At 69.9% G+C, this 225,596-nt stretch carries 221 protein-coding genes and 3 pseudogenes (2 of these 224 only partly in view); 134 read left to right on the top strand and 90 right to left on the bottom strand.

Annotated elements, in window-relative coordinates; all coding sequences use genetic code 11:
* The 4 genes from NLX83_RS03410 to NLX83_RS03395 form a co-directional block, all read left to right on the top strand.
* Positions 1 to 243, top strand: partial view of a DUF2017 family protein gene (locus NLX83_RS03410; RefSeq protein ID WP_254233396.1) — the end only. Its footprint begins 408 nt before the window's first position; the window shows 243 of its 651 coding nt (coding positions 409–651); the start codon falls outside the window, past its left edge; its stop codon occupies positions 241 to 243.
* 263 nt (positions 244 to 506) lie between these two features.
* A complete protein-coding gene (locus NLX83_RS03405) occupies positions 507 to 983 on the top strand; it encodes a M67 family metallopeptidase (RefSeq protein WP_308209266.1) in 477 nt (158 codons plus the stop codon).
* 83 nt (positions 984 to 1,066) lie between these two features.
* Positions 1,067 to 1,345: a MoaD/ThiS family protein gene (locus NLX83_RS03400; protein WP_254233395.1), complete on the top strand. Its 279-nt coding sequence runs from the start codon at positions 1,067 to 1,069 to the stop codon at positions 1,343 to 1,345.
* A 4-nt stretch (positions 1,346 to 1,349) separates the two neighbouring features.
* Positions 1,350 to 2,300, top strand: coding sequence for a PLP-dependent cysteine synthase family protein (locus tag NLX83_RS03395; RefSeq protein ID WP_254233394.1), 951 nt, complete (start codon positions 1,350 to 1,352; stop codon positions 2,298 to 2,300).
* On the opposite strand, the gene NLX83_RS03390 is transcribed toward NLX83_RS03395, so the two are convergent.
* Positions 2,297 to 3,139, bottom strand: a complete 843-nt coding sequence (locus NLX83_RS03390) for an SMP-30/gluconolactonase/LRE family protein (RefSeq protein ID WP_254233393.1) — start codon at positions 3,137 to 3,139, stop codon at positions 2,297 to 2,299. The two genes, NLX83_RS03395 and NLX83_RS03390, sit on opposite strands and share 4 nt — an antisense overlap.
* A 79-nt stretch (positions 3,140 to 3,218) precedes the next feature.
* On the opposite strand from NLX83_RS03390, the gene NLX83_RS03385 reads away from it, so the two are divergent.
* The 4 genes from NLX83_RS03385 to NLX83_RS03370 all read left to right on the top strand — a co-directional run bounded on the left by NLX83_RS03385 (position 3,219) and on the right by NLX83_RS03370 (position 6,204).
* Positions 3,219 to 3,824: a hypothetical protein gene (locus NLX83_RS03385; RefSeq protein ID WP_254233392.1), complete on the top strand. Its 606-nt coding sequence runs from the start codon at positions 3,219 to 3,221 to the stop codon at positions 3,822 to 3,824.
* An 83-nt stretch (positions 3,825 to 3,907) separates the two neighbouring features.
* A complete protein-coding gene (locus NLX83_RS03380; protein WP_254236063.1) occupies positions 3,908 to 4,507 on the top strand; it encodes a rhomboid family intramembrane serine protease in 600 nt (199 codons plus the stop codon).
* Complete coding sequence (gene murI, locus NLX83_RS03375) at positions 4,504 to 5,328, top strand: glutamate racemase (protein ID WP_254233391.1); 825 nt, start codon at positions 4,504 to 4,506, stop codon at positions 5,326 to 5,328. The genes NLX83_RS03380 and murI overlap by 4 nt, the downstream gene beginning before the upstream one ends.
* 48 nt (positions 5,329 to 5,376) lie before the next feature.
* Positions 5,377 to 6,204: an MBL fold metallo-hydrolase gene (locus NLX83_RS03370; protein WP_254233390.1), complete on the top strand. Its 828-nt coding sequence runs from the start codon at positions 5,377 to 5,379 to the stop codon at positions 6,202 to 6,204.
* On the opposite strand, the gene NLX83_RS03365 is transcribed toward NLX83_RS03370, so the two are convergent.
* The gene (locus NLX83_RS03365; protein WP_254233389.1) at positions 6,160 to 6,675 is read right to left on the bottom strand and encodes a DUF2231 domain-containing protein; all 516 of its coding nucleotides are present in this window, start codon (positions 6,673 to 6,675) and stop codon (positions 6,160 to 6,162) included. The genes NLX83_RS03370 and NLX83_RS03365 overlap by 45 nt on opposite strands.
* Positions 6,676 to 6,748: 73 nt before the next feature.
* On the opposite strand from NLX83_RS03365, the gene rph reads away from it, so the two are divergent.
* Positions 6,749 to 7,507, top strand: a complete 759-nt coding sequence (gene rph / locus NLX83_RS03360) for a ribonuclease PH (RefSeq protein ID WP_254233388.1) — start codon at positions 6,749 to 6,751, stop codon at positions 7,505 to 7,507.
* Positions 7,504 to 8,112, top strand: a complete 609-nt coding sequence (rdgB, locus tag NLX83_RS03355) for an RdgB/HAM1 family non-canonical purine NTP pyrophosphatase (RefSeq protein ID WP_254233387.1) — start codon at positions 7,504 to 7,506, stop codon at positions 8,110 to 8,112. The genes rph and rdgB overlap by 4 nt, the downstream gene beginning before the upstream one ends.
* Here the strand turns inward: rdgB and NLX83_RS03350 are convergent.
* Together NLX83_RS03350 and bcp are read right to left on the bottom strand one after the other, a co-directional pair.
* On the bottom strand, positions 8,098 to 9,006 hold the full coding sequence (locus NLX83_RS03350) for a class A beta-lactamase-related serine hydrolase (protein WP_254233386.1): 909 nt from the start codon (positions 9,004 to 9,006) through the stop codon (positions 8,098 to 8,100). The two genes, rdgB and NLX83_RS03350, sit on opposite strands and share 15 nt — an antisense overlap.
* A gap of 111 nt (positions 9,007 to 9,117) precedes the next feature.
* Positions 9,118 to 9,591, bottom strand: coding sequence for a thioredoxin-dependent thiol peroxidase (gene bcp / locus NLX83_RS03345; protein WP_254233385.1), 474 nt, complete (start codon positions 9,589 to 9,591; stop codon positions 9,118 to 9,120).
* A gap of 118 nt (positions 9,592 to 9,709) precedes the next feature.
* Between bcp and NLX83_RS03340 the strand changes: the two genes are divergently transcribed.
* A complete protein-coding gene (locus tag NLX83_RS03340; protein ID WP_254233384.1) occupies positions 9,710 to 9,937 on the top strand; it encodes a hypothetical protein in 228 nt (75 codons plus the stop codon).
* A 42-nt stretch (positions 9,938 to 9,979) separates the two neighbouring features.
* Here the strand turns inward: NLX83_RS03340 and NLX83_RS03335 are convergent, their stop codons facing one another.
* From NLX83_RS03335 to NLX83_RS03320, 4 genes are all read right to left on the bottom strand, one after another.
* Entirely contained in the window at positions 9,980 to 10,396 is a 417-nt protein-coding gene (locus NLX83_RS03335) for a hypothetical protein (protein ID WP_254233383.1), read from the bottom strand.
* A 473-nt stretch (positions 10,397 to 10,869) separates the two neighbouring features.
* Positions 10,870 to 11,946 carry a transcription termination factor Rho gene (rho, locus tag NLX83_RS03330; protein ID WP_374118642.1) on the bottom strand — a complete coding sequence of 359 codons (1,077 nt, stop codon included), beginning with the start codon at positions 11,944 to 11,946 and terminating at the stop codon, positions 10,870 to 10,872.
* A 279-nt stretch (positions 11,947 to 12,225) separates the two neighbouring features.
* Positions 12,226 to 12,951 carry a DUF305 domain-containing protein gene (locus tag NLX83_RS03325; RefSeq protein WP_254233382.1) on the bottom strand — a complete coding sequence of 242 codons (726 nt, stop codon included), beginning with the start codon at positions 12,949 to 12,951 and terminating at the stop codon, positions 12,226 to 12,228.
* Positions 12,944 to 13,756, bottom strand: a complete 813-nt coding sequence (locus NLX83_RS03320) for a DUF3105 domain-containing protein (RefSeq protein ID WP_254233381.1) — start codon at positions 13,754 to 13,756, stop codon at positions 12,944 to 12,946. Before NLX83_RS03320 ends, NLX83_RS03325 begins: the two co-directional genes overlap by 8 nt.
* 155 nt (positions 13,757 to 13,911) lie before the next feature.
* Between NLX83_RS03320 and argS the strand changes: the two genes are divergently transcribed.
* The 8 genes from argS (at position 13,912) to NLX83_RS03280 (ending at position 24,552) form a co-directional block, all read left to right on the top strand.
* Entirely contained in the window at positions 13,912 to 15,573 is a 1,662-nt protein-coding gene (gene argS / locus NLX83_RS03315) for an arginine--tRNA ligase (protein ID WP_254233380.1), read from the top strand.
* On the top strand, positions 15,570 to 16,988 hold the full coding sequence (gene lysA, locus NLX83_RS03310) for a diaminopimelate decarboxylase (RefSeq protein WP_254233379.1): 1,419 nt from the start codon (positions 15,570 to 15,572) through the stop codon (positions 16,986 to 16,988). The genes argS and lysA overlap by 4 nt, the downstream gene beginning before the upstream one ends.
* 1 nt (position 16,989) lies before the next feature.
* Positions 16,990 to 18,306 carry a homoserine dehydrogenase gene (locus tag NLX83_RS03305; protein WP_254233378.1) on the top strand — a complete coding sequence of 439 codons (1,317 nt, stop codon included), beginning with the start codon at positions 16,990 to 16,992 and terminating at the stop codon, positions 18,304 to 18,306.
* Complete coding sequence (thrC, locus tag NLX83_RS03300; RefSeq protein ID WP_254233377.1) at positions 18,303 to 19,391, top strand: threonine synthase; 1,089 nt, start codon at positions 18,303 to 18,305, stop codon at positions 19,389 to 19,391. Before NLX83_RS03305 ends, thrC begins: the two co-directional genes overlap by 4 nt.
* 8 nt (positions 19,392 to 19,399) lie before the next feature.
* A complete protein-coding gene (gene thrB / locus NLX83_RS03295; protein ID WP_308209265.1) occupies positions 19,400 to 20,278 on the top strand; it encodes a homoserine kinase in 879 nt (292 codons plus the stop codon).
* Between the two features lie 426 nt (positions 20,279 to 20,704).
* Positions 20,705 to 22,705 carry a transcription termination factor Rho gene (gene rho, locus NLX83_RS03290; RefSeq protein ID WP_254233376.1) on the top strand — a complete coding sequence of 667 codons (2,001 nt, stop codon included), beginning with the start codon at positions 20,705 to 20,707 and terminating at the stop codon, positions 22,703 to 22,705.
* 297 nt (positions 22,706 to 23,002) lie between these two features.
* Positions 23,003 to 23,824 carry a sensor histidine kinase gene (locus NLX83_RS03285; protein WP_254233375.1) on the top strand — a complete coding sequence of 274 codons (822 nt, stop codon included), beginning with the start codon at positions 23,003 to 23,005 and terminating at the stop codon, positions 23,822 to 23,824.
* A 32-nt stretch (positions 23,825 to 23,856) separates the two neighbouring features.
* Entirely contained in the window at positions 23,857 to 24,552 is a 696-nt protein-coding gene (locus NLX83_RS03280) for a response regulator transcription factor (protein ID WP_254233374.1), read from the top strand.
* Between the two features lie 148 nt (positions 24,553 to 24,700).
* On the opposite strand, the gene NLX83_RS03275 is transcribed toward NLX83_RS03280, so the two are convergent.
* Entirely contained in the window at positions 24,701 to 25,102 is a 402-nt protein-coding gene (locus NLX83_RS03275) for a hypothetical protein (RefSeq protein WP_254233373.1), read from the bottom strand.
* Positions 25,103 to 25,309: 207 nt separating this feature from the next.
* Between NLX83_RS03275 and rpmE the strand changes: the two genes are divergently transcribed.
* From rpmE to atpD, 15 genes are all read left to right on the top strand, one after another.
* Positions 25,310 to 25,525, top strand: coding sequence for a 50S ribosomal protein L31 (gene rpmE, locus NLX83_RS03270; protein WP_254233372.1), 216 nt, complete (start codon positions 25,310 to 25,312; stop codon positions 25,523 to 25,525).
* A 105-nt stretch (positions 25,526 to 25,630) separates the two neighbouring features.
* The gene (prfA, locus tag NLX83_RS03265; protein WP_254233371.1) at positions 25,631 to 26,707 is read left to right on the top strand and encodes a peptide chain release factor 1; all 1,077 of its coding nucleotides are present in this window, start codon (positions 25,631 to 25,633) and stop codon (positions 26,705 to 26,707) included.
* Between the two features lie 52 nt (positions 26,708 to 26,759).
* The gene (gene prmC, locus NLX83_RS03260; protein ID WP_254236061.1) at positions 26,760 to 27,596 is read left to right on the top strand and encodes a peptide chain release factor N(5)-glutamine methyltransferase; all 837 of its coding nucleotides are present in this window, start codon (positions 26,760 to 26,762) and stop codon (positions 27,594 to 27,596) included.
* A gap of 74 nt (positions 27,597 to 27,670) precedes the next feature.
* The gene (locus tag NLX83_RS03255) at positions 27,671 to 28,351 is read left to right on the top strand and encodes an L-threonylcarbamoyladenylate synthase (protein WP_374118641.1); all 681 of its coding nucleotides are present in this window, start codon (positions 27,671 to 27,673) and stop codon (positions 28,349 to 28,351) included.
* Between the two features lie 45 nt (positions 28,352 to 28,396).
* Positions 28,397 to 29,677, top strand: a complete 1,281-nt coding sequence (glyA, locus tag NLX83_RS03250; protein WP_254233370.1) for a serine hydroxymethyltransferase — start codon at positions 28,397 to 28,399, stop codon at positions 29,675 to 29,677.
* Between the two features lie 9 nt (positions 29,678 to 29,686).
* On the top strand, positions 29,687 to 30,850 hold the full coding sequence (locus tag NLX83_RS03245) for a glycosyltransferase family 4 protein (RefSeq protein WP_254233369.1): 1,164 nt from the start codon (positions 29,687 to 29,689) through the stop codon (positions 30,848 to 30,850).
* Between the two features lie 43 nt (positions 30,851 to 30,893).
* Positions 30,894 to 31,355, top strand: a complete 462-nt coding sequence (locus NLX83_RS03240) for a hypothetical protein (protein ID WP_254233368.1) — start codon at positions 30,894 to 30,896, stop codon at positions 31,353 to 31,355.
* A 48-nt stretch (positions 31,356 to 31,403) separates the two neighbouring features.
* Positions 31,404 to 31,613: a hypothetical protein gene (locus NLX83_RS03235; RefSeq protein ID WP_254233367.1), complete on the top strand. Its 210-nt coding sequence runs from the start codon at positions 31,404 to 31,406 to the stop codon at positions 31,611 to 31,613.
* A gap of 36 nt (positions 31,614 to 31,649) precedes the next feature.
* Positions 31,650 to 32,444, top strand: coding sequence for a F0F1 ATP synthase subunit A (gene atpB, locus NLX83_RS03230; RefSeq protein WP_254233366.1), 795 nt, complete (start codon positions 31,650 to 31,652; stop codon positions 32,442 to 32,444).
* Between the two features lie 68 nt (positions 32,445 to 32,512).
* Positions 32,513 to 32,740 carry an ATP synthase F0 subunit C gene (gene atpE / locus NLX83_RS03225; protein ID WP_030428925.1) on the top strand — a complete coding sequence of 76 codons (228 nt, stop codon included), beginning with the start codon at positions 32,513 to 32,515 and terminating at the stop codon, positions 32,738 to 32,740.
* A gap of 37 nt (positions 32,741 to 32,777) precedes the next feature.
* Positions 32,778 to 33,320, top strand: a complete 543-nt coding sequence (locus NLX83_RS03220) for a F0F1 ATP synthase subunit B (protein ID WP_254233365.1) — start codon at positions 32,778 to 32,780, stop codon at positions 33,318 to 33,320.
* 8 nt (positions 33,321 to 33,328) lie between these two features.
* Positions 33,329 to 34,156, top strand: a complete 828-nt coding sequence (locus tag NLX83_RS03215) for a F0F1 ATP synthase subunit delta (RefSeq protein ID WP_254233364.1) — start codon at positions 33,329 to 33,331, stop codon at positions 34,154 to 34,156.
* A gap of 97 nt (positions 34,157 to 34,253) precedes the next feature.
* Complete coding sequence (gene atpA / locus NLX83_RS03210) at positions 34,254 to 35,900, top strand: F0F1 ATP synthase subunit alpha (RefSeq protein WP_254233363.1); 1,647 nt, start codon at positions 34,254 to 34,256, stop codon at positions 35,898 to 35,900.
* Between the two features lie 11 nt (positions 35,901 to 35,911).
* Positions 35,912 to 36,832 (top strand): F0F1 ATP synthase subunit gamma, encoded by a 921-nt coding sequence (locus NLX83_RS03205; protein WP_254233362.1) that lies wholly within the window; start codon positions 35,912 to 35,914, stop codon positions 36,830 to 36,832.
* A complete protein-coding gene (gene atpD, locus NLX83_RS03200; protein WP_374118637.1) occupies positions 36,825 to 38,255 on the top strand; it encodes a F0F1 ATP synthase subunit beta in 1,431 nt (476 codons plus the stop codon). Before NLX83_RS03205 ends, atpD begins: the two co-directional genes overlap by 8 nt.
* A gap of 63 nt (positions 38,256 to 38,318) precedes the next feature.
* Here the strand turns inward: atpD and NLX83_RS03195 are convergent, their stop codons facing one another.
* Entirely contained in the window at positions 38,319 to 39,692 is a 1,374-nt protein-coding gene (locus NLX83_RS03195) for a hypothetical protein (RefSeq protein ID WP_254233360.1), read from the bottom strand.
* Complete coding sequence (locus NLX83_RS03190) at positions 39,689 to 40,204, bottom strand: SigE family RNA polymerase sigma factor (protein ID WP_254233359.1); 516 nt, start codon at positions 40,202 to 40,204, stop codon at positions 39,689 to 39,691. The genes NLX83_RS03195 and NLX83_RS03190 overlap by 4 nt, the downstream gene beginning before the upstream one ends.
* 113 nt (positions 40,205 to 40,317) lie before the next feature.
* Between NLX83_RS03190 and NLX83_RS03185 the strand changes: the two genes are divergently transcribed.
* Together NLX83_RS03185 and NLX83_RS03180 are read left to right on the top strand one after the other, a co-directional pair.
* Positions 40,318 to 40,683 carry a F0F1 ATP synthase subunit epsilon gene (locus NLX83_RS03185; RefSeq protein ID WP_254233358.1) on the top strand — a complete coding sequence of 122 codons (366 nt, stop codon included), beginning with the start codon at positions 40,318 to 40,320 and terminating at the stop codon, positions 40,681 to 40,683.
* Positions 40,684 to 40,711: 28 nt separating this feature from the next.
* A complete protein-coding gene (locus NLX83_RS03180; protein WP_254233357.1) occupies positions 40,712 to 41,140 on the top strand; it encodes a DUF2550 domain-containing protein in 429 nt (142 codons plus the stop codon).
* Between the two features lie 204 nt (positions 41,141 to 41,344).
* Here NLX83_RS03180 and NLX83_RS03175 read toward each other — a convergent pair whose 3' ends face one another.
* The 3 genes from NLX83_RS03175 to NLX83_RS03165 all read right to left on the bottom strand — a co-directional run bounded on the left by NLX83_RS03175 (position 41,345) and on the right by NLX83_RS03165 (position 43,247).
* Positions 41,345 to 42,199 carry a helix-turn-helix domain-containing protein gene (locus NLX83_RS03175; RefSeq protein ID WP_308209320.1) on the bottom strand — a complete coding sequence of 285 codons (855 nt, stop codon included), beginning with the start codon at positions 42,197 to 42,199 and terminating at the stop codon, positions 41,345 to 41,347.
* An 80-nt stretch (positions 42,200 to 42,279) separates the two neighbouring features.
* Positions 42,280 to 42,558: a hypothetical protein gene (locus NLX83_RS03170; protein WP_254233355.1), complete on the bottom strand. Its 279-nt coding sequence runs from the start codon at positions 42,556 to 42,558 to the stop codon at positions 42,280 to 42,282.
* Between the two features lie 110 nt (positions 42,559 to 42,668).
* Complete coding sequence (locus tag NLX83_RS03165; RefSeq protein ID WP_254233354.1) at positions 42,669 to 43,247, bottom strand: cob(I)yrinic acid a,c-diamide adenosyltransferase; 579 nt, start codon at positions 43,245 to 43,247, stop codon at positions 42,669 to 42,671.
* A gap of 56 nt (positions 43,248 to 43,303) precedes the next feature.
* Between NLX83_RS03165 and murA the strand changes: the two genes are divergently transcribed.
* The 8 genes from murA to ehuA all read left to right on the top strand — a co-directional run bounded on the left by murA (position 43,304) and on the right by ehuA (position 51,124).
* Positions 43,304 to 44,581: a UDP-N-acetylglucosamine 1-carboxyvinyltransferase gene (gene murA, locus NLX83_RS03160; protein WP_254233353.1), complete on the top strand. Its 1,278-nt coding sequence runs from the start codon at positions 43,304 to 43,306 to the stop codon at positions 44,579 to 44,581.
* Between the two features lie 6 nt (positions 44,582 to 44,587).
* Positions 44,588 to 45,331, top strand: a complete 744-nt coding sequence (locus tag NLX83_RS03155) for a type 1 glutamine amidotransferase domain-containing protein (protein WP_254233352.1) — start codon at positions 44,588 to 44,590, stop codon at positions 45,329 to 45,331.
* Positions 45,332 to 45,464: 133 nt separating this feature from the next.
* Entirely contained in the window at positions 45,465 to 45,704 is a 240-nt protein-coding gene (locus NLX83_RS03150; protein WP_254233351.1) for a DUF4352 domain-containing protein, read from the top strand.
* 178 nt (positions 45,705 to 45,882) lie between these two features.
* Positions 45,883 to 47,865 (top strand): protein meaA, encoded by a 1,983-nt coding sequence (locus tag NLX83_RS03145; RefSeq protein WP_254236059.1) that lies wholly within the window; start codon positions 45,883 to 45,885, stop codon positions 47,863 to 47,865.
* Positions 47,866 to 47,957: 92 nt separating this feature from the next.
* Complete coding sequence (gene ehuB, locus NLX83_RS03140) at positions 47,958 to 48,914, top strand: ectoine/hydroxyectoine ABC transporter substrate-binding protein EhuB (protein ID WP_374118636.1); 957 nt, start codon at positions 47,958 to 47,960, stop codon at positions 48,912 to 48,914.
* Between the two features lie 12 nt (positions 48,915 to 48,926).
* Positions 48,927 to 49,619, top strand: coding sequence for an ectoine/hydroxyectoine ABC transporter permease subunit EhuC (gene ehuC, locus NLX83_RS03135; protein ID WP_254233349.1), 693 nt, complete (start codon positions 48,927 to 48,929; stop codon positions 49,617 to 49,619).
* A complete protein-coding gene (ehuD, locus tag NLX83_RS03130; protein ID WP_254233348.1) occupies positions 49,616 to 50,281 on the top strand; it encodes an ectoine/hydroxyectoine ABC transporter permease subunit EhuD in 666 nt (221 codons plus the stop codon). The genes ehuC and ehuD overlap by 4 nt, the downstream gene beginning before the upstream one ends.
* Before the next feature lie 27 nt (positions 50,282 to 50,308).
* Positions 50,309 to 51,124 carry an ectoine/hydroxyectoine ABC transporter ATP-binding protein EhuA gene (gene ehuA, locus NLX83_RS03125; protein WP_254233347.1) on the top strand — a complete coding sequence of 272 codons (816 nt, stop codon included), beginning with the start codon at positions 50,309 to 50,311 and terminating at the stop codon, positions 51,122 to 51,124.
* 6 nt (positions 51,125 to 51,130) lie between these two features.
* On the opposite strand, the gene NLX83_RS03120 is transcribed toward ehuA, so the two are convergent.
* Together NLX83_RS03120 and NLX83_RS03115 are read right to left on the bottom strand one after the other, a co-directional pair.
* A complete protein-coding gene (locus NLX83_RS03120) occupies positions 51,131 to 51,547 on the bottom strand; it encodes a nuclear transport factor 2 family protein (protein WP_254233346.1) in 417 nt (138 codons plus the stop codon).
* A gap of 42 nt (positions 51,548 to 51,589) precedes the next feature.
* Complete coding sequence (locus NLX83_RS03115; RefSeq protein WP_254233345.1) at positions 51,590 to 52,135, bottom strand: cysteine hydrolase family protein; 546 nt, start codon at positions 52,133 to 52,135, stop codon at positions 51,590 to 51,592.
* A gap of 72 nt (positions 52,136 to 52,207) precedes the next feature.
* On the opposite strand from NLX83_RS03115, the gene NLX83_RS03110 reads away from it, so the two are divergent.
* Complete coding sequence (locus tag NLX83_RS03110; protein WP_254233344.1) at positions 52,208 to 53,161, top strand: GlxA family transcriptional regulator; 954 nt, start codon at positions 52,208 to 52,210, stop codon at positions 53,159 to 53,161.
* 155 nt (positions 53,162 to 53,316) lie between these two features.
* On the opposite strand, the gene NLX83_RS03105 is transcribed toward NLX83_RS03110, so the two are convergent.
* Entirely contained in the window at positions 53,317 to 53,946 is a 630-nt protein-coding gene (locus NLX83_RS03105; protein WP_254233343.1) for a LysE family translocator, read from the bottom strand.
* A 36-nt stretch (positions 53,947 to 53,982) separates the two neighbouring features.
* Here NLX83_RS03105 and NLX83_RS03100 point away from each other — a divergent pair, with 36 nt between their 5' ends.
* Both NLX83_RS03100 and NLX83_RS03095 read left to right on the top strand, forming a co-directional pair.
* A complete protein-coding gene (locus NLX83_RS03100; protein ID WP_254233342.1) occupies positions 53,983 to 54,756 on the top strand; it encodes an enoyl-CoA hydratase-related protein in 774 nt (257 codons plus the stop codon).
* A gap of 9 nt (positions 54,757 to 54,765) precedes the next feature.
* The gene (locus NLX83_RS03095; protein ID WP_254233341.1) at positions 54,766 to 56,289 is read left to right on the top strand and encodes a succinic semialdehyde dehydrogenase; all 1,524 of its coding nucleotides are present in this window, start codon (positions 54,766 to 54,768) and stop codon (positions 56,287 to 56,289) included.
* Here NLX83_RS03095 and NLX83_RS03090 read toward each other — a convergent pair.
* Together NLX83_RS03090 and NLX83_RS03085 are read right to left on the bottom strand one after the other, a co-directional pair.
* The gene (locus NLX83_RS03090) at positions 56,286 to 57,671 is read right to left on the bottom strand and encodes an amidase (RefSeq protein ID WP_254233340.1); all 1,386 of its coding nucleotides are present in this window, start codon (positions 57,669 to 57,671) and stop codon (positions 56,286 to 56,288) included. The two genes, NLX83_RS03095 and NLX83_RS03090, sit on opposite strands and share 4 nt — an antisense overlap.
* 8 nt (positions 57,672 to 57,679) lie before the next feature.
* Complete coding sequence (locus NLX83_RS03085) at positions 57,680 to 58,597, bottom strand: D-2-hydroxyacid dehydrogenase (RefSeq protein WP_254236058.1); 918 nt, start codon at positions 58,595 to 58,597, stop codon at positions 57,680 to 57,682.
* 139 nt (positions 58,598 to 58,736) lie between these two features.
* Here NLX83_RS03085 and NLX83_RS03080 point away from each other — a divergent pair, with 139 nt between their 5' ends.
* Genes NLX83_RS03080 through NLX83_RS03070 form a run of 3 tightly spaced genes read left to right on the top strand, consistent with a single transcriptional unit; the run spans position 58,737 to position 60,913 of the window.
* Positions 58,737 to 59,477, top strand: a complete 741-nt coding sequence (locus tag NLX83_RS03080) for a maleate cis-trans isomerase family protein (RefSeq protein ID WP_254233339.1) — start codon at positions 58,737 to 58,739, stop codon at positions 59,475 to 59,477.
* Between the two features lie 30 nt (positions 59,478 to 59,507).
* Positions 59,508 to 60,227 carry a maleate cis-trans isomerase family protein gene (locus NLX83_RS03075; RefSeq protein ID WP_254233338.1) on the top strand — a complete coding sequence of 240 codons (720 nt, stop codon included), beginning with the start codon at positions 59,508 to 59,510 and terminating at the stop codon, positions 60,225 to 60,227.
* Positions 60,227 to 60,913 carry a GntR family transcriptional regulator gene (locus tag NLX83_RS03070; RefSeq protein ID WP_254233337.1) on the top strand — a complete coding sequence of 229 codons (687 nt, stop codon included), beginning with the start codon at positions 60,227 to 60,229 and terminating at the stop codon, positions 60,911 to 60,913. Before NLX83_RS03075 ends, NLX83_RS03070 begins: the two co-directional genes overlap by 1 nt.
* A 129-nt stretch (positions 60,914 to 61,042) precedes the next feature.
* Here the strand turns inward: NLX83_RS03070 and NLX83_RS03065 are convergent, their stop codons facing one another.
* Together NLX83_RS03065 and NLX83_RS03060 are read right to left on the bottom strand one after the other, a co-directional pair.
* Complete coding sequence (locus tag NLX83_RS03065; RefSeq protein WP_254233336.1) at positions 61,043 to 61,543, bottom strand: DUF3830 family protein; 501 nt, start codon at positions 61,541 to 61,543, stop codon at positions 61,043 to 61,045.
* A gap of 11 nt (positions 61,544 to 61,554) precedes the next feature.
* Positions 61,555 to 62,823, bottom strand: coding sequence for an aspartate aminotransferase family protein (locus NLX83_RS03060; protein ID WP_254233335.1), 1,269 nt, complete (start codon positions 62,821 to 62,823; stop codon positions 61,555 to 61,557).
* A gap of 97 nt (positions 62,824 to 62,920) precedes the next feature.
* Here NLX83_RS03060 and NLX83_RS03055 point away from each other — a divergent pair, with 97 nt between their 5' ends.
* Positions 62,921 to 64,384, top strand: a complete 1,464-nt coding sequence (locus tag NLX83_RS03055; protein WP_254233334.1) for an NAD-dependent succinate-semialdehyde dehydrogenase — start codon at positions 62,921 to 62,923, stop codon at positions 64,382 to 64,384.
* Positions 64,381 to 65,445, top strand: coding sequence for a tartrate dehydrogenase (locus NLX83_RS03050; RefSeq protein WP_254233333.1), 1,065 nt, complete (start codon positions 64,381 to 64,383; stop codon positions 65,443 to 65,445). The genes NLX83_RS03055 and NLX83_RS03050 overlap by 4 nt, the downstream gene beginning before the upstream one ends.
* Positions 65,446 to 65,658: 213 nt before the next feature.
* On the opposite strand, the gene NLX83_RS03045 is transcribed toward NLX83_RS03050, so the two are convergent.
* On the bottom strand, positions 65,659 to 66,201 hold the full coding sequence (locus NLX83_RS03045) for an NUDIX domain-containing protein (protein ID WP_441296807.1): 543 nt from the start codon (positions 66,199 to 66,201) through the stop codon (positions 65,659 to 65,661).
* Complete coding sequence (locus NLX83_RS03040; protein ID WP_254236057.1) at positions 66,179 to 67,603, bottom strand: amino acid permease; 1,425 nt, start codon at positions 67,601 to 67,603, stop codon at positions 66,179 to 66,181. The genes NLX83_RS03045 and NLX83_RS03040 overlap by 23 nt, the downstream gene beginning before the upstream one ends.
* A 115-nt stretch (positions 67,604 to 67,718) precedes the next feature.
* Between NLX83_RS03040 and nucS the strand changes: the two genes are divergently transcribed.
* From nucS to NLX83_RS03015, 5 genes are all read left to right on the top strand, one after another.
* The gene (gene nucS, locus NLX83_RS03035) at positions 67,719 to 68,378 is read left to right on the top strand and encodes an endonuclease NucS (RefSeq protein ID WP_254233331.1); all 660 of its coding nucleotides are present in this window, start codon (positions 67,719 to 67,721) and stop codon (positions 68,376 to 68,378) included.
* A gap of 87 nt (positions 68,379 to 68,465) precedes the next feature.
* Positions 68,466 to 69,143 carry a hypothetical protein gene (locus NLX83_RS03030; protein ID WP_254233330.1) on the top strand — a complete coding sequence of 226 codons (678 nt, stop codon included), beginning with the start codon at positions 68,466 to 68,468 and terminating at the stop codon, positions 69,141 to 69,143.
* Positions 69,140 to 70,729: a hypothetical protein gene (locus NLX83_RS03025; protein ID WP_254233329.1), complete on the top strand. Its 1,590-nt coding sequence runs from the start codon at positions 69,140 to 69,142 to the stop codon at positions 70,727 to 70,729. Before NLX83_RS03030 ends, NLX83_RS03025 begins: the two co-directional genes overlap by 4 nt.
* A gap of 198 nt (positions 70,730 to 70,927) precedes the next feature.
* A complete protein-coding gene (locus tag NLX83_RS03020) occupies positions 70,928 to 72,613 on the top strand; it encodes a sodium:solute symporter family protein (protein WP_254236056.1) in 1,686 nt (561 codons plus the stop codon).
* Between the two features lie 18 nt (positions 72,614 to 72,631).
* Complete coding sequence (locus NLX83_RS03015; protein WP_254233328.1) at positions 72,632 to 72,907, top strand: hypothetical protein; 276 nt, start codon at positions 72,632 to 72,634, stop codon at positions 72,905 to 72,907.
* On the opposite strand, the gene NLX83_RS03010 is transcribed toward NLX83_RS03015, so the two are convergent.
* Complete coding sequence (locus NLX83_RS03010; RefSeq protein ID WP_254233327.1) at positions 72,904 to 73,047, bottom strand: hypothetical protein; 144 nt, start codon at positions 73,045 to 73,047, stop codon at positions 72,904 to 72,906. The genes NLX83_RS03015 and NLX83_RS03010 overlap by 4 nt on opposite strands.
* A 169-nt stretch (positions 73,048 to 73,216) precedes the next feature.
* Here NLX83_RS03010 and NLX83_RS03005 point away from each other — a divergent pair, with 169 nt between their 5' ends.
* Entirely contained in the window at positions 73,217 to 74,209 is a 993-nt protein-coding gene (locus NLX83_RS03005; protein WP_254233326.1) for a DUF3558 domain-containing protein, read from the top strand.
* Between the two features lie 101 nt (positions 74,210 to 74,310).
* On the top strand, positions 74,311 to 75,801 hold the full coding sequence (locus tag NLX83_RS03000; RefSeq protein ID WP_254233325.1) for an aldehyde dehydrogenase family protein: 1,491 nt from the start codon (positions 74,311 to 74,313) through the stop codon (positions 75,799 to 75,801).
* Between the two features lie 96 nt (positions 75,802 to 75,897).
* Here the strand turns inward: NLX83_RS03000 and NLX83_RS02995 are convergent, their stop codons facing one another.
* Complete coding sequence (locus tag NLX83_RS02995) at positions 75,898 to 76,839, bottom strand: hypothetical protein (RefSeq protein ID WP_254233324.1); 942 nt, start codon at positions 76,837 to 76,839, stop codon at positions 75,898 to 75,900.
* A gap of 162 nt (positions 76,840 to 77,001) precedes the next feature.
* A complete protein-coding gene (locus NLX83_RS02990; RefSeq protein ID WP_254233323.1) occupies positions 77,002 to 78,012 on the bottom strand; it encodes an ABC transporter substrate-binding protein in 1,011 nt (336 codons plus the stop codon).
* Between the two features lie 146 nt (positions 78,013 to 78,158).
* On the opposite strand from NLX83_RS02990, the gene dhaK reads away from it, so the two are divergent.
* From dhaK to NLX83_RS02955, 7 genes are all read left to right on the top strand, one after another.
* Positions 78,159 to 79,160 carry a dihydroxyacetone kinase subunit DhaK gene (gene dhaK / locus NLX83_RS02985; RefSeq protein ID WP_254233322.1) on the top strand — a complete coding sequence of 334 codons (1,002 nt, stop codon included), beginning with the start codon at positions 78,159 to 78,161 and terminating at the stop codon, positions 79,158 to 79,160.
* Entirely contained in the window at positions 79,161 to 79,787 is a 627-nt protein-coding gene (gene dhaL, locus NLX83_RS02980; protein WP_254233321.1) for a dihydroxyacetone kinase subunit DhaL, read from the top strand. It begins immediately after the preceding gene.
* Positions 79,788 to 79,800: 13 nt separating this feature from the next.
* Complete coding sequence (dhaM, locus tag NLX83_RS02975; protein ID WP_254233320.1) at positions 79,801 to 80,502, top strand: dihydroxyacetone kinase phosphoryl donor subunit DhaM; 702 nt, start codon at positions 79,801 to 79,803, stop codon at positions 80,500 to 80,502.
* Between the two features lie 46 nt (positions 80,503 to 80,548).
* The gene (locus tag NLX83_RS02970; protein WP_254233319.1) at positions 80,549 to 81,460 is read left to right on the top strand and encodes a DUF3558 domain-containing protein; all 912 of its coding nucleotides are present in this window, start codon (positions 80,549 to 80,551) and stop codon (positions 81,458 to 81,460) included.
* Positions 81,461 to 81,477: 17 nt separating this feature from the next.
* Entirely contained in the window at positions 81,478 to 82,581 is a 1,104-nt protein-coding gene (locus NLX83_RS02965; RefSeq protein WP_254233318.1) for a DUF3558 domain-containing protein, read from the top strand.
* Between the two features lie 174 nt (positions 82,582 to 82,755).
* Positions 82,756 to 84,522 carry a 3-hydroxybutyryl-CoA dehydrogenase gene (locus NLX83_RS02960; RefSeq protein WP_308209319.1) on the top strand — a complete coding sequence of 589 codons (1,767 nt, stop codon included), beginning with the start codon at positions 82,756 to 82,758 and terminating at the stop codon, positions 84,520 to 84,522.
* 250 nt (positions 84,523 to 84,772) lie between these two features.
* On the top strand, positions 84,773 to 85,249 hold the full coding sequence (locus tag NLX83_RS02955; protein ID WP_254233317.1) for a pyridoxamine 5'-phosphate oxidase family protein: 477 nt from the start codon (positions 84,773 to 84,775) through the stop codon (positions 85,247 to 85,249).
* 10 nt (positions 85,250 to 85,259) lie between these two features.
* On the opposite strand, the gene NLX83_RS02950 is transcribed toward NLX83_RS02955, so the two are convergent.
* The 5 genes and pseudogenes from NLX83_RS02950 to NLX83_RS02935 all read right to left on the bottom strand — a co-directional run bounded on the left by NLX83_RS02950 (position 85,260) and on the right by NLX83_RS02935 (position 87,563).
* Complete coding sequence (locus NLX83_RS02950; RefSeq protein ID WP_254233316.1) at positions 85,260 to 85,469, bottom strand: FmdB family zinc ribbon protein; 210 nt, start codon at positions 85,467 to 85,469, stop codon at positions 85,260 to 85,262.
* 4 nt (positions 85,470 to 85,473) lie between these two features.
* Positions 85,474 to 85,707: pseudogene (locus tag NLX83_RS41730) on the bottom strand (AAC(3) family N-acetyltransferase); the annotation flags it as partial.
* 24 nt (positions 85,708 to 85,731) lie between these two features.
* A pseudogene (locus NLX83_RS42210) lies at positions 85,732 to 85,805 on the bottom strand (hypothetical protein); the annotation flags it as partial.
* A 9-nt stretch (positions 85,806 to 85,814) separates the two neighbouring features.
* The gene (locus tag NLX83_RS02940; protein WP_254233314.1) at positions 85,815 to 86,720 is read right to left on the bottom strand and encodes a phosphotransferase; all 906 of its coding nucleotides are present in this window, start codon (positions 86,718 to 86,720) and stop codon (positions 85,815 to 85,817) included.
* Positions 86,721 to 86,750: 30 nt separating this feature from the next.
* Entirely contained in the window at positions 86,751 to 87,563 is an 813-nt protein-coding gene (locus tag NLX83_RS02935) for an SDR family oxidoreductase (RefSeq protein ID WP_254233313.1), read from the bottom strand.
* A 98-nt stretch (positions 87,564 to 87,661) separates the two neighbouring features.
* Between NLX83_RS02935 and NLX83_RS02930 the strand changes: the two genes are divergently transcribed.
* Together NLX83_RS02930 and NLX83_RS02925 are read left to right on the top strand one after the other, a co-directional pair.
* Positions 87,662 to 88,051 carry a winged helix-turn-helix transcriptional regulator gene (locus tag NLX83_RS02930; protein ID WP_254233312.1) on the top strand — a complete coding sequence of 130 codons (390 nt, stop codon included), beginning with the start codon at positions 87,662 to 87,664 and terminating at the stop codon, positions 88,049 to 88,051.
* An 89-nt stretch (positions 88,052 to 88,140) separates the two neighbouring features.
* Positions 88,141 to 88,428, top strand: a complete 288-nt coding sequence (locus NLX83_RS02925) for a hypothetical protein (protein ID WP_254233311.1) — start codon at positions 88,141 to 88,143, stop codon at positions 88,426 to 88,428.
* Between the two features lie 61 nt (positions 88,429 to 88,489).
* Here the strand turns inward: NLX83_RS02925 and NLX83_RS02920 are convergent, their stop codons facing one another.
* The 7 genes from NLX83_RS02920 to NLX83_RS02890 all read right to left on the bottom strand — a co-directional run bounded on the left by NLX83_RS02920 (position 88,490) and on the right by NLX83_RS02890 (position 95,705).
* Entirely contained in the window at positions 88,490 to 89,920 is a 1,431-nt protein-coding gene (locus tag NLX83_RS02920) for an aminopeptidase P family protein (protein WP_254233310.1), read from the bottom strand.
* 58 nt (positions 89,921 to 89,978) lie between these two features.
* Complete coding sequence (locus NLX83_RS02915; RefSeq protein ID WP_254233309.1) at positions 89,979 to 90,971, bottom strand: proline racemase family protein; 993 nt, start codon at positions 90,969 to 90,971, stop codon at positions 89,979 to 89,981.
* Positions 90,968 to 91,864 (bottom strand): dihydrodipicolinate synthase family protein, encoded by an 897-nt coding sequence (locus NLX83_RS02910; protein ID WP_254233308.1) that lies wholly within the window; start codon positions 91,862 to 91,864, stop codon positions 90,968 to 90,970. The genes NLX83_RS02915 and NLX83_RS02910 overlap by 4 nt, the downstream gene beginning before the upstream one ends.
* Positions 91,861 to 93,132, bottom strand: coding sequence for an NAD(P)/FAD-dependent oxidoreductase (locus NLX83_RS02905; RefSeq protein ID WP_254236054.1), 1,272 nt, complete (start codon positions 93,130 to 93,132; stop codon positions 91,861 to 91,863). Before NLX83_RS02905 ends, NLX83_RS02910 begins: the two co-directional genes overlap by 4 nt.
* 110 nt (positions 93,133 to 93,242) lie before the next feature.
* Positions 93,243 to 94,406 carry an NAD(P)/FAD-dependent oxidoreductase gene (locus NLX83_RS02900; RefSeq protein WP_254233307.1) on the bottom strand — a complete coding sequence of 388 codons (1,164 nt, stop codon included), beginning with the start codon at positions 94,404 to 94,406 and terminating at the stop codon, positions 93,243 to 93,245.
* Positions 94,407 to 94,470: 64 nt separating this feature from the next.
* Positions 94,471 to 95,055 carry a helix-turn-helix domain-containing protein gene (locus tag NLX83_RS02895; protein ID WP_254233306.1) on the bottom strand — a complete coding sequence of 195 codons (585 nt, stop codon included), beginning with the start codon at positions 95,053 to 95,055 and terminating at the stop codon, positions 94,471 to 94,473.
* A 119-nt stretch (positions 95,056 to 95,174) separates the two neighbouring features.
* Entirely contained in the window at positions 95,175 to 95,705 is a 531-nt protein-coding gene (locus NLX83_RS02890; protein ID WP_254233305.1) for a hypothetical protein, read from the bottom strand.
* A gap of 109 nt (positions 95,706 to 95,814) precedes the next feature.
* Here NLX83_RS02890 and NLX83_RS02885 point away from each other — a divergent pair, with 109 nt between their 5' ends.
* Together NLX83_RS02885 and NLX83_RS02880 are read left to right on the top strand one after the other, a co-directional pair.
* Entirely contained in the window at positions 95,815 to 96,108 is a 294-nt protein-coding gene (locus NLX83_RS02885) for a hypothetical protein (RefSeq protein ID WP_254233304.1), read from the top strand.
* Complete coding sequence (locus tag NLX83_RS02880) at positions 96,105 to 96,902, top strand: alpha/beta hydrolase (RefSeq protein ID WP_254233303.1); 798 nt, start codon at positions 96,105 to 96,107, stop codon at positions 96,900 to 96,902. Before NLX83_RS02885 ends, NLX83_RS02880 begins: the two co-directional genes overlap by 4 nt.
* Here NLX83_RS02880 and NLX83_RS02875 read toward each other — a convergent pair.
* Together NLX83_RS02875 and NLX83_RS02870 are read right to left on the bottom strand one after the other, a co-directional pair.
* Positions 96,881 to 97,384, bottom strand: a complete 504-nt coding sequence (locus NLX83_RS02875; protein WP_254233302.1) for a GNAT family N-acetyltransferase — start codon at positions 97,382 to 97,384, stop codon at positions 96,881 to 96,883. The two genes, NLX83_RS02880 and NLX83_RS02875, sit on opposite strands and share 22 nt — an antisense overlap.
* Complete coding sequence (locus tag NLX83_RS02870; RefSeq protein WP_254233301.1) at positions 97,381 to 97,914, bottom strand: AAA family ATPase; 534 nt, start codon at positions 97,912 to 97,914, stop codon at positions 97,381 to 97,383. Before NLX83_RS02870 ends, NLX83_RS02875 begins: the two co-directional genes overlap by 4 nt.
* 19 nt (positions 97,915 to 97,933) lie before the next feature.
* On the opposite strand from NLX83_RS02870, the gene NLX83_RS02865 reads away from it, so the two are divergent.
* Complete coding sequence (locus NLX83_RS02865) at positions 97,934 to 98,692, top strand: alpha/beta fold hydrolase (RefSeq protein WP_254233300.1); 759 nt, start codon at positions 97,934 to 97,936, stop codon at positions 98,690 to 98,692.
* 71 nt (positions 98,693 to 98,763) lie between these two features.
* On the opposite strand, the gene NLX83_RS41725 is transcribed toward NLX83_RS02865, so the two are convergent.
* Together NLX83_RS41725 and ccrA are read right to left on the bottom strand one after the other, a co-directional pair.
* A complete protein-coding gene (locus NLX83_RS41725) occupies positions 98,764 to 100,443 on the bottom strand; it encodes a hypothetical protein (RefSeq protein ID WP_308209263.1) in 1,680 nt (559 codons plus the stop codon).
* Between the two features lie 100 nt (positions 100,444 to 100,543).
* Positions 100,544 to 101,917 (bottom strand): crotonyl-CoA carboxylase/reductase, encoded by a 1,374-nt coding sequence (gene ccrA, locus NLX83_RS02855; protein ID WP_254233299.1) that lies wholly within the window; start codon positions 101,915 to 101,917, stop codon positions 100,544 to 100,546.
* Positions 101,918 to 102,127: 210 nt separating this feature from the next.
* Here ccrA and NLX83_RS02850 point away from each other — a divergent pair, with 210 nt between their 5' ends.
* The 3 genes from NLX83_RS02850 to NLX83_RS02840 all read left to right on the top strand — a co-directional run bounded on the left by NLX83_RS02850 (position 102,128) and on the right by NLX83_RS02840 (position 105,691).
* Positions 102,128 to 102,487: an SPW repeat domain-containing protein gene (locus NLX83_RS02850; RefSeq protein WP_254233298.1), complete on the top strand. Its 360-nt coding sequence runs from the start codon at positions 102,128 to 102,130 to the stop codon at positions 102,485 to 102,487.
* 237 nt (positions 102,488 to 102,724) lie between these two features.
* Positions 102,725 to 103,276: a TetR/AcrR family transcriptional regulator gene (locus tag NLX83_RS02845; protein ID WP_254233297.1), complete on the top strand. Its 552-nt coding sequence runs from the start codon at positions 102,725 to 102,727 to the stop codon at positions 103,274 to 103,276.
* A 72-nt stretch (positions 103,277 to 103,348) separates the two neighbouring features.
* Positions 103,349 to 105,691, top strand: a complete 2,343-nt coding sequence (locus tag NLX83_RS02840) for a penicillin acylase family protein (RefSeq protein WP_254233296.1) — start codon at positions 103,349 to 103,351, stop codon at positions 105,689 to 105,691.
* A gap of 221 nt (positions 105,692 to 105,912) precedes the next feature.
* On the opposite strand, the gene mce is transcribed toward NLX83_RS02840, so the two are convergent.
* Entirely contained in the window at positions 105,913 to 106,359 is a 447-nt protein-coding gene (mce, locus tag NLX83_RS02835) for a methylmalonyl-CoA epimerase (RefSeq protein ID WP_254233295.1), read from the bottom strand.
* Positions 106,360 to 106,494: 135 nt separating this feature from the next.
* Between mce and NLX83_RS02830 the strand changes: the two genes are divergently transcribed.
* The 3 genes from NLX83_RS02830 to NLX83_RS02820 all read left to right on the top strand — a co-directional run bounded on the left by NLX83_RS02830 (position 106,495) and on the right by NLX83_RS02820 (position 110,223).
* The gene (locus NLX83_RS02830; RefSeq protein ID WP_254233294.1) at positions 106,495 to 107,685 is read left to right on the top strand and encodes an acetyl-CoA C-acetyltransferase; all 1,191 of its coding nucleotides are present in this window, start codon (positions 106,495 to 106,497) and stop codon (positions 107,683 to 107,685) included.
* Positions 107,686 to 107,694: 9 nt separating this feature from the next.
* Positions 107,695 to 108,663 (top strand): methylmalonyl Co-A mutase-associated GTPase MeaB, encoded by a 969-nt coding sequence (meaB, locus tag NLX83_RS02825; RefSeq protein ID WP_254233293.1) that lies wholly within the window; start codon positions 107,695 to 107,697, stop codon positions 108,661 to 108,663.
* 312 nt (positions 108,664 to 108,975) lie between these two features.
* Positions 108,976 to 110,223 (top strand): DNRLRE domain-containing protein, encoded by a 1,248-nt coding sequence (locus NLX83_RS02820; protein WP_254233292.1) that lies wholly within the window; start codon positions 108,976 to 108,978, stop codon positions 110,221 to 110,223.
* Positions 110,224 to 110,283: 60 nt separating this feature from the next.
* Here the strand turns inward: NLX83_RS02820 and NLX83_RS02815 are convergent, their stop codons facing one another.
* Both NLX83_RS02815 and NLX83_RS02810 read right to left on the bottom strand, forming a co-directional pair.
* A complete protein-coding gene (locus tag NLX83_RS02815) occupies positions 110,284 to 113,490 on the bottom strand; it encodes a hypothetical protein (protein ID WP_254233291.1) in 3,207 nt (1,068 codons plus the stop codon).
* Positions 113,491 to 113,604: 114 nt separating this feature from the next.
* On the bottom strand, positions 113,605 to 114,390 hold the full coding sequence (locus NLX83_RS02810; protein WP_254233290.1) for a TRADD-N-associated membrane domain-containing protein: 786 nt from the start codon (positions 114,388 to 114,390) through the stop codon (positions 113,605 to 113,607).
* A 245-nt stretch (positions 114,391 to 114,635) separates the two neighbouring features.
* On the opposite strand from NLX83_RS02810, the gene NLX83_RS02805 reads away from it, so the two are divergent.
* Positions 114,636 to 114,923: a PIN domain-containing protein gene (locus NLX83_RS02805; protein ID WP_254233289.1), complete on the top strand. Its 288-nt coding sequence runs from the start codon at positions 114,636 to 114,638 to the stop codon at positions 114,921 to 114,923.
* A gap of 103 nt (positions 114,924 to 115,026) precedes the next feature.
* Here the strand turns inward: NLX83_RS02805 and NLX83_RS02800 are convergent, their stop codons facing one another.
* Genes NLX83_RS02800 through NLX83_RS02780 form a run of 5 tightly spaced genes read right to left on the bottom strand, consistent with a single transcriptional unit; the run spans position 115,027 to position 119,887 of the window.
* Positions 115,027 to 116,016, bottom strand: a complete 990-nt coding sequence (locus tag NLX83_RS02800; protein WP_254233288.1) for an ABC transporter substrate-binding protein — start codon at positions 116,014 to 116,016, stop codon at positions 115,027 to 115,029.
* A gap of 34 nt (positions 116,017 to 116,050) precedes the next feature.
* Positions 116,051 to 117,088, bottom strand: a complete 1,038-nt coding sequence (locus NLX83_RS02795; RefSeq protein ID WP_254233287.1) for an ABC transporter permease — start codon at positions 117,086 to 117,088, stop codon at positions 116,051 to 116,053.
* Positions 117,085 to 117,843: an ATP-binding cassette domain-containing protein gene (locus NLX83_RS02790; RefSeq protein ID WP_254233286.1), complete on the bottom strand. Its 759-nt coding sequence runs from the start codon at positions 117,841 to 117,843 to the stop codon at positions 117,085 to 117,087. The genes NLX83_RS02795 and NLX83_RS02790 overlap by 4 nt, the downstream gene beginning before the upstream one ends.
* Positions 117,844 to 117,845: 2 nt before the next feature.
* Positions 117,846 to 118,907, bottom strand: a complete 1,062-nt coding sequence (locus NLX83_RS02785; RefSeq protein ID WP_254233285.1) for a class I mannose-6-phosphate isomerase — start codon at positions 118,905 to 118,907, stop codon at positions 117,846 to 117,848.
* Positions 118,904 to 119,887, bottom strand: coding sequence for a LacI family DNA-binding transcriptional regulator (locus NLX83_RS02780; protein ID WP_254233284.1), 984 nt, complete (start codon positions 119,885 to 119,887; stop codon positions 118,904 to 118,906). The genes NLX83_RS02785 and NLX83_RS02780 overlap by 4 nt, the downstream gene beginning before the upstream one ends.
* A gap of 352 nt (positions 119,888 to 120,239) precedes the next feature.
* Between NLX83_RS02780 and NLX83_RS02775 the strand changes: the two genes are divergently transcribed.
* The 4 genes from NLX83_RS02775 (at position 120,240) to NLX83_RS02760 (ending at position 127,830) form a co-directional block, all read left to right on the top strand.
* Entirely contained in the window at positions 120,240 to 123,539 is a 3,300-nt protein-coding gene (locus NLX83_RS02775) for a GH92 family glycosyl hydrolase (RefSeq protein ID WP_254233283.1), read from the top strand.
* A gap of 484 nt (positions 123,540 to 124,023) precedes the next feature.
* Positions 124,024 to 124,752, top strand: a complete 729-nt coding sequence (locus NLX83_RS02770) for an AraC family transcriptional regulator (RefSeq protein ID WP_254233282.1) — start codon at positions 124,024 to 124,026, stop codon at positions 124,750 to 124,752.
* 230 nt (positions 124,753 to 124,982) lie between these two features.
* Positions 124,983 to 127,424, top strand: a complete 2,442-nt coding sequence (locus tag NLX83_RS02765) for a GH92 family glycosyl hydrolase (RefSeq protein ID WP_254233281.1) — start codon at positions 124,983 to 124,985, stop codon at positions 127,422 to 127,424.
* A gap of 94 nt (positions 127,425 to 127,518) precedes the next feature.
* On the top strand, positions 127,519 to 127,830 hold the full coding sequence (locus NLX83_RS02760) for a DUF3817 domain-containing protein (RefSeq protein WP_254233280.1): 312 nt from the start codon (positions 127,519 to 127,521) through the stop codon (positions 127,828 to 127,830).
* 248 nt (positions 127,831 to 128,078) lie between these two features.
* On the opposite strand, the gene NLX83_RS02755 is transcribed toward NLX83_RS02760, so the two are convergent.
* Positions 128,079 to 128,582 carry a MarR family winged helix-turn-helix transcriptional regulator gene (locus NLX83_RS02755; protein WP_254233279.1) on the bottom strand — a complete coding sequence of 168 codons (504 nt, stop codon included), beginning with the start codon at positions 128,580 to 128,582 and terminating at the stop codon, positions 128,079 to 128,081.
* 68 nt (positions 128,583 to 128,650) lie between these two features.
* Here NLX83_RS02755 and NLX83_RS02750 point away from each other — a divergent pair, with 68 nt between their 5' ends.
* The 5 genes from NLX83_RS02750 to NLX83_RS02730 all read left to right on the top strand — a co-directional run bounded on the left by NLX83_RS02750 (position 128,651) and on the right by NLX83_RS02730 (position 132,059).
* A complete protein-coding gene (locus NLX83_RS02750) occupies positions 128,651 to 128,953 on the top strand; it encodes an MTH1187 family thiamine-binding protein (RefSeq protein ID WP_254233278.1) in 303 nt (100 codons plus the stop codon).
* Positions 128,954 to 128,999: 46 nt separating this feature from the next.
* Positions 129,000 to 129,884: an SCO6745 family protein gene (locus NLX83_RS02745; RefSeq protein WP_254233277.1), complete on the top strand. Its 885-nt coding sequence runs from the start codon at positions 129,000 to 129,002 to the stop codon at positions 129,882 to 129,884.
* A gap of 66 nt (positions 129,885 to 129,950) precedes the next feature.
* Complete coding sequence (locus tag NLX83_RS02740) at positions 129,951 to 130,103, top strand: hypothetical protein (RefSeq protein WP_254233276.1); 153 nt, start codon at positions 129,951 to 129,953, stop codon at positions 130,101 to 130,103.
* Positions 130,104 to 130,428: 325 nt separating this feature from the next.
* Positions 130,429 to 131,076 (top strand): hypothetical protein, encoded by a 648-nt coding sequence (locus NLX83_RS02735; protein WP_254233275.1) that lies wholly within the window; start codon positions 130,429 to 130,431, stop codon positions 131,074 to 131,076.
* Positions 131,073 to 132,059, top strand: coding sequence for a tetratricopeptide repeat protein (locus NLX83_RS02730; RefSeq protein ID WP_374118634.1), 987 nt, complete (start codon positions 131,073 to 131,075; stop codon positions 132,057 to 132,059). The genes NLX83_RS02735 and NLX83_RS02730 overlap by 4 nt, the downstream gene beginning before the upstream one ends.
* A 150-nt stretch (positions 132,060 to 132,209) precedes the next feature.
* Here the strand turns inward: NLX83_RS02730 and NLX83_RS02725 are convergent, their stop codons facing one another.
* The 4 genes from NLX83_RS02725 to glgB all read right to left on the bottom strand — a co-directional run bounded on the left by NLX83_RS02725 (position 132,210) and on the right by glgB (position 138,012).
* Positions 132,210 to 133,649, bottom strand: a complete 1,440-nt coding sequence (locus NLX83_RS02725) for a neutral zinc metallopeptidase (RefSeq protein WP_254236053.1) — start codon at positions 133,647 to 133,649, stop codon at positions 132,210 to 132,212.
* Between the two features lie 208 nt (positions 133,650 to 133,857).
* Entirely contained in the window at positions 133,858 to 134,190 is a 333-nt protein-coding gene (locus NLX83_RS02720; RefSeq protein WP_254233273.1) for a hypothetical protein, read from the bottom strand.
* Positions 134,191 to 134,364: 174 nt separating this feature from the next.
* A complete protein-coding gene (locus NLX83_RS02715) occupies positions 134,365 to 135,723 on the bottom strand; it encodes a neutral zinc metallopeptidase (RefSeq protein WP_254233272.1) in 1,359 nt (452 codons plus the stop codon).
* A 57-nt stretch (positions 135,724 to 135,780) separates the two neighbouring features.
* Entirely contained in the window at positions 135,781 to 138,012 is a 2,232-nt protein-coding gene (glgB, locus tag NLX83_RS02710) for a 1,4-alpha-glucan branching protein GlgB (RefSeq protein ID WP_254233271.1), read from the bottom strand.
* Positions 138,013 to 138,187: 175 nt separating this feature from the next.
* Between glgB and NLX83_RS02705 the strand changes: the two genes are divergently transcribed.
* A complete protein-coding gene (locus NLX83_RS02705; RefSeq protein ID WP_254233270.1) occupies positions 138,188 to 138,496 on the top strand; it encodes a hypothetical protein in 309 nt (102 codons plus the stop codon).
* A gap of 442 nt (positions 138,497 to 138,938) precedes the next feature.
* Here the strand turns inward: NLX83_RS02705 and NLX83_RS02700 are convergent, their stop codons facing one another.
* The 4 genes from NLX83_RS02700 to NLX83_RS02685 form a co-directional block, all read right to left on the bottom strand.
* Positions 138,939 to 139,403, bottom strand: a complete 465-nt coding sequence (locus tag NLX83_RS02700; protein WP_254233269.1) for a hypothetical protein — start codon at positions 139,401 to 139,403, stop codon at positions 138,939 to 138,941.
* Between the two features lie 160 nt (positions 139,404 to 139,563).
* Positions 139,564 to 140,943 (bottom strand): maltokinase N-terminal cap-like domain-containing protein, encoded by a 1,380-nt coding sequence (locus NLX83_RS02695; RefSeq protein WP_254233268.1) that lies wholly within the window; start codon positions 140,941 to 140,943, stop codon positions 139,564 to 139,566.
* Positions 140,940 to 142,754, bottom strand: a complete 1,815-nt coding sequence (gene treS, locus NLX83_RS02690) for a maltose alpha-D-glucosyltransferase (RefSeq protein WP_254233267.1) — start codon at positions 142,752 to 142,754, stop codon at positions 140,940 to 140,942. Before treS ends, NLX83_RS02695 begins: the two co-directional genes overlap by 4 nt.
* Before the next feature lie 8 nt (positions 142,755 to 142,762).
* Positions 142,763 to 144,733: an alpha-1,4-glucan--maltose-1-phosphate maltosyltransferase gene (locus NLX83_RS02685; protein WP_254233266.1), complete on the bottom strand. Its 1,971-nt coding sequence runs from the start codon at positions 144,731 to 144,733 to the stop codon at positions 142,763 to 142,765.
* A gap of 507 nt (positions 144,734 to 145,240) precedes the next feature.
* Here NLX83_RS02685 and glgP point away from each other — a divergent pair.
* Entirely contained in the window at positions 145,241 to 147,802 is a 2,562-nt protein-coding gene (gene glgP / locus NLX83_RS02680) for an alpha-glucan family phosphorylase (protein ID WP_254233265.1), read from the top strand.
* 61 nt (positions 147,803 to 147,863) lie between these two features.
* Here the strand turns inward: glgP and NLX83_RS02675 are convergent, their stop codons facing one another.
* The 4 genes from NLX83_RS02675 to NLX83_RS02660 are packed head-to-tail and all read right to left on the bottom strand — an operon-like array spanning position 147,864 to position 149,529.
* Positions 147,864 to 148,265 carry a type II toxin-antitoxin system VapC family toxin gene (locus NLX83_RS02675; protein ID WP_254233264.1) on the bottom strand — a complete coding sequence of 134 codons (402 nt, stop codon included), beginning with the start codon at positions 148,263 to 148,265 and terminating at the stop codon, positions 147,864 to 147,866.
* Complete coding sequence (locus tag NLX83_RS02670) at positions 148,262 to 148,570, bottom strand: type II toxin-antitoxin system Phd/YefM family antitoxin (protein ID WP_254233263.1); 309 nt, start codon at positions 148,568 to 148,570, stop codon at positions 148,262 to 148,264. Before NLX83_RS02670 ends, NLX83_RS02675 begins: the two co-directional genes overlap by 4 nt.
* 54 nt (positions 148,571 to 148,624) lie before the next feature.
* Positions 148,625 to 149,017 (bottom strand): rhodanese-like domain-containing protein, encoded by a 393-nt coding sequence (locus NLX83_RS02665; RefSeq protein WP_254233262.1) that lies wholly within the window; start codon positions 149,015 to 149,017, stop codon positions 148,625 to 148,627.
* Entirely contained in the window at positions 149,014 to 149,529 is a 516-nt protein-coding gene (locus tag NLX83_RS02660; RefSeq protein WP_254233261.1) for a cysteine dioxygenase, read from the bottom strand. The genes NLX83_RS02665 and NLX83_RS02660 overlap by 4 nt, the downstream gene beginning before the upstream one ends.
* 446 nt (positions 149,530 to 149,975) lie before the next feature.
* Here NLX83_RS02660 and NLX83_RS02655 point away from each other — a divergent pair, with 446 nt between their 5' ends.
* Entirely contained in the window at positions 149,976 to 150,230 is a 255-nt protein-coding gene (locus tag NLX83_RS02655; protein ID WP_254233260.1) for a helix-turn-helix domain-containing protein, read from the top strand.
* A gap of 57 nt (positions 150,231 to 150,287) precedes the next feature.
* Here the strand turns inward: NLX83_RS02655 and NLX83_RS02650 are convergent, their stop codons facing one another.
* Both NLX83_RS02650 and glgX read right to left on the bottom strand, forming a co-directional pair.
* Positions 150,288 to 150,515 (bottom strand): hypothetical protein, encoded by a 228-nt coding sequence (locus tag NLX83_RS02650; protein WP_254233259.1) that lies wholly within the window; start codon positions 150,513 to 150,515, stop codon positions 150,288 to 150,290.
* Between the two features lie 61 nt (positions 150,516 to 150,576).
* Positions 150,577 to 152,730, bottom strand: a complete 2,154-nt coding sequence (glgX, locus tag NLX83_RS02645; protein WP_254233258.1) for a glycogen debranching protein GlgX — start codon at positions 152,728 to 152,730, stop codon at positions 150,577 to 150,579.
* 96 nt (positions 152,731 to 152,826) lie between these two features.
* Between glgX and NLX83_RS02640 the strand changes: the two genes are divergently transcribed.
* The 6 genes from NLX83_RS02640 (at position 152,827) to NLX83_RS02615 (ending at position 159,375) form a co-directional block, all read left to right on the top strand.
* Positions 152,827 to 153,645, top strand: a complete 819-nt coding sequence (locus NLX83_RS02640) for an ABC transporter ATP-binding protein (protein ID WP_374118757.1) — start codon at positions 152,827 to 152,829, stop codon at positions 153,643 to 153,645.
* A gap of 246 nt (positions 153,646 to 153,891) precedes the next feature.
* On the top strand, positions 153,892 to 154,671 hold the full coding sequence (locus NLX83_RS02635) for an enoyl-CoA hydratase/isomerase family protein (RefSeq protein WP_254233256.1): 780 nt from the start codon (positions 153,892 to 153,894) through the stop codon (positions 154,669 to 154,671).
* Positions 154,661 to 155,617 carry a class I SAM-dependent methyltransferase gene (locus NLX83_RS02630; RefSeq protein WP_254233255.1) on the top strand — a complete coding sequence of 319 codons (957 nt, stop codon included), beginning with the start codon at positions 154,661 to 154,663 and terminating at the stop codon, positions 155,615 to 155,617. Before NLX83_RS02635 ends, NLX83_RS02630 begins: the two co-directional genes overlap by 11 nt.
* Entirely contained in the window at positions 155,617 to 156,795 is a 1,179-nt protein-coding gene (locus tag NLX83_RS02625) for a class I SAM-dependent methyltransferase (protein ID WP_254233254.1), read from the top strand. Before NLX83_RS02630 ends, NLX83_RS02625 begins: the two co-directional genes overlap by 1 nt.
* Positions 156,796 to 156,845: 50 nt before the next feature.
* The gene (locus NLX83_RS02620) at positions 156,846 to 158,270 is read left to right on the top strand and encodes a helix-turn-helix domain-containing protein (RefSeq protein ID WP_254233253.1); all 1,425 of its coding nucleotides are present in this window, start codon (positions 156,846 to 156,848) and stop codon (positions 158,268 to 158,270) included.
* A gap of 106 nt (positions 158,271 to 158,376) precedes the next feature.
* Positions 158,377 to 159,375, top strand: a complete 999-nt coding sequence (locus NLX83_RS02615; RefSeq protein ID WP_254233252.1) for a DUF4331 family protein — start codon at positions 158,377 to 158,379, stop codon at positions 159,373 to 159,375.
* A gap of 197 nt (positions 159,376 to 159,572) precedes the next feature.
* Here the strand turns inward: NLX83_RS02615 and NLX83_RS02610 are convergent, their stop codons facing one another.
* Entirely contained in the window at positions 159,573 to 160,529 is a 957-nt protein-coding gene (locus NLX83_RS02610; protein WP_254233251.1) for a nucleoside hydrolase, read from the bottom strand.
* A 58-nt stretch (positions 160,530 to 160,587) separates the two neighbouring features.
* On the opposite strand from NLX83_RS02610, the gene NLX83_RS02605 reads away from it, so the two are divergent.
* Together NLX83_RS02605 and NLX83_RS02600 are read left to right on the top strand one after the other, a co-directional pair.
* A complete protein-coding gene (locus tag NLX83_RS02605) occupies positions 160,588 to 161,337 on the top strand; it encodes an acyltransferase (RefSeq protein ID WP_254233250.1) in 750 nt (249 codons plus the stop codon).
* Positions 161,338 to 161,478: 141 nt separating this feature from the next.
* Positions 161,479 to 161,913 (top strand): excalibur calcium-binding domain-containing protein, encoded by a 435-nt coding sequence (locus NLX83_RS02600; RefSeq protein WP_254233249.1) that lies wholly within the window; start codon positions 161,479 to 161,481, stop codon positions 161,911 to 161,913.
* Between the two features lie 17 nt (positions 161,914 to 161,930).
* On the opposite strand, the gene NLX83_RS02595 is transcribed toward NLX83_RS02600, so the two are convergent.
* Positions 161,931 to 162,416: a hypothetical protein gene (locus NLX83_RS02595; RefSeq protein ID WP_254233248.1), complete on the bottom strand. Its 486-nt coding sequence runs from the start codon at positions 162,414 to 162,416 to the stop codon at positions 161,931 to 161,933.
* A 60-nt stretch (positions 162,417 to 162,476) separates the two neighbouring features.
* On the bottom strand, positions 162,477 to 163,733 hold the full coding sequence (locus NLX83_RS02590; RefSeq protein ID WP_254233247.1) for a glycosyltransferase family 4 protein: 1,257 nt from the start codon (positions 163,731 to 163,733) through the stop codon (positions 162,477 to 162,479).
* Between the two features lie 125 nt (positions 163,734 to 163,858).
* Between NLX83_RS02590 and NLX83_RS02585 the strand changes: the two genes are divergently transcribed.
* Positions 163,859 to 164,050 carry a hypothetical protein gene (locus tag NLX83_RS02585; protein WP_254233246.1) on the top strand — a complete coding sequence of 64 codons (192 nt, stop codon included), beginning with the start codon at positions 163,859 to 163,861 and terminating at the stop codon, positions 164,048 to 164,050.
* On the opposite strand, the gene NLX83_RS02580 is transcribed toward NLX83_RS02585, so the two are convergent.
* From NLX83_RS02580 to NLX83_RS02570, 3 genes are read right to left on the bottom strand one after another with little or no spacing between them, the layout of a single operon-like run.
* Positions 164,047 to 165,540, bottom strand: coding sequence for a 1,4-alpha-glucan branching protein domain-containing protein (locus tag NLX83_RS02580; RefSeq protein ID WP_254233245.1), 1,494 nt, complete (start codon positions 165,538 to 165,540; stop codon positions 164,047 to 164,049). The two genes, NLX83_RS02585 and NLX83_RS02580, sit on opposite strands and share 4 nt — an antisense overlap.
* A complete protein-coding gene (locus NLX83_RS02575; RefSeq protein ID WP_254233244.1) occupies positions 165,537 to 166,289 on the bottom strand; it encodes a class I SAM-dependent methyltransferase in 753 nt (250 codons plus the stop codon). Before NLX83_RS02575 ends, NLX83_RS02580 begins: the two co-directional genes overlap by 4 nt.
* A gap of 45 nt (positions 166,290 to 166,334) precedes the next feature.
* On the bottom strand, positions 166,335 to 167,177 hold the full coding sequence (locus NLX83_RS02570; RefSeq protein WP_254233243.1) for a DegV family protein: 843 nt from the start codon (positions 167,175 to 167,177) through the stop codon (positions 166,335 to 166,337).
* A 71-nt stretch (positions 167,178 to 167,248) separates the two neighbouring features.
* On the opposite strand from NLX83_RS02570, the gene NLX83_RS02565 reads away from it, so the two are divergent.
* From NLX83_RS02565 to mnmA, 7 genes are all read left to right on the top strand, one after another.
* Positions 167,249 to 167,638 carry a VOC family protein gene (locus NLX83_RS02565; RefSeq protein WP_254233242.1) on the top strand — a complete coding sequence of 130 codons (390 nt, stop codon included), beginning with the start codon at positions 167,249 to 167,251 and terminating at the stop codon, positions 167,636 to 167,638.
* A 159-nt stretch (positions 167,639 to 167,797) separates the two neighbouring features.
* Positions 167,798 to 168,580: an electron transfer flavoprotein subunit beta/FixA family protein gene (locus tag NLX83_RS02560; RefSeq protein WP_254233241.1), complete on the top strand. Its 783-nt coding sequence runs from the start codon at positions 167,798 to 167,800 to the stop codon at positions 168,578 to 168,580.
* A gap of 17 nt (positions 168,581 to 168,597) precedes the next feature.
* Complete coding sequence (locus NLX83_RS02555; RefSeq protein WP_254233240.1) at positions 168,598 to 169,551, top strand: electron transfer flavoprotein subunit alpha/FixB family protein; 954 nt, start codon at positions 168,598 to 168,600, stop codon at positions 169,549 to 169,551.
* A gap of 123 nt (positions 169,552 to 169,674) precedes the next feature.
* Entirely contained in the window at positions 169,675 to 170,412 is a 738-nt protein-coding gene (locus NLX83_RS02550; protein ID WP_254233239.1) for a GNAT family N-acetyltransferase, read from the top strand.
* A gap of 136 nt (positions 170,413 to 170,548) precedes the next feature.
* Positions 170,549 to 171,931: an MFS transporter gene (locus NLX83_RS02545; protein ID WP_254233238.1), complete on the top strand. Its 1,383-nt coding sequence runs from the start codon at positions 170,549 to 170,551 to the stop codon at positions 171,929 to 171,931.
* Between the two features lie 24 nt (positions 171,932 to 171,955).
* Positions 171,956 to 173,152 (top strand): cysteine desulfurase family protein, encoded by a 1,197-nt coding sequence (locus NLX83_RS02540; protein ID WP_254233237.1) that lies wholly within the window; start codon positions 171,956 to 171,958, stop codon positions 173,150 to 173,152.
* 4 nt (positions 173,153 to 173,156) lie between these two features.
* Complete coding sequence (gene mnmA / locus NLX83_RS02535) at positions 173,157 to 174,257, top strand: tRNA 2-thiouridine(34) synthase MnmA (RefSeq protein WP_254233236.1); 1,101 nt, start codon at positions 173,157 to 173,159, stop codon at positions 174,255 to 174,257.
* Between the two features lie 76 nt (positions 174,258 to 174,333).
* Here mnmA and NLX83_RS02530 read toward each other — a convergent pair whose 3' ends face one another.
* Complete coding sequence (locus tag NLX83_RS02530) at positions 174,334 to 175,212, bottom strand: threonine/serine dehydratase (protein ID WP_254233235.1); 879 nt, start codon at positions 175,210 to 175,212, stop codon at positions 174,334 to 174,336.
* A 69-nt stretch (positions 175,213 to 175,281) separates the two neighbouring features.
* Between NLX83_RS02530 and NLX83_RS02525 the strand changes: the two genes are divergently transcribed.
* Complete coding sequence (locus NLX83_RS02525) at positions 175,282 to 176,202, top strand: LysR substrate-binding domain-containing protein (protein WP_254233234.1); 921 nt, start codon at positions 175,282 to 175,284, stop codon at positions 176,200 to 176,202.
* Here NLX83_RS02525 and NLX83_RS02520 read toward each other — a convergent pair.
* Together NLX83_RS02520 and NLX83_RS02515 are read right to left on the bottom strand one after the other, a co-directional pair.
* Complete coding sequence (locus tag NLX83_RS02520; RefSeq protein ID WP_254233233.1) at positions 176,186 to 176,503, bottom strand: ArsR/SmtB family transcription factor; 318 nt, start codon at positions 176,501 to 176,503, stop codon at positions 176,186 to 176,188. The two genes, NLX83_RS02525 and NLX83_RS02520, sit on opposite strands and share 17 nt — an antisense overlap.
* A 110-nt stretch (positions 176,504 to 176,613) precedes the next feature.
* Positions 176,614 to 177,546, bottom strand: coding sequence for a chitinase (locus NLX83_RS02515; RefSeq protein WP_254233232.1), 933 nt, complete (start codon positions 177,544 to 177,546; stop codon positions 176,614 to 176,616).
* Positions 177,547 to 177,677: 131 nt separating this feature from the next.
* Here NLX83_RS02515 and NLX83_RS02510 point away from each other — a divergent pair, with 131 nt between their 5' ends.
* Positions 177,678 to 178,691 carry a methionine synthase gene (locus NLX83_RS02510; protein ID WP_254233231.1) on the top strand — a complete coding sequence of 338 codons (1,014 nt, stop codon included), beginning with the start codon at positions 177,678 to 177,680 and terminating at the stop codon, positions 178,689 to 178,691.
* Here the strand turns inward: NLX83_RS02510 and NLX83_RS02505 are convergent.
* On the bottom strand, positions 178,657 to 179,145 hold the full coding sequence (locus tag NLX83_RS02505) for an SRPBCC family protein (RefSeq protein WP_254233230.1): 489 nt from the start codon (positions 179,143 to 179,145) through the stop codon (positions 178,657 to 178,659). The two genes, NLX83_RS02510 and NLX83_RS02505, sit on opposite strands and share 35 nt — an antisense overlap.
* A 484-nt stretch (positions 179,146 to 179,629) precedes the next feature.
* Positions 179,630 to 180,145, bottom strand: a complete 516-nt coding sequence (locus NLX83_RS02500; protein ID WP_254233229.1) for a dihydrofolate reductase family protein — start codon at positions 180,143 to 180,145, stop codon at positions 179,630 to 179,632.
* Positions 180,146 to 180,279: 134 nt separating this feature from the next.
* On the opposite strand from NLX83_RS02500, the gene NLX83_RS02495 reads away from it, so the two are divergent.
* The gene (locus NLX83_RS02495) at positions 180,280 to 181,536 is read left to right on the top strand and encodes an MFS transporter (RefSeq protein WP_254233228.1); all 1,257 of its coding nucleotides are present in this window, start codon (positions 180,280 to 180,282) and stop codon (positions 181,534 to 181,536) included.
* A 39-nt stretch (positions 181,537 to 181,575) separates the two neighbouring features.
* Complete coding sequence (locus NLX83_RS02490) at positions 181,576 to 183,429, top strand: glycoside hydrolase family 9 protein (protein ID WP_254233227.1); 1,854 nt, start codon at positions 181,576 to 181,578, stop codon at positions 183,427 to 183,429.
* An 18-nt stretch (positions 183,430 to 183,447) separates the two neighbouring features.
* Here the strand turns inward: NLX83_RS02490 and NLX83_RS02485 are convergent, their stop codons facing one another.
* On the bottom strand, positions 183,448 to 184,416 hold the full coding sequence (locus NLX83_RS02485) for a YeiH family protein (RefSeq protein ID WP_254233226.1): 969 nt from the start codon (positions 184,414 to 184,416) through the stop codon (positions 183,448 to 183,450).
* Positions 184,417 to 184,486: 70 nt separating this feature from the next.
* On the opposite strand from NLX83_RS02485, the gene NLX83_RS02480 reads away from it, so the two are divergent.
* From NLX83_RS02480 to ligA, 3 genes are read left to right on the top strand one after another with little or no spacing between them, the layout of a single operon-like run.
* The gene (locus NLX83_RS02480; RefSeq protein WP_254233225.1) at positions 184,487 to 185,374 is read left to right on the top strand and encodes a LysR family transcriptional regulator; all 888 of its coding nucleotides are present in this window, start codon (positions 184,487 to 184,489) and stop codon (positions 185,372 to 185,374) included.
* A 29-nt stretch (positions 185,375 to 185,403) separates the two neighbouring features.
* Complete coding sequence (locus tag NLX83_RS02475; RefSeq protein WP_254233224.1) at positions 185,404 to 186,069, top strand: hypothetical protein; 666 nt, start codon at positions 185,404 to 185,406, stop codon at positions 186,067 to 186,069.
* A 35-nt stretch (positions 186,070 to 186,104) separates the two neighbouring features.
* On the top strand, positions 186,105 to 188,225 hold the full coding sequence (ligA, locus tag NLX83_RS02470) for an NAD-dependent DNA ligase LigA (protein ID WP_254233223.1): 2,121 nt from the start codon (positions 186,105 to 186,107) through the stop codon (positions 188,223 to 188,225).
* Between the two features lie 210 nt (positions 188,226 to 188,435).
* On the opposite strand, the gene NLX83_RS02465 is transcribed toward ligA, so the two are convergent.
* Positions 188,436 to 189,089 (bottom strand): amino acid-binding protein, encoded by a 654-nt coding sequence (locus NLX83_RS02465; RefSeq protein ID WP_254233222.1) that lies wholly within the window; start codon positions 189,087 to 189,089, stop codon positions 188,436 to 188,438.
* A gap of 244 nt (positions 189,090 to 189,333) precedes the next feature.
* On the opposite strand from NLX83_RS02465, the gene gatC reads away from it, so the two are divergent.
* The 6 genes from gatC (at position 189,334) to NLX83_RS02435 (ending at position 194,946) form a co-directional block, all read left to right on the top strand.
* A complete protein-coding gene (gatC, locus tag NLX83_RS02460; protein ID WP_254233221.1) occupies positions 189,334 to 189,633 on the top strand; it encodes an Asp-tRNA(Asn)/Glu-tRNA(Gln) amidotransferase subunit GatC in 300 nt (99 codons plus the stop codon).
* Between the two features lie 2 nt (positions 189,634 to 189,635).
* Positions 189,636 to 191,141, top strand: coding sequence for an Asp-tRNA(Asn)/Glu-tRNA(Gln) amidotransferase subunit GatA (gene gatA, locus NLX83_RS02455; protein WP_254233220.1), 1,506 nt, complete (start codon positions 189,636 to 189,638; stop codon positions 191,139 to 191,141).
* A complete protein-coding gene (locus NLX83_RS02450) occupies positions 191,138 to 191,407 on the top strand; it encodes a hypothetical protein (RefSeq protein WP_254233219.1) in 270 nt (89 codons plus the stop codon). The genes gatA and NLX83_RS02450 overlap by 4 nt, the downstream gene beginning before the upstream one ends.
* Positions 191,394 to 192,902: an Asp-tRNA(Asn)/Glu-tRNA(Gln) amidotransferase subunit GatB gene (gene gatB, locus NLX83_RS02445; RefSeq protein WP_254233218.1), complete on the top strand. Its 1,509-nt coding sequence runs from the start codon at positions 191,394 to 191,396 to the stop codon at positions 192,900 to 192,902. The genes NLX83_RS02450 and gatB overlap by 14 nt, the downstream gene beginning before the upstream one ends.
* A gap of 166 nt (positions 192,903 to 193,068) precedes the next feature.
* Positions 193,069 to 193,887 (top strand): hypothetical protein, encoded by an 819-nt coding sequence (locus NLX83_RS02440; RefSeq protein WP_254233217.1) that lies wholly within the window; start codon positions 193,069 to 193,071, stop codon positions 193,885 to 193,887.
* A 36-nt stretch (positions 193,888 to 193,923) separates the two neighbouring features.
* Positions 193,924 to 194,946 (top strand): YdcF family protein, encoded by a 1,023-nt coding sequence (locus NLX83_RS02435; protein ID WP_254233216.1) that lies wholly within the window; start codon positions 193,924 to 193,926, stop codon positions 194,944 to 194,946.
* Positions 194,947 to 195,138: 192 nt separating this feature from the next.
* Here NLX83_RS02435 and NLX83_RS02430 read toward each other — a convergent pair whose 3' ends face one another.
* Positions 195,139 to 196,317 (bottom strand): PQQ-dependent sugar dehydrogenase, encoded by a 1,179-nt coding sequence (locus tag NLX83_RS02430; RefSeq protein WP_254233215.1) that lies wholly within the window; start codon positions 196,315 to 196,317, stop codon positions 195,139 to 195,141.
* Positions 196,314 to 197,216, bottom strand: coding sequence for an alpha/beta fold hydrolase (locus NLX83_RS02425; RefSeq protein WP_254233214.1), 903 nt, complete (start codon positions 197,214 to 197,216; stop codon positions 196,314 to 196,316). The genes NLX83_RS02430 and NLX83_RS02425 overlap by 4 nt, the downstream gene beginning before the upstream one ends.
* A 63-nt stretch (positions 197,217 to 197,279) precedes the next feature.
* Between NLX83_RS02425 and NLX83_RS02420 the strand changes: the two genes are divergently transcribed.
* The 3 genes from NLX83_RS02420 (at position 197,280) to NLX83_RS02410 (ending at position 201,696) form a co-directional block, all read left to right on the top strand.
* A complete protein-coding gene (locus NLX83_RS02420; protein ID WP_374118632.1) occupies positions 197,280 to 198,188 on the top strand; it encodes a 2-hydroxyacid dehydrogenase in 909 nt (302 codons plus the stop codon).
* A 244-nt stretch (positions 198,189 to 198,432) separates the two neighbouring features.
* Positions 198,433 to 201,078, top strand: coding sequence for a GH92 family glycosyl hydrolase (locus NLX83_RS02415; RefSeq protein WP_254233212.1), 2,646 nt, complete (start codon positions 198,433 to 198,435; stop codon positions 201,076 to 201,078).
* A 69-nt stretch (positions 201,079 to 201,147) separates the two neighbouring features.
* On the top strand, positions 201,148 to 201,696 hold the full coding sequence (locus tag NLX83_RS02410) for a DoxX family protein (protein ID WP_254233211.1): 549 nt from the start codon (positions 201,148 to 201,150) through the stop codon (positions 201,694 to 201,696).
* A gap of 42 nt (positions 201,697 to 201,738) precedes the next feature.
* Here the strand turns inward: NLX83_RS02410 and NLX83_RS02405 are convergent, their stop codons facing one another.
* The 3 genes from NLX83_RS02405 to NLX83_RS02395 all read right to left on the bottom strand — a co-directional run bounded on the left by NLX83_RS02405 (position 201,739) and on the right by NLX83_RS02395 (position 204,590).
* Positions 201,739 to 202,164, bottom strand: a complete 426-nt coding sequence (locus tag NLX83_RS02405; RefSeq protein WP_254233210.1) for a type II toxin-antitoxin system PemK/MazF family toxin — start codon at positions 202,162 to 202,164, stop codon at positions 201,739 to 201,741.
* Positions 202,165 to 202,310: 146 nt separating this feature from the next.
* On the bottom strand, positions 202,311 to 204,158 hold the full coding sequence (gene ilvD / locus NLX83_RS02400) for a dihydroxy-acid dehydratase (RefSeq protein ID WP_254233209.1): 1,848 nt from the start codon (positions 204,156 to 204,158) through the stop codon (positions 202,311 to 202,313).
* A 21-nt stretch (positions 204,159 to 204,179) separates the two neighbouring features.
* Complete coding sequence (locus NLX83_RS02395) at positions 204,180 to 204,590, bottom strand: PH domain-containing protein (protein WP_254233208.1); 411 nt, start codon at positions 204,588 to 204,590, stop codon at positions 204,180 to 204,182.
* Positions 204,591 to 204,879: 289 nt separating this feature from the next.
* Between NLX83_RS02395 and NLX83_RS02390 the strand changes: the two genes are divergently transcribed.
* The 3 genes from NLX83_RS02390 to ilvC are packed head-to-tail and all read left to right on the top strand — an operon-like array spanning position 204,880 to position 208,279.
* A complete protein-coding gene (locus NLX83_RS02390) occupies positions 204,880 to 206,715 on the top strand; it encodes an acetolactate synthase large subunit (protein WP_254233207.1) in 1,836 nt (611 codons plus the stop codon).
* Positions 206,715 to 207,221 (top strand): acetolactate synthase small subunit, encoded by a 507-nt coding sequence (gene ilvN, locus NLX83_RS02385; RefSeq protein WP_254233206.1) that lies wholly within the window; start codon positions 206,715 to 206,717, stop codon positions 207,219 to 207,221. Before NLX83_RS02390 ends, ilvN begins: the two co-directional genes overlap by 1 nt.
* A 44-nt stretch (positions 207,222 to 207,265) precedes the next feature.
* Positions 207,266 to 208,279, top strand: coding sequence for a ketol-acid reductoisomerase (gene ilvC / locus NLX83_RS02380; RefSeq protein WP_254233205.1), 1,014 nt, complete (start codon positions 207,266 to 207,268; stop codon positions 208,277 to 208,279).
* A gap of 255 nt (positions 208,280 to 208,534) precedes the next feature.
* Here ilvC and NLX83_RS02375 read toward each other — a convergent pair whose 3' ends face one another.
* A complete protein-coding gene (locus tag NLX83_RS02375) occupies positions 208,535 to 208,987 on the bottom strand; it encodes a hypothetical protein (RefSeq protein ID WP_254233204.1) in 453 nt (150 codons plus the stop codon).
* Between the two features lie 260 nt (positions 208,988 to 209,247).
* On the opposite strand from NLX83_RS02375, the gene NLX83_RS02370 reads away from it, so the two are divergent.
* The 6 genes from NLX83_RS02370 (at position 209,248) to NLX83_RS02345 (ending at position 217,819) form a co-directional block, all read left to right on the top strand.
* A complete protein-coding gene (locus NLX83_RS02370) occupies positions 209,248 to 210,096 on the top strand; it encodes a helix-turn-helix domain-containing protein (RefSeq protein ID WP_254233203.1) in 849 nt (282 codons plus the stop codon).
* Between the two features lie 20 nt (positions 210,097 to 210,116).
* Positions 210,117 to 210,305 carry a DUF397 domain-containing protein gene (locus NLX83_RS02365; RefSeq protein ID WP_254236052.1) on the top strand — a complete coding sequence of 63 codons (189 nt, stop codon included), beginning with the start codon at positions 210,117 to 210,119 and terminating at the stop codon, positions 210,303 to 210,305.
* Between the two features lie 25 nt (positions 210,306 to 210,330).
* Positions 210,331 to 210,627, top strand: a complete 297-nt coding sequence (locus tag NLX83_RS02360; RefSeq protein WP_254233202.1) for a DUF397 domain-containing protein — start codon at positions 210,331 to 210,333, stop codon at positions 210,625 to 210,627.
* 458 nt (positions 210,628 to 211,085) lie between these two features.
* Positions 211,086 to 212,684, top strand: a complete 1,599-nt coding sequence (gene serA / locus NLX83_RS02355) for a phosphoglycerate dehydrogenase (RefSeq protein WP_254233201.1) — start codon at positions 211,086 to 211,088, stop codon at positions 212,682 to 212,684.
* Between the two features lie 365 nt (positions 212,685 to 213,049).
* Complete coding sequence (locus NLX83_RS02350; protein WP_254233200.1) at positions 213,050 to 216,463, top strand: S8 family peptidase; 3,414 nt, start codon at positions 213,050 to 213,052, stop codon at positions 216,461 to 216,463.
* 297 nt (positions 216,464 to 216,760) lie between these two features.
* Entirely contained in the window at positions 216,761 to 217,819 is a 1,059-nt protein-coding gene (locus NLX83_RS02345; protein ID WP_254233199.1) for a 3-isopropylmalate dehydrogenase, read from the top strand.
* 126 nt (positions 217,820 to 217,945) lie between these two features.
* Here NLX83_RS02345 and NLX83_RS02340 read toward each other — a convergent pair whose 3' ends face one another.
* From NLX83_RS02340 to NLX83_RS02325, 4 genes are all read right to left on the bottom strand, one after another.
* Entirely contained in the window at positions 217,946 to 218,599 is a 654-nt protein-coding gene (locus NLX83_RS02340; protein ID WP_254233198.1) for a DUF4241 domain-containing protein, read from the bottom strand.
* A gap of 200 nt (positions 218,600 to 218,799) precedes the next feature.
* A complete protein-coding gene (locus NLX83_RS02335) occupies positions 218,800 to 219,126 on the bottom strand; it encodes an EthD family reductase (RefSeq protein WP_254233197.1) in 327 nt (108 codons plus the stop codon).
* A gap of 2 nt (positions 219,127 to 219,128) precedes the next feature.
* Positions 219,129 to 219,956: a phosphoenolpyruvate hydrolase family protein gene (locus tag NLX83_RS02330; protein WP_254233196.1), complete on the bottom strand. Its 828-nt coding sequence runs from the start codon at positions 219,954 to 219,956 to the stop codon at positions 219,129 to 219,131.
* A complete protein-coding gene (locus NLX83_RS02325; RefSeq protein ID WP_254233195.1) occupies positions 219,953 to 221,191 on the bottom strand; it encodes a Tm-1-like ATP-binding domain-containing protein in 1,239 nt (412 codons plus the stop codon). Before NLX83_RS02325 ends, NLX83_RS02330 begins: the two co-directional genes overlap by 4 nt.
* Before the next feature lie 173 nt (positions 221,192 to 221,364).
* Between NLX83_RS02325 and yczR the strand changes: the two genes are divergently transcribed.
* The gene (yczR, locus tag NLX83_RS02320; RefSeq protein ID WP_254233194.1) at positions 221,365 to 222,858 is read left to right on the top strand and encodes a MocR-like transcription factor YczR; all 1,494 of its coding nucleotides are present in this window, start codon (positions 221,365 to 221,367) and stop codon (positions 222,856 to 222,858) included.
* 292 nt (positions 222,859 to 223,150) lie between these two features.
* A complete protein-coding gene (cimA, locus tag NLX83_RS02315; RefSeq protein ID WP_254233193.1) occupies positions 223,151 to 224,785 on the top strand; it encodes a citramalate synthase in 1,635 nt (544 codons plus the stop codon).
* On the opposite strand, the gene NLX83_RS02310 is transcribed toward cimA, so the two are convergent.
* Together NLX83_RS02310 and NLX83_RS02305 are read right to left on the bottom strand one after the other, a co-directional pair.
* A complete protein-coding gene (locus NLX83_RS02310) occupies positions 224,764 to 224,913 on the bottom strand; it encodes a hypothetical protein (protein WP_374118768.1) in 150 nt (49 codons plus the stop codon). The genes cimA and NLX83_RS02310 overlap by 22 nt on opposite strands.
* Before the next feature lie 18 nt (positions 224,914 to 224,931).
* A pseudogene (locus tag NLX83_RS02305) lies at positions 224,932 to 225,413 on the bottom strand (HAD family hydrolase); the annotation flags it as partial.
* A 56-nt stretch (positions 225,414 to 225,469) separates the two neighbouring features.
* Between NLX83_RS02305 and NLX83_RS02300 the strand changes: the two are divergent.
* On the top strand, positions 225,470 to 225,596 hold the beginning of the coding sequence (locus NLX83_RS02300) for a fumarylacetoacetate hydrolase family protein (RefSeq protein WP_254233190.1). It continues 653 nt past the right edge of the window; the window shows 127 of its 780 coding nt (coding positions 1–127); its start codon is at positions 225,470 to 225,472; the stop codon falls past the right edge of the window.

Raw genomic sequence — 225,596 nt, 5'->3', positions numbered from 1 at the left:
CTGGACGCCGACGAGTTCGACGACTGGATGACGGCGCTCGGTGCGGCCCGCTTCCTGTTCTCCCCGCGCAAGGGGACCCGTCTCATGCACGGCACCGTCGGCGGCCACGACGCCGCGGCCACGCTGACGATGATCCAGGACCTGATGGAGGTCCTGGTGCACGCGGCCTGTCCGGACCTCGCGCGACAGCTGGAGGCCGCGGTGGCGTGGGGCCACAGCGAACCCACAACCCCTAGCGACTAGGCCACGTCCATGAACGTGGGCCTGGTTCGGGGGTCTTCAAGTACACCGAACCCCCGTCCCAGCTGTCACTAACCACCCCAAACCCCGGCGAAGTCCCGCGAGGGTTGGGTGCGGTTAACGATGATCGTCGGCGGGGTTCGCGGGACTTGAAGACACCCCGACTCGGCACGGCGCAGGTTGGCGGACACCGCGCCACGCGCTGAACTGCGCGTCTCGGGTTCACATTCTGGGACGGCCCTTCCAGGTCCCCGTAGGATGGCGCCGTGCTGGTGATCCGACGTGACCTCGTGGACGCGATGGTCGCGCACGCCCGCGAGGACCACCCTGACGAGGCGTGCGGTGTCCTCGCCGGTCCCGAGGGCTCCGACCGGCCCGAGCGGTTCATCCCGATGACCAACGCGGCGCGTTCGCCGACCTTCTACCAGTTCGACTCGATGGAGCAGCTGCGCCTGCACCGCGAACTGGAGGCCAACGGCGAGGCCCCGGTGGTCATCTACCACTCGCACACCGCGACCGAGGCCTACCCGTCGCGCACCGACGTGAACATCGCCGCCGAGCCCGACGCGCACTACGTGCTCGTCTCCACCCGTGACCCGCAGGAGCACGAGTTCCGCTCCTACCGCATCGTCGACGGCGTGGTGACCGAGGAGCCGGTGGAGATCGTCGACACCTACGACGCGTCCATCGAGCGCTTCATGCTCTCCAACACCGGTCCGGACGACGTTCCCGACTGTCGCTGAGGCTCCCGCGCCCGCCGGGGAACATCCCGGCCCGCGCGCGGGTTCAGGTGTTGAAGTCCGTTCGCTGACTGGAGGAATCCACCATGGCCGTCACCGTTTCCGTCCCCACCATCCTGCGCACGCACACCGGTGGCGAGAAGACGGTCGAGGCGTCCGGCGCCACCCTCGCCGAGATCATCGACGACCTGGAGAGCCGCCACGGTGGCCTGAAAACCCGCCTGGTGAAGGAGGGGTCGCTGCACCGCTTCATCAACGTCTACGTCAACGACGAGGACGTGCGCTTCGCCGGTGGCCTTGAGGCGTCGGTCAAGGACGGCGACAACGTCACCATCCTGCCCGCCGTTGCCGGCGGCGCGCGCTAAGCGGATGGCCAGGTACGACTCGCTGCTCGACGCGCTCGGCGACACCCCGCTGATCGGGCTGCCGAGGCTGTCGCCGAGCGCTGACGTGCGCCTGTGGGCGAAGCTGGAGGACCGCAACCCGACCGGCTCGATCAAGGACCGCCCCGCGCTGGCCATGATCGAGGCGGCCGAGCGGGACGGTCGGTTGAGCCCCGGCTGCACGATCCTGGAGCCGACGTCCGGCAACACCGGCATCGCGCTGGCCATGGCCGCCAAGCTCAAGGGCTACGCGCTGGTCTGCGTGATGCCGGAGAACACCTCGGTGGAGCGGCGGCAGCTGCTGCTTGCCTATGGGGCCCGGATCATCACCTCGCCCGCGGCGGGTGGGTCGAACCAGGCGGTGGCCACGGCGAAGAAGATCTCCGCCGAGAACCCGGACTGGGTGATGCTCTACCAGTACGGCAACCCGGCCAACGCGGAGGCGCACTACCGCGGCACCGGACCGGAGCTGCTGCGCGACTTGCCGACGCTGACCCACTTCGTCGGCGGGCTCGGCACCACGGGCACCCTGGTCGGCGTCGGTCGTTATCTGCGGCAGCACAAGAAGGACGTGCAGATCGTCGCGGCCGAGCCCCGTTACGGGGAGCTGGTCTACGGCCTGCGCAACCTCGACGAGGGCTTCGTTCCCGAGCTGTACGACCCCGAGGTGCTGACCGGCCGCTATTCGGTCGGCTCACTCGACGCGCTTCGCCGCACCCGTCAGCTGCTGGAGCGAGAGGGCATCTTCGCGGGAATCTCCACCGGGGCGGTCCTGCACGCGGCCCTCGCGGTCGCGGAGAAGGCGGTCGGAGCCGGGGAGACAGCGGACGTCGCGTTCGTCGTGGCGGACGCGGGGTGGAAGTACCTCTCCACCGGTGCTTACTCGGGGACCCTTGAAGAAGCCGCCGCGCGCATCGACGGCCACCTCTGGGCCTAACCCGTGAAGAGCGGCGTGGGCACGCCCTGGCCGATGTCGGGGAAGACGAACACGGAGCCGCCCGACGTCTCTTCAGGGATGTCTGAGCGAGCGGACGTGACGTAGAGGTCCGTGAAGCCGTCACCGCCGAAGCAGCACGCGGTGGGGCGTGACACCGGCAGCGCCAGTTCTCGGTCCAAGCGGCCGTCCGGGGTGTAGCGGCGCACGGCGGCTCCGTCCCACAGGGCCACCCAGATGCAGCCGTCCGCGTCCACGCACAATCCGTCCGGATAGCCGTCACCGTCCACTGTGCAGACTTCGCGGCGGTTGACGGCTTCGCCCGATCCGAGGTCGTAGTCGAAGACGTCGATGCGACGGGTCGGTGTGTCCACGTAGTACATCAGCGAGCTGTCAGGGCTCCAACCGATGCCGTTGCTGACCGTCACGTCGTCGAGCACGACCTTCGCGGCACCGTCGGCCTCCACGCGCGCGAGCCATCCTCCGCCGCGTGCTTCGTCATAACGCATCGTCCCGGCCCATAACCGCCCTGCCGGGTCCACGGCCGCATCGTTGCCGCGAACGCCGTCACGCGCCCAGTAGACGAGCCACCGCTTGCTGTCGTCCCTGTCCCACAAGGCGATCCCGTCGCGGAGGTTCAGCACCAAGCCGCCGCGCGTGCGTGGTTTGGCGGCGCCGACGTGCTGCGGCACCACCGTCGAGTCGTTCGTGCCGCGGCCGGGATGGAAGCGGTGGACCTCGCTGCGGAGCACGTCCACCCACAGCAGCGTGCCCGTGGTGATGTCCCAGGTCGGCCCCTCGCCCAACTCGGCTTCGGCCTTCAGCGCCACCTCAGCGATCACGACCTGACCCTAATCCCTGAGACGTGAATCCGGGTCACCCCTGATGTGGCGGACTGTTCACAGACCTAGCGTTCTCGCCATGTTCGCCTCCACTCCGCTCCACCACGCCAGCCAGCGCGGCAACGCCGTTTCCGAGCAGTCCGCGGGCCGGATCATGCTCGGAGTGGCGGCGGTGCTCTTCGGCGTCTCGGTGCTCCAGTCGATGCTGTCCCCGGTGCTGTGGCTGCCGGGCATCTCGCACCACAGCGCCTTCGGCTTCCTCGCGGTGCTGTGGGCGCCGTTGGTGACCAGCGGGCTGGGCTCGCTCGTCGTCGCGCTCGCGTGGACGGTGCCGATCGGCTTCCTGGCGCTGCGGCACCTCGGCGTGCGCCACGTCGCCGTGATCACCGCAGTGAGCTGGGTGGTCGGTGGCCTCGCGCTGTGGATGAACGCCTCGCACCTGGTCTACTCCGGCCCGTACGTCGTGGTCGCGGGGTGGCTCGGGGTGCTGATCGCGCGGCGCTGCTTCGGGACCGACAAGGACGGCGGGACCACGGCCACGTGGCTGTTCCTGCTCTTCGCGCTGACGTTGTTCTTCCAGACCCACGCGTCGGTGTCGGGCGTCGCCGCCCACGCGATCGCCGCCGCCGCTGCGTGCGGGGCGTCGTGGCTGGTCACGACCGGAGGAATCAGGGTTCGTCCCTGAGGACCGGTTCAGCCCGCTGACGTAGCCTCGACCAGGTGCAGCCAGTTCCCGGAACGACCCCGACGCCCCGTGCCGACGCGCGCGTGCTGCCGGCGAAGCCGAAGCAGGCGGCCCTCGCGATCGTCGGCTTCGTGGCCGCCCTGTACCTGATCGAGCTGATCGACGTGATCACCAACGGCGCGCTCGACGCCGGTGGGATCACCCCGCGCGAGCTGTCCGGCCTGACCGGCGTCATCTGGGCACCCGCGCTGCACTTCGGCTGGGACCACCTCGCGGCCAACACGCTCCCCGTGCTGGTGCTCGGGTTCCTGACGATGGCCGGAGGCATCGGCCAGTTCGTCGCGGTGACCGCGACCATCTGGCTGGTCGGCGGGGTCGGCGTCTGGCTCACCGCTCCCGACGGCACGATCCACGCCGGGGCCTCGATCCTGATCTTCGGCTGGCTGACCTTCCTGCTGCTGCGGGGTTTCCTCACCCGGCGCTTCCTGCAGATCGCCGTCGCGGTGGCGCTGTTCTTCCTCTACGGCAGCGCGCTGTGGGGCATCCTGCCGGGCCAGCCGGGGATCTCCTGGCAGGGCCACCTCTTCGGCGCGGTCGGCGGCGTGCTGGCCGCGTGGCTGGTGGCGCGGGCCGCCAGACAGCCTTCGAGCAGGCCCGAACTCCCCGGTAACCTCGGGCTGTGACCAGCGCGCCGATCGGGATTCTCGACTCCGGGGTCGGCGGGCTGACCGTCGCCCGCGCCATCCTCGACCAGCTGCCCGCCGAGCGGCTGCGCTACGTCGGCGACACGGCGCACTCCCCGTACGGCCCGCTGCCCATCGCGAAGGTCAGGGAGCACGCGCTCGACGTCGCCGACCGCCTGGTCGCCAGCGGGGTCAAAGCCCTCGTCATCGCCTGCAACTCGGCGTCCGCGGCGTGCCTGCGGGACGCCCGCGAGCGCTACGACGTCCCGGTGGTCGAGGTCGTGCTGCCCGCGGCCCGGCGCGCGGTGGCGACCAGCCGCAGCGGCCGGATCGGGGTGATCGGCACACGCGCCACGGTGACCTCCCGCGCCTACGAGGACGCCTTCGCCGTCTCTCCCGGCACGCGCGTCACCAGCGTCGCCTGCCCGCGTTTCGCGGACTTCGTCGAGCGCGGGGTGACCTCCGGCAGGCAGATCCTCGGGCTCGCCCAGAGTTACCTGGAGCCGTTGCAGCGCGCGGAGGTCGACACCGTCGTGCTCGGCTGCACGCACTACCCGATGCTGACCGGGGTGATCCAGCTCGTCATGGGCGACGCGGTCACGCTGGTCTCCAGCGCGGAGGAGACCGCGAAGGACGTCCTGCGCGTGCTCACCACCGAGGACCTGCTCGCCGAGCCGGGTGACGAGCCACCGCACCACGAGTTCGTCGCCACCGGGCCGCCGCAGCCGTTCACCAAGCTGGCGCACCGGTTCCTCGGGCCCGTGCTGGGCACGGTGACAGGCTCGGGTGACGGATTGCTACCGGTGCCGGGGACCGGTTGACCGGAACGACCCCTGGGCGAGCGCGCCGGGGCGTGCCACTCTCGACTGGTGCTGCTGACCATCCTCGGCTGCTCGGGCAGCCTTCCGGGTCCGAACGCCCCCGCCTCCGGCTATCTCGTTGAGGCGGAAGGGTTTCGGCTGCTCATCGATCTGGGCAACGGGGCTCTCGGCGCGCTCCAGTCGCGGTGCGACCCGTTCTCCGTGAATGCCGTAGTGCTTTCACATCTGCATCCTGACCACTGCGCGGACTTCTCGGCGCTGACGGTGCTCCGCCGCTACCACCCGGCGCCGCCCTACGACCCGAAGGAGCAACGGCTGCCGGTCTTCGCGCCGGAGGAGGCACCGGTCCGCCTCGCGGCCGCGTACGCGCCGAGCGAGGAAGAGCGCACTGCGACAGATCTTTCGGACGTGTACGAATTTCACGCACTCGCCGAAGGAACTGTCCATATAGGACCGTTCGAGGTGACCGCGGCGCGCGTGGCGCATCCGTGTACCGCGTTCGGGTTTCGCGTTTCGCACGCCGGACAGCACCTCGTCTACACCGGTGACAGCGGGCCGTGCGAGGCACTGAGGCGACTGGCGGACGGCGCGAGCCTGTTGCTGTCCGAGGCTTCGTGGCCGCACGGTCCCGCCAACCCGGTGGACGTGCACATGTCCGGCAGGGAGGCCGGAGAGCTGGCCAGGGCCGCGGGAGTTCGTCAGCTCCTGCTCACCCACGTGCCGCCGTGGACGGACCGCAGGGCGATGCTCACCGAGGCCCGCGCGGTGTTCACCGGACCGATCCAGCTCGCCGAGCAGGGCGTCACCTATCCCATCGGCCCGCAGAACGGCTCAACCACCATTCGTAGGCACACGGCCCTCCCAAACCGCCGTTGAGCCCGTGTGGCCCGTGCGCACCACCTGCACCGTGGTGCCCACCGCGAGCGCCACGGTGAGCACGGCGGCGGCGACGCTTACAAGGCGCCACACACGGGCTCGCGAGTCGGTGGGGTCTGGTTCGCGGTCGGAGACCCGTCCGGCGAACACGAGCACCAGCACGGCCACGCCGAAGCCGATCGCGAGCGGCAGCAGCACGGAGGCCAGTGCGGAGTGCTCGGCGATGAGCGGATTCGCACCACCCATCGCCGCGTTGAGCTGGTTGCCGCTGAAGGCGGCCATGGGGACGGAAGCGACACCGAGCACGGTCACCGCGAGCACCGGCCAGCCGAAGCGGCGGCGCCAGGCCGGGCGCAGCGCGATGAGGGTCGCCCCCACCGCGGCGAGGGGCAGCAGCACCACGACGGCGTGCACGACGAGCGGGTGCAACGGCAGTCCGTCAACGGTGGTCAAGTCCTGTGCGAGCACCATGTAGCTATTCAACGTGCCGCGGCTCGGGGTGGTTCAACGACAAGCCGATGTGGTGAACGCCTAATCTGTGCGGGTGGCGCGTACTGATGGCAGGAACGACGATGCCCTCCGCGAGATCCGGATCACCCGTGGCTTCCAGGAGTGGCCAGCGGGTTCGGTCCTGGTGGAGTTCGGCAAGACCAAGGTGTTGTGCGCGGCGAGCGTGCAGGACGGCGTGCCGCGGTGGCGCACCGGCTCCGGAAAGGGCTGGGTCACCGCCGAGTACGCGATGCTGCCCTCCGCGACGCACACCCGCAGCGACCGCGAGTCCGTCAAGGGCCGCGTCGGCGGGCGCACGCACGAGATCAGCAGGCTGATCGGCCGCTCGCTGCGCGCGTGCATCGACCTGTCCGCGCTCGGCGAGAACACCATCGCGATCGACTGCGACGTGATCCAGGCCGACGGCGGCACCCGGACCGCGGCGATCACCGGCGCCTACGTGGCGCTCGCCGACGCGGTCACCTGGCTGGGCGCCGCGGGCAAGCTCGCCGACCCGAAGCCGCTGTCCTGCTCGATCGCCGCGGTCAGCGTCGGCGTGGTGGACGGCCGGGTGCGGCTGGACCTGCCCTACGAGGAGGACTCGCGCGCCGAGGTCGACATGAACGTGGTCGCCACCGACGCGGGCACCCTGGTCGAGGTGCAGGGCACCGGTGAGGGCGCGACCTTCGCCAGGTCCACTTTGGACCGCATGATCGACGTGGCGCTGGCGGGCTGCGCGCAGCTGGCCAAGCTCCAGGCGGAGGCGCTCGCGGCGCCGTACCCCGGCGAGCTGCCGACGGGGCCCAAGGCGTGACCCGGGTCCTGCTCGCGTCGCGCAACGCGAAGAAGCTCGGCGAACTGCGCCGCATCCTGGAGGCGGAGGGCGTGCGCGGGGTGGAGATCGTCGGCCTCGACGACGTGCCGGAGTTCCCCGAGGCCCCGGAGACCGGCGCGACCTTCGAGGAGAACGCGCTGGCCAAGGCGCGGGACGCGGTCGCGGCGACCGGTCTGCCCGCCATCGCTGACGACTCCGGCATCGCGATCGACGCCCTCAACGGCATGCCCGGTGTGCTCTCCGCGCGCTGGGCGGGCGGGCACGGCGACGACGCCGCGAACACGGCGCTGGTGCTCGCCCAGCTCTCCGACACCCCGGACGAGCGGCGCGGCGGCGGCTTCGTGTGCGCCGCCGCCCTGGCGCTGCCCGGTGGCGAGGAGCTGGTCGTGCGGGGCGAGTGGCGCGGCACGATCGCCAGGGAACCCAGTGGTACCAACGGTTTCGGCTACGACCCGGTCTTCCTTCCGGAGGGCTCGAACCGCACGTCGGCCGAGCTGGACCCGGCGGAGAAGGACGCCATGTCGCACCGGGGCCTGGCGCTGCGGGCACTGCTGCCGCACCTGCGCTCGCTAGCGGACCAGTAGCGGGCGCAGGGCCAGCGTGGCCTCGGTGGTCATCCTCGACCCCCAGCCCCAGTTGGCCCCGCCCGCGGACTTGGTCAGCACCACGACGATGAAGCGGTCGTCGTCGCCGATCACGCCGGTGGTGTGCAGGTCCATGCTGCCGCCACCCGCCGCCCAGCCCTGCTTGATCGCCCATGGCAGGCCGTTGAGCGCGCGCGGGATGCCGAAGTGCTGGTCGAACCCGTCCGCGGCGATCGCGGGGGCGGACCGCAGCGCGGGCATGAGCTCGGGGGCCGCGTCGAGGATGTGGTCGTAGATCTTCACCACGTCCCGCGCGGTGATCATCGTGTTGCCCCAGCGCCCCTCGGGCTGCGGCGGCTCCGCGTTCAGGCCCAGCTTGGCCGCGACCCTGCGGACGATCTTGCTGCCGCCGCCCGCCACCCACATCTCGCTGGCCGCCGCGTCGTGGCTGAGCGAGAGCATCTGGGTCATCTTGGTGCTGGTGGGGCCGTGCGTGCCCCGGTCGAGGGCGTCGATCGCGATCATGAGCTTGACCAGCGACGCGGACCGGAACCGCCGGTCCGCCACCTCCTCGAACAGCGAGGTGCCGTTCCGGCGGTCGAACACCTGCGCGGAGACCGTCGCCCCGCCCGCCGCCTTGCGCAGCGCGTTCCGCACGACCTGCTCGCTCGACGGCTTGAAGGGGTCGCGCGGCGACGGGTTCGGCTTCGGCTCCGGTTTTGGCTCCGGGACCACCGGCCGGTACTCGGGCACGGGCGACTCGGAGGTCGCGGGCACGACCTCCGGGAAGGCCACGTCGGGCGCGGAGTTCCCGCCCGCGGAGGCGAACAGGGCGGCGCACGTCAGCAGCACGGCGGCGACGGCCGCGCTGACCAGGACAACAGTGGGTCTCACGACCGGTGGTACGCGGGTCGCTCACCCGAAAGTTGTGGGCGGGCGACGGCAACTTCCCGCCCGGTCGCTCCGTACGGAAGCCCTGGTCAGCCAGGTTGCCTCACAACCGGATCAGATGCCGATCTCGCGGCGCAGCTTCGCGACGTGGCCGGTGGCGCGCACGTTGTACATCGCCTTGGTGATCACACCGTCCGGGTCGACGACGAAGGTCGAGCGGATCACCCCGGTGACCGTCTTGCCGTACATCTGCTTCTCGCCGAAAGCTCCCCACTCGGCGAGCACCGCTTTGTCCACATCGGACAGCAGTGGGAAGGTCAGGCCCTCGGCGTCGCGGAACTTCGCCAGCTTCGCGGGCTTGTCCGGGGAGATGCCGAGCACCGTGAAGTCCGAATCGTTGAGCTCGGCGAGGCTGTCCCGGAAGTCGCACGCCTGCTTGGTGCAGCCCGGCGTGCTCGCGGCGGGGTAGAAGTAGACGACCACGTGCCTGCCCTTGAAGTCGGCAAGCGACACCGGCTTCTCGTCGGCGTCGGGGAGGGTGAACCCCGGCGCGGTGTCACCGGGGGCCAGGCGCTTCTGCTCGCTCATGGTCCAGACGCTAGCCCGTGCCCCCGGAAGTGGTGACAGAGGACGGGATGACGCAACCGAACGCGGTGGCGAACAGTCCAACCCCTGTTCGTCACTTCACACTTGGGGAGCGATATTCGTGGTGCGAGCTGGAAAGGCCCTTCTCATCGGTGCCGCCGTCACCGGGTTGCTCGCGGTCACGCCGCTGAGCGCGTCGGCTTACCCGACCTACAGGTACTTCGGTTCCTTCGACGCGTGCGAGGTGGAGGCCAGGAAGATCCGCGACGGCATCGCCGGTGCCGAGTGCAAGCTTGAGGTGCACGGCTGGCCGCCGAAGTTCCGGTGGCACCTGCACGCGTACAACTGAGCGAGTCTCGGGGCGGCGGCCGGAAAACCGGCCGCCGCCTTGTCATGCGGTCAGCAGGCCGATCCCGAGCGTGACCACACCCGCGGCCAGCGACAGCGCCCCGATCCACACCAGGACGAAGAGCTTGTTCGGCCGCGTCACCTCGCCGCGCCCGGCCGAGGAGGCGAAGAACCCGGCGGACATCAGGATCGCCGCGAACGGCACACCCGCCCTCGCGACGTAGCCCGCGAACCCGTCCAGCGCCGTCGCGTCGGCCAGCACCAGGCAGATCAGCCCGAGCGTGACGAGCACTCCGGCGTGGGCGTGCCCGGCCCGCGCGAAGTCCTTCTGGAACCTGGTCATCGGCACGGCGCCGCGCGCGATCTTGGTGAGGAACCAGCCGCCGACCTCGATGGTCACGATCGACAGCAGGACGACCCCGGCGATCGACTGCGACGCCGGGCTGAGCTGAAGGGTCATGGTGGTCTCCGCGATCGTTTGGGAACGCTGTTATAAAACACCGTTACGGAGACCCGTGTCAAGCTCGCGGCAAAGGCCGCTACCGCGTGCGCCCCGGTGAGCGCGGAGTGCCGCTGGAGATCACTCATCCCGCGGGCGTGAAACGAATTCCACCCACCCCACACCCGTCGCTCGCCATCCCCGCCATCTCCTGGCACCGTTGAAGGTGGGGGGTTCCCCGGGGCGTGCGAAAGCCACCCTCGCCCACAAAATCCCTTGCGTACCAACCAAAGCACGTCGGTCAGATATGCTCCGGAGAACTACTGGAGGAAGGAGGCACACACGATGCCTTGGCACGCAAGAACTGTCGAGGGTGCACACCTCCTCCGCCGAGGCAACCTGGAGAACCCCGTTTCGTACTCATAACGGGATTTGGGAGCGCTCTTTTTCCCGATAGGAGTACGAAACGGGCTAGAGGTGTGCGCGGGTGGGGGTCAGCGGGGTTGGTGCGTGGCGAGGCGCATGAGGAACTCGGCGTTGGTGGGGGTCTTGCGGAGGCCGTCGAGTAGCTGGTCGATCCCGTTGTGCTCGCGGGTGTTCAGCGCCCGGCGGAGGGTGCGCGTGATCGCCTGCTCCTCCGGGGTGAGCAGCAGGTCCTCGCGGCGGGTGCCGGACTGCTCGACGTCCACGGCGGGGAAGACGCGGCGCGCGGCCGTCCTGCGGTCGAGCTTCAGCTCGGCGTTGCCCGCGCCCTTGAGCTCCTCGTAGGTCACGCCGTCGCCGACCGAACCCGTCTCGACGAGCGCGGTCGCGAAGATCGTCAGGGAGCCGCCGCCCTCGATGTTCCTGGCGGCGCCGAGGAATCGCTTGGGCGGGTGCAGCGCGCTGACGTCGACGCCGCCGCTGAGGATGCGGCCGGAGCCGGGGGCGGCGAGGTTGTACGCGCGGCCGAGCCGGGTCAGCGAGTCGAGCAGCACCACGACGTCGCGGCCGGTCTCGACGAGGCGCTTGGCCCGCTCGATCGCCAGTTCCGCCACGGTGATGTGCTCGGCGGGCGGGCGGTCGAAGGTGGACGCGATGACCTCGCCGGGCATCGAGCGCTGGATGTCGGTGACCTCCTCGGGGCGCTCGCCGACGAGCACGGCCATCAGGTGGCACTCCGGGTGGTTCTTGCTGATGCCGTGCGCGATGTCTTGCAGCACAAGGGTTTTCCCCGCCTTCGGCGGTGCGGCGATCAGGGCGCGCTGGCCCTTGCCGACCGGCATGACGAGGTCGAGCACGCGCGCGGTGAGCCGGTGCGGCTCGGTCTCCAGGCGCAGTCGTTCGTTCGGGTGGATCGGGGTCAGGTCGGTGAACGCGGCCCTGTCGCGGGAGCTCTCCGGCGAGCCGCCGTTGACAGTGTCCACTTCGGACAGTGCGTCGCGGTCGCCGAGGGAACCGCTGACGGTGTCGCCGCGGCGGAGGCCGTACTTGCGGACGAGGCTCAAGGGGACGGTGATGCGGTCCCCGTCCTCGATGTGCAGCGAGGCCGATTTTCCTTGTACGTCAAGGATTCCGGTGATGGCATTCATGGTTTTGGTCCTTCCGGACAGCGTTGATCGCGGCCGGAGGTGGTAGGTCCACAGAGGACGGACGCCACGGGCTTCGGCCTGTGAGAGTTACGGCTCCGGGTCGACACGCGGTCACCGCGTGGAGGAGGAGCGATCAGATCTCTTGTGGGAACCGCGGTTTCGAGAACCGGGGCGTCATCCAGCAAGAGCAGATGAGCCGAAGGTACCTCGCCGTCGCGGTCCTGGCAAGCGAAACGCCCCGCACCGGCTTCGGCGAGGGGCGTTCTCCGCGCTGGGGCGCTAGTTCATCGGGAGCGGCTGGCCGCCGCGCGCGGTGAGCAGGTTGCGCAGGGTCTCGGTCTCCTTTCCCTGCGACAGCAACATGCTCCGCGCCAGGTTCTTCACCTGGGGGTTGGTCCCGTACTTCGCGGCGTACTCCATCATCTGCGTGCCGCCCTGGTGGTGCCGCAACATCAGCTGGAGGAACATCACATCCAGCTCGCGGCCGGACAGCGAGCGCAGGCGCTGCCACTCCTGCTGGGTGTACATGCCGGGCATGGTGTCCACGCCCGGGTCGTTCGGGTTGGTCGCGCCGTGCCCGTGCGCCACCGCCTCCTGCCCGGTCATCCACTTCATGTACTTGCCGGAGGCGGGCAGCTCCGGCTTGTCCCACAGCCCGAGCCAGCCCTCCATCCGGCCGACCTGGCCGAGCTGGCTGGTCTCGATGTCGAAGGCGATCTGCCGGATGGCCTGGTCCGTGCTGTGGTCGCGCGCCCAGCCCGCCATCTGCACGGCCTGCCGGTGGTGCACGCTCATGTCCTGGGCGAAGCCGACGTCGACGGAGTTGCTCGCGGGCGCACCGCCCCCGCCCGGCAGGCCGATCAGCAACCCGCCCGCAGCACCGAGCAGCAGGATCGCCAGCACCGCGACGGACGCGACGAGCACCCGCATGCCGGTGGAGCTCTCCGAGGGAGCCCGGTCCACACCGATCTCGTCGGCGGGATCGGGCACGGCACCGTCAGCCACCGGGCTGCGGCTGCGGTTGGGGCTGGGGCTGGCCGCTCGGCGGCGGGGCGGGCGGCTCGTAGTTCATCGGCTTGGCGTCGGGGCCCGGCGGGGTCGCGTCGAACGGCGGCGGGTTGTCCGGGTCGAACGCGCCCGGCCCGAGCGCGTCGCAGGAGGCGTTGAGCTCGGGGTAGGTGTACTGGTTGCGGCGCAGCGCGTGGATGAACTGGTCGATGCGCTCGTCGTTCACGCTGTCCAGCTTCAGCTGCCGCCCCCAGGACTGCAACGACACCGGGCTGTCCAGCGTGGGGTAGGGCGAGATCATGATGAACTGCTGGTTGACCACCCGCTTCTTCAGCGCTTCCAGGTCCGCGCCCTTGACCTTGTCCGGGTGGTAGGCGATCCACACCGCGCCGTGCTCCAGCGAGTGGACCATGTTCTCGGTGCGCACCGGCCGCTCGTAGACGTTGCCCATGCAGGCCGCCCAGTAGCCGTCGTGCGGGCCGCCGAAGGCCGGGGACTGGTCGTAGGCGACGCGGTCGGCGGGGGAGACGTGGCTCTGCGGTTTGTAGTCCTTGGAGACGACGCCCTTGATCTGCTTCGAGGGGTCCTGATTGGACTGCGACGGCGTGAACGGCGCGAGCGCGTCGAGCTTGGACTGGTTCTCCGCGTGCTGGGAGTAGACGAAGCCGAAGACACCGCCCGCGAACACCACGACCACGACGATCGCGGCGATCAGCCCCCACGGCGTCGGCTTCTTGATCGCGGCCGCCGCCCGCGCGGCGCTGTCCCGCCGCGCCTGTTTGCTGTTCTTGCCGCTGGCCATCGGTCCTCGTCTCCTCGCCGCCCACCCTCAACCGCGCGCCAGTCTAAGGACGCCAGGTCAAGCCGGGGTCAGCTCAACGGACTATTCCGCTCCCACCAGACGGGAGCGGGGGAAGCGCGTTCGCTGCTCCGTTCGGGTATCCCTAGACTTGCCGGGTGACCCCCGCTGCCCTCGCCGAACTGGTCCGTTCCGTTGCCGTCGACGTCCTGACCGCCCGCGGTCTGGACCCCGCGGCCCTGCCGGCCCAGGTGACGGTGGAGCGACCGCGCAACCCCGAGCACGGCGACTACGCCACGAACCTGGTGATGCAGATCGCCAAGAAGCTCGGGGTCAATCCGCGCGAGCTGGCCACGGCGCTGAGCACCGCGCTGGAGGCGAGTGACGCGATCGACTCGGCCGAGGTCGCCGGGCCGGGCTTCGTCAACCTCCGGCTGGCCGCCGACGCCACCGCCGGGCTGGTGCGCGCCGTGCTGAGCGCGGCCGACGACTACGGCAAGGGCGCGTCGCTGGCCGGGCGCCGGATCAACCTGGAGTTCGTCTCGGCGAACCCGACCGGCCCGATCCACCTCGGCGGGACCCGCTGGGCCGCGGTGGGCGACGCGCTCGGCCGGGTGCTCGGTGCCCAGGGTGCCGAGGTCACGCGCGAGTACTACTTCAACGACGCGGGCGCGCAGATCGACCGCTTCGTGAAGTCGCTGGTCGCCGCCGCCAAGGGCGAGCCCGCCCCGGAGGACGGCTACGGCGGCGAGTACATCGGCGAGATCGCCACCCAGGTCGTCACGGCCGCCCCGGGTGCGCTGGAGCAGCCGGACGCCGAGCGGGACGAGACCTTCCGCAAGGTCGGCGTGAACCTGATGTTCGAGCAGATCAAGAAGAGCCTGCACGAGTTCGGCACCGACTTCGACGTCTACTTCCACGAGAACTCGCTGCACCGGTCCGGTGCGGTGGAGCAGGCCGTCGAGAAGCTCAAGGCGCAGGGCAGCCTGTACGAGAAGGACGGCGCCTGGTGGCTGCGGTCCTCCGACTACGGCGACGACAAGGACCGCGTCGTCATCAAGAGCGACGGTGCCCCCGCCTACATCGCCGGTGACATCGCCTACTTCCAGGACAAGCGCGCCCGCGGCTTCGACCTGTGCATCTACATGCTCGGCGCGGACCACCACGGCTACATCGCCCGGCTCAAGGCCGCCGCTGCCGCCGCCGGTGACGACCCCGCGGTGGTCGAGGTGCTGATCGGCCAGCTGGTCAGCCTGGTCCGCGAGGGCAAGCCGGTGCGGATGAGCAAGCGCGCGGGCAACGTCGTGACCATGGACGACGTGGTCGACGCGATCGGCGTGGACGCCACCCGCTACGCCATGATCCGCGCGTCGGCGGACTCCACCTTGGACATCGACCTGGACACGTGGAGCAAGCGCACCAGCGACAACCCGGTCTTCTACGTCCAGTACGCGCACGCCCGGCTGGCCTCGCTCGGCCGCTCCGCCGCCGAGCTGGGCATCAAGCTGGGCGATGTCGCCGACGCGGACCTCTCGCTGCTCACCCACGAGCGCGAGGGCGACCTGATCCGCACGCTCGGCGAGTTCCCCCGGGTGCTGGCCTCGGCCGCGGAGCTGCGCGAGCCGCACCGCGTCGCCCGCTACCTGGAGGGGCTGGCCGCGGCCTACCACAAGTTCTACGACTCCTGCCGCATCCTGCCGCGCGGTGACGAGGAGGTCAGCGCGGTGGCCGTGCCGCGGCTGCACCTGTGCGCCGCCGCCCGCCAGGTGCTGGCCAACGGACTTGCCCTGCTGGGCGTGAGCGCACCGGAGCGAATGTGAGAGCGCACCCCGCCGGTCCCCGGCACGCCGATGTCATCGTCCCCGCGAACACCGCGGGCCCCCGCCCGGTCTCCTTCCCGGAGCAGGACGAGCTGCACGCCAACGTCTGGCCGCGCAACGCCCGCCGCACCGACCAGGGCGCGGTGGAGCTCGCCGGGGTGGACGCCCGCGACCTCGCCGAGCAGTACGGCACGCCGCTGTTCGTGATGGACGAGGCCGACTTCCGCGCCCGCTGCCGCGAGCACGCGGAGGCGTTCGGCGATCCCGCGCTGGTGCACTACGCCTCCAAGGCGTTCCTGTCCGTGGAGATCGCCCGCTGGGTCGCCGAGGAGGGCCTCGGCATCGACGTGTGCAGCGGCGGCGAACTGGCCATCGCGCTGCGCGCCGACTTCCCGCCCGAGCGCATCGCCTTGCACGGCAACAACAAGTCCGTTCCCGAGCTGACCGCGGCGGTGGACGCGCGGATCGGTGTCGTCGTTGTCGACTCGTTCCTGGAGATCGCCAGGCTGGACCAGATCGCCCGCGAGCGCGGCGTCGTCCAGCCGGTGATGATCCGCGTCACGGTGGGTGTCGAAGCGCACACCCACGAGTTCATCGCCACCGCGCACGAGGACCAGAAGTTCGGCTTCTCGCTCGCCGCGGGCGACGCGGCCGACGCGGCGGCCAGGGTGCTCAAGGCGGAGGGCCTGTCGCTGGTCGGCCTGCACAGCCACATCGGCTCGCAGATCTACGACGCGGACGGCTTCGAGATCGCCGCGCACCGGGTGATCGGCCTGCTGGCGCAGCTGCGCGCGAAGCACGGCGCCGACGCGCTGGCCGATCTGTCCACTGTGGACCTCGGTGGCGGGCTCGGGATCGCTTACCTGCCAACGGACAACTCGCCCCCGCCCGCCAAGCTCGCCGAGCAGCTCCTGTCCATTGTGGAGCGTGAGTGCGGTCAGGCGGGCATCCCGGTTCCGAAGGTGGCCGTCGAGCCCGGCCGGGCGATCGTCGGCCCCGGCACCGTCACCCTCTACGAGGTCGGGACGATCAAGGACCTGGAGCTGGGCGGCGGCACGCGGCGGCGCTACGTCAGCGTCGACGGCGGGATGAGCGACAACATCCGCACCGCCCTCTACGACGCCGAGTACGACTGCCGCCTGGTGTCCCGATCCGCCGAGGCCGAGCCGGTGCTGTCCCGAGTAGTGGGCAAGCATTGTGAGTCCGGGGACGTTCTGGTGCGAGACTGCTGGCTGCCGGGTGACATCGCGCCCGGCGACCTGCTCGCGGTGGCCGCGACCGGCGCCTACTGCTACGCCATGGCCAACGGGTACAACCGGCTGGTCAGGCCCGCTGTCGTGGCCGTGCGCAACGGCCAGGCCCGGGTGCTGCTGCGGCGGGAGACCGAGGAAGACCTCTTCCGCCTGGAGGCGTGAGTTGACGAGCACACCGGCAGAGCCGATCAAGGTCGCGCTGCTCGGCTGCGGCACGGTCGGCACCGAAGTGGTGCGGCTGCTGCACGAGCAGGCGGGCGACCTCGCCGCCCGCATCGGAGCCCCGGTCGAGCTGGCTGGTATCGCGGTCCGCAGGCCGAACAAGCACCGCGACGTCCCGGCCGAGCTGCTGACCACCGACGCCACCGCGCTCGTCTCGCGCGCGGACGTGGACGTGGTGGTCGAGGTCATCGGCGGTATCGAGCCGGTGCGCACGCTGCTGGTCGACGCGCTCTCGGCGGGCAAGTCGGTGGTGACCGCGAACAAGGCGCTGCTGGCGGAGAACGGCGGCGAGCTGTTCACCGCCGCCGACGAATCCGGCGCCGACCTCTACTTCGAGGCCGCCGTCGCCGGTGCCATCCCGCTGCTGCGCCCGCTGCGCGAGTCCCTCGCCGGTGACCGGATCACCCGGGTGATGGGCATCGTCAACGGCACCACGAACTACATCCTCTCCGCGATGGACGCGACCGGCTCCGGTTACGCGGAAGCGCTGGAGGAGGCGAGCAGGCTCGGGTACGCCGAGGCCGATCCGACCGCCGACGTCGACGGCTTCGACGCCGCGGCCAAGGCGGCGATCCTGGCCTCGATCGCCTTCCACACCAGGGTCACCGCCGCGGACGTGCACCGCGAGGGCATCTCCTCGGTGACCGCGGCCGACATCGCCGCGGCCCGCTCGCTCGGCCGCACGGTCAAGCTGCTGGCGATCTGCGAGCGCGTGATCGACGCAGGAGGCGACGAGGCCGTCTCGGTCCGCGTGCACCCGGCGATGATCCCCAAGTCGCACCCGCTGGCCGGGGTCGGCGGCGCGTTCAACGCCGTCTTCGTCGAGGCCGACGCGGCCGGTCAGCTCATGTTCTACGGCCAGGGAGCGGGGGGCGCGCCGACCGCGAGCGCGGTGCTCGGCGACCTGGTCGCGGTGGCCCGCAACCGGGTGGCCAGCGGCCGTGGGCCCCGCGAGTCGGCCTACGCCGAGCTGCCGGTCCGGCCGATGGGCCAGACGGGGACGGCCTACCACATCAGCCTGGACGTCGCCGACCAACCGGGCGTGCTGACCCAGGTGGCAGCGGTCTTCGCCGAGCACGGCGTGAGCATCGCGGCGGTGCGGCAGGAGGGCCGCGACCACGAGCCCTCCGCGAGCCTGGTGGTGGTCACCCACGCCGCCCCCGATGCCGCCCTTCGGTCCACAGTGGACAAAGTCGCGGGACTGCCCGTCGTGCGCGAGGTGGTCAGCGTGATGCGTGTCGAGGGCGAGGAACAGTGACCGCGACGCACAACCCGATCAGTCCGGTCAGCGCGGGCTGGCCGGGGGTCATCAACGCCTACCGGGACCGGGTCGCCGTCCCGGACGGCGCGCGGGTGGTGACGCTGCACGAGGGCGGGACCCCGCTGCTGGAGGCCCCGCACCTGTCCGAGCTGACCGGCTGCCGGGTGCTGCTGAAGGTGGAGGGGCACAACCCCACCGGCTCGTTCAAGGACCGCGGGATGACGGTCGCGATGACGCACGCCCTCGCCGAGGGCAGCAAGGCGGTCATCTGCGCGTCCACCGGCAACACCTCCGCCTCCGCCGCCGCGTACGCCACCAGGGCCGGGCTGACCAGCGCGGTGCTGGTGCCGCGCGGCAAGATCGCGCTCGGCAAGCTGGCCCAGGCGGTGGCGCACGGCGCGCGCATCCTCCAGGTGGACGGCAACTTCGACGACTGCCTGGAGCTGGCCCGCAAGACCGCGGCGGAGTACCCGATCTCGCTGGTCAACTCGCTCAACCCGGTGCGCATCGAGGGCCAGAAGACCGCAGCGTTCGAGATCTGCGACGTCCTCGGCCGGGCGCCGGACGTGCACTGCCTCCCGGTCGGCAACGCGGGCAACATCACCGCGTACTGGAAGGGCTATTCGGAGTACGCGGCCGACGGGGTCGTGGAGTCCGCGCCGAGGATGTTCGGTTTCCAGGCCGCGGGCGCGGCGCCGCTGGTGCACGGCGCGCCGATCCCGAACCCGGAAACCATCGCCACGGCCATCCGGATCGGCAGCCCCGCCTCGTGGAACGGCGCCATGACGGCGAAAACCGACTCCAACGGTTTGATCGACGCGGTCACCGACGAGCAGATCCTGGACGCCTACCGGCTGCTCTCGGCGCGCGAGGGCGTGTTCGTCGAGCCGGCGTCCGCCGCGAGCGTCGCCGGGCTGTTGCTCACATCGGGCGACGGGCGAATGCCCAAGGGAGCCCTTGTGGTCTGCACGGTGACCGGACACGGCCTCAAGGACCCGGACACGGCACTGCGCGATATGCCCGAAGTGGAGGCGCTCCCGGTGGAACCGGGCGTCATCGCCGCCGCGCTCAACCTGAGGTGAGGACTGTCGTGAACTCTGCCGTTCGAGTGACAGTCCCGGCTTCGACGGCCAACATGGGCTCCGGTTTCGACGCGCTGGGCATGGCGCTGGCCATGCACGACGTGCTGGAGGTCGAGCTCGCCGACGACGGCCTGCTGATCGAGGTCTTCGGCGAGGGTGCGGGCCAGGTCCCGGCCGACGAGTCGCACCTCGTCGTGCGCGCCATCCGCGCCGCTTTCGACGCCTGCGGGTTCGCCACGCCCGGCCTGCGGCTTCGATGTCATAACAACATTCCGCACGCGCGGGGGCTCGGATCGTCCGCCGCCGCCGTCGTCGCGGGCATCGCGGCGGGCTACGCGCTCGCCGGGCACAAACTTGACGACAACGCATTGCACCTCGCCGCGGAGTTCGAGGGACACGCCGACAACGCCGCCGCGAGCTTCTACGGCGGCGCGGTGATCGCCTGGCACGACGGCGCCAGGCACCGGGCTGTGCGGGTCGAACCGCACCCGGAACTGGCCCCGATCGCGTTCGTGCCGGAGGTCACATCGTCGACCGCGACGACCCGTGGACTCCTGCCGGAGCGGGTGCCGCACCGCGACGCGGCCTTCGCCGCCGGGCGCGCCGCACTGGCCGCGCACGCCGTCGGAAACCGCCCTGACCTGCTGTTGGACGCGATGGCCGACCGGCTGCACCAGGAGTACCGCAGGCCCGCGTGGCCGGAGTCCATGCGCCTGGTGGATGCCTTGCGGGAAGCGGGAATCGCGGCCGCGATCTCCGGCGCGGGTCCCACCGTGCTCGCGTTGCCCGCAGGGGCCCGTGCGCTGCCGGAAGGGCTGCCGCTGACCGGTTTCACCGCGCACCGGCTGCCGGTGGACCTCGATGGCGTGCGCGCCGAACCGGTGTGAAGGACGCGCCCGGGTGCGGATGAGTCGATCTTCCTCACCCGGATGCGCTAAAGCACAGGTAGACAAGGCCCTTCGCGGCGCGTCGGAGGTGCCCGGTTGTTGCACCGGTTTGCGGCGGGGTCTACGCTTTGCAGCATCAGTCACCGCGCGCACGGTCGCCGGTGCAGTTCCCGGACACATGTCTCCGGGTCGCATCTCCCGTTGAGAGTTGACCTTGTGGCCCAACCACGACAAGGTCGGCGCCCTCGGGTACCCGACCGCCGCAGTGACTGACGAGTTCCGTATCGGTGGCCATGATCGCCTGCGATACCCCGAGGTTCCGCGAGGCCCCACCGAGACTGGACTTGAAGCGCTGTTCCCGCGTCCCGCGGTGGCGGCGCTCCGCTGGTTCGCGTAGGAGGCGCGTTCCGGTCAGGAAGGACATGTGTGAGCGACACAGAACTGTTGAGCAGCGACGCCCCCGCTACGAACGGGACCGCACCCAAGAGGCGCGGTGGCCTCTCCGGGATGGTGCTCGCCGAACTTCGCCAACTCGCGGGAGAGTTGGGCATCGGCAACACCAGCGGGATGCGCAAGGGTGACCTGATCGCTGCCATCAAGGAGCGCCAGGGCGGGGGATCCGGCTCGCGCAAGCAGGCCGCGCAGCTCCCGCTGCCCGAGGCCGAGAGCGCTCCTGCCCCGGCCAAGTCCGCCCCAGCCGAGGCCAAGGCCCCGGCCGCCGACGCGGAGGCCGCGGGCGGCGACGCCCGCCGCAGCCGCAGCAGGCGGCGTGCCGTGTCCCGGCCCGCGGGCAGCCCGGAGGCCGAACGCGGCGACGCCGAGGTCCAGGCACCCGCCGCCGAGGAGAAGGCGGAGGCGCCGCAGCAGGACAAGGGCCAGCGCTCCGAGCGCGGCGACCGGTCCGAGCGGCGCAACCAGCGCGGGGGTGACCGCGAGGAGCAGAGCGAGCGCTCCGAGCGCGGTGACCGGTCCGACCGGGGCGATCGTGGTGACCGGGGTGACCGTCCCGAGCGGGGCGAGCGCGGCGGCCGTGGCCGCAACCGGGACCGCGACGACCGTGGCGACCGGGGTGACCGTGGCGACCGGGGTGACCGTGGCGACCGGGGCGAGCGCGGCCAGCAGCGCGAGCGCGAGCAGGTCCGCGACGACGAGGACGACGAGGACGGCGGCCGCAGGCGCGGCAGGCGCTTCCGCGACCGTCGCCGCAACCGCGGTGGACGTGGCGAGGAAGGCGGCGGCCGCGGCACTGGCGGCGGCGACCGCGAGACCGAGGTCCGCGACGACGACGTGCTGCTCCCGGTGGCGGGCATCCTCGACGTGCTCGACAACTACGCGTTCGTGCGCACCTCGGGCTACCTGTCCGGGCCGAACGACGTCTACGTCTCGCTGTCCCTGGTGCGCAGGCACGGCCTGCGCCGCGGTGACGCGATCACCGGCGCGGTGCGCCAGCCGCGCGACGGCGAGCAGCAGCGGCAGAAGTTCAACCCGCTGGTGCGGGTGGACACCATCAACGGCCTGGAGCCGGAGGCCTCGCGCAACCGCCCCGAGTTCACCAAGCTGACGCCGCTGTACCCGAACGAGCGGCTCCGCCTGGAGACCGAGCCGCACATCCTCACCACCCGCGTCCTCGACCTGGTGATCCCGATCGGCAAGGGGCAGCGCGCGCTGATCGTGTCCCCGCCGAAGGCCGGTAAGACCTCGGTGCTCCAGGCGATCGCCAACGCGATCACCAAGAACAACCCCGAGTGCTACCTGATGGTCGTGCTGGTGGACGAGCGGCCAGAAGAGGTCACGGACATGCAGCGCTCGGTCAAGGGTGAGGTCATCGCCTCCACCTTCGACCGGCCGCCCGCCGACCACACCACGGTCGCCGAGCTGTCCATCGAGCGGGCCAAGCGCCTGGTCGAGGCCGGTCACGACGTGGTCGTGCTGCTGGACTCCATCACCCGCCTCGGCCGCGCCTACAACCTGGCGGCCCCGGCGTCCGGCCGGATCCTCTCCGGTGGTGTGGACTCCACGGCGCTCTACCCGCCCAAGCGCTTCCTCGGCGCGGCGCGCAACATCGAGGGTGGCGGTTCGCTGACCATCTTCGCCACCGCGCTGGTGGAGACCGGTTCCACGATGGACACGGTCATCTTCGAGGAGTTCAAGGGCGCCAGTAACTCCGAGCTCAAGCTGGACCGCAAGATCGCCGACAAGCGGACCTTCCCCGCGGTCGACGTGGACGCCTCCAGCACCCGCAAGGAGGAGCTGCTGCTCTCGCCGGACGAGCTCGCGGTCACCATCAAGCTCCGCCGCGTGCTGGCGGCGCTGGACAACCAGCAGGCGATCGACCTGCTGATCACCCAGCTGCGCAAGACGCGGACGAACATCGAGTTCCTGATGCAGGTCGCGAAGAACAGCCCCGGCGGCAACAGCGACGACTGATGATCGTCGTAGCCCCGTTTCGACGCCCCCGCTCTTCGGAGCGGGGGCGTCGTGCATTTCCGGGCGGCAATCCCCAGCCAATTCCGTGAATGCCTGACGCCTCCGCGTCCGGAGCCATCTGTTCGATGTACTCCGTTACCTCGGACAGCGGTCGATCTCGACAAATAAATGAGATCTGTGACTCTCCGCGATTGCGCCATTGCGGTGGAAGGATCGTTCGGGCCTGGTCGTCATGTGAATCGCCGGGTATGCAACTACGTGGGGATCACGGGGCTCTCGATGGGGAGGCGACGGCGCGTGCGAGCGCGATTGCACGGGGATCGGCGCCGACTCGTTTTCGGTGCTGCCACGGCGTTTCCGGCCGCGGGGGTTGCCGCGGGAGTGCTGGCGGGCTCCGCGCCGATCGCCTGGCTGTCGTTGACCGTCACCGCGTTCCTACTGGGAATTGTTGCGCGGCAACGACTTTTCCGGTCTATTGAGCGGCGTCACGCTGAGGAGCTGCGCGAACAACGGCTCCAGATCGCGGCCGACCTGCACGACGTGATGGGTCATCACCTGGGCGCGATCAGCGTGCGGACCTCTCTGCTCGATGATCTCGCGGCGGGGCGGGAGCCGGAGATTTCCCTTGCCGCCAACGGGATTCGGGACAGCAGCCGGGCGGCGGTGACCGACCTGGGCGCGCTCGTGGCGAGGTTGCGCGGAGAACCCGGTGCGCCCGAGCCCGGCATCGACGGCGTTCCCGAACTGGTCCGCTTCGCCGAGGCCGCGGGCAACGAGGTCGAGCTGCGGTTGGGCGACCTGCCGGAGGACGTGCCGCCGGAGATCTACTGGGTGCTGCGCGAGGCGCTGACCAACGTGGTCAAGCACTCCTCGCCCACCAGGGTGCGGGTGCGGCTGGAGGTCGTCGGCGGGGAGTTGGTGGCGGGCGTCGGCAACGAGCGGTGCCGCGTCGACCGGCCGCGCCCGTTCCCGGGTTCCGGGTTCGGCGTGCGGGGTATGCGGGAACGCGTGCGCAGGCTCGGCGGCAGGCTGGCGGCCGGGCGGGTGACCGGTGGCGGTTACCAGGTGCTGGCCGCTGTGCCGGTGGACAGACCTGGGGTGTTGGACCGGACCGCGTAGTTCGACCGCGGATCGTCGATGGGTGGATTCAGGTGACTGGGGTGTTCGGATCGTCCGATCCGATTCGGGTGCTGCTCGCCGACGACGACGTCGTCGTGCGCACCGGGCTGGCCGCGTTACTCGCGCGGCGCCCGCCGATCGAGGTCGTCGGCGAGGCCGCCGACGGGCTCTCCGCGTTGGGCGCCGCGCTCAGCCTGCGACCGCACGTGCTGGTGATGGACGTGCGGATGCCCGTGATGGACGGGATCACCGCGACGCGGCGGCTGCTCTCCGACTGGACCACACCGGAGCCGCGGCCGCGGGTGCTGATGCTGAGCACCTTCGACTCCGACGAGTACGTGCACTCCGCGCTGCGGGCGGGGGCGAGCGGCTTCCTGCGCAAGGACGCCTCGCCCGACGAGATCGCGCAGGCGGTCCGGGTGGTCGCGGCGGGCGACGGCATGCTCAGCCCGAGCGTGACCGGCAGGCTCATCCAGCAGACGGTGCGGCGGCTGGTCGAGCCGGAGGAGTCGGACCTGGCCGGGACGGAGCTGCTGACCAGGCGGGACGTGGAGGTGGTCCGGCTGGTCGCCTCCGGGCTGTCCAACGCGGGCATCGCCGCCGAGCTGGGCCTGAGCGAGCCCTCGGTGAAGAACCGGGTCACCAAGGTGCTGGCCAAGCTCGGCCTGGACAACCGGGTCCAGCTGGCGATCTTCGCCATCAAGGTCGGCCTGGCCAAGCTCTCCTGAGGTGTCTTCAAGTACCCCCGACCCCCGTCCCAGCGATCGCAAACCGCCCCCAACCCGACCGGGGCGCCGGGGTTGGGGGCGGTTTGCGATGGTTCCGGATGGGGTTGGGGGGTCTTGAAGACGGGGGAACCTCGGTGCGGTGCTCAGCTCACGTGCCGACGGCGAGCTGGTCGTCCTCCTCCTGGCACTGCCGCTCGCGGCGCTGGACGCGGTGCAGGCCCACCGCGAGCACCGCGGTCGCCAGCACGCCCGTGGCGGTGGCGGGCACGGCCGGGATGAGCGTCCCGTGCAGGAATACCCCGCCGACGAGCAGCGTTGCCGCCCATGGCCAGCGCACCCAGTGCCGCTGCCAGGGCGCGCGCCAGCGGACCTCGCCGCTGGTGGCGACCGCGAGCGCGGCGGCCGCGCCGAAGTGCGCGCTGGTCAGCTCCACCGGGGCGCCGCTGACCAGGAACAACGCCCCGTTCAGGCCCGCGACCATGCCGACGAACAGCAGCGGCAACCCCAGCCACCCGGCCAGGGAAAGACGACGTCCCGCTGTGCACACCACGTGTCCAGTCTGCTGCCGAACGTGAGGAAGGGAAGACGTTCGCGTTCGAGGCTCGGCGGGTGGTCGGCGGGGGCCGCCGAACGGTTGAATCTTGGGCAATTGCCGACGTCCGGGGAGCGTCTGGCACACTGGTAGGTCGAAGTCTGGCTCCGGTTCACCCCGCGCGCTGCGGGGACCCGGCGGCCGTCGAGAGAAGAGGACACACAGGTGAAGAGCAACATCCACCCGGACTACGTGGTCACCAACGTGACCTGCGGCTGCGGCAACAGCTTCACGACGCACAGCACCAAGCAGTCCGGTGCGATCCACGTCGAGGTCTGCTCCAACTGCCACCCGTTCTACACGGGCAAGCAGAAGATCCTGGACACCGGCGGCCGCGTGGCCCGCTTCGAGGCGCGGTACGGCAAGCGCGCCGGGAAGTAGCCCCACACGCTCAAGCGCCCGCCCGGAGCTGATCCGGGCGGGCGCTTCGCGTGTCTGCCAGGGCACTTGTCACACTTGGCACCACCCCCGACCTCCGGAGCACCCGTGACTCGATCAGTTGCCGAATCCGTCGACGCGTTGCTCGCCGAGCACGCCGAGCTGGAGGGCCAGCTGGCCGACCCCGACGTGCACGCCGACCCGGTCGCCGCGCGCAGGCTGGGCCGCCGCTACGCCGAGCTGGCCCCGATCGCCCAGACCGTCAAGGAGCTGGACGGCCTGCGCTCCGACCTGACCGCGGCCACGGAGCTGGCCAAGGAGGACTCCTCCTTCGCCGAGGAGGCCGAGGAGCTGGCCAGGCGCATCCCGGTGCTGGAGGCCAAGCTCACCGAGCTGCTGCTGCCCCGGGACCCGCACGACTCGGCCGACGTGGTCATGGAGATCAAGTCCGGGGAGGGCGGCGAGGAGTCGGCGCTGTTCGCGGGCGACCTGCTGCGGATGTACCTGCGCTACGCCGAGCGCCAGGGCTGGCGCACCGAGCTGCTCGACGAGGTCCGGTCCGACCTCAACGGCCACAAGGACGCCACGGTGGCGATCAAGGGCCGCGGCGAGGGGCCGGACGGCGTGTGGGCGAGGCTGAAGTTCGAGGGCGGCGTGCACCGCGTGCAGCGGGTCCCGGTGACCGAGTCGCAGGGCCGCATCCACACCTCGGCCGCGGGCGTGCTGATCTACCCGGAGGCCGAGGACGTCGAGGTCGAGATCGACGAGAAGGACCTGCGCGTGGACGTGTTCCGGTCCTCGGGCAAGGGCGGCCAGAGCGTCAACACCACCGACTCCGCCGTCCGGATCACCCACCTGCCGACCGGCGTGGTGGTCTCCTGCCAGAACGAGCGCTCGCAGCTGCAGAACAAGGCGCGCGCCATGCAGGTGCTGCGCTCCCGGTTGCAGGCGATCGCCGAGGAGGAGGCCGCGCGCACCGCCTCGGACGCCCGGCGCAGCCAGATCCGCACGGTGGACCGCTCCGAGCGGATCCGCACCTACAACTTCCCGGAGAACCGGATTTCCGACCACCGGGTGAACTACAAGTCCTACAACCTCGACCAGGTGCTCGACGGCGAGCTGGACGGCGTGCTCAACGCGCTGGCCGAGGCGGACCGGGCGGAGCGGCTCGGCCAGCAGGGGTGATCATGAAGCGGTGCCCAGCGTGAACAACCGACAGCCCCTGCGCCTCGCCGTCATGGACGCCGAGCGCATCCTGGCCACCGCCGGTGTGGCCAGCCCCCGGGTGGACGCCGAACTGCTCGCGGCCCACGTGCTCGGCGTGGAGCGCGGGCGGCTCCCGCTGATCCCGCTGGTCGACCCGGCCGCGATCGAACAGCTGCACCAGCTCGTCCGCCGCCGCGCCACCCGCGAACCCCTCCAGCACATCCTCGGCTCGGCGGTGATGGGCCGCGTTCCCCTCGACGTGGGGCCCGGCGTGTTCGTGCCCCGTCCGGAGACCGAACTCCTGCTGGAGTGGGGCCTTCGCCTGCTGGCCGATGTCCGCGAGCCGGTCGTGGTGGACCTCTGCACCGGTTCGGGCGCCCTCGCCCTCGGCTTCGCCCACGAGCGCCCCGACGCGGTCGTGCACGCGGTCGAACTGGACCAGCGGGCGCTGGCCTGGGCGCGGCACAACGCCGACGCCCGCGCGCACAACGGTGACACCCCGATCCGCCTGCACTCCGGCGATGTCACCGCCCCGAGCCTGTTGTCGCAGCTCGACGGCACTGTTCACCTGGTGCTGTGCAACCCGCCCTACGTCCCCGAGGGCACCCGCGTCCCGCCCGAGGTCGCCGACTACGACCCGCCCCACGCGGTCTTCGCCGCGGACCAGGGCCTCGCGGTCATCCGGCACGTGGTGCGCGCCGCCGCCCGTCTCCTCCGTCCCGGCGGCGGCGTCGCGATCGAGCACGACGACACCCACGGCATGGCCGTCCCCAATCTGCTCAGCACCCGCACGGTCCTCACCGCGGTGACCCCGCACGCCGACCTCGCCGGCCGCCCCCGCTTCACCACCGCACTCCGCACCTCGTGACCTGAACGGGTCATTGGGGGTGTGGGGTGGGCACGCCCGATCGTGCGGTGTGGGCGCGGGGCTATGGTGCTGGGGTGAGCATGGTGTACGCGTGTAGCGCAGCGGGTGGGACGGCTGCGAGCGAGGATGACGCGGCGCAGCGCGAGGCCGGTCTGGCCGCTGCCGCCGGGGCCGTTCGGAGCGGGCAGCTGGTGGTGCTGCCGACCGACACCGTCTACGGCCTGGGGTGCGACGCCTTCGACTCCGCGGCGGTGCAGAGCCTGTTGGACGCCAAGGGGCGCGGGCGGGACATGCCGCTGCCGGTCCTGGTCGGCTCGTGGTCCACTGTGGACGGACTGGTGCTTTCCGTTCCGCACCAGGCGCGCCTGCTGATCGAGGCGTTCTGGCCGGGCGGGCTGTCCATCGTGCTGCCGCACGCCCCCTCGTTGAACTGGGACCTGGGCGACACCAGGGGAACCGTGATGGTCCGGATGCCGTTGCACCCGGTCGCGATCGACCTGCTGCGCGAGGTCGGCCCGATGGCCGTCTCCAGCGCCAACCGCTCAGGTCACCCGCCCGCGACTACCGCGATCGGGGCACAGGAGCAACTCGGCGACTCCGTGACCGTCTATCTGGATGGAGGGCCGTCCGGAGACCCCGTCGCCTCCACCATCGTGGACCTCACCGGTCCACACCCGTTGGTGCTGCGTGAAGGTGCCATCAGCCTCGCCGATGTGGCCGAGGTCGTGGGCACCGAGGTCGAATTGGCGCGGTAGCGTACGAAACGCGATTCGCGCCGCCCTACGACAGGAGCAACCGCAGTGACAACGCCGTTCTGGGGCCCCGACTTCTCCGCCCTGCAGTCCACCGACCCGGAGATCGCCGACGTCGTTCTCGGTGAGCTGGACCGGCTGCGCGGCGGGCTCCAACTCATCGCGAGCGAGAACCTCACCAGTCCCGCCGTGCTCGCCGCGATCGGTTCGACGCTGTCCAACAAGTACGCCGAGGGCTACCCCGGCCGCCGCTACTACGGCGGTTGCGAGGAGGTCGACAAGGCCGAGGAGATCGGCATCGCCCGCGCCAAGGAGCTCTTCGGCGCCGAGCACGCCAACCTCCAGCCGCACTCCGGCGCCAGCGCCAACCTCGCCGTGTACGCGGCGTTCTGCAAGCCGGGCGACACCGTGCTCGCCATGGACCTCAAGCAGGGCGGCCACCTCACCCACGGCTCCAAGGTCAGCTTCTCCGGCAAGTGGTTCAACCCGGTGCCCTACGGGGTCGACAAGGACACCGAGCTGATCGACTACGACCAGGTGCGCGAGCTCGCGCTGGAGCACCGGCCGAAGATGATCGTCGCGGGTGCCACCGCGTACCCGAGGCTGTTCGACTTCGCCGCGTTCCGCGAGATCGCCGACGAGGTGGGCGCGATCCTGTGGGTCGACGCCGCGCACTTCATCGGCCTGGTGGCGGGCAAGGCGATCCCGTCGCCGGTGCCCTACGCCGACGTCGTCTCGTTCACCACCCACAAGGTGCTGCGCGGCCCGCGCGGCGGAATGATCGTCTCCCGCGCCGAGCACGCCAAGGCGCTGGACAAGGCGGTCTTCCCGTTCAGCCAGGGCGGCCCGCTGATGCACAACGTGGCCGCGAAGGCGGTCGCGCTGAAGGAAGCCTCCTCCCCGGAGTACCAGTCCTACGCCGCGCGGGTCGTCGCGAACGCCGTCGCGCTGGCCAAGGGCCTGGAGTCCGAGGGGATGCGGCCGGTCTCCGGTGGCACCGACACCCACCTCGCCCTGATCGACCTGCGCCCGGTGGGCGTGACCGGGGCTGAGGCGGAGGCCCGCACCGGGGCCGCCAAGATCACTTTGAACAAGAACGCGATTCCGTACGACCCAGCCCCGCCGATGACCGCGTCCGGTATCCGGATCGGTTCTCCGGCAGTCACCACGCAGGGGATGACCGAGACGGACATGGCCGAGATCGCACGCCTGATCGGCCGTGCCGTCCGCGCCGAACGCGGTACCGGGAGCGGGGATGCCGAACTGGCCTCCGTCGCCGGTGCCGTCGCCGACCTGGTCGCCGCGAACCCTGCCTATCCGCGAGGTTAATAGTCCACCGTGGGCCCAACGCCTGCCTTCACTTCCGCTGGTCTGCCGGTGAGAGAATTCTTTCTCGTCCTGTTGGTCTCCGCTGCGGTGACCTTCCTGCTCACCGGCCTGGTGCGGCAACTCGCCTTCCGGGTCGGTGCCGTCGCCTACCCCCGAAAACGGGACGTGCACGCCCAGCCCAAACCGAGGATGGGCGGCGTCGCGATGTTCGGCGGCGTGCTCTCCGGCATGTTCCTCGCGCTGCACCTGCCCGTGCTGCGCAACTCCTTCACGATCTCCTCCGAGGTCATCGGCGTCGCCATCGCCGGTGCGGTGATCGTGGTGGTCGGGGCGCTCGACGACCGCTTCGAGCTGGACTCGCTGACCAAGCTGGCCGGCCAGGTGACCTCGGCCGGCCTGCTGGTCCTCTTCGGTGTCCAGTGGTACCTGTTCTGGGTGCCGTGGGGCGGATCGGCGGAGAGCAAGGGGCAGCTGATCATCCTCGACATGGACCAGGGCGCGCTGTTCACGGTGCTGCTCGCGGTCACCATGATCAACGCGTTGAACATGGTCGACGGGCTCGACGGCCTCGCCGCGGGCATCGGGATGATCGCCGCGCTGGCCACCTGCGCCTTCACCATGGTGCTGATCGCGGGCAAGGGCGGCAACGCCAACGCCTACCCGGCCGCGCTGATGGCGGCCACCCTGGCGGGTTCGTGCATCGGGTTCCTGCCGCACAACTTCCAACCCTCGCGCATCTTCATGGGCGACTCGGGGTCGATGCTGATCGGGCTGGTGCTGGCCGCGGCCAGCACCTCGGCCTCCGGCCAGCTCAACTTCGCCAGCTACGGCGGCAAGAGCACGCTCGCGCTGCTCTCGCCGCTGCTGGTGGTGGCCGCGGTGCTGTTCGTGCCGCTGCTGGACCTGGTGATGGCGGTGCTGCGGCGGACGAGGGCGGGCCGAAGTCCGTTCGCCCCGGACAAGATGCACCTGCACCACCGGCTGCTGGAGATCGGCCACTCGCAGCGCCGCGCCGTGCTGCTGATCTACCTGTGGGCCTCGGTGCTGGCCTTCGGCGCGGTGTCGCTGACGGTCTTCGACGTGGGCACGGTGATCTGGGTGGTCGGGGTCGGCCTGCTGCTGGCGCTGCTCGCCTCGGCCGTCCCCAGGCTGCGCGAGTCACGCCGTTCCTGACCCCCTGCGGTGATCGTCCGGGCACGTCAGGGACAATTCGGACGTGAACCCGCTGAAGCAGACGGTCGTGGCCAACCCGAGCGACGTCCTGCGCAGGGCCCTCGTCCAGTCCGCCGTCATGCTCGGCGCCCTCGTCGTGGTCGCCGTCGCGGTGGCGTGGCCGGTCGCGGGTACGCCCGGCCTGTGGGGCGCCGTGCTCGGCGCGGGCATCGCCGGGGTCTTCCTGCTCATCACCACCATCGCCGTCCTGGCCACGATGAAGGCGAGCCCGGCCGCCACGTTGGGGGCGGTCATGGGCTCCTGGTTGGTGAAGATGGTCGCGATCTTCGTGGTGCTGCTCGCGCTGCGACCCCTGGATTTCTACTCAAAACCGACACTCTTCATCGTGACGGCGCTCTCGATCGTGGTAGTGCTTGTCACAGAGTCACTCGCTGTGATCAAGTCCAAGGCTCCGTACGTCGAGCCGGCCCCTCGCACCCCGTCTGGCCAGCAGATTGAAGATTGACCCCCGGTTCACAAGCTCGGTCCAAACGGTTGGTAAGGTGCTGCTGGGATGAGCGACAAGACGGACAAAGACACCCAATCGGGTAAGGCGGATGTCTGGGCGCTCATCAGCACGCTGATCGCTGGTCCAGCTCTCTGGGGCGGCATCGGGTACCTCATCGACACAGCGGTCGGTGGCCGGGTCTTCGTCATCCTCGGCCTGCTGATCGGTGCCGTCATGAGCTTCTACATCGTCTACGTACGCCACGGCCGGAGCTGAACGGTGACGGCCGCCATAGCAGGGAGACCGCGCTCGATGTTGGTGCTGGCCTCGCAAGACAGCGGGTACCACCCGCCCTCGATCGCCGAGTTCTTCCCCCCGGCACTGCTGTTCGAGGGCACTCCGTTCCAGATCGACCGGATCATGCTGATCCGCGTCCTGATGACGGTGCTGCTCGTCGGCTTCTTCCTGATCGCCCTGCGCAGGCCGAAGATCGTGCCGCGCGGCGTGCAGAACCTGGCCGAGATGGGGCTGGACTTCGTCCGGGTCTCCATCGCCGAGGAGATCCTCGGCAAGGTCAACGGCAAGCGGTTCCTGCCGCTGCTGACCACGATCTTCTTCATGGTCTGGGCGCTGAACCTCTCCGGGGTCATCCCGTTCCTGAACATGCCGAGCACCGCGAAGATCGGTGTTCCGCTGGTGCTGGCGCTGCTGACCTACGTCGTCTTCAACTACGCGGGCATCAAGGCGCAGGGCTTCGGTCCGTACATGAAGTCCAACCTGTTCCCGCCCGGCATCCCGAAGCCGCTCTACCTGCTGGTGACGCCGATCGAGTTCGTCTCGACCTTCCTGGTGCGGCCGTTCACCCTCACCGTGCGCCTGCTGGCGAACATGATCGCCGGGCACATGACGCTGGTGCTCTTCTTCGGAGCCGCGTGGTTCCTGCTCTTCCAGGCCGGAAGTCTGCTGCTCGCCCCGGTCGGCGTGCTGTCCTTCGGTGCCGGATTCATTTTCACCCTGTTCGAGCTGCTGGTTCAGGTCCTCCAGGCGTACGTGTTCACGATGCTGACCGCCGTCTACATCGACGGCGCGCTGCACGCGGAGCACTGAGAACAGGGATCGGTACGACCCCGTCCGTGCTCAATCGGCGCGGGGCCAACCTGAAAGGGAACGACAGAATGAACCTCGCAGAGGTTATGGGCAACGTCGCCAGCATCGGTTACGGCCTCGCGGCCATCGGCCCCGGCATCGGCGTCGGCATCGTCTCCGGCAAGACCGTCGAGGCCATGGCCCGCCAGCCCGAGCTGTCCGGTCAGCTGCGCACCACCATGATCCTGGGTATCGCGTTCACCGAGGCCCTGGGTCTGCTGGGTCTGGTCGCGGGCATCATGTTCGGCGGTCTCTGATCCGCAAGGGTCCTCTAGCTAAGGATTCGGTGACACCGTGACGACCACAGTGCTAGCCGCCGCCGCGCAGAATCCCCTGATTCCCGCGGTGTACGACATCGTTTGGTCCGCGGTCTGCTTGGCGATCATCGGCTTCGTCTTCTGGAAGAAGGTGCTTCCGACCTTCCAGAAGGTGCTGGCCGATCGCACCGAGAAGATCGAGGGCGGCATCGCCAAGGCGGAGCAGGCCCAGGCGCAGGCGCAGCAGGCCCTGGCTGAGTACCAGGCCCAGCTGGCCGACGCCCGTGCCGAGGCCGCCCGGATCCGGGACGACGCCCGTGCCGAGGCGGAGAAGATCAAGGAAGAGCTCTACGCCAAGGCGCAGGCCGAGGCCGCTCGCATCATCGCGCAGGGCAACAACCAGCTCGCCGCCCAGCGCGCCCAGATCGTCGCCGAACTGCGCGGGGACCTGGGGCGGATGGCCGTCGACCTGGCCGGTCGCGTCGTCGGGGAGTCCCTGGAGGACGAGGCCCGCAGGCACGGCACGGTGGACCGCTTCCTCGACGAGCTGGACGCCGTCTCGGCGCCGGCTGGTAAGTGAGCCAAGGCATGAGTGCGATGCACGCCGCCAGCCGCGAGGCGCTCGCCAGCGCGGAAGCGCGGTTGCAGGAGATCACCAGCGGGGTGGACGGTGACGGCCTCGGCAAGCTCGCCGACGAGCTGTTCGCCGTCACCACCCTGCTGAACAAGGAGATCGGCCTTCGCCGGGCCATCGCCGACGCGTCGAGCGACCCCTCGGGGCGCGAGTCGCTGGTGCGCGGCCTGCTGGCGGGCAAGGTGGGCGAGCGGGCGATCGACCTGCTCGCCACCGTGGTCACCGCGAGGTGGTCCAGCCCCCGGGAGCTGGTCGACGGCATCGAGCTGCTCACCCGCACCGTCTCCCTGGTGCGCGCCGAGCAGGACGGCAGGCTGGACGCGGTGGAGGACGAGCTGTTCCGGCTCGGCCGCATCATCGCCGCCCAGCCCGACCTGGACCGGCTGCTCTCCGACCCGGCCCGCGAGTCAGCGGGCAAGGTCGAGCTGCTGCGCTCGCTGACCGCGGGCAAGGTGGAGCCGGTCACCCAGACCCTCGCCGAGCAGCTGGTCGCCGAGCCCCGTGGACTCGGGGTGGTGGCCGGTCTCGAACAGCTGGCTGGCCTTGCGGCCAAGCGGCGGGAGCGGTCGGTCGCCTACGTGCGGTCGGTCATCCCGCTCAGCGAGGCGCAGCAGGACCGGCTGTCCGCTCTGCTGCAGCGTGTCTACTCGCGGCCGATCGCCCTGCACATCGAGGTCGACGCGGCACTGCGAGGCGGCATGGTGATCCGCGTCGGCGACGAGGTCATCGACGGAAGTGCGGCTGGCCGCTTGGAGGCCCTCCGCCGCGAGCTCGCTGGATAACAACGACGCCCACGGCAGTACTCGTCCGCCCCAGGACGGGTGCGGGCCCCTCAACGACGACCACACTGGTCGAGAACGAACCGAGAGCAGGAACGACATGGCGGAGCTGACGATCTCGTCGGACGAGATCCGCAGTGCGATCGAGAACTACGTCTCCAGCTACTCCCCGGAGGTCAACCGGGAAGAGGTCGGAACCGTCACCGTGACCGGTGACGGCATCGCCTATGTCGAGGGCCTGCCCTCGGCGATGGCCAACGAGCTGCTGGAGTTCCCCGGCGGCGTCCTGGGCGTCGCGCTGAGCCTTGATGTGCGTGAGATCGGTGTTGCCATCCTCGGCAACTACGAGTCGATCGAAGAGGGCCAGGAGGTCAAGCGGACCGGACAGGTGCTGTCCGTCCCGGTCGGCGACGCCTACCTCGGCCGCGTGGTCAACCCGCTCGGCCACCCGGTGGACGGCCTCGGCGAGATCGTCGCCGACGACCGCCGCGCCCTGGAGCTGCAGGCCGCGACCGTGGTCCAGCGGCAGTCCGTCAAGGAGCCGCTGCAGACCGGCATCAAGGCGATCGACTCGCAGACCCCGATCGGCCGCGGCCAGCGCCAGCTGATCATCGGTGACCGCAAGACCGGCAAGACCGCGGTCTGCGTGGACACCATCCTGAACCAGAAGGCCAACTGGGAGACCGGCGACCCGGACCAGCAGGTTCGGTGCATCTACGTCGCGGTCGGCCAGAAGGGCTCCACCATCGCCGCGGTGAAGAAGGCGCTGGAGGACCGCGGTGCGATGGAGTACACCACCATCATCGCCGCCCCCGCCTCCGACTCCGCGGGCTTCAAGTGGCTGGCCCCCTACACCGGTTCGGCCATCGGCCAGCACTGGATGTACCAGGGCAAGCACGTCCTGATCGTCTTCGACGACCTGACGAAGCAGGCCGAGGCCTACCGCGCGATCTCGCTGCTGCTGCGCCGCCCGCCGGGGCGCGAGGCCTACCCGGGCGACGTCTTCTACTTGCACTCGCGTCTGCTGGAGCGCTGCGCCAAGCTCTCCGACGACCTGGGCGCCGGTTCGATGACGGGCCTCCCGATCATCGAGACCAAGGCCAACGACGTGTCGGCCTACATCCCGACCAACGTCATCTCCATCACCGACGGCCAGTGCTTCCTGGAGTCGGACCTGTTCAACCAGGGCGTCCGCCCGGCGGTCAACGTCGGTATCTCGGTCTCCCGCGTCGGTGGCTCCGCGCAGGTCAAGGCCATGCGCAAGGTCGCGGGCTCGCTGCGGCTGGACCTGTCCCAGTACCGCGAGCTCGAGGCCTTCTCGGCCCTGGCCTCGGACCTGGACGCGGCGTCCAAGGCGCAGCTGGAGCGCGGTGCCCGCCTGGTCGAGCTGCTCAAGCAGTCCCAGTACGCGCCGTTCCCGGTCGAGGAGCAGGTCGTCTCGATCTACGCCGGTACCCGCGGCCACCTCGACTCGGTGCCGGTCGGCGACGTCCGCCGCTTCGAGTCGGAGCTGCTGGACTGGGTCCGCCGCAACCACGAGGGCGTGCTCGCCGAGATCCGCGACACCAAGGACCTCTCGGACGAGAACTCCGAGCGGGTCGGCGAGCTGATCGAGACCTTCAAGAAGCAGTTCACCGCCTCCGACGGGACCCAGGTCGTCACCGACCCGGCCGCGGACGCGATCGACGACTCCAAGCTGGGCCAGGAGTCCGTCAAGGTGAACCGTCCGGCTCCGGCCAAGAAGTGACGTGGTGACGCATGGCTGCTGAACTTCGCGTCCTCAAGCAGAGGGTCAAGTCCACCCAGGCGATCAAGAAGATCACGCGGGCCATGGAGCTCATCGCCACCTCGCGGATCGGCAAGGCGCAGGCCAGGGTCGCGGCATCGCGGCCCTACACCGAGGAGATCACCAAGGTGCTCTCCTCGCTGGCGACGGCCTCCACGCTGAGCCACCCGCTGCTGGTGGCGCACGAGAACCCCACGCGGGCCGCCGTCCTGGTCGTGACCAGTGACAAGGGCATGTGCGGTGGTTACAACTCCAGCGTGATCAAGGCGGCCGAGGAGCTCCAGACCCGGCTGCGCCAGGAGGGCAAGGAGCCCTCGCTCTACGTCATCGGGCGCACGGGGGCGGGCTACTACCGCTTCCGCCAGCGCGAGGTCGTCGACTCGTGGATCGGCTTCACCCAGAAGCCGACCTACACCGACATCGTCGCCGCGGGTGACGCGCTGGTCGAGGGCTTCCTCGCCGACACCGACGCCGACACCGAGTCCGGTGCGGTCGCCTTCGACGAGGTGCACGTCGTCTACACCGAGTTCAAGTCGATGATGACCCAGCAGCCGATCGCCAAGCGCGTGGTGCCGCTGGAGGTCGAGTTCGCCGGTGAGGGCGAGAACACCGTCCTGCCCGGCTACGACTTCGAGCCCGACCCGGAGACGCTGCTCGACGCGCTGCTGCCGAAGTACATCAAGACGCGGCTGTACGCGGCGGTGCTGGAGGCGGCGGCCTCCGAGCTGGCCAACCGGCAGCGCGCCATGAAGGCGGCCACCGACAACGCCAGCGAGATGATCCGCGCCCTCACCCGAGAGGCGAACCAGGCTCGCCAGGCCAAGATCACCCAGGAGATCAGCGAGATCGTCGGTGGCGCCGACGCACTGGCTACCGCAGGAAGTGATGAGTGAGATGACGACAGCTACTGCTGCCGGTATCGGCCGTGTGGTCCGGGTCAACGGCCCGGTCGTGGACGTCGAGTTCCCCCGCGACTCCGTGCCGGACCTGTTCAACGCCCTCAAGGTCGAGATCACCCACGAGGCGATGGCCAAGACCGTGACCCTGGAGGTCGCCAAGCACCTCGGCGACAACCTGGTCCGGACGATCTCCATGCAGCCGCAGGACGGCCTGGTCCGTGGTGCCGAGGTCACCGACACCGGCAAGCCGATCTCGGTGCCGGTCGGTGACCTGGTCAAGGGCCACGTGTTCAACGCGCTCGGCGAGTGCATGGACCAGCCCGGCTACGGCGCGGACGCCGAGCACTGGGGCATCCACCGCAAGCCGCCGGCCTTCGACCAGCTCGAGCCGCGGACCGAGGTGCTGGAGACCGGCCTCAAGGTCGTCGACCTGCTGACCCCGTACGTCAAGGGCGGCAAGATCGGTCTGTTCGGTGGTGCCGGTGTCGGCAAGACGGTGCTCATCCAGGAGATGATCACCCGTATCGCCAGGAACTTCGGTGGTACCTCGGTCTTCGCCGGTGTCGGTGAGCGCACCCGTGAGGGCAACGACCTCATCGCGGAGCTGACCGAGTCCAACGTCATGAAGGACACCGCGCTGGTGTTCGGTCAGATGGACGAGCCGCCGGGCACCCGTATGCGGGTCGCGCTGTCCGCGCTGACCATGGCGGAGTACTTCCGCGACGTCCAGAACCAGGACGTGCTGCTGTTCATCGACAACATCTTCCGGTTCACCCAGGCCGGTTCCGAGGTCTCCACCCTGCTGGGCCGGATGCCGTCGGCCGTGGGTTACCAGCCGACGCTGGCCGACGAGATGGGTGAGCTGCAGGAGCGGATCACCTCGACCAAGGGCCGCTCGATCACCTCGATGCAGGCGATCTACGTGCCCGCGGACGACTACACCGACCCGGCGCCCGCCACCACCTTCGCCCACCTGGACGCCACCACCGAGCTCTCCCGTGGCGTGTTCTCCAAGGGCATCTTCCCGGCGGTGGACCCGCTGGCCTCCAGCTCGACGATCCTGCACCCCACGATCGTCGGCGACGAGCACTACCGCGTCGCCCAGGAGGTCATCCGGATCCTGCAGAAGTACAAGGACCTGCAGGACATCATCGCCATCCTCGGTATGGACGAGCTGTCCGAAGAGGACAAGGTGCTGGTCCAGCGCGCTCGCCGGATCGAGCGGTTCCTGTCGCAGAACATGTACGCGGCGGAGCAGTTCACCGGCCAGCCCGGCTCCAACGTGCCGGTCAAGGAGACCGTGGAGGCGTTCGACCGCCTCTCCAAGGGCGACTTCGACCACATGCCGGAGCAGGCGTTCTACATGTGCGGTGGCATCGACGACCTCGAGGCCAACTACAAGAAGCTCACCAAGTGAGCCTCGGCTGAGACGCCGAAAGGGCCGGGCTCCCGTTGGGGGCCCGGCCCTTTCGCGTCGGTGTCAGGTCAGCGGGATGGTCTTGACGACGGGATCGGAACCGAGCGCCGCCGGCCTCGACAGCTGGACCTCGGTCGCGGCGTCGGGCAGAAGCGCGGCGTCGCCGCCGAGGGGGACCCAGGGCTGGTTGCCGACCCGGTACCGCATCACGGCACCCTGGCTGGCCACGATCCAGCCCTGCCGGTCCGGCAGGCGCATCAGCACGTGCCCGGCCTTCTGGTCGGTCCTGCCGCCGTAGACCACGGTCTGCTGGACCTTCTCCCCGCGGACGAGCTTCTCCTGGGACTGCTTGTCACCGGGGAGGAGCACCGCGTAGAGGTGCGAGCTGGAGTCCGCGAACCGCTCGGTGACCCCCACGGTCCGTCCGTCCGGCAGCGCGGCGAAGACCGACCAGTTGGCGCTGATCTCGAAGGTGGGGCTGAACGGATCGGTCATCCCCGCGTGCCTCAACGCGTTCCGGAGCAGCTGGCGGCGGCCCGCGTCGTCGGGGATGTGGATGCCTCCGAGGGCGCCCCGCAACCGCGGCCAGTCCTGCTGCGGCCATGGCGTGTAGTGGAGCGCCGCCTGGGAGATGTACAGCGGGTGCTTCGTGACCCGGCCCTGGCTGTCGGGCAGTTCCGGGGTGACGACGAAGTCGCGCTCCACGTAGGCGCCCGCCTCCATGCGGTGCAGGGCGACGCCGTCCCGGAACGACAACGCCTGGACGCGCCTGGTCATCGTGCCGTCCCGGCCGACGTCGATCTTCTCGGACACGCCGCGGGCGCCGCTCGCCTCGGTGGCGAGGAGGGTGCCGGACTTCGGCCCGAACGCGAAGACCTCCTGGCCGCGGTCGCCTGCCGTGTACAGGACGTGCACCGCACCGTCGTCCGGCCTGGTGCCGACGAGCGCGAGCCAGGTGGAGGTCCCGGGTTCGATCCGGCAGTTGCCGGACGTGGCCCTGGTCGGCTGGAGCACCAGGGCCGCCGGTCCCGCCGGGGTGTTGCCCGCCCAGTGCACGTGGGCGGGTTTGGTGAACTCCCAGCAGTCCTTCGCGTCGTAGGCCGCCAGGTTGTTGCTGGCCATGCCCTCGGCCCGCCACGTGCTGAGGACCTTGTCCAGGAACGCCGTGTCCTTCGCGAGGTCGCCGCGGGTCGGCTCGCCCATGCGCGGGTCGGCCGGGACGGTGGAGTCCGGCCCGGCCAGCCACGCCGGCGTGCTCGCGGCCAGGCCGCCCACCAGGACGGTGACGACGGCCGCGGTGGTGGCCATGCCCGCGCGGCGGCGGAACCGCCTGCGGCGGCTGCCGAGGAGCACGCGGTCGGTGAACTCCGGCGAAGTGTCCACATCGGACACCGCGTGCCGCAGTGATCTTTCGAGCAGGTCGTTGTCCGGGTTCATCGCCGCTCCTCAAGGAGTTCAGACGCGTCAGGGGAGATCAGTTCGCGCAGTCGCGCGAGCCCTCGGGAGGTCTGGCTCTTCACCGTGCCCTTGCCGCAGCCCAGCGCGACGGCGGTCTGCTCCTCGGTGTAGTCCTCGAAGAAGCGCAGCACGATCACCGTGCGCATCTTCGGCGGCAGGGCGGCGAGGGCGCGGACCAGCTCGGCCCGTGCGATCACGCCGTCCTCGTGACCAGGCTCACTCGGCCCGAGCACGTCGTCGAGCGGGGCCTCGGCGACCCGCCGGGACCGCGTCCGCCACCGGTTCGCGGCGGCGTTGGCCAGCGCCTTGCGGGCGTAGGGCTCTGGCGGGCCCGCTATTCGGCGCCAGCGGCAGAACATCCGCTCCAGCACGTCCTGGAGCAGGTCCTCCGCCGCGCCGCGGTCACCCGCGCACAGCAGGAACGAGGTCCTGAGCAGCACGGGGGACCGCATGCGAACGAACTCCGCGAACGTCTCGTCGGTGCTTGTCATACAACCCTCGGGGTGGATCGTCGGGTGGTCACCTGTGGTCACACCGGTCGGGTGGAAATGGTTGCCGCGCGACCGTCTAGACTGACCCGGACGAGCGTGTGAAGGAGATGCCAGTGGCTGAGATGTCCGTCCAGCTGGTCGCCGTTGAGCGCCGCCTGTGGTCCGGTACCGGCACCATGGTGGTGGCCCAGACGACCGAGGGCGAGATCGGCATCCTGCCCGGTCACGAGCCCATGCTTGGCCAGCTGACCGAGGGTGGCGTCGTGCGGATCACCACCACCGACGGTGACGTCGTGACGGCCGCGGTGCACGGTGGCTTCCTGTCCGTGACCGGCGACGGGGTGAGCGTGCTCGCCGAGGGCGCCGAGCTCGCGCACGAGATCGACGTGGAGCGCGCGCGTGCGCGGATCGACGCCGAGGACACCGACGCGAGGGCCCGGGCGGCAGCCCGCCTGAAGGCCGCGGGACAGTCGGCCTGACGCGCGGCTGAGCGGGTAGGGCCGGGCCATGGGCATCGTCGAGATCCTTCTACTGGTCCTGCTGCTTGCCGCGACCACGGTCGTGCTGGTGATCTGGCGTCGGCTGCGCCTGCTCCGCCAGGGCGGTATCGACGTGGCCGTGCGCTACGGCACCGACAAGGGCGGGCGCTGGCACATCGGCGTCGGCCGCTACCGGGGCGACGAGTTCACCTGGTTCCGCGCGCTCGGCCTGCGCTCGGGCCCGGACCAGGTCTTCAACCGCGTCGACCTGGAGATCGACTCCCGGCGCGAGCCCACCGGCCCGGAGACCTACATGGTCCCCTCCGGCTCGACGGTGCTGTGCTGCCAGAGCGCCGCGGGTGACTTCGAGCTCGCCATGCCGCCCGGCGCGCTGACCGGGTTCCTGTCCTGGCTGGAGTCCACTCCGCCGGGACGTTCCGTTCCCTGGGCCTCCTGACGCCTTCAAGATCAGCAATTTGTACACTCGGGCGACTGTGAAATGTACAGCGAAGGCCCTGTTCGTGCTGGTGAGCGACGGTTCTCAGAGTCGTCTCACGGACGCCCGACCCGGCCGAGCCGACCGGCTGCGAGTTCGGCCGCGGTGTAGTCACCCGCACGGCCCGCTCTGTGCGGACTCGGGGTTTGGCGGCGGGTGGAGCGTTCACAGGGTGATGTCGTCCTCGGGGCCCGTTGCCGCCTTGGTGGGTGCCACGTCCCTGTGCCGTGCCACCAGCGCGTGCACCGGCTTCTCCTTCAACCGCTGCCCGGTCTCGAAGTCGAGGAGGCCGATCACGTTGAGCTGGTAGATGAGTGCTGCCCTCGACACGCCGAAGTGCTCCATGAGGGCCACGACGGCTCGCTCGCTGATCGTCCAGCAGGTGGTGCGCCAGTTCGTGCGCCAGGGTGAACCGCAGGTGACCGTCCGGAAAGTCGCTGCTGGCGAGGATGAGCCTGTGGACACAGATGCCGTCGGCCTCCTCGCCGAGCGGGGACAGCGCCACGTCGACGGCGAAGTGCTGTTCGACCAGGGCGGCGAGGTCGCCGAGGGCGTCGCTGCCGAGATCCAGTTCTCGCCGGGTGAGTTCGGCCAGCCGGGCCCCCTGGACTGCGCGGTCGCCCTGGCGGTGGGGCGGGCGGAGAACTCCGAGCGGGCTTGCCGCAGGACGGCCTCGCCCGTGGCGCTCGGCCGGGCATCGGGCATCCCGGTGATCTGGCGGAGGAGGTCGTCGATCCCCAGCAGGTGCCGCGCTCGCCGCCGCGCCGCGCGGGTCGCCTCCGGGCCGGTGCCGACGGCGAGGCGGGCCGCCACCGCCAGTCCGGAGCGCTCCGGCTGGCCGACCAGGTGGCGCGCGGTCACGCCGAGTGCGGCGGCGATACCGGGAAGTTCACCGACGTCGAGTCGCCGCTTGCCCGATTCGATCTTGGAGATCTGGTCCTTGCGGAGGCCGATGGCCGCGCCGAGCTCTGATCCGGACATGCCCGCTCGTCGGCGGGCCTCGGCGACCCTCGCGCCGATCTCGGCGGCGGAGGAGTCGGTGCCGCAATACCGCTGTATCCGCGCTGTGGCAATTGTCGTGAAAGGACGGTCTGCGCGCCTCAGGGAGTGGACTTCGCCGCGCGGAGTTCCTTGTAGAGGCGGGCGAAATGCGGCTGTTGCGCGCGGTTGAACGCCAGTTGGTGGCGGCTGCCGTCGTGCATGGTGAGGCTGAGCCTGCCGCCGCGCAGTACCCCGGCACCCTTCAGGGAAAGTCTGGAGATGTCGGTGATGAACAGCGACAACCGGCTGGTGCCGAGTTCCTCCTTGGCCGCGGAGGTGGTGGGTTCCACGACGAGCAGCCGGCCGTCGAAGTCGACCGAAATGCCTGTACCGTCCACCACGTTCACTCCCTCGCTAGCGTTTTCGTGTGTCGCTGCGAGGGTAGGCGAAATCTCATTTGGAAATGTGCACTATGAACGCGCCGGTGTTCGTGTAAATGCCCAAGTGTTCAGCGGTCGCCGCCGGGCTTCCAGAGAATGTCGCCGTCCGGGTTGGCCACCCTGGACAGGATGAACAGCAGGTCGGAGAGGCGGTTGAGGTACTTGGCCGCGAGCGGGTTGGACCGCTCGGCCTCGGCCGGGTCCTCCAGCAGCGCCCACGCGTTGCGCTCGGCGCGGCGGGCGACGGTGCGCGCCTGGTGCAGCAGGGCCGCGGCGGGGGTGCCACCGGGCAGGATGAACGACTCCAGCTTGCCGACCCGCTCGTTGAACTCGTCGCACCAGCCTTCGAGGCGCTCCACGTAGCCCTCGGTGACCCGCAGCGGCGGGTACGGCGGGTCGGGGACGATCGGCGTGCACAGGTCCGCGCCCACGTCGAAGAGATCGTTCTGGACGGCCTGGAGGACCTCGGCCACGTCGGCGGCGGGGCGGCCGAGCGCGAGGGCGACGCCGATGACCGAGTTCAGCTCGTCCACGTCCGCGTACGCGGCGATCCTCGTGCTGGTTTTCGGGACCCGGGAGCCGTCCCCGAGCGCGGTGGTGCCCTTGTCGCCGACACGGGTGTAGACGCGGTTGATCCGGACAGACATGGCAGCGACCCTACGGGTCACGAGCCGATTTAGCTTGACCCATACGATGACTAGTCGTGAGTGAGCATTTCCGGGTCCAGGGCGGCGCACGCCTCGTCGGCGAGGTCTCTGTCGTCGGCGCGAAGAACAGTGTCCTGAAGCTGATGGCGGCGGCACTGCTCGCCGAAGGCACCACGACGCTGACCAACTGCCCCGAGATCCTGGACGTCCCGCTGATGGCGGACGTGCTGCGAGGTCTGGGCTGCGCGGTCGACATCGACCACGACAAGGTCACCATCGTCTCGCCCCCGAAGCCGAACCACCGCGCCGACTTCGCGTCGATGAGCAAGCTGCGCGCCTCGGTCTGCGTGCTGGGCCCGCTGGTCGCGCGCTGCCGCAAGGCGGTCGTCGCGCTCCCCGGCGGTGACGCCATCGGCTCGCGTCCGCTGGACATGCACCAGAACGGGCTGCGTCAGCTCGGCGCGACCACGGGGATCGAGCACGGGTGCGTCGTCGCGGAGGCGGAGAACCTGCACGGCGCGCAGATCTGGCTGGACTTCCCGAGCGTTGGCGCGACCGAGAACATCCTGATGGCGGCCGTGCTCGCGGACGGGACCACGGTCATCGACAACGCCGCGCGCGAGCCGGAGATCATCGACATCTGCGTGATGCTCCAGCAGATGGGCGCGAAGATCGAGGGCGCCGGCACCTCGACGCTGACCGTGCACGGCGTGCAGTCCCTCCAGCCGACCGAGCACCGGGTGATCGGTGACCGCATCGTCGGCGCGACCTGGGCGCTGGCCGCCGCCATGACGCGCGGCGACATCACGGTGCTCGGCGTCGACCCGGGCCACCTCAACCTGGTGCTGGAGAAGCTGCGCAGCGCGGGTGCGGAGGTCACCACGGTGACCGAGCCGCAGCAGGGCTTCCGCGTGGTGATGGACGGGCGGCCCAAGGCGGTGGACTTCGTCACGCTGCCCTACCCCGGTTTCGCCACCGACAACCAGCCGTTCGCGGTGGCGCTCGCCGCGGTCGCCGAGGGCACCTCGATGATCACGGAGAACGTGTTCGAGGCCCGGTTCCGCTTCGTCGAGGAGATGATGCGGATGGGCGCGGACGCGCGCACGGACGGCCACCACTGCGTGGTCCGCGGCATCGAGAAGCTCTCCGGCGCCCCGGTGTGGGCCTCCGACATCCGCGCGGGCGCTGGCCTGGTGCTCGCGGGCCTGTGCGCCGAGGGCGTCACGGAGGTGTGGGACGTCTTCCACATCGACCGCGGCTACCCGCAGTTCATCGAGAACCTGCAGCGGCTCGGCGCCGACGTGCAGCGGGTCTCCGCGCCGCCGGAGCGCTGACCGGCGATGGCCAGGGTGCTGCTGCCGTTGCCGGACACGGACTTCGACGTGACCGAGGTGGCGGTGCCCTGGCACGTGCTGACGTCGGCCGGGCACGAGGTCGTCTTCGCCACCGAGCGCGCCGGGACGGTCCCCTCGGCTGATCGGCGGCTGCTGGACGGAGTGATCTTCGGTGCCCTCGGGGCGGAGCCGGAGCCCAAGCGGCTCTACCGCGAGCTGACGGAGAGCCGCGAGTTCCGCGAGACGGTCGCGTGGGCTGATCTCGTGCCCGCCGACTACGACGGCCTCGTGCTGGCGGGTGGGCACGCGCCGGGCATGCGGCAGTACCTCGGGTCTTCGTTGCTGCACAAGAAGATCGCCGAGTTCTGGGGGCTCGGTCGGCCGGTCGGTGCGATCTGCCACGGCGTGCTCGTGCTGGCCCGTGCGATCGATCCCGCCACCGGCCGGAGCGTGCTGCACGGCAGGCGCACCACCTGCCTGCCGAAGTACATGGAGCGCACCGCGTACTTCCTCACCGCGTGGAAGCTCGGCCGCTACTACCGCACGTACCCGGCCTACGTGGAGGACGAGGTGCGGGCCGCGCTCGCGGAGCCGGAGCACTTCGTCCGCGGCCCCAAGACCCTGACTGCGCGCGGCACCGCGACCGACGACGCGGCGGCCTTCGTCGTCGACGACGGCCGATACGTCTCAGCGCGCTGGCCCGGTGACGCGTACCTGTTCGCGAGGCGCGTTCGCGAGATCCTTGAGTGAGAAGTACGCGCTGCGTTCGTCTCGTCTGGTCTGCCCTCCCAGGATCTGCGGCGGTAGAAATCGAAGCCGTTCCGTAGAAGGTGCGTCATGCGTCGTCGGGTCGTGGTCTCCGCAGTGGTGGTGGGTGTGCTGGTTGGTCTCACCGGTGAACCCGCTCTACGTGGAGATCAAGACGCCGGACGGCAAGAAGATCAGCTCCGGCGACGGCAACGCCACGGCCGCCCCCGCCGATCCGCGGCTGGAGTCCGGGAACCTCAAGCCGAACCAGAAGCGGACCGGCAAGGTCCCCTTCGACGTCAAGCTCCAGCCGGGCACCAAGGCGGTGGTGCTCAACGCGGGCAGCAAGATCGCGGGCGAGATCGACCTCGCGTGAGCGCGTTCCTTGATCGGACATGAACCCCTCGCTGAACCGGTTCTGTTCACTCCTGTGAGTAATCGCACGTAGATCACTGGTTACTCACCAGTACGCTGGGCTCGGCGAAATCCGAAGCCGCAGGCGGAGGTGGACAGTGCCGTACCCGTCCGACCGTGAACGCGATCGCCCCTGGGTGATGCGGACCTACGCCGGTCACTCCTCGGCGACCGCGTCGAACGCGCTCTACCGCCGCAACCTGGCCAAGGGGCAGACCGGCCTGTCGGTGGCGTTCGACCTGCCGACGCAGACCGGCTACGACCCCGACCACGAGCTCTCCCGCGGCGAGGTCGGCAAGGTCGGCGTCCCGGTGAGCCACATCGGCGACATGCGCCAGCTCTTCGACGGCATCCCGCTCGCCGAGGCCAACACCTCGATGACGATCAACGCCACCGCGATGTGGCTGCTCGCCCTCTACGTCGGCGTCGCCGAGGAGCAGGCCGAGGCCGAGGGCCTTGACCGCGACGAGATGCTGGCCGAGCTCGCGGGCACCACGCAGAACGACATCATCAAGGAATACCTGTCGCGGGGCACCTACGTGTTCCCGCCGGGGCCGAGCCTGCGGCTGATCACCGACATGGTGGCGTGGGCGGTGCAGCACGTGCCGAAGTGGAACCCGATCAACATCTGCAGCTACCACCTGCAGGAGGTCGGCGCGTCCCCGGTGCAGGAGGTCGCCTACGCCATGTGCACGGCGATCTCGGTGCTCGACGCGGTGCGCGATTCCGGCCAGCTGCCGGACGACCGCTTCGGCGAGGTGGTCGGGCGGATCTCCTTCTTCGTGAACGCGGGTGTGCGCTTCATCGAGGAGATGTGCAAGATGCGCGCGTTCGGCGTGCTGTGGGAGGAGATCACCCGCGACCGCTACGGCATCGAGAACCCGAAGCAGCGGCGCTTCCGGTACGGCGTGCAGGTGAACTCCCTCGGCCTGACCGAGCAGCAGCCGGAGAACAACGTCCAGCGGATCGTGCTGGAGATGCTCGCGGTCTCCTTGTCCCGCAACGCCCGCGCCCGCGCGATCCAGTTGCCCGCGTGGAACGAGGCGCTCGGTCTGCCGCGCCCGTGGGACCAGCAGTGGGCGCTGCGGATGCAACAGGTGCTCGCGTACGAGACGGATCTCCTTGAGTACGAAGACCTTTTCGACGGGTCGCCGGTGGTCCAGGCCAAGGTCGACGAGATCGTGGACGGCGCGCGCGCCGAGATCGACCGCGTGCAGGCGATGGGCGGGGCGGTCGCGGCGGTGGAGAGCGGCTACATGAAGTCGCAGATGGTCTCCTCGCTGGCCGAGCGCCGCCGCCGGGTGGAGTCCGGTGAGGACGTCGTCGTCGGGCTGAACAAGTTCGACACCACCGAGCCGAGTCCGTTGCAGGCCGAGGGCGCCAAGGCGATCGAGACGATCGACCCGGAGGTGGAGCGCGAGGCGAGCGAGGCCGTGCGCGCGTGGCGCTCCGGGCGTGATTCGTCCACTGTGGACGGAGCGGTGCGCGGGCTGCGCGAGGCGGCCAAGACCGGAACGAACCTCATGTCGGCCACCATTTCCTGCGCCAAGGCCGGGGTGACCACGGGCGAGTGGGCGACGGCGCTGCGCGAGGTCTTCGGCGAGTACCGCGCGCCGACCGGGGTTTCCGGGGCGTCCGCGGCCGGAGTCGCCGGTGCCGCGCTGGCCGGGGTTCGGGAGCGGGTGGCCAAGGCGGGCGAGGACCTGGGCGAGCGGTTGCGCATCCTGGTCGGCAAACCTGGGCTTGACGGCCATTCCAACGGTGCGGAGCAGGTCGCCGTCCGGGCCAGGGACGTCGGCTTCGAGGTGGTCTACCAGGGCATTCGGCTCACTCCGGCGCAGATCGTGGCGGCGGCGGTACAGGAGGGCGTGCACGTCGTCGGACTGTCGGTGTTGTCCGGGTCACACCTGGAAGTCGTACCCGCGGTCGTGGAGGGTTTGAGGGCCGCCGGGGTCACCGACGTGCCCGTGGTGCTCGGCGGGATCATCCCGCCCGCCGATGCCGATGAACTGCTGAAACGCGGTGTGGCCAAGGTGTTCACGCCCAAGGACTACGAGCTCACCGAGATCATGGACGAGATCGTGACGGTCATCCGGAAAGCCCACGGCTTGACCGAATCGTGACCTTCGCATAGAACTCGCGGTTTGACCGGGGGAAAGGGGGGTACACCCGCGGCGGCGAACGCGGCTGTCCACAACGGACCCTTTGACCCCGTGTGGCGCCGCACCTACCGTTCGCCGGGTTCTGTTGCCGAGGCAAGGAGTCGCCCCTCGTGTGTGCCGCGCACGTCTCCAGACGGAACTTCCTCATGGGCACTGCGGCCGGCGCGCTCGGGATGGCCGTTTCCTCTTGCAGCACAGTCGATCTGACCGCGCAGGAGGCGGGCGGCGACCTGCTCAGCCGGATTCGCGACCGCGGTGAGGTCAACATCGGGATCGCCAACGAGGCCCCGTACGGCTTCGTCGACCGGGCCGGACGGATCACCGGCGAAGCGCCCGAGCTGGCGCGGATCGTCTTCCAGCGCTTGGGTGTCGAGCGGATGAACCCGCGGATCACCGACTTCGGCGCGCTGATCCCGGCGCTCCAGGTCGGCGTGTTCGACGTCATCGCCGCGGGCATGTTCGTCACCCCCGCGCGGTGCGAGCAGATCCTGTTCTCCGATCCGGAGTACCAGGCGCCCGAGTCGCTGATGGTGCCGAAGGGCAACCCCAAGGGGATCAGGACCCTCGACGACATCGTTGCCAGGAAAGACATTCGCGTTGGTCTGCTCACCGGCAGCGCGAACATCAGCTACGCGACCGATCTCGGCCTGATGGACCGCGCGGTCATCTTCGACAGCGTCTTCAGCGGGTTGGACGGCATCCTCGCCAACCGCGCGGACGCCTTCTCGCTGACCGCGATCTCCTTGCGGGACGCCCTTTCCAAGCGTCCGGACGCACCGCTGGAGCTGACCCCGACCTACGTCCCGGTGATCGGCGGCAAGCGCAAGCTCGGCTGCGGCGCGTTCGGTTTCCGGCGTGACCAGAGGATTTTCCGGGACGCGTTCAACGTCGAGCTCAACCTCATGCGGGCCAACGGTGAGCTGCTGTCGACGGTGCGCCCGTTCGGCTTCACCGAGTCCGAGATGACCACCCTGACCGCCACCGAGCTGTGCACCGACACCAGCTCTTGAGTTGAGGTGATCATGTCTCCCCAGCTTTTCGCCTACCTGCTAGAGGGTTTGCTGACCACGTTGCAGCTCACCATCGGAGCGGCGGCGCTCGGCCTGGTGTTCTCCTTCGCGGCGGGCATCGCGACGTGCAGCCCGAACATCGTGGTGCGCGGGGCGGGCCGGTGCTACATCGAGCTCTTCCGCGGGATCTCCGCGCTGGTGCTGCTGTTCTGGTTCGTCTTCGCGCTGCCCTACGCGGGCTGGCAGCTCGACCCGATGTGGGCGGGCATCCTCGCGCTGGCGCTGAACATCGGCGCGTACGGGGCGGAGGTCGTGCGCGGCGGCATCGTCGCGGTCCCGGTCGCGCAGATCGAGGCAGCGGTCGCGCTGAACTTCACCAGGGCCCAGCGGATGCGTCTTGTCGTTCTGCCGCAGGCGATCGCGCGCATGCTGCCGCCGTTCGGCAACCTGCTCATCGAGCTGCTGAAGGGCACGTCGGTCGCGTACATCGTGCTGATCCCCGACCTGACCTTCGCCGGGCAGATCGTGCGCAACGCCACCGGCGACTCCGCGTCGGTGTTCACCGCGCTGCTGATCCTGTACGCGGTCCTCGCGGTGATCTTCACGACCATCGTGCGACTGATCGAGCGCCGCGTGGCGAAATCCCTTGGCAGACCGCCTACTCCGGGATTCTTCGCGCGCATCAAGGGGGTGAAGTCCGCATGACGTGGGACTGGGGCTACGCCTGGGAAACCCTGCCGCAGCTGCTCGACGGGCTCGGTGTGACCGTGCTCGCGACGCTGGCCGGTACCGCGATCGCGTTGGTGCTGGGCCTGATCTTCACCGTGCTGCGGCGGAGCTCGTCGCGGTGGATCGCCATCCCCACCGAGATCCTTGTCGAGTTCATCCGCTCGACCCCGTTGCTGGTGCAGCTGTTCGTGCTGTTCTTCGTGCTGCCGCAGGCCGGGATCGAGCTGTCCGCCTTCATGACCGGTGTGATCGGGCTCGGCCTGCACTACGCCACCTACACCTCGGAGGTGTACCGCTCCGGCATCGAGGGCGTGCCCGCCGGGCAGTGGGAGGCGGCGAAGGCGCTCAACCTGCCCGCGCGGCGGGTGTGGACGAGCGTCATCCTGCCGCAGGCGGTGCCGCCGTCGATCCCGGCGCTGGGCAACTACGCGATCGCGATGTTCAAGGAGACCCCGCAGCTCACCGTGATCACGGTGATGGAGCTGCTCTCCGTCGCCAGGCAGCTCGGCGCGGAGAACTACCGCTACCTGGAGCCGGTCACCATCATCGGCGTGCTCTTCCTGGCGCTGAGCCTGCCGACCGCGTGGCTGGTGCGCCGGATGGAGCGACGCCTGGTTCCCGCTCCCCGGCCCGTGTGACCCTTGCTAGGAAAGGACCTCAAGCTCATGAGTCAGTCGGCAACAGAGGCGGCCCTGACCTCGCGCAAGGACGGGCAGTTCATCCACTTCGACAAGGTGACCAAGCGCTTCGGTGACAACGTGGTGCTCAACGACCTCTGCTTCGCGATGGGCGCGGGGGAGCGGGTCACGCTGATCGGGCCGAGCGGTTCCGGCAAGACCACGATCCTGCGGATGCTGATGACGCTGATGCAGCCGGACACCGGCACCATCCGCGTTGGCGAGGACTACCTCCACCACGAGGAGCGCGGCGGGCGGCTGGTGGAGGCGAGCGAGGCGCACATCCGCAAGGTGCGCCAGCGCATCACCATGGTTTTCCAGTCCTTCAACCTCTTCCCGAACATGCGGGTGCTGCGCAACGTCACCGAGGCGCCCGTGCACGTGCTCGGACTGTCCAAAGAGGAGGCCGAGGAGCGCGCGCTCGGCCTGCTGGCGATGGTGGGCCTGGATCACAAGATCGACTCGTATCCCTCGCAGCTCTCCGGCGGCCAGCAGCAGCGGGTGGCGATCGCCCGCGCGCTGGCGATGCAGCCGGACGTGCTGCTGCTGGACGAGGTGACCTCGGCGCTGGACCCGGAGCTGGCCGCCGGGGTGCTCGACGTGCTGCGCGATGTCGCCAAGACCACCGACGTCACCATGCTGTGCGTGACCCACGCGATGAAGTTCGCCAGGGACATCTCGCACCGCGTGCTGATGTTCTGCGAGGGCAAGATCATCGAGGCCGCGCCGCCGGAGCAGATGTTCGACTCGCCCGAACACGAGCGGACGCGGTCGTTCCTGCAGTCCGTGCTGGAGGAGTCCTAGGACTTCTCAGCGCTGGAACGCCTGTGCCACGGCGAGGCTGTCCTCGTAGACGTGGTGCCGCGTGACCAGTCCGTCCTCGACCGTGAGGTGCAGGGCGAAGCGGGCTCGGTAGGCCCGCCCGGTGGACTTCGCGGTCTGCCGGATCTCGCCCAGCACCACGGCGTCGTCGCCGTCGACGAGGATGCGTTCGATCTCCGTCGCGGCTTCGCCGGGCACGTGGTTCTCGCCGATCTCGCGGAAGTGAGCGGCCGCGTCGGCGCGCGTGGACCTGTGCCGGATCCACGGGGTTTCGGCGCGCCCGTGCTCCGACTCGGGCCAGTCGAGTTTCCAATCGCCTTGTGGCGCATAGAGTTCCGCGATCCGCTCGGGGTCGCCCTCGCCGATCCGCCGCAGCAGTTCCATCACCGTCTCGCGTGTTGACATGCCTCATTTCTAGTCGGTCGAGCGCGCCGAATCGATTACCTCTCAGGTAAGGACGGCGCGCGTGCTGGTCACCTCGGCGAAGTTGTCGTGCAGGTTCACCGCGACCACGCGGGCGATCTCGTCCGCCGTGACGACCGATCCGTCCTGCGCGGTCTCGTCGAAGGTGAAGGTGGCGTCGAGGACGTACTTGATCTCGTAGCCGAGGTCCCCGCCGACGCGCGTCGTGGTCTCCACGCAGCGGTTGGTCTGGATGCCGCAGGTGACGAGCTCGGTGATGCCGCGTTCTTGGAGCCACGCGTGCAGGTCCTCCTCGCCGTGGAAGGCGGAGTGCACGCTCTTGTTGATCACGAGCTGCGGCGTGATGCCGTCGAGTTCGGGTTTGAACTCGTTGCCCTCCTGGCCGGGGCGCAGCGGCGAATCGGGCCTTTTCGAGTTGTGCCGCACGAAGACGATCGGTGCGCCGTCGCGCTGCCACGCCTCGATGAGCAGGCGGATGTTCGCCTCGGCGTCAGGGTTGTTGCGCTTGCCCCAGAACTCGGCGTCGTCGAACCCGCGCTGCACGTCGATCACGATCAGAGCTGTTGTCATGCCGTGGAGCCTGCCCGTCGGGTGTGCGCGGAAGGGAGTGGCAGAACTGGCACGAAGGAGTACTTTCCTGCCATGCGCACTGTCGGACTGCTCGCCCTGCCGGACACCCGGTCCTTCGATGTCGCCGTGACCGCCGAGGTGTGGAGCGTCGATATGCCCCTGGCAAATATCGCTGCCTCCGGAGGGCCCTTCGAGCTGCGGATCTGCGCGCCCCGCAAGGCTTCCGTGGCCCTGCGCCCTGTCGGGGCACTTGTGCCCACCCATGGGTTGAGCGGTCTGGCGGACTGCGATCTGGTCGTGCTGCCGGGCCGTTATGAGCCGCTTGCGCCTGTGCCGCAGTCGGTGATCCGCGCGCTCCGTGCGTATGACGGTGTGATCGCGACGTTGTGCTCCGGCGCATTCACCGCCGCCGCGGCTGGGCTGCTCGACGGTCGGCCCGCGACGACGCACTGGCGGTTGCTGCCGCAGCTGGCCGTCGCGGCTCCGCGCGCGGAGATCCGCGGCGATGTGCTCTTCACCGATGACGGCACGGTGCTGACGTCGGCGGGAGTGGTCGGCGGAGTGGATCTCTGCCTGCACCTGGTGCGGCGGGCGCTGGGGGCTTCGGTGGCGACCGCGCTCGCCCGCCGGTTGGTCATGCCGCCCGCGCGCGAAGGTGATCAGCGCCAGTACATCGACGCACCCGTGCCGCCGCGTCCGGCCCAGGCGGGCATTGGGTCCACAGTGGACTGGGCGAGCGCCCGCCTGGAGTCGCCGCTCGGAGTGGGTGACCTGGCCGCACACGCGGGGATGAGCGAGCGGAACTTCCACCGGGCGTTCACCTCGGCGATGGGCACCACGCCGGGGAAGTGGCTACTGGCACAACGGATTCGCCACGCCCAACGCCTGCTGGAGACCACCGACCTGTCCGTCGACCGCGTGGCCGACCGTTGCGGCCTCGGCACCGCCGCGAACCTCCGCCGCCGCATGCACTCCGCCCTCGGTGTGACCCCCGGCGCGTACCGCCGCACCTTCCACACCCCGTAGCACTCCGCCGAGGTTCGTACGTCTTCAAGTACAGCGAACCCGGCCCACGAAAGTCGCTAACTGCTACTAACCCCGGGGTTAGTAGCGGTTTGCGACCGCTGGGGGGTGGGTTGGGGGTACTTGAAGACGCCCCAACCACCCGGCGGAAATGTGGGTCAGTCGAGGGCCACGCGGAGGCCGAGGGCGACGAGGACCGCGCCGGTGAGGCGTTCGAGGGTGAGCTTGACGCGCGGGCGGGAGAGGGTACGGCCCAGCTTGCCGATGAGGACGGAGAAGACGGTCCACCACGCGACGGCGAGGGCCAGGAAGACGGCGGCCAGTACCGCGGAGGTCGCCATGCGGGACTCGCCCGCGGCCACGAACTGCGGCAGCAGGGTCAGGAACAGCAGGGCGATCTTGGGGTTGAGGATGTTGCTCAGCACGCCCTGGCGGAAGGCGGCGTCGCGCGCCATCGGCTCCTTGACGGCATCCGTCAAGGACGCCGGAGCGTCCCGCAGGCCGTGCCGGGCCGCCCAGAGCGCCTGCACGCCGAGCCACACCAGGTAGGCCGCGCCCGCGAGCTTCACCACGGTGAACGCGGTCGCCGACGCCGCCAGGAGCGCGGAGAGACCGACCACCGCCGCGAGCGCGTGCACCGCGATGCCCGCGCAGCAGCCGAGCCCGGTCCACCACGCCGCGGCCGTACCGCCGCGCACCCCGTTGCGCAGCACGAGGGCCATGTCGGGACCGGGTGTGACCGTCAGCACAACAACGACGGCCAAAAAGGGGATGAGTAAGTCCGGCACCTCGTCAGGCTAACTCCGCGGCGCTACGGTCGGGCCATGGTCGAGTACCGGAATCTCCTCGTCGATCGTGCGGACGACATCGTTCGGATCACGATGAATCGGCCGGAGCGCCGCAACGCCCTCTCCGCCGAGCACCTGACCGAGCTGCTGACCGCGTTCCGCGCGGCGGGGGAGTCCGACGCGACCGGGGTGGTGCTCGCCGGGACGGGCAAGGTCTTCTCCGCCGGGCACGACTTCGCGGACGTGGCCGCGCGCGACCTCGACGGCGTGCGCGAGCTGCTGGAGCTGTGCACCGAGGTGATGCGCACCGTCCAGTCGATCCCGCAGGTGGTGATCGCGCGGGTGCACGCGCTGGCCACGGCTGCCGGGTGCCAGCTCGTCGCGTCCTGCGATCTGGCCGTCGCGGCCGCCTCGGCCGGGTTCGCGCTGCCTGGTGGGAAGGCCGGGTGGTTCTGCCACACGCCCGCCGTTCCGGTTGCCCGCGCCATCGGCCGCAAGCGCCTGATGGAGCTGGCGTTGACCGGCAATCCGATCGACGCCGCGACCGCCGAGCAGTGGGGCTTGATCAACCGCGTGGTGCCGGACGAGGAGCTGGACTCCGCCGTCGACGACCTGCTGGCGCGGGCGACGCGGGGGAGCCGGGCGAGCAAGGCCGCGGGCAAGCGGACGCTCTACGCGCAGCTCGACCGGCCGGAAGCGGACGCGTACGAGATCGCGCTCGAAGCCATGGCGGCGGCCTCGCAGACGCCGGGCGCCAAGGAGGGCATGGCCGCGTTCCTGGAGAAGCGCAAGCCGTCCTGGCCTGACTAGGAGGCCGACATGTTCAGCATCGACAAGACCATCGTCCTGTCGTCGTCGGGGGCCACCACGCCCGTGGTCACCCCGCTCACCGGGGGACCGTTCGCGGCGCTTCCCGTGTCCACTGTGGACGACGTGGCCGAGGCGTACGCGCGAGCGGCGGCGGCGCAGCACGAATGGTGCGCCGTTCCACCGAAGGAACGCGGTCAGGTACTGCTGCGGTTCCACGATCTGCTGCTCTCCCGGCAAGCGGAGGCCCTGGACACCATCCAGTACGCGACCGGGAAAACCCGCTGGCACGCCTTCGAGGAGCTGTCCGGGACCGCGGTCGGAGCGCGCTACTACGGCAGGCGAGCCGAACGGATATTGGCCTGCGCCAGGCGTTCCGGCTTCCTGCCCGGGGTGATCCGAGTCGACGAGGTGCGGCGGCCCAAGGGCGTAATCGGGATCATCTCGCCGTGGAACTACCCGCTCGAACTCGGGCTCTCCGACGGGCTCGCCGCCGTGGTCGCGGGCAACGGTGTCGTGCACAAGCCGGATGTCCAGGGCGCGTTGACCGCGCTGTGGGGAGTCGGCCTGCTGCGTGAAGCCGGTCTGCCGGAGGACCTGTGGCAGGTGGTCGTCGGCGACGGTCCCACGATCGGTGGTGCGGTGGTCGACGGAGCGGACTACGTCTGCTTCACCGGCTCCACGCGCACCGGGCGCGAGGTGGCCAAGCGCGCGGCGGAGCGGCTCGTCGGCGTGTCGTTGGAGCTGGGCGGGAAGAACGCGTTGCTCGTGCTCGACGACGCCAAGCCGGACAAGGCCGCGGAGATCGCCGTCCGCGCGTGCTTCACCTCCGCGGGGCAGCTGTGCGTCTCGACGGAGCGGCTGTACGTGCACGACTCCGTGCACGACGAGTTCATGGAGTCCTTCCTCCGGCGGGTCCGGCACATGCGGCTCGGCGTCGGTCTGGACTGGTCGGCGGAGATGGGTTCCCTTGCCTCCCAACGCCAACTCGACGTCGTCTCGGAGCACGTGCGCGACGCCGTCGAGAAGGGCGCGCGGGTGCTCGCCGGTGGTCGGCGGCGTCCTGACGTCGGTCCGTACTGCTACGAGCCGACCGTGCTGGCGGGGGTCACCGAGGACATGACGTGCTTCGGCGAGGAGACCTTCGGGCCGGTCGTCTCGGTGTACCGATGCTCCACTGTGGACGAAGCCGTGCACCGCGCCAACGACACCCGTTACGGCCTCAACGCGAGTGTGCTGAGCGGGAATGTCCGAAGTGGACGCGTCGTCGCCGCGCGGCTGAACTCCGGGTCGGTCAACGTGAACGAGGGCTACGCGTCGAGCTACGGCAGCGTGGACGCGCCGATGGGCGGGATCGGTGACTCCGGCATCGGCAGGCGGCACGGTGTCGAAGGGCTGCTCCGCTTCACCGAGGCGCAGACCATCGCCAGCCAACGCGGCGTCGGCCTGGGCCGTCCTCCGCTGACCAGCTTCCGAACGTTGGCACGCGGATACACGTTGCTGCTCAAGCTCTTTCGCGCGCTCGGCAAGTCCTAGCGGGCCGGGACAACCTCCTCGACCAGGCGCGCGACGGCGAGCACGAGGTCGTCGGAGTGCCGCGGCCCGACGATCTGCAGGCCCACGGGCAGTCCGGCGGCGGTGCGGCCGACGGGCATGCTGATGGCGGGCTGCTGGGTCATGTTGAACGGATAGGTGAACGGCGTCCAGTCCGGCCAGCTCCGCATGTCGCTGCCAGGGGGCACGTCCGCGCCCGCCTCGAAGGCGGTGATCGGCATGGTCGGCGTGATCAGCACGTCGTGCCTGGAGTGGAACTCGCCCATGGTGATGCCGAGGGCGGCGCGTTCGGCGTTCGCGCCGAGGTAGTCGCTGGCGGTGTACGTCCCGCCCTGCTCCCACAGCAGCCGCAGTCCGGGGTCGAGCTGGTCGGCGGAGCCCGCGGGGAAGGTGTCCAGCCACTTCGCGGCGCCGGTGGACCACAGCACCCAGAACGCTTCCTTCGGGTCCTGGAAACCGGGGTCGGCCTCGTCGACGTGCAGCCCGGCCTCGTCGATCGCGCGCACCGCTGCCGCCACGATCTGCGCGACCTCGGGGTCCACGTCGACGTAGCCGAGGTTCGGCGAGAACGCCGCGCGCAGTCCGCGGACATCGCGCCGCACGGCCTCGCGGTAGGTGCCGACGAGCTGCGGAAGTGCCGCGGGGTCACGGTGATCGGGGAGTGCGAGCACGTCCTGGAGCAGCGCGATGTCGTCGACGGACAGCGCCATCGGGCCTGCGTGCGACAGCGGCCCGAAGGGGCTCGCGGGGTACAGCGGGATGCGGCCGTGGGTCGGCTTGAAACCGACGATCCCGCAGAACGACGCGGGAATCCGCACCGAGCCACCGCCGTCGGTGCCCACCGACAGCGCGCCCATGCCCGCCGCCACCGCCGCGGCACTGCCGCCGCTGGAGCCGCCCGCGGTTTTCGTTGCGTTCCAAGGGTTTCTGGTGACACCGCGCAGCGGGCTGTCGGTGACGCCCTTCCACCCGAGCTCGGGGGTGGTGGTCTTGCCCAGCAGCACCAGGCCGTTCTCCCGCATCCGCGCGGTGACCGGGCTGTCCACCACCCACGGCTGTTCCGGGTCGATGCAGCGCGAACCGCGCAGCGTCGGCCAGCCGACGCTGAGGAACATGTCCTTGATCGACGCGGGGACGCCGTCCAGCCAGCCGATCGGGTTGCCGTCGTGCCACCGCTGCTCGGACGCCTTGGCCTGCTCCATCGCGGCTTCGGCGTCGACCAGGCAGTAGGCGTTGTAGTCGCCGTCCTTGCGCTCGACGGCGTCCAGGGCGGACCGGGTCGCCTCCACCGGCGAGAGCTCTCCGGAGGAGTAGGCGGCGGCCAGTTCGCTCGCCGTCGGCAGGCTGCTCGTGTTCGGGGCCATGACCCTCCTCAGCGTGTGCTCGGCACGTAGCCCAGCTGCTTGTCGACGACATTACGAAGATCACGATCGGCCCGCCACCGCCGAAAGTTGTCCGCGAACACCTCGACCAGCGCGTCCCGCCAGCCGACGAAGTCGCCGGACATGTGCGGTGAGACAAGGACGTTCTCCATGGTCCACAGTGGACTGTCAGGGGGCAGCGGCTCGGTCTCGAACACGTCGAGCGCGGCGCCCGCGATCACCCTGTCGCGCAGCGCGTCGACGAGATCGGAGGTCACCACCAGCTCACCGCGCCCCACGTTGACCAACCGCGCCGTCGAGCGCATCGCGTCGAACGCGCGGGAGTCGAACATCCCCTTGGTGTGCTCGGTCAGCGGCGCCACCGCGATCACGAAGTCCGCGTCGGGCAGGTGCTCGACGAGCCGGTCCGCCGCGTGCACGGTGCCGAAGTCCGGGTCGTCCGCGCGGGCGCGGCGGCCGATCCCGGTCACCTCCAGCCCGACCGCGCGGAGGAGTCCGGCGATGGCCCTGCCGATCGGGCCGGTGCCGACGACGAGCGCACGTTTGCCGGTCAGCCGCTCAGATTCCCTGTGCAGCCATCGTTTCTGGCTCTGGAGTTCGGCCGAACGAGCGAAATCCTTGGCGAAAGCGAGCAGCACGCCGAGCACGTACTCGGCGATCGGCCGGTCGAAAACCCCGCGCGAGTTGGTCAGCACGACCTCGCTGTCCCTGAGCCCGGGGAAGAGCACCGGGTCCACCCCTGCGCTGGCGATATGCACCCAGCGGAGCCGGTCGGCGGCGTGCCACGCACCCGGGACGGCCTTGGACAGGAAGTCGTAGACGAACAGCACGTCCGCGCCGCGCAGTGCCTCCGCCAGGCCGTCCTCGCGGGTGTAACGAACCACCGCGTCGGCCTCGATGCCCTGCATGCCGGGCGGCGTTCTGCCGTCGTGCAGAACCGTGAGCACTGGGGTTTCGGGCACGTTGACACGCTATGAGTCGTTCGTATGATTGTCAACAATCCGAGGAGTCACCCCGGAGGCCACTCCTCACCCTGGGAGCCCAGCCTTGGATTTGGATCTCTTGGAGTTCGACGGACCGCTCGCCCAGCGCGGGATCGGCGTGATCGCCCCGTTCGACCTGGCGCTGGAGCGGGAGCTGTGGCGGTGGGTGCCGATGGAGGTCTCCCTGCACCTGGCCCGCACCCCGTACGAGCCGGTGCCGGTCAGCATGGAGATGGCCAGGCTGGTCAGCAACAGCGCCCACCTCGCCGCGGCCACCAGGGACGTGCTGCACGTCGAACCCGAGGTCGTCGCCTACCTGTGCACCTCCGGCAGCTTCGTCAACGGCGTGGACTACGAGCGCTCGCTGTGCAAGGCGATCTGCGACGCGGGCGCCCCGGACGCCGTGACCACCTCGGGCGCGCTCGCGGAGGTGCTGCAACAGCTGGACCTGCGGTCGGTCTCGGTGATCACCCCGTACGACGAGGACCTGACGAAGAGCCTGCAGTCGTTCCTCACCGAGCTGGGCGTGCGCACGGTCTCCAGCGACTACCTCGGGCTCGGCGGCGGCATCTGGAAGGTCGGCTACCGCACCATCGCCGAACGCATCCTCGCCGCGAACCACCCCGAGGCCGAGGCGATCTTCGTCAGCTGCACCAACCTGCCCACCTACGACCTGATCGAGCCGCTGGAGCGCAGGCTCGGCAAGCCGGTGCTGACCGCCAACCAGCTGACCATGTGGGCCTGCCTGCAACGGATGCGGCTGCCCATCGTGGGGCCGGGAGGCTGGCTCCGCGAAGTCACTTAGGATTGTCGACAACCTGTTGGAGGACCCGCGATGCCGACGATCGGCTTCATCTACCCCGACCACGCGGTGGAGGACGAGTACCCGTTCGCGGCGGAGCTGCTCGGCGGCGACGTGCGGCTCCCGGTCGAGCACATCTACGGCACGGACCTGCACGCGGTGCCCGAGCTGCTGGACCTCGGCAGCCCGGAACGGCTCGCCGAGGGCGCGCGGCTGCTCGGCAAGCACGAGCCCGACGCGGTGGTGTGGGCGTGCACCAGCGGGAGCTTCGTCTACCGGTGGGACGGCGCCGCCGACCAGGTCGCGAAACTGGCCGCGGCGGCGGGGAAACCGGCTTCCAGCACGTCTTTCGCGTTCGTCAACGCGGCACTGGTGCTTGGGCTCCGCAAGGTATCCGTCGCCGCGAGCTACCCGGCCGACGTGGCCGCGTTCTTCATGGAGTTCCTCGGCGCGGGCGGGATCGAGGTCGTGTCCATGGCGAGCGCGGACATCGACACCGCCGCCGAGGTCGGCAGGCTGAGCCCGGCGGCGGTGATCGAGTTCGCGGTGGCGCACGACCACCCCGACGCCGACGCGGTCCTGGTGCCGGACACCGCGATGCGCACGCTCGACGTGGTCGACGAGATCGAGAAGCGGCTCGGCAAGCCCGTGCTGACCGCGAACCAGGTGACAGTGTGGGAGGGCCTGCGGCTGGTCGGCGCGCACCCCAGGACCGACGCACTCGGCACACTCTTCCGCACAGGAGGTGCGTGATGGCGCTGCCGGACATCGAACCGGTCAGCCGGGAGTCCACCGCCGAGATCATCGCGCGGCAGCTCCGCGACGCGATCATGTACGGCTCCCTGCCGCCCGGCACACAACTCGGTGAGACCGAGCTGGCGTCCCGGTTCCAGGTCTCCCGCGGACCGCTGCGCGAGGCGATGCAGCGGCTGGTCTCCGAGGGCCTGCTGCGCGCGGAACGGCACCGCGGGCTGTTCGTGATCGACCTGGGCCCCACCGACGTCTACGACATCTACTCGGCGCGGTCGGCGATCGAGCGCGCCGCGGTCATCCGCATCATGCGCGGCGACAACCGGGAGATCGCCGCTGCGGCACTGGACGAGACCGTGCGCGCGATGGCGGCCGCCGCCGATGACGACGACCCGACCGCGCTGTCGGACGCCGACCTGAAGTTCCACGAGGCGCTGATCGCCGCCTCCGGCAGCCCGCGGCTGATCCGGATGGCGCGGACGCTGCTGATCGAGACGCGGATGTGCCTCGCCGAGCTACAGCGCACCTACCAGGCCGTCGAGGAACGCGTCGGCGAGCACAACCAGATCATCCAGGCGATCCGCTCCGGCGACGAGGCGCTCGTCCTCTCCTTGCTGGAGGCGCACATGGAGGACGCCGTCCAACGCCTCGCCCCCGGCACGAGCCTCCACGCCACCGCAGCTCCCTAACGCCCTGAATGAGTCATTGAGGTACTTGAGTGCCCTGAATGAGTCATTGAGGGCACTGAACTCCCCCAATGACTCATTCAGGGCCTTCTAACGCACCAAACGCGTCATTGGCTGGGTGCGGAGCAGGGGTTAGTCGGCGCGGGCGAAGGAGAGGGTTTCGCCTTCGACACCGCGCAGCCACAGGTCCTGGGAGGCGGCGGCGATCTCGTCGAGGCCCTCCTCGATGGTGGCGAAGACGTTGCCGGGCACCCAGCCCGCGTCGCCGTTGATCAGCAGGTTGTTGCGGCCGTAGAAGATCGCCAGATCGGTGGCGCCCTGATCGCTGTGCGCCTCGCTGGCCTCCTCGTAGCCGTAGGCCGGGTTGCCGATCTCCCACGCCTCGAAGCCGAAGTACACGACATCGCCGGGAATCGGCGTCACGGTGGGGTTTTCCCGGCCGGGCTTGGGGTTCGCGAACGGCGGGACCAACGTGTACACCTCGTTGCGGGCGTACTTGGCGTGGTAGGCCGACCCGCTCTGCGGCAGCGCGTCCCACACGGCCTTGCAGGTGCGCGGCGCCTCCGCGTCGAGCAGGCGGGCGCGGCAGGACACCCCGCGCTTGTCCAGGGTGATGGTGATGTAGCGAGCCACTTCGAATCCCCTCAGCTCTTCGTGACGGACGCGGTGACGGACGCGACGGCCTCGGCCCAGATCTCCAGGCCCTCGTCGATCTGCTCGGCGGTGACGATCAGCGGCGGGATCATCCGCACCACGTTCATGTGCGCGCCGCAGGTCAGCAACAGCAACCCGCGCTCGGCCGCTGCCTTCTGCGCCGCCTGAGCGGTGGCGTTGTCGGGCTCGCCGTCGGCGGTGGTGAACTCGGAGCCCACCAGCAGCCCCAACCCGCGCACGTCACCGATCTGCGGCGTCTTGTCCGCGATCAACCGCGCGCCCGCGAGCAGCTGCTCACCCCGCGCGGCCGCGTTCTCGACCAGTCCCTCGTCCTTGATCACGCTGAGCGTTTCCGCCGCCGCGGCGCAGGAAACCGCGTTGCCGCCGTAGGTTCCGCCCTGCGAGCCGGGCCAGGCCTTGCTCATCAGCTCGGTCGAGGCCGCGATGCCGGAGAGCGGGAATCCGCTCGCGAGGCCCTTCGCGATCACCACGATGTCCGGCCGCACGTCGAAGTGGTCGTGCCCCCAGAACTTCCCGGTGCGGCCGAACCCGGTCTGCACCTCGTCGAGCACCAGCAGGATGCCGTGCCGGTCGGCGCGCTCGCGCAGCCCCGCGAAGAACTCGGTGTTCGCGGGCACGTAGCCGCCTTCGCCGAGCACCGGCTCGATGAAGAACGCGGCGGTCTCGTTCGGCGCGGTGACCGTGGCGAAGAGGTAGTCCAGCTCGCGCAGCGCGAACTTCGTCGCGGTCTCGACGTCCCACCCGTAGCGGTAGGCGTTGGGGAAGGGCGCCACGTGCACTCCGCCCATCAACGGCGAGAAGCCCGCGCTGAACCGCGTCCCGGAGGTGGTCATGGTCGCCGCGGCCACCGTCCTGCCGTGGAAACCCCCTTGGAACACAACGACATTCGGGCGCCCGGTGGCCTGGCGCGCCAGCCGCAGCGCCGCCTCGATGCCCTCGCTGCCGGAGTTGGAGAAGAACAGCGAGTCCAGGCCGGGCGGCAGCACCTCGCCCAGCTTCTCGGTGAGGTCGAGCATCGGCTTGTGCATCACGGTCGTGTACTGGCCGTGGATCAGCTTGCCGATCTGCTCCTGGGCGGCGGCGACCACGCGCGGGTGGCAGTGCCCGGTGCTGGTCACGCCGATGCCCGCGGTGAAGTCGAGGTTGCGCCTGCCGGTGGTGTCGTAGAGGTAGACGCCCTCACCGCGATCGACGACGACCGGGGTTGCCTGCTTGAGCACCGGGGAAAGCTTGGCCATGAACACTCCTGACGAACGAGGGGTGTTGTAGATTGTCGACAATATTCGTAGCATGGGGTGCGCACCGACGCAATGAACGCCATCGGCGAGGAGCGGGATGTCTGAGATCAGCGAGAGCGGCGTGGTCGACGCGGTCGCGAAGGAGCTGTTCATCGGCGGCAAGTGGGTCGCGGCCAAGGACGGGAAGACCTTCGCCGTGCTCGATCCCTCGACGGGACAACGGCTCTGCGACGTCGCCGACGCCTCCCCGGCGGACGGCAGGGCGGCGCTGGACGCGGCCGTGGCCGCACAGCCCGGCTTCGCCGCGATGCCGCCGCGCGAACGCGGGGAGATCCTGCGCCGCGCCTACGAGATCCTCTTGGCGCGCAACGAAGAACTCGCGTTGCTGATGACGCTGGAGATGGGCAAGCCGCTGGCCGAGGCGCGCGGCGAGGTCGCCTACGCCGCCGAGTTCTTCCGCTGGTTCGCCGAGGAGGCCGTGCGCGTCGACGGCGGCTATGCCGTGGCGCCCAACGGAAGCGGCCGTTTCCTCGTCACCAAGCAGCCGGTCGGACCGACCCTGTTGATCACGCCGTGGAACTTCCCGATGGCCATGGGCGGGCGCAAGATCGGCCCGGCGATCGCGGCGGGCTGCACCACGGTGATCAAGCCCGCGGCGCAGACCCCGCTGTCCATGCTCGCCCTCGCGGGCATCCTGACCGAGGCGGGCCTGCCCGACGGCGTGCTCAACGTGATCACCACGAAGGACGCGGGCGGGGTGATGGAGCCGCTGATCCGCGACGGCCGCGCGCGCAAGCTCTCCTTCACCGGATCGACCGGTGTCGGCCGCAAACTCCTTGAGCAGTGCGCGGAAAAGGTACTGCGCACGTCGATGGAACTCGGCGGCAACGCGCCGTTCCTGGTCTTCGACGACGCCGACCTCGACGCCGCGGTGGACGGCGCGATGCAGGCCAAGATGCGCAACATCGGCGAGGCGTGCACGGCGGCGAACCGGTTCTACGTGCAGCGCGGGGTCTACGACGAGTTCGCGCGCAGGCTGACCGAGCGCATGGCGTCGCTGAAGATGGGCCGTGGCACGGAGAACGACGTCGTGGTCGGTCCGCTGATCGACGACGCCGCGGTGCGCAAGGTCAGCGAGCTGGTCAAGGACGCGGTCGACCGTGGCGCGAAGGTGCTCACCGGAGGGTCCGAAGTGGACGGTCCGGGAAACTTCTACCCGGCGACCGTCCTCACCGACGTTCCACGCGACGCGCGGATGTCCGACGAGGAGATTTTCGGCCCTGTGGCGCCGATTTCCGTCTTCGACACCGAGGACGAGGCGCTCGCCGCGGCCAACGACACGGAGTACGGACTCGTCTCCTACCTCTACACCAGCGATGTGAAGCGCGCGCTCCGCGTCTCGGAACGGCTTGAGGCCGGGATGATCGGCCTGAACCAGGGCATCGTGTCCAACCCGGCGGCGCCGTTCGGCGGGATCAAGCAGTCCGGTCTCGGCCGCGAGGGTGGAACCGTTGGCATCGAAGAGTTCCTGGAGACCAAGTACATCGCGGTGAGCCTGTGAAGACCTACGAGATCGCCTCGATCCCCGGCGACGGCATCGGCGTCGACGTCACGGTCGAGGCCCGCAGGGTGCTCGACCGGGCCGCCTCATCGTCCGGCTTCCGTCTACAGTGGACGGAGTTCGACTGGAGCTGCGAGCGCTACGCGAAGACCGGCGCGATGATGCCGGAGGACGGGATCGAGCAGCTTTCGCGCTTCGACGGGATCTTCCTCGGCGCGGTCGGCTTCCCCGGTGTCCCGGACCACGTTTCCCTGTGGGGACTGCTGATCCCGGTTCGCAGGGCCTTCGCCCAGTACGTCAACCTGCGCCCGGTCCGGCTGCTCCCCGGAACGTCGTCGGTGCTGCACGGCCGCTCCGCGGAAGAGCTGGAGATGGTGATCGTCCGGGAGAACTCCGAGGGCGAGTACTCCGCCATCGGCGGCCGCCACAACGCCGGTCAGCCTGGCGAGTTCGTGCTCCAGGAGTCGGTGTTCACCCGCGTCGGCGTGGAACGGATCATCCGCTACGCCTTCGAGTTGGCGCGCGAGCGCGGCGGCGGGCTCTGTTCCGCGACCAAGTCCAACGGCCTGATCCACTCCATGCCGTACTGGGACGAGATCTTCGCCGAGATCGCCGCGGAGTACCCGGACGTCAAGAGCGAGCAGTGCCACGTGGACGCGTTGGCGGCGCGGATGGTCCAGCACCCGGAGCGGCTGGACGTGGTCGTGGCGTCCAACCTCTTCGGCGACATCCTCAGCGACCTCGCGGCGGCGGTGACCGGCGGCCTCGGCATGGCCCCGTCCGGCAACATCAACCCGCCCGGCGAGCACCCGTCGATGTTCGAGGCGGTGCACGGCAGCGCTCCCGACATCGCGGGCCAGGGCATCGCCAACCCGGTCGCCCAGGTCCTCGCGGGCGCGATGATGCTGGAGCACCTGGGAGAAACCGTTGCGGCACAAGCGGTTCGCGCCGCCGTCGATACGGTTCTCGCCGCGGGCGAGGTGGCCACCCCGGACCTCGGCGGCACCTCGACCACCGAAGAGCTGGGCACCGCGATCATGCGGGCCGTGCGCGCCGGATGACGAGATCCCCCGTGGCAGGCGAGGGTGGCTTTCGCCCGCTCCGGGGAACCCCCCGATTCCAGCATCACCCGTGACGCGAACGAACGCCAAGCTGCCAGTACGCCCTGGGCGGATATCCACTCACCCGCAGCGGCCGCTTGTGGACCCAATGTGGCATTTGTTTCGCTAGACGTAACGAATGCCACATTGGGTACGTTGGCGGCCGCGGGTGGCTCAGGCGTCCACGGAGTTCCGCTCGTGCAGGAGCAGGAGGGTGTAGGCGGCCAGTGACTGCGCGTCGGTGATCTCGCCCTTGGCGATCATCGCCTCGAACTCGGCGCGGGTGAACCACGCGGTGCGCATGTCCTGCTCCTCGTGCTCGCGCTCCGGCTCGCCCTGTTCCAGTTCGGTCGCCAGGAAGACGCGGCCGCGCTGGCTGGACATGCCGGGCGCCACGTCGAGCAGGCCGAGGTCGGTCATCCTCCCCGCGCGCAGACCGGTCTCCTCGCGCAGCTCCCGCGCGGCCAGCTCGCCGGGCTCGCTCTCGGCCCGCTCCGGAGCGGTGCCCTGCGGGAACTCCCACCGGCGCAGGTTGAGGGCGTAGCGGTACTGCTCGACCAGGTGCAGCCGGTCCCCGTCCAGCGGGACGACCAGCGCGTACTGGGGCTTGTCCACCACGCCGTAGATCCCGCGCGACCCGTCCGCGCGGAGGATGCCGTCCTCGCGAACGGTCATCCACGCGTTGGCGTAAACCTCACGACTGTCCAGCTTCTGCACGGTCTCCATGCTGCCAGTCGTTCAGCCGCGACCTGTGCACGCCGTACAGGAAGTACACGCCGAGCCCGACGACCGTCCAGATCGCGAACGCCAGCCAGGTCTGCGACTTGAGCCCGGCCACGAGCAGCACGCACAGGCCGAGCCCGATGATCGGGGTGATCGGCATCAGCGGGGCGCGGAAGCTGCGCGGCAGGTCCGGCTTGGTCCGGCGGAGCACCAGCACACCGATGTTGACCAGGGCGAACGCCACCAGGGTGCCGATGCTGGTCGCCTCGGCGAGCTGACCGAGCGGGACGAACGCGGCCAGCGCCGCCACCAGGCCGCCGACCACCAGGGTGTTGGCCGTGGGCACTTTGCGCTTGCCGACCTTGGCGAACATCGAGGGCACCAGCCCGTCGCGGGACATCGCCACCAGCACCCGCGTCTGTCCATAGAGGACGGTCAGGACGACGGAGGCGATCGCGATCACCGCGCCGAAGGCCAGCACTGTCGACGGCCAGCCCGCTCCCGTGACCTCGCGCATCACCGCGGACAGCGTCGCCTCCTGGCCGCCGAGCGCGTCCGAGCCGACCGCCCCGACCGCGGTGATCGCCACCAATACGTACATGGCGGTCACGATGCCCAGCGAGATCACGATCGCCCTCGGCAGGTCGCGCTGCGGGTTGCGGGCCTCCTCGCCCGCCGTGGACGCGGCGTCGAAGCCGATGAAGGAGAAGAACACCGCCGACGCCCCACCGGTGATCCCGGCGATCCCCGCGGGCGCGAACGGCGCCATGTTGTCGGAGTTGAACGCGGTCACCGTGACGGCGACGAAGAAGACCAGCACCAGCAGCTTCAGCACGGTCGTCACCGTGGTCACCAGCGCGCTCTCCCTGGCGCCGCCGACGAGCACGAGCGTGGCCAGCAGCACCACGACCGCCGCGGGCAGGTCCATGATCCCGCCCGCCGCGGGGGAGCTGGCCAGCGCGTCGGGGATGCGCAGCCCGATCGCGGAGTGCAGGAACTCGTTGAGGTAACCGCCCCAGCCGACCGCGACGGCCGCGACGGAAACCCCGTACTCCAACAACAAGCACCATCCGCACAGCCATGCGACGAACTCGCCCATGGTCGCGTAGGAGTAGGAGTACGCCGAGCCGGAGACCGGGACCGCGCCCGCGAGCTCCGCGTAGGACAGGGCCGAGAACAGCGCCGCGAGCGCCGCCAGGACGAAGGACAGCACCACCGCGGGGCCCGCCTGGGGTGCCGCCTCGCCGAGGACCACGAAGATCCCGGTTCCCAGGGTCGCGCCGACCGACAGCGCGATCAGCGGGACCAGACCGAGACTGCGTTTGAGCTGCGTGTTGGCGCCCTCTTCGGTGATCCGTTCGACGGGCTTGGTCCGCAACAGCGACTGGAGCGTCAGCGACACGAGCGGGGACGCTACTCGCACCGCCGACCCGCCCAGGAACCTCGTCGAAGATCCTGATCCGCCCTCACCCGCGCGCACGGCCGCCGTGGCGGCCCGTAGCCTCTTCGCCGTGCGTCTGGTCATCGCTCGTTGCCAGGTCGACTACGTCGGCCGCCTCACCGCCCACCTGCCCATGGCTCAGCGCCTTCTGCTGATCAAGGCGGACGGCTCGGTCTCGATCCACTCCGACGACCGCGCGTTCAAGCCGCTGAACTGGATGAGCCCGCCCTGCTGGCTGATCGAGGACCCCGGCACCTGGGTGGTGCAGAACAAGGCCGGTGAGAAGCTGGTGATCACCGTCGAGGAGGTGCTGCACGACTCCAAGCACGAGCTGGGCCCCGAGCCCGGCCTGCGCAAGGACGGGGTCGAGGCGCACCTGCAGGAGCTGCTGGCCGAGCACGTCACCACCCTCGGGGACGGCTGGACGCTGGTCCGGCGCGAGTTCCCCACGGCGATCGGCCCGGTCGACCTGATGTGCCGGGACGCCACCGGGTCCAGCGTCGCTGTGGAGATCAAGCGGCGCGGGGAGATCGACGGCGTCGAGCAGCTGACCCGCTACCTGGAGCTGCTCAACCGCGATCCGCTGCTCGCCCCTGTCCGCGGGATCTTCGCGGCGCAGCTCATCAAACCCCAGGCCAGGGTGCTCGCTGAGGATCGCGGCATCGAGTGCGTCACCCTCGACTACGACGCGCTGCGCGGCATCGAACCGGACGAGTTCCGCCTCTTCTAGGCAGATGCCGGGCGCCGGTGTTCCAACAGGGAGCACCGGCGGCTGTTCGGCGACTACGTTCCCGCCAGAGAGAGTTCTGGGGGGAACATGCTCGTGATCTCGTTCGCCGCCCTGCTGGAAGAAGCTGGGCGAAACGGCGTCTACAACCGAGGCGGCAACATCACCCGCCTCGACCTGTTGTTCACCAAGGAAAACCTCGCGCACGTCCGGGAGCACGCGAAGGCGTTCTGCTTCCTGGCCTTCGACGGTGCGAAGGACGCGGCGGTCGCGGACTACGTCAGCGGTGACAGTTCGCTGCCAGACGACAGCGGTCCCGACGTGATGGTGCTGTTCACGCTGAACCAGTTCGCGCCGCTGGCCATCCCGGTGCCCAAGGCGGGCACGGAGATCACGGTCGGCACGCACCCGGTGCACGCGATGGTGCGGATGCTCTTCGAGGGCAAACGGCGGCCCGCCCTGCCCGGCCTGGTGGTCTTCGACGACCTCGCCGAGGCGGCTGAGGCGGTCTACCTGCCGCTTGATCACCTCGACACCGAGGACGAGGTCCGCAGGCACCTGCGCCGGGTGTTCTCCGACATCGAGTTCGTCGCCAACGGCGCCAAGCCGAAGAAGTTCCTCGACGACCTGTGCGTGCAGCTCCATCGCGAAGGCCTGGTGTACGAGCGCACCGGTCGGCGCTCCATCCGCGAGTGGATGCTGAAGAGCGTCGAGCTGGCCAAGGAGCACAAGGGCGACATCGTCAGCGCGACGGGGCTGTTCGTGTGAGCGGGCGGTTGCTCGCGACGCGACCGGTTCCCGGACTCGAACCGGTCGTGGACGTGCTCGAAGCCCTCTTCGAGGAGGTCCAGCTCGCGGGGCGGTTGCAGGAGCTGGACGGCCGCCCCGTGCGGCGGTACCCGGAGTACCAGCTGCGCCGGGAGAAGGTGCTCCTCGTGCTGTGCTCCACGTTGGAGGAGGTGGCCGGGCTGCGCTTCGCCGGGCGGCTGCCGTTCCGGGGCAACACCCCGGACTTCGTTGAGGGAGTCAGGCCGCTCGGCGGCTACACCCGCTCCGATGGCGGGACCATGCCGAGCGAGTGGGTCATGGACTTCTTCCAGCACTGGACGATCAGCCGCCAGTTCGACGACGTGCACCAGGAGTTCCTGCGACGGGCGGGCATCACCGTGCCGGAAGGGAGCGAGCAGGACTTCGCCAAGCTGAGCTTCCTCAACAACGAGGCTTCGTGGTTGCTCAAGGGCGCGCTCTGGCACGTCGCGCACGGTGAGCACGAAGATCACGTCCGCGCCGCGGTCGAGTACGTCGTGGACATGGCGGAAGCCGGGCAGACGGTGAACCAGACCGCGACCTCCTGGGTGCTGGAAAGACTGCTCGCCGCAGGCTGCCTCGCCGAGGACGCGCGGGGGTTTCTCGCCCACTTCTCGGAGCGGGCCCTGACATCGCGGAGAGACTGGACGACGTTCGTCGATCTTGAAGACGAGTGGGCGCCGGTGGAACTGCACCGCAGAGTCCAGCCCACGCTCAGCTGGCTGGTGCGCCGCGTGCAGGCGACCTTGGAACCTGTGCGCCAGGCCGATTCCTTCGATGCCTGGTATTCCGCGCTCACCGTCGCGCACGAGGTACTCGTGCCGGTGCGCTGGGCGCTGGAGCGGGCCTTTGACCGCCTCCCGCTCGCGCTGCGCACGATCGTCACGCAGTACGAGGAGATCCGCGTCGACTTCTCCCTGCTGATCAGTCGTGCCGGTTGGGGCAGCGACTGGGAGATGTGGCTGTACAACCAGCAGGACCTGCGGGACACCTATCGGGCGCGCGGTGACGCGAGCGGGGACCGCTTCGCCGTGGAACGGATGCTCGTGCCCCGTGAGCTGCTGGACTGCTCCAACGGCACCAGTCAGCCGGGGAAGCCGCTGCCGCACGCGTTCCGGCAACCCGGGTGGCGCACGGCGACCGCCTGTTTCGGGAGCATGCCCGCGCTGCTCCGGCTCAGCCCGGATCGCCGCAAGGTCGAGCGGGTGACCTCGGAGGACATCGCCGACGCGTTCGTCGACACCGTGCGACGCGCGAAGGTCGCATCCCACGGCGCCGGGCCGGTTCTGGAGATGCTGGAACGGTATCCGTGGACGGATGCCGTCTATCACCTGCTCGCCGAGGTCCACGAGCGCGATGGAGACCACGAGGCGGCGCTCGCGGCTCGTACCGCCGCACTGGTGCTGTTGCCGGAGGACGGTCGCGGCTGGCGCTCGCTCGCGGACTCGCTGGAGCGCGCGGGGCGCACCGAGGCGGCGCGGATCGTGCTGGAGGTCTGCGCCGAAGTGCACGCGCGCGGGGACACCCTCACCAAGCCCTGGAACTGAGCGCCGTTCATCTCTTCGGAGGGCTGTGCGCCCGCGCGGAGTCGGCTACTGTCCCGGAATTAGTGGTCGGTCGCAACAAATTCGACACGTGGGCGAAGTTGAGTGTTCATTTGCGGCTTCCCGTGCGGTAGCGTGCGCGCCGTTGCGATCGTGGTGATTGCTGTTCGAATGTGTTGACTTGGGAGGTAGGGCGGCGTGATCGAACTCGCCAAGTCGTCGGAGCCCCTGCTCGATGCGAGCTGGCTGGACTACACGCTGCTCGGCGTGTACTTCGTGCTGGTGCTCGGTATCGGGTTCCTGGCCCGGCGCTCCGTGTCCAGCAGCCTGGACTTCCTGCTCTCCGGGCGGTCACTGCCCGCGTGGGTGACAGGTCTGGCCTTCATCTCGGCCAACCTGGGAGCGCTGGAACTGCTCGGCATGACCGCCAACGGCGCGCAGCACGGCATCGCGACCGTGCACTACTACTGGATCGGCGCCATCCCGGCCATGGTCTTCCTCGGCCTGGTGATGATGCCGTTCTACTACGGCTCGAAGGTGCGCAGCGTTCCCGAGTTCCTGCGCCGCCGGTTCGGTCCGGGCGCGCACCTGGTGAACGCGCTGAGCTTCGCCGTGGCCCAGGTGCTGATCGCGGGTGTGAACCTGTTCGCGCTGGCGCTGATCATGAACGCGCTGCTCGGCTGGTCCATCTCGGTGTCCATCGTGATCGCCGCGGCGGTCGTGCTGGCCTACACCACCCTCGGCGGCCTCTCGGCGGCGATCTACAACGAGGTGCTGCAGTTCTTCGTGATCGTGGCGGCGCTGCTGCCGCTGACCATCATCGGTCTCACCAAGGTCGGCGGCTGGCAGGGCCTGGTCGACAAGGTCAGCGCGAGCGTCGGTGGCCCCGAGCAGCTCTCCGCATGGCCCGCCACCGGCCTGACCGGTATCGCCGACGCCACCCTGAGCGTGATCGGCCTGGTCTTCGGTCTCGGCTTCGTGCTCTCCTTCGGCTACTGGACGACGAACTTCGCCGAGGTGCAGCGCGCCATGTCGGCCAAGAGCATGTCCGCGGCCAAGCGCACCCCGATCATCGGCGCCTACCCGAAGGTGCTGATCCCGGCCGTCATCGTGATCCCCGGCATGATCGCCGCGGTCGCGGTCCCGGAGATCACCGCGCTGAAGCAGGGCGCGGGGGCCGAAGGGGTCGAGTACAACCACGCGATCATGTACTTGATGCGGGACCTGCTGCCCAACGGCTTCCTCGGCGTCGCGCTCGCCGGTCTGCTCGCGTCCTTCATGGCCGGTGTCGCGGCCAACGTCAGCTCCTTCAACACGGTCTTCACCTACGACCTGTGGCAGAGCTACGTGCGCAAGGACCGGCCGGACGAGTACTACCTGCGCGTCGGCCGCCTCGCGACCGTCGGCGGCATGGTGGTGGCGATCTTCACCGCGCTCATCGCCTCCGGCTACGGCAACATCATGGACTACATCCAGACGCTGTTCTCGTTCTTCAACGCGCCGCTGTTCGCCACGTTCATCCTGGCGATGTTCTGGAAGCGGATGACCCCGGCGGCGGGCTGGATCGGCCTGGTCGCGGGCACGCTCGCCGCGGTCGCGGTGGACCGGCTGGTCGCCGCCGAGGTGCTCAGCCTGACCGGCCAGGGCCCGGCGTTCGTCGGCGCGGGCGCGGCGTTCGTGGTGGACATCCTGGTCAGTGTCGCGGTCTCGCTGGTCACCAAGCCGAAGCCGGACAAGGAACTGGTCGGCCTGGTCTACAGCCTCACGCCGAAGGCGGACCGCGCGCACTCGGTCACCGGTGAGGACGCCGGGTGGTACCGCTCGCCCGCCGTGCTCGGCGCCGGGGTGCTCGGGCTGACCGTCGTGCTGAGCCTGTTGTTCATCTGAGCCGGAGGAGACGAGACCATGACTTCGCACTCGAAGAAGGCGGGCCTGTTCGACCTCCGCCTGATCATCGCGTTGCTCTTCGGCGTGTACGGGGTGGTGCTGACGATCACCGGCGCCGGCTTCACCACGGCCGAGGAGATCCAGAAGGCGGCCGGGATCAACGTCAACCTGTGGGCCGGGCTGGGCATGCTCGTCACGGCGGCGATCTTCGTCGTCTGGGCGAAGGCGCGGCCGGTGGTGGTGCCCTCGGAGTTCGCCGACGACGCCGATGGCGTCGGCGAACCAGGGCACTAGCGGCGGTCGCTGCCCCGGTAGGGGTAGACCGGGTTGAAGGCCTCGACGGTCCAGTCGTCGATCCAGCGGACCGCGCGGCCGAGGCCCGTGCGGACCAGTCCGCGTCGGGCCGGGCGGGTACTCCGCCTGGTCTGGCGCATGTGTTCACCTCCTTCGATGTACTGAGTGGTGCTTCCACCCAGTACATCGAAGGGAGCTTCTGTATCGTTCCCGAACCGCTCCGTGACATCGCGCACGCTGTGTATCGAATCAGCCCTGATCATGAGGTTCCCTGCACGCGTCCGGACGCGGGTCGCTACCGTGCACGTCGTGCGCAGCCCAGCCAGAACCGCGTGGTCGGCCATCGCCCTGTCCTCGGCGATCCTGCTCGCCGGATGCGGGAGCCAGGCCGACCTGGCCAAGGTCACCCACCCGAGGACAGTCGTGCCTGCCAAGGTGGCGCCGAAGACGCAGCCCAACCAGCCGCCGCGCCCGGTCGAGCCCGCGTTCGCCGCCGAGCGGCTGCGCGCGGTCGACCCGTGCCAGCTGATGGACACCCAGACACTGTCCGGCTTCGGGGTGCCCGCGGCCAGCAGGTCGGTCGCGCTCTCCGACTGCGCCAACTACATGAAGGACGGCAGCGGCAAGCGGCTGAGCATCACCCTCCGCCTCGGCCAGAACATCACCATCCTGGACACCGCCAAGACGATCAAGGTGGGTGGCCTCACGACCGTCGAGTCGACCTCGACCACCACGTGCTTCGTCAAGTCGGTGACCCAGGAGGGCTCGTCCGTGCTGGGCATCGTGGCCCAGGTCGACTACGAGGGTGACTCCTGCGACGTCGGCAGGCGGCTCAACGAGACGGTGATCAACCGGATCCGGACCAACCCGCCGCTGCGCGCGCAGGACAACAAGGGCTCGGTGACCGTGGTCGACCCGTGCGCGGTCTTCCCCGCGGTCACCGCGACCGAGCTGCTCGGCGGAACGCCGACCATCTCCTCCTACGACATGTACCGGTGCACCTTCCGGCGGGACAGCCTCTACTTCGGGATCGAGTTCCGCGAGGCCACCGATCCCAAGGACAGCAGCCAGAACAAGAAGGCGCAGGTCGTGACCATCGACGGGGTCACCATCTACCAGCGCAAGGAGGACAGCTTCAACGCCTCCTGCAAGATGGAGTGGATGCACAAGGCCACCACCGCCGGCAAGGGCGAGGTCGTCGAGGTCAGCTTCGACAACAGCAAGAAGGGCGTCGAGGTCGACCTCTGCGGCAAGGCCACGACCGTGGTGAAGGCGCTGCTGCCCAAGCTGCCCAAGCCGTAGCTCCGGCTGTGTGACCGATCACAGAGGGTCTCCCCTTGGCCCCGAAGTGTTGCGTACTGTTTGGTAACCGAAAGGTTTTCTGAACGGACGGGGAGATCGCGATGAGCCGAGCCGTGTCCCAGCAGGCTGACGAGCAGTGGTTCACCTCCCTGGACCCGCGCACCGCCGAGGTGATCGGCAGGCACCGGGTGCACTCGCCGATCGAGGTGCGCGCGGCCGTCACTCGCGCGCGCAAGGCCTCGGTCTGGTGGGGCGGACTCGACCACGCGGAGCGCAAGCGGCGGCTGGACGCCTGGCGCGCGTTGGTCCTGCGCAGGCTCGACGACATCACCGAACTGGTCTGCGCCGAGACCGGCAAACCGCTCGACGACGCCCGGCTCGAGCTCGTCCTGGTGATCGACCACCTGCACTGGGCCGCGCGCAACGCGGAGAAGGTGCTGCGGCGGCGCCGGGTCTCCCCGGGCAAGCTGATGTTCAACCAGGCGGCGACGGTGGAGTACCTGCCGATGGGCGTCGTCGGCGTGATCGGGCCGTGGAACTACCCGGCGTTCACCCCGATGGGGTCGATCGCCTACGCGCTCGCCGCGGGCAACGCCGTGGTCTTCAAGCCCAGCGAACTGACCCCCGGCGTCGGCGAGTGGCTGGCGTCGACCCTCGCTGAGATCGTGCCCGAGCACCCGGTCCTGACCGTCGTCACCGGCTTCGGCGCGACCGGCGCCGCGCTCTGCCGCTCCGGTGTCGACAAGGTCGCGTTCACCGGTTCGACCGCGACCGGCAAGCGCGTGATGGCCGCCTGCGCCGAGTCGCTGACCCCGGTGCTCGTGGAGTGCGGCGGCAAGGACCCGCTGATCGTCGACGCCGACGCCGACCTGGAGGCCGCCGCCGAGGCCGCCGTCTGGGGTGGCATGTCCAACGCCGGGCAGACCTGCGTCGGCGTGGAACGCGTCTACGTCGTGGATTCCGTCGCCGACCGCTTCACCGAGCTCGTCGTGCGCCGCGCCCGCAAGCTCAAGCCCGGCGGCCAGCCCAGCGCGCACCTCGGCCCGATCACCATGCCCGAGCAGGTCGGCGTGATCCGCGCGCACATCGCCGACGCGCTCGACAAGGGCGGCCGCGCCGTCGTCGGCGGCCTCGACTCGGTCCGCCCGCCGTACGTGGAACCCGTGGTGCTCGTGGACGTGCCCGAGGACTCCTCCGCCGTCACCGAGGAGACCTTCGGCCCCACGCTCACCGTCAAGCGGGTGTCCAATGTGGACGAAGCCGTGGAGCTGGCCAACGCCACCAACTACGGCCTCGGCGCGACCGTGTTCTCCCGCTCCCGCGGCCCCGAGCTGGCCCGCCGCCTGCGCTGCGGCATGGTCTCGGTCAACGGCGTCGTCTCCTTCGCGGGCATCGCCGCCCTGCCCTTCGGCGGCGTCGGCGACTCCGGCTTCGGCCGCATCCACGGCGCGGACGGCCTGCGCGAGTTCGCCCGCCCCCAATCGGTCACCCGCCGCCGCTTCTGGGCGCCCCTGCAACCCAACACCTTCGCCCGCTCCAACGGCACCCTCCGCCGCCTCGTCCGCCTGGTCCGCATCCTCTACCGCCCCTAACCCCTTTTTTCGCCCTGAACGAGTCATTGGGGTACTTGAGTGCCCTGAATGAGTCATTGAGGGCCTCTAACTCCCCGAATGACTCATTCAGGGCACTCAGGCCGTTCCGCGGGCGCGGGAGATGGCGGCTTCGTAAGCCTGGACCAGTTCGGCGGCGACGTCGTCGGGTGCTGTCCGGAGGCGGCTCGGGAGCGTTTGCACCACATGGATTCCGGCCATTGCGTAGCGCGTGTTCCGCTGCAGGGTCCTCGCGTAGTCCTTCGGGTTGAGATGGAACTCGTACGAGTCGATCTCCCAGGCGAGCGATGCCTCCGCACACCACGCGTCCGGTACACCGATGAGCGTGCCGTGGGCATCACGAACAGGCACGTTCCACTGCGCCTTCGGCAGACCGCTTCGTTCCCAGACGCGCATCGCATCCATCTCGGCGACTGACCTCGCGCCGAGACTGATGGCTGCCAGCACTCGGCGCGGAACCGCTGAACCACGCTGACTTCCCTGCGCCAGCTCGCGTTCGAGGTCCTCCAGTTTGCAGCGCCCACGCTGGACGGCTTCTGCCAGCAGCGCCCGGACCGGGTCCGGAGTACGCAACCGCCGGGACGTGTCCAGCGCGGCCCGCACCAGAGGCGCCACCGGAAAGCCGTTCCTGGTTTGCGGTGGCGGCAGTCGTGTTGTGCGTTCCACGATGACGAACTCGCTGCTGAGAGGCTTGCGGAAGTCGTTGACGAGCAGGTGGACCTTGTCGATGTCCGGCAGCTGCCGGAGTCCGTGCAGTCGACAGGCCTCTCGTCCCGTCACGATGGCCCCGTGGCGGGCGTACAGCAGTGCTGCCGCTATGCGCTGTTCCGCAGATGGTTGACCGGGACTCAGCAGGATCACGCCGGGAAGCAGCCTCCGCCACGGTCCGCCTGCTCGGCATCGGCCGTAGACAGTTCGCGACATCATTCCCATGCCGATCAGCGTGGCCGCACGGATTACGCCACGACTGCTCTGCCGGTAGATCAGGTCGGCATCTGCTGCCCAGGTTCCTCGACGCATAGGACCATCGTGGGCAGTTGCCGCGGGCTGTTGGGCGGGAAAGCCACCTCCTGTGGACAACCGGTCAGGATGTGGATAACCCGAAGTACCTCAATGACTCATTCGGTGCGTTGAGCGCCCTGAATGAGTCATTGAGGTACTTCAGTGCCCCGAATGACTCATTCAGGGCGAAAGGAGGGTGTCTAGGTCGGTGAGGACTTGGGTGGCGGCGATGACTCCGAGGCCGAGGAACCAGGTCTCGTCGGGGACGGGGCGGACGTGATCTGCCTTGACGGCGGGGAGTTGTTTCCAGACCTGTCCGCCGAGGACGTCGGCCTGCTGGGTTTTGGCGGGGTCGCCGTAGGAGCCGGTGAAGACGCGGTCGGCGTCGGCCTTGCCGATCTGCTCCATGCTGACCTCCACGGCGAGGTCCTCGACCTGCTGGGTGGCGGGGCGGGGCAGGCCCGCGTCGATCAGGATGGTGCCGATGAACGACTTGGCCGCGTAGAGCCGGATCCGGCCGGGCATGAAGCGGACCATGGAGATGGTGGGGCGCTTGCCGAGCCGCTGTTCCGCGCGGGCGCCGATCTCCTTGGCGCGGCGGGTGTAGTCGGCCAGCTGCGCGTCGGCGTCGGCGGTGCGGTCCAGGGCCGCGGCGTTGAGCCGGAAGTTCTCCTTCCAGGTGAACCCGGGGCGGAGGCTGAACACGGTCGGGGCGATCTCGGCGAGCTTGGGGTAGAGCTGTTCGGCGCGCAGCCGCGAGCCCAGGATCAGGTCCGGCCGCAGGCCCTTGATCGCCTCCAGCTTCAGCGTGTTGATGGTGCCGACGTTGGCCGGGCTGCCCGCCTTGGCGGCGAGGTAGCCGGGCATGACCGGGGAGCCCTCGGCGAAGGCGACGCCGACCGGCTGGATGCCCAGCGCGGCCACGTTGTCCAGTTCGCCGCCGTCGAGCACGATCACCCGTTCCGGGCGCTTCTGCAGCGTGGTGCTGCCCATGGCGTGCTTGATGGTGCGCGGGAAGACACCGGGCGCGGCGTCGGTGCCGAACTTCGCGCTCTCCTCGGCGGCCTTGGCGAACTCGGAGCCGCCGACCGCGACCGCGGGCTGCCCGCCTGGGGGTTTGCCGGTGGCGCACGCGCCGAGGAGGAGGGCGAGCGCCAGGGCGGCGGCGGTGACTGTGCTCTTGCTGCGCAAGACGGGCTCCTTCTGCGGCGGAAGTTAGGGGAGGCTAACCAAGGAGCGGTGATCGACGCCAGCGGCGCGTGTGCTTTCCCACTGCGCCCGCGTCGGGGTATCAATGCTGTGCGGCGCGCATTCCCGGGCGGGCAAGGAGGGCTGCGATGAAGAAGATCATCAATGATCCGGCGGCGGTGGTCGCCGAGGCACTGCGCGGAATGGCGGCGGCCCACCCGGACCTGCTCACCGTCCGCACCGACCCCGCGGCGATCCTGCGCGCGGACGCCCCGGTCGCCGGACGCGTCGCGGTCGTCTCCGGCGGGGGCTCCGGGCACGAGCCGTTGCACGGCGGTTTCGTCGGCCCCGGCATGCTGCACGCCGCGTGCCCCGGACCGGTGTTCACCTCGCCGACCCCCGACCAGGTGCAGGCCGCGATCGAGGCGGTGCACGGCGGCGCGGGCGTGCTGCTGATCGTGAAGAACTACACCGGCGACGTGCTCAACTTCGAGACCGCGGCCGAGTTCGCCCTCGCCGAGGGGATCGACGTGCGCACCGTGCTGGTCGACGACGACGTCGCCGTGAAGGACTCGCTCTACACGGCGGGCAGGCGCGGAGTCGGCGGCACACTGCTCGTCGAGAAGATCGTCGGCGCCGCCGCCGAGCGCGGGGCGGACCTGGACACCTGCGAGCAACTCGCGCTGCGGGTGGTCGCGGGCACCCGCTCCCTCGGCATGGCGCTCACCGCGTGCACGGTCCCGCACGTCGGCGAACCGAGTTTCACCCTGGCCGAGGACGAGATGGAGATCGGCATCGGTATCCACGGCGAACCCGGCCGGGAGCGCCTGCCGCTGGAGCCCGCCGACGGCATCGTGCGCCGCCTCGTCGACGCGATCACCGAGGACCTGCCCTTCGCCGAGGGCGACCGGGCGCTGCTGTTCACCAACTCGATGGGCGGCACGCCGCAGCTGGAGCTCTACCTGGCGCACGGCATCGCGGAGCGGCTGCTCGCCGAGCGCGGGATCACCGTGGAACGGAGACTGGTCGGGCCGTACGTGACCAGCCTGGAGATGCAGGGGATGAGCCTGACGCTGTGTCGGCTCGACGACGAGTTGATCGACTTGTGGGACGCTCCGGTGCACACTGCCGCGCTGCGTTGGGGGTGCTGAATGGGTTGCTCCGTCGAGGACGTCACCGCCGCGGTCCGGGCGGCGGCCGAGGTGGTCCGCGAGTACCGGGACGAGCTGGTGGAGCTGGACCGCGAGATCGGCGACGGCGACCACGGCGAGAACCTGCACCGGGGGTTCACCGCCGTGCTGGCCAAGCTCGACGGCGGGGGCTTCGACGGCCCCGCGTCGGTGCTGAAGGTGACCGCGACGACGTTGATCTCCACGGTCGGCGGGGCGGCGGGGCCGCTCTACGGGACGGCGTTCCTGCGCGCGGCGACCGCCCTCGGCGATGCGTCCGAAGTGGACGGTCAGCTGGCCGCGAACGCGCTGGCCGCCGCCCTCGAAGGCGTTGTGGCGCGCGGAAAAGCCGCTCCCGGCGATAAGACGATGGTCGACGCGCTCACCCCGGCCGTGACCGCCGCGCAGTCCACTGTGGACTCCGGCGTGCGCGCCGTGCTGCTGGCGGCGGCGGATGCGGCGGAGGAGGGCGCGGCCTCGACGGTTCCGCTGGTCGCGCGCAAGGGACGCGCCTCCTACCTGGGCGAACGGAGTGCGGGCCACCTCGATCCCGGCGCTCGGTCCACCGCGGTGCTGCTGCGCGCGCTGGCCGAGGCCGCACGACGGTGAGAAGGAGCGGTTGGTGAGAGTCGGCCTGGTCATCGTCTCGCACAGCGCCGCGCTGGCGGCGGGTGTGGCGGAACTGGCCGCCCAGATGGCTCCTGACGTGCGGATCATGCCCGCCGGTGGCACCGCGGACGGGGGACTGGGCACGGACTTCGACGGTGTGTCGGCGGCGCTGGAGCGGGCCGACTCCGGCGCCGGGGTGGTCCTGCTCTACGACCTCGGCAGCGCGCAGATGACCGCGGAACTGGCCGTCGAATCCCTCACCACGCCGATCCGCGCCATCGTCGCCGACGCGCCGCTGGTCGAGGGCGCGGTCGCCGCGGCGGTGTGCGCGCAGGGCGGCGCGGACCTGGACGCGGTCGGTTCCGCGGCCGCCATGGCGCACGCTTTCGTGCAGGGCGAGGCCTTCGACGAGATGGAGCTCGACCGGCACGTCTACGGCGAGGGCGACGGGCTGCTGGAGCGCGCGGTGGTGCTGCGCAACGAACTCGGCCTGCACGCCCGCCCCGCCGCGCTGACCGCCCGCGCGGTTGCCGAGCTGGACGCCGAGGTCTCGATCCGGTGCGGCGACCAGGAAGTTGACGCGCACAGCGTGCTCGCGCTGATGGGGCTGGGCGCGCGAGGCGGTGACGAGTTACTCGTCCGGGCGGTTGGCCGGGAGGCGCGCCACGCCATCGACACCCTGGCTGAGCTGCTGGAATCCGGGTTCGGCGAGTAGCGGCGACCGGGTGCGGGCGCACCGGGGCTGACCTAGTGTCGGCCGCATGGGATTCGGGGGGATCTGCGTCGTCGGCGCGCTGCTGGTCAGCGGCACGGCCTGCGCGGTGCCGGACGCGCCCGCCGCGCCGCCCGGAGTGATCATCGACTGGCACCGCGTCGACCCGTGCGGTTTCGTCGATCCCGCGCTGCCCGGCCGCTACGGCACCCCGCCCGAGCGGATCGAGCCGTTCGACTTCAACGCCTGCGAGATCCCGGTCGCCCAGCCAGCGGGCGGCACGATCTACCTCGGAGTGCTGACCGACAACCGGCTCACCGACGAGCGGGAACTCGGCACCGCGTTCACCCGGCACGGCAAGTTGCGCGTGACCGAGCCGAAGCCTTACGAGGACACCTGCGCGGCGAACGTCGTCTTCCCGGACCTGCGCTACGTGGAAGTGAACGCGGTTCCCAAGGACGGCGCCAAAGCCGACCCGTGCGCCATCGCGGCCGCGCTTGCGGACTCCGTCGTTTCCTCGGTGCTGCAAGGGAAGTACCGGTTCTTCGCGGCCTCGCCGAGTTCGTGGCTGCACGTCGATCCGTGCGAGCTGCTGACGACGGAGCAGGCCGCTGTCGTCGCGGGAGCAGTTGAACCCAGGCATGGTCCGAACCGGCACAACTGTCGTTGGGGCGCAAGCAAACCCGACTATGCGGGGGTCGTGCTGAACATCAGCGTCAGCACGCAGCGGCTCACCGATGTCAGGGACCTGGAAGGACGAGCGACGCAGGTACGCGCCGAACCCGCGGACGCGCCACTGCCGCCGGGCTGCCGGGTCGCCACCCAACACATCGGTTTCGCGCGCGACAAGGTCGAAACGGTCGCGCTGATCGTGTTCGCGGAACGGGAACCGCGGTGGTTGTGCGCGACCGCGCTCGATCTGGCGGCAAAAGTGTGGTCGAGGCTGCCCCGGACCCCCTGAGGGCCTAGCATGCCGCCATGTCCAGCTGGGGGTCCCGTTTCCTCGTCACCTTCGCGGTGGCGTCCATCGCACTGTCGGCCGGTTGCGCGTCCTCGGTGACCGGTGAGCCGGTAGCCGCTCCGGGAGCGGAGGAGCAGGCCAAGAAGGCCAAGGGCAAGATCGACGCGGGCAGCGGTCCGGTCACCGGTTTGGGTGGCACGGAGTTGGCCGCGCGCAAGGATCTCGACCCCTGCGCGCTGTTCCCGAAGGAGCACCAGGACAAGCTCGGCAAGCCCTCCAAGTACGTCGGCGGCGCCACCAAGGTGGACCTCTGCGTGGTCGGGATCGAGGTGTGGGACGGCGACGGCCCCCAGGAGAGCGAGGACGGCAAGCCCGCGCCGACCCTCGGCGTCGTCGACATCGAGCTGGACGCGAGCATGTTCTTCCAGGACGAGGACCGGGCGAGTACGGGCTCCCGGGGCAAGCTGACCAAGGAGCAGCGCGACGACGTCACCGTCTACTCGGGCGAGGAGAAGCGGATCTGCACGCGCAGGCTCGTCTTCAAGGACAAGTCGATGGTCAACATCGAGGTCACGACCAGGAACAACGACACCCGCGCGGAGCCGTGCGAGTCCGCGGAGACCGTGGTGTCCAGCGTGCTGAAGGTGCTGCGTTCCGGCCCCGTCGCGCGCCGCACGCTGCCCGCCAACTCGTTGCTGGGCATCGACGTGTGCGGACTGGTCTCCCCCGACGCGGTCACGGCCGCGCTCGGTGCCACGCCGCCGCGCCACCCCGGTCTGGGCTTCCGCGGCTGCATGTGGAGCGCTGATCCCAAGAGCATCAAGACCGAGACGCTGGCCATCAACGTGACCACCAACCTGATCCCCAGGGCGGGCGACCAGATGGTCAAGGAGATCGCGCCGATCGCGGGCAGGCCCTCCACCACCACCCAGCTGCCGTTCGCCATCCCGGGCGCGCCGATCCCGTGCACGGTCGAGGTGACGCACATCCCGTTCGAGCCGGTTCCCGGGAAGAAGGAGACGCTCAGCGTCATGGTGGTCAGCTCCGCCGGCGCGGAGGCGTCCTGCCAGAAGGCCCGCGCGGCGGCCGAGGTGATCGCCCCGAAGCTGCCCGCCATGTGACTCTCCGCGCTCGCCGTGGCGAAGCTCACGGCGCCCACCTCGTCGAACGTGGCACTATCACGTCAAGTTACCGGCGCGTAGCGTGCTCGGTCCTGAGCGCTCCGGTTCCCCGATGACGTGGGAGGCAAGCCCGTGGCTCGCATCGACACCGAAGATTCGCTTGCGGGATCGAGCATTGGCACAGTGGGAGTTGTCGGACTCGGCACCATGGGTGCGGGCATCGCGGAGGTGCTCGCCCGCACCGGGCTGCGGGTCGTGGCGGTGGAACTCGACGAGGACACGGTGCGGCGCGGGCGCGCGCACCTGGAGCACTCCACGGCGCGCGCGGTCAAGCGGGACAAGCTCTCCAGCGGTGACCAGAGCGAGCTGTTCAACAGGATTCGTTACAGCACAACGCTTTCCGATCTCGCCGAGGTCGACATGGTGATCGAGGCGGTTCCGGAGCGGATGGAGCTCAAGGCCGAGGTCTTCGCCGAGCTGGACCGCGTGTGCCGCCCCGACGTGATCCTGGCGTCGAACACCTCCTCGCTGTCGGTGACCGAGCTGTCGGTGGTCACCAAGCGGCCGGGCAAGGTCGTCGGGATGCACTTCTTCAACCCTGCGCCGGTGCTCAAGCTGGTCGAGGTGGTGCGCACGGTGGTCACCGAGCCGGACGTGATCACCGACGTGGTCGCGTTCGTCGAGCGCCTCGGCAAGGTGCCGGTGGTGATCGGCGACCGCGCCGGGTTCATCGCCAACGCGCTGCTGTTCGGCTACCTCAACCACGCCGTGCGGATGTTCGAGTCGCGCTACGCGTCGCGGGAGGACATCGACGCGGCGATGCGCTTCGGCTGCGGCTACCCGATGGGACCGTTGCAGCTGCTGGACCTCATGGGCCTGGACACCGCCTACGAGATCCTCGACACGATGTACCACCAGTCGCGGAACCGGCTGCACGCGCCCGCGCCCGTGCTCAAGCAGATGATCACGGCGGGCCTGCTCGGCCGGAAGTCCGGGCGCGGTTTCTACACCTACGACGACGTCGACTCGCCGATCGTCGTGCCGGACGCGCAGACGCCGGGCGACGTCGTGCAGGGCGGACGCGTGCGCGAGGTGCAGCGCGTCGGCGTGATCGGCACGGGCACCATGGCGACCGGCATCGTCGAGGTGTTCGCCAAGGCGGGCCACGACGTGGTGATGCGGGCGCGCAGCGAGGTCAAGGCGAACGCGGCCCTGGAGACCGTGCGGCGGTCGCTGAACAAGGCGGTGCTGCGCGGCAAGCTCACCGAGGAGAAGCGCGACGCCGCCATCGCGCGAGTGCGGACCACGACGAACTTCGACGACTTCGCGGACTGCGATCTCGTCGTTGAGGCCGTTGCCGAGGAGCTTGAGGTCAAGAAGGCGGTCTTCGGTGCGCTGGACGAGGTGTGCAAGCCGGGCGCGGTGCTCGCGACGACGACCTCCTCGCTGCCGGTGATCGAGTGCGCCGCGGCGACCTCGCGGCCGTCGGACGTGGTGGGGCTGCACTTCTTCAACCCCGCCCAGGTGATGAAGCTGGTCGAGGTGGTGCACACGATCGCGACGTCGCCGGACGTGCTCGCGACGGCGCGCGCGGTCTGCGTGAAGCTCGGCAAGCACGCGGTGAGTTGCGGCGACCGCGCCGGGTTCATCGTCAACGCGCTGCTGTTCCCGTACCTCAACGACGCCGTCCGGATGCTGGAGGCGCACTACGCCGACGCCGACGACATCGACGGCGCGATGACCATCGGCTGCGGCCTGCCGATGGGTCCGTTCGCGCTGCTGGACGTGGTCGGGCTGGACGTGGCACTGGCCATCCAGCGGGAGCTGTACCTGGAGTTCCGCGAGGCCGGGTTCGCGCCCGCCCCGCTGCTGGAGCACCTGGTGACCGCGGGACGCCTGGGCCGCAAGACCGGCAAGGGTTTCCGCGACTACACCGTCTAGCCCTGTCCTACAAGTCCACTCGCACTCCGCCCACCAAGTAAACTCCGTCCCATGCCCTCAACCCGCGCGTCCACCCCATCCCCGGCGGGCGCCGTCTAGAGAACCCCGTTTCGTACTCATAACGGGAAAAAGAGCGCTCCAAAATCCCGACAAGAGTACGAAACGGGAGTTTGGGCTGCGCTGGTGATGTTTCGGGGAGGGCGAGGCTTCGTGCCGCTGACTGTCAGGGGTGTGCTCTAGCTTCGGCGGCATGGCAACTTGGTCGGACGTCGAGGCATCGGCCCCGCAGTTCGCGCGGCGGGTCAGGGAGAGCTTCGACGCGTACCCGAACAAGACCATGGCGACGCTGCGCCGGGACGGATCACCCAGGATCAGCGCCACCGAGGTCGAGTTCATCGACGGAGCGCTCTGGCTCGGTGCGATGTGGAAATCCCGCAAAGCGCTTGACCTGCAACGCGATCCGCGCTGTGCGGTGCACTGCGGGACGGGGAACGGCGGCGAGTCCTGGACCGGCGACGCCAAGCTCTCCGGTACCGCGGTGGAGATCACCGACCCGGTGCGCCACAAGGAGATCAGCGACGCGAGCGCGGGCGAGGCACCCCCGGGCCCGTCGCACCTGTTCCGCCTCGACATCACCGAGGTCGTGCACACGCGTGTCGAGGGGAACCAGATCGTCATCGAGCTGTGGACGGAAGGGGGTGGTCTGCGCCGCATGGAACGGCAGTAGCTGAGGCGGGTCAGCCGCAGCAGCCTCCGCCGCAGCAGCCCCCACCGCCTCCCGCGGGTGCCGCCGCGCTCGCTGACCCGGCGAGACCGACCGTGGTCAGCAGCTTCACCGTGTCCTCGTGACCGGCGGGGCAGCGCGCGGGGTCGGAGGCCGCGCTCATCGGGCGCTTCACCTCGAAGGTGCCGGAACACTCGCGGCAGCGGAACTCGTATGTCGGCATGCGCCTATTGTGCGGTGCCCCGCCGGTCTGCCGCGAGCAGTTCGGGGAGGCGGCCGACCGCGAACGCCACAAGCGGCCTGGCGGGGACGAGCACGCACGCGGCGTTCTCGACGGTGACTGCTCGGATTCGCGCGCGCCGTTCGAACTCGCGGCCGACCGTGGGGAAGTGCGTCCCGTTGTCGTGAGGCACGTCCAGGGGCTCGACCCACACACGGACGCTTGCGGGTGAGAACTGCGGACGCTGCCGGGATGGGTTCGGACGGCTTCGGCTACCGCTCCCATGGTGCTGGGCAGGCCGGAGTGGAACAGCGGGGCTGCGGCGCGCTGTTCGCGCAGCTCCGTTTCTCAACCGAGCAGTTCGCGCAGCCAGGACAGCACCGCATCACCTTGAGCCCGTTGGAAGGCGCGCACGGTCGGCAGTCCCATCGGTGGTGGTTGGCGTGCCGCGTCGAGGAAGAGCGCGGTCAACCCCGCGAGCACCGCGATCACATCATCGGGATCGGCGTTCGTGGTGTGGTCGGCGAGCAGCGCGGTGGTGTCGTGGCCACCGTGGAGGCGCACGTTTACCAGTAGCAGCAAGCGGTCCAGCCACTCCGCGCCGCGACAAGCCCACGGCCAGTCCACGACCGTCACCGCGCCACTCGCGCTCAACAGGAGGTTGTCGGATCGGATGTCCATGTGGACCAGCGTGTCGCCAGCCGTCGCCGCCAAGCCCCGGTCCGCCAGCGCGCACAAGGCATCCAGGTTCCGTGCCGCCCACGGAGCCAGGTCGTGCGGCGGATCGGCGGAAATCCGTTGCCAGCCTGCGAAGTCCTCCGCCAGTGCCTCGTCCGCTCTGGTCAGGTCCGGTGCTTGGACTGTTGCCAATGTGGCGAGCGTGTCGAGGATTTTGCCCAGCTCGTCGGACTTCCACGGTGTCGCGGGGTGGCTGCCCTCAACGTCTTCCAGCACCAGCGCCACCCAGTCGCCGTCGTCGTACGACCCGAGCAGCCGCGGCGCGGGGACCTCAGGCGGCAGCACCGCCGTCACTCGTGCTTCCTTGCGGTGCACGTGCGGGGTGAAGTCGTCCTGCGCCGGGCTCACGGCTTTGACGAACGCGCGCGCACCGCTCGCCGTTCGCACCCGGTCCGCCGTGCCCGGCGAGAAACCGCCCCGCTGAGAGACGGCTTCGACCACCTGGCCGCCGATGATCTGCTCGACGGCGGCGCAGACGTGGGCGGGCAGATCCGCCCACCCGATCCGATCACCCATACCCAAGATCGTGGCACTGCGGCGCAAGCACTATTTGAAGGCCGCGCGATTGCGCCCGGCCCACTCGGCGAACGTGCGCGGTGCACGACCGAGGAGACGCTGGACGTCGGGGCTCACCAGCTGCTCGGCCGCGGTTGGCTCGCCCAGGACTGCGAGGGTGCCCTCCACCACCGGCTCCGGCATGAACCGCAACATCTGCGCCTTGGCGTCGGTTCGGCTCAGCTCCGTGAACGACACCGGCTCGCCCAGAGCTTCGGCGATCGCCGCGATCTGCTGCCGGGGCGAGATCGCTTCCGGGCCGGTCAGCTCGTAGGTACGGCCGCTGTGACCGTCCTCGCGCAGCACCACAGCTGCCGCGGCCGCGATGTCGCCGGGGTCGATGGTCGGCAACGCCACGTCGGCGAACGGGGCAGCGGCCGCACGCTCCGTGCGGATGATGTCGGCCCACTGCAACGCATTCGAGTGGAAGCCGCCCGGCCGCAGCACCGTCCACTCCGGACTGGAGCCCTTGACCGCATCCTCGAAGATCGAGGGGTGCCGTTGTGTGCCGACGCCCTGCGACGACAGCAGGACCACTCGGCGGACTCCTGAGGCCAGGAGCCGTCCGATGTCGCCGCCCGCCAGGAAATCGGGCGGGGTCAACAGGAACAGCGCGGTCGCCCCGTCGAGGACGGGTTTGAGCTGTTCCGGTTCGGCCAGATCAGCCTGCTCGTGTCGAACTCCCTCAGGGATGTCCTGGCCGGTGATCCGCCGCGAGACCGCGAGCACCCGCTCGCCCGCCTCGGCCAGCGCCCGCACCAGCGGCCGTCCGACGTTCCCCGTTGCCCCGGTCACCACGATCATGTCGTTCTCCGTTTCCGAGTCCCTGCACTGACCCGGCGACGGTACTGTCCTGAAGTGAGTAGGTACCTAGAGGAAAGTATTGGATCGCAGGGGTGAAAGTGACTCAGAACACCGACGAGGCCCCCGAGCAGGCGTGCCCGATCGCTCCCGTGGTCGACATCGTTTTCAGCCGCTGGACCACGCCGATCCTGTGGGCGCTCAACGAGTTCGGGCGGCAGCGCTTCGTCGAGCTGGAGCGCCGCATCACCACGATCACGCCCAAGGTGCTGACCCAACGCCTGCGCCAGCTGGAGCGCGATGGGCTTGTCGTGCGCACTTACCACGCTGAAGTGCCGCCGCGGGTGGAGTACGAGATCAGCGAACTCGGGCGCAGCCTGTCCACGGTCTTCGCCTCGCTCGCCGAGTGGTCGGTCAACCTGGCCGAGGTCGAACGGGCGCGCCTCGCCTACGACGGCCGGGCCGCCGTCCGCCGGTCTTCTCGTAATTGAGGAGACCGGTACGGCAGGCTTCGTTCATGACTGAAGAGCCCGCGATCTCCTTCGCGGACCACGTCGTCTAGCGCGGACGCATCGCGACGGTGCCGAATCGGTTGCCGAGGCTCGACCTTCGGAAGGCGTTCGCGAAGGTCGGCCTGCCGCTGCACCTGAACTGGTCCTATCCGGGCAAGATCTTCGACCTCGCTGATCGAGGTGATCGCGGCCGTTGCTACGAGACAGTGCTCCGCGAGGGCACTGCCGAGGACATCCTTGAGTACATCGACGGCGCGCTGCTCGTCGACATGTGGCCGGAGGTTGTTGTGCCCAGGGATATCCGCGCGCTCTGGGAACCGCTCATCCAGGCGGCACTGCCGCACCAGCTCGGCTGACCCGTTTCGTGCTCATAACGGGCTCTTGGCCCGCTATGAGTACGAAACGGGGAAACGCGGGTCAGCGGAGTTGGGCGCGCACCCACTGCTCGACCTCGTCGGTGGCGATCGGCAGTGCGTCCGACAGCACGCGGGAGCCCTCCGGAGTGACCACCAGGTCGTCCTCGATGCGCACGCCGATGCCGCGCAGCTCCGGCGGAACGGTGAGGTCGTTGGGGTGGAAGTACAGGCCGGGCTCCACGGTCAGCGCCATGCCCACTTCGAGCTGCGCGTCGTGGTAGGTCTCGGCGCGGGCGTTGGCGCAGTCGTGCACGTCGAGGCCGAGGAAGTGGCCGACGCCGCACACGATGTAGCGGCGGTGCTGCTGGCCGTCGGGGTCGAGCGCCTGGTCGACGGACACGGGCAGCAGGCCCCAGTCGTGCAGGCCCTCGGCGAGCACGCGCATCGCGGTGCGGTGGAACCCGCGGTAGTCGGCGCCGGGCTTGACCTCGGCCATGGACGCGAGGTGCGCCTTGAGGACCAGGTCGTAGACCTGCCGCTGGGCGGAGCTGAACTCGCCGTTGACCGGGAAGGTCCGCGTGACGTCGGCGGTGTAGAGCGTGTCGACCTCCACGCCCGCGTCGAGCAGCAGCAGCGAGTCGTCCGGGACACCGCCGTCGGCGCGTACCCAGTGCAGGACGGGCGCGTGCGGCCCGGCGGCCACGATGGAGGCGTAGCCGACGCCGTTTCCGCTGGTCCTGGCCCTGCGGTCGAAGGTGCCCTGGAGCCAGCGCTCGCCGCCGCCCTTGATCGCGGCGGGCAGTTCGCCCGCGACCTCTGCGAAGCCGAGGACGGTGGCGTCGACGGCGGCCTGGAGCTGGCGGATCTCCCAGTCGTCCTTGATCCGGCGCAGCTCGGCGACGGTACGGCGGAGCGCGGCGGCCTGGACGGGGCCGACGGAGACCAGCGCGTCGAGCATCGGTTCGACGCCGGTGACGGCGATGACGCCGGGCAGCCTGCCGCGCAGCGCGACGGGCAGCTCCTCCAGCGGGCGGCAGCGCAGGCCGAGCGCGTCCGACCACTCCTTCATGCCCGGCACCGGGCCGATCCACAGTTCGCCGTCACGGGCGTTGGCGAAGAAGTCCGGGTCACCGGGGCCCGCGGGCTCGCGCAGGAACAGCTCGGCCGAGTGCCCGCCGTCGTGCGGGTGCATGACGAGCACGGCGCCCTCGGCGTCGCAGCCGGTCAGCCACGAGAAGTCGCTGTCGGGCCGGAAGTCGAAGTCGGTGTCGTTGGAGCGCACCGGGGCGCGGCCGGAGGCGATGGCGACCCGCAGGCCGGGGAACTCGGCGCTGAGCCGGTCCCGGTGCGCCGCGGCGGCCTCGCGCGCCCCGGGGGTCAGGCGGACGGCGCGGTCGGCCGGGCCCCAGCCGTCGCGCACGTACTCCCTGAAGCCCGAAGCGTCGACCAGGCGGCTCGGGTCGCGGCGTGCGGGTCGTTCCTCGGCGTTCATAACACCTCCGTGTATCTGCGGTCGCCGGTTCCTCGGCGGCAACCACACCGTAACCGGATCAGAGGACGAATCCTCGGGGGAAGGGGTCGGTGGGGTCCACCAGGTAGGTGGCGCGCGCGGTGATCCAGGCGCGGCCGGTGACGGTGGGGATGACGGCCTCCTGGGTGCCCAGCCGCGTGGTGGAGAGCAGGTGGCCGGTGAAGCGGGTGCCGATGAAGGACTCGTTGACGAAGTCCTCGTCGAGCCCCAATGAGCCGCGCGCGTGCAACTGCGCCATCCGGGCGCACGTGCCGGTGCCGCAGGGCGAGCGGTCGAACCACCCGGGGTGGATCACCATGACGTGGCGGGAGTGGCTGCCGTCGCGACCGGGCGCGGTGAACTGCACGTGCTTGCAGCCGGAGATCGTCGGGTCGGTCACGTGCACGGGACGCCGCTGCGCGTTGATGGCGTCCATAATGGACAGTCCGGCCGTCATGATCGCGTGCTTCTCGTTGTGGGAGAACGGAATACCGATCTGGTCGAGCGGCAGGATCGCGTAGAAGTTCCCGCCGTAAGCCATGTCGTAGCGCACCTCGCCGAAGCCGGGGACCTCCACGCGCGCGTCGAGTTCGTGCGCGTAGGCGGGCACGTTCTCGAACGTCACGTGCTTCGCCCGGCCCTCGGACACCGCGACCGAGGCCACGACGAGGCCCGCCGGTGTGTCGAGGCGGACGCGGGTGACCGGCTCGGTGACCTCGACCATGCCGTTCTCCACGAGAACCGTTGCCACGCCGATGGTTCCGTGCCCGCACATGGGCAAGCAGCCGGAGACCTCGATGTAGAGCACGCCCCAGTCGGCGTCCGGCCGCGTGGGCGGTTGCAGGATGGCCCCGCTCATCGCCGCGTGCCCGCGTGGCTCGTTGACCAGCAGCTGGCGGATGTCGTCCATGTGCGCCATGAAGTACTCGCGCCGCTGGGCCATGGTGTCGCCGGGGATCGGACCGACGCCATCGGTGATGACGCGCGTCGGCATGCCCTCGGTGTGCGAGTCGATCGCGGTGAAGGACCTCATGTCACTGCTCTCCTCATGTCGGCTTCGAGCCGGGCGCGCTGCTCCGCGCTCAACGGGCCGCGTGGTGGGCGGCAGGGCCCACCGAAGCGGCCGACGAAGTCCATGCCGTACTTGATGGCCTGGACGAACTCCACCCGCGAGTCCCACCGGAACGCCGCGACCATCGGCTCGTACAGCGCTCGTGCTTCGGCGAGTTTTCCTTGCTGGGCAAGGGAGAACAGCTCAGCGCACTCGGCGGGGAAGACGTTCGGGAAGCCCGCGAACCAGCCCGTCGCGCCCATCAGCAGCGATTCCAGCAGCACGTCGTCGGCGCCCGCGACCACGGCCAGCTCCGGCGCCAGCTCGCGGATCTCCAGCACCCGCCGGACATCACCGCTGAACTCCTTGACCGCGACGACGTTGTCGATCGCGGCGATCTCCGCGAGCAGCGCGGGCGTCAGGTCGACCTTCGTGTCGATCGGGTTGTTGTAGACCATGACCGGCAGGCCCACGCTCGCCACCTGCTCGAAGTGGTCGATCACCTCGCCGGTGTTGGCGCGGTACATCGTCGGCGGCAGGCAGAGCACACCGTCCGCCCCGTCCTCGGCCGCCGCCTCCGCCCAGTAGCGGGCCTGGTGCGCGCCGACCCCGTGCACGCCGACTACCACAACCCCTTGCGCCCCAACGGCTTCGATCGCCGCTCGGGCGACGGTCCTGCGCTCGGCGTCGGTGAGCGACGAGTACTCGCCGAGCGATCCGTTCGGGCCGACGCCACGGCAGCCGTTGTCCACCAGCCACCGGCAGTGGTCGGCGTAGCGGTCCAGGTCGGGCCGCAGCCCGGCCGGTGCCGAGGCGTCCTCGGCATAGGGCAGCGCGGTCGCCACGATGACGCCGTCGAGCCGGTCCTGGGTCATGCCGGGTCCTCCTCTGCTAGCTCACCGAGCCGGACGGGCGCGGCGATCGGGCGGCGGACGGCTTCGGGGATGCCGGTCAGCTCGGCGACGGCGCGACCGCACATCCGGCCCTGGCAACGGCCCAGTCCGACACGGCTGACCAGCTTGAGTGTGCGCAGATCTGCTGGCTGCCGCTGCTCGACCGCTCGCCGCAGCGCGCCGTAGCCGACGCTCTCGCAGCGGCAGATGATCGTGTCCGGGGTGAGCCAGGTTCGCCAACCAGGCCGCACCGGATGCGCTTTCGCCAACGCTCTGGCGAACGTGCGTCCTTTATGGACAGATCGTCGGCTGTGAACCTGGCCTCCGGCCGCGACCGTTCCGGCGATTTCGCCTTCTGCCGCAGCGAGATCGGCACCGCCGATGCCGGTGATCTCGCCAGCGGCGAACACGCCTGTCACGGAAGTCTGCTGTGCGTGGTCGACCTCGACGAAGCCATCGCGAACACGGCATCCCGCTGCTACAGCGAGATCGAGCTGCGGAACGAAACCGAATCCGACGCACACCGCGTCCACCTCAACGCGTTGTTCCGAGCCTGGAACGATATTCCAGTCCCTGTCGAGCTTTGCCGTGGTGGCCGAGGTGACGCGTTCCGTGCCGTGTGCGGCGATGATTGTCCTCATTGGACGGTAGGGGATTCTGTTCTTCGCGAGCATCGCGGCGTATCGGGTCAGCTCAGGGAGCTTGCTGCGTCCGGCGAACGCTCCGCGCAGCCAGCGGGTCGGCGAGTTCGCCTCCAGCACGCCGAGAACCTGTGATCCGACGTCCACCAACGACTCCGCGACAGGAAGCAGGAACGGGCCGGTGCCCGCGACCAGCACGCGTTTTCCCACCGCGAGGCGCTGGCTCTTCGCAAGTGCCTGGGCGGCTCCGGCTGTGTAGACGCCGGGCAGATCCCAGCCAGGAAAGGGAATTGCCCTGTCGTACGCACCGGTCGCCAGGATCAGGATCTTGGCGTCCAGGACTGCGGCGGCGCGACCCGGTGCATCGAGCGGGCCGCTGCGCAGGTGCAGCCGTTTGCCCGGCTCGATCGCCCACACGACAGTGTTCGCGAGGTGCTGAGCGCCCGGAATGCCAACGTAAGCGGAGTCGATGGATTGGCGCCCGTACTGGCCGCCGAGTAGGGGAGCGGAGTCGATCAGCGTCACGCTGGCGCCATTGGCGACCGCTGCCTTGGCCGCTGCCACGCCCGCAGGGCCACCGCCTACAACGACGATGTCCGTGGTGTGCATCGCGGAGAACGGAACAGCATCAGAAACGTGTTGGCACGCACGGACATTGAGCGGAGCTCGGACGCATCCGTGGCAGACGCCGATGCCACAGAAGAAGCCCTCAGGGATCGTCATGGCTGTCTGTCCACTCGGAACGGTGCGGGGTCCACGTGCGGAGCCTGATCGGTGAACAGCTCGGCGAGGAGTTGGCCGGTAGCCGCGGCGAGGCCGATTCCCGCGCCTTCATGGCCCGTCGCGTGCCACAAGCCCGAGAGCCGGTGATCTTCGCCGATGACGGGGAGGTGATCGGGCGCATAGGGCCGGAAACCGCCGTATGACCGCATGATCTGCACGTCGGCGAGAAACGGGAAGAGGTTCACTGCCTTGCGCGCGAGTTCGCGGAGCACTTCAACGCGAAGGCTGTCGTCGAAGCCGACGCGTTGCCTGCTGGAGCCGATGAGCACAGTGCCCGCTTGTGTGGACTCCACGACAGTTGACGTCTGGAGGTCGGCATCCCCGCTCGCGACTGCGCCCACGTAGTCGGCGTCGTAAACCTTGTGCCGCACCGTGTTCGGCGGCAGCGGTGCCGTCACGAGCACCACTCCGCGGCGTGGCTGGATGTCGATGGGCGCTCCCGCCGCGCGTGAGAATGCGCCGGACCACGGCCCGCACGCATTGATCACCGCGCCGCACGGAATGCTGCCGTGCTTGGTGCGCAAGGCTTTGACTGCTCCCGGCACAGTGCGATCCACGCCTAGCGCTTCGGTGTTGCCCCGGACTTCTCCGCCCCGCTTGCGCACTGCGGCGAGCAGCGTCGCCGTGGCCAGAACCGGTTGCAGTTGCGCGTCTTCGGGGTAGTGGACAGCGGCGGCGATCTTCTTGGTCAGGTGCGCTTCACGTTCGGTGGCCTCATCCGCGGTGATCTGACGGGCGTCAACGCCTGCGCCGCGCTGGGCTTTGGCGAAGCCCGCCAGCGGTTGCGCCGCGGCAGGAGAGGTGGCGACGACCAAACCGCCCTTGGGGTCCCATTCGACCTCGGCGGCATCCGGCCCGAGTTCGTCCCGCAGCTCCGCCAAGAGCGTGGGCCAACGGCGTCGTGACGCCTGTGCCAGCACGAGTTCCGGGCCGGGCTCCTTGTCGGAGACCAGCACGTTGCCCTCGCCCGCCGCGGTGGTCCCGGCCGCCGGGGCGCCCCGGTCGAGCACGAGCACCGAGATCCCGCGTGCGGTCAGCGCCTCGGCGCACGCGGCGCCGATCACGCCCGCGCCGACGACCACCACCTCGGGATGTGCCACGGAACCTCCGCGCATCGTTCAGTGAAATGAACGATCAGAGCGTAGGCAGGTCGACCGGCGAGGGTCAACCGTGCGCGCAGAACTGCACCGGTCCAGCCGTCGCCGGGTACTCCAGCAGCAGTACGGAGGTCACCGGCCCGTCGACCGCCTCGTAGACGTGCGGCTGCTGCGCGGAGAAGCACACGTAGTCCCCCGGGCCGAGCGTGTACGGCGCGTCCGTCGGGCCGACACGGAGAAATCCCGACGTCACAAAGGTGTGCTCGCGCCCGGGGTGGCCGGTCGAACGCTGGGTCCGCCCCGGCCGAACGCGCTGGTCGTAGAGCTCGAAGACCGTCTCCGAGACGTCCACCCGGCGCAGCATGCGGAGGTCGACCGCGTCCCCGCTGAGCACGTCGAGCCCGGCCGAGCGGATCAGCACGACGTCCTGCGCGACGCGCTCGGTCAGCAACGACGACACCGGGACTTCGAGCGCGTTCGACAAACTGAACACGGTCTCGATGGTCGGATTGCCCGTGCCGGACTCCAGCTGCGAGAGCGTCCCCTTGGCGATCTCGGAGCGCCGCGCCAGCTCGGACAGCGAGAGCCCGCGTTGCTCGCGCAGCGCGCGGAGGTTCGCCGCGAGCACCTGCCCCGCTTGTTCCCGGACCACCCAGCCTCCTCGAACGTCGCTCCACTCAGCCTGACACGCCGCCCAGATTGGGGTGTCTTCAAGTACACCGCACCCCGGTCTCAGCGGTCGCAAACGGTGGTGAACCCGGGGCGGGGCGGTTAGAACATGGAGCGGACTTTGTAGTCGCCGGTTGTGGTGGTGAAGAACGGGACGGTGCTGGTGCACGGCAGGGTGCTCACGAAGCCGCCGGTGAACCAGCTCCAGCCGATGCGGTCGCCGTGCCTGCCACGGTCGTCCACCGACAGACCGATGCGCTTGCCGATGATCGAGGTCCCCGGCGGCAGTCCGGGCAGCGCCTCGCGCTCGACGATCCCGGTCACCACGGCCTGTCCGTGTGCCGAGACCAGGCAGTCGACCTTGCCGGAGAACTCCGCGAACGCGCCGCCGTCCGGCTTGGTGTGCAGCACGTGGAAGGTGCCGCCGACCTTGCCCGGCGTGCCCTTCGCGTCCACGGTGAAGCGCACGGGGTCTCCGGCCAGCGGACCGAAGATCTCGCCCAGTTTGCCGCCCGCGGCGCCGACCAGGCTCCCCTCCGGCTCGGCGGGCGCGGGCGTGGCGGTGGCCGTGGCGGCGCCCGCGGTCATCACGGATGCCAGTAGCACGGCGAGTGCTCCTGCGACGATCTTCATCTTCGTTTCCCCCTGGGGTTGTCGATGGGATCAACCCTGGTCGGACGGCCGCGGTGACGGCTCCCACCAGCGGGCCAACCGCCTCCCCCGCGAGAGCTAGGGTCGTGCCGTGCCTCGCCACAACCGCCGCGACAAGCGCCCCGACCGCGATCTCGGGGGCGGAGTCGGCTGGGCGCGCACGGAGAGCGGGGCGGACGGGGACTGGCTCGTGCGCACCGTGGCCGGGTCGCAGGCGACCAAGCACTACCGCTGCCCCGGTTGCGATCACGAGATCGTCCCGGGAACGCCGCACGTCGTGGCCTGGCCCGCCGACGACCACGGCTCGAGCGCGGACCGGCGGCACTGGCACAACGGCTGCTGGTCGGCGCGGAGCCGGAGGGGACCGACCAGGCGCTGGTCGTGACGCTCATCGCCCCCGCGGCAGCCCGGTCGAGTGGCAAGATCGGGGCCGAGATGACTACTGAGATCCGGGCGAACACCGTCCTCCCCGCGCGCCGCGAGCAGATCACCCTGCACACCGCGGACGGGCTGAACCTGATCGGCGAGCTGTCCCTGCCGGAGGGCGAGCCGAAGGCGACGCTCGTGCTGCTGCACCCCCTGCCGACGCACGGCGGGATGATGGACTCGCACCTCTACCGGAAGGCGGCGTGGCGGCTGCCCGCGCTGGCCGACGTCGCGGTCCTGCGGTTCAACACCCGCGGCACCGCGAGCGAGGCCGGGCGCAGCGAAGGCGAGTTCGACGGCGGTGTCGGCGAGCGGTTCGACGTGGCCGCCGCGCTGGAGTACGCCGAGTTCCACGACCTGCCGAACGTGTGGCTGGTCGGCTGGTCCTTCGGCACCGACCTGGCGCTGGTGCACGGCTGCGACCCGCTCGTGCAGGGGCTGTTCCTGATCTCCCCGCCGCTGCGCTGGAGCGAGCCGGAGCACCTGGAGACCTGGGCGAAGTCGGGCAAACCGGTGTACTGCCTGGTGCCGGAGCACGACGACAACCTCCAGCCGGAGCAGGCCCGCGAGCGGTTCGCCGCGATCCCCCAGGCGAAGGTGATCCCGGTCGCCGGGGGCAAGCACCTGCTGGTCGGTTACGCCGAGGAGGCGCTGGACCAGCTCGTCGCCGCGATCGTGCCGGACGTGCCGACGCCGCTGCCCCGCACCTGGGACGGCCCGTCGACGACGCATCAGGTCAAGATCGTCTCCTGAGCGCCGTAGACCACGGCCGGAGCGCCTTCGAGCACGGTCTCGCACAGCTTGGTGAAGCCGATCTTCTCCGCCACCCGGATCGCGGGGGCGTTGTCGAACTTGGTGAAGATCAACACTGGTTCGGGGCGGTGCTCCCGCGCCCAGTCCACGACGGCGCGCGCCATCTCCGGCGCGTAGCCCTTGCCCCACGCCGACGGGCGGAAGCGGTAGTACAGGTTCAGCACCGGCTCGCCATCGAAGACGTGCGTGCGCAGACCGCCGAAGCCGACGACGAACCCCGAGGGCTCGGCGATCGCGCAGTAGCCGAAACCGTGCACCGCCCAGTGCGCCAGCCATGACATCAGGTCACGGGTGGCGCGGGCCTCGTCGGCCGGGCCGAGCGGGTTGAACCGGTTCGTCTCCGGATCGGCGTGGATCTCCACCACCGCCGGGAGGTCCGCCGCGGTCGGCCTGCGCAGTACCAGGCGGCCGGTGTCGATCACGCGAGCAGGCTTTCCGCCCTGCGCGCGAGGATCTCCGCCACCGTCTCCTCGGGTGTCTGCGCCGAGGTGTCCAGCCACAGGCCCAGGCGCGGGGTCTGCTCGTGCAGGATCTTGTTCAGCGCCGTCACCGCCCACGTGTCGTAGCCGGTCTTGTTCCGCGCCGCCTCGCGCGCGTGCACCGTCTCCGGCGTCGGGGCCAGCACCACCAGGTGCACCTGGCGCCCGCGCAGCACGTCGAGGTAGTCCTTCAGCACATCACCGATGATCACGTCCTCCGCGACCGTGGCGAAGCCCGCGTCCTGGAAGGACATCGCCAGCGTCGCGGCCTGGCGGTAGCGCAGCAGCAGCTGGCCGAGCGCGTCCTCGGACGGCTCGGGGCTCATGTCCACGCGGCCGGAGCGCACCATCTCGCGGACCAGATCGCCCTCCACGAACGCGCTCCGCGGGAAGGAGTCCGCGAGCAGGCGGCCGATCGTGGTCTTGCCGCTCGCGGAGATGCCGGTGAGCACGAACAGTGGAGTCTCAGTCACGCGGGCAGGATAGGCAGGCATGAGCGCCGACGACACCGAAATTCGCCCCGCGGTGGTGCTGCTGCACGCGTTTCCGCTGGACTCACGCATGTGGGACGCGATACGCGCGCCACTGGAAGCACACTTCACGGTGATCACCCCGGACCAGCGGGGGCTCGGCGCGCGGCCGCTGGGCACCGCGCCCGTGCCGAGCCTGGACGTCGTGGCCGCGGACGTGCTGGCCCAGCTGGAGGCGCTGGGGCTGGAGCGGGTGGTCCTCGGCGGGATCTCGATGGGCGGCTACGTGGCGATGTCCCTGCTGCGCCAAGCACCTTCGCTGGTCGAGAAGTTGATCCTCGTCGACACCAAGGCGGTCGCCGACACCGAGCAGCAGCGCGCCGGACGCCTCGCGATGGCCGAGCGCGTCGAGGCCGAGGGGACCGGCTGGCTCGCCGACGCGGTCCTCGACGGGCTGCTCGGCGCGAGCACGCACGCTCTGCGGCCGGGCGCCGTGCGCGCCGCACACGCGCTGATCGACGCGCAGTCCGCGGAGGGGATCGCCTGGGCCCAGCGGGCAATGGCGGCTCGTCCGGATTCCACGGACACGTTGCGCGGACTGGACGTGCCGACGTTGGTCGTCGTGGGGGAGCAGGACAAGCTCGCCCCGCCCACCGCCGCCCAGGAGATGTTCGACCTGCTGCCCGACGCCGAACTCGTGCTCATGCCCGCGTGCGGACACCTGCCGCCGATCGAACGCCCCGCCGAGTTCGCCGGAGTCCTGCTCGACTGGCTCTCCTGACCCAGCGATTGTGTACCCAATGTGGCATTGGTTACGTCTGACGAAACAAATGCCACATTGGGTACAACACGTCAGCGCTGGCGCTGCGGCGGCTTGCCCGAGGACTTCTGCTGCTGTTGTTTCTGCTGCTGCTTCGGGGGTTGCTGCCGTGGCTGCTGCTGTTGCGGTTTGTGCTGCTGTTGCTGGTTCTGCATCACCTGGGTCGGCTGCTGCGGCGGGCGCTGCTGCTGGGTCTGCTGGCCCATGCGGTTGGTCGGTGCCTCCATCGCGGGCATCGGCCGTTTGAACTGCTGCGTGGGCTGGTCCAGCGGCGGCGCGGTGCCGGACGGCTTGGCCGATGACGGCGGCACGCCCTGCGCGGGCGGCTGCTGCTTTGGCGGCTGGGGCGGCTGCTTGCCTTGGGGCTGCTGCGGCTTCTGCGGTGGCAGGGCGGGCTTGTTCAGCACCTCCTGCTCGTCCTCGGCCTGGTCCAGGATCGGCTTGGCCTCGACGAAGGCCGTGTGCACCGAGTCGAGCTCGCCGCCGACCCCGCTGAGCACCGAGCCCAGCTCGGTGTCGCCCTTGCCGGTCGCCGACTCCAGCTCCGTGTCCAGGTCGGTGCGCATCGTCTCCAGGCGCGAGACCAGGTCGGTGCGGGCCGCCTCCAGCTGCGTCTTGAGCTGGGCGCGGGCCTTCTCCAGCCGCGACTTCAGCTCCGTGCGCAGCGTGCCGAGCCGGGCCTCCATCTCCTTGAGCTGGCCCGCCACCTTCACCCGCAGCTCGCGCAGTTCCTGCACGCGCTTGGTCGCGTACTCCACGCGGCGGGTCGACTCCTCGGTCGCCTCGCGCACCAGGCGCTGCGCCTCGGCCGTCGCCTCGCGGACGCGGCGCGCGGACTCCTCGGTGGCCTCGCGGATCCGCTTGGCCGCCTCGTCGACCGCCTCGGTGCGGCGGCGCTTGGCCTCCTCGGTGGCCTCGAAGAGCCTGCGGCTGCTCTCGTCGCCCGCCTCGCGGACGAGGCGCTGCGCCTCCGCGGTCGCCTCGGCGACGCGGCGCTTGCTGTCCTCGGTCGCGTCCAGGACGCGCTTGTTCGCCTCCTCGGTCGCCTCGCGGACCCGGCGGTCGGCCTCGGCCTTGCTGGCCGCCTCTGTCTCGGCGAGCGCGTGCATGGCCTCGGCGCGACGCGAGGCCATGGCGATCTCGAAGTCCTCCTCGACCTGCTTGCGCTTGGCCGCCGACGCCGCGTCGGCCTCCTGCCGCGCCCGCTCCGCCTCGTCGGTGATCCGCTTGGCCTCGGTGCGCGCGGTGTCGAGCACGTTCTGGTGCTCGGCCTCCATCTCCGCCCGCCGGTTGTCCAGCTCGGTGATCAACTGCTCGTAGCGCACGCGCAGCGCAGCGGAATCCTTCTCCGCCTTCGCCTTGATCTCCCGGCCCTCGGCCTCGGCGCGCGCTTTTGTCTCGCTCGCCTCGTCCTGGGCCAGACGGAGCATTCGCTGCAGCCGTTCGCTGAGGCCCTCAAGGGTCGTCGGCGGCTTGGACAGCCGGTCGACCTGACCCTTGAGGTCCTCGATCTCCGAACGCGCCTTTTCCAGCTGGCGCGCGAGATCGGCCGCCTGGGAGACGGCGGCGTCGCGGTCCGCGGCGAGGATGCGCAGGTCCGAGTCGAGCCGTTCGAGGTGCTCCTCCACCTGGGCGCGGTTGTAGCCCCCGCGCTTCACGATGTCGAAGCCTGACCCCAGCGGCACGAGCTCGCGGTCATCGGCAAGGCCCATGGCTTCACGCTACCCGTACTCGGGGGAAAACTTCAGACCCCACCGGTGTGTGCCCGCCGAATTTCCGACTGTCCACTGTGATCAGTCGCCGGGAAAGCGTTCACACACCCCGGAAACGGTTGATCGAGTCGACGTGCCGCGCCCGGAACTCGGTGTCGCGAACACCGAGCCCCTCCTCCGGAGCCAGGCACAGCACGCCGACCTTGCCCTGGTGGGCGTTGCGGTGCACGTCGTAAGCGGCCTGGCCGGTCTCCTCGAGCGAGTAGACCCTGGACAGCGTCGGGTGCACCGCGCCCTTGGCGATCAAACGATTGGCCTCCCACGCCTCGCGGTAGTTCGCGAAGTGCGAGCCGACGATCTTCTTCAGGTGCATCCACAGGTAACGGTTGTCGTAGCTGTGGTTGAAGCCGGAGGTGGAGGCGCAGGTCACGATCGTGCCACCGCGCTTGGCCACGTAGACGCTGGCGCCGAAGGTCTCGCGGCCCGGGTGCTCGAAGACGATGTCCGGGTCCTCGCCGCCGGTCAGCTCGCGGATCTTCGCGCCGAAGCGCTTCCACTCGCGCTGGTCCTGCTCGTGCTCGTCCTTCCAGAACTTGTAGCCCTCGGCGGCGCGGTCGATGACCAGTTCGGCGCCCATCTTCCGGCAGATCTCGGCCTTCTCCGGGCTGGAGACCACGCACACCGGGGTGGCGCCGCCGTTGAGCGCGAACTGCGTCGCGTAGGAGCCGAGGCCCCCGGAAGCGCCCCAGATCAGCACGACGTCGCCCTGCTTCATGTCCGCGCCGTTGCGCGAGACGAGCTGGCGGTAGGCGGTGGAGTTGACCAGGCCGGGGCTGGCGGCCTCCTCCCAGCTGAGGTGCTTCGGCTTGGGCATCAGCTGGTTGGCCTTGACCAGCGCCAGTTCGGCCAGGCCGCCGAAGTTGGTCTCGAAGCCCCAGATCCGCTGCTCCGGGTCGAGCATCGTGTCGCTGTGTCCGTCGGGGTGCTCCAGTTCGACGTTGAGGCAGTGCGCGACCACCTCGTCGCCGGGCTTCCACGCGTTCACTCCGGGACCGGTGCGCAGCACGACGCCCGCCAGGTCGGAGCCGACCACGTGGTAGGGCAGGTCGTGCCGTGCGTTGAGCTCCGATGTGCGGCCGTAGCGCTCCAGGAAGCCGAATGTGGACAGCGGTTCGAAGATCGATGTCCAGACGGTGTTGTAGTTGATCGCGCTGGCCATCACGGCCACCAGGGCCTCGCCCGGGCCCAGCTCCGGCGTCGGCACCTCGTCCACGTGCAGCGAGCGGCGCGGGTCCTTGTCCCGGTTCTCCAGGCCCGCGAACATGTCCTGCTCGCTCTTGCGCACCGTGACGCCCCGATAGCTGTCCGGCACGGGAAGGGACGCCAGCGCGTCGAGCTCGTCGGCCAGGATCGCGTCGAGGATCTTCTGCACGGCAGACCTCCAGGTGATCGGGTACATATCAGCGGTGTTCATACCCGCAGGTGGGCCGGAGGTTACTGGCCGGTAATCGATCCAGCGCCTCGGCTGTGAGGCACTGCACTCCGGAATCCCCCGATTGCCGGGCGGCCAACTGCCCCCGCCAATCTTGACCGGGCGGCCAACCAAGCGCACCATCGGGAGTGGGCGCCCGTGCGCGGCAGGGCGTGCGAGCGCCGGAGTTCGACGCGGTACGGAGGTGGCGTGATGGCCAAAGCGTGGACTCGCTGGCAGGACTGGGCAGCCGTCGTGCTCGGCGTGGTGCTGATGCTGACACCCATGTGGTCCGAGACGACCGACCGGGCTATGTGGACGATGATCGTTTTCGGCGCTCTGCTGGGTCTTGCCGGTCTCTGGTCCCTCGCGATGCCCGGTTCGGTGGCGAGCGAGTGGACGCACATGGTGATCGGGGCGCTGGTGTTCATCGCCCCGTGGGCCATGGGATACGCGGATCTGATGGGTGCGGCGTGGACTTCGTGGATCGTGGGCGTCCTGGCCGTCGCGGCCGGCGCCGCCGCGCTCCCCGAGGCGAACGCCGCGCACAGCGGTCTCGCCGGATCGCACTGATTCGCCGGAACTGATCCCCAACCATGGCGCGGGCGGCACGTCGGGCCGCCCGCGCCCGCATGCGCCCGGCGGGTTGCGGCGTCTTCAAGTACAACCAACCCCCGCTGAATCGGTCTCAAACGACGGCAAACCCCCGGCGGGCCCGGAGGTGTGCTGTGGTTTGAGACGTCCGGAGACCGGGTGCGTGGTACTTGAAGACGGCCCAACCAGCGTGCGGATGATCAGTGAGGATGGTGGATGTCGGCCAGGGAACGCATCCTCGATGCGGCGGAGCGGTTGTTCGCCGAGTCGGGCTTCGACGCCACACCCACCTCGCGCATCGCGGAGCTGGCCGGTGTGCCCAAGGGGTTGGTCCACTACTACTTCCGACGCAAACCCGATCTCCTCGCCGAGTTGGTGCGGCGCCTGCCGGAGGACTCGGTCGACGCCGCCGAGGTCGTGGTGCCCGGTGACGTCGAGCTGAGCCTGCGCCGCCTCGTTGCCGCGCTCGACGAACGGCTCGACTCCTCCCCGTTGCTGAGCCACCTGCTGTGGCGCGAGTCCGACACCCACGACGCGGTGCGCGAGGCCATGCACGGGCGCTTCGACCGAATGGTGCAGGAGATCCGGGACGTTCTGGTCGCGGTCTGTCCGGAGGCCGCGGACGTGGACAGCGCGGCCGAACTGCTTGGTCTCGCGGTCAGCTACCGCCACTCCGTCGCGCGGCACACTCCGGACTGGTCAGAGCGCGGCAACCGGATGGAGCGCGAGGTCGCCTTCATCGCGCGTGCGTTGCGGGCCGAAGTTTAATTCCCTTTTATGGCCTTCTTGGTGGGCCGTCGCGAGGCTATGAAGTCTGTGAGTCCTGCCAAGGGGGTCTACATGCGGGCTTTGTTACTGGTCGCGGCGGTGCTCGTCTCCGCAGTCGCGGTTCCTGCGCAAGCGGCTACACCGACGACCTACGCGGTCCGAGGGCTCGATCAGCCCGTGCGCATGGTCGTCGACAAGTGGGGCGTGCCGCACATCTACGCGCTGAACTCCGACGACCTCTTCCTCGCACAGGGTTTCAACGCCGCGCGCGACCGTCTGTTCCAGATGGACCTGTGGCGCAAACGCGGCCTCGGACAGCTCGCGGAGTCCTTCGGGCCCGCGTGGGTCGCACAGGACCACGCGGCGCGAATGCTGTTGTACCGCGGTGACATGGAGCGCGAGTGGGCCTCCTACGGCCCGCAGGCGAAGCAGACCATCACCGAGTTCGTGAACGGCATCAACGCGTACGTGGACTGGGTCGGTCAGAACCCGCAGGCGCTGCCGGAGGAGTTCCGCAAGCTCGGCCACAAACCGGCGCGGTGGGCTCCGGAGGACGTGGTGCGCATTCGCAGCCACGGTCTGGTCCGCAACCTCTACAGCGAGATCATGCGCGCGATGACCACGTGCCTCGCCGGTCTCGACGCGGACCGCGTGCGCGCCAACCTGGAGCCGAAGTGGACCACGAAGGTCCCCGACGGACTGGATGCCTGCGCGGTCACCGAGAACGCGGGCGACGTGATCAACACCTACCGGCTCGGCACGCAGGCGGTGTCCTTCAAGGGGCAGAAGCTGGAGCTGAACGCCGCCGAGCAGCAGGAGGGCAGCAACAACTGGGTGATCGGCGCGAAGAAGTCGGAGACCGGGCGGCCCGTGCTGGCCAACGACCCGCACCGGGTGCTCCCCGCGCCGTCCGGGCGCTACATCCAGCACCTGTCCGCACCCGGGCTCGACGTGATCGGCGCGGGCGAGCCGATCCTCCCCGGCGTGTCCATCGGCCACAACGGCACGGCCGCGTTCGGCTTGACGATCTTCTCGATCGACCAGGAGGACCTCTACGTCGAGCAGCTGGACCCGGCGAACCACGGCCGCTACCGCTTCAAGGACACCTGGGAGCCGGTGCGCACGGTCAAGGAGAAGATCGCGGTCAAGGGCGAGGCGGCCCGCGAGGTCGACCTGAACTTCACCCGGCACGGCGTGGTGCTGCACACCGACCAGGCCCGGCACCAGTCGTACGCGTTGCGCAGCGTGTGGTTCGAGCCCGGCACCTCTCCGTACCTCGGCAGCCTGAAGTACATGGGGGTCAAGAACCTCGCGCAGTTCCGCGAGGTCATGCGCACCTGGGGCGGGCCGCCGGAGAACCAGGTCTACGCCGACACGAAGGGCGACATCGCCTGGCTGCCCGGCGGGATGGCGCCGAAGCGCCCGGCCTTCGACGGTCTGCTGCCGGTGCCCGGCGACGGCCGCTACGAGTGGGAGGGCTACTACGACGGTGAGCAGCTGCCGCGTTCGGTGAACCCGGCGAAGGGCTTCCTGGCAACGGCCAACGAGGAGAACCTGCCGGAGGACTACCCGCGCGACCGCAAGCTCGGCTACGAGTGGGCCGACCCGTTCCGCTCCCAGCGCATCCACGAAGTGCTTGGCAGCAAAGAGAAACTGAGCATCCAGGACTCCGAGCGGTTGCAGAACGACCAGCTCTCCGTCGTGGCCCGCCGGGTCACCGCCGCGCTCAAGGACGTCACGAGCACCGATCCGGTCGCGGCCAAGGCGCTCCAGTCGCTGCGCGGGTGGAACCACGTGCTGGACGCGAAGTCCGGCCCGGCCGCGCTGTACGAGGTGTGGCGGGTGAAGCACCTCGGTGCCGCGGTGATCGCCGCGACCGTGCCCGCGCTCGCGCAGCTGGGCCAGGCTCCGGACCCGGAGGTGGTGCTCGACGTGATCGAGCACCCGGAGCGGTGGCTCGGCCAGGACGCCAAGGCGAAGCGGGACAAGCTCGTCGTGGACACGCTCGCCGCGGCGTGGCGGGACACGGAGAAGCGCCTCGGCGCGGACCCGGCCGCCTGGCAGTGGGGGACCCTGCACCAGACCCTGTTCCAGCACCCGTTGTCCGGGCACCTGCCGAACGTCGACGTGGGCCCGTTCCCGCGCGGTGGCTCGGCGGACACCCCGGACGCGGCGTCCTTCGGGCCGGACTTCAAGCAGACCGGTGGCGCGTCGTTCCGCATGGTGCTGGACGTGGGCAACTGGGACGCCTCGCGCGCGATCAACACGCCGGGCCAGTCCGGTGACCCGGCGAGCAAGCACTACCGCGATCTGGCGTCCACGTGGCACAAGGGCGAGTACTTCCCACTGCTGTACTCGCGCGCGGCCGTCGAACGCAACGCCACCAAGGTGATCCTGCTGCTGCCCCGCCGTTGACCCGTCTTCAAGACCAGCGAACCCCCGCCACGGAGATCTCAAACCGCGTCATACCTCGGGGTCATCCCGGGGTTTGATGCGGTTTGAGACGGCTGCGGCGGGGGTTGGGGGTACTTGAAGACCGGGGAACCGCCGCAGCGAATTCGATGAGGGTCGGGCCGATTGGTTGACGGCCGGGGTTGACGCGGGGCGGAGCAGCGGGATGGCTCAAGACGGGTGGGTCAGTGGCCCTCGGCGGGCTGGACCAGTTCGATGAGCACGCCGCCGCCGTCCTTGGGGTGGACGAAGTTGACCCGGCTGTCGGAGGTGCCGCGCTTGGGGGCGTCGTAGACCAGGCGCACGCCGTTGGCCTTCAGCGCCGCGCACGCCGCGTCGATGTCGTTGACCCGGTACGCCAACTGCTGGAGGCCCGGTCCGCGCTTGTCCAGGAACTTCGCGATCGTGGACTCGGCGTTCAACGGGGCGAGCAGCTGCACGGCGGTGCCGACGCCGGTGTCGCCGGGCGCGCGCATCATCGCCTCGCGCACACCCTGCTCCTCGTTGGTCTCCTCGTGCGCCAGCTCAAGGCCGAAGGTGTCGCGGTAGAAGGCGACGGCGGTGTCGAGGTCCGGAACGGCGACGCCGACGTGGTCGATGGCCGTGACGAAGGACTGCAGCTCCGAATGCATGCTGGGAGGGTAGGGCCCATCGGGTGGCCACGCCTGTGCCTCGCCTCACAAACTTCTGCATCGAGTACCGGCGGTATGGTCCGCTCAAAGACGTCTCGCACCGAGGAAGTCCCGCACCGTCGCTGGAGGTTCTACGTGTCTGGATCCGTGATCGTCGCGGGCGCCCGCACCCCGATGGGCCGGCTCCTGGGGTCGCTGAAGGACTTCTCGGGGGCGCAGCTCGGCGGCGTCGCCATCAAGGCCGCGCTGGAGCGCGCGGGCGTCGCGCCGGAGCAGGTGCAGTACGTGATCATGGGCCAGGTGCTGACCGCGGGCGCGGGCCAGATCCCCGCCCGCCAGGCCGCGGTCGCCGGTGGCATCCCGATGACCGTGCCCGCGCTGACCATCAACAAGGTCTGCCTCTCCGGCATCGACGCGATCGCGCTCGCGGACCAGCTGATCCGCGCCGGGGAGTTCGACGTCGTCGTCGCGGGCGGCCAGGAGTCGATGACCCAGGCGCCGCACCTGCTGCCGAAGTCGCGCTCCGGCTACAAGTTCGGCGACGTGACCATGGCCGACCACATGTCGCTTGACGGCCTGTTCTGCGCCTTCGACCAGGTCGCGATGGGCGCCTCCACGGAGAAGCACAACGGCCGCTACCACCTGACCCGCGCCGAGCAGGATGAGTTCGCCGCGCGTTCGCACCAGCGCGCCGCCGCCGCTGCCGAGAAGGGGATCTTCGCCGAGGAGATCGCCCCGGTGTCGGTGCCGCAGCGCAAGGGCGATCCCATCCTGGTCAGCTCCGACGAGGGCGTGCGCGGGGACACCACCGCGGAGACGCTGGCCAAGCTGCGCCCCGCCTTCGCCGCGGACGGCACGATCACCGCGGGCTCGGCCTCGCAGATCTCCGACGGCGCCGCCGCGGTCGTGGTGATGAGCAAGGCCAAGGCCGAGGAGCTGGGCCTGAGCTGGATCGCCGAGATCGGCGCGCACGGCGTGGTCGCCGGGCCGGACGCGAGCCTGCACGAGCAGCCGTCCAACGCGATCAAGGCGGCCTGCGCCAAGGAGGGCATCGACCCGGCCGACCTGGACCTGGTCGAGATCAACGAGGCGTTCGCCGCGGTCGGCGTGGTCTCCGCCCGCGAGCTGGGCCTGGCCGAGGACAAGGTCAACGTCAACGGCGGCGCGATCGCGCTCGGCCACCCGATCGGCATGTCCGGCGCGCGCATCCTGCTGCACCTGGCCCTGGAGCTGAAGCGCCGTGGTGGTGGCGTCGGCGCCGCCGCGCTGTGTGGCGGTGGCGGTCAGGGCGACGCGCTGATCGTCCGCGTTCCGAAGGCCCAGTGATCTGACACAGTGGCGCGTTCCGCAGACATCCGCGACCTGGTCTCGCGTGCGCGCGACGGCCAGGCGCGGGCGGTCGCGCGGCTGATCTCCCTGGTGGAGGACAACAGTCCCCAGCTGCGGGAGGTCGCCACAGCGCTCACGCCGTACACCGGGCGGGCGCGGGTCATCGGCCTCACCGGCTCACCGGGCGTGGGCAAGTCGACCACGACGTCCGCGCTCGTCGGTGAGCTGCGCAAGCGCGGCCAGCGGGTCGGCGTCCTCGCCATCGACCCGTCCTCCCCGTTCTCCGGCGGAGCGCTGCTGGGCGACCGCGTCCGCATGCAGGACCACGCGCTGGACCCCGACGTGTTCATCCGGTCCATGGCCACGCGCGGCCACCTCGGCGGGCTGTCCTGGGCGACGCCGCAGGCGCTGCGGGTGCTCGACGCGGCGGGCTGCGATGTCGTGCTGATCGAGACCGTCGGCGTCGGGCAGTCCGAGATCGACGTGGTCGCGTTGGCGGACACCACGGTCGTGCTGCTCGCGCCGGGCATGGGTGACGGCGTCCAGGCGGCCAAGGCGGGCATCCTGGAGATCGGCGACGTGTTCGTGGTGAACAAGGCCGACCGCGACGGCGCCGATCGCGCCGTTCGCGAGCTGAGGCACATGATCTCGTTGGGGCGCAGGGAGATCCAGGGCGCGATGTGGCGCCAGCCGATCCTCAAGACGGTCGCCGCGCGCGCCGAGGGCATCGGCGAGGTGGCCGCCGCGATCGACGCGCACCACGAGTGGATGGCCGGGCACGGAGTGCTGGAGCAGCGGCGTCGCAAGCGCGCGGAGAGCGAGATCGAGTCGATCGCCACGGCGGCGCTGCGCTCGCGCTTCGGCGACGTGCGGGGCGGAACAGCCTTGGCGCAGCTGGCGAAACGCGTCGTGGCCGCGGAGATCGACCCCTTCACGGCCGCCGACGAGCTGGTGGCGTCGCTCGACAACGCGTGAGGTTACGCAGTCTTCAAGTCCTACAAACCCCGCCGCTCAAGGTCGCTAACCGCACCCAACCCTCGGGTTCGCCGGGGTTGACGGTCGCGCGGGAAGGGGTTCGGGGTACTTGAAGACCGCCGAACCTGCGGATGCGCGCGGTTCCGCCGCACCGGAGCGGGGACCTCGTGCGTGGAGTCCCGAAAGCGATTCGCAGTGGCGAGCTTGGCATTTGCCCAAGGCCGGTTACGCCATATCGGGTACTAACCCTTGACGCGCGTCCGTCGTTAGGTTCTGTGGTGGTCATATTTCCGACCTGGACGGAATCACCGGATGACTGTGTTGCGGGGCAAGGGTTTCCTGGCGATCGCGACCGCTGTGCTGGTGTGTGCGTGCACACCCGCCGCGGCCGCCGACACCAGCGCCGCGGAGCGGACGGCGCTGATGGAGGCACGGCGATCGGGGCAGCCGGTCGAGCTGGCCGAGGCCGCGGACTCCCGTACCCGCACCGTCGCCGAACCCGGCGGCACCCTCACCACCACCCGATCCGTGCACCCGGAGCGCGTGCGCACCCCGGCGGGCTGGGTCCCGGTCGACACGACGCTGCGCCTGGCCAAGGACGGTGCAGCGCCCGGCGCGACGGTGACCGAGATCCGGCTCTCCGGCGGCGGAGCCCAGCCGTTGCTGCGGCTGGGCGACGCCGATCGCGGCGTCGCGGTGCGCTGGCCCAGCTCGTTGCCGAAGCCGGAGCTGGACGGGAACACGGCCCGCTACCGGCAGGCCGCACCGGGCGTGGACGTGATCGCTCGCGTCCACGCCAGTGGAGTGCGAATGACGGTCGAGGCGGCGTCGGCGGGTCCACTGCGCTTCGCGCTGGACACCGCGGGCGTAGCGGTCCGTGATCGGGACGGCGGACTGGAGTTCGTGGACGGCGCGGGGCAAGCGCTGTTCGCGGCCGGTGCGCCGATGGTGGGGGTGCCCCGGGGCGGCGATGCCGCGCAACGGCCGGGTCGCTACGTCGTGACACCGGGAGCCGTGGAGGTGCCCCTTCCGGAGGGGCCCGTCGCGGTCGAGCTGTCCTTCACCGGCGAGAAGCCGAACTGGACGATGGTCGACTCGGGCTTCGCGAAGGTGTCGTACTGGAACTCGGCGGGCCCGGCGAAGGTGGGCACCTACGACGCGGGCGAACACCGGTTGCGGTCGTTCTTCGTCTTCGACACCAGGGGCCTCGCCGGGCGGGAGATCGACTCCGCCTCGGTCACCGGCATGGAGAACTGGTCGTGGTCGTGCGCTCCCAAGCCGGTCGAGCTGTGGCGCACCGGGCCGGTCGACAAGGCCACGACCTGGGAGAAGCAGCCGGAGTGGCTGGCCAAGCTCTCGACGTTGTCGGTTGCGAAGGGCTACAACGCCACGTGTCCCGCGGGCCCGGTCACCTTCGACGTGACCCCGCTGATCAAGGAGGCCGCTGTGCAGGGGCTGCCCGCGGTCACGGTCGGCCTGCGCGCGGCGGACGAGGCGGACAACCTCCACTGGAAGCGCTTCGAGAACAACCCGGTCCTGAGCGTGCAGTTCCGTCAGTGACAGCGCCAGTGACCGGGGTCGGCCGCGCCGGGAGCGGGAGCACCGGCGCGGCCGACTGGATCACCCGCGTGCGCGCAGGTGAACGCCGGTCAGTTCGAGGTTGCGCAGCGCTTCCTCGACCATCGGCAGCGTCTGCTTCACCTCGTTCTTCCTGATCTGCTGGAAGTGCAGCTCCAGCCGCCCGGCGAGGCGGTCCTTCCGTTGCGCCGCCGTCTGCACGACGCAGTTGGCGATCAGGTCCTCCGTCTGCACGCCGGGACCGGGCGCGCAGATGCCGGTGTCCGACTCGACCAGTCGCAGGGCCTGCGCGGAACGGCTGTTCCACGGCTCGCCCGGCTTCATCTCCCGCGACGCCTGGAGGTAGGCCGCGGCGATCACCGACGGCTCGGCGGGCAGCGAGTTCTCCCCGTAGACCAAGGAGTGCAGCGTGTCGTCGCCGAACTTGGCCCTCGGCAGGCCCAGGTCGGTGTAGGCGCGCAGCAGCCGCAGGTTGTCCTCAAGCGGCTGGGCCTTCGGCAGCTCCTTGCGCTCCAGCTTGCCCGCCACCAGCTCCGCGTAGCGGCCCCGCCGCTCCAGGGCCACCGAGCCCGCCTCGATGTTCCCGAGGGTCGGGAACGTCATCAGCACGGCCTTCTGGCCGAAGACCCGTCCGGCCATGTTGGCCTCCGGACTGGGGTTGAGCTGCGCGCAGCTCCCCGGGACGGCGTGGCTCGGGCCGTTGTCGGACTTCCAGGTGCACAGCGCGATGTGGCCCGCCCCCTTGGACCTGCGGGCGAGAACCCTGCCCCGGCCGGGGATCTCGGCGAACTCCTCGAACTCCGCCTCCACCGTCGCGAAGCGGTTGTTGGTGTAGACGTCGATGATCTCGCAGATCGGCCTGCCGCCACCCGGCGGCTGCTCGCACACCTTGCGGGTACCCGACTTGTGGCTGGAGGTCTGCGGCGCGGACAGCGTCGGGTTCAGCCAGCACGCACCGGCGGACTTGAAGCGGCCCGGCTCCACGTACATCCCGAAGAGCACCGACCTCGGCAGGTTCCGCCCGTTGAGGAATCCGGGCAGCGGCAGCTGGTACCAGCCGTCACCGCACCGGCCGATCTGGTCGGGCACGCCGTGCAGCTTCGAATGGGGATTGGCGGGATCGACCGCCATCCGGTTGACGTCCACGTCGAAGCCGTTGGGGCCGAACAGGTTGAACGGGCGGTTCGGGTCCATCACCCACGGGTCCCGCTCCAGGTCCTTGAAGCTGTTGACCAGCTCCGCGGTCAGCCGGGTGTTCTCGCTGAGCAGCTTGCCGAACAGCGGGTTGGTCGCCGGGCCCGAAGCGTTGGGAGCGCTGAACTTCTGCGCCTCGGCGAGGATGCGCTTGCCCTCGTCGATCAGCACCGAGGCGTTGGCGCTGACCTGTCCCGCGCCGATCTCCTGCTTGGCGAACGCCGGGTTCTGCAACGCCACCAGCGTGTAGGCCCTGGCTGCCTCGGCCCACAGGTCGGCGTTGGCCACCGGCCGCTCCGGCGTGGAGATGGGCATGTCGTAGTAGGCGGCGCGCTTGGCCAGGTAGCTGATCGCCCCGGCCGAGCCGTTGGCGCCCAGCGCGACGTCCGGCGCGTCACCGCCCGCTCCGCCGTACGCGAAGTTCGGGCCGCGCGCGGTGGTCGAGCCGGTGAAACCGAAGCGGTCCACGGCGGTGATGTAGCTGCCGTCGCCGGTGTTGTACGACGGGATCGGCGTGTGCTTCTTCGCCGCGTAGTCCACGAAGGTGTAGGCGGTGGACAGGAACGGCTCGCCCGCGATCTCCGAGAGCCGCTGGTTGAGCTGCTGGTTGAACTGCTGCGCGCGGGAGGCGAGCACCAGCAGCTGGTCGTGGATGGTGTCCAGCTTCGCGTTGGCGTGCTGGAGCAGCTCCACCACGACGCCGAAGCCCTTCATCATGTCCTTGTAGATCGTGTTGAGCGCGGCGTCGATGCGGTCGAACCGCGAGTCCATCCGCTCCGCGACGATCTTCAGGTTGTCGTTGGTCTGCTTGAAGCCCGCGCGGATCTCGTCGATCACGGCCTTGGCCAGCTGCTCCTCCACCGAGGGACCGCCGCCGAGCAGCCCGCCGAAGAGCTGCACCGCCGCCATGATGATCCCGACCGCGGCCCCGGCGATGGCGCCGTACGCGCCCAGGGTGCTGCCGATGGCGGTGCTGGTGGCCAGCGTGGACGCGGCGGTGATCAGCGTGCTGACCGCGGTGGCCACCTGGTAGGCGGCGGCGACGAACGTCGTCAGGTACTTGGCGACGTTCTTGTCCACCATGCCGACCAGGCTCACCACCACGTCGAGCGCGCCCTTGACCTGGTCGATCACCTCGCGGCGCTTCTTCTCCAGCTCGAAGGCCTTGGCGATCTCCGCCTCGCTGGCCCCGCTGTTGGGCCGGTCCGGCACCCCGGCCTTGCGCAGCAGCTCCTCCAGCGTCTTGCCCAGCTCGGTGGGTTTGCCGTTGGCCTCGTTGAGCTTGAAGCGCAGCGCGGTGAACTGCGTGCCGATCTCGGCCATCAGCTCCTTGGTGCCGAGCTTGCTCGCCGCGACCAGCTTGTCGACGTCGACAAGGTCCTTGAGCTTGGCGATCTTCTTCAGGTCGTCGAAGCCCCACTTGGGGTCGAGCCCGTTCGGCTGCTCGGTGGTGGGCTTGCCGAACTCGCCCTTCCACGCGGCGGCGATCGTCGCGTCGATCGCGGCCCGGTTGCGCACCGCGGTCCACAGCCCGGTCTGCGCGTGGCCGTAGGAGACGTCCACCGAGAACAGCTGCTGGGCGCCGGAGAGCCGTCGGGTGACGTCCAGCGGCACCACGTCCGGCGCCATGTCGCGCACCGCGATCGAGGCCAGCAGCTTGCCCATCTCGGTGCCGCCCGCCTCGACGCCCGGGGCGCCGTAGACGAGCTGGATGAGCTTGCCGAGCACCTCGCCGGTGGAGCGTCGCGCGTCGGCTGCGGAGAACCCGGCGGTGACCACCTTCTCCACTCCGGTCACGTGCGCGGCGACCGCGTCGGCCGAGGCGTTCGGGTTCTTCGCCCGCCAGTCCAGGAGCTCGGCGCTGAGCACGACGCGTTTGTCGTAGTCGACGCCCGGGTCCTTGACGCGCACGGCGGCGCCGAACAGCGCGTCGGACAATCGCGTCTGGTCGATGGCTACGGGGGCCGCCGCGTGCACTGGCTGCACGGAGGTGGCCAACAGGCTCGCCGACAGGCTCAACGCCACGGCGCCTTGCAAAAACCGCGTTCTTCGCATGCTTGGAACTCCCCTGGGACCGAGTGATCGCAGGTGAGCGTATGGACGGCGGCGGTGAAAGAATACGTCCCAAAGGGCAGACGTTTGGCCACCTCAATGGCCGTCCACTGTGGACTATCCGCGGTCGGAGAGCTCCAGCGAGGTCTCGGCTTCCGGCTCGGGCCGCGGCGGCGGGGGAGTGGGCGCCTCGTCGTGGTGCTCGCCGAGGAGGCGGATCACCTCGGCGGGCGAGGCGTCGGGGAACACGGTCTGCAAGGCGACCACCGCGTGCACCCGCTCGCGCCGCCACGGGTCGGCGAGCTGCGTGCTCAGCCGCAGGGTCTCGCGGATCAGCTCGGTGCGGCGGACGTTCACGCACAGCTTCTCGAACTGGTCGGCCGCCTCTCGCGCGGCCAGCGCCGAGATCACGTACAGCAACCCGGCGAAGACCGAGGGGACCGCGCCGGCCAGCGCGGTGACCAGCCCCTGGTTGGGGACGTCGTCGATGGCCAGGAACAGGCCGAGGAAGACGAGCACCAGCCCGACCGCGCCCGCCAGGGTCGAGGCCCAGAAGCTGGTGCGGGCCCTGGTCAGGGCGGCGTGCTGGCGCTGGAGGTGTTCGTCGACCTGCTTCGCGGTGACCTCGGCCTTGTCCGCGAGCAGGCCGAGCCAGCCCTGGTCGACGTGCGGGTCCTCGGCCAGCTCCCGCTGCTTGCGCTTGGCCTTCTGCTTGAGGTCCTGCGCCTGCGCGGTCATCCGCATGCCGTCGAGCAGCGAGCGCTCCCCGCCGTCGAGCGCGGAGCGGCGCACCCGCCACACCGCGTAACCGATGATCGCCACGGCCACGGCGGCCGTCGCCGTACCCAGAATGGCGACTAAGTCACCCGTTGCGTCATCAGCCGCCGCCAGCAGTCGGTGCACGCAGGCGAGCGTAGTAAGCCGTTCGGTGCTCGTGATCGCCTTTTCGGTGGAAAGAGCATCACTCGTTAGCGAGTCGACTCCTGCCACCACGTAACCCCCGGCGACGTCCCCATCCTCCCCGCTCCCCTCCCAGCGGGGTGCGTACCCAATGTGGCATTCGTTTCGTCAGACGTAACCAAAGCCGCATTGGGTCTCTCAGTCCGCGCTGAAGAGGTTGAGGGTTGGAGGTTTGGGGAGCTGTATGCATGCTGTCCACGCGTGGTACTCGTCGCGATGAAGGAGTCCGGGCTGAAGTGGGGTTCCTGCGAGACGTCGCAGATGGGCTGTACACCTTGGTTTCGCTGACGTCGGACGATCTGAACCGCGTGGCGGACCTGGTTGAGAAGTACTCGAACCTCCCGCTCGGAACAGCCGACGCGTCAGTGATCGCGGTGGCCGAGCGGTTCGACGCCACCACGATCGCGACCCTGGACCGCCGACATTTCAACGTCGTCCGGCCGCGGCACGCTCCGGCGTTCACGCTGCTCCCCTGACCGGGAAAGGTCTCGCCCCGGGCGGTCGCGACCACAGGGGTTTGCTGTGGTTTGCGACCGTCCGGGGCGGGGTTGGTGGTACTTGAAGACGCCCGAACCTGGGTCAGCAGGACTGCTTGTAGAAGTACTGGGACTTCGACTGCATGTCCTCCTTGGTCAGCGCGACCAGGTCGGTGGCGATGTCGCGGGTGACCGGCTTGCCCTCGATCGCCGCGATGGCCTGCTGGACGCCCTTGGTGCCGATCGTCGCCGGGTCCTGCGCGATGAGCGCCTGGACGCCGCCGTTTCGCAGGTCGTCGACCTGCTTGGGGCTGGCGTCGAAGCCGACCAGCTTGACCGCGCCCTGCTTGTTCGCGTTGCGCAGCGAGGTCGCCGCGCCCTCACCGGAGTTGAGGTTGGTGGCGAACACGCCGACCAGGTCCGGGTTCGCCGACAGCGCCGCCGAGACGCGCTGCGCGGCGATGGCGGGCTCGTTGTCGGTGTACTGCTGGCCCAGGTACTTCAGGTTCGGGTACTTCGCGATCTCCGCCTCGAAGCCCTTCGCCCTGGCGTCGGTGGTGGAGGTGCCCGCCTTGGTGTTGAGCACCAGGACCGAACCCGTCCCGGTGCCGACGAGCTTGGCCAGGGTCTGCGCGGCCAGCTGGCCACCCTGCTCGTTGTTGGAGGAGATCGAGGACTGCGCGACGGACCTGTCCTCCAGCGCGGTGTCCACCTCGACGACCCTGATGCCCGCGCCGGTGAGCTGCTTCATCGGCGCGGCCAGGGCCTTGTTGTCCGTCGGCGCGATGAGCACGCCCGCGGGCTTGGTGGACAGCACACCGGTGACGATCGGCGACTGGAGGCTGGCCTCGAACTTGTCCGGCTCCTGCGTGCTGAGCTCGTAACCGGACTTCTTCGCCTCCGCCTCGGCGCCGCAGCGCATCGAGATGTAGAACGGCTCCGCCTTCACGCCCGTGATGAGCGTCAGCTTCTTGTTGTTCGGCGCGGTCCCACCGCCACCGGACTCACCGATCTTGCCCCCGCCGCAGGCGGCGAGCACCAGGGTCGCGGCGACGGCGGCGCCGATCCGGACCACGTTCTTGTTGAGCGGCATTGAGAGTCCCACCTTCTCGCACTTCGTTGTGCTGCTACCTGCTGTTGCGCGCTCTCCGCCGCACCTGGTCCAGCCAGACGGCGGCGACGAGCACGATGCTGACCGCGATCGGCTGCCAGTACGGCTGCACCCCGATCACCACGAAGCCCTTCGTCAGCACGGCCGGGATGAACACGCCGATCACCGAGCCGAGCACCGTCCCGACCCCGCCGAAGAGGCTGGTCCCGCCGATCACCACGGCGGCGATCGCGTTCAGGTTGTCGGTGGAGTGACCGGAGATCGTGGTCGTGCCGAAGTAGGCCAGCGACATGAACCCGGCGAGCCCGGCGAGCGCGCCGACGTAGGCGTAGGTCGCGACCAGGTGCCCGGTCACGTTGATACCCACGCGCCGCGCCGCCTCCGCGTTGGAGCCGATCGCGTAGTTGTTGCGGCCGAACCTCGTCGTCCGCAGCAGCCACGCGCCGTGCAGCGCGACCACGGCCGCCAGGATCACCATGTGCGGCACGCCCGCGGTCTGGCCGAAACCCAGCCAGTCGCGCAGCTGCGCGGGCACCGTCCGCACGTCCGAGCCGCCGGTGAGCAGCTGGGCCGCGCCGAGCGCCGCGCCGAAGGAGCCGAGGGTGACGATCAGTGGCGGGATCTTGGCCTTGGCGATCAACAGCCCGTTGAGCAGGCCCCACGCGGCCCCGGCGGCCACGGTGGCCAGCAGGCCGACCGCGATCACCCCCGCGCCCGCGCCGGTGGCGTCGCCGCCCGGGCTCATGCCCTCCATCACCTGCGCGCCAACGACTCCGGCGAAGACCAGCACCGAACCGACCGACAGGTCGATCCCGGAGGTGATGATCACGAACGTCATGCCGACGGTGAGCACCAGCAGCACGGCCGCTTCGATCAGCAGCGTCTGGAAGGTGAACAGGGTGAGGAACGCGTCCGGGCGCATGATGCTGAACACCGCGTAGAGCACCAGCAGGACCAGGCCGGTCCACAGCGTGTTCGCGGAGAACAGGCGCTTGCCGAGGCTCTGCTGCTCGGTGTTGACGGTGGACTCGTAGTCCAAAGTGGACTGACTCATGCCGCCTCCTCCTGGTTCAGTGCACCGGTCATGGCGCCGACCAGGTTCTCCAGGCTCATGTCCGCGTCGGTCAGCCGCGCGACGCGCTTGCCAAGGCGCAGCACCTCGACGCGGTCGGCGACGGCCTGCACCTCCGGCATGTTGTGCGTGATCAGCACGACCGCGATCCCGTTGTCCCGTACGCGTTTGATGACTTCGAGCACCCGTTCGCGCTGTACGACGCCCAGCGCCGCGGTCGGCTCGTCCATGAAGACGACCTTGCTCGCCCACGCGACCGCGCGGGCCACCGCGACGCTCTGCCGCTGGCCGCCGGAGAGCGATCCGATCGGCACGTCGAGGCTTTGCAGCGTCACACCGAAGGTGGTGAACCGCTCGGCGGCCTGCTTGCGCATCTCCGCCTTGTCCAGCATGCCGAGCGCGCCGAGCAGGCCCTTGCGCTTGATCTCCCGGCCCAGGAACAGGTTCGCCGCCGGGTCGAGGTCCGGGGCGACCGCGAGGTCCTGGAACACCGTCTCGATGCCCATCCGGCGCGCGGTGGTCGGCGAGTCGAAGCTGACCCGCTTGCCGTCCAGCACGATCTCGCCCGAGGTCGGCTGCTCAGCCCCGACGAGGCACTTGACCAGAGTGGACTTGCCCGCGCCGTTGTCACCGATCAGCGCGACGACCTCACCGGCGTCGACGGAGAACGACGCACCGCGCAGCGCCTCGACCGAACCGTAGTTCTTGGTGATGTTGTGTGCTTCCAGCAGTGGCATGCCTAGCTCGCCTCCACGTTCTCCGGGGCGGGCGGGCGGCAGCGCACCACGACCAGCCCACCGTCCACTTGGGACGAACCGGCCGAGTGCGGTACGACGAGCGTGTCGCCGCGCTTCACCGGTACCGCGCCACCGTGCTCGGTGCGCAGGGTTCCGTTGCCCTCCAAGGCGACCAGTACGGAGAAACCGGGGTCGAGGTCCACTGCGGAGTCGGCGTGGATGCGCTCGGCCCGGAAGAACGACGCGGCCTGGTCGGTGAACAGCGGCACCACCGGCGATCGCCGGTCAGCGGTGCGCAGCACCAGGTCCTCGACCCGGGTGCCCCAACCGTCGCGGTCGACGCAGGTCAACGCGGTCTCCCAGCCGATCGCCAGGTGCGCGCTCGGATCGCCGGGCTCGGCGAAACCCGTCCACTCCAACAGGACCGAGAAGTCGGTCGGCTGCTGGAGCTCGACGATGAACACGCCCTCGCCGATCGCGTGCGGCAGCCCGGCGGGCACGAACACGGTGTCGCCCGGCTTGACCGGGATCGGGTTCAGCGCGGCGAGCATCGCGTCGGAGTCCTGAGTGGACACCCAGTTCTCGACCGTCGCCGCGTCCACGTCATCGCGGAAACCCGCGTAGACGGTGGGGTTGGGGCCGCTGGTCCCGACGATCACCCACGCCTCGGTCTTGCCGTGGCGGCAGCCGAGGTGGCTGCGGGCGAAGGAGTTGGACGGGTGCACGTGCACCGGCAGCCGCTGGCCCGCGTCGAGCAGCTTCACCAGCAGGGCGATGTCGTCCCCGAGCACCTTCGCGTGGTCGGCCCCGACCCAGGCGGCGGGGTCGGCGCTGACCGCGTCGCGCAGCAGTGTTCCGTCCGGCAGGGTGCTGAGCCCGGCACGGGACTGCGCGAAGAGCGTGGTGATCGAGGCGACCCAGTCCTCCGGGCCCCACTCGGCCGCGTCCGCGGCGCCCCGCAGCTCGGCGATCGCGGCACCGCCCCGGTAGAACCGGTCCGGCTGGTTGGCCGCGAGCGTCACAGGCTTCAGCGCCAACGGTTCAGCCCTGCGAGCAGGCTTCACGGACTTACCTCCCCTGATCCTCTAGCCACCAAGCGGGTCGGCAGAACAACCCGGCGTGGCGGCGAACTGTCACCTTCGAGCCGTGCGAACAGCAGTTCGGCCGCCGCCCGCCCGAGCATCGCCGCGTCGTGCTGCACCACCGAGATCGGCGGGTTCAGCAGGTCGGCCAGCTCGAAGTCGTCGAAGCCGACCAGCGCGGGCCGCGCCGGGCGGTGGTAGAGCGCGCGCAGCATGTGCACGGTGATCCGGTTGTTGCCGCTGACCACCGCGGTCGCCGGATCGGGGCCGCCGAGCACGCGGTCGAGCAGCGCCGCGACCCGGGTCTCGGTGTGCGGCCCCATGAACACCAGGTCTTCGCCGTAGCGGACCCCGGAGCGCGCGCAGCCCTCGCGGAACCCGCGCAGCCGCTCGCTCGCGGTGAAGATGTCCGGGGCGTCGCCGAAGAACGCGATCCGCTGATGTCCTTGCGCCGCAAGGTGTTTGACCGCGTCGGCGGTACCGCCGATATTGTCGACGAGCACGGTGTCCGCGACGACGTCGCCCGCCGGGCGGTCCACGAACACCACCGGCATCCCGGCCTGCATCTCCGGGACGAGGTAGCCGTGCTGCATGCCCGCGGGCACCACGATCAGCCCGTCCACCCGGCGCGCGCAGAACTCCAGTGCCAGTTCGCGTTCGCGGCCCGGGTCCTCGTCGGAGGAGCCCGTCAGCACCTGGCGCCCCTGAGTGCGCGCGACTTCTTCCACGGCGCGGGTGAGCACCGAGTAGAAGGGGTTCCCGACGTCCTCCAGGATCACGCCGAGGGTGCCGGTCGAGGAGCCGCGGCGCAGGTTGCGCGCGGACAGGTTGCGCCGGAAACCGAGCCGCTCGATGGCGGCCAGCACGCGTTCCGCGGTGGCCGGGTGCACGCCCGGCTCGTCGTTGACCACGCGCGAGACCGTCTTGATGCTCACGCCGGCCAGCCGCGCGACGTCGCTCATCGTGGCGCGTCGTACGCGGCGTGACCCGGATCCAGACAACGTTGTCATCGGGGCGAATGGAACATGCCGCCCGAGCGGCTTGTCAACAGGCTTGGCCGAAGTTGTCACGACCGGAGCAACGCGCTGACGGCCTCTGGATCGGTGCGGTCGACAGCTCGAATGACCTTGCGGTGTTACGGCATTCGGCCCATTTCGTGACCTCGCCGAGATAGACCGCCCGGACGGCTCTTGACGCGAACCACACACCCTCCGAAGGGTGTTGACCGCGGAGCCTGCCAGTCGGTGAAGAACCGACAAGGTTGTCAGGCCCGCAGCTTCTGGCAACGATGCCGAACCCAGGAGGCGAAGGGCCTTGAAGAGGAGTTCCCCCGCCGGTCGGCGCCGCTGGCGCGTCCCGGCAGCCCTGACGACCGCGTTAGCCGTGGTACTCGCTCCGCTCACGACCACGACAGCCACAGCCACAGCCGAGCCGGCTCACGAGGACCTGGCCCGCTGGGTCAACCCCTTCGTCGGCACCAAGCCCGGCGGGCCCGACCACGGCACCGGCGGTGGCGCGGGCAACACCTTCCCCGGAGCCGACGTGCCCTTCGGCATGGTCCAGTGGAGCCCGGACACCGTGAAGCACCAGCACGGCGGCTACTTCTACGAGGACAACCGGATCAAGGGCTTCAGCCTCACCCATCTCTCCGGAGCGGGCTGCTCGACCTACCAGGACGTCCCGTTCATGCCGTTCGTCGGCGAGGTCACCACCTCGCCCGCGGTCGACCCGGACCGCTACGTCTCCGGGTTCTCGCACGCCAACGAGAAGGCCACCCCCGGCTACTACGGCGTCCAGCTCGACTCCGGCGCCAAGGTGGACCTGACGGTGACCCAGCGCAGCGGCGCGGGCCGGTTCACCTTCCCCGCCAACCGCCCGGCGACCCTGCTGGTCAACACCTCCGGCTCGATCATGGGCGCCGACGACGCCGAGATCTCCCTCGGCGCGGACGAGATCAGCGGCTGGGCGACCAGCGGCCGGTTCTGCGGCGCGAAGATGAACAAGTACCGGGTGTACTTCCACGCCAAGTTCGACCGGCCGTTCGCCTCGATCGGCACTTGGAAGGACGGTTCCGTCACGCCCGGTCGCACCCTGGAGCGCGGCGGTTCCAAGCCGAAGATCGGCACCAGGATCGCCGACGGGCCCGCCGCGCAGGAGCAGCACCGCGGCGAGGACACCACCGTGTCCGGGCCGGGTTCCGGCGGGTTCGTCACCTTCGCCGACGACGGCAAGCCGGTGAACGTCAAGCTCGGCCTGTCCTTCGTGTCGGTGGACGGCGCCAAGGGCAACCTCGCCGCGGAGAACGGGAACCGCTCCTTCGAGCAGATCTCCGATGCCGCCCGCGCCGCGTGGAACGAGCGGCTGAACACGATCAAGGTCAAGGGCGGGACCGACGCGGAGCGCACGACCTTCTACTCCTCCCTGTACCACGTTTTCGTGCAGCCCAACGTCTTCTCCGACGCGGACGGCCGCTACATCGGGTTCGACGGACGGATACACCGCGTGGACCCGGGGCGCGCGATCTACACCAACCTCTCCGGCTGGGACATCTACCGCTCGGAGATGCAGCTGCTGGCGATGCTCGCGCCCAAGGAGACATCGGACATCACCAGGTCGATGATCGCCTTCGCCGAGCAGGGCGGCTCCTGGGACCGCTGGACGGTCGCCAACAGCTACACCGGCGTGATGAACGGCGACCCGTACCACATCATGGTCGCCAGCGCGTATGCCTTTGGTGCCAAGGACTTCGACGCCCGCAAGGCACTGCTGCTGATGCTCCGCGGTGCGACACAACCGACCCAGGGCTACGTGGAACGGCCGGGACTTGAGGACTACCAACGGTTGGGCTACATCGCCAACGGTGCCAAGGGAGTCTGGGGTCCGCCCGCGACCACGCTTGAGTACACGAGCGCGGACTTCGCGATCGCCGACCTCGCCCGCAGGCTGGGCGACAGCACCGTCTACACGCAGTTCATGCGGCGCGCGCAGTACTGGCAGAACGTCTTCAACCCCGCGTCCGGCTACATCCAGAACCGCAACGCCGACGGGGCTTTCGTCGAGCCGTTCAACCCGGCGAGCCCCGATGGCTGGGTGGAGGGCAACTCCGCGCAGTACACGTGGATGGTGCCGTACAACGCACGCGGTCTCTTCGACGCGATGGGCGGCAACGGTGAGGCCGTGAAGCGGTTGGACTTCTTCTTCAAGAAGCTCAACGCGGGGCCGAAGGAGCCGCACGCGTTCCTCGGCAACGAGCCGATCATGCACTCACTGTGGTTCTACAACTTCGCCGGAGCGCCCCACAAGACGCAGGAGGTCACGCGCCGCGCGGTCAACGACCTGTTCGGCCCCAAGGAGAACGGGTTGATGGGCAACGACGACCTGGGGCAGATGTCCTCGTGGTACGTCTTCGCCGCGATGGGCATGTACCCGGTCATCCCCGGCCGCGCGGAGCTGGTGCTGAACAGCCCGCTGTTCGAAGAGGTCGTGATTTCGCGGCCCACTGGCCAGAAACTCGTCATCAAGGCGCCCGGCGCGGGCACGAAGGTCCCCTACGTCACCGGCGTGAAGTACAACGGCGCCGCGACCGACCACACCTGGCTTCCTGAGTCCTTTGTGGAGCGTGGTGGCACGGTGGAGTTCGCGCTCTCCGCGACGCCGCAGGGCACATGGGGCACCGCGGCCGACTCAGCCCCGCCGTCCTTCCGTGACGGGGAGAACGGCCAGCGCGGCTTCCTCGACCCAGCGCGCGTCGTAGTGGCCGCGGGAGCCAAGGGGGAGACGCGCATCGGAGCGCAGGACTTCTCCGGCAAGGGCGCGAAGGTGCGGTTCCACACCGGTTCTCCGCCGGTCGGACTGAGCGTCAGTCCGGCATCAGGGGAGCTGACCGTGCCCGCGAGCGGGAAGGCCAGCCAGCTCGCGACGGTCACGGTCGCCCAGGGCACGGCCGAGGGCACCTACCGCATCCCGGTGACCTTCACCGCGCCGGACGGCACAGTGCTGTCGAACTCGGCGATCACCGTGTTGGTGGCCCAACCGGGCAGCCTGCGCGCGTCGTTCAACAACGTGGGCACATCCCTGGACAGCCAGCAGTCCGTCGGCAACCTGGACGGCTTCGGCTACAGCTTCTCCAGAGACGCGCTCGCGGCGGGCGGGATCGAAGGCGGTCGCCCGGTCACCGTCGACGGTGTCACGCACTACTGGCCCGGCACGGCGCCAGGAGAGCTGGACAACGTCTTCGCCAACGGGCAGACGGTGAACATCGACAGCCCGGCCGGTGCCACGAAGCTGTCCTTCCTCGGCACCGCCACCAACGGGAAGGCCGTGGGCGCGGTCACTGTGAACTACACAGATGGCACGTCCACCACCGGTGAGCTCGGCTTCACCGACTGGGCCCGCGGTGGCTCCGGAGCCGACCCGCTGGAGTACGGCAACCGCATCGTGCTCCGCATGCCCTACCGCAACACCACGAGCGGGACCTCGCACCACATCGGCGTCCACCTGTACGGCACAGCGCCGATCGCACTCGACCCGGCCAAGCGCGTGCGCAGCGTGACGCTGCCCTCCGCGCTGACCGGCAAGGGCGCGGTGCACGTGTTCAGCATCGCGGCGGGCTGACCCGCGACGGCCCGGGCGCGGTGGCGCGCCTGGGCCGTTCGGCCTATTGGGTTGCAAATGGTCTAAACCTATACGCTTTTGTCCGCCATAAGCGCGGAAAGGTGGACGGAATCGATTACACGGGCATGCGTCACCGGTGTGATGTTGTGCGAGCGGCTTACAACTCGCGGTGGGGGCTACCGCTAACGCGGGTTCGTGTACTAGGTTCGCTTTCATGAACAAGCACTTCGTAAATCCGTAAGTGCGAAGTTCTCCCTCAGGCTCCCGTTGCACGCTGTGCACTGCGGGAACAGGCTGCGGGTCGGGCCGGTCAAGAATGGCGGCGGGATCGGCCCGACCCGCACCCATCGCCTTCGGCGCCCCGTGTGGGCGCCTTTTTTCGTGCGTGTGCAACTTTCACTGGTAATTGGGGAATTCCACTTCCACGTGCGCGATCTGGTGAATAATTAACGGCACTGTCGGTCAGGCGCGTTACCGTAGTCACATGTCTTCGGACTATCGCGAGTGGGCGCCGCACCCCGCGCTCGCCGAGCACGTCCGGTGCCTCTGGGGCAGCCGGGTCCTCGGCGCGCGGCACCGGCAGCGCGTGATCCCGGACGGCTGCGTCGACCTGCTCTGGGCGGACGGTCGGCTGAGCGTCGTCGGTCCGGACACGGAGTGGCGCGATGTGGACGCGGACGGCGGTAGCCAGAACGTCGCCGTGCGCCTGCGCCCCGGCGCGGCCCAGCTGCTGCTCGGTGACCTCGCGCCGCACGAACTCCGGAACACCACGACCGACCTGTCGCTGCTGTGGGGCTCGTCATCCGCCTCGCGGTTGCTGGACGAAGCTTCGACGGGCCCGGTCGGAGCCGCGTTGGAACGGGCGCTCCGCGAGCGGCTGCCGCGCTTCGGCGAGGTCGATCCGCTGGTCCACGCGCTCGTGACGGAACTGGACGCGGGCGCGGGTTCCCTGGCGGAGCTGGATCTCGGGATCACCGACCGCCAGCTGCGGCGGCGCGTGGTCGCGGCGGTGGGCTTCGGCCCGAAGGCGCTGCACCGAATCCTTCGGCTGCAACGGACTCTGCGCCTGGAAACGCACGGTGGACTGGCCGATCTGGCCGTCGCGGCGGGCTTCGCCGACCAGGCCCACCTCTCGCGCGAGGTGCGCAGCCTGACCGGCCGCACACCCAGCGCCTATTTGCCCCTTGTGAACAGGAACGCGAGCGTGGCGTAGAAGAGCACGATCACCAGTCCCGCGCCCACCATGCGGTTGCGCCGGGTCGCCCGGCGCCGCTCCTTCACCACCGACATGCCGTCAACAGTAGTGGACGGCTCGCCGGGGCTGCCGATTGCCTCAAGTGAAAATGTCCTGCGACTTGTCCGTCCGGCGCTGTTGACCGCTTTGTTTGCTCGCCATACGTTGGATGAGAATGTGACGACGTTGTCAGCTCGGGAGGCTGCCGCATGTCCGCGTTCCGATTTCCTCGTGCCGGGCGATTGCTGGCCGCGTTCGTCGTGACAGTGGTGCTGACCTCCTCCGTTGCCCCTGAGGCTGCCGCAGGTCCGGGGCTTTCCGATGCTGATCCGGTGGGCCTGGTGAACACGTTCATCGGTTCCAAGGACGATGGCAACACCTTCCCCGGCGCCTCGATGCCATTCGGCAAGACGCAGATCAGCCCCATCGGTTCGCATTACTCCGGTTGGCGCTACGACGACCCGAAAATCCACGGCTTCGGTCACCTGTTCCTTTCGGGCGCCGGGTGCTGGGAGCAGGGCGGCGTCCTCTCCGTGCTGCCGACCACCGGCTCGGTCGGTCCCGGCTCGCAGCACGCCTTCGACACGACCGTGCCCGCGACCTTCGACCACCACCGCTACGGCGCGCAGTACACGCACGCGGGCGAGGTCGGCACTGCGGGCTACTACAAGACCAGGCTCACCAGTTACGGCGGCATCGACGCCGAGACGACCGCGTCCACGCGCACCGGCGCTGAGCGCTACACCTTCACCGATCCCAGTAACGCCAACGTGTTCGTGAACCTCGGACAGGCCAACGACAAGCACAGCGTCACGTCGAGCTCCGTCAAGGTCGTCGGCGACCGCACGCTCGAAGGCGCCATCGAGACGCTGAGCTTCTGCGGGGGCCGTAGGTACACGACGTGGTTCACCATGAAGTTCGACCAGCCGTTCTCCGCCTTCGGCACGTGGAGTCCGCAGGGTGGTCAGCCCGGTAGTCGCGAGTCGTCCGGCAGCGCGGGGCTGCGCGGTGCGTGGCTCAACTTCGGTGCTCTTCAAGGGAAGTCCGTCACCGCGACCACTGCTGTGTCCCATGTGGACATTGAGGGTGCGCGGAAGAACTTGGCCGCAGAGGGTCTGCGACGCGACGGCGCTCCACTCGGCTTCGACGAGCTGCGCGCGCGTGCGGAGCGGGCGTGGCGGGCCGAGCTGTCCCGCGTGCGCGTCGGCGGCGGGAGTCGTGACGACCTCGTGGTCTTCTACACGGCGCTCTACCACGTGTTGTTGCAGCCGTTGACCGGCAACGACCACGACGGCCGCTATCGCGGATTCGACGACAAGATCCACACAGCGCACGGTTGGACCTACTACGAGTACTACTCGCTGTGGGACACCTATAGGACGCAGAATCAGCTCGTCGCCATGTTCTGGCCGTCGCGCGCGAAGGACATCGCACAGTCGTTGCTCGCCGTGCACCAACAAGGCGGCTGGCTGCCCCGGTGGGCCTACGCGAGCTTCGAGACGAACACGATGACCGGCGACCCCGTTACGCCCTACATGGTCGACCTGTGGCGATTCGGCGCCTTTAAGGGCAAGGAGCGCGAGGCGCTGAACGCGTTGCTGCAGAACGCGAACGGTGTCCCTCCGGCCGCTTCGCAGTTCGAGGGGCGCGCGGGCAACCCGAACTACCTCGCCAACGGCTTCGTCGAGTACGACAAGCGCAAGCCCAAGAAGGGCATGGACATCGACCAGCACCACGGTGGCTCCGCGACCATGGAGTACGCGCTGGCTGACTGTTCTCTGTCCATCATGGCCGGAGCGCTCGGTGCGTCCGCGGAAGCTTCCGCGTTGCGCAAGCGCGGCCAGTCCTGGCGCAACGTTTGGGACCCCACGGTCGCCGATCGCGGCTTCACCGGCTTCCCGCGCCCCAAGGTGCTCGGCGGTGCTTGGTACAGCGACCCCGGCAAGCCCTACACGCCCACTTCCGACCACGGCTTCCACGAGGGCGCCGCGTGGCAGTACCAGTGGCTCGTGCAACAGGACGTCAGTGGCGCGCTTAAAGCCATGGGCGGCAAGGAGGAGACCGCGAAGCGGCTGGACACCTTCTTCGCCTACGACAAGCTCCTCGCCAACCACACCGAGGCCGTGCGCAAGGAGTGGGTCGTCGGGCCCTACGCGTACTACAACCAGTTCCGCTACAACCCCAACAACGAGCCCGACCTGCACGCGCCGTGGATGTACACGCTCATCGGGCAGCCGTGGAAGACCTCGACCGTGACCAGGGCCGCGCAGACGCTGTTCACCAACGCCCCCAACGGAGTCACCGGCAACGACGACCTCGGCACCATGTCCGCGTGGTACGTGTTCAGCGCGCTCGGCATGTACCCGGCGGTCAACGGCACCGGCCAGCTCGTGCTGAGCAAGCCGCGGTTCCCCGTCGCCAGCATCCAGCTGGAGAACGGCAGGCCGTTGGTGATCGCGGCGCCCGGAGTGGACTCGGCGAAGAACCAGTTCGTCAGCTCCGCGCGGCTCGGCGCCCGGCAGCACGACAAGGTGTGGGTCGACTGGGAGCAGCTCTCGCGCGGCCAGGTGCTCACGTACACGCTCACCGAGCAGACGCCGACCTGGGGGACCACCCCCACCGCCCTCCCACCCGCACCCTGCGGCTCCTGACCCCTGGGGGTCCTGGGACCGTCCCGGGCGCTCGGTGATCCAGGGCACGCTCCACACTGGCCTGGTCGATTCGTCCAGGTTTGAGGGAGCGCCCGTGCTGTCCACCCCGGCAGGCAGATTCCGGCTCATCGCGATCGCGGAGGCGTGCTCGTGGATCGGGCTGCTCATCGGCATGCTCTTCGAGCACGTGCTCGAGGTGACCGATCTCGGCGTGAAGATCTTCGGCCCGGTGCACGGCGGGCTGTTCATGATCTACGTGCTCGTGGCCTTCCTGGTGCGCAAGCCGCTCGGCTGGGACAACCGGACCCTGGTGTGGGCGCTGGTCGCCTCGATCCCGCCCGCCGCCACCGTGTGGTTCGAGCGCTGGGCCTCGCGCACCGGCCGCATGGAACCCGTCCGCGTCTAGCCCGGGTCCTGCAAGCCCCCGCCCGCACTCCGCCCACCAAGTAAACTCAGCCCATGCACCCCACCCGCCCGCACACCCCAACCCCCGCGGGCGCCGTCTAGAGAACCCCGTTTCGTACTCATAACGGGAAAAAGAGCGCTCCAAAATCCCGACAAGAGTACGAAACGGGATTTTGGGCTGCGCGGGTGATGTGGCGGGGGAGGGCGCGGGGCATCAGGGCGTTGGGGGCCACTTGTAGGACACGGGCGCTAGCCCGCGAAGTCGCCGGTGGCCTTGCGCACCTTGGCCAGCAACTCGGTCAGCTGCTCGGTCTGCCGCGAGGTCAGCCCGGCCAGGCCGAAGTTCGCGTCCGTGACCGCCTCGGTCGCCGCCTTCATCCGCGTCCGGCCGTCATCGGTGATCGCGACCAGCGTGGTGCGCCGGTCGGTCGGGTGCGGCGCGCGCACCACCAGCCCGTCGGCCTCCAGCCGGTCGACGATGTTGGTCACGCTGGTCGGGTGCAGCTGCAACCGCTCGCCCATCACCCGCATCGGCAGGCTGCCCTGTCGGGAGAAGGTCAGCAGCACCAGCGCCTCGTAGCGGGCGAAGGTCAGCTTGTGCGGACGGAGCGCGCCGTCCACAGCGGACTGAACGATCTGCTGGACGCGCATCACGCTGGTGACGGCGGCCATCGTCTCCGCCGGGCCGATGCGCTCGGCCCACAGTTCGGCGGCGCGCTCGATGGGGTCGAACGGCAAAGATCGGCCTGTCATGGAAAGTCACGCTAGCAGCGCTTTACTGGTCGGTAGCGGATTGTTCGGGAGTAAGGTAGAGCGCAGTCATGCTCGTGTCGTTCAGTGTGAGCCCGCTCGGCGGGGAGTCCAGCAGCGTCAGCGCGGCGGTGGCCGACGCGGTCCGGGTGGTGCGCGAATCCGGTCTGCCCAACGAGACCGGCGCCATGTTCACATCGATCGAGGGGGAGAGCTGGGACGAGGTGATGGACGTGGTGCGCCGCGCGGTGGAGGCGGTGCAGCAGCACGGGCCGAGGGTGAGCCTGGTCCTCAAGGCCGACATCCGGCCGGGCTACACCGGTCAGCTCACCGCGAAGGTGGAACGCGTGGAGGAACACCTCCGGGAGATGTGACCGGCGCCACGCTCCTCGTCGTCCCGCTGGGTGGGATGGTCGAGGGGTGCTGAGCATCGGAACCGTCGAGGAGCGCCGTGCGGCGGCGCGCAGGCTGTGGTCGCTGTTCGAGAACTACCACGTGCCGACCTACTTCACGCCGGAGTCGCGGGCCGCGGCCGACGGGCTCGGCTGCAAGGGCGGCTGGATGGGCTACTTCGCCCAGCGCGCGGCGCCTTTCGGCGAGGCGAGCCCGGAACTGGTGATCGCCACCTTCTACAACTTCCCTCCGCGAATGGTGCACAGGGCGCTGCCGGACGCCTGGGCGCTCGCCGACGCGGAGACGTTCCTGGCCACCCGGCTGGCCGGGGTGGACGGCGCGCTGCGGCGCCTGCTCGGTGCGGAGTTCCTGGCCGGGCCGGAGATCGCCGAACTGGCCGAGCTGGGGCGTGCGGCCGCCGCGGCGGCGCCGATCGTCGGCCGTCCCCTCGCCGCCGCGAACGCCGCGCTGCCCTGGCCGGACCAGCCGCACCTGGCGCTGTGGCACGCGACCACGATCCTGCGCGAGTCCAGGGGTGACGGGCACAACGCCACCCTGGTCGCCGCGGGCCTGGACCCGTGCGAGGGATTGGCGATCTACGCGGCCGACCACGCGGTGACCGAGGAGGCCATGCTCGGGTTCCGGAGTTGGTCGGAGCAGGAGTGGCACGCGGCGATCGATCGGCTCACCGAGCGCGGGCTGATCGAGGGCGGAGCGCTCACCGCAGCGGGCAGGCAGTTGCGCGCGTGGTGCGAGGAGCGCACCGACGACGGCGCGACCCTGCCGTGGCTCGCGATCGGCGAAGAAGCGACGCGGCGCTTCGAGGAGCTGATGCTCCCGATCGCGCGAACGTTGTACGCGGGCAACCCTGTCTTCCACAACAACCGCATGACTCTGCACCTTGTGACGTGATTCGCGGCGTTCGCTCCTGACCTCGCCAGCGAACGCGGTGTCTACCGGCTGGGGGGCGAGGAGCGGGTGTTCCACGGGCGCTTCCACGCGTTCTGCCGCAAGAACGACGGCCGGTGGCGGATCGCGATCGACTACGACTCCGACGAGGGCGGTGCGGTCACCGGCGAGACCTTCGACTCCGGTTCCGAGATCGATGACATCCACGGCTTCGTCGGCTGATTTCCTTTGCCACCATGGCAAAACGTCGCTCAACGGTGAGTGTCAGGGGGTGGCGCTAGCGTGACGAGTCCACATCGGACACGTCACGCGAAGGAGCCCCGATGAGCAACGGCGGCGGAGAAGCGCCCCGGAAAGTACGGAACCCCGGCGGCATATCCCGAAGGACAGAGGCGACCGGGGTCTTCGTCAAAGACTCTACCGGAGTCGTCCCGATGATCAACAACGGCGGCGTGGCGCCCCGGAAAATACGGAACCCCGGCGGCATATCCCGAGGGATAGGGGCGACCGGGGTCTTCGTCAAAGACTCTACCGGAGTCGCCCAGCCATGACAAACCCCACGCTGAACGAGCTGCTGGAGAAGCGCTTCTCGGCGGAGCGACTGGCCCCCTACCGCGCCGCGAACAGGGGAGACCTCGCGGCGGCGCTGGCGCTCTACGAGCGGAACTCCCAGATCGCCGCGGCCTTCTGGAGAACGCTCGGCCACGTCGAAGTGCTGGTGCGCAACGCGATGCACTCCGCGCTCGCGGACTGGACCGGCCGAGCCGACTGGTACGTCCCGCTCGAACAGCTGCTGACCGAGAAGGCGCGGAAGGACATCGCTGCCGCCCAGGTCAGGATCGCCAGGAACGGGCGGGTCGAGACCCCTGGACGCGTGGTCGCCGAGCTGTCGTTCGGGTTCTGGCGGTACCTGCTCGCCGCGAGGTACGAGCGGACGTTGTGGCTGCCGTGCCTGCGCGGTGCGTTCCCCCACCTGAACGGCATGCGCAAGGACGTGCACGACAAGGTCGCCGGGCTGCACGAGCTGCGGAACCGGATCGCGCACCACGAGCCGGTGCACAACCGCCCGCTGCGCCGGTTGCGGGCCGACGCGCTGGTCGTCGCGGAGTGGATCTGCCCCTCCGCACGCGGCTGGGTCGGGGCCGGGTGCTGGGTCCCCGGCGCTGTCGGCGGCGTGTCAGGATGGAGGGCGTGACGAGGCCAGATCGACGCCAGAACGCCGCCCTCTCCGCCGCGCTCGCCGGTGCCGTGGATCTTTCGGCGGTCAAGGCGCGGGCGGAGGCCACCGCCCGCCAGCAGAGCCGTCCCGCCGCCGCGCCCGCCGCACCCGGTGCGGCGCCCGCGACCTCCGGTGAGTGGGTCGTCGAGGTCAGCGAGACGACCTTCCAGCAGGACGTGCTCGAACGCTCCCTCGAGGTGCCGGTCGTGGTGGACCTGCACGCGAGCTGGAGCGAGGAGAGCCAGCAGCTGTCCCCGATCCTGCGGCGGCTGTCCGCGGAGAGCGGCGGGACCTGGATCCTGGCCAGCGTGGACATCGACGCCAACCCGCGCATCGCGCAGGCGTTCGGCGTGCAGTCGGTGCCGATGACCGTGGCCATCGCGGGCGGCCAGGTGCTCGACGGCGTCCCGGGGCTGCAGCCGGAAGCGCAGCTGCGCCAGTGGATCGCCTCCCTGGTCCAAGCCCTGCGGGACCGCCTGCCCGGCATCAAGGCCGCCGAGGAGCGCGCAGCCGCCGGTGGTGGCGCCGCCGACGAGGCCGAGCTGCCGGAGGACCCCCGGTTCACTGCCGCCGAGGACGCCTTCGAGAAGGGCGACTACGCCGCGGCCGAGGCCGCCTACGAGCAGATCCTCTCCGCGGAGCCCGGCAACGAGGACGCCAAGGCCGCGCTGGCGCAGGTGCGCTTCACCGCGCGCGCCGAGCAGGCCGACTCGGGTGCGATCGAGAAGGCGGACGCGAACCCCGACGACGTCGACGCCCAGCTCGCCGCCGCCGACGCGGAGATCGCCGTGCAGCTGGTCGACGAGGCGTTCGCCCGGCTGATCGCGGCCGTGCGCCGCACCGCGGACGAGGACCGCAACCGCGTGCGGCAGCACCTCGTCGACCTGTTCGAGCTGTTCCCCGCGGACGACCAGCGGGTCATGCTCGCGCGCCGCAACCTGGCCAGCGCGCTGTTCTGACCGGGCTGCGCGGTCTTCAAGACCAGCGCACCCCACCTACAACGGTCGCAAACCGCCGCTAACCCCCACAGCTCGAGAGGGGGTTAGCGGCGGTTTGCGGTGGTGCCGAGGGGGGGTCGCGGTACTTGAAGACCGCCCGACCCCGTGGGGCTAGCGGAAGTCCTCGGTGCAGGCGGAGATCCCGTCGAGGAAGCCGACGTGGAACGCCTCGACCCGGGCGAAGCCCGAGGGCACCGGCTTGCCGTCGACGTCCGCGGCCATCAGCGTGTTCTCCGTGAGCAGCTGGGTGACCGCCTCGTCCAGGTCACCGGGGGAGATCCGCAGGGTGCCGATAGGGTTGCGGCCGCCGACCGGGCGCTGCAACAGGCTGCCCGCCCAGTTGCCGACCATGCACGCGGTGCGCAGCCCGGCGACCTCACCGGAGAGCTTCATCCCGACGGCCTTCTGCACGGAGAGCACGTAGCGCGAGGCGATCTCGCCGAACGCCGCGAAGTCACCGATCGCCCGCGCCCGTTCCTGTTTCGCGGGCGCCTTGCCGAGCTGGGCCAGCCGTTCCATGTTCAGCCCCACGGTGTTGCTGCCCTCGCAGTACGTGGCGGCGGACCCGGCGGTGGCGCAGGCGCCGGTGAAGCTGACCTCCGGCGGGGCGGCACCGGTGTCCTTGTGCACCGCCTGGAGGTTCTCCACGATCGCCTTCACGGTCTGCTCGTTGACCGGCAGGTTGCCCTTGTTGTCGTCCTGCTTGGCGAAGCTGTACTCGGTGACCCGCGCGTTGATGTCCTTGACGTCCATGGCGGCGCAGCGCTTCGGGCCCTGGCCGAAGCCGAACTGGAAGGCGGTGACCCGGTCGAAGGCGTTGCCGTGCGCGCCGCGCTTGGTGAACGAGGCCCCGACCTGGTCGCGCAGCGCGAACATGGCGCCGAGGACCTTGCTCAGCCCCTCGCCGGTGGAGATCTCGAAGTGCTCGGCCTTGCCCTCGGCGACGTGCCGGAAGAAGGCGCCGGTGAAGCAGTCCGCCTGCTGCTCGGCGATGATCGTCGGCATGCCGAGCTTGGTGATGCCGCTGCGGTGGCCTACGGCGTGGCCGACCTCGTGCGCCAGCACCGCGACCACGGCCATCGAGCCGTAGTTGTTGCTCAGCATCGGCAGCAGGCCGCCCCGGTCCCAGGCGATCAGGTCCTCGGAGGGGCAGAAGAACGCGTTCTCCACGCCGGCGGTGTTGCTGCGGCACAGCACCATGTTCTTGCCGCCGGAGTCCCAGGACGCGAGCCGGCGCAGCGGTTCGTAGGGCTTGCCGAAGTGGGTCGGGAACTGCTCGGCCCAGTACTTCTGCACGTCGCTGACCGCGTTGATGGCCAGCCGGTCCATCTCGCCGTTGTCGGCGTTGTCCACTGTGACCTGGGCGTCGGCCACGCCCGCGCGCGGGCCGCTGGGGCCCTCGGTGACCTTCAGCCCAGCCGCGCTGCCGGGGTCGACGACCGCGCCGACGCGCTTGGCCTCACCCCTGATCACCGTTGTGCAGCCCGCGGCCAGCAGCAGCGCCGCCAGCAGCGCCGTGACCCGCACCGCCCCTTGTCGAGCCGCCCCCATCAGCACGTGCGTACTCCTTCGCCCACCGCGGATTCGGCCGAACAGCGGCCATCGCCGCCAAACCGTACCTGGCCGTTGCGGTGTGCCGACCGCATACTCGCCGACTCGCGTGTACGCGCGGGGGGCCGGGTGGGTTCCGCGCCGCCCTGCACAGCGCGGAACCCACCCGTCGCAATCCGGGATCAGTGCCCCGGAAGCATTCTTGGAATCAGCCGAATTCGACGCTGGTGCTCTGCACGCTGCTGCGGCACTCGAATCGGTCGCTGCCGGGGCCCGACTGCCAGATACCGGTGTGGTCGGGCTGGAACGAGCAGGCGACCCGCAGGCGCCACAGCTGCTCCTTGCTGGCCGCGCTCGTGCCCTTGCAGTCGGTGCCGCCCGAGGTGTTGAACCACGTGTTGGTGCACGTCAGGCCGTTTCTGGACTGTGCGGTGGTCCCGGAACGGGCCTCGCTGTCCGCTGCGGCGGCGCTGGGGGTGATTCCCGCGAGGAGTGCGGCGGCAGCCCCCGCCGCGCATGCCAGTCTCGCTGCCTTGATCATCGGTGTCCCATTCTCCGCATAATTTGGTAAATCGATTCACGATCGACCGACAGGGAAAGGCTATGTGTCCCGAAAAAGTGGGTCAACGTGCAGACAAGGGGTTTGAAGAGTGTTTTGACCGTGCCTTAAAGGGGCAGGTGAGAAATACGAAACTGAAACTGATTCCGCGCGGGCTCAGCCGATGCCGCAGGTCTTCGCGCCGCCGAGGACCCCGGCCCGGAACGCCGCGATCCGGTCGAAGCCGGAGGCGATCCCGGCACCCGCGACATCGCGCGAGCCGTAGTCGTAGCCGAGCAGCACCTGGACGGCCTCGTCCAGATCGCCCGGCGCGAGCGTCGCGCTGCCGTCGGCCCCGCGAGAGGCCGCGTCGGTGTAGGCCCCGGCGAGGCAGAGCGCGTCCCGCCCCGCCCCGGCTCCGTCAACGCCGCGGCCGAGCGCGGCCATCGCCGCCAAGCCGTACCTGGCCGCCAGCAGGGCGCCGATCGAGTAATCGCCGATCTGCTCGTGCAATCGCTGCGGTTCGCCCCGGCCGTCGAGCCGGATGGCGTGCTCCGCCACGCAGAACGACGCGGGCCCTTGGCCACCGCAGCTGGCCCCGGAGCCGGTGCCGGGCTTGCTCCACTGTCCGCCGTTGCGCCGGACCAGCGCGCCAAACCACCGGTCCAGCCCGGCGCTGATCGCGTCCACCGACTGCTGGTAGCCGCGCGCCGGCCTGGTCACCGCGCTCTCGCTGACCGTGAACCTGCGGTTCTGCACCGTCATCCCGGCGCAGCGGCGCGGTCCCTCCGCGTACCCGTCCTGGAGCGCGGACGCGCGATCGAAGGCGTTGCCGTGCGTGGCTTCGTCGACGTCCACCGTGTCCACCGGATCACGCAGCACCATCAGCACGCCCATCGCAGTGTCCACATCGGACTGTGTGACGCGCAGGTGCGGTGCCTTGCCCTCCACCGCCCACCGCAGTGTCGCTCCGGCGAAGCAGTCGGCCATAGCCTCCGTGAGGATCGTGGGGTAGCGCTCCGGCTGCTTGCGCAGCTCTTCCGCGCCGATGCCCGCGCGGTGGTGCACCGCGTGCCCGATCTCGTGCGCCAGCACCAGCAGCACCGCGGCGCCCGAGTACTTCGTGTTGATCACAGGGAACAGCGCAGCGCGGTCCCACACCACGGAGTCCACGCTCGCGCAGTACAGCGCGTTGCCTTCGAGCTCACTGGTGTGCGAGGTGCACGGCGGTGGTTTGCCCGCCTGGTCGTTGCTGTCCACGGAGTAGAAGCCGTTGATCGGTTGCCACGGTCTGCCGTACGTGGGCTCGAAGTTCTCGCGCCAGTACTGCTGCACGTCGGTGACCACCGTCGCGGCGAGCTGGTCGATCTCGCCGCCGTCGGTTCCGTTGATGAACGCGGGATTCACGGTCTCCTTGGTGATCCCGACGCGCGCGATCGGTTCGCCGGGAACAGGATTCGTGCAGGCGACGAGCACGCAGACCGCGCCGAGCCCGCACAGGGCACGGCGAATCGCTCTGCTGCCGAACAAGCCCATCCGTCCAGCTTTCCGCATCACCGCGCACAGCGCAGCCCAGTCCAACGGATCAGGTGGCTACTCGCCGCTTTCCAAGAGTTCCGGGGCCGCGTCGAGGTCCGGGGTGTCGGGGACCGCGAGCACGTCCGGGGTCAGCAGCAGCACGCCCGCCGGGGGGAGCTGCAGCACGGCGGAATGGGTGCGGCCGTGCCACGGCTTGGCTTCCGCGCGCACGGAGCCCATGTTGCCGATGCCCGAACCGCCGTAGGTCTCCGCGTCGGTGTTGATCGCCTCGCGCCACACGCCGCCCTGCGGCAGGCCGACGCGGTAGTTCCGGTGCGGGCCGCCGGAGAAGTTCGCGACGCACACCACGGGATCGGCGTCGTCGGCGAGCCGGACGAAGCTGAGCACGTTGCCGCCGGAGTCGTTGGCGTCGATCCACGAGAAGCCCTCGGGCGAGGTGTCCTGCGCGTACATCGCCGGCGCGGACCGGTAGAACGCGTTGAGGTCGCCCATGAGGGACGCGAGCCCGCCGTGCAGCCGCTCGCCGAGCAGGTGCCAGTCGAGCGAGCGGGACTCCGCCCACTCCTGGACCTGACCGAACTCGCCGCCCATGAACAGCAGCTTCTTCCCGGGATGCGCCCACATGTACGCGAGCAGCGCGCGCAGGTTCGCGGCCTTGTTCCAGTCGTCGCCCGGCATCCGGCCCCACAGCGAGCCCTTGCCGTGCACGACCTCGTCGTGCGACAGCGGCAGCGTGTAGTTCTCGCTCCACGCGTACATCAGCGAGAAGGTCATCTCGTTGTGGTGGTAGGAGCGGTGGATCGGCTCGCGCGCCAGGTAGTGCAGCGCGTCGTGCATCCAGCCCATGTTCCACTTGAAGCCGAAGCCGAGACCGCCGAGGTGGGTCGGCCGGGTGACACCGGGCCAGGCGGTGGACTCCTCGGCGATCATCATGATGCCGGGGTGTCGCTTGTAGACGGTCGCGTTCAGCTCCTGCAGGAACCGCACCGCGTCCAGGTTCTCGCGTCCACCGTGGACGTTCGGCAACCACTCGCCGTCGTTGCGCGAGTAGTCCAGGTAGAGCATCGAAGCGACTGCGTCCACCCGCAGCCCGTCGACGTGGAACTCCTCCAGCCAGTACAGCGCGTTGGCGACGAGGAAGTTGCGGACCTCGCTGCGGCCGAAGTCGAACACGAGCGTGCCCCAGTCCGGCTGCTCACCGCGGCGGGGGTCGGCGTGCTCGTACAGCGGTGTGCCGTCGAAGCGGGCCAGCGCCCACGAGTCCTTGGGGAAGTGCGCGGGCACCCAGTCCACGATCACGCCGATGCCGCGCGAGTGCAGGTGGTCGACGAAGTAGCGGAAGTCGTCGGGTGAGCCGAAGCGCGCGGTCGGCGCGTAGTAGGAGGTGACCTGGTAACCCCAGGAACCGCCGAAGGGGTGCTCCGCGACGGGGAGCAGCTCGACGTGGGTGAAGCCGGTCTCGGCGACGTAGTTCGCCAGCTGCTCGGCCAGTTCCCGGTATCCGAGGCCGGGACGCCACGAGCCGAGGTGCACCTCGTAGACGCTCATCGGCGCGGTCGACCAGTCGGTGGCCTCGCGCGTGCTCAGCCAGTCCGCGTCGGTCCACTCGTGGTTGGACTCGGTGACCACGGACGCGGTCTGCGGCGGGACCTCGGTGGCGAAGGCCATCGGGTCGGCCTTCTCGTGCCAGTTGCCGTCCTTGCCGAGGATGCGGAACTTGTACCTGGTGCCCGCGAGCACGCCGGGGAGGAAGACCTCCCACACGCCGGAGGAGCCGAGTGAGCGCATCGGTGTCGCGGCCCCGCTCCACCCGTCGAAGTCGCCGCACACCCGCACGCCCTGCGCGTTCGGCGCCCACACCGCGAATGCCGTTCCCGCGACCGTGCCGCTCGGCGTGTCGTAGCTGTGCGGGCGCGCGCCGAGCACTTCCCACAGGCGTTCGTGGCGCCCTTCACCGATCAGGTGCAGGTCCAGTTCGCCCAGCGTCGGCAGCCAGCGATAGGGGTCGTCGGAGATGTCCACGTGGTCGCCGTAGCGCACGTGCAGCTGGTAGTCCCCGGCTGGCGCGTCCACCAGACCTGAGAACAGTCCGCCGTGGTGCACCTTGTTCAGCCGGTGCTGCTCCCCGTCGACGATCACGAAGACCTCGTCGGCGTGCGGCCGGAGCACCCGGACCGCTGTGCCCCGGGAGTGCGAATGGGCGCCGAGCACCGAGTGGGGATCGTGGTGTGCCCCGCCGAGTAGCCGGTTGATCTCGTCCGCGCTGGGTGCGCTTGCGTCGGGCATGGTCACGTGTACGGGCTTCCCGTTCGCTAGGAGTCGTAATCAGTGTGCCGCCGGTGCACGGTCATCTTAGGGCGGCGCGCGTCATCGGCCAGGACCGAAAAGTCAGCATTGATCTTGGTGTTCGGGAGAGGCTGCGGTGGCAACCGCACCCTTGCAAGACGAAAGGATCATGACGATGACCTCCCTGATGCGACGCGCCGCCGTCACCGCGGCCGTGGTCGGCGCCGCCGCGGTGGCCCCGGTGGTCACGGCCGGGACCGCGCTCGCGGCGAACGCGCCCTCGTGCATCTTCATCACCGCGGAGCCGGTGGGCTGGGTCACCCAGACGTACCACCTGCACAGCAACTGCGCGAGGAAGACGTACAAGGCGTTCGCGGTGTTCAGCAGCGCTGTCGGTCCGTGCCTGACCTTGAAGCCGGGCGATGACTCGCGCGGCTTCAAGGTGGCCAGGACCGCGGACTTCAAGCGCATCGAGCTGTGCTGAACCCAGTCCGGAATCGATAATCCGGTCGTGCGCCGGGCGAGGATCGCGGCGCGCTCGGCGTCCGCCTCGCCGCGAACCGGCTGGCTAGACCTTGACGCTGCCGGTCACAGCAGTGCAGGAGACGTCGGCGACGCCGCGATCGTCGAAGATGAACGTGGCCTTCACGTAGACGGTCGTGCCCTCCACGGGCCACCTCACGCGCTTGTCCGTGTCATCGGACGCGATCTTCCTGGGCTGGGGCTTGAGATCTTGCCAGAGCGATCGCCCTTGTCGCCCGCCGTCTGCGTCGCCTCGCACTCGTTGTACAGGTAGTTCTCGGCGGCTTGGGCGATGGTCGGCACAGAGGCCGTGGCGAGGATCGCGAGAGCCGCGGCTGTTGCCGTGCGGCGGATTCTGGTCATTGTGGATGACATTGAGGCTCCGGGGCGGTGCTGCGGCGGGCTCAGACGGCGATCGATCCCTGGGTGGTGGTGCAGCGGGGGTCACCGCTGTCACGGATGTCGAAGTCAACCTTGATCTTCAGGTCGTAGTAGTACCGCTTGCTTTTCTTCTTGATGGTTTTCGTGTGCTTGTCGGTCGAGTTGGGCGTGATCTTGCTGCGGCCCTTCTTGACGTTGTCCCCCGACTTCCAGTGGTCGATGGTCTTGTCGTCGCCCACCCGCTTGAGCCAGAACTCGACGTTGTTCTTGTTGCCGTCGCTGCCCTTGATGTCCCACCAGTACCAAAGGATGTCCGTGCCGTCGCGCTTGGTGTCGTACCGCACCTCGAACTCGGCGAGAACGTAGGCGCTGACCTTGCACGAACCGGACAGGGAATGTTCCCCGGCCGACGCCTCGGGCGCCATCAGGGTGCTGGCCGCGGTGCTCAGCGCCAGGGCGCACGCGGCGGCGCGCAGCTTTCCGGGCATGTCTTCCTCCGCTGGTCGACCTTCATTTCGGCCTGCTCCGAAATATCCTTGTCGACCCATTCGTTTCGCATCGGTTTGTATCATCAGTGCGAACGAGCGGCGTGGTGGGGCCTCCAATTGTTGCCGGGACTTGAGGTAATTCTGAGAGTTGGAGAAACATTCACGAGCCGGTGATGCGCGCGATCGACGACAACGGCACCGCGAGCCATTCCGGCCGGTTCCCGTGTTCGTAGGCCACCTCGTACACGGCCTTGTCCAGCTCCAGCGCCCGGAGCAGCACCGCGTGCTCGCGCGGGTCCTCGGCCTTCTCCGCGTAGCCGTCGCAGAACGCGTCGCGGTTGCGCCGAGCCCACTCCAGCGCGCGCACGGTGAGCTGGTCCTCGGCGCCGGAGCCGCCGGGGTGGCCGACGAGCAGCTGGTGCGCGGCGTAGTCGAACGACCGCAGCATGCCCGCGACGTCCCGCAGCGGTGAGCGCAGCGAAAGCCGTTCCGCCGCGGGCGCCGCGGGCTCACCCTCGAAGTCGATCAGCACCCACCCGAGCACCGTCCGCAGCACCTGGCCCAGGTGAAGATCACCGTGGATGTGTTGCACCGCAATGGGTTCGCTCAGCTCGCGGGCGGCGTCGAACGCCGAGCGCAGCCCGGCCTCGTGCGCGCCGAGCTCCGGCACGGAGGCGAGCACCGCGTCCAGCCGCCGCTGCATCGCGTCCACCGTGCGGTCGAGCAGGTCGCTGCCCTCGGAACCGCTGCCCAGTGCCGCGGCCAGGTCGGCGTGCACCTCGGCGACGGCCTGGCCGAGCCTGCGCGCCTCGCCCGCGAAGTCGCCGCCGACCTCGTCGGGGTGCAGATCGCCCTCGGCCATCAGGTCCCGGACGCTCGCCGTCGCCATCGCCCAGCCGTCCGCGGCGTCGGGCAGGAAGCGTTGCAGCATCCCGAAAGTGACCTCTTCGCCGTTCAGGGAGCCCTGGATCGCGCCGAGCGGTTCCGCGATGTGCTCGCACCGCTGCGTCCGCAGCGCGCGGTGCAGCGTGAGGTCGGGGTTGGTGCCCGTCACCAGCTTGCGGAACAGCTTGAGGATGTAGTGGTGGCCGTAGACCAGTGAGGTGTTGGACTGCTCGGCGCCGACCGGCCTGCTCCTCAGTGCGATCTCCAGCTCCGCCCCGGGCTCGTGCTGGAAGTCCAGCCCGGCATGGGTTTCCCCGCGCGCGATGAGGTCGAGCAGCAGCCCGGTCAGCTCGGTGTCCTGGGTGGCGTCGTAGCAGGCGAGCTGCGCCCGCGTGCCGATCCAGGCGTGCCCGAGGTGCTCCGGCAGGTCCGCCCGCAGGCCCAGCAGCAGCTGGTAGCGGTCGGCGCTGCCGTTCTGGCGCACTTCGATCACCGAGTGCAGGAGCGCGGGATCACCGTCCACAAGGGACACTGCGTGGACCGGGCGCACGGATTCGACCGGGCGGTCCTTGCCCGCGAACCAGCGCTGGGTCGGCAGCCACTCCCGCAGCGCGTCGGCGAGTTCGGTGATCACCTCGGTCGGTGAGGAGGTCACGGAGCCTCTCCCTCGTCAGTGGCGGCGGTCAACTGGAACCAGTAGAAACCGTGGCCCGGCAACGTCAGCAGGTACGGCAGCTCACCGATCGCGGGGAAGCGCACGCCGCCCGTCAGCTCCACCGGCACGCAGCCCTCGAACTCGCCGAGGTGCAGCTCTACCGGTTGTGGGAACCGCGACAGGTTGTTGACGCACACCACGGTGTCGGCGGCGCCGTCCGCGGAGTAGGTGCGGATGTAGGCCAGGATGCTCGGGTTGGACGAGCCCAGTTCGGTGAAGTCACCGAGCCCGAACGCGGGGTGCTGCTTGCGCACCTCGATCATCCGGCGGGTCCAGTGCAGCAGCGAGGAGTTGTTGTTCAGGTGCGCCTCGACGTTGACGGCCTGGTAGCCGTACACCGGGTCGGCGTTGACCGGCAGGTAGATCCGGTTCGGGTCGCAGCTGGAGAAACCCGCGTTGCGGTCGGGGGTCCACTGCATCGGCGTGCGCACGCCGTCCCGGTCACCGAGCCAGATGTTGTCGCCCATGCCGATCTCGTCGCCGTAGTAGAGCACCGGCGAACCCGGCAGCGACAACAACATGGCGTTGAACAGCTCCTGCTGGTTGCGGTCGTTGTCCAGCAGCGGGGCCAGGCGCCTGCGGATGCCGATGTTGGCCTTCATCCGAGGGTCCTTGGCGTACTCCGCGTACATGTAGTCGCGCTCGTCGTCGGTGACCATCTCCAACGTGAGCTCGTCGTGGTTGCGGAGGAAGATGCCCCACTGGCAGCCCGCCGGGATCGCGGGCGTCTGCGCCAGGATCTCCGAGATGGGGAAGCGGTTCTCCCGCCGCACCGCCATGAACAACCGCGGCATCAACGGGAAGTGGAAGGCCATGTGGCACTCGTCGCCGCCGACCTCGGGATCGCCGAAGTAGGCCACCACGTCCGACGGCCACTGGTTGGCCTCGGCCAGCAGCACGCGGCCGGGGAACTCGTCGTCGACGACCTTGCGGCACTTCTTCAGGAACTCGTGCGTGTGCGGCAGGTTCTCGCAGTTGGTGCCCTCCTGCTCGAACAGGTACGGCACCGCGTCCAGCCGGAACCCGTCGATGCCCAGGTCCAGCCAGAACCGGAGCACGTCCAGCATCGCCTCCTGGACCTCGGGGTTCTCGTAGTTGAGGTCCGGCTGGTGGGAGAAGAAGCGGTGCCAGTAGAACTGCCCGCGCACGGGGTCGTAGGTCCAGTTCGACGATTCGGTGTCGACGAAGATGATCCGCGCGTCCGGGTACTTCTGGTCGTCGTCGCCCCACACGTAGAAGTCGCCGTAGGGGCCATCGGGGTCGCTGCGCGAGGCCTGGAACCACGGGTGCGCGTCCGAGGTGTGGTTGAGCACCAGGTCGGTGATCACGCGGATACCGCGCCGGTGCGCCTCGTCCAGCACGTAGACGAAGTCGTCAACGGTGCCGAAGTCCGGCAGCACGGCTCGGAAGTCGCTGATGTCGTACCCGCCGTCGCGCAGCGGCGACGCGTAGAACGGCGGCAGCCACAGGCAGTCCACGCCGAGCCACTGGAGGTAGTCCATCCGCGACGCGAGCCCGCGCAGGTCGCCGGTGCCGTCGCTGCTGGAGTCGGCGAACGCGCGCACCAGCACCTCGTAGAACACCGCGCGCTTGAACCAGTCCGCGTCCTCGGGGGCCTGGCGCGCGTGCCGGAAGTCTTCCGCCTGCGGTTCTATGAGGTGCCCGTCGGAGGTCACGCCCTCGCCCGTGTGCGGTATGCCCTCAAGGCCAAGTGCCGCATCGGGTTTGACTTCTCCAGCAGAGCCGGACATCTGACCCCCTAGCGTCGTTCGACCGCCACGATGTGGGCCACCGCGCGGTGTGGCTCCAGCCTCACGAAATTCGCCTGACCCCAGTCCCATGTCTCCCCGGTGACCTCGTCGCGTCCGGTGAACCGCTCCTGCCAGTCCATACCCAGCAGGGGTAGGTCCAACCACAACGTGCCTTCCTGGCCGTTGTTCGGATCGAGGTTCACCACGACCACGACGATGTCGCCGGTGGCCGGATCGGTTTTCGAGTAGGCGATCAGCGCGTCGTTGTCGACGTGGTGGAAGCGCAGCGTGCGCAGCCTGCTCAGCGCGGGGCGCGCGCGGCGGACCTCGTTGAGCTTGCGCAGCCACGGCTCCAGCGAGCGGCCCTCGCGCAGCGCGGCGTCGAAGTCCCTCGGGCGCAGCTCGTACTTCTCCGAGTCGAGGTACTCCTCGCTGCCCTCGCGCACCGCTTGGTGCTCGAACAGCTCGTAGCCGGAGTACACGCCCCAGCTCGGCGACAACGTCGCGGCGAGCGCGGCGCGCACCGCGAACATGCCGGGCCCGCCGTGCTGCAGCGACGCGTGCAGGATGTCCGGCGTGTTGACGAACAGGTTCGGCGTGCCGTCGTCGGCGTGCGCGACCAGCTCGTTGCCGAACTCGATGATCTCCTGCTTGTAAGTGCGCCACGTGAAGTACGTGTAGTACTGCGTGAAACCGCGCTTGGCCAAGCCGAACATCCGCGCGGGACGGGTGAACGCCTCGGACAGGAACAGCACGTCCGGATGGGTCTCCTTGACCTTCCAGATCAGCCAGTTCCAGAAGTCCGGTGGCTTGGTGTGCGGGTTGTCGACTCGGAAGATCCGCACGCCCGCCTCGGCCCAGTGCAGCACCACGCGCAGCGTCTCCGCGTAGAGCCCTTCGGGGTCCCTGTCGAAGTTCAGCGGGTAGATGTCCTGGTACTTCTTAGGCGGGTTCTCCGCGTAGGCGATCGTGCCGTCGGGCAGCACCGTGAACCACTCCGGGTGCTCGGCGACCCACGGGTGGTCCGGCGCGCACTGGAGCGCGAAGTCCAGCGCGACCTCCATGCCGAGCTCGCCTGCGCGCGCGACGAAGCCCTTGAAGTCCTCCATCGTGCCCAGGTCCGGGTGGATGGCGTCATGACCGCCCTCGGCCGCGCCGATCGCCCACGGCGAGCCGACGTCGGTCGGCCCCGGGGTCAGGGTGTTGTTGCGCCCCTTGCGGTTCTCCCGGCCGATGGGGTGGATCGGCGGCAGGTAGACCACGTCGAAGCTCATCGCGGCGACCCGGTCCAACGCCTTCGACGCGGTGGCGAAGGTGCCGTGCACGGGGTTGCCCTCGGCGTCCACGCCTCCGGTGGAGCGCGGGAAGAGCTCGTACCAGGCGCTGAACCGCGCGCGCTCGCGATCGACCCACACGCGCTGCGGCTTGCCCTTGGTGACCAGTTCGCGCACAGGGTACTGGTGCATGATCCGGCGCACCGGCTCCGACAGCGCGACCGCGATCCTTTCCGCCACGGGGCGGTCGGTGTCGCGAAGTGACTCGGCGGCGATCGTCAGCAGCTCGCGGTCGTGGCGGCGGTCGGGCCTGCGCGAGACGCGGTCCACCAGCCGCGCGCCGGTCTCCAGGTCGTTGGCCAGCTCCGCGGCGCCCTGCCCGGCGGCCACCTTGACCTCGATGGCGTGCAGCCAGGTCGCCCACGGGTCCGACCACGCGTCCACGCGGAAGGTCCACAGGCCGGGGTGGTCCGGGGCGATCGCGGCGGTGTAGTCGTCCAGCCCGCCGCCGAGGTGGGTCATCCGGGTCTGCCGGGCGACCCGGTCTTCCGGTCCGCGCCACGCGACGGTCGCCGCGACCGCGTCGTGACCCTCCCGCCAGACGGTGGCTTGGATCGGGATGTGTTCCCCCACAACGGCTTTCGCCGGATCGCGTCCGCAGGAGATGACTGGGGAGACATCGTCGATACCGAGCCGACCGCTCACCGGCAACGCCCTCTCGCAGTAGTCAGGTCCGATTGTCAGTGCCCTGGCGCAAGTGTGCCTGATTCGATCCAGTCAGCCGACCCCAGGGCGGAGGTGGCCCGAAGTGGGGGTGCCCGGAGATCACCGCGTTCACGCACCATGATGCGGGTTACCTAGACGTAGTCCAATCCGGGCGCGCGCTTCGACCCGAACGGCGGAGTCCGTCCGGCCGACCCCGCCGAAACCTTTCCATCCCGGAAAACCACCACCCCCCGCGCCCCCCCCATCCTCGGCCCGGTGGTCGGCCGGTCTTCAAGTACAGCGAACCCACCTCCCAGCGGTCTTCAACCACCCCCAACCCTCCGGCGGCTCCGGGGTTGGGGGCGGTTGAAGACGGCGGAGGCGGGGGTAGGGGGTACTTGAAGACCGGCGAACCCCGCGAGGAACGAACACCGCGGCTGCAACGTTTTGCAGGCTTCGCTGGGAATCTTGCCAACGGGGGCGGGGGGCGAAGTACAGTTCGGTCGCGTGAGAGCACTGCGCCGGTTCACCGTCCGTGCCAGTCTGCCGGAGCCGTTGGCGGCTCTCGGCCGGTTGGCGACCAACCTCCGCTGGGCGTGGCACCAGCCGACCCAGGACCTCTTCGCCTCGGTGGATCCCCAGGCGTGGGAACGCCTGGACGGCGATCCGCTGCGGCTGCTCGCCGAGGTCGCACCGGACCGACTCCAGCAGCTCGCGGCCGACGAGGGCTTCCTCGTGCGGACCGCGGCCATCGCCGACGACCTCGACCGCTACCTCGACTCCGGCCGCTGGTACCAGCGGCGCCAGGAGGAGACCGAGGGCATGCCGTCCTCGATCGCCTACTTCTCGATGGAGTTCGGCGTCACCGAGGCGCTGCCCAACTACTCCGGTGGCCTCGGCGTGCTCGCGGGCGACCACCTCAAGGCCGCCTCCGACCTGGGCGTCCCGCTGATCGGCGTCGGCCTGCTCTACCGCTCCGGCTACTTCCGCCAGTCGCTGTCGCACGACGGCTGGCAGATCGAGCACTACCCGGTGCTCGACCCGCGCGCCCTGCCGCTGGAGCCGCTGACCGAGCCCTCCGGCGCGCCGATCCTGGTGCACGTGGCCATGCCGGACGACCGGGTGCTGCGCGCCCGCGTGTGGAAGGCGCAGGTCGGCCGGGTTCCGTTGCTGCTGCTGGACTCCGACGTCGAGGAGAACGACGAGGACCTGCGCGGCGTCACCGACCGGCTCTACGGCGGCGACCAGAACCACCGCATCCGCCAGGAGATCCTGGCCGGGATCGGCGGCGTCCGCGCCGTGCGGGTGTTCTGCGAGCTGACCGGCCACGCGCAGCCGGACATCTTCCACACCAACGAGGGCCACGCGGGCTTCCTCGGCCTCGAACGCATCCGCGAGTACGTCGCCTCCGGTGACCTCGACTTCGACCAGGCGCTGTCGACCGTCCGCGCGGGCACCGTGTTCACCACGCACACCCCCGTTCCCGCGGGCATCGACCGCTTCCCGGTGGAGCTGGTGCGGCACTACTTCGGTGCGGGCGGAGACGGCCTGCTGCCCGGTGTCCCGGTCGACCGCGTGATCGCGCTCGGCGCCGAGGAGAACCCGGGCCTGTTCAACATGGCGCACATGGGACTGCGCCTGGGGCAGCGCGCGAACGGCGTCTCGCGGCTGCACGGCCGGGTCAGCCGGGAGATGTTCCGCAGCCTCTGGCAGGACTTCGACGTCACCGAGGTGCCGATCGGCTCGGTCACCAACGGCGTGCACGGCCCGACCTGGGCGGCCACCGAGATGAGCAGGCTGCTCGGCGAGTCCGACCCGGACCTCGTCGACAAGGGCGTCGGCATCCACGGCTTCGAGCCGGTCACCGACGCGGGCCTGTGGGAGCTGCGCGGGGAGCTGCGCGGACGCCTCGTCCAGGAGATCCGCCGCAGGCTGCGCGCGTCCTGGGTGCAGCGCGGCGCCTCCAACCTGGAGCTGGGCTGGACCGACTCGGTCTTCGACCCGGGTGTGCTGACCATCGGCTTCGCCCGGCGGGTGCCGACATACAAGCGGCTCACGCTGATGCTGCGCGATCCGGAGCGGCTGCGCGCGCTGCTGCTGGACCCGGAGCGCCCAGTGCAGCTGGTGGTCGCGGGCAAGTCGCACCCGGCCGACGACGGCGGCAAGGCGCTGATCCAGCAGATCGTCCGGTTCGCCGACGACCCCGAGGTGCGCCACCGCATCGTCTTCCTGCCCGACTACGGCATGTCGATGGCGAAGTACCTGTACTGGGGCTGCGACGTCTGGCTGAACAACCCGCTGCGGCCGTTGGAGGCGTGCGGCACCTCCGGCATGAAGTCGGCGCTCAACGGCGGCCTCAACCTGTCCATCAAGGACGGCTGGTGGGACGAGCTGTTCGACGGCGACAACGGCTGGGCGATCCCGACCGCGGACGGCGTCGTCGACCCGAACCGCCGGGACGACCTGGAGGCGACGGCGCTCTACGAGCTGATCAGCACCCAGGTCGCGCCGATGTTCTACGACCGCGGCGAGGACGGCGTGCCGAGCCGCTGGATGGGCAAGGTCCGGCACACGCTGGCCTCGCTCGGCCCGCAGGTGCAGGCCTCCCGCATGGTCAAGGAGTACGTCGACACGCTCTACGCCCCGGCTGCCCGCTCGGCCACCGCGGTCGGTGAGTACGCCTACAACGGTGCGAAGGAGCTGGCCTCCTACCGCGCACGGCTCGAGGCCGCGTGGTCCGGGGTGCGCGTCACGGAGAACTACTTCTCCATCAACGGCAACAGCGCGGCCCCTCTGCTCGGCTCCAAGGCGACGGTCACCGCGCGCGTGGAGCTCGGCGGACTGGACCGCACGGAGATCGAGGTGCAGGCGGTCGTCGGCCGGGTCGACGACTCCGACGAGCTGCGCGACGTGGTCTCGGTGCCGATGGAGCTGGTGTCGCCGGGCGAGTACAGCGCCGAGGTGGAGCTGCCCTACGCCGGTCCGACCGGCTACACGGTTCGCGTCCTGCCGAAGCACGAGCTTCTCGCGTCCCCGGTCGAGCTGGGCAAGGTCGTTCTCGCGACGTAGAGAATGGCCGGAGAACCGCCGGACCGCACTGGCAGTCCGGCGGTTCTCCGTTTTGCGGGACCTACAGGGGGACCACTTCCAGCAGGCGGTCGAGATCGGCGAAATCGGCCGGGTTGCGGGTGAGCAGCGGGAGCGAGTGCGCGGCGGCGGTGGCGGCGATCTGGAGGTCCAGTCGGCGTGGCCGTGGATTGCGACCCGCCTGCCGGACCAGCTCCGCCAGGGTTCCGTACAGCTTCGCCGCCGGAATGTCGAAGGGGAACACCTCGAACTGGTCCAGCGTGGCGTAGTAGCGCTCGGTGCGGACCAGCCGCTCCACCGGATCAGGCGTGTTGAGCCCGTAGGCGAGCTCGGCGAGGGTCACCGCACTGACGGAGGGCCTGATCTCGGCGAACGCGCCGAGATCAAGCCGTTCCAGGTCAATGACGACCGACGTGTCCAGTAGCGCGCGTCGCGGTGCGCTCACCGAGTCCTCTGGTCCTGTCGCGACCACGGGTCTTCAAGCGGGTCGTCATCGCCGAACACCGCGTCCGCCTCGGCGCGGTCCCGGTACCACTGCTCCGTGTCGATGGGACCCAGTCGCCGGAAGGCTTCCTGGATCGCGCCGAGGGTGGGACGAGGGGCCGGTTCCACCAATTCGGACCGATGCGGAACCAGGTCCGCCACGGGCTTGCCGTTGCGGGTGACCGTGAAGGTCTCCCCGGCCTCGACTCTGCGCATGATCTCCGCGTTCTCGTTGCGGAGCTCCCGCTGTCCGATGGTGTGCGTCATAGCCACCAATGTAGCCCTCTCTGACGAGAAGTGCTACAGAAGTGCTACAGGAGTTCAGGGTATGGCCGGAGAGCCACCGGGTTGCACCGGCAGCCCTGCGGCGCGCCACGCGCGGAAGCCGCCGACCAGGTCGGTCGCGCCGGGCAGGCCGATCCGGTGCAGGTCCCTCGCGGCCAGGCTGGACGCGTAGCCCTCGTTGCACACCACGATCACCCGCGAGTCCGGCCGCACCTCGGGGACGCGGTGGCTGCCAGTGGGATCGAGGCGCCACTCCAGGTGAATGCGCTCGATCGGCAGCGCCCCGGGGATCTCGCCCTCCTCGGCGCGGTTGACGTGCGGGCGGATGTCGACGATCAGCGCGCCGTCCCGCTGCGCCGCCAACGCCTTCTCCGGCTCCAGGCGGTCGAGTTCGGCGCGCGCGTCGTCCAGGAACTCGTCGACAGTCACTGCGGCGCCTCCGTGTAGGCCTCAAGGCTCGGGTACTCGTTGGTCGGCAGCAGTGGCGGTGAGTAGGCGTGCACGCTCGCGGAGTTCGCCGTGCCGATGTTGCGGACCTGGTGCGCGCGACCGGGGCCGAAGCCGACCCCCGTGCCCAGCTTCCGCACGGCGCCGCGGACCGGACCGGTCGGATATCGGTAGTCCTCGCGCAGCTCACCGCGGTACACCGTGAACGAGCCGGACGCGCCGCCGTGGTCGTGCGGCTCGGTGCCCTGACCGGGCATCCAGGTGAGCAGCCACAGCTCGATCTCCTCGGTCAGCGCCAGGCGCGCCCACCAGCGCTGGTCCGGCACGTACTCCAGGAGCCCGGCGAGCTGGTCCTCGAACACCGAGGCCACGTTCTTGGTCAGCCCGAGCAGCTCGCTGGCGGTCCACAGTGGACGGCGGGGGGCGATGAAGTCCCGCAGCAGCGGCTGGTCCAGCGCGGGATGGATCTCCGGCACGGTCAGCGAAACGGTCATGCGTGCGCTCCTGGTTCAGGAAAGTGAAGAGGGAGAACCGGAACGCGGCGCGGCGCGGGAAGGGATCAGCTCAGAGTGCGATACCCGTTCCCGTGAAAGATCCTCGGTGGAACTCCGTGATCACATGCCACGCCGCGTGCTTGTACACGCACAGCTGGTCAACCGGGCCTGGTCGAGCGGCAGGTTGTTCCAGAGCAGCGAGCGGATCACATGGCGATGTTGCCATAGGTCAACCTGGGTGGACCAGCGATTCCGGTATCTGGACAGGAACTCTGATGTGGCCTGTTTTGCGGTCCTGGCAACTTGTCGCGACATCCGGTGAAGATCGGCCCGAAAACCCCGCTTGGCGGGAATCGGCCAAGCGGTTCGCGCTATGACAATCCGAAAGAACTTCGACCCGGGGTTTCGAAGTGCGCCGAAGGGTTCGAAGCGGAAGGAGGTGAAGCGTGCGGCGTTACCGGCTTGGTGAGCTGCGTGAGCGCGTCGGGCTGACGCAGGCGCGGCTCGCCGAGCTGATGCGGGTCAGCCAGTCCCGGATCAGCCAGATGGAACGCGGGAACCTCGACCAGTTGGAGATCGACACCGTCAACCGTTACGTGGCCGCGCTCGGCATGGAGGTCCATCTCGTGGTCCGCCTGGACGGGCACGACGACGAGAGCTTGAGCGACCACCTGCCGCCGTCCTGGGCCGTCATCGCCTGAACGGCAACGGGCGGGCGCGGAACCCGATGGCTCCGGCCCGCCCGCCCCGTGACGTGCTCAGAAGCTCCAGGCGTACAGGTCGTACATGTCGCGGAACGAGTTGTAGAGGCACTCGGCGTCGCCGTCGCTGCCGCGGAACCGCTGCGCGTCCGCCTCGCAGTCGGTCCAGCTGAAGTACGAGCCGATGTACTTCTTGTCGACGGCCGCCTCGGCGGTGCCCGCGGTGAGCAGGAGACCGGCCGCGACGGCCACGGCGGAGAGTCCGCCGACGATCTTGTTGGTCATTCCTCCAAGATTGCCCAAGTCGGGCGCTTGACATGAACCATTTCAGCCGAAAGTGAAGTCCCTATGCCCGGACCTTGAGCACCAGGAAGGTCCGCGCGGGCACCGTCATCGGGCTTCCCGCGCGCAGCGGGGCCCCGTCCTCGGGGACGCCGTCGGCGCGGGTGGTGTCGAGCACCGGCTCGTAGCAGCGGCCGTACTCGTCGACGGGCAGGTTGATCCGCGCGGGCTCGTCCCCGGCGTGCAGGACGAGCAGCCAGGAGTGGTCCTCCAGCGGTTCACCGAGGCGGGAACGGCCGCGGCAGTCCTCGCCGTCGATCCACATCATCAGCGTGCGCCGCGAGTCGTCGAACCAGTCGGTCTCGGTCATCTCCCGCCCGTCGGCGTGCAGCCACACCAGGTCGGGGACACCGCTGGGGGTCTCGCGGCCGTCGAAGAACTCCGCCTGGCGCAGCGCGGGGCACTCGGCGCGCAGCGAGATCGCCCGCCTGGCGAAGGTCAGCATCGCCTCGGCGGCCCCGGTCGGCGCCCAGTCCACCCAGGACGTCTCGTTGTCCTGGCAGTAGGCGTTGTTGTTGCCGCCCTGCGTCCGCCACATCTCGTCGCCCGCGGTGAGCATCGGTGTCCCGGTGGACAGCACGAGCGTCGCGAACACGTTGCGGGCCTGCCGCGCGCGCAGCTCCAGCACGACCGGATCGTCGGTCTCGCCCTCGACGCCGCAGTTCCACGAGCGGTTGTCGTCGGTGCCGTCGCGGCCGTCCTCACCGTTGGCCTCGTTGTGCTTGTGGTTGTAGGACACCAGGTCCCGCAACGTGAAGCCGTCGTGCGCGGTGACGAAGTTGACCGACTGCCACGGACGGCGCCCGCTGAGGTCGTAGAGATCGGATGAGCCGGAGAGCCGGTAGGCCAACTCCGCGACACCGGTCGCCGAGCGCCAGAAATCGCGCACGGTGTCCCGGAAGCGCCCGTTCCACTCCGCCCACTGCACGCCGAAGTCGCCGACCCGGTAGCCCTCGCCGGTCGCGTCCCACGGCTCGGCGATCAGCTTGCGCTGCGACAGCACCGGATCGGTGGTGATCGCGGTGAGCAGCCCGGCGTTGCGGTCGAACCCGCCGCCGCCCGGCCGCCCGAGCACGCTGGCCAGGTCGAACCGGAACCCGTCGACGCCCAGCTCGCTCGCCCAGTACCGCAGCGAGTCGGTGACCAGCCGCACCACCGTCGGCGAGCCCGCGTCCAGGGTGTTGCCGCAGCCGGTCAGGTCGAAGCCGCCACCGTTGGCGGAGTGCAGGTAGTAGGCGGGTGCGTCCAGTCCGCGGAAGCTCAGCGTCGGCCCGCCGAGCCCGCCCTCGCAGGTGTGGTTGAACACGACGTCGAGCAGCACCTCGATGCCCGCGGCGTGCAGCGCGGCGACCATCGTGCGGAACTCCTCGACCTCGCGGCCGGGCTCGCTGGCGTAGGCCGCGTGCGGGGCGAGGAAACCGAGCGAGGAGTAGCCCCAGTAGTTGTGCCTGCCCTGCGCGGTCAGCCCGGGCTCGTCGACGAAGGAGTGCACCGGCAGCAGCTCCACGGCGGTCACGCCCAGCCGCTGGAGGTGCTCGATCACCGCGGGGTGCGCCATGCCGAGGTAGGTGCCGCGCTGGTGCTCCGGCACCTCGGGGTGCAGCTTGGTGAAGCCCTTCACGTGGACCTCGTAGATCACCGTCTCTTCCCACGGCACGTTCGGCGCGGGCCCGGTGTCCGCCCCACCGGGCGCGGTCACCCGCGACAGCGGCACGCTGCCGAGGGAGTCCACCGCGGACGGCGTCCACTCCATGTGATCACCGACATAACCCAGTGCGGCGTCGACGTCGGTCAGCGTGCCGCTGATCCGCCGCGCGTACGGGTCGACCAGCAGCTTCGCCGGATTGCAGCGCAGCCCGCGGGTCGGGTCGTAGGGACCGTGCACGCGGAAGCCGTAGAGCTGGCCATCGGTCACGCCGGGCACCAAACCGTGCCAGACGCCGAAGGTGCGCTCTGTCAGCTCCACGCGTCGTTCGACCAGTCGGACGTCCTCGCCTGTGCTGATGCTCGATCTCGCAAGCGGATCTTCGACCAGGCAGACCTCGACGGCGTCGGCGATGGAGGACGCCACGGCGAACCGGACGCCACCACCCTCGGGGTGGGCCCCGAGCGGGAACGGGCGACCGGCCAGGACGGGGTGCTCGTGCTCGGCTGTCACGGGGAAGATGATCCACGATCCGGAGCTGATCAAGGGCCGGTGGCGGGCCCGGATCGAGGGATCGCAAGAATGGGCCCCGTGACCGAGCGCGCAGCGATGCAGGCCACCGCGGGCGACGGGGTGGACGTGACCGACCTAGTGGTGCGCATGGACGGTGTCGGCGTCCGAAGGGCGCGCACCTCCCTGCTCCGAAAGGTCGATTGGCGCGTCGAGCTGGACGAACGCTGGGTGGTGCTGGGCCCCAATGGGGCGGGCAAGACCACGCTGCTGAAGCTGGCGGGCGCCGACATGCACCCGACCACCGGCCAGGTCAACGTGCTCGGCGAGAAGATCGGCCGCACCGACGTCTTCGAGCTGCGGCCGCGGATCGGTTTCTGCTCGGCCGCGCTCGCCGCGCGCGTCCCCGGCGAGGAGCAGGTGCGCGACCTCGTGGTCAGCGCCGGCTACGCGGTGCTCGGGCGGTGGCGCGAGCAGTACGACTCGATGGACACCGACCGCGCCGACGAGCTGCTCAAGGCCATGGGCATCGCCCACCTCGGCGATCGCACGTTCGGCACGCTGTCCGAGGGCGAGCGCAAGCGCACCCTGATCGCGCGGGCGCTGATGACCGATCCCGAGCTGCTGCTGATGGACGAGCCCGCGGCCGGACTCGACCTTGGCGGGCGCGAGGACCTGGTGATGCGGCTGTCCGCGCTGGCCATGGACCCGGACGCGCCCGCGATGGTGCTGGTGACCCACCACGTGGAGGAGATCCCGCCCGGGTTCACCCACGCGATGCTGCTGCGCGAGGGCGGTGTCGTGGCGCAGGGCCTGCTCACCGACGTGCTCACCGAGCGGAACCTGGCGGAGACCTTCGGCCAGGACCTGGCGTTGCAGCGCTCCGGCGACCGCTACTTCGCCTGGCGCCGCGCCTGATCCTCCGCCCGGTGGTCGGGGCGTCTTCAAGTCCTACCAACCCCGCCTCAGAACATCTTCAACCGCAGCAGACCCGGCGCGCGCGTCGAGGTTCGCTGCGGTTTGCGACCGCTGCGGCGGGGGTTCGGGGTACTTGAAGACCGCCGAACCGGTGTGGGGACCCGGAGGCGCGACGTGCGTCCTACCGCGCGGTAGCCTGCCGCTGACGGCCCGGGATCGGGTATTGCGAGCGAGGAGGTTCTCGGCGTGGGCGAGTTCGTCAGGCTTGAGGTCGACGGCGCGATCGGCACCATCCGGCTGGACCGTCCGCCGATGAACGCTTTGAACCAGCAGCTGCACCTGGAGATCAGGGCCGCGGCCCAGGAGGCGGCCGAGCGCGCCGACATCCGCGCGGTGATCGTCTACGGCGGTGAGAAGGTCTTCGCCGCGGGCGCGGACATCAAGGAGATGGCCGACCTCACCTACGGCGAGATGCTGGACTGGGGCGGCAGCCTGTCCACCTCGCTGAGCGCGGTCGCGGCCATCCCGAAGCCGACCGTCGCGGCGATCACCGGCTACGCCCTCGGCGGCGGCTACGAGCTGGCGCTGACCTGCGACCGCCGCATCGGCGGCGACAACGCCAAGGTCGGCCAGCCGGAGACGCTGCTCGGCGTGATCCCCGGCGCGGGCGGCACGCAGCGGCTGGCCCGGCTGATCGGCCCGGCCAAGGCCAAGGACGTGATCTACACCGGCCGCTTCGTGAAGGCGGACGAGGCGCTGCGCATCGGCATGCTGGACGAGGTCGTCGCCCCGGACGACGTGTACCTGGCCGCGCGCCGCTGGGCCGAGCAGTTCGCCAACGGTCCCGCCCGCGCGCTCGCGGCGGCCAAGGCGGCGGTGGACATCGGCCTCGACGGCGACCTGAACTCCGGTCTGCGGCTGGAGACCCAGCTCTTCGCGGCGCTGTTCGCCACCGAGGACCAGAAGTCCGGCATGCGCTCGTTCATCGAGAACGGCCCTGGGAAGGCGACTTTCAGTGGCAAGTGATCCCAAGCCGAACCCGCACGCGTCTGCGGAGGAGGTGGAGGCGGCCTGGAAGGACCCGAAGCTGGCCAATGTCCTCTACCACGACTGGGAAGCGGGCACCTACGACGAGAAGTGGTCGATCTCCTACGACGAGCGCTGCATCTCGTACGCGACCGGCCGCTTCCGCGCGGTCGCGGGTGAACAGGACTGGCCCTACGAGCACGCGCTCGAACTCGGCTGCGGCACGGGGTTCTTCCTGCTGAACCTGATGCAGGGCGGCGTGATCAAGCGCGGTTCGGTCACCGACCTCTCGCCGGGCATGGTCGAGGTCGCGGTGCGCAACGCCGAAGCGCTCGGGCTCGACGTGGACGGCCGGGTCGCGGACGCGGAGACGCTGCCCTACGACGACGACAGCTTCGACCTCGTCATCGGGCACGCGGTGCTGCACCACATCCCGGACATCCCCGCGGCGATGAAGGAGATCCTGCGGGTGCTCAAGCCCGGCGGGCGCTTCGTGTTCGCGGGCGAGCCGACCAAGGTCGGTGACTTCTACGCGCGCAAGCTCGGTCAGCTCACGTGGTGGGCCACCACGAACCTGACGAAGCTGGCGCCGCTCAACGGCTGGCGCAGGCCGCAGGAGGAGCTGGACGAGTCCTCCCGCGCCGCCGCCCTGGAAGCCGTGGTGGACCTGCACACCTTCGACCCGGACGAGCTGGAGCGCACCGCGCGGGCGGCCGGGGCGACGGACGTGCGCGCGGTGACCGAGGAGCTGGCCGCGGCGTTGTTCGGCTGGCCGGTGCGGACGTTCGAGGCCGCGGTCCCGCGCGAGAAGCTGGGCTTCGGCTGGGCGATGTTCGCCTACCGCACGTGGCAGCGGCTGACCTGGCTGGACGAGAACCTGCTGGCGAAGGTCGTGCCCCGCAACGTTTTCTACAACGTCCTCATCACGGGCAGCAAGCCGGTCTAGTGGGCTACGGGTTCACGGTCGAGGACGTGGGGTTTCTCCGGTCCTCGGCGGGGGAAGAGGCGTTGCGGGCGGCGGCGGAACTGCCGCTCACGCCCGCGTCGCGACTCGGTGACGTGGCATCGGTGCGGCGGATCGCGGGGGAGCGGTTCGCCGCCGCCGTACTGGAGACCGCCGTGCTCCGGCGGCGCGCTCAGTCCAAATTGGACGGTGCGGGATCGTGGCTGCTGACCGAGGACGCCGCGCAGCAGGCCACGGCGTCTGTGGTGGCCCGGCACCGTGCGGGACGCCTTGAAGGGCGCGACGTCCACGACGTGACGTGTTCGATCGGCGCGGATCTCATCGAGGTCGCCGCGGTCGCCGACCGCTGCATCGGCTCCGATGTGGACGATGTGCGGATCTCGATGGCCAAGCACAACTGCGAGGTTGCCGGTGCGTCCGCTGGGTTGTTGCGCGCGGACGCGCTGCGCCCGGTGAGCCGGGGCACCGTCGTGCTCGCCGACCCCGCGCGCCGCGACGGGACCGGTAGGCGGAAGTGGCGGCCGGAGGACTTGATCCCGCCGCTCGGCGATCTCATGGCGACCTATCGCGGCCGGGACATGGCGGTGAAGTGCGCGCCAGGACTGGATTTCGCGGCCGTTCCGTGGGCGGGCGAGGTCGAGGTCGTCTCGCTGGCCGGTCAGGTGCGCGAGGCGTGCGTGTGGGTCGGTGCGCCCGCGACGTTCGGGGTGGCTCGACGGGCCACGGTGCTCGGCCCGGAAGGTCCACTGTGGACGATCACCGACGCGGAGTCCGACGCGTGCCCGGTGCGCGAGGTCGGTGAGTGGATCATCGATCCGGACGGCGCGGTAGTGCGGGCCGGGCTCGTCCGGCACTACGGCGCCAGGCACGGGCTCGGGCAGCTCGACCCGCGAATCGCCTATCTCACCGGGGACGCGCCGCCTCGCGGAGTTCGCGCGTTCCGGGTGCTGGAGCACGGGAAGTACAACGAGAAGACGCTGCGCGCGCTGTTGCGCGAACGCGGCGTCGGGCGGTTGGAGATCCTGGTGCGGGGCTTGGACATCGACCCGGACGCGCTGCGCAGACGGTTGAAGATCAGCGGGCCCGAGGAGGCGTCCGTCGTGCTCACCCGCGTCGGCGACACGCCAACCGCGTACCTGTGCCGCGCGGAGCGGGTGTGAGCTGCTCACACTCCCTGCCGTAGCACGGGAACCCCTGGCAGAGTGGGGCCATGCCGACGCAGAACCAGCTGCGAGCCATGCAGCGGGAGGTGAGCAGGCAGGACGGCCTGCGCCACCTGCTGCAATGGTTGGCGCACGACCTGGACGCTTCCGTCGCGCTGCTCGACGCCGCCGGTGCGACGGTGCACGCGTTCCCCGCGACGCCGCTGCCGCGGGAAGCCTCGGACGCGATAGCGCGCGTCACCGCGGGGCGGAGCCATTCGGCGACGGCGGAGACGCCCGACCACGTGGTGCGCGTGCTGCTGATCGACGACCGGCCCGGCCCGGTTCTGGTGCTGGCGCAGGCGAAACGGGACGGTGCCGGTGCGTCGGGCTCGCTGATCGCCGACGCGGCGCGGTTGCTGCAGCTGCGCTGGCGGTTGGATCGGGCCGAGGAACGCCTGCGCGAGGTCGAGCTGGCGGAAACCCTTGCCAGAGAAGCAGTTCTGCACTTGCTGATGGTCGGCGACCTCGGTGCCGCGCGGCGGGTCGCCGGGGCGCTCCGGCCAGATCTGACCGATCTTCTGCGGGTGTACGTCATCGAGTGCGCGCTCAACGCGCGGGACGAGGTCGCCGTCCGCTGCAACGAGGCGTGCCTCGGCCGCGCGTGGATCATCCACTGCCCCGTCTACACGCGGCACCTCATCATCCTCGCTCCCGTCGACGATCCAGACGCACAGCACGATCCGATCGAACTGGCGCTACGTGCGGCGGTGCGCAGTGACATCCGCACGGGCGCCAGCGATGTCGTCGAGCTGCGCCGAACCGGGACCGGTTACGAACAGGCTTTCCACGCGCTCGCTGTGGCCAGGCACGGACCAGAGCCCTTCGTGACGTTCAGCGGGCGCACGGAACTGGCCGCGCTGCTCGACCCCGCGGGCCGCGCCTGGGCGAGCCAGGTGCTGCGTCCACTAGTCGACTTCGTGCCGGAGCGTCCCCAGGACCCCGACAGCCACGAGCTGCTGACCACGCTGCGCTCGTGGCTGGACTTCCACGGCGGGGCGGCTCGTCAGCTGAAGCTCCACCGCAACACGTTGGCCGCCCGCGTCCGGCACGCGGGCGCGGTGCTCGGCCTCGACCTGGACCGGCTCAGCACGCGGGCCGAGCTGCACCTGGCGCTGCGCCTGCTCACGCCGGGACCTCGCCGCCGCGCAACCGACTTGGCCGAAGTCCTTGGTACTGCGGCAGTGCAGCGTTGGGCGTCGACCCTGCTGGCGCCGTTGCTGGAGTCGGATTCCCTGCTCGACACAGTGCGCGCGTGGCTGGCCGCCGATGCCCGCCTGGAGGGCGCCGCGGCCGCGCTCGGCGTTTCGGTGACCGGAACACGGAAGCGGCTCATCCGGGTCGAGCAGCTGCTCGGACGATCATTGCTGTCCGGGCCGTCCGCGCGCTACGACCTGGTCCTGGCGCTGCGCGTGCACGACGCGGCGAGCTGACACAGCAAACCTGCACCTCGCCGCGCGCACGCTGTGCAAATCGAACCTGTCGGCGGCGCATCGGCGCTCCTACCGTCTGCGGCACGCCGCTTGACGAGGAGCCACCATGTCGCACCACTTCGATTCGCCGCTCGCCCGCCAGGACCCGCGGCTGGACATCAGCGATGTGTACCTGTTCCGGGGCGCGACGGGCACCGTGTTCGTGATGAACGTGAACCCGCTCTCCGGTGAGAACGGGTTCCACCCCGACGGGCTCTACGAGTTCAAGGTGGACATCGACGGGGACGCGGTGGAGGACACCACGTTCCGCGTCACCTTCGGCGAGCGGGACGCGGACGGCGGGCAGACGCTGGTGCTGCGCAGGCTCGACGGCGAGGCCGCGCGGGATCGTGATGCCGAGGGGTCGGTCCTGGCGGAGGGCGCCACCGAGCAGGACATCGAGGCGGGACACGGCATCCGCCTGTGGGCCGGGGCCGCCGCCGATCCGTTCTACGTCAACGGAGCCGTTGTCGGCGCGGTCAAGCAGGCCGTCCAGACCGGCGCCCCGGTCAAGCTGCCCGACCCGCCCGCCATGAACCTCTTCACCGGGACCAATGTGTGCGCGATCGTGCTGGAGGTCCCCGACGAGGTCCTCGCCGTGCGCGACATCGCGTTCTGGGGTGTCACCGCGCTGCCGACCGACGCGGGAGGCTGGCAGCAGATCAACCGCTGCGCCCAGCCCCTGATCAACACGATCTTCAACCCGGACGACGAGGAGCGCTCCAGCGACTACAACCGCGTCCAGCCCAGCCAGGACCGCGAGGTGCACGGCCCGATCGTGTGCGAGCTGGTGGCCCGCGCGGTCGCCGCCTCCGGCGCCGCCGAGGACCCGGAGTGGTACGCCGAGCAGGTCCGGGACGCGATCTTCCCGGACGTCCTCCGCTACCGCGTCGGCACTCCGGCGACCTACGGCTTCGCCACCCGCAACGGCCGCGGCCTGACCGAATGCGGTCCCGAGGTGATGTTCGCCATCGTCCTCAACCGCGCCGTCCCCCTCGGCCTCTCCGCAACCTCCGCCACCGGCACCCTCCGCCCCGCTTTCCCCTACCTCTCCCTCCCTCTCTAACACCGCCCTCGTGTTCCCGTTTCGTACTCATAGCAGGAAAAAGAGCGCTCCCAAATCCGGCTAAGAGTACGAAACGGGGTACGGGGGAGGGGTATGTGGGTTTGGGTCGCGGTCTCACCTCCCGCCGCGGTTCCGGTGCCGGGTACACGGGTCGCGCTGTTGCTGCCGCTTGAGCGCGGTCCGTGTGCCCGGCGTTTTCAGGGGCGGCCGAGGAGGCGGGTGAGGACGGCGGCCCGCACGGTGTCCAGGTCGGCGTCGAGCGCCACGTCGATGTGGCGGCCGGGGGCGTTGAGCCTGCGGTCGGCGATGGTCGCGCCGCGCGCCGGGCCGAGGTCGCACAGCACGTCCACGGGCATCGGCGTGGTGCGCAGCGTGCCCGGCACCACCGCTTCGAGCACGGCCAGGGCGTCGTGCAGCGCCACCTTGTCCTCGCCGTAGAACTCCAGGTAGCGGTTGCGGTAGTGCTCGACCACCTTGGCCAGCGTCGAGGCGGCCACACCGCCCGCGGCGAGCTCGGCCAGCCACGGGCCGTCGACCGCGCAGCGCAGCGTGAGGTCCAGCGGGACGAGGGTGACCGGCACGTCCTCCTCGGCCAGCACCCGGCGGGCGGCCTCGGGGTCGCTCCAGATGTTGAACTCCGAGGTGGCCGTCGTGTTGCCGCCCGCGAGCGCGCCGCCCATCACGACCACCCGGCCGATCTTGGGCTTGAGCTCCGGGAAGGACGCCAGCAGCAGCGCGACGTTGGTCAGCGGCCCGATCGCGGCGATCGTCACCGGCCGCTCCGACCCGCGCAGCACCGCGGCCAGCTGCTCCACCGCGCCGATCGGCTCCGCCGCCCGCACCGCCTCCGGCAGCAGACCCGACTGCCCGCCGAGCCCGTCGCCGCCGTGCCACTCCTCCGCGCGGTGCAGCATCGGGTGCACCAGCGGCCGGTCCGCCCCGGCCGCGACCGGGACGTCCTCGCGGCCGACCAGCCGCAGCACCCGGAGCGCGTTGGCGGTGGTGACCTCGGGCCCCACGTTGCCGAACACCGTGGTGACCGCGAGCAGGTCCACCTCCGGGCTGTTCGCGGCGAGCAGCAGGGCCACGGCGTCGTCGATCCCCGGATCGGTGTCGATGACGAGCGGGGTCCGGGCGGCAGCTGTAGGGCTCATGCCGCATATCCTGCCTGCTGACAGCGCGGTGGAACGAACCGATTGCGGGGACCGGCGGATGACCAGCATGTGGGGCGCACCGTTGCGGGCCAGGTGGAGCCTGGGGCGACGGCGGGACCCCCAGCAGGCCAGGTTCCTCACCCTCGCCTCGCTGCGCTGGGTCGTCCGCAACCGGGCGTGGACGCCCTGGTACCTGGTCCGCTACTGGCGGCTGCTGCGCTTCCGGCTGGCCAACCCGCACATCGTCCTGCGCGGCATGGTCTTCCTCGGCCGCGACGTGGAGATCCACTGCAAGCCCGGCTACGGCCGGATGGAGATCGGCCGCTGGGTGCACATCGGCGACGGCAACGCCATCCGCTGCCACGAGGGCTCGCTGCGCATCGGTGACAAGGCCGTCTTCGGCAGGCAGAACACCGTCAACTGCTACCTCGACATCGAGCTGGGCGCGGCCGCGCTGGTCGCCGACTGGGTCTACATCTGCGACTTCGACCATGTCACCGCGGACATCACCCGGCCCATCAAGGACCAGGGGATCGTGAAGTCCCCGGTGCGCATCGGCCCGGACACCTGGCTGGGCACCAAGGTCACGGTGCTGCGCGGCACCCGCGTCGGCCGGGGCTGCGTGCTCGGCGCGCACGCGGTGGTGCGCGGCGACATCCCCGACTACGCCATCGCGGTCGGCGCGCCGGCCCGGGTGGTGCGCAACCGCGTCGCCGACTACGAGGCCGACGCCGAGCGCCGGGCCGCGGTCGCCGATATGGCCCGCAAGGCCGACGAAGCCGTGCAAAAGGCTCTAGACAACTCCTGACCTGGGTTTCCCTGTGGTCACGCGCGCGTTGCGGACAGGTGTGAGCCCTCCCTCATCGCTCCACATCGGACATACCGTCACCTCCTTCCGTCATCGGCCGATGGCGGTGCCACGGTCGGGGACGAGTGGCCGGAGCACGTCATGCGCACTTCCGAACCCGGTGCCATACGCACCACCTTCCTGTTGCTTCCGCTCGCGTTGATCATCGGCGCCTGCGGTGCCCCGCCGAGCGGCCCGGCCACGACAGCCACCGTGACAGCGACCACGACGTCCACCACGGCATCGATCACGACGGTCCCGGAGACCACCACCCCAGCCACGACAACCACAACGGTCTTCGTCACGACGACGGAACCGCCCGTCCCACCGGCTCCTCCGGTCCCGCCCGCACCCAAGCCGACGCCGCCCAGGGTGGTCACCACCAAGCCGAAGCCCGTCCCCCCGCCGCGCACCGATCCGCGGTTCGGCACGTGCAAGGAAGCGAAGTCCAAGGGGTTCGGGCCGTACTACAAGGGCGTCGACGTCGAGTACGGCTGGTACCGGGACGCCGACTCGGACGGCATCGTCTGCGAGTAAAGGACCGAGTAAGAGGGCTACGTTCCGACATCACCGTCCACAGAGGACAGACGGCGGCCCGGGACGTCCGGGTCGCAGCCGACCTTCACGAGACGGGCGCGGATCGAGGAGCGGGAACGGCCGAAGCGCTCGGACAGCTCGCCGATCACCGCCGTGCCCGAGGTCGGGTCCACGCCCTCGGCCAGCCAGCGATCCCGGAGCTGCCCGTCCAGGTCGGGGCTCCACGGAGCGTTGGCGTTCGCGGCGGTCCGCGCACCCCGTTTTCGGTTCCGGCGCGGATCGTGCAGGCGGGACAGCGCCTCCATCACCTCGGACAGCAGCTGCCCGCAGGGGGCGAGCCCGTCCGCGGGCAGCACCAGCTCGCCCGCGGCGATGGAGTCCCCGTCGGAGTCGGTTCCGGTCAGTTCGATCGCGACGTGCTCGGCCTCGCCGATCCGGGCGCGGACCGCGAAGGTGCAGTCCCCGGCCTGCACGTCGCCTTGGTAATCAAGAGAAATAGCCATGCCCGCGACGGTAAACACATCCGAGGACCACTCCGCCCGAACCGAAGCGACCGGCAACCCTCACTGTCGCCCGAAAGCATTACCTGAAGCGATTTTCGGCCGACCCAGCACCTTCTCCGACCCCCTGCGCGCGGCCGCGTACACCTCCGCGGTCCCAGAAGCGATCTTCGCCCAGTCGAAATCGCTGCTCAGCCGGGCCTTTGCGGCCTTGGCCCGCCGCCGAGCGGCAGCCGGATCATCGAGAACGGCACGCACTCCAGCGGCCAGAACGTCGACATCGCCGGGCGGGAAGGACAATCCGGTCACACCATCGAGTACAACCTCACCCAAACCCCCCGCGGTCGAAGCCACGAGCGGAGCCCCGGCGGCGGCGGCCTCCAGGGCGACGATGCCGAAGGGCTCGTAGCGGCTGGGCAGCACGACGGCGTCGGCGGCGGCCAGGGACGCGGCGAGGTCCCGGTCGGAGAGGTGGCCGACGAACTCCACCGAGCGCAGCACGCGGTGCTTGCGCGCCTGCTCGACCAGCCAGTCCGATCCGGTGCCCTTGCCCGCGATGACGGCGCGCGTCCCCGGGTGACTGCGCCGAATCCTGGGCAGCGCGGCGAGCAGGTCGTGCACGCCCTTCTCCCACTCCAGCCGCCCGAAGAACAGCAGGAACGGGGCGCCGTCCGGGGCGAAGCGCCGCTTCGCCGCCTCGATGTCGGCGGGCCGGACGCGCCACCGCCGCGGCTCGATCCCGTTGTGCAGCACGGTGACCGCTTCCGGATCGATCTCGAACAGGGTGGCGGCCTCGTCGCGCATCGCGGCCGAGCAGGTGATCAACGAGTCCGCGCTGTTGGCCAGCCACCACTCCACGGAATGGATCTGCTGGTTCAGCGGCTGGGAGAGCCAGCCGTTGTAGCGGCCCGCCTCGGTGGCGTGCACCGTCGCGATCAGTGGGGCGTCGGCGATTTCGGCCAACGTCACCGCCGCGTGCGTGACGAGCCAGTCGTGCGCGTGCACGACGTCCGGCCGCCACTCGGCGAGCAGTCGCAGTCCGGCCCTGGTCATGGCGTGCCCGATGCCCAGGGTCCACGCGACCAGGTCCTGTTCGAAGCTCAGGTGCGGCGGGTCCTCGGCCACCCGGACCAGGCGCACACCGTCCGCGACCTGGTCGGACGTGGGGTGGGTCTCCGCGTCGGTGCCGAAGGGCTGGCGGCACAGCACGACCACCTCGTGGCCCTGTCCGGCGAGCTGCCTGGCCAGCGCGTGGACGTGTCTGCCCAGTCCGCCGACCACAACGGGCGGGTACTCCCAGGACAACATCAGTACGCGCATGTTCAGACATCCTGACAGGTAGGCGCGGCGCTCCCGTGCGGTCGCGCATGCGGAACTCGAATGTGCGGCAGCCCCGGAGAGCCAGGTAATGTCGGCGTTTCGCCAGTACTTGGGAGGCCGCCGCCATGTGGTTCTACGCTCTGCTCGGCGTTGTCGTCGTCGGTTTGCTCATCGCCGCGTTTCTCGACCGCAAGGCCAAGAAGGTCCGTGGCGAGTTGAAGCCCAGCACGCTCGACCCTGAAGGCCACGTGTCGAGGATTGAGCCTGGCTACATGCGTCCGGAAGTGCCTCTCGTCGTGCCGCACTCGGACTCCTAGAGCGCTCTGGCGTCGAGATGGCCGAAAAGGCCGTCCTGTCGCCGTAGGCGCGCGGTCCATTCTTCGGCCTTCACCGCGTCTCCGTAGCCGATCAGCCGCGCCAGTTCGTCGAAGCGCTCGGTGTGCACGTGCGCCCGGTGCCGCGCGTAGTCGGCTGCGGAGTCCTTGGTGACCATGAATGCCCAGTCGCTCGACAATGCGAGCAACGCTTCGCGCACGAGCTGGTCTTGAGCGGAACTACGAGCGGTCCCGGGCGCAACGGTCGCGAGAAGCTTCTTCTGGAGTTCAGCGCCCGAGGACACCAGATCGGCCACCTTCTCGCCGTCCCAGACCCGCCAGTCCTTTCCGGAACCCCATGAAGACGCGGGCAGATCGACTGATCCGCTGACGAGTCCCGCTTCCGTGGCACCGCGAAGAGTCGTCACGTGCACACCGGCTTCAGGTAGTCCTCGCAGCACCGCTTCGAGCCACGCGGGCCCCTCGTGCCACCAGTGGCCGTAAAGCTCTGTGTCATAGGCGGCAACAACATGCGCTGGCCTGCCGTGCTGTTCGCGTAGTGACTTCAAGCGCCGCACTACGACATCAATGAAGTCCTCAGCGTGCTTCTGGATCGCTTGTGCCGCCAGAGCGGGGTCGTACGGCTTTTTGTCTTCTGGAGCCACCTGCTTGCCAGTCACGCGCGACGGCTTCAAGCCAGAAGGATGGTCGTAGGTGTGGAAGTCCCTATAGACCGCATCGCCGGGATATCCGGCCTTCGGTGACCACACGCGGTAGGTGACTTCAAGGTCGCGCCCGAAGCACACAACGTCGGAAGAGCCCACTGTGCGACCGAAAGCGGTGTCACCGTGCAGAGCCGGACCATCGACCAGGAAGCGCTTGACACCAGCCGCGGCGTAACCGTCTTCCATGCCGGGCGCATAACCGCACTCAGGAGCCCAGATGCCTTCGGGCGTATGGCCCAAACGGATTTGCGTGTCCGTCAAACCAGTCCGCAATGCGAATGCTCGGATGCGCGGGTCGAGCAGCGGCTGGAACGGATGTGTTGCGGGGCCGCCGATCAGCTCGATCACGCCGTTGTCGACGAGCGGTCGTAGGACGGGGGAAAAGCCGTGCCGCCACCGCGACTCGAACTCCTCGATGGCCCTGCCTGCGCTCTGGTGCTCATCGGCCGCGAGCGAACGCAGTAGTGGGTCGGCCGTGCGCCACTGGTCCGCGGCCAGCTGTGCGCGCAGTTGCCAGTTGCCGAGCCAGAGGTGGAACTCGCGCAGGCAGTACGGATCGTCCAGCTGCGCGGCCAAAACGGGTGTCACGCCGAGCGTGAGGACATCGCTGCGGCCTTCTTCGCCGAAACGCCGCAGCATGTCCATGATCGGTAAGTACGAATGCGCCCACGCCTGGTGCAGCCATTCCTCGCCGACCGGCCAGGAACCGTGGTGCGCCAGCCACGGCAGGTGGCTGTGCAGGACGAGGCTGAACGATCCGAGCTTCATGGCCGCACCGCCACGGCGACGAGGTCGAGGCTCGCGTCGAGGTCTTCGGCGCTCAGCACGAAGTCCGACGCGGTGATGGAACCGATGTCGCGCAACAGGTCAGGTGGCCACACGCCGTCGCCGAGCACCACCCGCACCTGTGCGTCGATGATCGAGCCCTGGTAGGCCGCTTCCACCGAACGCAGGCGCGGACCGTGGTGCAGTCCGAGCAGCTGTTCTGTGACGAACCCCGCGACCGTGAGCAGTGAGTCCAATTCGGACGGTGCGAGCTCCCTGGTGTGAAAGGGATTCAGTGGTGTGTCGCGTCCTGGGGAGAACGTGATGCGGTTCGGCGTGCTGATCAGCAGTCGGCCGCCGGGGCGGAGCACGCGCAGGCACTCGCGCAGGAAGCCGGGCTGGTCCCACAGGTGCTCGATGACCTGGAAGTTGACCACTACGTCCACTGTGGACGACCCGAGCGGAAGGCGGGCCAGGTTGCCGCGCAGCACGTCGACCTCGGGATACGCCTTGGCCACGTGTGCGGAGGTGAGCTCGTCGTAGTCCAGCGCGATGACGCGGTCGGCCACATCGGCGATGACCTTCGCGCCGTAGCCCTCGCCGCAGCCCGCCTCCAGCACGCGCGCGCCCGCGCAATGCTCCAGCAGGGCGAGATACGCGATCTCGTGCCGCCTGAACCAGTAGTTCTCCTCCGGCACGCCCGGAACGGTGCGTTCGCCGGTCAGCGGCAGGGGCTCAAGCTCACGCGTCACGCACGCACCCTACCGGTCAGTAGCGTCGCTGGTTCCTGTGCGTGCTCAACAAGGGGAGATGCTGACGCCCAGTGCTCCAGGTCCGGCGTGGGCCCCGATGATCGCGCTTGTCTCCGCGAGCAGGAACTCGTGTCCTAGAGGGATCTCCACGCGTAGGCGTTCGATCAGTTCCTCTGCACGCTCGCGCGACGCGAAGTGTTCGACCGCCACGTCCACTGGGCGCCCGAGCGTGCGCGCAGCGGCTACAGCTGCAAGGCGGGAGATCGCGCGCTCGGTGCCGCGCACCTTCTCCAGCGGCTCGATGCGCCCTTCGTTCAACGCCAGCAGTGGCTTGATCGACAGCGCCGAGCCGATGAGGGCCTGTGCGGCGCCGATCCGGCCACCACGGCGCAGGTACTCCAGCGTGTCCACGTAGATGAGCGAGCTGGCGCCGCTGATCCGGTGGTTGACGATGTCGAGCACCTCGCGCGGGCCCGCGCCCGCCATCGCCGCCTCCGCTGCCGCGATCGCCGCGAAGCCCACGGCCATCCCGCAGGCCCGCGAGTCGATGATGTGCACCGGTACTCGCGTGTGACCGGCCGCCTCGCGCGCGGTGGCGCAGGTCTGAGACAGCTCGGTGGAGAGGTGGATCGACACCACCGCTTCCACTCCGGCCGCCGCGGCGTTCTGGTAGGTCCAGAAGAACGCCGCGGACGGCGGCGGGGAGGTCGTGACCTGCTCCCGCGCGCGCATCGCGGAGACCAGCTCCGTCGTGGGCACGCGCGCCTCGTCGGTGGCGGTGTCGCCGAGCCGGAGCTGGAGTTGCACCACTGTGATGCCCAGGCGCCGCGCCAGCTCCGGGGGAAGCGAAGCGGTGGAGTCGGTCACCACGGCCACTCGCCGATTCATGAACGTGAGGCTAACTCCGATTTGGGCCAAAATGCGCGGCGAGTGTCCGAACGCCGTGCTACGCATCACGCATGAGCGATGAACTGGTTCGGATCAGGCACATCACGGTCGACTGTGCCGACCCGTACGGGCTGGCCAGCTTCTGGAGCGAGGCGACCGGGTGGCCGATCAGCGCGGAGGACGAGCCGGGCGACGACGAGGTGCTGCTGGAGCCGACCGGGTCCCCGGGGCTGCTGTTCATCCGCGTCCCGGAGCCGAAGGCGGGGAAGAACCGGGTGCACCTGGACCTGCAGCCACAGGCGCGGTCCCGGGACGAGCAGGTGGAGTGGCTGCTCGGGATCGGCGCGACGATCTTCGACGACCAGCGGCGGCCGGACGGCAGGGGCTGGGTGACCATGGCCGACCCCGAGGGCAACGAGTTCTGCGTCGAGCGCGGCGCGGCCGAGCGCGCTCCGGGGTGAGAACCGTCACGGGGGGACGGTGTCGCCCGGACATTACCGACGGGTAACCTAGGTCGTAAGCAAGGCCACAAGTGCCGTGGGTATGACGGCATGGCAAGGTCAGCAGCAATTCCCGTCAGACGCGCCCGCCGCGAGTTGTCAGGAGGTCGAAGGGGACCTATGAACATCGTCGTCCTGGTCAAGCAGGTGCCCGACACCTGGTCCGAGCGCAAGCTCACCGACGGAGACCACACCCTGGACCGCGAGGCCGCTGACGCGATCCTCGACGAGATCAACGAGCGCGCGCTCACCGAGGCCCTGCGGCTCAAGCAGGAGCTCGGCGGCGAGATCACCGCCGTCTGCATGGGCCCGGAGCGCTCCACCGACGCGATCCGCAAGGCGCTGTCGATGGAGGCCGACAAGGCCGTGCACCTCTCCGACGAGGCGCTGCGCGGGTCCTGCGCGGTGCAGACCGCCAAGGCGCTGGCCAAGGTGATCGGCACCCTCGACTCCGTCGACCTGGTCATCGCGGGGAACGAGGCCACCGACGGCCGCACCGGCGCGATCCCGGCCATGCTCGCCGAGCTGCTCGGCCTGGCGCAGCTCACCCACGCCAGCAAGGTCACCGTCGAGGGCGGCACCGTCACCATCGAGCGCGAGACCGACGAGGGCAAGGCCACCGTGCAGGCCGCCCTGCCCGCCGTGGTCAGCGTGACCGAGAAGATCTGCGAGCCGAAGTACCCGTCCTTCAAGGGCATCATGGCCGCGAAGAAGAAGCCGATCGCCAAGCTGACGCTGGCCGACGCGGGCATCGACGCGAGCGAGGTCGGCATCGCCAGCGCCCGCTCCAAGGTGCTGGAGGCCGCCCCGAAGCCGCCGCGTTCCGGTGGGCAGCGGGTCACCGACGAGGGTGACGGCGGCGTGAAGATCGCCGAGTACCTGATCACCCAGAAGCTCGTCTGATCGGAATCGAGGAGAACATGTCCGAGGTACTCGTTCTCGTCGACCACGTCGACGGCGAGATCAAGAAGGTCAGCTTCGAGCTGCTCGCGGCCGCCCGCCGCATCGGTGAGCCGTCTGCCGTCGTGGTCGGCGCGCCCGGCACCGCGGCGAAGCTGAAGGAGTCACTGGCCCAGCACGGCGCCGCCAAGGTCTACGTGGCCGAGTCCGACTCCGCCGCCGACGAGCTGGTCACCCCCAAGGTGGGCGTGCTCGCGTCGCTGGTCGCCTCCGCCTCGCCCGCGGCCGTGCTGGTCTCGGCGACGCTGGAGGGCAAGGAGGTCGCCGGTCGGCTGGCCGTGCGGATCGACTCCGGTCTGCTCACCGACGCCGTGGACGTGGCGGCGGACGGCACCGTCACGCAGTCCATCTTCGGTGGCGCGTTCACGGTGAGGTCGCAGTCCACCACCGGTGTCCCGGTGATCAGCGTGCGCCCCGGCGCCATCGAGGCCGAGCCCGCCGAGGGTGCGGCGGCCGAGGAGACCGTCGAGGTCCCCTCCACCAGCGCCCCGGCCAAGATCGTCAGCCGCGAGCCGGTCGTCGGTGGCGACCGCCCCGAGCTGGCTGAGGCGTCGGTCGTCGTCTCGGGTGGCCGTGGCGTCGGCAGCGCGGAGAGCTTCGAGGTCGTGGAGAAGCTCGCCGACGCGCTCGGCGGTGCCGTTGGCGCCTCGCGCGCCGCGGTCGACTCCGGCTACTACCCGCACCAGTTCCAGGTCGGGCAGACCGGTAAGACCGTCTCGCCGCAGCTGTACATCGCGCTGGGCATCTCCGGCGCGATCCAGCACCGGGCGGGCATGCAGACCTCGAAGACCATCGTCGCGGTCAACAAGGACTCCGAGGCGCCGATCTTCGAGATCTCCGACTTCGGCGTCGTGGGTGACCTCTTCAAGGTGGCGCCGCAGCTGACCGAGGAAGTCCAGAAGCGCAAGGGCTGATCCGTAGTCATTTCGTGGGGAGTTCCGGTCCGCCGGGGCTCCCCACGAGTCGTTCACCAACCCGTCATCCCGGGTCCGTGTGGCCGTATCCGTGGGTCCGGACGCGGTCGGTACACCCTGCGTATGGCGCAGCCCAGCGTGCTGCTCAGCACGCAAGAACACAGGTCCACGTACTCGCTTCTGGTGGCCAGGGACGGTGACGACGTGGTGGCCGCGCAGCGGTTGCGGCACCAGGTCTTCGCCGGCGAGATGGGCGCTGATCTGCCCGGCCCGTTGGATGTCGACCCCTTCGACGAGATCTGCGACCACCTCCTCGTCCGCGACGACAGCAGCGGGGAGATCGTTGGGACCTACCGCGTCCTGCCCGCCGGGCGGTCTGCGCGCTGCTACTCCGAGACCGAGTTCGACCTCGGTGCGCTCGCCCCGCTGCGGGCGTCTCTCGCGGAGACCGGCAGGTCCTGCGTGCACCCCGACCACCGCTCCGGCGCGGTGATCGGTCTGGTGTGGGCGGGTCTCGCGCGCTACATGCTGCTTACAGGGCACGAATGGCTCGCCGGGTGCGCTTCTGTGCCGCTTGCGGACGGTGGCGCCTCAGCGGCCGCTGTGTGGGATCGCGTGCGCAGCAAGCACTACGCGCCCGAGGAGTACCGCGTGCGTCCGTGGAACCCATGGGAGGCTGACGCGCTCATGCGGTCTCGTAGGGCGGAGATGCCGCCGTTGTTGCGCGCGTACCTGCGGATCGGCGCGTGGGTGTGCGGTCCGCCCGCGCACGATCCGGAGTTCGGAGTGGCGGACTTCTATGTGCTGTTGTCCATGCGGCGGATCGATCAGCGCTACACCAGGTTCTTCCTGGGCGGCTGATCGTGGGGTTGGGTGCGGTTTGAGACGGTTTTCGGGTGGGTTGGGTGTACTTGAAGACCGAGGAACCCCCGGCTGGGGCGGAAGGCTGGAAAAAGGACTGGACCTCCAGTGAGGTGGAGGGTGCAGGCTGTGCCCCGTGCCCTCATCCACCACCCCCGCCGCCGAGAGCGGAAGTGCCCTCTGGGCCCCTGATCGCCGTGTCCCGACCCTCGCCCTGATCCTGCTCGTCACGCTCGCCGCCTTCGAGGCGATGAGCGTCGGCACGGCCCTGCCGACGCTCGTCGCGGAGCTGGGCGGTCAGGACCTCTACTCGTGGCCGTTCACCTCGTTCCTCGCCGCCAGCGTGATCGGCACCGTGCTCTCCGGCCGCGTCTGCGACCGCCTCGGGCCGGTGCCGTCGCTGATCGTGGGGCCGGGGCTGTTCTTCGCCGGTCTCCTGGTCGCCGGGGTCGCGGACAACATGTGGGTGCTGCTGCTCGGCCGGGTGCTCCAGGGCGGCGGGGCCGGGGCGCAGATCGTCGCGCTGTACGTGATGGTCGCGCTCGTCTACCCCGAGCGCGACCGGCCCGCGGCCTTCGGCGCGCTGTCGGCGGCGTGGGTGGTGCCGTCGCTGGTCGGCCCCGGGCTGGCCGGGCTGGCGACCGAACTGCTCTCGTGGCGGCTGGTGTTCCTCGGGTTGGCGCCGTTGGTGTTCATCGGCTGGCTGTTGCTGATCCCGGTGGTCAAGACGCTTCGGGCGCGTCCCGACACGGTCCCCGAGCAGACCGATCAGCCGCGCAAAGGATTGCCTTTCGCCGCGGTGTGCGCCGCTGTCGGCCTCTCCGCGCTGACCTGGGCGGCCGAGCACCCGCAGGTGTCCTCGCTGGCGCTGGGCATCGGCGGGCTGGTGCTGCTCGCGCCGTCGCTGCGCAGGCTGTTGCCGCCCGGGACTCTGCTCGGCAAGCCGGGGCTGCCCGTCGTCGTGCTCTCGCGCGGCCTGCTGTCCGGCTCGTTCTTCGCCGTGCAGGCGTACATCCCGCTGGTGCTCGCCAACGTGCACGGCTTCTCACCGACCCTCGCGGGCGTTCCACTGACCGTCGGTTCGCTCGGCTGGTCCGCCGCGGCGGCGTGGCAGGCGAGGCAGCGCGGTGTGCAGAGCGAGGTGATGATCCGCCGTGGCTTCCTGCTCCTCTCGGTGGCGCTGGCCGGGGCAGCGCTGATCGCTCCTGCGTGGGGGCCCGCATGGCTGATCTACCCGCTGTGGGCGGTCGCCGGGTTTGGCATGGGGACGGCGATGCCCAACATCGCGGTGCGCGTGCTGGCGCTGTCCACGCCGAACGACCGCGGTTTCAACGGCGCTGCGGCGCAGGTCTCCGACATGTTCGGCTCGGCGGCGCTGATCGGGCTGGGCGGGGTGCTCGTCGGCGCGCTCGCCTCGGCCGGGCAGCCGACCGCGGCCGTGATCCCGCTGGACCTGGTGATGGCCGGGTTCGCACTGCTCGGAGCGGTGCTGATCAGCCGCAACGTCCAGAAGGTCTGACCCCCGGTCTACCCTGGTCGGGACATGACTTACCTGGATCATGCTTACTTGGATCACGCCGCGACCACGCCGATGCTGCCCGAGGCCGTGGCGGCGATGACCGAGGCGTTGCCCGTGGTGGGCAACGCCTCGTCGCTGCACGCCTCGGGCCGTCGAGCGCGCCGCGTGGTCGAGGAGGCCCGCGAGTCCCTGGCGTCCGCGCTCGGCGCGCACCCGTCCGAGGTGATCTTCACCGGAGGCGGCACCGAGGGCGACAACCTGGCGGTGAAGGGCATCTTCTGGGCTCGCCGCGCCGCTGATCCGCGCCGCGTGCGCGTGCTGGTCTCGGCGGTGGAGCACCACGCCGTGCTGGACAGCGCGGACTGGCTCGGCGAGCACCAGGGCGCGGTGGTCGAGACGATCCCGGTGGACTCGTTCGGCCGCGTCCGGCCCGAGGCGCTGGCCGAGCTGATCGATCGCGACCCGGAGTCCGTGGCGCTGGCCAGCGTGATGTGGGCGAACAACGAGGTCGGCACGGTCAACCCGATCTGTGAGCTGGCCGAGGTGGCGCACGCGCGCGGCGTCCCGCTGCACACCGACGCGGTGCAGGCGATCGGGATGGTGCCGGTGGACTTCGCCGCGTGCGGGGCGAACGCGTTGACGCTGACCGGGCACAAGCTCGGCGGTCCAGTCGGGTTCGGCGCGCTGCTGCTGCGACGGGACACCGCGTGCACGCCCGTGCAGCACGGCGGCGGTCAGGAGCGCGAAGTCCGCTCCGGGACGCTCGGTCCGGCGGGGATCGTCGGGCTGGCGGCGGCGGTGCGGCACGTCGTCGCGGCGCAGCCGGAGGAGTCGGTCCGGCTCGACGAGCTGCGGTCGGAGCTGGTGCGCGGTGTGCTGGCGGCGGTGCCGGACGCGGTGCTCAACGGCGATCCGGCCGACACGCTGCCGGGGACCGCGCACTTCACGTTCCCGGGCTGCGAGGGCGACAGCCTGCTGATGTTGTTGGACTCCAAGGGAATCGAGTGCTCGACCGGCTCGGCGTGCACGGCGGGCGTCGCGCAGCCGAGCCACGTGCTGCTGGCCATGGGGGCGTGCCGGGAGGCCGCGCGGGGATCGCTGCGGTTCTCGCTCGGGCATACCTCGACCACCGCCGACGTTGCCACCGTGGTGGCGGCCATCGGTCCGGTGGTGGAGCAGCTGCGGGGCGCGGGAGCGCGCAGGATCGGTGTGAGGGCGTGAACTGATGCGAGTACTGGCGGCGATGAGCGGCGGGGTGGACTCCGCGGTCGCGGCGGCGCGGGCGGTGGCCGAGGGCCACGACGTGACCGGCGTGCACCTGGCGCTGTCGGCGAAGCCGGGCACGCTGCGCACGGGCTCGCGCGGCTGCTGCACGATCGAGGACTCGCACGACGCGCGCCGCGCCGCCGACGTGCTCGGCATCCCGTTCTACATCTGGGACCTGGCGGAGCGGTTCACCGAGGACGTGGTCGAGGACTTCGTCGCGGAGTACTCGGCGGGCCGCACCCCGAACCCGTGCATGCGCTGCAACGAGAAGATCAAGTTCGCCGCGCTGCTGGACAAGGCGATCGCGCTCGGCTTCGACGCGGTGTGCACCGGCCACTACGCACGTCTGTCCACTGTGGATGGAGCGCCGGAGCTGCGGCGCAGCGCGGACGGGGACAAGGACCAGTCCTACGTGCTGGCCACGCTGACCGAGGAGCAGTTGCGGCACTCCATGTTCCCGCTGGGCGGCTCCACCAAGCCCGCGGTCCGCGAGGAGGCCGCCGCGCGCGGGCTGTCGGTGGCGGAGAAGCCGGACAGCCACGACATCTGCTTCATCCCCGACGGTGACACCCGGGGGTTCCTGCGCTCGAAGATCGGGGAGCGGCCCGGCCAGCTCGTCGACGACGCCACCGGCGCGGTGCTCGGCGAGCACGCGGGCGTGCACGGCTTCACCATCGGCCAGCGGCACGGGCTCGGCATCGACACTCCGGCGCCGGACGGCCGCCCGCGCTACGTGCTGGCCTTGGAGCCGGTGTCGGGCACGGTCCGCGTTGGCTCGGGGGAGCGCCTGGAGGTCACGTCGATCACCGGCTCGCGCGCGTCATGGCCTTCCGGCCGTCCATTGGCGGAGCCGACCGAATGCGTCGTGCAGGTCCGCGCCCACGGCGGCCTCGCCCCCGCGCTGGCCGAGGTCGTCGACGACTCCCTGCTGATCCACCTCCGCGAGCCCCTTCGCGGCGTGGCCCCAGGCCAAACCGCCGTCCTCTACTCTCCCTCCCCGTCCGGCGACCTCGTCCTCGGCGCCGCCACCATCACCGCCACCGCCCGCACTCCGCTCTAGAGATCTCCCGTTTCGTACTCATAGCGGGATTTGGGAGCGCTCTCTTCCCGGCTAAGAGTACGAAACGGAAGAACGGCTAGGTGGGGGACCAATCGGTGTTGGCTCCACAGAGGACTATGCACGGGAGTGCGCCGGGGACGCGGTCGGCCAGCCATGCGGCGAAGGGGACCGCGGCGGCGGGTTCTACGGCTAGGCGCGTTTCCTCCCAGAGGCGGTCGCGGGCGGCGAGGATTTCCGTATCGCTCACGAGGAGCGAGACCACGCGGGAGTGCAGCGCGGAGTAGGCCAGAGCGCCCACGCGGACGGCGCCGAGTGCTGACGCGGCTACGGAGTCCACAGTGGAATCGACGGGGTGGCCCGCGGCGAGCGCGGCGTTGAGGCAGCAGCAATTCTCCGGCTCCACGGCCACCACGGTGCGGTCGCCGATGGACGACGCGATGCCGGTGACCAAGCCGCCTCCGCCCACCGCGACGGCGACGGAGTCCACGTCGGGGGCGTCCTCGATGATCTCCTCGCCGACGGTGCTCTGGCCCGCGATCACGTCGGGGTCGTCGTAGGCGTGGATGAAGCGCACTCCGGGCTTCTCGCCCTCTTCGAGCGCGGCGGCCAGGGCGGCCGCGTAGCCACCGCTGTGCTTGATCACCTCGGCGCCGAGTGAGCGGACGCGGCGGAGTTTCGCCTCAGGCGCGGTGTCCGGGACGTGCACCCGCGCGGGGATGCCGAGGTGTTGTGCCGCAGTGGCAACGCCCATGCCGTGGTTGCCGCCGGACGCGGTGACGGCGAGGTCCGGGCGATCGCCGGAGAGCAGCGCGTTGGTCGCGCCGCGCAGCTTGAAGGAGCCGGTGAGTTGCAGGTGCTCCAGCTTCAGCACGAGCGGGCGCCCGTCGATCGTCAAGCGCAGCAACGGGGTGCGCCTGATGTAGAGGGCGATGCGCGCGGCAGCGGTGGAGACCATGGCTCCAGCTTGCGTCCGCGACCGCCCTCTCGGAAAGTTAAGTCTCCTGAGCGGAGTTAAGGAGCGCTAATGGTCGACGCGGCACGGCTGAGGGTGCTCGTGGAGGTCGCCCACGCCGGGTCGATCGCCGCCGCGGCAACACGAATGGCCTTCACTCCGTCCGCGCTGTCGCAACAGCTCAGCAAGCTCGAACGCGAACTGGGTGCCCGGCTGCTCGACCGCGGTCCCGGCGGCGTGAAGCTCACCGCGGCCGGTCGTGTCCTTGTGGAGCACGGGGAACGCGTCCTCGGGGAGCTGCGCGCGGCGGACGAGGCGGTGCGCGCGTTGCTCGGCGAGGAGCCGGAGCGGCTCTCGATCGGCGCGTTCCCGACCGCCGGGCAGTTGCTGGTGCCGCGGGCGCTGGGGGAGTTCCGGAGCAGGCATCCCGGTGTGCAGCTGTCGCTGGTCGACCTGGAACCGCCCGCGGGGTACGGACTCGTGGCCTCGCGCGAGCTGGACCTGCTGATCACGCATCGCTATCCGGGCGTGGCACTGCCGAAAGCCGATGGGCTGCAACGGTTGCGGCTCCTGGACGATCCGCTGCTGCTTGCCGTGCCCGCCGCGCACGCGCTCGCGGAGGCCGAGCGCGTGGCGTTCGCCGACCTCGCCGGGCAGGAGTGGATCTGCGGTGGTCCGGGGATCGCCGACCTGATCACGCTGGAGCGGTTGGCGCGGCGGACGGGCATCGACGTGAAGGTCGCCTTCGAGACGCACAACTACGAGGTCACCCTGGCCCTGTTGCGGGCGGGGCTGGGCATGGCGCTGCTGCCCGCGAGCGTGTTCGCGCGCGCGGACACCACACGCGTGGTGGCCAGGGAACTCGCCGACGTGCGCCCGGCGCGGAGGGTCTACGTGGTGCTCCGGCGGAGGCCGTCCGCCCTGGTCAGTGAGGTCGTGGAGCTGCTGCGAACGGTTTCGGAGTCCGTTCGCTGGCCTAGCGGTCGGCGTTGACCCGGCCGAGGGCCTCGGCGAGCAGGCGGTGGATGTGCTGGTTGTGGGCGGAGTAGTAGACGAACGTGCCCTCGCGCCTGCCGCGGACCAGCCGGGCGAGGCGGAGCTTGGCCAGGTGCTGGCTCACCGCGGTCGGGGTCGCCCCGACGAGGTCCGCGAGCCCGGCCACGGAGGACTCGCCCTGGTACAGCGCCCAGAGGATCTTGATTCTGGTCGGGTCCGCCAGGAGGCGGAACGCCTCGGTGGCCAACCGGACGTCGTGGTCGGCTGGGATGAGGAAGTCCGGATCGCCGGTCTGCACCGCAGCAGCTTAGCTATGTGCGTACCTGCATGCATTCGCAGGAAGTTGGCTGGAAAGGTGGTCGAGGGCCGCCCCCGCCACGGGGCGCGTCACGAGGGCGGCCCCCAGTCTCAGAACGCCTTGAAGATGTTCGTGAACTCCCACTGCGACTGGGCGATCCCGCTGCACGTCGGCGAGACCCCGCCGCCCGCGCAGGAGCCGTTGTCCCGGCCGATCGACCAGAAGCCGATGAAGCCGATGTTGTTCGACTTGGCCCAGTTCAGCAGTTTTCGCGCGTGTGCCTGAGTGGTCGTCATGCCGGTGTCGTTGCGGCCGATCATCGGTGTCACGCCGAGCTTGGCGCGCAGCTCCGCGTCGGACTTGTTCGGCCACACCGTCTTCATCTGCCGCAGCACCGCCTGCGCCGCCGAGATCATCGCGTCGCCCCAGTCGCCGGTGTAGCCGAAGTTCATCAGCATCGGGTTGACCAGGACGTCGACGTTGTGCCGCGCCGCGCTTTGCAGGATCTGCAAGGAGAACGGGTCAACGCCGTAGTCCTGGCCCTGCACGCGCAGCGTGTAGCCGACCGAGGTTCCGCGCTCGCGCTGGATCGTGGCGAGCGCCTGGTTGACCGTGTCGGCCGGGATGGCGGCCTCCACGTCGACGTCGATGTGCGTGGCGCCGGTGGCGTCGAGGATCTTGCGGTAGGCGCCCGCCAACGCGGAAGCGCTGCCGCACACGTGTTCCAGGTACGGGCCGAGCGCGCCGCCGGTCGCGATGACGACGTTGCCGCCCATCGCCTTCAGCTCGCGGATCTGGTTGATGACGCGGGGTTCGGTGAGGTCGATGGTGCCGCCCCACTTCGGGTCGCAGCCCGCGTGGCTGCCGAGCGCGAAGGCGAGCGTGAAGTGCTTGACGCCGGTCGCCCGCGCCACTTCCGGCAGCGTCGGGCGCTCCATCGTGATGTCGATGTACGGGGCGTACCGGATCTGAGCTGCCTGTGCGGAGGCCGGTTGGACGACGCCGACCATCGCGATGATCACGGCGAGCAGGGTTCTGACCACGACAACGCCTTCCCAACGGGTGCTGGCGGCGGCCGGGCCCCTTGACCGTAAGTGGCCTGGACCACTTCGTCAATAGGTCTAGACCACAACCTCGGCGTCGGCCGGAAGTGCCGGGGTGATAGGCAAAGGGGGTGACACAACCGCTCCTGCCAGCCGCAACCGCGACCGGAATCGGCTCCATGCCCGGCCTCGACCCGTTCGAGGCCGCCCGCGTCGTCGCCGGTGAGCTGCCCGTGCTGCCGCACCTGCCGGAGCTGCCCGCGCGGGGCGTCGGCGCGGACCTGATCGGGCGCAGCGCCGGGCTGCTGGTGGACCTGGCGGTGGAGGTGGTGCCGTCCGGCTACCGCGTCACCGCGAGGCCCGGCCGCGACCACCGCCGCTGCGTCGACCAGCTGCGCGGCGACATGGACGCGATGGACGAGGTCCTCGACGGCGTCCGGCCCGAGTTTTTCAAGGTCCAGGCGGCGGGTCCGTGGACGCTGGCGTCGATGATCGAGTTGCAGCGCGGGCACCGGGTGCTGACCGACCACGGCGCGCTGCGCGAGTTCGGCGAGTCGCTGGCGGAGGGCCTGGCCCGGCACGTCGCCGAGATCGCCGCGCGCACCGGGGCCAAGGTGATCGTCCAGCTCGACGAGCCGATGCTGCCCGCCGTGCTCGCGGGATCGCTGCCGACGCCTTCGGGCTACGGCAACGTGGCGAAGGTGCACGCGCCCGAAGCGGAAGCCTTGCTGCGCGGTGTGATCACGTCACTGGACGTCCCCGTCGTGGTGCACTGCTGCGCGAACCGGCCGCCGGTGACGTTGCTGCGACGGGCCGGTGCGAGTGCGATCGCGCTCGATTTGGCTCCGTTGAGCGGAAAAAGCATGCTGGACGAGCTCGGCGAAGCCTGGCAGGAGGGCGTCCCGCTGTGGCTCGGCGTGGTGCCGGGCGTGGACCCCGGGAAGCCGGTGTCGCTGCGCGAGGCCGCCCAGCCCGCGTTCACGCTCGCCGACCAGCTCGGGTTCGACCGCGCGAACCTGGCGGAGCTCGCCGTGCCGACTCCCGCGTGCGGCCTGGCCGGGGCGACGCCGCAGTGGGCGCGGCGCGCGCTGACGCTGGTCAACGACGTGGCTAAGGCTTTCGTTGAGCCGCCTGAGCGTTGGTGACCAGGTAGGACGCCAGATTCGCCAGCGAGGAAGCGATTCCTTCCTCGTGCGCGGCCTGGTCGATCCCGGGTGGCACGCCCGTGGCGGTGACGGTCACCTCGGTTCCGCCATCGGCGGCGGCGAGGTGCCAGGTCATCGTCATGGTGCCCGCGTACGCAGGATCGTCGGCCTCGAACACGGCCGTCTGCACTACGCGCTCGGGCGGCACCAGCTCCGCGAACCCGACTTCGACGACGTCCGTCGCATCCGAGGTCTTACCCGGGTTGCCGACGGGGTCGAGGTAGCTGAGAACCATCCGGAAACCGCCACCGGGCCGGGGATCCCACCGCTCGATCCGCCCGCGCATGCCCTCCGGCGGCAGCCACGCCTCAAGGGCGTCGCGGTCGAGAAGGGCGGCGTAGACGGTCTGCGGTGACGTCGGGATGACCCGGCCCGCGCGGTCGATCCTGCTCATCGCCCGAGCGTAGGACCTCTCACAAGTCATTCGAGCGCCTGTGCACCACGTAAACTGTGCGCATGCATCCCGCCCGCCCCCACACCCAACCTGCGGCGGACGCAACCTAGAGAACCCCGTTTCGTACTCATAACGGGGTTAGGCAGCGCCCTGGAGCCCGCTATGAGTACGAAACGGGAAAAGCGGGGCGAGCCGAGGATGAGGTGGGGTGGGCGTGGAGTGTTGCAGGACAAGGGCAAAGCCGTGTCCTGCAAGTGGTGACCAGCAACCGTGACGCCTCCCTGCTCGCCGCCCCCAACATCAGCGCAGCCCAAAATCCCGTTTCGTACTCAAAGCGGGTTTTTGGAGCGCTCTTTTTCCCGTTATGAGTACGAAACGGGGTTCTCTAGACGGCGCGCGCGGGGGATGGGGTGTGCGGGCGCGTGGGGTGCATGGGTTCAGTTTACTTGGTGTGCGGAGTGCTTGAGGGCTTGCAGGACAGGGGCTAGGTCCGCACGCGGTAGCGGATGTGCGTGGCTTCTGGCGTGTTGACGACTCGCACGATGTCCAGCTCGATGCGCGACGGCAGCACGTCGAACAGTCGGCGCCCGCGGCCGAACAGCACTGGGATCTGGTGGATGTGCACCTCGTCCAGCACTCCCGCCGCCAAGGCGCGCTGTTCCGTGTCCGCTCCGATCACGTGCACGTGGCGGTCTCCCGCAGCGGCCTTCGCCTGGGCCATCGCGCTGGCGATCCCGTCGTGCACGTAGGTCACCAGCGGGTAGTTCGCCACGTGCGGGGCGGGCGGCCGTGTGCTGGGCACGAAGATCCGAATGCCGCTGCCGTGGTGGTCACCGCCCCAGTGGTCGACCTGCTCGACGGTCCGCCGTCCTGCCAGGACCGCGCCCATCGCGTTCATCTCGCCGAGCACCTCTTCAGGCGCGCCCGGGCCGAAGGCCCACTCGTGCAGTCGGATGAAGCCGTCGAGCGACACCGACATGTCGAGCACTGACACAGCCATCTCAACCTCCTTGGTCTACCCACGCGTCGAACGGGGCCGAGCCGGATTCGACACCGGGTTGAGGGTTTTCCGCGGATTCTCGCCCCGGAGCGAGGAGAAGTTTCCGGGGCGACTTCAACGACAGGCTTGAAGACATGCGTTTCAAGACGACAACCCTGCTGGTGGTGAGCGCCGCCCAGCTGCTCGTGGTCCTCGACGGGACGATCGCGAACATCGCGTTGCCCTCCGCTCAGTCGGCGCTCGGAATGTCCGATGTGGACAGACACTGGGCGATCACCGCGTACGCCTTGGCGTTCGGCGGGCTCCTGCTCATCGGCGGGAGGATCAGTGGCGCGCTCGGGCACCGCCGCGCGTTCGCCATCGGGCTGATCGGCTTCGCGGCGGCGTCGGCGTTCGGCGGAGCCGCGGGAAGCCCCGGCATGCTGATCGCGGCGCGCGGCGTGCAGGGCGTGTTCGCGGCACTGCTCGCTCCGGCCGGATTGTCCTTGCTCACCAACACGTTCACCGAGGCGCAGGAGCGGGGCCGGGCGTTCGGCGTGTTCGCCGCGGTCGGTGCGGCTGGCTCGGCGATCGGGCTGATCGCGGGCGGTTTGCTCACCGAGTACACCGACTGGCGCTGGTGCCTCTACATCAACGTTCCCGTTGCCCTGCTTGCTGTTCTGGGTACCGCGTTCGTCCCGAAGATCCAGGGCGAACCGGCTCGGCTCGACATCGCGGGCGCGTTGCTCAGCGCCGTGGGCTTCGCCGCCGTGGTGTACGGCCTCAGCCAGGCCGATGTCGGAGTCCTGGCAGCCGGTGTCGTGCTGTTGGCCGCTTTCATCGCCGTCGAAACCCGTGTGCGGCAACCGTTGCTGCCGATGCGCGTGCTGCTGGACCGGGTGCGCGGCGGGGCCTTTCTCGCGATCACGCTGATGTTCTTCGCGATGTTCGGCTTCTACCTGTTCATGAGCTACTACACGCAGACCGTTCTCGGGTACTCGCCCGTCCTCGCGGGGCTGACGCTGATCATCAACGCCGTGGCGGCCCTGCTCGGGGCGGTGCTCGCCGGGCGGCTGCGCAGGCCGGTGGTGATCGGGCTGTTCCTCGCGGCGGTGGGGATGCTCGTGCCGGGCATGGTGTTCGCGCTCGTGCTCACCGGGCTCGGCCTCGGGCTCGTCATGCCGCCGACCGCGAGCCTGGCCACCGCGGGCCTGCGCGGGCACGACATCGGCGCCGCGTCGGCCGCCTACAACGCGGCCCAGCAACTCGGCGCCGCGCTCGGCACCGCCTTGCTCAACACCGCCGCGCCCGCGGTCGGCGGCGGAGTCCTCCTGGTTGCGGCTGTGTTGCTGTGCATTGACGGGACCAGGGTGGCGAGGGGAGGATTAGCGATTAATAGGGAACATTCTTAACTATTGGGCTCCCGCCGCCAGCCCCGGAACGGAGGGTCTGTGCGTCGTGCCCGTGTCTTGGCGGTTTCCACCATCACCGCGCTCGCCGTCACCGTCAGCCCGGCGGCGGCCGCCCCGGCGGACGGTCACGTCCGGGTCGACGGGATCGGTTACGCCGTCGGCGAGAACAAGACCGCCTACTACCTCTCCGGCTCCGCCCGCACCGCCTCCTTCGAAGTGATCAACCAGTACGGCTCGTCCGTGCTGAGGGGGCGTGCGGGCGCGAGCCTTGGCGGGTGGAACCAGCGCTTCACCTCGGTGCGGCCGCTGGACCTGTCCGCGCTCGACAAGCCGGGCCGCTACCGCGTGCGGATCGCCGGAGCCACCTCGCCGGAGTTCGCCATCGGCTCGGCGGAGGACGTGTTCCGGCCGTGGATCGACAAGACCGTCCAGTTCTTCCAGACGCAGCGCGACGGCGCGGACGTCGTTCCCGGCAGCTTCGACCGCAAGCCCTCGCACCTCGCCGACCGGCACGCCACGGTCTACGAGACGCCGGAGTTCGACGACCAGAACCGGCCGACCACCGTGCTCAAACCCGTTGGCGGGCCGGTGGACGTCGAAGGCGGCTGGTTCGACGCGGGCGACTTCCTCAAGTTCACCCACGCCACCTCGTACTCCCTGGCCAGCCTCCAGTACCTCCAGCGCGACCTGAGGAAGCCGCACGCCGCGCTGAACGCGGAGATCAACCACGGGCTGAAGTGGCTCGACAAGGCTTGGGACGCCACGAAGAAGACCCTCTACATCCAGGTCGGGATCGGGCCGGGCAACGCCGACCTCGGCTTCAAGGGCGACCACGACGTGTGGCGGCTGCCCCAGGACGACGACGCGCTCAACGTCAAGCCCGGCGACGAGAAGTACTACGTCAAGCACCGCCCGGTGTTCCGCATCAGCGCCCCGGTCAGCCCGAACCTCGCGGGGCGCGTCGCCGCCTCCTTCGCGCTCGGGGCGCAGCACAACGCGCGCCAGAACCCCACGCTGGCAAAGAGATACCTCGACGAAGGCGCCTCGATCCTCGCCAACGCGCAGACTGAGAACGTCGACCCTGACAAGCTCGTGACCGCGCTCCCCAGGGCCTTCTACCCGGAGAACTCCTGGATGGACGACATGGAGCTGGGAGCGGCGGAACTGGCTGCCGCCGGGCGCGCGCTGAAGGACCCGCGTGCGGGGGAGTGGGCGCGTGCCGCGACGACGTGGGCGAAGCGCTACATCGCCAGCGGTGAGACCGACACGCTCAACCTGTACAACACGAGCGCGCTGGCTCACGCGTCCCTGGTTCGCTTGCTGCGCAACGGCTCTGTGGCCGGAGCCGAGGTCACCGAGCGCGATCTGACCGGTCACCTGAAGAAGCAGCTCCAGTCCGGTGTGGACAATGCGGCGAAGAGCCCGTTCCGTACGGCGGCCAGCGTCACCAGCTTCGACGCTGCCCCGCGCAGCTTCGGGTTCGCGTCCACCGCGCAGCTCTACCGATCGCTCACCGGTGACCGCGCGTTCGACGCGTTCGGCACGCAGCAGCGCGGTTTCGCGCTTGGCAGCAACGCGTGGGGCGTATCCCTCGTCGTCGGCGCGGGTGACTTCTCGCGATGCGTCCACCACCAGGTCGCCAACCTCCAGGGCGACCTCAACGGCGGGAAGAAGGTGTTGGTGGGAGCCGTGATCAACGGTCCGAACAAGGCCGGGCTGCTCGGCGATCTCGGTGAGTTCGGCGACATGCGGCCGTGCCAGCGGGACATGAAGGCATTCGACGGCTCCGGTTCGGAGTTCCTCGACGACACCAGGTCCTGGGCCACCTCCGAGACCGCGATCGACTTCACGTCGACCGCGATGCTCACCTTCGGCCTGACCTCGATGCGCTAGCGGCAGCCGGGGTGCGGCTCACCCGACGAGTCGCACTCCAGCGTAAGCCACCACGGCCACCAGCACTGTGGAACCCAGGCCCAGCAACAACGCCTTCGGCCCGGTCTTGGCCAGCGACCGCAGCTGCACACCCGTGCCGAGCCCGAAAAGCGCGCCCGCCAACAACAATCCGGTGATGTCCTTCGTCGTGGGCACCCACGCCTCGGGGAACACCGACGTGCTGCGCAGTGCGACCATCGCGAGGAAACCCAGTACGAACAAGGGGATCAGCGGCGGGCGCTTGCCCTCGACCACCGGACGCCTGCGCCGCTCCACGATGCTCAGCCCGGCCGCGAGCGGGGCGAGCAGCACCACGCGGCTCAGCTTCACCACGACCGCCGCGGCGACGGCGGCAGCACCCGCGGGGGAGGCCGCGGCGACGACCTGGGCGACCTCGTGCACGCTCGCGCCCGCCCACATGCCCAGCTCGACACCGTTCGCGAGCAGCGGCAACACCAACATCGAGACGCTGCCGAACAGCGTGACCAGGCCGATCGCCGTCGCGACCTCCGACTCCTCGCGCTCGACGATGCCTTCGACGGCGGCGACCGCGGACGCGCCGCAGATCGAGAAACCCGTGCTCACCATCAACGTCAGCCCGCGTGGCAACCCGAGAATCCGGCCGAGCAGCACCGTTCCGAAGAACGTCACCACCACGGTCACCAGCACCACGAGCAGCATCCCGCCGCCGAGTTGGAGCACCTGCGCCACCGACAGCTGCACCCCGAGCAGAACGACACCCGCGCGCAGGAAACGCCGTGTCGCCCACTTCAGGCCCGCCTTCGCCGACTCCGGCAACACCGGGAGGTTGCCAACCACGACACCGAGGACCACCGCGCCGGTCAGCGGGCTCACCGCCGGGAGCAGCCGGTTGACCGCGAGGGCGAAGGTCACCGCGAGGGTGATGGCGGCCAGACCGGGGAGGTTGGTGCGGACAGCAACGGGCACCGTGTCACCCTGCCGCCTCCCCCGAACCTTCGGTACCCCCGAGATCAGCAACAGGTCATACCCTTGGGCTATGAGTCAGCCCCCGGACGTCGAGTCACTCAGGCTGCTCGTCCTGGTGGGCGAGCTGGGCAGCCTGGGCCGCGCCGCCCGCGCGCTGGACATCAGCCAGCCCTCGGCCAGCAAGCGGATGTCCACACTGGAGCGGCGGCTGCGGCTGGAGCTGGTCGAGCGCGGTCCTGGCGGGTCCAGCCTGACCACGGCGGGCCGGGTGGTCAGCGACTGGGCGCGGCGCGTGCTCGACGAGCTGGACGTGCTGCTCACCGGGGCCGAGGCGCTGCGCGGCGAACGGGACGCGGAGCTGCGCGTGGCCGCGAGCATGACCGTCGCCGAACACCTCGCGCCCGGCTGGATCGCGGAGTTGCGCCGCAACGCTGACGGCCTCTACGTCGGTCTTCAAGTCACCAACTCCGGCACCGTCGCCGACCTGGTCCGCAGGTCGGAGGTGGCGCTCGGGTTCATCGAGTCGCCGAGCGTGCCGCCCGGCCTGAACTCCCGCCGCGTCGCCGCAGACCGCCTCGCGGTGGTCGTCGCACCGCACCACCCCTGGTCGCGCCGCAGGCGTCCGCTGACCGCCGCGGAACTGGCAGCCACCCCGCTCGTCGTGCGCGAACTCGGCTCCGGCACCCGCGACACGTTGGAGCGCGCGGTCGGGGCCGTGCAACCGCTGCTCGAACTCGGTTCGACCACGGCCGTGCGCAGCGCGGTGATGAACGGGGCCGGGCCCGCCGTGCTGAGCGTGCTCGCCGTGCAGGCCGACCTCGCCGACGGGCGACTGGTCGAGGTCCCGGTGGACGGGCTCGACCTACGCCGTTCGCTGCGCGCGGTGTGGCCGTCCGGGCGCAAGCTGGGCGGTCACGCGGCGACGTTGCTCGCGGTAGCGGTCAGGTCCTCGCAGTGAGATGACGAAACCACCCTCGGCAGGGCAACATGATCGGCGACAAGAATGGGGTGCATGTGAAGTTCCTGCGTCGCCGGGCAGAGGAACCCGATCACGCCGCCCGCGCCGCCGCCTTCTGGCAGCGGTGGGAGGAGCTGCTGCCCGTGCTCAGCTCCGCGCTCGGCGAGCGTGAGCCGCGCAAGGTCGAGCCGCTGCTCTGCGACACCGTCGCCGCGCTCCATCCCGACCTGCACTTCACCATCGAGCGCGGCCACGAGTCCGTGTACGCGCTGGTGGTCAGCGCCCAGGGCGATCCGGCGCTGCGGCCCTACACCGACGCGTGGCTGGCCGCCGCGCCCGAGCCGAGCGCGCTGTGGGAGTACCACGACGCCGTGCCCGCGGTGCCCGACCCGACGCAGGTGACGGTGAACCTCGGGGCGCACCGGCTGGCGCTGGGCCAGGTCCGGGTCTCCGCGCGGGTGGATGAGGCCGCGGGCGTCGTGGACGTGGAGGTCTACCACCCCCGGCTGGCCGAGCTGGACGACGCCGCCAAGGCCGCGATGACCTTCCTGCCGCTGGACGCCACCCTCGGCGAACGCCTCGCCGCGGACCGGCTCGGGCGGGTGGAGACGGCCGAGACCGAACCGGATGACTCGATCGGGTTACTGGAGTTCCGCGCCCTCGTGCGCGAGCTGGACCGACTCGCCGGAGGCTGAGCGCCGCTGTCGGTGCTTCTGGTTACCCTGCACGTGTGACCAGCGCCGATGACCTTCCCAACGAGGTTCGCGAGCGGCATGCCGTGCTCGCGGAGGAGATCTCCGAACACCAGTTCCGGTACTACTTCAAGACACCGACGATCTCCGACGGCGAGTTCGACGCGCTGTTCCAGGAGCTCCAGGCGATCGAGGCCGAACACCCCTCGCTGGTCACCCCCGACTCGCCGACCCAACGCGTCGGAACCGAGTTCGTCACCGAGTTCAACGCGGTCGACCACCTGGAGCGGATGCTCAGCCTGGACAACGCGTTCAGCCACGACGACATGCGCGCGTGGGTGGAGCGGGTGGAGAAGGAGGTCGGCAAGGACGCGCACTACCTGTGCGAGCTCAAGATCGACGGCCTCGCGGTCAACCTGCTCTACGAGAAGGGCCGCCTGACCAGGGGGCTGACCAGGGGTGACGGCCGCACCGGCGAGGACGTGACGCTCAACCTGCGCACGCTGCGCGACGTTCCGGAAAGGCTCACCGGAACCGACGAGTTCCCGGTGCCGGACCTGGTCGAGGTGCGCGGCGAGGTGTTCTTCACCCTGGAGGACTTCGAGGCGCTCAACGCGGGCCAGGTCGCCGCGGAGAAGCCGCCCTTCGCCAACCCCCGAAACGCCGCGGCGGGTTCGTTGCGGCAGAAGGACCCCAGGGTCACCGGGAGCAGGGCGCTGCGGATGATCTCGCACGGGCTCGGCAAGCGCGGCGGCTTCGAGCCCGCGCGGCAGTCGGAGTCCTACGCGGCGCTCAAGGCGTGGGGCCTGCCGGTGTCGAGGCACACCACGGTTCTGTCCACTGTGGACGAGATCGTGAAGCACATCGACCACTGGGGCGAGCACCGGCACGACGCCGAGCACGAGATCGACGGCGTGGTGATCAAGGTCGACGAGGTGCCGCTCCAGCGCAGGCTCGGCAGCACCTCGCGCGCGCCGCGGTGGGCGATCGCCTACAAGTACCCGCCGGAGGAGGCCACCACCGAGCTGATCGACATCCGGGTCAACGTGGGCCGCACCGGCCGGGTCACCCCGTACGCGGTGATGGAGCCGGTCAAGGTCGCCGGGTCCACCGTCGCGATGGCCACGCTGCACAACGCCGATGAGGTCCGCCGCAAGGGCGTGCTCATCGGCGACCGCGTGGTGATCCGCAAGGCGGGCGACGTGATCCCGGAGGTGCTCGGCCCGGTCGTGGACGCCCGCGACGGCTCCGAGCGCGAGTTCGTGATGCCGACGCACTGCCCGGAATGCGCGACGGAGCTGGCCCACCAGAAGGAGGGCGACGTCGACATCCGTTGCCCCAACCAGCGAAGCTGCCCCGCGCAGCTGCGCGAACGGCTGTTCCACCTCGCGGGCCGCGGCGCCTTCGACATCGAGGTGCTGGGCTACAAGGCGGCGACCGCGCTGCTGGAGTCCGGGGTGATCACCGACGAGGGCGACGTCTTCGACCTCGACGCCGACAAGCTGCTCCAGGTCGACCTGTTCCGCACGGACAAGGGCGTGCTGTCCAAGAACGGCGAGAACCTGCTGGAGAACCTGGAAGCAGTCAAGGACCGTCCACTGTGGAAGGTCATCGTGGCGCTGTCCATCCGGCACGTCGGCCCCACCGCCGCGCAGGCACTGGCCCGCGAGTTCGGTGCGCTCGCCGAGATCGCCGACGCCGACGAGGAGAAGCTGGCCGCCGTGGACGGCGTCGGCCCGCGCATCGCGAAGTCCGCTTACGAGTGGTTCCAGGTGGACTGGCACCGCGAACTCGTGGACAAGTGGCGCGCGGCGGGCGTGCGCATGGAGGACGAGCGCGACGAGTCCGTGCCCAGGACCCTCGAAGGCATGTCGATCGTGGTCACCGGCACGATGACCGGTTTCTCCCGCGACGAGGCCAAGGAAGCGATCATGGCCCGCGGTGGCCGAGCCGCGAGTGCCGTCTCCAAGAAGACGTCCTTCGTGGTCGTAGGCGACAACCCCGGCTCCAAACACCAGAAAGCCCTGGACCTCAAGGTCCCCGTCCTGGACGAGCCCGGCTTCCGCGTCCTGCTCTCCGACGGCCCGGAAGCCGCAACCGACATCGCCCAGTTCAGCGACCCCGCCACCCCCGCTGAGGCCGACGCCCCCACCTCCTGACCCAGCGCGGTGTGCCGGTCTTCAAGTACAGCGAACCCCCGCCCCAGCTGTCCGTAACCGCCTCATACCCGCCGGTCCTACCCGGGTATGAGGCGGTTTTCGGTGATCATCGGCGAGGTCGGTGGTACTTGAAGACCGCCCAACCGCGGTGACCCCAACCGCGGTGATGGGGTGCGGCCAGGTCCTGCCCGTCCTGCATGCCCTGGGGGATTAGTCGGGGAGGACTACGGAGACGATGCCCGCGAGGTGGGCCAGGCGGGCGACCTCGGCGGCGCGGAACATGGGGCCTCCCGGGCGGCCGACGAGGAGTACCCGGTCGGGGCTGCCCAAGGGGGTGGCGGCCAGCTCGGTGCCCAGTTCACGCCAGGTCTCGGGCACCCAGGCCTCCTCGCCGTCGAGGATGCGGGCCTTCGCCAGCGGCAGCCAGGGCAGCTCCACCGCCCGGGTCTCCGGGGCCGCGGTGGACGCCGCCAGCCGCTCCACCCCGCCCGGGACGCGGCGCGCCACCACGGCCCACCCCGCGCGGATGATCTTCGGGACGCCCTCGGTGAACACCTCGACGCCCTTCACCGGCTCGGCGGCCACCTCCTCGACGAGCTCCAGCTCGCGGTGGGTGTCCAGCACGCCCGCGTAGGGCCGGACCGCGTCCACCTCGACGCCCTCGACCGACTCCGCCGCGGTGATCAGCACGTCGGGCAGGCGGCCGGAGGGCAGCTCCACCACCAGGTCGTCGATGGCCACGCCGGGTGAGCGTTCCACCACGTCCACGCTGAGGATGTCCGCGCCGATCTCGCCGAGGGCCGACGCGACGGCGCCGAGCGTGCCTGGACGGTCGGGAAGCTGTACCCGGATCAGGAAGGACACCGGCTCCAACGCCTCCTGAGCTGCAACGGTCGGCGTCCGTGCGCCGCTGTCGGTCGCCGATTGTGGCAGAACACCCGGCGGGGGCCGCCGTCCACGACCGCTTTGTGCAGGACGGAAGCACGTTCGTAACGTCCTAGTTCTACCAGTGCCCCCCGACAGCCCCGCCCGGTAACCGGTTCGGAACCGGGGCCGGGGGCGCCATACACTCGGGCGGTCACGCATACCGGACCGAGGGGTCGATCAAGTGCCCGCAATTTCGCGCGAGGAGGTGGCCGGCCTCGCGAAGCTCGCCAGGCTCTCGGTCACCGAAGCCGAGCTGGACACCTTCGCAGGTCAGCTCGACGTCATCCTGCAGTCGGTGGCCCGTGTCGGTGAGATCGCCGATGCGGAGATCCCGCCGACCTCGCACGCCGTGCCGCTGACCAACGTCTTCCGCGAGGACGTGGTGCGGCCGGGGCTGACCCAGGAGCAGGCGCTCTCCGGCGCGCCCAAGTCCGAAGACGGCCGGTTCCGGGTGCCCCGGATTCTCGGCGAGGAGGCGTGACCATGTCCGAGCTGACCAGGCTCACGGCGGCCGAACTGGCCGCCAAGATCCACTCGCGGGAGACCACGGCGGTCGCGGTCGCCCAGGCCCACCTGGAGCAGATCGCCGCCACCGACACCGACGTGCACGCCTTCCTGCACGTGGACACCGAGGGCGCGCTCGCCGCCGCCGCCGCGGTCGACGCCGCGCTGGACGCCGGGCAGGCCCCCGCGTCGCCGCTGGCCGGGGTGCCGCTGGCGCTCAAGGACGTCTTCACCACCAAGGGCGTGCCGACCACCTGCGGCTCGAAGATCCTCCAGGGCTGGATCCCGCCGTACGACGCCACGGTCACCCGCAGGCTGCGCGAGGCCGGGATCGTCATCCTCGGCAAGACCAACATGGACGAGTTCGCGATGGGCTCCTCCACCGAGAACTCCGCGTACGGGCCCACCCGCAACCCGTGGGACCTGCACCGCATCCCCGGCGGCTCCGGCGGCGGCAGCTCGGCGGCGCTGGCCGCGTTCCAGGCCCCGCTGTCCATCGGCACCGACACCGGCGGCTCGATCCGCCAGCCCGGCGCGGTCACCGGCACCGTCGGCGTGAAGCCCACCTACGGCGGGGTCTCCCGCTACGGCCTGGTCGCCTTCTCGTCCTCTTTGGACCAGGGCGGCCCGTGCGCCCGCACGGTGCTCGACGCCGCGCTGCTGCACGAGATCATCGGCGGCTACGACCCGCTGGACTCCACCTCCATCAACGCCCCGGTGCCGCCCGTGGTCGCCGCCGCCCGCGAGGGCGCCAGGGCGGACCTGACCGGAGTGCGCGTCGGCGTGGTGCCGGAGTTCCGCGGCGAGGGCTACCAGCCCGGTGTCGTCGGCGCCTTCGAGACGGCCGTCGAGCAGCTGCGCGCGCTGGGCGCGGAGATCGTCGAGATCCCCTGCCCGAACTTCACCTACGCGCTGCCCGCCTACTACCTGATCGCGCCGAGCGAGGCCTCGTCCAACCTGGCCCGCTTCGACGCGATGCGCTACGGCCTGCGGGTGGACGACGACGGCGCGCGCAGCGCCGAGGAGGTCATGTCGCTGACCCGCGAGGCCGGTTTCGGCCCGGAGGTCAAGCGCCGCATCATGATCGGCACCTACGCGCTGTCCTCGGGCTACTACGACGCCTACTACGGCTCGGCGCAGAAGGTGCGGACGCTGATCACCCGCGACTTCGAGTCCGCCTTCCAGCAGGTCGACGTGCTGGTCTCGCCGACGACCCCGACCACCGCGTTCAAGATCGGTGAGCGGGTCGACGACCCGATGGCGATGTACCTGGCCGACCTGTGCACCATCCCGGCCAACCTGGCGGGCAACGCGGCCATGAGCGTCCCTTGTGGACTCGCCGAGGAGGACGGCCTGCCGGTGGGCCTGCAGATCATGGCCCCGGCGCTGGCCGACGACCGGATGTACCGGGTCGCCGCCGCCTACGAGGCCGCGCGCGGCGGGCCGCTGATGGACTCCGCTCCCCGACTCGAGCCGGTGCGATGACCGAGGGCAAGGAGGACGCGGTCCGCAAGTCCATCGGCGAGGTGCTGCACGGGGTCGAGCTGTTCCCGCTGCCGAAGGGCTGGACCCCGGTCGAGGCGCTGACCGTGGTCAAGTGCATGGACCCCAACGGTCAGATGACCTGGTGCACGCGCAGGACGTCCGGGATCAACGACGAGGAAATGCTCGGCTCGATGATGCTGCAGATCGAGCTGCTCAAGCGGGACATGCTTGCCGACTGGGAGAACGACGGCGATGACGACGACTGATACCGCGGACCTGATGGACTACGACGAGGTCATGGCGCGCTTCGACCCGGTGCTCGGTCTCGAAGTGCACGTCGAGCTGCACACCAACACCAAGATGTTCTGCGGCTGCCCCACCGCTTTCGGGGCCGAGCCCAACACCCAGGTGTGCCCGACGTGCCTCGGTCTTCCCGGTTCGCTGCCGGTGGTCAACGGCAAGGGCGTGGAGTCGGCGATCCGCATCGGTCTCGCGCTCAACTGCGAGATCGCGCAGTGGTGCCGGTTCGCGCGGAAGAACTACTTCTACCCGGACCAGCCGAAGAACTTCCAGACCTCCCAGTACGACGAGCCGATCGCCTTCAACGGCCACCTCGACGTGGTGCTGGAGGACGGTGAGGTCTTCCGCGTGGAGATCGAGCGCGCGCACATGGAGGAGGACACCGGCAAGTCGCTGCACGTCGGCGGCGCCACCGGGCGCATCCACGGCGCGGACTACTCGCTGCTGGACTACAACCGCGCGGGCGTGCCGCTGATCGAGATCGTCACCAAGCCGGTCGTCGGCGCGGGCGAGCGGGCCCCGGAGATCGCCAAGGCGTACGTCGGCGCGCTGCGGGACCTGTTGCGCGCGCTGGACGTCTCGGACGTGCGGATGGACCAGGGTTCGCTGCGCTGCGACGCCAACGTGTCGCTGATGCCCAAGGGCGCCAGCGTTTTCGGCACGCGCACCGAGACCAAGAACGTCAACTCGCTGCGCAGCGTCGAGCGCGCGGTGCGCTACGAGATGCGCCGCCACGCGGCGATCCTGGTCGACGGCGGCGAGATCATCCAGGAGACGCGGCACTTCGACGAGGCCACCGGCACCACCTCCGCCGGGCGCCGCAAGGAGACCGCCGAGGACTACCGGTACTTCCCGGAGCCGGACCTGGTGCCGGTCGCGCCGTCCCGCGAGTGGGTCGAACAGCTGCGCACCACGCTGCCGGAGCTGCCGTGGGAGCGCCGCAAGCGCGTGCAGCAGGAGTGGAACCTCTCCGACCTGGAGCTGCGCGACCTGGTCAGCGCGGGCGCGCTGGACCTGATCGCGTCCACTGTGGACGCCGGGGCGCCCGCTGACGAGGCCCGCTCGTGGTGGGTGTCCTACCTGGCGCAGCAGGCCAACAGCCGCGGCGTCGAGCTGGACGCGCTGCCGATCACGCCCGCCCAGCTGGCCAGGGTGATCGCGTTGATCGCCGAGGGCGCGCTGACCAACAAGCTGGCTCGCCAGGTCGTTGACGGCGTGCTGGCGGGCGAGGGCGAGCCGGACGAGGTCGTCGCCGCGCGCGGGCTGAAGGTCGTCTCCGACGACTCCGCGCTGATCGCGGCGGTGGACGAGGCCCTCGCGGCGCAGCCGGACGTGGCGGAGAAGATCCGCGGCGGCAAGGTCCAGGCCGCGGGCGCGGTCGTCGGCGCGGTCATGAAGGCCACCAAGGGCCAGGCGGACGCCAAGCGCGTGCGCGAACTGGTCCTGGAGCGCTGCCAGTAGCCCATCCGCCCGGGTGGTTCGCCGGTCTTCAAGTACGGCGAACCCGGGTCACGGAGGTCGTAAACCGCCCCCCAACCTCTGCCGTGGGCCGTCTCCCCCTCGTGGGGGAGGCGGCCCACTCGCGTGCGGGAGCCGTTTCACCCGCCGCGACCAGATGCTTGAGCACATGAAGAAGCGGCTGATCATCGGCTACGCGGCGGTGCTGTGCGCGGTCCCGTACCTCACGCTCAAGATCCTGTGGTTGAGCGGCAACGGTATCGGCTTCTCCGACCCGTCCGTGCTGCGCGAGCCGAGCATGCTCGCGCTCAACGCCGTCACCGCGGCGATGGACGCCGTCGCGATCGTCGTCGCGCTCGTGCTGACCCACTCGTGGGGGATGCGGCTTCCCGCCTGGGCGGTGGTTTTCCCGATGTGGGTGGCCACCGGGCTGCTGGGGCCCATCGCGATCTCGACGCCGATCTCCGCGCTGAGCGGTGACGTCTCGCCCGGCGCAGGTCCGGTGCAGCCGTGGGTCTACACGGTGGTCTACTCCGGGTTCAGCCTCCAGGGCGTGCTGCTCGCGATCGCCTTCGTGCTCTACGCGCGGGCTCGGTGGGAGCCGCTTTTCGTTGCGGGACAACAACCTCTGACGGACACGGCGGGACTTCAGCTCGCTCTCGTGAACCTGGGCTCGGTGCTCGCGCTCGGCGTCGCCGTCGTCGACCTCAACGCCTTCGCGTTGGCCGGTGCGATCGGCATGCAGATGCTCGTGCGCGGCCGCAACGGCTGGGGGCCGTTGGCGGCGGCGTGGCTGGGCAGCGGCGCGATGTTCTCGTGGGGACTGTGGAGCATGGTGGTCGTGCTCGGCGGCACTCCGCTCGGACGGGGCGGGCTGCCGGTCCTGACCGCGTTCACCGAGCTGGCCAAGGTGCTCGGCGGCGCGGTGCTCGGCATCGTCCTGCTGTTCCTCATGGCGGAGAGGACCCGATCGGAGGGTTCGGCCTGAACGCGGCCATGCGGAGTGATCAATTACCGTCCCCGCATGGAGAAGTACAGCGGCCTGGCGATGTTCTGCTACGTGGTCGCCGGTCTGTGGTTCGTCGCCTTCCTGGTCGGCTTCGTGATCGACCGCAGGCGGCTGCGCAACGGCGCCTACCTGGTGATCTCGCTGGGCTTCCTCGTGGCGTCGTGGATGCTCGACCTGGCCGTCGCCTCCCCGGGGACCGTGAAGGCCATGCTGGTCCCGTTGCTGCTGGTCAGCCCGCTGCTCATCGTCGGGCTCTCTGGCTTCCTGATGGTCAACGGGATCGTGATGCTGTGGCGCGAGGGGTGGCGGCTGGCCAACCTGCTCTCCCTGCTCCTGGGCATCGGCATCCTCTGCGGCACCGTGGTCGCGGTGTTCGCGATGGCGGTCGCGATGTCAGCGAGCAACCCGCTGGCCCGCATCCTGGTCGGCGCCGCCGCGGGCGGGGTCGGCTACATCGCCTTCGCCTTCGGTTGCTTCCTGCTGTACTCGATCCTCTACGCGCGCGTCGGCCACCGCGGCCGCACCGACTTCATCGTGGTCCTCGGCGCGGGGCTCAAGGGGGACGAGGTGCCCGCGCAGCTGGCCGGGCGGCTGGACAAGGCGCGGGAGGTCGCGGCGTCGTTTCCTGAAGCCATGATCATCGTTTCCGGCGGGCGCGGCCCCGGCGCCTCGATCTCGGAAGCGCGCGCGATGGCCGACTACCTGATCTCCCGTGGCGTGCCCTCGAACCGCGTCGTGCTGGAGGAGAAGTCGCGGACCACGTTGCAGAACCTGATCTTCAGCGGCGAGATGATGGCGGAGCGCGAGCCCGGCTACCGCTGCGTCGTGGTCACCAGCAACTACCACGTGCTCCGCGCGGCGGCCTTCGCGCGACGGGCCAAGGTGACCGGGCACGTGGTCGGAGCGCCGATCGCCAGGTACTTCTGGCCGAGCGCGTTCCTGCGCGAGTTCGTGGCGATCCTGGTCGACCACAAGCTGAAGAACGGCGCCCTGTGCCTCCTGTGCGCCCTCTTCGGCACGCTCGCCTTCCCCTTCTGACCCCTCCACCCCCTCCTCCACCACCCCGCCCACGGGGCTGGAGAATTCCCGTTTCGTACTCTTAACAGGGTTTGGGAGCGCTCTCATCGCGGCTTTGAGTACGAAACGGGCAAAAATGACCAGCCCACGTGTCGTCGGAGAAGGAGGACGCGTGGGTGGAGGTGGGGTGTGGGTGGTGCGGTGAGGGTATCGCTAGTCGACGCCGTTGCCGCCGGACTGGCGGATGATGATCACCGCGCGGTCGTCGCTTGAGACGGGTTTGCCGCCGCCCTTGTTCGTGGTGCCCACCCACAGTGCCGCGCCGTCCGGGGTGAGGTCGCCCGCGCGCAGCCTGCCGAAGGTGCCCTTCTCCCGCGTCACGGGCTGTCCGGTGAACGCCCCGGTCGGGCCGAGGGTGAGGTCGAACATCGCCTCGCCCTTCTCCAGGTTGACCGACAGCAGGTCCGGGTAGGCCGCGCAGCCCGCGACCCCCGGCTTGTCCGGCCAGCTCCACGCGGGCGCGCCGAGCGGCTTGCCGAGGCTGAACTTGTAGGCGACGTCGCGGTCCGGCTGCCGGTCGGTGACCCAGGTCAGCTGGCCGGTGAGCGAGGTGCAGATCCCGCCGGGGGAGTGCAGGCCGGAAGCCACGACGGCCGACCCCGAGGTGGGGTTGCCCGAAGCGGGCTTGCCCGCGGAGTCGATCCGCAACAGCTTGCCCGCGAGCGAGTTCGGGTCGTTCGCTGCCGCGGCGTTGCCCGCGTTGCCGGTAGCCACCAGCAGCGCGCCGTTGCGGTCCCGGGTGAGCGCGCCCGCGTTGTTGCTCGACCCGCGCGGAATCCCGGTCAGCACCGGCTTCGCCGAGTCCTTCGGGGCGATGCGTACCACGCGGTTGTCGGTGCTGGTGGTGATGTACGCGTAGATCAGGTTGTCCTCGCGGAAGGACGGCGACAGCGCGAGCCCGGTCAGGCCACCGTCACCAGTGGTGTCCACCGAGAGTTCGGCGACGAGCGTGGTGTCCTGCGTGCCTTCCACAGTGCGCAGCACCCGGCCGGTGGTCCGCTCGGCGACGAACGCGGTCTTGCCGTCCGGCAGCACGGCCACCGCCGAGATCGGGTCGAGGCAGGTCGCCATCACCGCGGGGCTGTAGTCCTTGCAGCCCTCGGGCGGCTTCGGCGGTCCGCTCGGGCCCTGCCGCGGCGGTCGCTGGTTCGGGTTGCCGCCACCGCCGGGCATCTGCGGGTTCGGCCCGGCCTGCGGTTCGAGGTGCGGGCGTGGCGTCCACTGCGCTCTCGGCTGCTCCGGGAAGGACGCGCAGCCCGCCGCGAGCAGGCCGAACGCGGAGACTGCGGCCAGCACGGCCGCGCCGCGGGATCGTCTGCTCCGGGTCGTCACGATCGACCAGGGTAGGCGGGCCCCGGTGAATCCGGGGTGAGTGGGCGCGGATCGGCGTAGTCGAGTGCGTCACGCACCGCCTCCGCGCGCTCCACCAGCAGATCCAGCTCGGCGGCGAGCACGTCGGGCGCCTCCAACGGCACGAAGTGGCCGCACGGCAGCACCCGCAGCCGCGCCTGCGGCAGCGGCCCGGTGGCCGACCACGCCCCGCGCGGGTCGGCCAGCACGTCGTAGCGCCCGGCGAGCACGGTGACCGGGCACGACAGCGTGCTGAGGTCCTGCCTGCCAGAGTCGCCGAGGGCGAGGGCGAGCGTCCAGTACCACCGCCAGTCGTGCTGGAGGAACCGCTGCGCCGAGACGCGAACGGCCTCGTTGCCCGGCAACAGGTGCGCGGGCAGCCGGTGCGCCACCGCGTCGAGCAGCGGACCGGCCCAGCGCAGGGCCTGCGTTCCGCCGCGCGCGAGCACCCGGCTCAGCGCCTTCGGCAGGCCGAGAACGCCGAGGACGTCGTCGAAGAACGCGCCGGGGGCGCCGCCCACCAGCATCAGCCCGGCGACCCGGTCCGGGTGGCGGCGGGCGAGTTCGGTGGCCACCGTGACCCCGAGCGACCAGCCCACGACGACGCAGCGCCGGATACCGGCGTCGTCGAGGACGGCCAGCGCGTCGCCGACGTGGTCGTCCAGCTGGATGCGGTTCTCGTCGGTGGGCCGTGCGGAGTCGAAGGTGCCGCGGTGGTGCCAGCCGTGCACGCGCACCGTCGCGTCCGGCCGCGTCAACGAGGGCCACGCCTCGACCGGCGTGCCGAGGCCCGCGCACAGCAGTACCGGCGGGCCCGCGCGACCCGCGCGCCACGCTCTGATCTTCGTGCCGTCCGTGCCCGACACCCAGCGCTCTTCCATCGCGACGAAGTGTGCCGCACTTCGCGATCGGACGCAGGTACCGGTGCGGGTAACGTGCGCCCCGTGACGCTGACCGTGCTCGTTCCCGATGACCACGGCGTCGCCGCTCTGTCCACTGTGGACGGAGTGCGCGCGCTGGTGCTGGACACCTCCGACCCCGCGCGGCTGGCGGAGGCGGAGGTGCTCGTCCCGCCGTTCCTCTCGGTCGGCAAGCTCGTGCACATCATGGAGCGGATGCCCCGGCTCAGGCTCGTGCAGCTGCTCACCGCGGGCGTCGAGGCGTGGATCGGCCACGTCCCGGATGGCGTGCAGCTGTCGAACTGCCGGGGTGCGCACGGCGGCAGCACCGCGGAGTGGGTCTTCGCCGCGCTGTTGTCGTTCTACCGCGATCTGCCCGCGTTCGACGCGGCCCAGCGCGCGGGCGAGTGGGACTTCCACGTCACGGACACCATGCAGGACAAGCGAATGCTCGTCGTGGGCGCGGGTGACCTCGGCGAGCAGCTGCGGCGCCGCTTCGACACCTTCGACGCGCACACCACGCTCGTCGCCACCCGCGCGCGTGCGGGCGTGCACGGGGTGGACGAGCTGCCCGACCTGCTCGGCGAGCACGACGCGGTGATCATGGTCGTGCCGATGACGGACGCGACGCGGCGCATGGTCGACGCGGAGTTCCTGTCCCGCATGCGTGACGGCGCGATCCTGGTGAACGCGGCACGCGGACCGGTGGTGGAGACCGACGCGTTGGTGGCCGAGCTGAACTCCGGCCGTCTGCGCGCAGCGCTGGACGTCACCGACCCGGAGCCGCTGCCGCCCGGCCATCCACTGTGGACGGCGCCGAACCTGTTGCTCACCCCGCACGTCGCGGGCAGCGTGACCGGTCGCGGCGAACGCGCCTGGGCGATCGCCGCCCGCCAGATCGAGCAGTTCGCCGCGGGCAAGGACCCCGACAACGTCATCCGCGGCGCCTACTGACCCAGCCGGGGTTCCCCCGTCTTCAAGTACCCCCAACCCCCTCCCCAGCGGTCTCAAACCGCCCCCAACCCACCGCGTCCGCCGGGGTTCGGGGCGGTTGAAGACTGTTGGCAGCGGGGTCGGGGTACTTGAAGACGTGCCTACCCGCGCCGCGATTCACCGGTTTTGGCCTAGAAGCGGCGCGATGTCCTTGGGAGGATGCAGGGGCTGACAACGTTGTCACCTCTGCTCCGAGGAGTACGGCATGAGCGGCCCCTGCTTAGCTCGTCTGCCCCTTGTTCTCGCCGCCGTCGGCGCACTGCTGGTCAGCGGCGCCCAGGCCACCGCGGCACCACGCGCGGAAGCGATCAGTGATCCCGCGCAGTACGTGAACACGTTCGTCGGGACCAAGCCGGGCGGCCCAGACTTCGGACACGGCGGAGGAGCGGGCAACACCTTCCCCGGCGCCGACGCCCCGTTCGGGATGCTCCAGTGGAGCCCGGACACCGTCACCCACCAGCACGGCGGCTACCACTACGAGGACAACCGCATCCGCGGGTTCAGCCTCACCCACATCTCGGGCGCGGGGTGCAGTGACCACGGCAACATCCCGTTCCTGCCAGTGCTCGGCGATCAGCCCGTAGAGCACCACACGTTCTCCCACGCCAACGAGAGCGCGTCGCCAGGCACGTACGGCGTGCGCTTCGACAACGGCATCCGCACCGATCTCGCCGCGACACAGCGTTCCGGCATCGCGCGCTTCACCTACCCAGCGGGCCAACGCGCCTCGCTGACGGCCGACGCGGCGCGCGGCTTCAACCCCGCCACCGGTGCGATCACGATCGGCACCAACACTTTGACCGGCTTCACCGACAGCGGCGGCTTCTGCAACACCGGCAACCGGTATCGCTTGTACTTCCACGCCGCGTTCGACCAACCATTCGTGCAGTCGGGAATCGTCAGCAAGGACAACAGCGTCGATCGCACGCGGAAGAGCGCACAGTCCACTAAGGACGCACCTGCGGCGAAGGCATTGGTGTCCTTCGCGTCCTCGACGGTGACCGCGCGCGTCGGTATCTCCTACGTGAGCCTTGAAGGCGCAAAGGCCAACCTTGACGCGGAGCAGGGCACGCGCACGTTCGAGCAAGTTCGCGACGGCACCAGGGCGACGTGGAACGAGCTGCTCGGCAGGATCTCGGTCACGGGCGGCACAGACACGCAGCGGAGCAGGCTCTACACGAACCTGTACCACTCGCTGTTGCACCCCAACGTGTTCAGCGACGTCGACGGTAGCTACATCGGCTTTGACCGCCGCATCCACAAGGTCCCGGCCGGGCGCGTCCAGCACGCCACGTTCTCGGGCTGGGACGTCTACCGCTCGCAGGTGCAACTCGTCGCGTTGTTGGCACCCAAGGAAGCCTCCGACATCGCGCAGTCCGCGGTGAACCAGGCGACACAGGGCGGCTACTTCGACAGGTGGACCGTGGCCAACGGCGGCACCGGCGTGATGAACGGCGACCCGATGTCCATCATCGTCGCGAGCATGCACGCGTTCGGCGCAACGAACTTCAACACCGCGGACGCGTTGCAGCGCATGGTCACCGGCAGCCGCGACCCGCGCCAACGCCCCGGACACGTCCAGTACGACGGACAGAGCTACATCCCCGCGGGCACGAGCGGAGTATGGGGGACCGCGTCGACCACGCTTGAGTACACGAGCGCGGACTTCGCCGTCTCACAGTTCGCCGCGCGCATCGGTGACAACGCCACGCACGAGCTTTTCCTGCGTAGAGCGCAGAACTGGCGCAGTCTGCTCAACTCCGGCATCAAGACCATTCAGCCCCGCAACGGCGACGGCACCTGGCCCTTGTTCTCACCGACACAGGAGAACGAGTACGTCGAAGGCAACGGCGCGCAGTACTCGTGGATGGTGCCCTACAACCACCGTGGGCTCTTCGACTCGATGGGCGGGGACGCGGCCGTGCTGCCGCGGCTGGACACGTTCTTCACGGAACTCAACGCTGGCCCGAAGAAGCCCTACGCGTACTTGGGCAACGAGCCGACGCTGAACACTCCGTGGGCCTACGCCTATGCCGGAGCGCCTTATAAGACGCAGGACATCGTCCGTCGCGCACTGACAAGCATCTTCAAGCCCGCGCCAGACGGATACGTCGGGAACGACGACCTCGGGCAGATGGCGTCCTGGGGAGTCTGGGCCGCACTGGGCATGTATCCCGAGGCTCCGGGGCGTAGTGAGCTTGTGCTGGCCAGCCCGCTGTTCCCGGAAATCACCATCACACGGGGCAACGGCGTCACCATCAAGATCACCGCGCCGCAGGCCAGCGACGCCAACAAGTACGTGCAGAGCTTGCGCGTCAACGGCCAGGCTTCGACGAAGCCTTGGGTCGGTGAGGACATGGTCCGCAACGGCGGCACCCTCGACTACACCCTCGGCGCGAGCCCGAACACCGCTTGGGGTTCGGCCGCGGCCGACGCTCCGCCGTCCTTCGACGTGGGTCCGGCGCAGCCCCGCACCGGACCGGTCACGGGGCTCGCCGCGAAGTGCGTCGACGTCGACCAGGGCGCGACCGCGGACGGCACCAAGGTCCAGCTGTGGGACTGCAACGGCGGCGCCGCGCAACAGTGGACCTTCGCCTCCGACGGCTCCGTGCGCGCGCTCGGCAAGTGCCTCGACGTCAGCAACAGCGGCACCGCCAACGGCACGAAGATCCAGCTGTGGCAGTGCAACGGCACCTCCGCGCAGCAGTGGTGGCCGAAGGCGGGCGGCGGGGTGGTGAGCCCCATGTCCGGCCGCTGCCTCGACGTTCCCAACAGCACGACCACCAACGGCACGCAGCTGCAGATCTTCGACTGCAACGGCACCGGCGCGCAGATCTGGCGGATCCCCTAGGGGACAAGTCCGGGGCGACACCTACTCGAATCGGTCGCCCCGGACGCGCCGATCCCCTAGCGTGGGCGCGTGAGCACTCAGGGAGAGTCGGCCGGCAGTGGCGAGATCCGTCCGTTCACCTGGACGGCGGGTGCGGACTTCGGGCAGCTGGTGCTGCGGTTCGCGCTGGGCGGCACGTTCATCGCGCACGGCGCGCAGAAGATCTTCGGCGCGTTCGGCGGACCGGGCATCAACGGGTTCGCGCAGTTCCTGCAGAGCAAGGGGTTCACCCAGACCACCATGCTGGCGTGGCTCACCGGCCTGACCGAGCTGGTCGGCGGCGCGCTCGTGGTGATCGGCCTGTTCACCCCGCTGGCCGCGGCCGGACTGCTGGCCATCATGATCAACGTGGTGATCCTGAAGTGGGGCGGGGGCTTCTTCCTCGGCCAGCAGGGCGCCGGTTTCGAGTTCGACCTCGCCCTCGGCGCGATGGCCGCGGGCGTGGTGCTGACCGGACCCGGCCGCCTCGGCCTGGACACCGGTTTCTTCTGGTCCCGCAGACCACTCGGCGTCGGCGTCGGCTGCCTCGCCCTCGCCGTGGCCGCGACCCTGCTCATGCAGCTGGTCTTCCGCGTCTGACCCGGCGGAGGCCCCGGTCGTCCGGGGCCTCCGGCACGGAGGTCAGCGCCAGCCGTAGCGCTTGCGCAGCGCGATCGCCACGCGGGTGAAGCGGTCGGCCTCCAGCACCGCGCCCTCGCGGCGGATGTCGTCCTCGCCGAGCTCGAACAGCCGGTCCAGCCGCAGGAACGACTCCCGCCCGGAGCGGTCCCACGCGCCGATGCCGAGCTCCAGCCAGTCCTGTTCCTCGTGGTAGTCCGGAACCTGGCTGGACAGCATCATCGCGTGCAGCAACGAGCCGTCCCGGCCCACCACGAGCAGCGGGCGGTCCTTGCCCTTCGACGGGTCCTCCTCGAAGGGCACCCACGTCCACACGACCTCGCCCGGATCGGCCTGGCCGTCGAGGTCGGGGGCGTAGACCAGATCGGTTGCGCGCGCCCGGGTCGGCACCTCGCGAACGCGCTTCACCTGCTGATGATCACCAAGCATCCGCGCAACCTACCGCTCGCCCCCAATGACCCGTTCAGGGCGTCAGCGGCGCCGCCAATGCCGCGTTTGGTGCGCTCAAACGCACTGAATGAGTCATTGGGGGAGCTGGAGCCCCCCAATGACTCATTCAGCACATAACGGCGGGGTCAGACGCGGTTGACATCGCGGACGGCGCCGGTGGAGGCGGAGGTGGCCAGCTTCGCGTAGGCCTTGAGCGCGGTGGAGACCTCGCGCTGCCGGTCGACGGGCTGCCACGGGCGCTCGCTGGCCTCCATCTTCGCCCTGCGCTCGGCGAGCACACCGGCGTCCACGAGCAGCTCAAGCTTCCGCGAGCGCACGTCGAGCAGGATCTGGTCGCCGTTCTCCACCAAGCCGATCAGCCCGCCGTCGGCCGCCTCGGGGGAGACGTGGCCGACGGAGATGCCGGAGGAGCCACCGGAGAAGCGGCCGTCGGTGATCAGCGCGCAGAGCTTGCCGAGCCCGGAGCCCTTCAGGAACGCGGTGGGGTGCAGCATCTCCTGCATGCCGGGGCCGCCGGAGGGGCCCTCGTAGCGGACCACGATCACCTCGCCCGGCTGGATCTCCTTCTTCAGGATCGCCGAGACGGCCTGCTCCTGGCTCTCCACGACCCGCGCGGGGCCCTGGAAGTGCCACAGCTCCTCGTCGATGCCCGCGGTCTTGATCACCGCGCCCTCCTCGGCGAGGTTGCCGTAGAGCACCGCGAGCCCGCCGTCGGCGGTGTACTTGTGCTCGAAGTCGCGGATGCAGCCGCCAGCGGCGTCAGTGTCCAAAGAGGACCAGCGGTTCGACGTCGAGAACGCCTTGGTGGTGCGGACTCCGCCGGGCGCGGCGTGGAACAGCTCGACGGCCTCCGGGGACGGCGACTCCGCGCGGATGTCCCAAGTGGACAGCCACTGCTCCAGGGTGGGGCTGTGCACGGAGTGCACGTCGCGGTTCAGCAGCCCGGCGCGGTTCAGTTCGCCGAGGATCGCCGGGATTCCGCCTGCCCGGTGCACGTCCTCCATGTGGTAGTCGGAGTTCGGCGAGACCTTGGACAGGCAGGGCACGCGGCGGCTGATCGCGTCGATGTCGGAGAGGGTGAAACCGATCTGCCCCTCCTGCGCCGCGGCCAGGATGTGCAGCACGGTGTTGGTGGACCCGCCCATCGCCACGTCCAGCGCCATGGCGTTCTCGAACGCCTTCCTGTTGGCGATGTTGCGCGGCAGCGCGCTGGCGTCGTCCTGTTCGTACCAGCGCTTGGCCAGCTCGACCACGGTGGTGCCCGCGCGCAGGAACAGATCGCGCCGCGCGGCGTGCGTGGCCAGCGTGGAACCGTTGCCGGGCAAGGAGAGCCCGAGCGCCTCGGTCAGGCAGTTCATCGAGTTCGCGGTGAACATGCCCGAGCAGGAGCCGCAGGTCGGACAGGCCGAACGCTCCACTTCGGACAGTCCGGCCTCGTCGACGTTCGCGTTGGCCGACGCGGCGATCGCGGTGATCAGGTCGGTCGGGGCCTGCGCGACGCCCTCGACGACGACGGCCTTGCCCGCCTCCATCGGCCCGCCGGAGACGAACACGGCCGGGATGTTCAGCCGCATCGCGGCCATCAGCATGCCCGGCGTGATCTTGTCGCAGTTGGAGATGCACACCAGCGCGTCGGCCTGGTGGCCCTGCACCATGTACTCCACGGCGTCGGCGATGACCTCGCGCGAGGGCAGCGAGTAGAGCATTCCGCTGTGCCCCATGGCGATGCCGTCGTCCACGGCGATGGTGTGGAACTCGCGCGCGACCCCGCCCGCCTCGCGCACCGCGCCCGCGACGAGCTCGCCCATGTCCTTGAGGTGCACGTGGCCGGGCACGAACTGCGTGTAGGAGTTGGCGATCGCCACGATGGGCTTGCCGAAGTCCGAGTCGGTCATGCCGGTGGCGCGCCACAGCGAGCGGGCGCCCGCGGCATTGCGGCCGTGGGTGGTGATTCGGGAACGCAGCGGGGGCACGGCCCCTCCTTACAGCAGGAACTACTCGTCGGTGTCTGTCGAGGCTACGCCTGGTTCGGGCGTCTTCTCGGCGGTCGCGCTGGGATCGGGCACCACGCCACCGCTCGCCTTCGCGAGTGCGGGCAGGTCGCCGAGCCGCACCGCGGGCAGGGTCAGTCGCTCGCCGCCGTTGAGCACGAGGCTGACCTTGTTGGGGCGCCCCAGTTGCAGGGACGTCACCTGGCTCCACTCTATGCGCCGCGAGCGGAGCGCGGTGCGCACCACCACCCCGTCTGACCCCGCGACGGTCCGCGCCCGCAGCACCACCCAGACGAGCGCGAGCGGCACGAGGTAGATCACCTGGAGCCCGGGTGCGCCGAAGGCGACCGGCGTCACGCAGAGCGTCAGCAACGCGATCGGCAGCAGCGCGACCCTGGGAAGTTGGAAGACCACGCCACACATGCTCCCACCTGCGAACGAGCCCCGGCGCGTCCCCCGGTCGTGTCCAGCATGCGGGAGTGAGATCCCGCAGAGTTGACGCTACTAGGCCATCGGCGCTAGCTTCATCCGCGTGCTGCTGCGCAACTTCCCGTTCATCGGGGTCCTCGTACTTCCCAGGCGCGTCGACGCCTAGGGAAGTCTTCGTCGACGCGCCACCCTCGTACGGCTCACCATTGGCCGACGAGGGTTTTTTGTTGCCCGGACAGCCCCAAGTCAACTCGACACCCACGAGGCAGACACGATGACCAGCGCCACATCGCGACCGGCAGCGGTGCCCAAGGCCCCGCAGAATCCCCAGGGTGCGCGCCCCCGCCCCGCGCCCCCGACCGGGGCCCCGATCCGGGTGACCGGTGCGCAGTCCTTTGTCCGCTCCCTCGAAGCCGCCGGTTGCGAGGTCGTCTTCGGCATTCCCGGTGGCGCCATCCTGCCCGCCTACGACCCGCTCCTGGACTCCACCAAGGTGCGGCACATCCTGGTGCGCCACGAGCAGGGCGCTGGCCACGCGGCGACCGGCTACGCGCAGGCCACCGGCAAGGTCGGCGTGTGCATGGCCACCTCGGGGCCGGGCGCGACCAACCTGGTCACCCCGCTGGCCGACGCCTACATGGACTCGGTCCCGGTGGTCGCGATCACCGGCCAGGTCGCCCGCTCGGCGATCGGCACGGACGCCTTCCAGGAAGCCGACATCTGCGGCATCACGATGCCGGTGACCAAGCACAACATCCTCGTCACCGAGCCGGCTGACATCCCGAGGGCGATCGCCGAGGCGTTCCACATCGCCTCCACCGGCCGCCCCGGCCCGGTCCTGGTCGACCTGCCCAAGGACGTGCTCCAGGCCAGCACCTCCTTCTCGTGGCCGCCGGAGATGAAGCTGCCCGGCTACCGCCCCACGGTCCGCCCGCACGGCAAGCAGGTCCGCGAGGCGGCCAAGCTGATCGCGGCGGCGCAGCGCCCGGTGCTCTACGTCGGCGGAGGTGTGCTGAAGGCGCACGCGTCGGCCGAGCTGCGCGAGCTGGCCGAGTTCACCGGCATCCCGGTGGTCACCACGCTGATGGCGCGCGGCGCGTTCCCCGACTCGCACGAGCTGCACCTGGGCATGCCGGGCATGCACGGCACGGTGGCGGCCGTCGCGGCGATGCAGCGCTCGGACCTGTTGATCACCCTGGGCGCGCGGTTCGACGACCGCGTCACCGGGCAGCTGGACTCCTTCGCCCCCGAGGCGAAGATCGTGCACGCGGACATCGACCCGGCGGAGATCTCCAAGAACCGCCGCGCCGACGTGCCGATCGTCGGTGACTGCAAGGAGGTCATCGGTGAGCTGATCGAGGCGGTGCGCGCCGAGTTCGAGGTCGAGCGCGCCGACATCGCGCCGTGGTGGAAGCAGCTCAGCTCGTGGCGGGACACCTTCCCGCTGGGCTACGAGGAGCCGACCGACGGCACCCTGGCGCCGCAGTACGTGATCGAGCGGATCGGTGCCCTGGCGGGTCCGGACGCGATCTACACCGCGGGCGTCGGCCAGCACCAGATGTGGGCGGCGCAGTTCATCCGCTACGAGAAGCCCAGGACCTGGCTGAACTCCGGCGGCCTCGGCACGATGGGCTACGCGGTGCCCGCGGCCATGGGCGCCAAGCAGGGCATGCCGGACACCCAGGTGTGGGCGATCGACGGCGACGGCTGCTTCCAGATGACCAACCAGGAGCTGGCCACCTGCGCCATCGAGAACATCCCGATCAAGGTTGCCGTGATCAACAACGGCAACCTGGGCATGGTCCGGCAGTGGCAGACCCTGTTCTACGACAAGCGGTACTCCAACACCGACCTGGGCACGCACAAGCACCGCATCCCGGACTTCAAGCTGCTGGCCGAGGCGCTGGGCTGCGTCGGCCTGCGCTGCGAGTCCAAGGACGACGTCGACGCCGTGATCAAGCAGGCGATGGAGATCAACGACCGCCCGGTCGTGATCGACTTCGTGGTGGGCAAGGATGCCCAGGTGTGGCCGATGGTGGCCGCGGGCACGGGCAACGACCACATCATGGCCGCGCGGGGCATCCGCCCGCTGTTCGAGGAAGACGAATGATGAGCAGGCACACGCTGAGCGTGCTGGTCGAGAACAAGCCGGGTGTGCTGGCCAGGGTCGCGGGCCTGTTCTCCCGCAGGGGCTTCAACATCGAGTCCCTCGCCGTCGGCCCGACCGAGCACGTCGAGGTCTCCCGGATGACGATCGTGGTCTCCGTCGACGAACTACCGTTGGAACAGGTGACCAAGCAGCTCAACAAGCTGGTGAACGTCATCAAGATCGTCGAGCTGGACCCGCCGACGGCCGTGCAGCGCGAACTGCTGCTGGTCAAGGTCAGGGCCGACGCGACGGTGCGCAGCCAGGTGCTGGAGACCGTCCAGCTGTTCCGGGCCAAGGTGGTCGACGTCTCGCCAGAAGCGCTGACGGTCGAGGCCACCGGCACCGCCGACAAGCTCAACGCGCTGCTGCGCATGCTGGAGCCGTACGGGATCAGGGAGATGGTCCAGTCCGGCATGGTCGCGATCGGCCGGGGCGCCCGCTCCATCACCGCCGCCGCGGTTCGCTGACCCCCCGAATTTTTTCGCCATTACCGAAGGGACCACCGAGCACCATGTCCGTGGAGATGTTCTACGACGACGCCGCCGACCTGAGCGTGATCCAGAACCGCAAGGTCGCGGTGATCGGGTACGGCAGCCAGGGCCACGCCCACGCGCTCAGCCTGCGCGACTCCGGGGTCGACGTCCGGATCGGCCTGCCCGAGGGCTCGAAGTCCCGCCCGAAGGCCGAGGAGGAGGGGCTGCGGGTGCTCACGCCCGCCGAGGCCGCCGCCGAGGCCGACGTGATCATGATCCTGATCCCCGACCACAAGCAGCGCGACCTCTACACCAACGACATCGCGCCGAACCTCAACGACGGCGACGCGCTGTTCTTCGGCCACGGCCTGGCGATCCGCTTCGGCCTGATCACCCCGCCCGCCAACGTGGCCGTGGCGATGGTGGCCCCGAAGGGCCCCGGCCACCTGGTGCGCCGCCAGTTCGTCGACGGCAAGGGCGTGCCCTGCCTGATCGCGGTCGAGCAGGACCCAGCGGGCGACACCCAGGCGCTGGCGCTGTCCTACGCCAAGGCCATCGGCGGCACCCGCGCAGGCGTGATCAAGACCACCTTCAAGGAGGAGGCCGAGACCGACCTCTTCGGCGAGCAGGCCGTGCTCTGCGGCGGCGTGGCCTCGTTGGTGCAGAACGGTTTCGAGGTGCTCACCGAGGCGGGCTACGCGCCGGAGATCGCCTACTTCGAGTGCCTGCACGAGCTGAAGCTGATCGTCGACCTGATGTACGAGGGCGGCATCTCGCGGATGTTCTACTCGGTCTCCGACACCGCCGAGTACGGCGGCTACAGCCGGGGCCCGCGGGTGGTGGACGCCCGCGCCAAGGAGGAGATGCGCAAGATCCTCGCGGAGATCCAGAGCGGGGAGTTCGCCAAGGAGCTCGTCGCGGAGATGGACGGCGGGCGCCCGGCGTTCACCAAGTACCGCGAGGAGTCCGCCGCGCACCCGATCGAGCAGACCGGCAAGAAGCTCCGCGACCTCATGTCGTGGGTCGACCGCCCGATCACCGAGACCGCCTGACCCAGGCGCACGCGGAGGGGGCGCCGAGGATCACTCCGGCGCCCCCTCGTCATTTCCCGAGCGATTTGTGAGCGCTCACAAATCGCCTTTAGGGAGCGAATGCCCTTATGGCGATCCGAAAGAATGCCGCTGAGGCAGAAGGGTCAGCTGGGAAAAGGGGCTGAGAGCCACTGCCGAAGCACTGTCCACAGTGGTCCCGTTGCACTTCGCACCGGCGTTCGCGCTCACGCGAGTTGCAGGGTGCACGAGTCAGGCTCAGGTGGGGCAGCGGCGGGGAATCCGCAGCGTGTCCTGCGACGGGAAACCGTCCCGACCCGCGCGGGGGGAGGGGGACGCGAGCCGGGACGGCCTCTCGTCGGTGGTGTCCGGCACCACGCACAGCTGTGCGTAGGCGATCCACCAGGTGGCGCACGGCCAGCCGCCGTCCCGCCAGCTCGTGCCGCAGAGCCGGCAGCGGGGCCGCCTGCGGCCGGTGCTGCGGTGCTGTGCCAGCAGGAACTGCCAGCCCCGGACCGTGCGCAGGAGCGCGTTCTTGCCCAGGTCATCGGGTTGGCGAAGGGCCAGTGCCTCCAGAGCGGCCAGCTTCGTCGCCACGTCGCGGTAGCAGTCGCGGCCCTGCACGGAACAGTCGCTCGGTGCCTCGCGCACGTCGAGCAGCGACTTTCCCGGCAGCCACACAACCCCCACCCGCTCCCGATCGTCTGTCATGGGGATGATCTCGGAGCAGAAAACTCCGGAGAGCGACCCCGTGGGCACTAAGCGTGCAAGACGCTCACGGAGAAATGCAACGTACATCCTGCGAATGACACGATTGGGTGAGACTGTGCCCAGCAGTAGGACAAGCGATTGCGACACCCTTTCCGCCGCGTGCACACTGCGGCGAGTTCCCGCCGAGGCGTGTTTTGGACGATCCTGACCCTATGAAGGTCGATCGGGACCACGCATCGTCATTACTGGAGAGGGAGACCGTGACTGCCGGCCACAGCCCTACCGTGCGGCGTCGCCGGTTGGCATCCGAACTGCGCCGCTTACGCGAAGCCGCCGGACTGACCTGCGAGGACGTCGCCGGGCACCTGGAGTGCTCGGCAGCCAAGGTGAGCCGTATCGAGACGGGGCGGACGGGCGTCAACCCCCGCGACGTCCGGGACATGCTCCAGCTCTACGGCGTCGAGGGCGACCGGCAGGACGCCCTGGTCGAACTGTCCAGGATGGCAAGGCAAAAGGGCTGGTGGCACAACTACAGCGACGTGCTGACCGGCGCGTTCGCCGGGATGGAGGCCGAAGCCGCCTCGATCCGGTGCTACCAGGCGCAGCTCGTGCCCGGTCTGCTGCAGACCGAGGACTACGCCAGGTCCGTCTTCCGCGCGGTGCGGCCCAAGGCCGACACCGACGACGTGGAACGCCGCGTCGCCGCGCGCCGGGCCAGGCAGTCCATCCTCGAGCGCGACCAGCCACCCAAGCTGTGGATGGTCATCGACGAGGCGGTGCTGCACCGCAAGGTCGGCGGGGACGAGGTGATGCGCGAACAGCTCGACTACCTGGTCGAGATGACGGCGCAGCCGAACATCGAACTTCAGGTGCTGCCCTTCGGTGTCGGTGCCCACGCGGCCGCTGACGGTCCGTTCGTGATCCTGGGTTTCCCGGATCCGATCGACCCGACCGTGGTCTACCTGGACACCCTCACGAGCGGTCTGTACCTGGAGAAACCAGAGGAAATCCGCTGGTACGGCACGGTATTCGATCATGTACGGGCGGCGGCGCTGGGCACGGAGGAATCCGTTGCGCTGATCGCCTCTAGGGCAAAGGAGTTGTCGTGAGCGTCGACGAGCGTCGGGGGATGTTCACGGAATGGCGCAAGAGCAGCCACAGTGGGGGTGGCAACGACTGCGTCGAGGTCGCCTACACATCGGCGGCGGTGGGAGTCCGGGACTCCAAGAACCCCGCTGCCGGTGAACTGGTGTTCACCGAGACCCAGTGGCACGGGTTCCTGGACGGGGTCCGCGCGGGTCACTGGCACCGCCAGTGACCACAACTGTGAGGACGGTCTCATCGTGAGCGAGAGCACGTCCGGGGTCAGGACCCGGCCCGTCGGTGGCGAGAGGTACGACGACAAAGCCGACATTCGGGACCAGCTCGACTTCTCCGGGGCGCACTGGAGGGGCGATGACAACGACGGCTCGGCGGGCGGCCGGGTCGAGATGACCCAGATCCACCACACCGATGGGATCACCTACACCTGTTTGCGCCACGGTGGGGATCCGCACGGACCCGTCCTCGTCTTCACGCCGGGCGAGTGGGACGCGTTCGTCGCGGGAGCCAAGGACGGTGAGTTCGACCGTCCCTTCTAGCGCGGACCAGCGCGCGAGAACACGAGAGCAGCGGGCGGCCCGGTGAGCGACGGGCCGCCCGCTCGCGTGTCCGCCCCCCTGCCTCTCCCACCCGGGTCCACCGGTCTTCAAGTACCCCCAACCCCACCTCGCCCCGGCCCCGCGCCCCACCCACCCCAATGACTCATTCAGCACGTTGGAGCCCCCCAATGACTCGTTTGGGGCGTTGGGTTCCCTGAACGACCCGTTGAGGGCGTTGAAGTCCCTGAACGACTCGTTCAGGGCACAAACGGCGGGGAGCCCGGCGATCGTTCGGGCACGGTGCGTGGTGCGTTGGGGATCACTGCGTTCGTTGTCCGACACGTGAAACGACGTGGTAACCCCGCAGATACACTGCGGATTCTCCGGGTTACAACGCGGTGGCCCGCTGCTCGACGTCATGGCCGCCCAAGGCCGCACCCATCTCCTGGAGAGCACCTGTGAGCAAGTCACCTCGCCCGGTCGTCCTGATCGCCGAGAAGCTGGCGCCGTCCGTGCTGGATGTCTTCGGTGACGAGGTCGAGGTCCGTCACGTCGACGGCACCGACCGCCCCGCCCTGTTCGCCGCGCTCGCCGAGGCCGACGCGCTGCTCGTGCGCTCCGCCACCCAGGTCGACGCCGAGGCCCTCGCCGCGAGCGCCAAGCTCAAGGTCGTCGCGCGCGCCGGGGTCGGCCTGGACAACGTCGACGTGGACGCCGCGACCACGCGCGGTGTGATGGTGGTGAACGCGCCCACCTCCAACATCGTCTCCGCCGCCGAGCACGCGGTCGCGCTGCTGCTGGCCGTGGCCCGCCGCATCCCCGAGGCCGACGCGAGCCTCAAGGACGGCAAGTGGAAGCGCAGCGCGCTGGGCGGGGTCGAGCTCAACGGCAAGACGGTCGGCGTCATCGGCCTCGGCAAGATCGGCCAGCTCTTCGCCAGCCGGATCGCCGCGTTCGGCACCAAGCTGATCGCCTACGACCCCTACGTGTCCCCGGCCCGCGCGGGCCAGCTGGGCATCGAGCTGGTCAGCCTGGAGACCCTGCTCGCGCAGGCCGACGCGATCTCCATCCACCTGCCGAAGACCCCGGAGACCAAGGGCCTGATCGGCGCCGACGAGCTGGCCAAGACCAAGAAGGGCGTGCTGATCGTCAACGCCGCCCGCGGTGGCCTGATCGACGAGGACGCGCTGGCCGACGCCGCGCGCACCGGCCAGATCGGCGGTGCGGGCGTGGACGTCTTCGCCACCGAGCCGACCACCTCCAGTCCGCTGTTCGACCTGCCCAACGTCGTGGTCACCCCGCACCTGGGCGCGTCCACCTCCGAGGCGCAGGACCGCGCGGGCACCGACGTGGCCCGCTCGGTGGTCCTGGCGCTGCGCGGGGACTTCGTGCCGGACGCGGTGAACGTGCGCGGCGGCGGCATCGTCGGCGAGGAGGTGCGGCCCTACCTGCCGCTCACCCAGAAGCTCGGCTCCGTCCTCTCCGCGATCAGCTCGCGCACCCCGGCCACGCTGGACGTGCAGATCCGCGGCGAACTGTCCAATGAGGACGTCAAGATCCTCCAGCTGGCCGCGCTGCGCGGGCTGTTCGCGGGTGTGGTCGAGGAGCAGGTCACCTTCGTCAACGCCTCCTCGATCGCCGAGGCGCGCGATGTGGCGGTGGAGCTGACCACCGAGTCCGAGAGCGCCAACCACCGCAGCCTGGTCACGCTGGTCGCCGTGCAGGCCGACGGCACCCGGCTCAGCGTCTCCGGCACGCTCACCGGCCCGAAGCAGGTCGAGAAGCTGGTGGAGATCAACGGCAGGAACTTCGACCTGCGCGCCGAGGGCAACGTGCTGCTGCTGGAGTACCCGGACCGGCCCGGCGTGATGGGCACCGTGGGCACCCTGCTCGGCGAGGCGGGCGTGAACGTCGAGGCCGCGCAGATCAGCCAGACCACCGACGGCGCGGACGCCACCATGCTGCTGCGGGTGGACCGCCCGGTCGACGGCAACGTGCTGGAGCCGATCGGCGCCACGGTCGGCGCGAAGATGGTGCGCTCGCTGTCCTTCGAGTAGCTCGCGATCCACGAGGGCGGCTTCCCCACGGGGGAGCCGCCCTTCGCGTTTCTGGTTGAGTCGTCAACGACATCGCTGGTCAGCGCGGTTTTCACCAACGGGTGAGCCAAGTCGTGTCGCTATTGCGCACCGAAGTGTTACCGAGTCCCGTAATCCGTGACTTAAGTGAAAACGTTCGTCGGTCCGTCACTCGAATGGAGTAACATCGGCGACATTCTTCCGAGTTAAGTTCCGTGCCGAGGTCAGACCAGGCGCCGTTGAGGGCACGGTGCCACGCCGGGATTCCCCCGCGACGCGGGGTCGAGCCGTCCGTGCAGGCGGGCGCGCACCGGCAGGGTCGGAGATGACCTCCAGTGAGGGCAACAGTGAGTTCATCCCGGGTCCGCCTCACGGCGACGCGGTCCGCAGCAGCGGTGCTTGCCGCTGTCCTGGCGGTCGGTGTCACCGCAGGCACGGCCACCGCCCAGGCCCCGCAGGAACCGCTCGCACAGGGCGTTCCCGCCGCGAAGGGCCTGTCCGCGAAGTCGTTGCAGCAGAAGGTCGAACCGCGTCTCGCGGCGGCCAGCGGCAAGGTGACCGCGTTCATCGAGCTGGCCAAGGCGCCCGCCGTGGACGCCTTCACCGAGACCGAGCGCAAGGGCGCGGGCAAGCAGCAGGCGAAGGCCGCGGCGCAGCGCGCCAAGGACGACACCAAGAAGGCGGCCGACTCGGTCGTCGGCCAGCTGCGCTCCCGCGACGGCGGCACCCGCGAGCTGTACCGCACGACCAACGCCGTTCCGGGCGTGGTGGTCCAGGCGGACGCGGCCAAGATCACCGAGCTGGCCTCGCGGAAGGACGTGCGCTCGGTGCGCACGGTCGTCCCGAAGTCGCGCGGCAACTCCAACGCCGTGCAGCTGACCCGCGCGCTGCAGACCTGGAAGTCCAACGGCGTCCTGGGTGACGGCGTCCGCGTCGGCATCATCGACGACGGCGTCGACTACACCCACGCCACCTTCGGCGGCCCCGGCACCAAAGAGGCCTACGCGGCGATCGACCGCGACAAGGCCAACCCGGCGGTCTTCCCGACCCCGAAGGTCGTCGGCGGCATCGACCTCGTCGGTGACAAGTACGACGCCAACGGCGAGACCGGCTCGCGCACCCCGGTGCCGGACCCCAACCCGATCTCCTGCGGCACCCACGGCACCCACGTCGCGGGCACCACGGGCGGCCTCGGCGTCAACGCCGACGGCACCGCCTTCAAGGGCGACCACAACAAGCTGACCGCCAAGCAGCTCAACGAGATGCGCGTCGGCCCGGGCACCGCGCCCAGGTCGCTGCTGTACTCGATCAAGGTCTTCGGCTGCGAGGGTTCGACCGACGTCACCTCGCAGGCCATGGACTGGGCGCTGGACCCGGACGGCGACGGTGACTTCACCGACCGCCTCGACGTGGTCAACATGTCGCTGGGCAGCAACTTCGGCGGTGCCGACGACCCGGACAGCCTGTTCGTCCGCAAGCTCGTCGCCAACGGCGTGCTCCCGGTGATCTCCGCGGGCAACGGCGGCGACCTCTACGACGTCGGCGGCTCCCCGGGCAACACCCCGGAGGCGCTGACCGTCGCGAGCACCCGCGACTCCTTCGTGCTGCGCGACGGTGCCGAGGTGGCCGCGCCGAACACCCTCGCGGGCGTCAAGGCGGGCCAGTACAGCCAGGACTACGCGAAGTACGACACGCTCGACCTGACCAAGCCGGTCGTGGCGCTCTCCGCCGCCGACAACAAGGACGGCTGCCTCGCCTACTCCGCCGCCGACAAGGCCGCGGTCGCGGGCAAGTTCGCCTGGCTGGAGTGGGACGACAACGACGCCACCCGCAAGTGCGGTTCGGCGGCCAGGGCCAACCAGGCCGGTGCCGCGGGCGCGCTCGGCGTGGTGCTCTCCTCGAACCTGGAGGACTTCGCCGCGGGCATCGCGGGCAACGCGACCGTGCCGATGTTCCAGTTCACCGGCTCCAACACCAAGGCGCTGCGCCCGGCGCTGACCGCGGGCACCCTGGAGGTCAAGCTCGGCGGCCACCTGCGGTCCTCGGTGCGCACCACCTCTCCGGCGATCAACGACACGCCCAGCACCTTCACCTCGCGCAGCGTGCACAGCAAGATCGTCAAGCCCGATATCGCCGCGCCCGGTGACACCATCTCCTCGGCGCTGTCCGGCTCGGGCAACCAGCCGCTGGTGATCAGCGGTACCTCGATGGCCGCTCCGCACACCTCCGGTGTCACCGCCCTGGTCCGCCAGGCGCACCCGGACTGGACGCCGGAAGAGGTCAAGGCGGCCGTCATGAACACCGCGGGCGTGGACGTCCGCACCGGCCCCAACGGCACCATCTACGCGCCGAACCGGGTCGGCACCGGCCGCATCGACGCCAAGGCCGCGCTGGACAACCAGGTGTTGGCCATGGTCACCGACGACCCGGGCGCGGTCAGCGCGTCCTTCGGCACCGTCGAGGTCTCCGGCCCGGTCTCGCTGACCAAGAACATCAAGGTGGTCAACAAGGGCGTCAAGGCGGTCGAGTACCGCACCGGTTACCAGGCCGCGACCTCTATCCCGGGCGTCAGCTACGAGCTGTCCGCGCCGACGGTCAAGGTCGGCCCGCGCGGGTTGGCCAACTTCAAGGTCACGCTGAAGATCACCGACCCGGCCGCGCTGCGCAAGACGGTGGACGCCACGGTGGCCACCACCCAGCTCGGTGTCGCCCGGCAGTTCCTCGCCGACGCCTCCGGCCGGATCACGCTGACCCCGACCAACGGCGCCGTGGTCCCGCTGCGCCTGTCGGTCTACGCCGCGCCGAAGCCGGCCGCGGACATCGTCGCCAAGGACACGCTGCTGTTCCAGCCCGGCCAGGAGCAGGGTGTGCTGAACCTGAGCGGCAAGGGCGTGAACCAGGGCACCGGCGCGCAGGCGTACCGCTCGCTGGTCAGCGTCCTGGAGATGCAGGCCCGTTCCGACCAGCTGCCCGACTGCGGCGGCTCGGTGACGAAGAACTGCACGATCAACGAGACGGCCAAGGCGGGCGACCTGCGCTACGTCGGCGTCGGCTCGACCGCTCCGCTGGCGAAGATGCAGGGCAAGCCGCAGGACGGCATGCTCGCGTTCGGCCTGGTCAGCTGGGGCAACTGGGCCAACCTCGGCAGCAACACCCAGCCGTTCGTCGACATCGACACCAACAACGACGGCAGGCCGGAGTTCGAGACCTTCGCCACGAAGCTCACCGGCTCGGACGTGTGGGTGGCCAACACCGTCGACCTGCGCAAGCCGCTGCCGACCGGCGGGTTCACCAGCGTCGACCTGCAGCCGATCAACGGCCAGTTCGGCGAGGTGGACACCAACGCCTTCGACAGCAACGTGGTCGTGCTGCCGGTCTCGCTGAAGGCGCTGGGCGTCAACGGCGAGGCCCCAGCGGCCAAGCTGTCCTACAAGGTCGGCGTCGCCGGCTACTACCGGGCGCCGGGTGACACCACCGGCACCATCGACCAGATCGCCACCCCGCTGACCTTCGACCCGCTGAACCCGGGCCTGTGGGTGCAGGGTGCGGGCGAGCCCGCGCTGAGCCACCTCGCGCAGCCGGGCACCGCCCTGGTGGTCAACCGGGACGCGGCGGCGCAGGCGGCCGACAAGTCCGAGGGTCTGCTCCTGCTGCACCACCACAACGCGACCGGCAAGCGGGCGCAGGTGGTCGGAGTGAAGGACGTGAAACTCGGCGGGGGTGCCCCGATCGGGCGGCCCAGCGGCCCGCAGCGGCGGTGACCTGACCTGATCGGGTAAAGAGCGTGATCGTGGTGCCCGGGGTGCGTTCGCACTCCGGGCACCACCGCGTTGTGGACAGCGGGACCCCGAGGGGCTGGCATTTGCCTAATGACGCAGTGCTGATGGTCCCCTCCGTCGTGGGTCCCACGACCGGAGATACCCGATCGGGTGTCCCGCAGTACGGGAGAGATGACTTGAGTTGCGCGTCGAATATGCAATTAACACCTCTCGTGCCGGTAGCCTTCGCGCCATGACAGGCCCCGATTCGACGGGGCCGCACTCGCAGGAGGTGTGTGCATGCGGCTCGCGGTGATCCCAGGTGACGGGATCGGCCCCGAGGTGATCGCCGAGGCGCTGAAGGTGCTCGGTGAGGTCGTCCCGACCGCCGAGATCACCCGATTCGACCTGGGCGCGGCTCGCTGGCACTCCACCGGTGAGTTGCTGCCGGAATCGGTGCTCGGTGAACTGCGCCAGCACGACGCGATCCTGCTCGGCGCGGTCGGCGACCCCTCGGTGCCCAGCGGCATCCTCGAACGCGGCCTGCTGTTGCGGCTGCGCTTCGAGCTCGACCACCACGTGAACCTGCGCCCGGCGCGGCTCTACCCGGGCGTGCGCTGCCCGCTGGCCGACTCGCCCGAGATCGACATGGTCGTGGTGCGGGAGGGCACGGAGGGCCCGTACGCGGGCAACGGCGGCCTGCTGCGCAAGGACACCCCGCACGAGATCGCCACCGAGGTCAGCATCAACACCTCCTTCGGCGTGGAGCGCGTGGTCCGGGACGCCTTCGCCAGGGCGTCGGCGCGGCCGCGCAAGCACCTCACCCTGGTGCACAAGACCAACGTCCTCACGCACGCGGGTTCGCTGTGGTCGCGCGTGGTCGAGGAGGTGTCGCTGCAGTACCCGGACGTCTCCGTGTCCTACCAGCACGTGGACGCGACCACGATCCACATGGTCACCGACCCGGGCCGCTACGACGTGATCGTCACCGACAACCTGTTCGGCGACATCATCACCGACCTGGCGGCGGCGGTGACCGGCGGCATCGGCCTGGCGGCCAGCGGCAACATGGACATCACCCGCCGCAACCCGAGCATGTTCGAGCCGGTGCACGGCAGCGCCCCGGACATCGCGGGCCAGGGCGTCGCCGACCCGACCGCCGCGGTGCTCTCCGTCGCGCTGATGCTGGACCACCTCGGCGAGTCCGAGTCGGCCCGGCGCATCGAGGCCGCGGTCGCCTTCGACCTGGCCACCAGGGACCACTCCGCTCCGGGAGCCACCTACGCGATCGGTGACCGCCTCGCCGCGCTGGTGTCCTCCAACGTGATCAGCCGCACCGGAGTCACCAGCAACACCTGACGAGTTCGGCGATCTGAAGGCGAGTGCTCGGCCGAGCACTCGCCTTCGTCGTTGTGGGGTGCTCCACTGGGCACCGCTCGGTGGCCGCGATCGGGAACTGCTCGGTCGGGAACTACTCGGTCGGAACTACTTGGTGGAGTGCGGCACCACGAAGAAGTCCGTGACGAACGCGGCCGGGCTGCCGTCCGTGGCCCGGCCGAGCCACGTGGGGTAGGAACCGTCCCCGTAGCCGGCCTGGAACGCGACCACGTTCAGTCCCGACTCGGCGTCGGTCACGTTCACCGCTCCCTCGGCCTCGGCCAGGCCCTCGCACAGGGGCCCCTCACCGTCGTCGACGAGTCGCTCCATCGCCGCGATGGCCTCGGCGTCGGCGAAACAACCCGTTCCGGCGTCCACGCCGTAGCCGAAGAACTCGTCGTCGGCCAGCTCGGCGGGGTCCTGGTCCGGGGTGAGCGCCAGCTCCCACCGCTGCACCGGCTGCTCACTCAGCCGCACCTTGACCGCGGCCACGGTGGGGTGGCCCTGCGCCTGCGCGCCTCGGTGCACCAGGGACACGAGGACCGGGTAGTGGCCAGGCGGGAAGGACACCGTGAACGGCGGCATCGGCCAGCTCGGTGAGACCACGTTGGGGTCGCAGGCGATCAACCTGCCGCTGGGCACGTTCAGCTTCCCGGCCTCCTGCACGCGCACGGACAGCCGCGCACCGCTCTCGTCGGCGTCTCCGAGCTCTCCTTCCGCGAACAGTGCGTCGAACAGATTCGTACGAGTTGACAAAGACATTCGGTGGCTCCTGGCAGGGCGGCGGACGTGGTCGGCGGGACCGTAGCAACGAGCACCGACAACGGCCGCGGCCCTTGAGCACCGCACTGATCGGACCCTCGGGCAGCGCAACGAGAACGGCCCCCGCGGGCAACGGGGGCCGTTCTCTTTTTCGTGGTGCACCGGCGTCAGGTTGGGGGCAGCCGATGCGGACGGAGGAGTCAGCCGAGGGTGAGCGGTACCTCGGCCTTCTCCTCGTGGTAGGTGAACCAGGCTCCGCCGGTGGCGAAGTTGGGCACGTCGGCGACGGCGGCCTGGCCCGCGGGCGTCGCCAGGATCTCCTCCAGCCGCTCGCGGGTCTCCGCGTAGAGGCCGACGACCATGTAGTACGGCGGCACGTCCCCGGCGACCAGCGGCTCGCACCTGCCGATGGTCCAGCCGGTGAAGCCCTCCATCTTCCTGGCCAGGGGCAGGTGCACTGTCTCGTAGTACTCGTCGAACGCCTTCGGGTCCTTGGGATGTCCATAGAGGACGGTCAATCGGTACACCGTCATCCCTTCCGCGCGAGGCTCTTGAAGTCCCGCACCTGTTCGGTGATCGCGGTTTCGGTCGGCAGGCGCTCCATCGACGAGGCGCCGAAGAACCCGACGACGCCGGTGGTGCGGTCGAGCACGTACTGCGCGTCCTCGGGCTCGGCGATCGGCCCGCCGTGGCAGAGCACCAGGACCTCCGGGTTCACCTCGACCGCGGCGTCGCGCATCTCCTGGACCCGCCGCACGCTCTCGTCCAGGGTCAGCGCGGTGCGCGCGCCGATGCTGCCCTTGGTGGTCAGCCCCATGTGCGGCACCAGTACGTCGGCGCCCGCCCCGGCCATCGCCCGCGCCTGCGCGGCGTCGAAGACGTAGGGCGCGGTGAGCAGGCCCCGCTCGGCGGCGAGGCCGATCATCTCGACCTCCATCGCGAAGCTCATCCCGGTCTCCTCCAGGTTGGCCCGGAAGACGCCGTCGATCAGCCCGACGGTGGGGAAGTTCTGCACCCCGGCGAAGCCGGTGTCGGCGAGCCGGTCGAGGAACTGCGGCATCAGCCGGAACGGGTCGGTGCCGCAGACACCCGCCAGCACCGGGGTCTCGCGCACCACCGGCAGCACCTCGCCAGCCATCTCCAGCACGATCGCGTTGGCGTCGCCGTAGGGCATCAGCCCGGCGAGCGAGCCGCGCCCGCCCATCCGGTACCGGCCGGAGTTGTAGATGATGATCAGGTCGACGCCGCCCGCCTCGGCGCACTTGGCCGAGAGTCCCGTTCCCGCACCCGCGCCGATGATCGGCGATCCACTGTCCACTGTGGATCTGAGGCGGGCGAGTGCCTGCGTGCGGTTCATCTGTTCCGTCCCCTTGACTGGATCAACTCGTGCAGCCGGTGCGCCATGGCCCCGGCGAACGCGGCGTCGTTGATGTGCTCGTCCCGCTCGATGAGCTCGACCGGGGACCCGGAGACACCCGCGCGCAGGGCGGCGAACAGCTCGGCATCGGCTTCGGGGTCGTGGAACGGCATGCCCTCCGCGTCGATGGCCGAAACCCCGCGCAGCGGAAGGAAGAGCGCGGTCGGCCCGGCCGCCCCGGTGAGCTTCGCGGCGATGCGCCCGCCCAGCTCCGCGGATTCCCCGGCGGTGGTGCGCATCAGCGTCACGGTGGCGTTGTGCACGTAGAGGTTCCGGTCGGCGAAGCGCTCGGGAACGGTCTCGGCGGGGCCGAAGTTGACCATGTCGAGCGCGCCGACGCTGACCACCTGCGGCAGCCGGGAGCGCCCCGCCGCCTCCAGCCGGTCCGGCCCCGCGCTGAGCACGCCGCCGACCAGGTCGTCCGCCAGCTCCGTCGTCGTCAGGTCGAGCACCCCGCTGAGCAGGCCGCTCGCGGCCAGCGCCTCCAGCGACCGGCCACCGGAACCGGTGGCGTGGAAGACGAGGACCTCGTAGCCGAGCTCGTCGAGCACCCGGCGCGCCTCGTCCACCGCGGCGGTGGTGACGCCGAACATGCTGGCGCCGACGAGGGGCCTGCCCGAAGTGCTGGTTCGTTGCCTGGCAAGCTGGTAGGCATTCGCCATACTCGACACCGCAGCCGCGGCGTTGCCCAGGACGAGCTCGGAGATCCGGTTGATCCCGGCGATGTCCACAACGCTGTACATCATCGTGACGTCCACGGCGCCGACATACGGCGACGTGTCGCCGGAGGCCATCGTGGACACCAGCAGTTTCGGCACGCCGACGGGAAGATCCCGCATGGCGGCCGAGGCGACGGCGGACCCCCCGGAACCGCCGACGCCGATCACCCCGTGCAGCCTGCCCTCGGCGTGCAGCCGCGCGGTGATGACCGCGGCGCCGCGCGCCATGGCCGCCATCGCCGCGCCCCGGTCCCCGGCGGCGCGCAGGTCGCCGAGATCGGCCCCCGCGGCCTCCGCGACCCCGGCGGCGGTCACGTCGGGAGGCGTCGCGGGGGACTCCAGCACTCCGGCGTCGACCAGCACGGTGGCGCAGCCGCCCGCCCGGATCCGTTCGGCCAGCCAGGCGTACTCCTCGCTCTTGGTGTCGAGGGTGCCGACGAGCACGACGGTTGCCACGCCACCGACCTGCCTTTCTGGGATCGGGCGATGCGGGTAACGTCCGGAAACCCTGAACCAGTGCGGTATCCGGACGCCTCGCGCCCTGAGGAGCGGCTCGCGCGTTATGAGAGCAGAGAGTGCTCCGAACGGACGCCGGACAACCAGGCCAATTCCGCGGAGGTGGACTGCGAGTGACCGATCGTGTGCGTAGTGAAGCGATCGGTGCGCCCCGGCTCGTGCACCTGCTGGTCGGCTGGACCGACGGTGACGGGCCGCTGCACAAGCGCCTTGCCGATGCGTTGCACCAGCTCATCGACACCGGCGAGCTGCCTGCGGGTACGCGGTTGCCCGCCGAGCGGACGGTGGCGGGCGCGCTCGCCGTCAGCCGTTCGACGGTCGTCGCCGCGTACGAGGCGTTGCGCGCCGCGGGCTGGCTGGCCAGTCGCCGGGGCAGCGGCACCTGGGTGCGCAGGCCCGGCGTGGACTACCCGGTGCCGGAGCCGCGTTCGCGCGGTCCGCTCGGGATGGGACGGCAGGGTTCGGTCCCCGCGCCCCTGACCGGAGCCGACCTCGCCGACCCGCCGGAGAGCATCGACCTGTCCACCGGTGCGCTGCCGGGCCTCCAGATGGTCGCCGAGATCGCGACGAAGGTCAGCGCCGAGGACTACCGCGATCTGCTCGGCCACCACGGCTACTACGCCGCGGGGCTGCCGACGCTGCGCGAGGAGCTCGCCGAACGCCTTGAGCGGCGCGGTGTTCCGGCGCACAGCAGCGATCTGATCGTCACCAGCGGTTCGCAGCAGGCTGTCGAGCTGATCGCGCAGGGACTGGTGCAGCCGGGCGACGAGATCGTGCTGGAGGAGCCGACCTACCGCGGCGCCCTGGAGACCTTCCGCTCGCGCGGGGCCAAGGTGATCACCGTTCCGGTGCGCACCGGCAGGCGCGGCCCCGGTGGTGTCGACGTCGACGTGCTGGAGCGGCTGATCGCCCGGCGGCCCAAGCTGGTCTACCTGTTGCCCACCGCGCACAACCCGACCGGCGCGACGCTGAACGTCGCCGACCGGCTCCGCGTGGTCCGCGCCGCCGCCGCCGCGGGGGTTCCGGTGATCGACGATGAGTCCACAGTGGACACATCGCTGGTCTGGCCGCCCCCGCCGCCGCTGGCCGCGGTCGCCGCCGAGCACGGGGTGCCCGCGACGGTGTTCAACGTCGGCTCGCTGTCCAAGCTGTTCTGGGGTGGCCTGCGGGTCGGCTGGATCCACGGTCCGAGCGACCTCGTCGGCAGGCTCTCCCGGGTCAAGAACGCGGCGGATCTCGGCAGTTCCGTTCCCGGCCAGTTGCTCGCCCTCAAGCTGCTCGCGCACACCGCCTCCGCGCGCGAACAGCGCAAGGACCAGCTCTCCACGGGCCTGGCCGCGGCCGAGGCCGCGATGCACAAGCTGCTGCCGGAGTGGGAGTGGGCGCGTCCGCTCGGCGGCGCCGCGCTCTGGGTGCGGGTGCCGAAGTCGGACACCGTCGCCCTCGCCGCCCGCGCCCGCCGCCACGGCGTCCTGGTCGTCCCCGGCCCGGCGTACTCCGCGTCGGAAGGGCTCCGCGAGTTCCTCCGCATCGGCTACGCGGCCGGGCCGGGTGCCGTCACCGAGGGAATCCGCCGCCTGGCCACCGCGTGGCGCGCCGGTCCCTGATCCAGCCCGGGTTGGCCGGGGGTTCGCTGTCGTTTGAGACCGTGGGGGAGGGGGTTGGGGGTGCTTGAAGACGCCCCTACCTCGGTGGTCCAGGATGTGGGAACACTCGTCCGTGTGTTGGTATGTGCGGCGAGGGTGTGGCACGATCCGTCGCATGCTTTCGCAGCACCTCGTGATTATTGCCAAGCGCGCCGGGTAACGAGCTCCAGCTCCCGGCGCGCCGACCTCTCGCATCCTGCGGGGGGTCTTTTTGTTTTGTCAGGCCCCTTGTACGCAGGAACGAGGCATCCCCGTGAGCCGCACGACCCCGGCTGAAACCCCGCTCGGCGACGATTTCCACGTCTACGACACGACACTGCGCGACGGCGCGCAGCGCGAGGGCATCTCGTACTCCGTGACGGACAAGCTCGCCGTCGCGCGGCTGCTGGACTCGGTCGGGGTCGGGTTCATCGAGGGCGGCTGGCCGGGCGCGATGCCCAAGGACACCGAGTTCTTCGCGCGGGCCGCGGCTGGCGAGCTGAACCTGCGGCACGCCGCGCTCGTCGCGTTCGGGTCCACCCGCCGCCCGGGGCTGCGGCCGGACGAGGACCCGCAGGTGCGCGCGCTGGTCGACTCGCAGGCGCCGGTGATCACCTTGGTCGCCAAGTCCGATCGCAGGCACATCGAGCGGGCCCTGCGCACGGGGATGTCCGAAGCCGTCGCGATGGTGGGGGAGACCGTCGCGTTCCTCGTCGGCCAGGGGCGGCGCGTCTTCCTCGACGCGGAACACTTCTTCGACGGCTACGCCTACGACCCGGAGTGCGCGCTGCGCGTGCTCTCCGCCGGGGTCGAAGCCGGAGCCGACGTGGTCGTGCTCTGCGACACCAACGGCGGCCAGCTGCCCCTCCAGCTGGCCGAGACCGTGCAGGACGTGGTGTCCCGCACGGGTTTCCGCGTGGGCATCCACTGCCAGGACGACACGGCGTGCGCGGTGGCCAACACCGTCGCCGCGGTCCAGGCGGGGGCGACCCACGTGCAGTGCACCGCCAACGGCTACGGGGAACGGACCGGCAACGCCGACCTGTTCGCCGTCGTCGGGAACCTGGTGACCAAGCTCGACATGCCGGTGCTACCCACCAACGCGCTGTCGGAGCTCACCCGGGTCTCGCACGCCCTCGCGGAGATCGCGAACCTCGCACCCGACACCCACCAGGCCTATGTCGGGACGTCAGCATTCGCTCACAAGGCGGGTCTGCACGCGAGCGCGATCAAGGTGGATCCGGAGCTGTACAACCACATCGATCCGGTCACCGTCGGCAACGGGCAGCGGGTGCTGGTCACCGAGATGGCCGGTCGGGCCAGCCTCGAACTCAAGGCGAGGGAGTTCGGGCTGGACCTGACCGGCCGGCCGGAGACGGTCAACAGCGCGGTGCGCAGGGTGAAGGAACTGGAGGCGCGCGGTTGGTCCTTCGAGGCGGCCGACGCCTCGTTGGAGCTACTGCTGCGCCGCGAAGCGTCCGATGTGGACGGTGCGGAGCCGTTGCCGGACCCGCCGTTCCGGTTGGAGTCCTACCGCGTGGTGCTCGACCACCGCGGTGACGACGACGTGGTGTCGGAGGCCACGGTCAAGGTGCACGTCGCCGGTGAGCGGGTGATCGCGACGGCCGAGGGCAACGGCCCGGTGCACGCGCTGGACGCCGCGCTGCGCAAGGCGCTCAGCCCGCACCTGCCGTGGCTGGCCGACGTCGAACTGGTCGACTACAAGGTCCGCATCCTCACCGACCAGCACGGAACCGACGCCGTCACGAGGGTTCTCGTGGAGTCCAGGGACGGCAAGCGCGAGTGGACCACGGTCGGCGTGCACGGCAACATCGTCGAGGCGAGCTGGCTGGCGCTGTGCGATGCCTTGGTGCACAAGGCGATGACTCAGCGCGCGTTGGCCTGGTAACCGAACGCCGACGCCAGCTCGTCGGCGTGCTCGACCACGTGGTCGGCCCCGGCCGCGCGCAACGCGCCCGGGGCCATCAGGTCGGCGAAGCCGATCACCCGCATCCCGGCGCCCTTCCCCGCGAGCACCCCGGAGACGCTGTCCTCGACCACGACGCAGTCCTGTGGCGCGCGGCCCATCTCCTTCGCCGCGTGCAGGAAGACGTCCGGGGCGGGTTTCCGTTGGGCACCATGGTGGCGCTGAAGACCGCGCCGCCGAAGAACTCCGCGAGCCCGGTGCGCCGCAGGCGGAACTCGATCTCGGTCGGCGTGCTGCTCGAAGCGACGCACACCGCCGTCCCCGCCGCGGCGAGCACGTCCAGCGTCTCGCGGATGCCGGGGATCGCGGTCAGCTCCTCGGCCAGCCGCTCGTCCACCCCGGCGGCGCGCAGGCGCAGCAGGTCTGTCCGAAGTGGACGGCCGAGCTCCCGTTCGATCTCGACGAGACAGGAACTGGCCGAGCGCCCCATGTAACGCTCGACACACTCGGCGAAGCTGGTCGGCAGCCCCTCCGCCGTGATCAGGCCGGCGAAGACCTCGTTCGCGATCCGTTCGGAGTCGACCAGCGTGCCGTCGCAGTCGAAGATCACCAGCTCGGGGAGGCGCACACCGGGAACGCTAACCCGGCTCGGTTACGCTGGGAACCGTGCGCCTTGCCCGTATCGCTCATCCAGAAGGCGTCGCGTTCGTGGCCGTCGAAGGCCCCGCCGACGCGCTCGTCGCCGCCGAGATCGCCGAGCATCCCTTCGGCCCGGTGCAGTTCACCGGCCGTC

This window comes from Allokutzneria sp. A3M-2-11 16 (assembly GCF_024213555.1).
Taxonomy (GTDB): Bacteria; Actinomycetota; Actinomycetes; order Mycobacteriales; family Pseudonocardiaceae; genus Allokutzneria.
The sequence above is the reverse complement of the archived record's forward strand: the minus strand, read 5'-3'. Positions and strand labels throughout refer to the sequence as shown.

Excerpts from the sequence above, each read along its gene's own strand:
- NLX83_RS03155 (WP_254233352.1), top strand. The coding sequence starts at position 44,588 with ATGGCCAGGGTGCTGCTGCCGTTGCCGGACACGGACTTCGACGTGACC.
- NLX83_RS02595 (WP_254233248.1), bottom strand. The coding sequence starts at position 162,416 with ATGGCTATTTCTCTTGATTACCAAGGCGACGTGCAGGCCGGGGACTGC.
- NLX83_RS02705 (WP_254233270.1), top strand. The coding sequence starts at position 138,188 with ATGACCTCCCTGATGCGACGCGCCGCCGTCACCGCGGCCGTGGTCGGC.
- NLX83_RS02820 (WP_254233292.1), top strand. The coding sequence starts at position 108,976 with ATGACTGTGTTGCGGGGCAAGGGTTTCCTGGCGATCGCGACCGCTGTG.
- ehuD (WP_254233348.1), top strand. The coding sequence starts at position 49,616 with ATGACGTGGGACTGGGGCTACGCCTGGGAAACCCTGCCGCAGCTGCTC.
- NLX83_RS03090 (WP_254233340.1), bottom strand. The coding sequence starts at position 57,671 with ATGGCCCCGAACACGAGCAGCCTGCCGACGGCGAGCGAACTGGCCGCC.
- NLX83_RS02440 (WP_254233217.1), top strand. The coding sequence starts at position 193,069 with ATGAAGAAGCGGCTGATCATCGGCTACGCGGCGGTGCTGTGCGCGGTC.
- NLX83_RS03235 (WP_254233367.1), top strand. The coding sequence starts at position 31,404 with ATGAGCGACAAGACGGACAAAGACACCCAATCGGGTAAGGCGGATGTC.
- NLX83_RS02530 (WP_254233235.1), bottom strand. The coding sequence starts at position 175,212 with ATGGTCTCCACCGCTGCCGCGCGCATCGCCCTCTACATCAGGCGCACC.
- prmC (WP_254236061.1), top strand. The coding sequence starts at position 26,760 with ATGGACGCCGAGCGCATCCTGGCCACCGCCGGTGTGGCCAGCCCCCGG.
- NLX83_RS02565 (WP_254233242.1), top strand. The coding sequence starts at position 167,249 with ATGAGCGATGAACTGGTTCGGATCAGGCACATCACGGTCGACTGTGCC.
- NLX83_RS41725 (WP_308209263.1), bottom strand. The coding sequence starts at position 100,443 with ATGGGCCTTGCCGATGACCGCGAGCTCGTGCCGCTGGGGTCAGGCTTC.
- NLX83_RS03070 (WP_254233337.1), top strand. The coding sequence starts at position 60,227 with ATGGCGCTGCCGGACATCGAACCGGTCAGCCGGGAGTCCACCGCCGAG.
- NLX83_RS03115 (WP_254233345.1), bottom strand. The coding sequence starts at position 52,135 with ATGACAACAGCTCTGATCGTGATCGACGTGCAGCGCGGGTTCGACGAC.
- NLX83_RS03365 (WP_254233389.1), bottom strand. The coding sequence starts at position 6,675 with ATGGTGCTCGCACAGGACTTGACCACCGTTGACGGACTGCCGTTGCAC.
- NLX83_RS02700 (WP_254233269.1), bottom strand. The coding sequence starts at position 139,403 with ATGCCCGGAAAGCTGCGCGCCGCCGCGTGCGCCCTGGCGCTGAGCACC.
- NLX83_RS02805 (WP_254233289.1), top strand. The coding sequence starts at position 114,636 with ATGCTGTCCACGCGTGGTACTCGTCGCGATGAAGGAGTCCGGGCTGAA.
- NLX83_RS02780 (WP_254233284.1), bottom strand. The coding sequence starts at position 119,887 with ATGAGCGACGTCGCGCGGCTGGCCGGCGTGAGCATCAAGACGGTCTCG.
- NLX83_RS02905 (WP_254236054.1), bottom strand. The coding sequence starts at position 93,132 with ATGCACACCACGGACATCGTCGTTGTAGGCGGTGGCCCTGCGGGCGTG.
- NLX83_RS02995 (WP_254233324.1), bottom strand. The coding sequence starts at position 76,839 with ATGCGTCGAGGAACCTGGGCAGCAGATGCCGACCTGATCTACCGGCAG.
- atpB (WP_254233366.1), top strand. The coding sequence starts at position 31,650 with ATGTTGGTGCTGGCCTCGCAAGACAGCGGGTACCACCCGCCCTCGATC.
- NLX83_RS02650 (WP_254233259.1), bottom strand. The coding sequence starts at position 150,515 with ATGACCAACAAGATCGTCGGCGGACTCTCCGCCGTGGCCGTCGCGGCC.
- NLX83_RS02560 (WP_254233241.1), top strand. The coding sequence starts at position 167,798 with ATGAACATCGTCGTCCTGGTCAAGCAGGTGCCCGACACCTGGTCCGAG.
- NLX83_RS02660 (WP_254233261.1), bottom strand. The coding sequence starts at position 149,529 with ATGACCGTTTCGCTGACCGTGCCGGAGATCCATCCCGCGCTGGACCAG.
- NLX83_RS03010 (WP_254233327.1), bottom strand. The coding sequence starts at position 73,047 with ATGCGCCAGACCAGGCGGAGTACCCGCCCGGCCCGACGCGGACTGGTC.
- NLX83_RS02435 (WP_254233216.1), top strand. The coding sequence starts at position 193,924 with ATGGAGAAGTACAGCGGCCTGGCGATGTTCTGCTACGTGGTCGCCGGT.
- NLX83_RS02935 (WP_254233313.1), bottom strand. The coding sequence starts at position 87,563 with ATGATCGTGGTGACCGGGGCAACGGGGAACGTCGGACGGCCGCTGGTG.
- NLX83_RS02365 (WP_254236052.1), top strand. The coding sequence starts at position 210,117 with ATGTTCACGGAATGGCGCAAGAGCAGCCACAGTGGGGGTGGCAACGAC.
- dhaK (WP_254233322.1), top strand. The coding sequence starts at position 78,159 with ATGAAGAAGATCATCAATGATCCGGCGGCGGTGGTCGCCGAGGCACTG.
- NLX83_RS02500 (WP_254233229.1), bottom strand. The coding sequence starts at position 180,145 with ATGGCTGTGTCAGTGCTCGACATGTCGGTGTCGCTCGACGGCTTCATC.
- NLX83_RS02405 (WP_254233210.1), bottom strand. The coding sequence starts at position 202,164 with ATGCTTGGTGATCATCAGCAGGTGAAGCGCGTTCGCGAGGTGCCGACC.
- NLX83_RS02715 (WP_254233272.1), bottom strand. The coding sequence starts at position 135,723 with ATGGGCTTGTTCGGCAGCAGAGCGATTCGCCGTGCCCTGTGCGGGCTC.
- NLX83_RS03400 (WP_254233395.1), top strand. The coding sequence starts at position 1,067 with ATGGCCGTCACCGTTTCCGTCCCCACCATCCTGCGCACGCACACCGGT.
- NLX83_RS03000 (WP_254233325.1), top strand. The coding sequence starts at position 74,311 with ATGAGCCGAGCCGTGTCCCAGCAGGCTGACGAGCAGTGGTTCACCTCC.
- NLX83_RS02970 (WP_254233319.1), top strand. The coding sequence starts at position 80,549 with ATGGGATTCGGGGGGATCTGCGTCGTCGGCGCGCTGCTGGTCAGCGGC.
- ilvC (WP_254233205.1), top strand. The coding sequence starts at position 207,266 with ATGTCCGTGGAGATGTTCTACGACGACGCCGCCGACCTGAGCGTGATC.
- mce (WP_254233295.1), bottom strand. The coding sequence starts at position 106,359 with ATGCATTCGGAGCTGCAGTCCTTCGTCACGGCCATCGACCACGTCGGC.
- NLX83_RS02670 (WP_254233263.1), bottom strand. The coding sequence starts at position 148,570 with ATGACGCACACCATCGGACAGCGGGAGCTCCGCAACGAGAACGCGGAG.
- NLX83_RS02620 (WP_254233253.1), top strand. The coding sequence starts at position 156,846 with ATGCCGACGCAGAACCAGCTGCGAGCCATGCAGCGGGAGGTGAGCAGG.
- NLX83_RS02330 (WP_254233196.1), bottom strand. The coding sequence starts at position 219,956 with ATGAACCGCACGCAGGCACTCGCCCGCCTCAGATCCACAGTGGACAGT.
- NLX83_RS02720 (WP_254233273.1), bottom strand. The coding sequence starts at position 134,190 with ATGATCAAGGCAGCGAGACTGGCATGCGCGGCGGGGGCTGCCGCCGCA.
- NLX83_RS02890 (WP_254233305.1), bottom strand. The coding sequence starts at position 95,705 with ATGAAGATCGTCGCAGGAGCACTCGCCGTGCTACTGGCATCCGTGATG.
- NLX83_RS02965 (WP_254233318.1), top strand. The coding sequence starts at position 81,478 with ATGTCCAGCTGGGGGTCCCGTTTCCTCGTCACCTTCGCGGTGGCGTCC.
- NLX83_RS03145 (WP_254236059.1), top strand. The coding sequence starts at position 45,883 with ATGCGGACCTACGCCGGTCACTCCTCGGCGACCGCGTCGAACGCGCTC.
- NLX83_RS02955 (WP_254233317.1), top strand. The coding sequence starts at position 84,773 with ATGGCAACTTGGTCGGACGTCGAGGCATCGGCCCCGCAGTTCGCGCGG.
- NLX83_RS02390 (WP_254233207.1), top strand. The coding sequence starts at position 204,880 with ATGACCAGCGCCACATCGCGACCGGCAGCGGTGCCCAAGGCCCCGCAG.
- NLX83_RS02340 (WP_254233198.1), bottom strand. The coding sequence starts at position 218,599 with ATGTCTTTGTCAACTCGTACGAATCTGTTCGACGCACTGTTCGCGGAA.
- NLX83_RS02615 (WP_254233252.1), top strand. The coding sequence starts at position 158,377 with ATGTCGCACCACTTCGATTCGCCGCTCGCCCGCCAGGACCCGCGGCTG.
- ccrA (WP_254233299.1), bottom strand. The coding sequence starts at position 101,917 with ATGAACACCGCTGATATGTACCCGATCACCTGGAGGTCTGCCGTGCAG.
- NLX83_RS02915 (WP_254233309.1), bottom strand. The coding sequence starts at position 90,971 with ATGAGGTCCTTCACCGCGATCGACTCGCACACCGAGGGCATGCCGACG.
- NLX83_RS03060 (WP_254233335.1), bottom strand. The coding sequence starts at position 62,823 with ATGGCCAAGCTTTCCCCGGTGCTCAAGCAGGCAACCCCGGTCGTCGTC.
- NLX83_RS03190 (WP_254233359.1), bottom strand. The coding sequence starts at position 40,204 with ATGACAAGCACCGACGAGACGTTCGCGGAGTTCGTTCGCATGCGGTCC.
- NLX83_RS03165 (WP_254233354.1), bottom strand. The coding sequence starts at position 43,247 with ATGTCTGTCCGGATCAACCGCGTCTACACCCGTGTCGGCGACAAGGGC.
- NLX83_RS03335 (WP_254233383.1), bottom strand. The coding sequence starts at position 10,396 with ATGACCCTTCAGCTCAGCCCGGCGTCGCAGTCGATCGCCGGGGTCGTC.
- NLX83_RS02815 (WP_254233291.1), bottom strand. The coding sequence starts at position 113,490 with ATGCGAAGAACGCGGTTTTTGCAAGGCGCCGTGGCGTTGAGCCTGTCG.
- NLX83_RS02765 (WP_254233281.1), top strand. The coding sequence starts at position 124,983 with ATGTCCGCGTTCCGATTTCCTCGTGCCGGGCGATTGCTGGCCGCGTTC.
- atpD (WP_374118637.1), top strand. The coding sequence starts at position 36,825 with ATGAGTGAGATGACGACAGCTACTGCTGCCGGTATCGGCCGTGTGGTC.
- NLX83_RS02550 (WP_254233239.1), top strand. The coding sequence starts at position 169,675 with ATGGCGCAGCCCAGCGTGCTGCTCAGCACGCAAGAACACAGGTCCACG.
- NLX83_RS02480 (WP_254233225.1), top strand. The coding sequence starts at position 184,487 with ATGAGTCAGCCCCCGGACGTCGAGTCACTCAGGCTGCTCGTCCTGGTG.
- NLX83_RS02425 (WP_254233214.1), bottom strand. The coding sequence starts at position 197,216 with ATGGAAGAGCGCTGGGTGTCGGGCACGGACGGCACGAAGATCAGAGCG.
- NLX83_RS02610 (WP_254233251.1), bottom strand. The coding sequence starts at position 160,529 with ATGAGCCCTACAGCTGCCGCCCGGACCCCGCTCGTCATCGACACCGAT.
- NLX83_RS03215 (WP_254233364.1), top strand. The coding sequence starts at position 33,329 with ATGAGTGCGATGCACGCCGCCAGCCGCGAGGCGCTCGCCAGCGCGGAA.
- ehuA (WP_254233347.1), top strand. The coding sequence starts at position 50,309 with ATGAGTCAGTCGGCAACAGAGGCGGCCCTGACCTCGCGCAAGGACGGG.
- NLX83_RS02725 (WP_254236053.1), bottom strand. The coding sequence starts at position 133,649 with ATGGGGGCGGCTCGACAAGGGGCGGTGCGGGTCACGGCGCTGCTGGCG.
- NLX83_RS02540 (WP_254233237.1), top strand. The coding sequence starts at position 171,956 with ATGACTTACCTGGATCATGCTTACTTGGATCACGCCGCGACCACGCCG.
- ehuC (WP_254233349.1), top strand. The coding sequence starts at position 48,927 with ATGTCTCCCCAGCTTTTCGCCTACCTGCTAGAGGGTTTGCTGACCACG.
- NLX83_RS02375 (WP_254233204.1), bottom strand. The coding sequence starts at position 208,987 with ATGACAGACGATCGGGAGCGGGTGGGGGTTGTGTGGCTGCCGGGAAAG.
- NLX83_RS03055 (WP_254233334.1), top strand. The coding sequence starts at position 62,921 with ATGTCTGAGATCAGCGAGAGCGGCGTGGTCGACGCGGTCGCGAAGGAG.
- NLX83_RS03030 (WP_254233330.1), top strand. The coding sequence starts at position 68,466 with ATGCTCGTGATCTCGTTCGCCGCCCTGCTGGAAGAAGCTGGGCGAAAC.
- gatA (WP_254233220.1), top strand. The coding sequence starts at position 189,636 with ATGTCCGAGCTGACCAGGCTCACGGCGGCCGAACTGGCCGCCAAGATC.
- atpE (WP_030428925.1), top strand. The coding sequence starts at position 32,513 with ATGAACCTCGCAGAGGTTATGGGCAACGTCGCCAGCATCGGTTACGGC.
- glgB (WP_254233271.1), bottom strand. The coding sequence starts at position 138,012 with ATGCCCGACGCAAGCGCACCCAGCGCGGACGAGATCAACCGGCTACTC.
- NLX83_RS02590 (WP_254233247.1), bottom strand. The coding sequence starts at position 163,733 with ATGCGCGTACTGATGTTGTCCTGGGAGTACCCGCCCGTTGTGGTCGGC.
- NLX83_RS02910 (WP_254233308.1), bottom strand. The coding sequence starts at position 91,864 with ATGACCCAGGACCGGCTCGACGGCGTCATCGTGGCGACCGCGCTGCCC.
- NLX83_RS03180 (WP_254233357.1), top strand. The coding sequence starts at position 40,712 with ATGGGCATCGTCGAGATCCTTCTACTGGTCCTGCTGCTTGCCGCGACC.
- NLX83_RS02795 (WP_254233287.1), bottom strand. The coding sequence starts at position 117,088 with ATGAGTCAGTCCACTTTGGACTACGAGTCCACCGTCAACACCGAGCAG.
- NLX83_RS02605 (WP_254233250.1), top strand. The coding sequence starts at position 160,588 with ATGACCAGCATGTGGGGCGCACCGTTGCGGGCCAGGTGGAGCCTGGGG.
- NLX83_RS02525 (WP_254233234.1), top strand. The coding sequence starts at position 175,282 with ATGGTCGACGCGGCACGGCTGAGGGTGCTCGTGGAGGTCGCCCACGCC.
- NLX83_RS02495 (WP_254233228.1), top strand. The coding sequence starts at position 180,280 with ATGCGTTTCAAGACGACAACCCTGCTGGTGGTGAGCGCCGCCCAGCTG.
- NLX83_RS02600 (WP_254233249.1), top strand. The coding sequence starts at position 161,479 with ATGCGCACTTCCGAACCCGGTGCCATACGCACCACCTTCCTGTTGCTT.
- NLX83_RS02345 (WP_254233199.1), top strand. The coding sequence starts at position 216,761 with ATGCGGCTCGCGGTGATCCCAGGTGACGGGATCGGCCCCGAGGTGATC.
- NLX83_RS03015 (WP_254233328.1), top strand. The coding sequence starts at position 72,632 with ATGACTTCGCACTCGAAGAAGGCGGGCCTGTTCGACCTCCGCCTGATC.
- NLX83_RS02555 (WP_254233240.1), top strand. The coding sequence starts at position 168,598 with ATGTCCGAGGTACTCGTTCTCGTCGACCACGTCGACGGCGAGATCAAG.
- NLX83_RS02415 (WP_254233212.1), top strand. The coding sequence starts at position 198,433 with ATGAGCGGCCCCTGCTTAGCTCGTCTGCCCCTTGTTCTCGCCGCCGTC.
- NLX83_RS02790 (WP_254233286.1), bottom strand. The coding sequence starts at position 117,843 with ATGCCACTGCTGGAAGCACACAACATCACCAAGAACTACGGTTCGGTC.
- NLX83_RS02920 (WP_254233310.1), bottom strand. The coding sequence starts at position 89,920 with ATGAACGCCGAGGAACGACCCGCACGCCGCGACCCGAGCCGCCTGGTC.
- NLX83_RS03095 (WP_254233341.1), top strand. The coding sequence starts at position 54,766 with ATGTTCAGCATCGACAAGACCATCGTCCTGTCGTCGTCGGGGGCCACC.
- NLX83_RS03205 (WP_254233362.1), top strand. The coding sequence starts at position 35,912 with ATGGCTGCTGAACTTCGCGTCCTCAAGCAGAGGGTCAAGTCCACCCAG.
- mnmA (WP_254233236.1), top strand. The coding sequence starts at position 173,157 with ATGCGAGTACTGGCGGCGATGAGCGGCGGGGTGGACTCCGCGGTCGCG.
- NLX83_RS03395 (WP_254233394.1), top strand. The coding sequence starts at position 1,350 with ATGGCCAGGTACGACTCGCTGCTCGACGCGCTCGGCGACACCCCGCTG.
- dhaL (WP_254233321.1), top strand. The coding sequence starts at position 79,161 with ATGGGTTGCTCCGTCGAGGACGTCACCGCCGCGGTCCGGGCGGCGGCC.
- NLX83_RS02505 (WP_254233230.1), bottom strand. The coding sequence starts at position 179,145 with ATGAGCAGGATCGACCGCGCGGGCCGGGTCATCCCGACGTCACCGCAG.
- NLX83_RS03120 (WP_254233346.1), bottom strand. The coding sequence starts at position 51,547 with ATGTCAACACGCGAGACGGTGATGGAACTGCTGCGGCGGATCGGCGAG.
- treS (WP_254233267.1), bottom strand. The coding sequence starts at position 142,754 with ATGTCCGGCTCTGCTGGAGAAGTCAAACCCGATGCGGCACTTGGCCTT.
- NLX83_RS02800 (WP_254233288.1), bottom strand. The coding sequence starts at position 116,016 with ATGCCGCTCAACAAGAACGTGGTCCGGATCGGCGCCGCCGTCGCCGCG.
- NLX83_RS02585 (WP_254233246.1), top strand. The coding sequence starts at position 163,859 with ATGTGGTTCTACGCTCTGCTCGGCGTTGTCGTCGTCGGTTTGCTCATC.
- NLX83_RS02640 (WP_374118757.1), top strand. The coding sequence starts at position 152,827 with ATGCAGGCCACCGCGGGCGACGGGGTGGACGTGACCGACCTAGTGGTG.
- NLX83_RS02750 (WP_254233278.1), top strand. The coding sequence starts at position 128,651 with ATGCTCGTGTCGTTCAGTGTGAGCCCGCTCGGCGGGGAGTCCAGCAGC.
- gatB (WP_254233218.1), top strand. The coding sequence starts at position 191,394 with ATGACGACGACTGATACCGCGGACCTGATGGACTACGACGAGGTCATG.
- NLX83_RS02475 (WP_254233224.1), top strand. The coding sequence starts at position 185,404 with ATGATCGGCGACAAGAATGGGGTGCATGTGAAGTTCCTGCGTCGCCGG.
- rho (WP_374118642.1), bottom strand. The coding sequence starts at position 11,946 with ATGAATGCCATCACCGGAATCCTTGACGTACAAGGAAAATCGGCCTCG.
- NLX83_RS03320 (WP_254233381.1), bottom strand. The coding sequence starts at position 13,756 with ATGGCCAGCGGCAAGAACAGCAAACAGGCGCGGCGGGACAGCGCCGCG.
- NLX83_RS02570 (WP_254233243.1), bottom strand. The coding sequence starts at position 167,177 with ATGAATCGGCGAGTGGCCGTGGTGACCGACTCCACCGCTTCGCTTCCC.
- NLX83_RS02450 (WP_254233219.1), top strand. The coding sequence starts at position 191,138 with ATGACCGAGGGCAAGGAGGACGCGGTCCGCAAGTCCATCGGCGAGGTG.
- NLX83_RS02755 (WP_254233279.1), bottom strand. The coding sequence starts at position 128,582 with ATGACAGGCCGATCTTTGCCGTTCGACCCCATCGAGCGCGCCGCCGAA.
- NLX83_RS03385 (WP_254233392.1), top strand. The coding sequence starts at position 3,219 with ATGTTCGCCTCCACTCCGCTCCACCACGCCAGCCAGCGCGGCAACGCC.
- NLX83_RS03195 (WP_254233360.1), bottom strand. The coding sequence starts at position 39,692 with ATGAACCCGGACAACGACCTGCTCGAAAGATCACTGCGGCACGCGGTG.
- NLX83_RS03085 (WP_254236058.1), bottom strand. The coding sequence starts at position 58,597 with ATGCAGGGCATCGAGGCCGACGCGGTGGTTCGTTACACCCGCGAGGAC.
- NLX83_RS03100 (WP_254233342.1), top strand. The coding sequence starts at position 53,983 with ATGGTCGAGTACCGGAATCTCCTCGTCGATCGTGCGGACGACATCGTT.
- NLX83_RS03110 (WP_254233344.1), top strand. The coding sequence starts at position 52,208 with ATGCGCACTGTCGGACTGCTCGCCCTGCCGGACACCCGGTCCTTCGAT.
- NLX83_RS03075 (WP_254233338.1), top strand. The coding sequence starts at position 59,508 with ATGCCGACGATCGGCTTCATCTACCCCGACCACGCGGTGGAGGACGAG.
- NLX83_RS02840 (WP_254233296.1), top strand. The coding sequence starts at position 103,349 with ATGCGGGCTTTGTTACTGGTCGCGGCGGTGCTCGTCTCCGCAGTCGCG.
- NLX83_RS02770 (WP_254233282.1), top strand. The coding sequence starts at position 124,024 with ATGTCTTCGGACTATCGCGAGTGGGCGCCGCACCCCGCGCTCGCCGAG.
- NLX83_RS02950 (WP_254233316.1), bottom strand. The coding sequence starts at position 85,469 with ATGCCGACATACGAGTTCCGCTGCCGCGAGTGTTCCGGCACCTTCGAG.
- NLX83_RS02850 (WP_254233298.1), top strand. The coding sequence starts at position 102,128 with ATGGCCAAAGCGTGGACTCGCTGGCAGGACTGGGCAGCCGTCGTGCTC.
- NLX83_RS02735 (WP_254233275.1), top strand. The coding sequence starts at position 130,429 with ATGACAAACCCCACGCTGAACGAGCTGCTGGAGAAGCGCTTCTCGGCG.
- bcp (WP_254233385.1), bottom strand. The coding sequence starts at position 9,591 with ATGAGCGAGCAGAAGCGCCTGGCCCCCGGTGACACCGCGCCGGGGTTC.
- NLX83_RS02845 (WP_254233297.1), top strand. The coding sequence starts at position 102,725 with ATGTCGGCCAGGGAACGCATCCTCGATGCGGCGGAGCGGTTGTTCGCC.
- atpA (WP_254233363.1), top strand. The coding sequence starts at position 34,254 with ATGGCGGAGCTGACGATCTCGTCGGACGAGATCCGCAGTGCGATCGAG.
- NLX83_RS02865 (WP_254233300.1), top strand. The coding sequence starts at position 97,934 with ATGAGCGCCGACGACACCGAAATTCGCCCCGCGGTGGTGCTGCTGCAC.
- ilvN (WP_254233206.1), top strand. The coding sequence starts at position 206,715 with ATGAGCAGGCACACGCTGAGCGTGCTGGTCGAGAACAAGCCGGGTGTG.
- NLX83_RS02580 (WP_254233245.1), bottom strand. The coding sequence starts at position 165,540 with ATGAAGCTCGGATCGTTCAGCCTCGTCCTGCACAGCCACCTGCCGTGG.
- NLX83_RS02940 (WP_254233314.1), bottom strand. The coding sequence starts at position 86,720 with ATGGGTGATCGGATCGGGTGGGCGGATCTGCCCGCCCACGTCTGCGCC.